Consider the following 221,164-nt stretch of genomic DNA (forward strand, 5'->3'; position numbering starts at 1 on the left):
CGACGGCGCAGATTGTCGGCGATCTCGGGGCGCATCTTCGCCATCGCCGCCGAATCCTCGAACCGCTTGAGCATCGCGGAGCGCCCGCCGTCCTGCGCCCAGCGCGGCATCAGCGCCGCTGACAGCCCGGTGCCCGAGGCGGACCAGGGATATTGATCGGCATGGACGATCTGCCCAGCCCTCTGCGCCGCCTCGATCTGCGCGATGATCGCCTGGGCCTGGCCCTGCACATCGACGCCGAGCGCCTTGATGTGCGCGATATGGACAGGGATGCCCGCCTCGCGCCCGATCTCGATCGCCTCGGCGACCGCGCCCTTCAGGCCGATCGTGTAGGAGGATTCGTCGCGCAGATGGCTGTCATAGATGCCGCCCTTCTCCGCCGCTGCCTTGGCCAGCGCGACCACCTCGTCGCGCTTGGCGAAGCTCTGGGGGGCGTAGAACAGGCCGGTCGAGAGGCCGAGCGCACCCTGGCACATCGCAGTCGAGACCAGGCCCTGCATCTTCGCGAGCTCTTCGGGGGTCGGCGCCCGGTCGTCCGGGCCGATCACCTTCAGCCGGACGGCGCCCAGGCCGACATAGGTCGCGAAGTTGATGCCGTAGTCGCGGCTCGACTGGCCGAGCGCCGCTTCGCCTTCCCCGCCCTTCGCGCCGCTGTCGCGGCCGAAGGTACGCGCGACCTCGGGATCGCCGCCGCCGTCCACGCCGATGAACGCGGTGGTCACACCCTGGGTGAGGAAGGGCAGCACCAGCCGGGCGGCGGGATCGCCCGAGGCCAGTGCACCGTTGACGTGGCTATGCGTGTCGATGAAGCCGGGCGCCACGATCATGCCCGTCGCGTCGATGATCTTCCTGGCAGTGCCCGCTGCCTTGGGGCCGACATAGACGATGCGATCGCCGCGGATCGCGACATCGCCTTTGAAGGGAGCGGCACTGCCCGGATAGACGGTGCCGCCGCGCAGGATCAGGTCGGCCGCGGGTTCCTGGTCGGCACTGCGTGCCAGTGCGACACCCGCTACGGCCACCAGTGCAGCGCCCGCCGCCACGCCGATCTTCCACTTCCGACCCTGAACCATGTCGCGACTCCCTCTTTTGGTTATTACTTTCGGTTATGGCGCTCCCCAGAAGCCCGGCGCCGGCGGCGTCAGCACGCCGCCCACCCCGCGCACGCCGCCCGGCCGGTCTTCCGCCAGCCAGAGCGGGCCATCGAGATCGACGAAGCTCGAGCGCGCGGCGATCACCAGTGCCGGCGCGATCGACAGCGACGTCGAGATCATGCTGCCAGTCATCACCCCCAGCCCCGCCGCAGCCGCAGCATCGGCGAGCGCAAGCGCGCCGGTGAGGCCACCGGTCTTGTCGAGCTTGATGTTGATCACCTGATATTTGCTGGCGAGCGCCGCGACGTCGTCGGCGATGTGCGCGGACTCGTCCGCTGCGATCGGGATCAGCGGCTTGAAGCCTTCGAGTGCCTGGTCCTCGCCGGCAGGAAGCGGCTGTTCGAGCAGGTCGATGCGCAGCTCGGCGAGCATCGGCTGGAGCCGCTCGATCTCGGCGATCGTCCAGCTCTCGTTCGGATCGACGATCACCCGCGGCGCCGGCGCCATCTCGCGCACCCGGCGGATCTGCGCCTCGGGATCGCTGCGATCGACCTTGATCTTGATGAGCGGCACGTCCGCCAGCTTGCCCGCGGCGACGGCCATCGCATCGGGCGTGTCGAGGCTGACGGTCATCGCCGTCGCGGTCGGTCCCAGCGGCGGCAGGCCGAGCATGTCGGTCACGCTGCGGCCGGCGAGCTTCGCCTCCAGGTCCCAGAGCGCGCAATCGACGGCGTTCAGGGCCGCGCCGGCAGGCATCCGCGCGAGCAGTTCCTCGCGGGAAGCGCCGCCCTCGATCGCCGCGCGGGCCGCTTCGATCTCGGCCAGCGCGCCGTCGATCGACTCCCCGTAGCGCGGATAGGGCACGCCTTCGCCCCAACCGGTCACGCCCTCGGCCGAGATCGAGACGGTCACCACTTCGGCGACCGTCTTCACCCCCCGCGAAATGCGGAACGGGGTGCTTAGTTTGAAAGCGTCGCTACGCGCGGCGAGGGTTCGAAGCATTGGTCGATCCTGTCGATGATGGGGTCCACGCCCATGGCGAACGGGTCGGTGCAGGGCAGCCCGAGCGCGTCGGCGGTCTCGGCGCAGAGCCGTTCCGCCTCCGCTCGCGCGAGCTTGGAGGTGTTGAGCGCGATGCCGACTGCCTGCACGTCCGGACTGGTCAGCCGGGCGACGGCCAGGTTGGCCTCCAGCGTCTCCCTGAGGCCCGGCACCGGATAGTGCGGCAGGCCGCGCATATGGGCACGCATCGGATCGTGGCAGAGCACCAGCGCCGCCGGCTGGGCGCCGTGCAGCAGGCCGGTCGATACGCCGGCGAAGCTCGGGTGAAAGAGCGAGCCCTGGCCTTCGATCAGGTCCCAGCCGTCATCGTCGCGCGCCGGCGAGATTTCCTCGATCGCACCCGAGATGAAGTCCGCGATCACCGCGTCGAGCGGCACGCCGCTGCCGGCGATCAGGATGCCGGTCTGGCCGGTCGCGCGGAAATCGGCGGTCATGCCGCGGGCGCGCATGCCCTGCTCGAGGCAGAGCGTGGCGTACATCTTGCCGACCGAGCAATCGGTGCCGACGGTGAGCAGCCGCTTGCCCGCGCGCCGCTTGCCGTTGCCGACCGGAATGCCCGGCTTGGGATCGCGGACGTCGTGGAGCTTGCGGCCGTGTTTCGCCGCCGCCGCGACGATCGACGGCTCGTCGCGCAGCCGGTGGTGCAGGCCCGAGGCGACGTCGAGCCCTGCCTCGATCGCGGCGATCGCATCGGCGACCAGGTCGGCGCCCATCCGGCCGCCGGCATTGGCGATGCCGAGCACCAGCGTCTTCGCGCCGGCGGCAACCGCTTCGGCAAAGCCCAGGCGCGGCAGATTGAGGGTCAGCGGGCAATCGTCGTATCGGAACTCCCCGACGCATTCGTCCGGGCGGAACACCGCGAGCCCGCGCGATGTCTTGATGCCCACCTCGTCGTTCGAATGGCCGAGGTAGAGGAGATAGGGACTGGCAATCATTGCAAACTCCGCCTGCCGGTGAGTCACATGATTGCCAAATATCCCTGTCTTGATAGCATCGAAGGCTGCGCTGCAGCATAGCCAACGGTTATGGACAGGCCGGCAACGGCCGTTCCGCGACCGTCAGAGGCAGCGCGGGTCCCGCACCGGGGCGTCGCCGCCCCGGGTGAGCCAGCGGCCGTCGGGGGCGCGGTACTTCTCGCCCGCCACGGTGCGCGAGATCAGGTTGCACCCGGTGACGAAGGCCATCTGCTCCACGGTGGAGCCCGATGCCGCCTGCTGGGTGTACTGACGCTTCCGCTGGATGTTGATGTTGTTGATGATCGCCTGGAGCTCGGGCGTCGCCGTGCCGACGATGCCGAGATAGCCGTCGGGCTGCTCGCCGACGAGGCCCGCCTGGCGCGCCGCCTGATAGGCGGGATCGCGCTGGGCCGAAGCGGGGACGATCAGGGCGACCGAGAGCAGCGCCGCCAGGCCGGAGGTGGAGAGCAACTTGCGCATCAGAAAATTCCCGGATTTTCCTGGATGAGAGCCTTCGCCTTGTTGTCGAGACGATAGACCACTTCCTGGGTGATCGAAATATTGAGGTTGATGACGATCGGCTTGTCGGGCGCGGTCACGTTGACGCAGCCGCCGGCGAAGGCCAGGGGAACCACCCCCAGGCGCCCGAGCCAGCGCGGCATTGCCTGTGTCATGCTTCCAAGCTGCATAGCGTACCTTTCATGGAACAGGAGCGCTTTCGCGCGGCTGAACGGTCTGTTTCGCTGCTTCCTCTGCACGATTCTGCTCCTCAAGCAATGCAGGCAGGTTGCGCTCGATCAGCCGGCTGGGATCGTACCAGGACTGGGCGGAGTCGAGCAGCTGGCGGAAGGGCGCGCTGATCCGCACGTTGAACACGAAGGGCAGCTTCGCCAACCGGCGGATCAGGAAGTTGGACCGGGTCCCCTTTCCCTGGCTGACGCCCGAGAAGCTGATGTCGGTGATCATCTCGCCCGCCAGCGGCCCGTTCATCCGGACGGCCAGGTTCCTGTAGTCGAGCGACTTCAGCGCCTGGAACGCCATGTTCCCCCAGAAGCCGACATCGTTGCGGGTGACCTCGCCGACATAGGCGATGTGCCCGCCGCTCCGGGCATGCAGCTCGCCACCCTCGATCCGCCCGCCGCTGGCGTCGAAGATCATCGGCAGCGTGCCGTCGAACACGCCGGTGGCATCGAGATTGTCGAACGCCATCTCCTTCAGGAACAGCGCGGCATCGACGCCCTTCACATGAAAGGTCAGCCGGCGCTCGCCCTTCTCGCCAAAGTCGAGGACGGTGGGATCGAGGACCAGCTCGCCGCCGGCAAACGGCCAGCGCCCGGCCTCGACCTGCACCCGGGTGGCATCGAGCAACGCGTAGCGGACCAGGCCGTCGCGGACCGGCACGCCGGGATTGACCACCCGGACGCTCGCCTGCTGGCCGGGCGCGGTGCGCAGGTTGAGCAGGTCGGTGAAGTCGAGCTGCGTCGTCAGCCCCTGCACCGGGCCGAACGCCGCGCCGAGATCGAGATCGGTCGCGGTGAAGCGGCCGGTGCTGGTCACGCCGTCGCTGTTCCAGGCGAAGCGCCCCGAACCGGCGACGAGCCCGTCGACATCGGCGATCACGCCATAGGTGAGCGAGGTGAGCGCATTGGGCTGGAGCCCGTCGGTATGGAAGGCGATGCCGGGCACGTCGAGCAGCGCCTCTCCCGCGCCGCTCGACAGGTCGTGGCTCAGGGTCACGCTGCCCACCGGCACCTGCGGCACGGGCGCGACGAGGCCGGCCCGCGCAGTGATCTTGCCGTCATTCAGCGTCAGGGTGGCGTCGTGGCTGGCCAGCGGCTCGAAGCGCGGCTTCACATTGGCGTCGGCAAGCGCATCGGCGAGCGTGAAGCCGCCCTTCAGCGATAGCGCCCCATCCTGGAACGCCCAGTCGCCCTTGCCCTCGGACAGGAGCAGCGGCACCGCGCCGATCTGCCCGCCAAGGCCCTCGAAATTTCCGGCCAACCCCGAACCGTAGCTGCCGGTCAGCGCACCGATGTCGAGACGCGTCGGCGTCTCGGTGCCCAGGCGCAGCGCGGCATTGGCTATCGCGAAGCTGCTCGATCCGAGATCGAGCTGCGCCGTGTCCGCCGAGAAGCGCAGCGGGCTGTCGCCGATCCGCCCCTCCAATTCGGGCTTCTGCGTGCGGATGCCGCCCGAAACAACCCCGCCCTTCCAGCGCAGCATCGCCGGCCCGACCGGACACAGCGCGAGACGGTCGCCGTTCACCACGAGGCTGGACACGGCCACGCGCGAGAAGCTGACCGGGCTGCAACCGGGATTCACCTCGACCCCGCGCCCATCCCAATGCGCCTGGAGCGGCATCGACAGGCCCTCCACCCGCCCGCCACTGACCGGTCCCGACAGCGTCGCGACGGTCCGGACCGAGCCCGCCATGCCGCGCATGCTGAAATCGAGCCTGGCGAGTTCGAGCCGCGCATCGCCCGCCGCATAGGGCCGGACATAGCCGGTGCCGCGCAACTCCGCGCTGCCCGCGCGGCGCGACAGCCGCACCATCGCATCGGGGAGCCCGCCCCCGCCGAGCGAGAGCTGCCCCTCCAGCGAGACGCCGCCATCCGGGAACCCCAGTGCGACCCCCGCCCCCTGCCCGAAGCGCAGGCGCGCGCCCGAGCGCGCCGCAATATCCACATCGGCCAGATGCAGCCGACCCTCGTCACCCCGGGTGCCGAGGTCCACGCCCGCCGAACCGCCAAAGCCGCGCCCGGCTTCCCGCAGCGCGCGCGCCAGCTGCTGGACCAGCGGCGCGACGGGGGTGCCCCGGCCGTTATTCGCAAAGCCGGCGATGCGTTGAAGCGAAGCCGGGGGAAGCGCCCCGTCCTCCACCGCGACCCTGCCCTGGAATGTCGTCGCGTCCCCCAACGCATATCGACCGGACAGCGTCGCCGCACTGGCCTTGATCTCCTGCGTGGCCAGCTCGCGGGCACGCAACGAAAGGCTTCCCTGCGTGCGCAGGCGATCGCCTGCGAAGTCGATGCTGCCGCCCAGCCCGTCCAGCCGCCCGGCCGGCGCCTCCAGCACGGCCGCGCCCACCCCGGCTCGCCCGTTCCAGCGCGCCAATGCCGGATCCAGCGATGCCTTCAGGTCGATGCGAGGCTGCGCGACATGTACCTCCCCACAGGCGACCTGCGCTGCCTGGGCGGGACCTTCGAGAGCCGGCGCGCCCCTGCGGATCCGCACCCGCATCTGCGACGCGATCCCCTCGACAATGCATCCCGAGGATCGCAGCCGCGCCGATCGCGCACGCAGCATGCCCGCGAACCCGTCGCTCAACATTCCCTTGCCGCTCAGGCCAAGCTCGACCTGGCCCATGTCGCTGTCGAGCCGGAGCTGCGCATCCCGCACATCGACGATCAGACGCGGCAGCGCGAACGGCTTGCCCGACGGCGCCGGCATCAGCTTGTCGATCGCACCCAGCGAAAGCGCGCCGTCGACGATCCGCCCGCGCATCCGGACCGTGCCGGTCCGCACCACCAGCACTTCGGCCCGCCAGGGAGAGAGCGAGGTGCGCAGCTCGATCCAGTCCGCCGTCAGGTCGGGGTTGCGCGGATCGCCGATCGACAAATTGGTCAGCCGCTGCTGCCAAGGCGACAATTGCTCGATCTCGTAACGGGCGGGAACCCCCAGCCGGGCCAGCTCACGATCGACGAAGCTGCGCGCGATCGTCCGCCGCTGGAGCCAGGCCGCCGTCGCGAGCACCGCGACCAGGGCCAGCACCGCAACCGCGGGCCGCCGCCAGCGCCGAAGCCGGCGCGGCACCACTGCCACGTCCTCTCCAGCGCTCCGGTCTTCTTCGCTACGGTTCACACCCGCTCCAACTCACCTGCGCCCATATCGTTGCGGGGCCGCAATCACCCAGAGCCATTTCGCCGTATCAAAGTTCGGGATTGAAGGCGAGCAGCGCGGGGCCGCCCGTGAAACGCAAGCGGCGGAGCGCGCCGGCGATCCCGGTTCTGGCGCAAGAAGCGGAGTTCGCCCTGCCCTGGGCGATCCTACGGATGGCGCCGTTCACATTCACGGAGCCCTTATGCACGATCCCCATGTTACGCCTCATGTCACGATCGAACCCTCGATCCTCTATCTCGGTACGCCGGTGGTCCTCGTCAGCACGCTGAATGCCGATGGCACTGCCAACCTCGCGCCGATGTCGTCGGCCTGGTGGCTCGGATGGCGGTGCATGCTCGGGCTGCAAACCGCATCGCAGACGCCGCAGAACATGATCCGTACGGGACAATGCGTGCTCAACCTGGCGTCACCGAGACAGGCCGATGCGGTGAACCGACTGACCCGCTTGACCGGCACCAAAGCGGTACCCGAGCTGAAACAGCGGCTGGGCTACACGTACGAGCCGCGCAAGTTCGAAGCGGCCGGCCTCACCCCGATCGCCTCGCAGACCGTGGCCGCGCCGCGCGTGCTGGAATGTCCCATCCAGCTGGAAGCCGTCGTCGCGGCACGTCACGACATGATGAGCGACGATCCGCAGGTCGCGGGCCTGATATCGGCCTTCGAGGTGCGCATCACCCGCGTTCACGTCCACCCCGATCTGCTCATGGACGGCCATGAGAACCGGATCGATCCGGCCAAGTGGCAGCCCATGATCATGAACTTCCAGAAGCTCTACGGCGTGTCGGAAGCCGAGATCGTTCCGTCCCGCCTTGCGGAGATCGACGAGCGGATCTACCGCATGCCCGATGTCGACCGCGCGCGCGAGGCGATGCTCGAAGCTGCCGAATGATCGGAAGCGCGCCACCTGATCCCAGGAGGCCGCGCGACGCACGGTGCCCGGTCAGCTGGCGTTGGACCAGGTCGAGAGGATCACCTCCCGCTCGACCTGGTCCGCATTCTGCAGCCTCAGCTTCCAGGCCCCCTTGGCGACCGGGCGATCGACGAGGATCGATCGGAACATCTGGCTCGCCTCGGGCTTGCCGGTCAGGTTGGTCCCCACCACCGCGCCCTTGTCGTCGACCAGCGTCACCGACACGCTGCTCGCAGCGGCAAAGGTCAGGCCGAAATTCCGCCCGTCCTTGACCGGAATGGAAACCTCCACGGCCTTGCCCGGCTCGACCTTCACGATCTTCGAGAAATCCGGCTTCGAGAAATCCGGGCCCGCAGGATCGGTCTGCCCCGCCTTGCCGAGCAGCTCGAGACAGGCAAATGCCAGGTCGAGCGCATATCCGCCACCGCCGGCGCCCTGCATCAGCGCGGAAAGCTTGCCGCGCACGCCGGGCTTGCCGCCGGTCTTCTCGCCAGCCGGTCCGACGCGGAGACGCGGCAGCACGAACGAGGAGAAGACCGGGGTGCTGATCATGTCGGTGTGGAAGACAGGTTGCGTCTCATTGTCCTCGATCGTCCAGATCGCCGAGGCCGGGGCGACGACGCTGTCGTTCATGGTCAGCATGTAGCAGACCGGCGTCATCGGGTTTCCGGCGAGAACGGAGAATTTCACGCCCTTGCGCGCGGTATGGACCGCGTTGAACTTCTCCACCACGCTCGGCCGCAGCTCGCGCAGCGCCTCCATCGATCGCCCGTCGAATTCCAGCGGCGCGCTGAGCAGGTCGGCGCAGCGGCTGCCCATGTTCGGCGTGCCGAGCATCACCAGATGCGCGACCTGCGGCTTGCCGTCCTCGTAGCTCGGCATCGATGCATGGATGTAGCGCCGGCTGATCAGCCCGCCCATCGAATGGGCGACGATGTCGACATGCCAGGCGTTGCGATCCTTCTGGGCATAATTGACATAGTTTTTGAGCTGCTCGGCATTCTGGTCGATCGAATAGGTCGGCCCCAGATTGCCCATTTCCTCACCGGTGTTCATCTTGCCGTGCTGGGGCTGCTCGCCGACCGGAAAGGCCTTCCAGTCATAGGAATGGGAGGTCGTCAGGATGTTCTGCCAGGTCTCCCACGCCTTCCAGTTCGACCACAGGCCATGGACCAGCAGCAGCGGCTTGGGCGCGACCTTCAGGTTGCGCGTCTTCTCGTCGACCTTCTTGCCCTTGTCCTCGATCTCGGCCCGGATCCGCTGGACCAGCCGGGGGCGCCCGTCATCGTACCAGGCATAGCCGGAGCTGTCCCAGGTGAAGGTCACCTCGCGCTCCTCGCCGGCCGGCACCGAGACCGAGCTTTCCTCGATCAGCCCGTCGGGCTTGGCGCCGTCCCATTTGTCGCCCTTGTAGGTTTCCTTGAACTTGACCGTCGCCGCCTTCTCCTCGGGCCCGTCATTGGCGACGGTCGCGGTGACCCGGACAAGGTTGCCGTCGATCGTGCCGACCTGCTCGGTGATCTCTTTCCAGGCGTTCCAGGTGGGGAACTTCATGTCCTCGAACTTGAGGTCGACCAGGCGCAGCGCGCCGCCGCAGCGCCGCAGGTTCCAGCTCAGCGTCTCGGTCGCCCCCAGCAGCGAGACCGAATGGCTGCCGGAGAGCTGGTCGGGTGCCGAAGGTGAAACGCGGTCGGTACCGCTGCTCGAGAAGCGCACGCCGTCGATCGTGGTGGGCGTATCCGGCACGCTGAGGCTCTTGCCCTCACGTGCGGTGCACTGGCCGCTATAGCTGGACGAAGAGGAGCCTGAGCTGATCCCCTGTACCGAAGGCAGCGAGATGCCGACCCGGTAGGTGCCGTCCGAATCCAGGCCGACGCTGACATCGGCCTCCTCGCCATTGCCGCTCGCCCGGACCTGGCTCTGGTCGACGAAGCTGCCCGACATGGCGCGCATCGTCTTCTCGTGCGGGCAGATCCGCCGGTCGTTCGAGCTCTTGGTCTCCTTCGAGACCGAGCTCATGCTGATGTTCGCCCTGGCCAGGCTGATGTCGGGATCGGGCGTCGCACGGACGGAAACCTGTGCCGTGTAGTTCGAGTTCATCGACCAGTTGGACGTCTCCGTCCCGGTGCCGGAAACCCGCTGCACGGTCTTGGAGCTGGAGTTCGCATAGGTCCGCGAATATCGGACCGATCCCGCCCAGCCGCCGGCGCACTTGCCGGCAGCGGCCGCCGGCATTCCGGCCGCGACCGGAAGCGTGGCGCTCGACAGCATCAATCCGATCGCGAGCGTCGGCAGGGTCCGCAAGACGGTCATTCGGGTCCTCGTTGGTTGTGGAGCCAGACGTGCAGGCACCGGCGTTCGGCCTGTCCCTTCCCGCAAACCGCACCGCTTCCGAAGCGAGGCTCTACCAAGCAGGCCCGCCACGCGACGAAGGCGGCTGGCAGAGACGGGCCGCGGATCGACCAAGCCGTCCCTTCCTGCGTCCAAGGTGGACGCCAGGCGCATCGGAACGCAGTATGGAGGGGACATGAACTCGAGACCCGACTTTCGTCAGGCCGCCACGCTGATCGCCGCGACCTGGATCCTGACGTCGATCTTCCTGACGATCCCTTTCCACCTGTTCCGCGGTGGCGTGGGGCTGAACCTCGTCATCTCGCTCCTGCATCTCTGCATTGTCGGCTCGACGCTTTCGCTGGGGGTCTATTTCGCGGTGCGCGCTGCGCGGACGCGCAGCCGGCTGATGCGGTTCCTCGTGGTGGGTGCCGCGGTGGTGGTCGCCGCGGCGCTGCTCTCGATGTCGGAGGCGCTGATCTCGGAGGTGCTCGACGCCTATTTCCCCAAGGCGGCGCGGCCGGCGCCCTTCGCCTATCGCGCGACCAATGCCTTTGCCGCGCTGGTCTGGGAGTTCGCGCTGCTCGGGACGGCCTTCTCGCTACTCGATGCGAACAACCTCGCCCGCGAGCGCGAGCGCGAGCTGGCCCTGGCGCGGGAGAAGGCGACGCAGGCGGAGGCGGCGGCGAGCGCCGCGCGGCTCGCGGCGCTACGCTATCAGTTGAACCCGCACTTCCTGTTCAACACGCTGAATGCGATCTCCTCGCTCATCGTAACACGCGAATATGGCCCGGCTGACGCGATGCTCGGTAAGCTTTCCGAATTCCTCCGAGCCACCCTATCCTCCAACCCCGACGCGCTGATCGCGCTGGAGGACGAGCTTGCGACGCTCCAGCACTATCTGGAGATCGAAAGCGCGCGGTTCGAGGAGCGGCTCGAAGTCGTCTTCGTCTGCCCGCCCGAACTCAACGGCGCGCTCGTGCCGAGCTTCGTGCTGCAGCCGCTGGTAGAGAATGCTATCAAATATGCCGTGGCGCCTTCGGCCGAGCCGGTGGTGGTCAAGGTCGAGGCCGCGAGCCATGGCGGGTCACTTGTGATCTTCGTCGAGGACGACGGCACCGGCGGGGAAACTCCCGCAAAGCCGGGAACGGGCGTGGGCATACCCAATGTGCGGCAGCGACTACAGACGCTCTATGGGAGCGAGGGCACCCTCGAGACCGCTCGGCGCGAACGTGGCTTCGTCTCGATCCTGCGCATGCCCCTCACCCACCGTCCCGCCCAATTGCCGGAGCAAGCCGCATGACCCAGCTGCGCGTACTGCTCGTCGATGACGAGCCGCTGGCGCTCCGCCGGCTCTCGACGCTGTTCGCGGACATCGACGATGTCGATATCGTCGGCACCGCCGCCACCGGCCGCGAAGCCGAGGCACAGATCGCGGCGCTCGGTCCGGACCTGGTGATGCTCGACATTTCGATGCCGCAGAAGAGCGGGCTCCGCGTCGCCGCCGACCTGCCGAGCGAGGACCGGCCGGAAATCGTGTTCGTCACCGCGTTCGAGCAATATGCACCGGATGCATTCGAGGTCGAGGCGGCGGATTATCTGCTCAAGCCGGTGCGCTTCGACCGGCTACGCCAGGCGATTGAACGCGCCCGGCGCCGCAGGACGATGCGCGACGCCGTGGACAGGCTGGCGGCGATGCCGCTGCCCGATGCCCCGGCGCGCGAGGACGCGATCTGGGTACAGGTGTCGAACGGGCGGGTCCGCCTGCCGATCGAGCATATCGAGTGGATCGAGGCGGCGAAGGACTATGTGATGCTGCACACCGCCACGCGCAGCTACATCCACCGCATCTCGATGACCGCGCTCGAGCAGTTGCTCGATCCCGAGGGACTGACACGGGTGCATCGCTCGGCCTTCATCCGGCTCGGGCTGGTGAAGGGGGTGCAGCGGCTCGGCAAGGGACTGATCGCACTCGAGATGCGCGACGGCGCGGTGGTGCAGGTCGGCCCCAGCTATGTAAAGGCAGTGCTCGCACGCCTGGGACTGGCGCGCGAGCCCGCCTGAAACGCTAGCGGCGCCTGAACGTCCAGCGGCTCGGTCCGCTGACGAGGTGGAGCGCCCCACCCTGCACCGTCATCGCATAGCGTTCGCTTGCCGCGGCGATCACGCCGCTCCCCTGCTTCCCACAGGAAGACCGCCAGCTCTCGGTTCCGCCGGCAATGGCGAAGACGAGCGCGCTACCCTCCAGCCGTACCGTCCCACGCTTCTCCTGCGTCGTGGTACGCGTGCAGCCGCCATCTTCGGCATGCCGCCGGGTAATCGTCCAGTCGAAGCGCCCGTCCTGCCCGATCGCCATCGTCATCGAGCGGGTCACGTCCATCGGCACGGGCTCGGTGACGATCGCGGTCCGCGTCATCGATCCATAGCCAGTGGTGCCGCCAAGGCTGGTACCCGCTCCCACCCCGACATTGGGCTGCAGCTTGATGCGGGGGACGAGGACGAGCTCCTTCCCCTGGCTGGACTGGGACCATTGGCCGGCAATATCGGCAAGCCCGGGCGCCGGACGCGGCGCACCGGAGCAGGCAGCCGCGACGGCAAGGGCGAAACCTGCGATTCTCAGCATGGATGCTTCTCCTAGATGACGTGCCTGGCTGGCTCGGGGCCTTGCCACCCGCCACCGGATTTCGCCGAAAGCCGCCCCGGGTTCGTCAGACCGCTCCGCCGCAACCGCGGCGGACTTCATCGCGCGCGCGTCACCCCGTCGCCTTCCGATGCGGATAGGTCGCAATCAACCGGCCAAGGGCGGTCCGGCGGACTAATCCGGCGTCGAACCGAACCACGACCCATCCGAGGAACCGAGCATGCACACCCCGATCCAAGCGGCGAGCCTCGCCGGCGCGCTTCTGCTTTTCGCCCAGCCGGCATCCGGCCAGACCGTCCGCTACACCGACAACCTCCCCAAATCGGCCGAGGCTGAAACGCTGCGGGTCGCCTACAACAAGTTCGGCGAGGCCCACTGCAACGACTGCGAAGGCAGCGTCAGCTTCGATGGCAGCCCGAAGTTCGAATATGACAGCTTCAGCGGCCAGTATGAGGAGCGCGCCCGCCGCGCCGGCACCTGGGCCGTGGGGTACGTCCATCGCTGGAAGGGCAAGGAAGCGACCGGGACGATGACCGTACTGTCCGAGGAGACCATCAGCGGCTTCAGGTGCAAACGGCTCCTGTACAAGCTGGTACGCGGCCAGATGTCCGCCGAACGCCCAAGCCTGATCTGCTTCGGCCTCGCCAACAGCTCTTCCTCCAAGGAGAACTGGCACGAAATCTACTGATGATGGAATTTTGACCGGATCAATCAAAATTTTCTCAGAAATGGCATTTCGTCACATCTCTTCCACATAGCGCCCCTAGCGAGGCCGCGCTTGCCATCGGCAAGTCGCGTGGCGCGTAATGGTGAGTGGGAGCAGGACATGGCGATCGATCGCAGGAGTTTCATCCTGGGAGCCTCCGGCGTCGCCGCAGCGGAACGTGCCGCCGCCACCGGCCTGGGCCGATCCGCCGGGCGCGGATCGATCCAGGACATCGAGCACGTCGTGATCCTGATGCAGGAGAACCGCTCCTTCGACCACTATTTCGGCATGCTGCGCGGCGTCCGCGGGTTCGGCGATCCGCGCCCGGTCACCCTGCCCGGCGGCAAGCCGGTCTGGGCGCAGCGCCGTGCCGACCGCGACGGCGGGCAGATCGCCTGGCCCTTCCGGCTCGACTACAACAGCAGCAACGCGCGCTGCTTCACCGGGCTCGACCATAGCTGGAAGGACAGCCAGGCGCGGTGGCGCAACTGGGACGTATGGGCGGACCAGAAGGGCCCGCTGACCATGGCGCACCTGACCCGCGAGGACATCCCCTATTACTATGCGCTCGCCGACCAGTTCACCATCTGTGACAGCTATCACTGCTCGCTGCAGGGACCGACCGGCCCCAACCGGCTCTACCATTTCACCGGCACCAACGGCCTGAGCGTCGGCCAGGAGGGCGAATATTGCGTCACCAATGGTGGCAGCGACCCCAATCCCGGTGCCGACATGGCCAAGGACGACGACAGCGAAGGCCTGCCCTGGCGCACCTATGCCGGGCGCCTGGAAGAGGCGGGCATATCCTGGAAGGTCTATCAGGAACTCGCCAATTATTCGGACAATCCGCTCGGCTATTTCAAGGAGTTCCGCAAGCTCGACCGGGCCTCGTCGCGGTACAGGCGCGGCCGCGCCTATGTCGACTGGATCGACGGTGTGGCGCCCCAGGATCCCGAGAAGACCCAGGCCAGGCACTTGATCGCCGCCTTCGCCGCGGACGTCGCCGCGGATCGCCTGCCGGCAGTGTCGTGGATCGTCCCCATGATGCAGATGAGCGAGCATCCCGACGCGCCGGTGCCGTTCGGCGAAGTGCTGATCGGCAGCCTGGTCGCCGCGCTCGCCGCCAATCCCAAGGTCTGGGCCAAGACCGCCTTCATCCTCAACTATGACGAGAATGACGGCTTTTTCGACCATGTCCCCGCCCCGATGCCGGCGATCGCGCCGCAATATGGGGCGAGCAATGTCGACGTGCGCAGCGAGACCTATCAGGGCGAGCCGGTCGGCCTTGGCCCGCGCGTGCCGATGATCGTGATCTCGCCCTGGACGCGCGGCGGCTGGGTCAACTCGCAGCTGTTCGACCACACTTCGGTGCTGCGCTTCCTCGAGAAGCGCTTCGGCGTGGCCGAGCCGAACATCTCGCCCTGGCGCCGATCGATATGCGGCGACCTGACGTCGATCTTCGACTTCGACGTGCCGCTCAAGGCCCGGCTCGACACGCGCTGGGCGTCGTCGCTGCCCTCGGTCGCGACCTATGTCGAGGAGACCGAGAAGCTGTGCAGGACGGCTCCGCCGCCGAAGATCGCGACCGGCACGGGCGTACCCGTCCAGGAGCCGGGCACGCGCCCGGCACGCGCCTTGCCCTATCGCCTGAACGTCGAGCCGGCCTGGAGCGACGCCGGCCTGACGCTTCGCTTCGTCAACGACAGTCCGACGGGCGCGGTCTTCGGCGTGCAGGACGAGACCGCCTTTCCCGGCTGGCGCTATTTCACCGTCGCGGCGAACTCGCGGCTGGAGGAGCAATGGTCGCTCCGCCACGACCGGCCGCATGCGCTGGTGGTGCGCGGCCCGAACGGCTTCCAGCGCGAGTTCCGCGGGAACGGAGCCCCGCGGATCGAGGCGGCGATCAGCTGGCAAGGGAATGCCGGCACGCTGCACCTGGTAAACCGTGGCGCCGAGCCGGTGACGCTCTCGACCCATTGCGCGCACAGCGGCACCAACCAGCAGGCAACGGTTGCGGCCGGTGCAGAGACCCAGCTGACGGTCAGCCTGCCCGAGCATCGCTGGTACGACCTGCTGCTCACCGGCCCCGATGGGACCCGTCTGCGGCTAGCCGGCCATGTCGAGACCGATCGACCGAGCATCAGCGAACCGGCTGCGCGGTTTCCGCACCCGGCCTGAGCCGGAACCGCATCCTACACGGAGCACCGGAACGACTCGCCAAAGATCGCCAAGGTTGCACATGCACGTGTTTCGATGGCCCTCGAAAAGTGACACGATCCGCAGGAACGCGCCGCATCGCGCAATATCCTTGCGCGTGCATGATCCTATTTTTCCAACGGGTTGAAAGAGCGGCGGCGCAAGAGCCCGACCGCGCGAGCAAAACAGTCGAAATCCTACATTGCAAGCGCCGCCCGAACACCGGGCCGGCTGTCATAAGCCTGTTGCGAAGCGCGCCTAGGGGCTCCGCTCGACAAGGGCAGGCGTGATGGAATCGGGCGCGGCTACGGACGAAAAGCTTTGGAGCCCGCGCTTCCTCGCCCTGGCGGCGATGGAGTTCTGGGAGCGCTTCGCCATGTCCGGCATGAAGTCGCTCCTCGTGCTGATCCTGGTCGATCATGTGCTGGCCGGAGACCTGTCGCGGGTGCTCGGCGCCACCGCCATCCGGGATGCGAGTACAGCCCTGTTCGGCAAGGTCTCGACCACCGGCCTCGCCTCCCAGCTCTATGGCTATGCCAATGCGCTGATCTATCTCGCGGTCCCGATCGGCGGACTGGTCGGCGATCTGGTCGGCAGCCGGCGACGGATGGTGGGCATCGGCGGCGCGCTGATGCTGATCGGGCTTTCGCTAATGCTACTCGATAGCACATTCCTGATCGGCCTCATCCCCTTCGCGATCGGGACCGGGCTGCTGAAGGGAAATCTCTCTGCCCAGGTCGGCCTGCTGTTCCGCGACGAAGCACAGCGGCGGCGCGGCTATGCGGTGTATCTGGGCTTCCTCAACGCGGGCATCATCTGCGGGCCGCTGACCTGTGGCGCGCTGGCGGTATTCGCTGGCCCAGCCTATGCGATCGGCGCAGCAGCACTCGCGCTGGCGGTCGGCCTGGTCTTCTACGCCCGCAGCGGCATCGAAGTGAACGCAGTGGAGACGGCCGAGGCCAGCACCGTCTCCCGGATCGATCCGCTTGCGGCGACCGCCCTGCTGATCGTCGCGCTGATCGCGGTCTATCTCTGCTATTCGGCCTATGACCAGCTCAGCAACATCTTCCTGGTCTGGGCGCGCGGCCATATCGACCTGCGGCTGGGCGGATGGGCGATGCCGGTAGCCTGGTTCCTCTCGCTCGACGGTGCCTTCACCCTGGGACTGATCGCCTTGTCGCAATGGGGCATGCGGGCGCTCGAGCGGCGCGGCATCGCGATCGACGCGGTGACGCAGATCCTGCTCGGCAGCCTGCTCTGTGCCCTCGGCTATCTAGTCCTGGCGATTGGCGTGGCGACCAGCGGCGGCGCCTCGCTGAGCCTGGCATGGGCACTCGCCTATCTGCTGCTGGTCGATGCGGCGATCGTCCTGGTCTGGCCCTCGGGGCTGAGCCTCATCGCCGGCATCGCCCCGGGCCGGCTGGTCGGTCTGTGGATGGGGCTGTTCTACCTGCACGGCTTCTTCGCCAGCCTGTGGGTAGGGTTCAGCGGAGTCTTCTACGAGCGCATGGCGGCCGGCCAGTTCTGGCTGCTCCACGCTGGCGTGGCAGGGGCCGGCGCGCTGCTGATGCTCGCCGCCGGCCTGCCCCTGCTGCGCGCCGCCCGCACCCGTCAGGCGATCACCACCTCGGCGTGAGCAAAGGCCTTGGCATAGTCGTTGTCGAGCGGCTGGTCGGTCACCAGGATGTCGACATCGGCGAGCGCCGCGGTCTGGACCAGCGCATAGCGCCCGAACTTGGAGGAGTCCGCCGCCAGCAGCACCCGCTTCGACGTGGCATAGGCGATCCGGCTCATCTCCGCCTCGCCCGGATGGAAGTCCATCAGCCCGCGTTCGATGCTGATCCCGCCGACCGACAGGATCGAGAGATGCGGCGAGAAGCCGCGGACATATTCCTGCGCGCTGTGATCGGAAAAGGCACGATAGTCGTAGTCCATCTGCCCGCCGGCGAGGAACAGCCGGTTGTTGTTGATCCCGCCCAGATCGTTCGCGACGCGCAGCGAGTTGGTGATGACGGTCAGCGAGCGCCGCTCGACCAGCTGGCGCGCGATGAAGCAGCTCGTCGTGCCGGAATCGATGAACACGATCCCGCCATCGGGCACGAACTCGGCCGCGGTGGCGGCGATGCGCTGCTTGGCATCGGCATTCTCCTCCATCCGCTGGTGGAGCGGCCCCTCGAGCACCGGCGCGGCGATGCGCGCGCCGCCATGCTCGCGGATGATCACGCCCTGATCCTCGAGCGCACGCAGCTCGCGGCGGATCGTCTCGTCCGACACCGCGAGATCCATTGCCAGCGCAGTAACCGACAATGTGCGCCCGCTGCGCAGCCGCGAGATGATCTCGCGCTGGCGCTGTGACCTCTTCTCTATCGCTCCCTCCATCGCTGTCTCCGCTGGTTGCGCGGAGAGACATGCTGGGCACCAAAGTTTTTGCAAGCAGGAATGCCGGGGCCGGCACGAACCGGCCCCGGTTTGCGCGCCTCAGAAGCCGAGGCGGGCAGTCAGCCGCATCGAGCGCGGCGCCTGGTAGTTGACCGGCGAACGGTAATCGGGGTTGGTCGAGCCATCCCCCTGCTCGCCGAAATTGTTGTACGACGTCACCGACTTGCTGTTCAGCACGTTGAAGATGTCGACACGGATCGAGGCATCCACGCTGTACGGCAGCGGCAGGCGGAGCGACGCGCTGACGTCAATCTGGGTGCGCCAGTCGCCGTTGAACGCCGTGCCGCGCGGGATCAGCTTGCCCTGGCAGTAATAGCCGTAACCGCGATAGGTGTTGGCATAGGCATCGACGCTCAGCGGCACCGCGCCGATGCAGCTGTAATGCTGCGGCGACTGGACCACGGCGTTGGCGCCGACGTCGAGCAGATCGTTCAGGCGATAGCTGCCATAGGCCTTGAAGTTGTGCCGGCGATCGCTGGGCAGATAGCCATAGGCGCCGTTGACGAAGCCCGGCGAGTCGAAGTCCGCGGTGCGGTTGATCGCCAGCTGGCCATTCTCCGAGCGGACGCCGCCCTCGTAATTGCCCTTGTTGAAGGCGAGCGTGTACGAGGCCGAGAGGCTCCACTTCTGGTCGAAGGTGCGATCGAAGGTGAGCGTCACTGCGTCATAGTTGCGGCTCGGTTTGGGATAGCCGAGGTCCGATGCCTTCAGCGTCACCGTCGGGGTCGAGCCGTCGGGCAGCGAAGCGAGCTGCACGGTCACGTCGCGGCCCGGATTGGCGATGACGAACTGGCGGCCGCCCGGGAACGACGCCTGGCACTGCGCCGCCGTGAAGCCCTTGGTCATGCAATAGGCGCGGGCGCCGATATCAACCGAGATGTCCTCGATCACGTCCTTGAGCCGGCGATGCGTGAAATAGGCGCCGATGCGGACATGGTCGGCGAACTGGTGCTCGGCGCCGAAGATGAACTCATTGTCCGACTGCGGCTTGATGTTGCTCGCGATCGCGCCCGAGGGGTTGAACGCCGAACCATCTGCCGAGACTTCGCAATTGTTCACCTTGGTGTCCGGGCAGGCGGAGGTGTTCGCCACCGTCAGGATCGGGGCGCCCGCTACGGGCACGTTGCCTGCGCCGCTCGTGCCGGTGAAGAAGTTGTAGCGGGTATAGGTGATCAGGCTGCCCGCGACGTTCAGGTTGATGTCGCCGGCCATCGGCAGGTAATATTGCGCATAGGATCCGAAGATCTTGGTGCGCCCGTCGCCCAGCGGGTCGAACGAAGCGCCGACGCGCGGTGCCCAGAGATTGCCCGATTCGAAGAACGACTTGCCGTTCACGCCCTGGTTGCTGAAGCGGTCGTTGCGCAGGCCGAGGTCGAGGCGCAGCCGGTTGTCGAACAGCGACCACTGGTCCTGGATGTAGAAGGCCTCGTTGCGGACGTGCGCGGTGCCGTTCTGGGCATAGACGCGCGTCGTGTAATATTGCGTGCCGACCGCCTGGCCGATCCGCGCCGCCGATTCCGGGGTGACGGTGTAGATCTTGAACGCGCCGCCGCCGATCGTCTCGAAGTTCTGGACCTGCGTATCCTTCTCATGGTCGTAGCCGACGCGGACATGGTGGCTGCCCAGCAGGTGGAACTGCAGGTCGACGTCGCCGCGGTAGAATTCGCGCTCATTGTCGGTCTTGCTATAGGCGTCGGTCACCTTGTTGGCGCCGATCTGGATGCCGGCCGGATCGGTCCGGTAATCGGTCACCTGCGGGTTGGTGATGTCGAGCGGGACGTTGCCCGAGCGCAGCTTGTTGACGCCGTACGCGCCCGACACGGTCAGCCAGGGCGTGATAGTGCCGGTGTAGCGGCCGACATAGTTGGCGCCGCCCGAGCGGGCATCGGTGCCGCCGGTCTTGCCGCCCAGCGTGAAATTGGTGCGATTCCAGCTCTGGCTGCGGTTGCGGGTCTCGTTGGTGGTGTCGAAATAGGTGAACTCGAGGTGATGATCGCCGGTGATATAGGCGTCGACCTTGCCGCCCCAGAACGGGCTGGTGTTGACCGAGCTGGTCGCGTTGTTCTGGTTCGCCGACGGCGTCATCGAACGGATGTTGCGGAAATTGTAGAGGCCGTAGACGAACAGGTGATCCTTGATGATCGGGCCGCTCGCCTGGAGGATCAGCTCCTGCCGGCTCGCCGTCGCGTGGCGATAGTCGGTGGTGCGGGTCGAGGGCGAGGTGCTGCGCAGGTCGTTCGGCTCCCACAGGCCGGTGACGCTGGCATGATACTGATTCGAGCCCGACTTGGTGGTGGCGACGACATAGCCGCCGGTCGCGCGACCGAACTCGGCGGGGGCGCCGCCGGTCTTCACTTCGACGGTCTCGTAGAAGTCGAACGGCACTTCGGTCGGCTGGCCGCCCGAGACGAAGTCGGTGACGTTCAGGCCGTTGATGAAGAAGGCGTTCTCGGTGAATGCCGCGCCGGCGACCGAGACCTGGTTGGCGAAGCCGCCGTTCGAGGGCGAGCTGCCCTGCACGGTGCCCGGGGTCAGCAGCATCACGTCGCGCAGCGAGCGGCCGATCGGCACGCGCTGGGTGAGCGAAGCGAGGTTGATCGTCGCGCCGACGGTGGTGTCCTGGAAGTCCGCGGTGCGCTGGCGCGATCCGTTGACGACGATCTCATTGCCTGCCTGCGCGGCAGGAGCGAGGCGGAAGCTGTTGGCGCCGCCGGTCTCGCGGGTCAGCGCGATCGCGTTCTCGGTATAGGTCGCATAGCCTTCCGCGCTGACCGAGAAGTCGTAATTGCCCGGGGTGAGCTGCGGGAAGGTATAGGCGCCCGAGCTGTCGGTCGTCACCGAACGGCTCACGCCCTTGTCCGACGAGGTGATCTTCACCTCGGCGCCGGCGAGCGGCGTGCCGTCCTCGGCCGTCACCCGGCCTGACGCCGCGATGTTGGTATAGTCCTGCGCATGCGCGGACGGGGCGGCAAGGATCACGGCCGGAGCCGTGGTGCTGAGCATCAACAGCGCGCGCAGAGCTGCGCGCGACGAAAGTCGCGTGTGGCGGAGCATTGGAACCCCCAATGGTGATCGAAAACCTGCGGCGCGGTGAAACCGTGCCGCGAGGGCGCCCTATGCGGGGGTCGTGGAGTTTTTGTGACAATCGGGCATAAAATACACAAAATCTCGCAAACGGGCCTGCCCTTGCCTGATCGCAGCCCTGAAGAACGCCCAGCCCCGTCCAGGGATCCGCGTGTCGGCGCCTCGCCCAGTCTGCCGGTGAAGAAAGAATCGCGGCTCAGCCTTGATGAAATTTGATTAGTTAGCTATCTAACATAAATGACTCGGACCAACCTCCGCCGCGACGTGGCGCGCACCATGCCCCAGGTGAGCCGCGGCTGGCGCCAGCTTGCCGATGCCGCGCTCGCCGATTTCCGAATCTCCAATTCGATGGGCTGGTGCCTGATCCATCTCGACCGGCTCGGCCCCGATGCCCGCCAGACCGATCTGGCGCAGGAGATCGGGATCACCCCGCCCTCCACCGTCGCCGTGCTCAACCAGCTCGAACAGGCCGGTCTGGTCGAACGCGTGCCCAATCCCGACGACAAGCGCTCGAACCGGCTGCTGCTCACCGACGCGGGCGCCGCCCTGGTCGACAAGATCGAGGAGCGCTTCGCCGTGCTGCGCCGCGAATTGTTCGATGGCGTGCCGGAGGAAGATATCGCGACGATGCTCCGGCTGCTTGAGCTGCTCAACACCCGCATCGCGGAGCGGCGGGGCTGACCATGGGCCAGAAGTTCGGGCTCCCGACCGCGTTGTTCGCGGTGAAGTGCTATGTCGCGGCGATGCTCGCGCTTTACGTGTCGCTGAGCATCGGGCTCGAGCGGCCCTATTGGGCATTCCTCACTTCGTTCATCGTTGCCCAGCCGCTGGCCGGCGCGGTGATCTCCAAGGCGCTGTTCCGCCTGATCGGCACGTTCGTCGGCGGCGTGGCCGCGATTGCCATGGTGCCGCCGCTCGTCAACGCACCCGAGCTGCTCACCCTGGCGATCGCGAGCTGGCTGGCGATCTGCGTGTTCGTCTCGCTGCTCGACCGCACGCCGCGCGCCTATATGTTCGTCCTCGCCGGCTATAGCGCCTGCATCATCGCGCTGCCGAGCGTCGATGCGCCGGGTGAGATCTTCACCGTCGCGATCCTGCGCGTCCAGGAGATCGGCATCGGCATCCTGTGCAGCAGCCTGGTCCACGGCGTGGTGCTGCCCGGATCGATCAGCCGGCTGCTGCTCTCGCGCGTCGACACCATGCTGGGCGATGCCGAGCGCTGGTCGCGCGACGCGATCTCCCCCCATCCCGGGCCCGAACTGGAGGCCGAGCGCCGCCGCCTCGCGCTCGACGTGACCGAGCTGCACCAGCTCTCGATCCACCTGCCCTTCGACCCCTCGCGCCTCGCCCCGCGCGTGCGCACCGTCCGCGCCCTGCAGGACCAGCTCTCGATGCTGCTCCCGCTCGGCGCCGCGGTGCAGGACCGGCTCGAGACCTTCCAGACCAGCGGCGGCACCGTCTCGCCCGAAGTCGCCGGTTTGATCGAGGACAGCCGCGCCTGGCTCGCCGCGCCGGAAGCCGACCTCGCCGAGCGCACCGCAAGCGCGGAAGCACTGATGGCACGCTGCGCAGCGCTGGAGCCGGAAGCCGGGCCCGAGACCGGATGGACCGAAATGCTCCGCTTGAGCCTGCTCGCCCGGCTGAGCGCACTGATCGCCGTGCACCGCGACTGCCGCGACCTGCGCGACCAGCTGATCACCCATAGCCGCCAACCGGTCACCCCGCGCGTCGCCGAGCTGCTCGGCGGTCGTCGCAACCGCGAGCTGCACCGCGACTATGCCGGCGCCGCGCGCGGCGCGTTTGGCGCCTTCATCACGATCGTGCTCGGCTGCGCGCTGTGGATCGGCAGCGGCTGGAGCGACGGTTCGACCGCAGTGATGCTCGCCGGCGTGTTCCTCGCGCTTTTCTCGGCCTTCGACAATGCGCTGGGGCCGCTCAAGGCGTTCATGATCGGCACGCTGATCGCCACGGTCCTAGGCGCTATCTACGGCTTTGCCGTCTTCCCGCTGCTCGACGGCTTCTGGATGCTCGCCGCCGCGCTGGCACCGGTGCTGCTGATCGGCGGCGCGCTGATGGCCTCGCCACGCTATGGCGGGATCGCCCTGCCGACGATGATGGGCATGGGCAGCCCCGCGCTGATCGCCGCGACCCAGACCAGCGACTTCGCCGCCTATGCCAATGGCTCGATCGCGCAGCTGGTCGGCACCTGGTTCGCGATCGTGATGACCGCGCTGATGCAGGCCGCCGGCGCCCATCACGCGATCCGCCGCACCATCCGCGCCGGCTGGGCCGATATCGCCCAGCGCGCCAACCTGATGCGCGCGCCCGATGTGCGCGGCTGGATCAACCGGATGCTCGACCGGATCGGGCTGCTCGCCCCACGCCTCGCCGCGATCGGCCAGGACGGCGGGCGCCCGCTCTACGATGCCCTGCGCGACCTGCGCACCGGCGTGGCGATCGGCGAGCTGCGCCAGTTGCGACTGGACCTGCCCGCCGATCAGGCGGCGCCGCTGACCGAGGTGCTCGCCGGGGTCGCCGACTACTACCGCCGGCTCGATCCCGATGCACCGCCCCCCGCGGCCCCTGCCCTGCTCGACGGCATCGACCATGCCATCGCCGCCATCGCCGACAACCCCCAGCCGGCGGTTCGCCGCGAAGGCACGCTCGGGCTGGTGAGCCTGCGCCGCAACCTTTTCCCCGAAGCCGATAGTTACCGGAGGGCCGCATGATCGGCGAAGTCTCGCTGGACGGCGTCTACCTGCCGACGCTGTTCGTCCTCGCGCTCGGCGCCCTTGCGCTCAGTTTCGTGCTCACCCGGCTGATCGGTGCCTTCGGGCTCTACCGCTTCGTCGCTTATCGCGCGCTCGTCGATCTCAGCCTGTTCGTGCTGAGCCTCGGGCTGCTCGCCTTTCTCGTCCCGTTCTTTGGATTGCGTCTATGAAACGTTTCGCCCTCCCGCTGGCGCGCAGCGCCGCCACCATCGTCATCGTCCTTGCCGCGATCGCCGTGGCGGTGTGGATGTGGAACCATTATGAACGCAGCCCCTGGACGCGCGACGGACGGGTACGCGCCGACGTGGTGCGGGTGACCCCCGATATCGGCGGGCTGATCACCACGGTCGCGGTGCACGACAACCAGCCGGTCAAGGCGGGCGACCTGCTCTTCGTGATCGACACGCCGCGCTATGCGCTTGCACTCGAACAGGCCAATGCCCGGGTGGCGAGCGCCAGGGCGACGCTGGCCCAGGCCCGGCGGACCTCGCGGCGCGACCTGGCGCTCGGCGACCTGGTCGCGACCGAGGCGCACGAGCAGAATGTCGCCGCGGTCTCCACCGCCGAAGCCGCGCTCGCCCAGGCGATCAGTGCGCGCAACGCCGCCGCGCTCGACTTGCGGCGCACCCAGGTCCATGCCTCGGTCAACGGCGTCGTCACCAATCTCGACCTGCATCCGGGCGACTATGTCTCCGCCGGCAAGCAGGCGATGGCACTGATCGACCGCGACAGCCTGCGGATCGAAGGCTATTTCGAGGAGACGAAGCTGCCGCTCGTCTGCCTGGGCGCCCCGGTGCAGGTGCGACTGATGGGCGAGAGCAGCGATCTGACCGGCCATGTTGACAGCATCGCCTATGGCATCAACGATTCGACCCGCAGCGACAGCGGCAACCTGCTGCCCACCGTCCAGCCGACCTTCTCCTGGGTGCGGCTCGCCCAGCGCATCCCGGTGCGCGTGCGGCTCGACAAGGTGCCGGCGGACATGCGGCTGATCGCGGGCCGGACGGCAACCGTGACCGTCCAGCCGGCCGATCCCAAGGCCAAGCAGCCGGTGGCGTGCCACCATGCGTAAGCCGCTCGCCGCCTCGCTGCTCGCGCTCGCCTTGGCCGCCTGCGCCGCCGCCGGCCCCGACTATCATCCCCCCGAGACCTCGGCAGCAACCGCACCGAGCGCTACCGGCCCGTTCCTCTCGGCGGTCGGTCCCGGCATCGACGGCACAGCGCCGCTGCCCGATCACTGGTGGCGGCTCTATGCCGACCCCCAGCTCGACGGGCTGATCGAGCAGGCGCTGTCGGCCAATACGGATCTGCGCGTCGCCCAGGCCAATCTGGTGCGCGCCGAGGCGGTGCTGCGCGAGGCCGATGCCGGGCGTGACGTGACGACCGGCATCTCGGGAGGCACCACGCTCGCCCGCCCCTCTGGGACCGGCACCGACCTGCCCGGCACTGTCGCCTATAATTTCGGGATCAGCGCCTCCTATCCGATCGACCTCAACGGACGCCTTCGCCGCGCGATCGAGGCCGGACAGGCCGATGTCGACGCAGTGGAAGCCGCGCGCGACTATGTCCGCGTCAGCGTCGCCGCCGCGACCGCCCGCGCCTATGGCCGGGTCTGCGCCGCCAATTACCTGCTCGGGGTCAATCGCAAGGTGGTGGCGCTCCAGCGCGACACGCTGACCGCGACGCAGCGGCTGTTCCGTGGCGGGCGCGGCACCGCGTTCGACGTCAGCCGCGCGCAAGTGGCGGTCCAGACCAGTGAGGCGGCCCTGCCCGCCTTCGAGGGCCAGCGCCAGTCCGCGCTCTATCTGCTCGCGACCCTGCTCGGAAAGCCGCCAGCGGATTATCCGCGCGAAGTCGCCGACTGCGCCGTGCTGCCGAGCCTGCGCAATCCGCTGCCGACCGGCGACGGCGCCGCGCTGATCCGCCGCCGGCCCGACATCCGCCAGGCCGAGCGCAAGATCGCCGGCGACACCGCGCGGCTGGGTGTCGCCACCGCCGCGCTCTATCCGCAGGTGAGCATCGGCGGGTCGCTGGGCCTGTCCGGGCCGCTCAAGGACATTGGCGGAGGCACGTCGTTCGGGTTCAGCCTGGGGCCTCTGCTCAGTTGGTCCTTCCCGAACCGGCCCGTGGTGAAGGCGCGGATCGCCCAGGCCGATGCCCAGGTCCAGGCCGACCTCGCCGGGTTCGACGGCACCGTGCTCGAGGCGCTGCGCCAGACCGAGACCGCGCTCGAGACCTATCGCCGCGATGCCCAGAAAGCCGATGCCCTGGCCAAGGCGAGCGGCAGCGCGGCGCAATCGGCGGCACAGGCGCACAAGCTGTTCCGCTTCGGTCGCGGCGACTTCCTGTCGCTGCTCGACGCGCAGCGCAGCTATGCGAGTGCCGAGGTCACCAGCGCGGCAGCACGGGCGCAGCTGCTCGACGACCAGCTGGCAGTGTTCCTCAGCCTGGGCGGCGGCTGGGAATAAGCGAAGTGCGCGGCGATCGCTCGCCGCGCACTCCAGGGTTCAGGCCGCGTCGACCAGGACGATCTCGGCGTCCTCGAGCGCAGTGACCTTCAGCACCGCGAGGTCGCTGATCGCCGCGCCGTCCCGGGCATTGACCCGGATGCCGTCGATCTCGATCGCGCCGCTGGCAGGGACGAGATAGGCCTTGCGGTCCGCGCCCAGCGCATATTCGGCGGTCTCGCCGGCCTTGAGCGTGGCACCCACCACCCGCGCATCGGTGCGGATCGGCAGCGCGTCATTGTCGTTCTCGTAGCCCGAGGCCAGGGTGACGAAATGGCCCGAGCGATCGCCCTTGGGGAAGGGCTTGGCGCCCCAGCTGGGGGCCTCGCCGTCGCGGGTCGGCACGATCCAGATCTGGAAGATCCGGGTGGTCACGTCCTCGAGGTTGTACTCCGAGTGGCGGATGCCGGTGCCTGCGCTCATCACCTGAACGTCGCCCGCCTCGGTGCGGCCCTTGTTGCCCAGATTGTCCTGGTGGGTGATCGCGCCCTCGCGGACATAGGTGATGATCTCCATGTCGCGGTGCGGGTGCGGCGGGAAGCCGGTCTGCGGTGCGATCGTGTCGTCGTTCCAGACGCGCAGATTGCCCCAGTGCATGCGGGCGGGATCATGATAGCCGGCGAACGAGAAATGGTGCTTGGCATCGAGCCAGCCGTGATTGGCACCGCCGAGGCTGTCGAAAGGGCGAAGTTCGATCATCTTGTGTCTCCGTGAGGGCGGAAGCGACCGCCCTTGTGGGAGTGGATCTAGTGCTTGCGGACTTTCTCGTTCAGAGGGATAAAATCCGCCGAAACGTTCGAGGAAATAGAATAGTGAACAACCCGGGCACGCCGACCTTCGATCAGCTGCGCATCTTCCTGACGATCGTCGACACGGGCAGCTTCGCGGGAGCTGGACGCAAGCTCAACCGGGCGGTTTCGGTGATCAGCTACGGCATCGCCAATCTCGAGGCGCAGCTGGGCGTGATGCTGTTCGACCGCGAGGGCACGCGCAAGCCGCAGCTCACCGTCGCCGGCAGGGCGCTGCTCGCCGAGGCGCGGAACATCTCGGACGGGATGGACGGGCTGCGTGCCAAGGTGAAGGGACTGCTCGACGGGCTCGAGGCGGAAGTGAGCCTGGCGGTGGACGTGATGCTGCCGGCAGAGCGGCTGGGGAAAGTGCTGCGCGCCTTCGCCCGCGAATATCCGACGGTGCAGCTGCGCCTGCATGTCGAGGCGCTGGGGGCGATCACCGCGCTGGTGCTCGACCAGGAGGCGTCGATCGGCATTTCCGGGCCGCTGTCGGCCGGCGTCGAGGGGATCGAGAGCATGATCGCGGGATCGGTGCCGATGGTGCCGGTGGCGGCGCCGGATCATCCGCTCGGCCGAATGGAGATCATCCAGCCGGGTGCCGGGCGCAACTACACCCAGCTGGTGCTGACCGACCGTTCGCGCTTCACCGAGGGGCAGGACTTCTCGGTCACCAGCACCAAGACCTGGCGCCTCGCCGATCTGGGCGCCAAGCACGCGCTGCTTCGCGAGGGGATCGGCTGGGGCAACATGCCGCTGCCGATGATCGAGGCCGACCTGGTCGCGGGCACCCTGGTGCGGTTGGCCATGCCCGATCATGTCGGCGGCACCTATCGCTTCTCGGGCATCTGGCGGCGCGACACTCCGCCGGGGCCGGCAGCGTCCTGGCTGCTCGATCAGTTCGTCACGCTGGGCGCGCATGACGCCGAGCTGGCCGGGATGACCGACGTTTAGGCTCTTCTGCAGAATCGAGGAGCAACCGGCCCAGGGGACCGGCTGCTCCTGCCTTACAAGCGATGGGGCTCAGCCGCCCAGCGGTTCGCGCGCCGTGGGGTGGAGCGCACAGGCGGCAGTGCCGGCCAGGACGAGCGCACCGGCGAGGATCAGCGGCACGGTGAGCCCGTGGCGGTTGACCAGCCAGGCGCCGAGCGCCGCGCCGAGGAAGATCGCCGCCACGCTGGCGATGCGGCGCGGCCAGTTGGGATTGCTGCCGCCGGCGAAGTGCGAGTCCGCGGCCAGGCCGGTGAGCGTGAGCGTGAGCACGGTGGTGGTGAGATCGGGCACCTTGAGCTGGCGGATCGTCGCGTTGCGGAAGCCCATCGCCACGCCGGTAAGGGCGATGATCGCGAACACGCTGGCGCTGGGCGACTGGCTGGGGATGTCGAAGCCGATCGAGACGCCCGCGGCGATCCACAGCAATGCTGCCTCGACCAGAGCCGCGAGGATCAGCCAGCGGCCGAGCGGCAGGCCTGCGTGATGCTTGCCGATCCGCCCGGCGATCAGCGCACCGACCAGGAAGGCGGCGATCGCGGCAAGGAACGGCGCGACGCGGAAGCCCGGCGTGCCCGCGGCCGCAAAGCCGAGGAACACGATGTTGCCGGTCATGTTGGCGGTGAACACCTTGCCCAGCCCGAGCACGCTGATCGCATCGACCAGGCCGGTGGTGACGGAGAGCAGCAGCAGCAGCCAGGGCAGCGGCGAGGAGGATTTGGTGGCGGACATGGAGGGGCTCCCTTTGAATTGCCTGGAAACCCTAGGAAGCAGCGCCATCTCAAGGTATCCGAATTAAATGATCGGGAATGTTCGAGATTGTCGAACGATCGTCAGAAGCGGAAATTGGCCTCCAGCCCGAGCATCGTGATCGTCCTGGCCGGGCCGGTATCGCGGATGAACCGGCCCGGCACGAAGGCGGAGAGCGAGGCGGACAGCTCGAGCTCGGGCGTGGCCTGCCAGGCGATCGTCGCCTCGGCTTCCTTGCCGATGAAGCGGGCGTTGCTGGCGCCGGGCGCGCTGATCAGGTTGCCGGGGATGTCGTACACGCCGTCGCGGCGGCTGTAGCGCCAATAGGCCATGGCGGCGAGGCTGGCCGAGACGGTCTTGCCCAGGCTGGCGCTCACCCGCGGGTTGAGGTTGACGATGTTGGTCGGGCCGACCGGCGAGAGCTCGCCGAAATACTTGCCCTTGGGGAACAGCGCGTTGAACGTGCCCAGTGTCCCGTCTCCAGGCCTGCCGTCGCCGCTGACGATGTTGAAGCGCAAGGTCGCGTCGGGGGCGAAGGGCGCGTCCGGAAAGCTGCGGCCGATTTCGGTACCCAGAGTCCAGGCGCGGATCCGCTGGTCGGCGAAGCGGCCGAGCTGCGCGACGCCCTCGACGTTCCAGTGCCAGTCGTCGCGCATGCCATGCGCCCGCACCCCGAAGCTGTGGCGGGTCTCGCCGCCGGACACGCCTCCGAACCGGGCCAGATCGTTGCGATAGCCGAGATAATAGAGGTCGATCCCCGGCAGCACCGCATAGGCGCCCCAGAGCGATTTGGTATCCGAAGTGCGGTCGTCGAAGCTGTGCGGGCCAGGCTGGACCGGGCGCACCGCGAGCAGGCTGACCTGCGCCTTGCCGAGCGTGACATCGGCGCGGGCACCGTCGAATGCGAGCGGCACATTGGGGCCATAGCGGGTGCCGACCAGCCGCTCGGTGCCGAGCGACAGCATCTGGCGCCCGGCGCGCAAGGTCACCGGGCCGAGATCGACTTCGCCGAAACCCTGCAGCAGGTCGACGCGCGTCTGGTCTACCGGTCCCGCCGCCGGCGCCACGCTCGCCGCATAGGCGACGATCGGCTGGACGAAGGCACGGGCCCGGCCGACATGGAGATCGGCATAGGGCAGCGCGCGCAGCCAGACATAGCCATCGTCGGGCGCATCAGCCCCACCCCAGAGATTGTCGCGGTAGTTCTCGTTCCGCGCGCGCAGCTCGATGCCGGTGGAGAGCCATGCATCGTCGCCGAGCGGGATGTACTTGAACGGGCCGGTCCAGTGATGGGCACGCTTTTCCGCGTCCTGAAGGTCGGACCAGTCCTCGTCATAGCGGGTGATGCTGAGGGTCGGGGCCTGCCAGGGTTCATGGTTCTGGGCGGCGGCAGGGGTGATGGTGAGGAGCAACAGCACAAGAGCGCACCCTATTCCTCCCCCGGAGGGGGAGGGGGACCGCCAGCGAAGCTGGTGGTGGAGGGGTAGCGCGCCACAAGCTTTGCCGCCCGTGGAGATTACCCCTCCACCAGCTTCGCTGGTCCCCCTCCCCCTCCGGGGGAGGATTGTAGCAAGCCTACCCACGCCGCCGCTCCCGCTCGGCGACCAGCGCCACCAGCACGAAGCCGCCGATCAGGCCGAGATGCTCGAAGAACGCGTTGGTCGCACCAAAGCGCTCGGCGCTGCCCGGGGCCATCGTCCAGAAGGCATTGGCCGTGATTGCCGCGAACAGGGTGAACACGCCCAGCATCCCTGCCCCCAGCCAGACCAGCCGGCCGCTCAGGATCAGCGCGGGGCCGGTCAGCTCGACCGCGATGGTCAGCGCTGCCCAGAGCGCCGCCGGCTGCATGCCGAAATGGGCCTGCTCGGCGACGGCGCCGTGCCAGTCGGTCAGCTTGACCACCCCGCCCAGCAGATAGGCGCCGCTTAGCGCGAGCCGGGCGAGGAACCAGGTGGGGTGCCAATCGAGAATGGCGTCGATGAAGCGGGGCGTGCTCATCGCTCAGTTCTTCGCGGCAGCGGCGTGGATCTCGGCGATGTAACCGCCGGGGAAACGGACGATCGCGGCATCGCGGTCGCCTTCGCGGTGCGCCGGCACCAGGGTCTCGACACCAGCCGATTTGGCCTTGTCGAGCGTGACGGTGAGGCTCGACACCTCATAACCGGTCATGTCGCGGCCATAGGGCCAGGGCAGCTGCCCGTCCGACACCATCACCGTCATCTTGCCATAGCCCGAGGTAAGGCGGACGCGGCGATAGGTCTTGCCCGGCTGGCCGATCTCGACGCCCGGCGCGGCCTTGTCGTCCGACACCAGCTTGGCGTGCGCATAGCCGCTCCAGCTCTTGAGGAAAGCGTTCGCCGAGTCCGCGGTCAGGTAGATGCGGTTCTCCGGCACGGTGGCGAGCGGGGCATAATGCGGCTTGGTGGTGTGCCAGTAGAGCTGCATGTTCACGCCGCCCGGCCATTGCACGACCACGTCGCGGCCGATCGGATCCGGGAAGGTGGTGAGCAGCCGGCTGGCGCCATGCTTCACCGCGGAGGTGACCGCGGCGTCGATGTCGTCGACCAGATAGCCGGTGCGCTCGGCGCCGAACGGATAGGGCACCGGGGTGACGAAGCCGAACACCGACAGGATGCCTACGGGCGTGAGGACGAGCTGCGAGTTGGTCTGGCTGGTGGTCGGGGTGACCTGGAACACGCCCTTCGTGGTCGCGGTGCCGCCGAAGGTGGCGGTCACGCTGGTGACGAAGCGGTCGAAATCCTCTGGCGCGACATAGACATGGGTGGAGTCATATTCCGGGCCGATCGCGTGGTCGGCGGTGGCGGCCGCCCTGGGGGCCTGCTGGGCGAAGCCGGTGACGGGGGAGACTGTGACCAGTGAGGTGGCGATCATCAGGGTGAAACGGGTCATGGCGGGTGCTCCGGGTTGGAAGGGGCTGTGTTGCGAACACATGTTTAGGCCGCAGGACTCCCTCCATCGATCCGAATAAGATCGACGATTACGTTCCATATTTTCGAATGATCGCCGGTCCCTCCTCCACGGAAGGACCGGCGCATGGGATCAGACGGCCCAGCAGCCGCAGCCGAGTGCGCCCCAGAAGCTCTGGACGTCGGCGGCAGGGACCTTGGCACCGAGCGCCGCGGCATGGTCATGGCCATGGACGTTGCAGGCTGAGTGACAGGCGCAGGCGGCGGCGAACTTCTTGGCGTGCTCGTCGCGGCGATAATAGCCGCCGAACGTCGCCACCGGCGACCAGTCGGGCATCGCCTTGGGCGCCTTGGGTGCGAGCGGGCCGAAGTCCCCCTCCCCGTACACCACCTTGCCGCCGAGTACGGTGAGCACCGCGCGGAGATGGGCGATCTCGTCCTCGGGCACGGCGAAGTAATCGTCGGAGAGCAGCGCCAGGTCGGCGAGCTGGCCGGCCTTGATCTGACCCTTCTTGCCGATCTCGTTCGAGAACCAGGTGTTCTTCTCGGTCCATAGGCGCAGCGCCGTCTCGCGGTCGAGCCGGTTGCGGACCGGATAGAGCGCCAGCCCGCCGACCGTCTTCGAAGTGACCAGCCAGCTCAGCGACACCCAGGGATTGTAGCTGGCGACGCGGGTGGCATCGGTCCCCGCCCCCACCGGCACGCCGGCATCCATCATCCGCTTGATCGGCGGCGTCGCCTCGGCCGCCTTGGCGCCATAGCGCTCGACGAAATACTCGCCCTGGAAGGCCATGCGGTGCTGCACGGCGATGCCGCCGCCGAGTGCCGCAACCCGGTCGATATTGCGTTCGCTGATCGTCTCGGCATGGTCGAAGAACCAGTTGAGGCCCTTCAACGGGATGTCGCGATTGACCTTCTCGAACACGTCCAGGGCTCGGCTGATCGTCTGGTCATAGGTGGCGTGCATCCGCCACGGCCAGCGGCGCTCGGCGAGCAGGCGGATCACCGGCTCGAGATCGCCCTCCATCTCCGGCGCCATGTCCGGCCGGGGCTGGCGGAAATCCTCGAAGTCGGCGGCCGAGTAGACCAGCATCTCGCCCGCGCCATTGTGGCGATAGGTGTCGTCGCCGTCGCCCGGGCGGATCTGAGTCGACCAGCTGGCGAAGTCCTTCAGCTCTTCCTTCGGCTTCTGGGTGAACAGGTTGTAGGCGATGCGCAGGGTGAGATCGCCGTCCTTGTGGAGCTTCTCGACGATCTCGTAATCGTCGGGGTAGTTCTGCGAGCCGCCGCCCGCGTCGATCACGCTGGTGACGCCAAGCGAGTTGAGTTCGCGCATGAAGTGCTTGGTCGAGTTGAGCTGGTATTCGGGGGGCAGCTTCGGCCCCTTGGCGAGCGTCGCATAGAGGATCGTCGCGTTGGGCTGGGCCAACAGGAGCCCAGTAGGGTTGCCCTGGGCATCGCGCAGGATCTCGCCGCCCGGCGGGTTCGGGGTGTTGCGGTCATAGCCCACCGCCCGCAGCGCCGCGGCGTTGAGCAGCGCGCGATCATAGAGGTGGAGGATGAAGACGGGGGTGTCGGGCGCGGCGGCGTTGATCTCGTCGAGCGTGGGCAGGCGCTTCTCGGCGAACTGGTGCTCGGTGAAGCCGCCGACCACGCGCACCCATTGCGGCGGCGGGGTGTTCTCGGCCTGCTTCTTCAACATCGCCATGGCGTCGGCCAGCGTCGGCACGCCCTCCCAGCGCAGCTCCATATTGTAGTTCAGCCCGCCGCGGATCACGTGGATGTGGCTGTCGATCAGGCCTGGGATCAGGCGGCGCCCCTTGGCGTCGATCACCTTCGCGTTCGGCGCGGCGGCGGCGCGGACCTCGCCCTCGGTGCCGACCGCGAGGAACTTGCCGTCGCGGATCGCCACGGCGTCGGCGACCGGGTTCTCGCGATCGAGCGTGGTCACCTTGGCGTTGACGAGGATCAGGTCTTGGGCGGCGGTCATGGCGAAACTCTCAGGCATGGTGAACAGGGCGGTGGAAGCGGCGGCGCCGGCGAGCGCCTGGCGGCGGGAGATCGGGCTCATGGCCGGATTTCCGTGCGGAGGACAGCGGCCATCGCCGTGATTTTCTTGGCGAGCGGGACGACCTGCTCGCCGGCGAGGATCCCCGCCAGCCCGATCAGGGCAATCACCGGCGGGGCGGGAGAACGAACCCCGAGCAGGCTGTACACGATGCCGACCAGCAGACCGGCACCCAGCGAGAGAAGATAGGCTTTCATGGGGTTCGTCCTCCGTCTTGCGTCGATCAGGCCTGGATGAAGGCGAGCAGGTCGGCGTTCAGCACGTCCGCGTTGACCGTCAGCATGCCGTGCGAGAAGCCCGGATAGGTCTTCAGCGTCGCGTTCGGCAGGATCTCGGCCTGGAGCACGCCGGCATTCTTGTACGGCACGATCTGGTCGTCCTCACCGTGCAGCACGAGCGTCGGCACGGTGATCGCCTTGAGGTCGTCGGTCTGGTCGGTCTCGGAGAAGGCCTTGATGCCCTGATAATGGGCGAGCGCGCTGCCCATCATGCCCTGGCGCCACCAATTGTCGACCACGCCGTCGATCGTCTCCACGCCGGGGCGGTTGAAGCCGTAGAACGGGCCGGCGGGCAGATCGCGGAAGAACTGGGCGCGGTTCGCCGCCAGCGCGCTGCGCAGGCCGTCGAACACTTCGATCGGCAGGCCGTTCGGATAGGCTTCGGTCTTCAGCATGATCGGCGGGACCGCGCTAACGAGGACTGCCTTGGCGACGCGGCCCTGGGGCTGGCCGTGCCGGGCGACATAGGCCGCGACTTCGCCGCCACCGGTCGAGTGGCCGATATGGATAGCGTTGCGCAGGTCGAGATGCTCGGCGACCGCGGCGGCATCGGCGGCGTAATGGGCCATGTCATGGCCGAAATCGACCTGGGCGGAGCGGCCATGGCCGCGGCGGTCATGCGCGACGACCCGGTAGCCCTTTGACAGGAAGAACAGCATCTGGGCGTCCCAGTCGTCCGACGACAGCGGCCAGCCATGGTGGAACATGATCGGCTGGGCGTCCTTGGGACCCCAATCCTTGAAGAAGATCTCGACGCCGTCCTGGGTGGTGATGGTGCTCATGGGAATTTCCTTGGAATTTCGGGGGATTGGGCAAGGCTGGGGTGCGGCCGGGCCCGGGGGGCGAACCCGGCCGCGCGGGGGATCAGTGGCCGCCTTCGGAGGCGCCGAACATGGTCTTGGCGTAGGTGATGCCGATGCCATAGGCGCCGCCCAGCTTGCGGGCGATGCCGGTGGTCATGTCGTAGGTCTCGGTCCGCGCCCAGTCGCGCTGCAGCTCGAGCAGATACTGGAGCGAGGTGATCGGGCGGGCGCCGGCCTGGATCATGCGGGCGACGGCGCGCTCATGCGCTTCCTCCGAGATGTCGCCGCTCGCGTCGGTGATGACATAGGCCTCGAAGCCCTGGTCGATGGCGGAGAGAACCGGGCCGACGATGCAGACCGAGGTCCAGAGGCCGGCGAACACCAGGCGCTGCTTGCCGATGCGGTTGACCTCGTCGATCACCGCGGCGTCTTCCCAGGTGTTCATCGAGGTGCGGTCGAGCAGCTTCTGGCCCGGGAACGGATCGGTGACTTCGCTGAACATCGGGCCGGAGAAGCTCTTCTCGGCGACCGTGGTGAGGATCGTGGGGACTTCGAAGCCGGCGGCGGCATTGGCGACCAGCGCGGCGTTGTTGCGCAGCAGCTCGGGGGCGATCGACTTGGTGGCGAACGCCATCTGCGACTGGAAGTCGATCAGGACGAGCGCGTGATCGGTCGGGCTGAGCAGGGTCTTGCCGGGGGTCGGGGTGGCGATGGCGGTCATTTCGATTTCCCTCTTTGGTGTTTCGGTCCGGTTCGTTCCGGATGCACATCGGTGTAGGCCGCGCGATAACTTCGACACAGCCGGATAAGATTGTTCGGATTGTTCGAGAAAATCGAAAAGCCGGCACGATTGCTGCGCAATCCCGGCAAATGGGAGCGTCGACGTTCAGCCGCTCAAAAGGGCGCTAGCACTCCGGATCGGTGCAGCGGGTGACTTGCTGGCCGTCGCCCGCCTGGGCGGGGGCGTCCGGAACCAGGACCGTTTTCGCCGGCTCCTTCGCCGGAACCACCGGTGCCGCGGCGAGTGGGACGCGCCGGAGGCCGTCGGGCGTGGCCAAGGTGGCTGCGCCGGAGTCCAATGCGGTCAGCGTCCACCCCTGTTGCAGGGTCTCGTGCAGGCCGATCGTGCGTTCGCTGCCATCGGCCAGGCGGAACCGGCCGGTGGAGCGCGGGCCGTCCAGCACGACCCGGATCAGTTCGGGCGGTGCGAGCATCGGCACCGGCGCTGGCGCGGCCGCTTCAGGTGCGGAGGCAACCACGATCTCGCCACTCGCGGGCGGCGTATCGGCAGTGCAGAGCAGGAAGGCCAGCAGCGCCGCGGCGCCGAGCAGCGGCACGAGCAACAACAGGCTCTTGCGTGTCATGCGCGATCTCCGGAAATCGGGGCGCTCCGGCCGGCTTCGCCCGAGCGCCCCTCCCCATTCAGGGCAAGGTGTTGCCGATGCTCACCACATAGAGCCGTCCGCGATTGGCATCGATCTCGGTCGGCGCCGCGGCGTAGATCACGTCCTCCGTCGTCGACTTGAGGATGCCGGAGATGCGGGTCACGCCGCTCTGCGCGGGGGCGATCTGGCGCACCGCCCAGGTGGGGCTCTCCGCCGCCATCAGGCCGCTGCCCGTGACGGTGAAATAGACCCGCGCGCGGGTTCCGTTGTGCGTGGTCTCCACCGCGGCGGGGACATTGTTGTTCGCGGTGTAGATCTTCACCCGATCGACCCAGGCACCGTTCCAGCGCACCCGGTAGACGTCGAAATTATAGGCGTTGGCGCCGCCGGCGGTGCGATAGCGATAGGCGATGCTCGGCCGGGCATATTGGTCGACCGTAAGCCCCGCTGCCTGGATACCCACACCGTCGTTCGAATTGTTCCACACCTCGCCCGTGCCGAGACCCTGGAACAGCAGGTTCGGCGTCGTTCGCGTCGCCGGCGCGGTGAGCGCGACGCCATTGGCGGTGCGGAACACGCCGGCTGCCACGTCGTACTTCAGATACGAGCCGTAATGGCGCAGCGAGCGCGGGGTGCCATAGGCCCATTCAAAGGCGATATGGACATTGCCGGCATCGTCGATCTTCAGGTCGTCGGGATAGACGTAATTGGTGTTCTCGCGGGCGAAGATGCCGACCTGCGCCCAGCTCTTCGCGGCATTGTTCCAGCGGTAGAGTTCACCCTGCCCCGCATTGCTGTAGTGGTTGCGGATGATCAGGTAGATGTCGCCATTGGGGGCGTGCTCGGCGATCGGATAGGTCGCGCCGACCGTGCCCGGCATGTCGCCGATGCGCCGGAGCATGCCGGTCGGATCATTGGGTGCGTTCGAACGGAAATAGCGCCAGTCGTCGACGTGATGATCGGTCCAGACATGGATATACCCATCGCCATCCACCGCGATCGTCGGCTGGTCATGTCCGACATCGTCCGCGTGGCTCCAGACATTGCCGTTCTCGTCCTTGAGATAGCCGATCGTCCAGGCCCCGGCACCGGTCTTCACGCCGATCTTGATCTTGTGCGTACCGGCGGTATCGCCGGGGGCGTTGAACGCGACATAGGTGGTGTCGCCCTTCACCACCATCGGCCGCCACCAGGCGGCGGCATTGGAGGAATCGGTCTCCGCCGGCACCATCTCCACGGCCACCTGGGCCTGGGCGGTGGCGGACGTAAAAAGGGCAAGCGGGCACAGCAACGCTGTGCTGGCAATCAAGCGCAAGCGCATGGCATTCTCTCCTTTTTTATAGACTTAGTTACTCGGTACGCGTCTCCTCGAGCCGGGTGCTTCGGGCGGATCAGCCGCCCGTCAGGTCAATCGCGAAAAGCCCGCCTGAGGCTGGGAAAGCTTCGAGTTGTGCGGGGGAAAGCCGCATGCGCGAGCTTGTTACGTAGAGTTTGTCGCCGACCAGCGCCGCGCTGCTCAGATTGGGCGCGGGCACGGGGATGGCGCGCAGCAGGGCGCCGTCGGGGGCCAGCTCGGCAACGCAGCCGCCGCCCCACATCGCGACATAGAAGCGGCCGTCGGGCGCGCGGGCCATGCCGTCGGGCTTACCCGGCACGTGCATGAAGTCGCTGACGATCGCCGGCTCGCCGAGCCTGCCTTCGCCGATATCGGCCGGATAGGCGATCAGCGTGCGCGAGAGCGTGTCGATGACGAACAGGGTGCGCCCATCCTCGGAGAAGGCCATGCCGTTGGGCACGCCCAACCCCTCCCCCACGCGGCGGGGTTCGGCCTCGGGACTGGCGGCGTGGAAGATCGCGCCGCGACCCGCGAGGATCGCCTTGTGCATCACCCCGCCCCACAGGCCGCCCTGGGGATCGACGGCCAGGTCGTTGAAACGGCATCCCGGACCGATATCCGCGGCGGGGCCGGTGATGCCGCCGAGAATGCAGAAGGCATTTTCGAGCGTGCCGGCGATGCGCCCATCGGGCAGCGGAGCGAGACCGAAGACCGGCTGGTCCGTCGGTTGCTCGGTCCCCTGCCCCTCGGCGAAACGATAGACCAGACGGCGGACCGGATCGGTCCAGGTGACCGTGCCGCCCTGCACCACCGGGGACTCGCCGATGATCGCGTGCGGATTGGCGAGCAGGCGCACGCGCGGAGCGTGCCGGATTGCGTGGATCAGCGCGTTCGCACGAGCACCGACTTCCTCGGCCGAACGACCGGGCTTGTAGAGGTCAGAGCCAATGCCGAAGCCGGTACAGCCTGCCACGCGCAGCGCAGGGATGTTCGCCGGGCCAACGCCGCCGACCGCCAGCACTGCGACGCTCCCGGGAAGCACCGTGCGGAGCGCGGCGATGTCGCCTTCATGGCCGGCGGCGGGGAAGAATTTGAGGTGCCGGGCGCCCGCAGCAAGTGCAGCGAAGGCCTCGCTCGGGGTGGCGCAGCCCGGCAGCGGGACCATGCCCAGCCGGATCGCCTCGGCGATCACCTGGGCGTCAGTGTTGGGCGATACGCAGAGCGTCGCGCCGCATTCGGCAAGGCGACGGACCTGCTCGACTACGGTGACCGTCCCGGCCCCAACCAGCATCCGATCACCGAACGCCCGGCAGAGCAAGGCGATCGTATCGAACGGATCGGGCGAGTTGAGCGGCACCTCCGCGACGCGGATGCCGGCATCGTAGAGCGCACCGACCACCGGCACCGCCTCCTCGGTGCGCAGCCCGCGCAGGATCGCGACGATCGGCTGTTCGGCCAGGGCGGCATCGAGCCGGGCGGCCGCGCCCTCGCTCATCCGAGGCTCGCCCGGTGGATCGCCCGGAAGCCGAGCAGGCAGGCCCGGCGGGATTCGACCAGCTCGGTCTCGATCCCCACCGAGCCGAGCGCGGCGGCATAGAGGCGCGACAGCGGCCCGTTGCCGATCAGCGGCACCACGGCCTCGCCCATTTCCGGGAAGGCGGCGAGCGCGTCCGCGATCTCCGAGCCGATCAGCAGCCCGCGGATATACGATGCCGCATCGGCGCGGGCGAGCTCGTCGCGGATCACGCGCGCGCGGGCGCCGAACAACAGGCTCGACAAGCCCAGCCCGCCTGCCCTGCCCCGCGCCACGCCTTCGCGGAACGCCGGCCCGTCCGCCGCCTCGCCCTCGACGATCGAGGCGAGCAGCCCCTGGCCGGTCAGCCGGTCGAAGATCTCGCCCGACATGGCGGTGAGGAATTCGCCGATCCGTCCGCCTTCGCGGCGGACCCATTTGGTGTGGGTGCCCGGCAGTGCAGCGACACCATCGCCCGGCGCCAGCTCCATCAGCCCGAGCAACTCGGTCTCCTCGCCGCGCAGGATGTCCGGCGCGTCGTCGAAGCCGCGGCGGCAGGCGATGCCGGGCACGATCCGCACCGGGCTGTCGCCGATCTCCACCGGGATCGCCGCCCGGGCGAGGTCGGCCATGCCGGCAGGCGCGATCGCATAGGGCGCCTCGGCCCAGCCGATGTTCGATCCGATCATGCCCGAGGCGTAGATCGGGCCGTGATCGGGCCAGCGCGCGGCGAGCGCCGCCATCGCCTCGGCCATGGCTTCGCGGCTCAGCCCGGCGACGCCCTTGGCCGCGACGATCTCGTCGAGCGCGCTCCCGTCGCCGGCGATGCGCCAGGCGCGGAAGTTCGAGCTTCCCCAGTTGATGCCGACGATCTCGGCATCAGCGACGTGTGACACTTGCACCCCCGTCAATTGGATGGATGGCCCCGGTGATCCAGCTCGACCGGTCCGAGGCGAGGAACAGCGCCAGCTCGGCGACATCCCCGGGCATGCCGAGGCGTCCGAGCGGATGGCGCAGGACATTGGCGGCACGCGCGGCCGCCGGGTCTTCGGCGCGATCGAAGGAGTCCCGCAGCAGCGGCGTATCCACCGAGGCCGGCGCGATCGCGTTGACGCGGATGCCATCGGCCGCGAACTCCAGCGCGGCGGTGCGCGTCAGGCTCTCGATCGCCGCCTTGGACGCCGCATAGGCGGCAAGCGTCGGCGTCGCGAAACCGGCGTTGATCGAGGAGAGCAGCAGGATCGATCCCCCGCCCCGCTTCCGCATCGCCGGCACCGCATGGCGCATCAGCCGCACCGCGCCGATCACGTTGACGTCATGGATATCGGCCCAGGCGGCGGGATCGGTGTCGATCACCCCGCCATGGACCGAGATGGCGGCGGCGTGGACGAGGATGTCGACTGCGCCCAGCCCCGCCATCGCCTCGGCCACGCCCGCATCCGAGCGGAGATCGGCGACCAGCGCCTCGTCCACATTAGCGGCAGGCCGAAGATCGAGCCCGACGACCCGCGCCCCGGCAGCGCGGAAGCGCCCGGCAATCGCCGCACCGATCCCGCTCGCGGCACCGGTCACCAGTGCCGTGCGTCCGCCCAGCTCCATATCGCTCACGCCCGATCTCCCTCCGGCAGTCCAGCGTCAGAATTTGACGCTGAGGCTGGCCTTGTACATGCGCCCGAAGAACAGGTTCGTCCGGAGCGCCTCAGGGGAGCCGTCATAGGTCCGCTGGTGCTGGTTGAGGAGGTTGTTCGCCTCGAGGTTCAGCGAGAAGTTCTTCGAGATGTCGTACCGGAAGGTGGTCGACAGATCGGTATAGGCATCGTTGTAGATGCCCGTGTTCGCGCCCGACAGGCCGACCAGATAGTCGTCGCGCCAGTTGTACGCGACGCGGAAGGAAATCGGGCCCTTCTCGTAATAGCCGACCAGATTGGCGTTGTTCTTCGACAGGCCCGGGAAGGCGAGCACGCGGCCCACCGCGTCGCGGATCGGCGTGGTGGAGTCGATGTACGAATAGGTCGCGACGATGCCGAACCCGTCCAGCGCGCCGGGCAGGAAATAGAAGGGCAGCTGGAGCAGCGCCTCGATGCCCTTCACCTTGGCGCCGTCGCCATTGATCTTGCGGTTGATCAGATAGTTGACGTTGTTGAACGTCTCGGCGCTCTGCTTGGCGACGATGAAGGTCGAGACGTCCTTGTAGAAAAGCCCGACCGAGAACAGCGCCTGGCGGCCGAAATAATATTCGAGCGAGGCGTCGAACTGGTTCGCCTTGAACGGATTGAGGTTCGGCGCGCCGCCGCTGCCGGTGCCCGGCGTCGTCTGCACCCCGTTCACGAACACCGCGGTGTTGTTGAGCGTGACGCCGTTGTTGAGATCGGCGGTGTTCGGGAAGGCGACGACCTTGGCCGCGCCGAGGCGCAGGATCAGCCCTTCCGCGACGTTCATCTTTACCGTGGCCGAAGGGAGCCACTCGTCGTCGGTGCGCTCGAAGGTGGTCGGCGTGACACCGCCGGTGGCACCGATCAGGTTGCCGATCGAGGTCATGTCGCGGTGCAGGTAGCGCACGCCGATATTGCCAGCGAGATCGAGCGCGCCCTCCACCTTGAAGTCGAGCTTGGCATAGCCCTCGGTGAAATTCTCCTTGATCCGATAGGTGCCGGCGAGCGCGGTGGCCGTCTGGGTCGGGTTGAGGCAGGCCGCCGCCTGCGAGATCGCGGGGACATTGGTCCACACGCCGCAGCCGCCGGCGATGCTGCCGTTCGCTGCCAGGAAGCTGCGCGGCAGGCCGGCGAAATCGCCCTGGGCGAAGTCGGGGTTCGAGTGCAGCGTCAGATATTGCGCGAGCGAAGTCGCGACGATCCCGCCGGTCGGGCGAATATCGGCCAGCGACGGATTGACCCGGGTATCGAGCTTCTGCGCGCGCAGGCCGATGTTGAGCTTGTCGAGGAAGCCCTCGCCCAGCTTCATGCTCCAGTCGGTGCGCGCGGCGGTCGCCTCGGTCTTCGCGCGATAGAGATTGTCGAACAGGATCGTGAAGCGCAGCTGCGACGGATCGCTCAGGTTGATCCCGCTGATCGAATAGGCGCCGAGATCGCCCTTGGAGAAATCGAAGCTGGTGCTGGGCGTGATCGTGGTCAGCGGCTGGAGCCGGAGATAATTCTGGTCGTAGCTCGAGGTGGAGCGGTTGTACGAGAGCTCGGCGCTCGCCTCGATCCGGTCCGACACGTCGAACTTGCCGTTCAGTGCCGAGGACCAGGTATCTGCCTTGGTATAGGCGAACTCGCTGTTGGTGAGCACCGGCGCGGTCGAGGTGCCCGAGATCAGGACGTTGTTCGGCGAATAGGTGGCGTTGGTCAGCCCGGTCTGCGGGTTGAACGAGATCCAGTAGCGCTCGCGGTCCGAGATCAGCTTCGAATAGAAGCTGTCCAGGGTGATCTCGACGCCCGGCGCCGGCTTCCACTGGATCACGCCGTCCAGGCCGAACTTGGTGCGCGTCTCGGTGATTTCCTCGGGCCGCGCGTCCGAATGACCGAAACGCGTGACGCCGCCGGACGTGAACTGGGTGTAGCCCGAGAAGGTGTCCAGGCCCTGCTGCGACAGCTTGCGACGGCCATAGGAGGCCGAGACCAGCACGCCCAGCGTGTCGCCGGCGAACTTCTGCGAGACCAGGCCGAACATCTCGTAGCTCGGCTTCTTGGTCAGGCTGTCATAGCTGGCGCCAGCGCGCGCGGCGATGCTGCTGGGGCCGTCGAGCGGCTTGCGGGTGTTGATGTCGACGATGCCGCCCAGCGCGCCGGCGATGTCGTCGGCACCGGCAAGCTTGGTCACCTCGAGCCGCGAGATCAGCTCCGACGGCACCAGCGACAGGATGCCATAGGTCGAGCTGCCGAGCTGATCGAGGCCGATGCCACCGCGCCCCGTCGCGTCGACGATCTCGCGGCCGTTGAACAGATAGACGTTCTGGCGAAGGCCGCGCACCGAGACGTTGGTGCCCTCGGCAATGCCGCGATCGACCTGGATGCCCGAGACGCGCGAGAGCGATTCGGCGACGTTGCGATCGGGCAGCTTGCCGATGTCGTCCGAGACGATCGCATCGACGAACTGGACGGCGTTGCGCTTGATGTCGCGCGCGGCGCCGAGGCTCTGACGGATGCCGGTGACGATGATGGCGCCGTCGTCCTGCGGTTCCTGCGCGGGATCGGCGGCCTGGGCAGCGGGCGCCGGGTCGGTCTGCGCCGCGGCCGGCGTCGCGCATGCGGCGGCCGACGCCAGGACGGTGGTCACCAGCAGGCGCTGGACGATGCGATTCTTCATATCCTCTCCCCTTATCAACCCGACGGTTGGCGGGCCCGGACTTTATGCCCTTGGCTTCCGCTTGACGTATCTACTAAAGCAACAATAGGGATCGCGCAACACCCTCGTTTCCAGAGGGGTCAGCCGTGACAATGGCACAACACTGCGATTGACAAGGGATGAGAACCGCGCGCATATGACAAATATAGCAACAAAATATTCCGGAGGGGACGTGACCCAGCTGCAAGCCGTGCTGCCGATTCTGCCGACGATCTTCACCGAGTCGGGCGCAGTGGACGAAGCGGGCATGCGCCGCGTGCTCGATTACATCGTCGCCGCTGGCGCGCAGGGCGTGGTCTTCCCCGGCCTCGCCAGCGAATATGACATGCTGAGCGTCGAGGAGCGGCTCCACCTCACCGCGCGGATCGGCGAATGGCTGGACGGCCGCGTGCCCTTCGTGGTCGGCGGCAGCACCGGCGATACCAGGGAAGCCATCGCCTATGCCGAGGCGGGGGCGAAGGCTGGCGCTTCGGCGGCGATGATCCTCACCCCCAAGACCTTTGCCGGCGATCTCGGCGCGATGGCGGATTTCTTCCGCGCCGCGCATGAAGGATCGGGCATCGCGATCATGCTGCAGAACGCGCCTGCCCCGATGGGCATCGGCATGCCGCTCGAGCAGGTCGCCGAACTGGCGCACCAGGTGCCGGGCATCAAATACGTCAAGGAAGAGGCCCCGCCCTCGGGCCAGCGCATCACCCGCCTGACCGAGCTGGCCGGCGATTCGCTCGAAGCCGTGTTCGGCGGCGCCGGCGCGCGCTATGTGATCGACGAGCTGGCCCGCGGCGCACGCGGCACGATGCCGGCGTGCGAGATCACCGAACTGCACGTCCGCATGCTCGCCGACTATGCGGCGGGCGAGGAGGACAAGGCGCGCGACCTGTTCGAACGCACGCTCCCGTTGCTCAACATGCAGGCGATCTTCCGCTGGCGGCTGACCAAGGCAGTGCTCCAGCGCCGCGGGCTGATCGAGAGCATTTATGTGCGGGCGCCGGGGCCGGAGCTCGACCGCTACGACCGCGCGGAGCTGGACGCGCTGCTCGATCGGCTGGCAGACCTGCTGCCGATGGAAGCACCGCAGGGAGCCCTGGCCTGATCATGCGCATCGCCGCGATCGACACGTTCATCGTCACCGTCCCGCGCGACACGCCCTATCTGGGGCCGCTTGCGGAGGGCGAGCATGTCAATGCACGCGGCTATATCGTGCGCAAGGGCAACGGGACCATCTACCCGACGGTCGATCGCTCGATCGTGGTGCGCGTCACCGCTGAGGATGGCTCGGTCGGCTGGGGCGAGACCTATGGGATCTGCGCGCCCAGGGCGACCTGCGAGATCGTCAACGACCTGCTCGCCCCGGTGCTGGTCGGCGCGGAGGTCACCGACATCGGCGCGACCTGGGACCTGCTCTACGGGCTGATGCGGGTGCGCGGCGCCTGGGGCGGCTTCCATGTCGACGCGATCGCGGCGATCGACATCGCCTTGTGGGACCTCAAGGGCAAGGCGGCGGGCAAGCCGGTCCGCGACCTGATCGGCGAGACGGTGCACGCGACGATCCCGAGCTATCTCTCCGGGCTCCCGGCGGCGACGCTGGAGGATCGGGTGGCGCTGGCGAGGGAATGGCAGGGGCGGGGCATCGACGCGTTCAAGTTCGCCGCGGTGGTCAGCCATGAGGGGATCGTCGACGAGATGGCGGCGCTCCGCGAGGCGCTGGGCGATGGCGCCGAGATATTGATCGACCTGCACTGGAAGTTCTCGCCGGCCGAGGCTGCCGAGCTGATCGCCAGGCTCGCGCCGTACCGGCCTGGTTTCGTCGAGGCGCCGGTGAAGCCCGAGGATATTGCCGGGCTCGCGCACCTCGCAGCGACCAGCCCGGTGCCGGTCGCGGCGGGCGAGGAATGGTACACCGAATATGAGGCGACCAACCGCCTCGCCGCCGGGCCGCTCGCTTTTGTCCAGCCCGAGATGGGCCATACCGGCATCACCCAGTTCGTCCGCATCGCCCGCCTCGCCGCTGCCAAGCGCGTCGCGGTGGCGCCGCACGCGACGGTGGGCACCGGCATCTTCCTCGCCGCCAGCCTCCAGGCCTCGGCGACGATCCCCGGGCTGTGGAAGCACGAATGGCAGCATTCGGTGTTCGAGCGGAACCTGGCGCTGCTCGATACCGACATGGGGCATGGCGAGGGCGGCTATGCCCTGCCCTCCGCGCCGGGCCTTGGCGTCGCGCCCAATGCGCGCTTCTGGGATCATGCGGAGCTGGTGGCGTGAGCTATGCGGCGCACGCGCGCGGGTGCATAGGATGCGACCATGCGCGCTAAACCCAATGCCCAGCCGAACCAGAGCCTGATCGACGGCATCGCCACGCTCCAGGCGCTCGCCACCTCGCCCGAGCCGGTCGGCTGCCGCGAGCTGGCCCGGCGGCTCGATGCCGATCCGACCAAGATCAACCGGCTGCTCAAGACGCTCGCCTATCTCGGTATCGCCCGCCAGACCGCCAACCGGAAATACACCGCCGGTGCGGGCATGCACGTGCTCGCCGCGCAGAGCCTGTTCGCATCGGGCCTGATCAATCGCGCGCTGCCGATCCTCGAGGGGTTGCGCCGCTTCGGCCATACCGTGGCACTGGGCGTGCTGTGGGGGGACAGCGTCAGCTACCTGTTCCACGCCCCGCCGGGGATCGAGGCCTCACGGGGGCTCGGCCGTATCGGCCTGCTGCCCGCGACGACCAGCGGCATCGGCATGGTCCTGCTCTCCGAACTCGACGACGATGAAGTGCGCGACATCTACCGCGACAAGGACATCCCGATGTTCCCGGAAGGGATCGAGCAGCTTCTCGCCAAGCTCGCCGAGATCCGGCAACTCGGCTACGCCCGCGTCCATGTCGCCGACGAGCGCGACCATCATGTCGTCGCCGTCTCGACCGGCGATCCTGCCCATGCCGGCATCGCGCTTTCCGGCTGGATTCCCGAAGCCGCAACCGAGCCACTCGTCGCGGCGCTACGCGAAGCTGCACCCGAAATAGGAGGCTGAATGTCCGATCCGGCGGTGCCCATCGGCGAGACCCGATCGCCGAACCCTTTGCGCTGGGCGATCCTCGCGCTGCTCTTCGCCTCGACCGTGCTCAACTATGTCGACCGGCAGACGCTCTCGATCCTCGCGCCGATGGTGCAGCGCGACCTCAAGATGGACGATATCGGCTATGCCCATGTCGTCCAGCTGTTCCTGATCGCCTATACGATCGCCTATCTCGTTGCCGGCTGGCTGACCGACAGGCTCGGCACGCGGACTGCACTCGCGCTGTTCGTCGGCTGGTGGTCGCTCGCCAACATGGCGACGGGCTTCGTGCGCAGCGCCGGGGCATTGGGCGGCGCCCGCGCGATGCTGGGCCTGGGCGAGGCGAGCAACTATACCGCCGGCCCCAAGGCGGTCTCCGAGCATTTCCCGCCGCGCGAACGCGGCTTCGCCTTCGGCACCTATACCGCCGGCGCGATGGTCGGCGCGACGATCGCGCCGCCGCTGATCGGCTGGCTGGCGCTGACCTATGGCTGGCGCGAGGCGTTCGTCGCGACCGGCGCGATGGGCTTTGTCTGGCTGGTCGCCTGGCTCACCATCTATCCGCGCAGCAAGGAGAAGGCAGCGGGTCCGGCCGAGCCGACGCCGTGGCGCGCGATCCTGCGCGAGCGGCCCCTGTGGGGCTTCGCCCTTTCCCGGATGCTCGCGGACCCGGTCTGGTATTTCTACCTGTTCTGGTTCCCCAAATATCTCGCAGACCAGCGCGAGCTGAGCCTGATGACGATCGCGGCGACGGCGTGGATCGTCTATCTCGCCGCCGATATCGGCAGCATCGGCGGGGGCATCTTCTCGGGCCAGCTGATCAAGCGCGGGATGACGCCGCCCAACAGCCGGCTGACCGGCCTGGCGGTGGCGGCGGTGCTGGCACCGGCGGGCATGCTGATCGCGACCAATCCGGGGATCGAAGTGACCTTCGCGCTGGCGGCGCTGGTGGCGTTCGCGCACCTGGTCTTCCAGATCAACATCAGCACCTTGGTGGTGGACCTCTACCCGACCCGTGTGGTCGCCACCGTGTTCGGCATCGTCGCGGCGGGCAGCGGCCTGGGCGGGATCTTCTCGACCCAGCTCGTCGGCCGCCTCGCCCAGTCGGGCGATTACGGCCAGATCTTCCTGCTGATGGGCTGCCTCCACCCGCTGGCGATGCTGATCGCCTTCGTGGCGCTGCGCAGCCACCCAAGGTCGGAGCTGCGGCCGGGTTAAGGTCGCGAGGCCCGAACGCGCCTCCAACCAATTCCGTCATCCCCGCCTTCGCGGGGATGACGACTAAATATAGCTTGGCCTCAGGCCAGCCCGTTCCGCTGCTGCCAGCGCCGAGCGAGGTTCGGCCAGTCGGACATCGGCCAGGCGGGATCGCCGCGCAGGCCCAGGCCGTGCGCGCCGTCCTCGAACAAATGCATGTCGATTGCCCCGCCCGATCCGCGCACCGCGCCGAACAGGGCGAGCGCATGATCGACCGGCACCACCCGGTCGTGCACCGCATGGGCCAGGAAGATCGGCGGGGTGATCCCGGGCAGTCGCTGGTCGAACGACCACGCCGCAGCATCGGCGGCCGCAGCGTCGGGCCCGAGCAGCGCCAGCTTCGAGCCGGTATGCGCCCCTGCCCCCATCGACACGACCGGATAGAGCAGCATCGCGCCGTCGGGTCGGGTGAGCAGCCGGTCGGCGGCGTCGATCGCCGGATAGGTGCGGTCATAGACCTTCACGCACAGGCTCATCGCCAGGTGCCCGCCCGCCGATCCACCCCAGACCGTCACGCGCTTCGGATCGACGCTCCACTTGCCGCCTGCGCGGATCAGCCGCATCGCCCGCTGCGCGTCCTGCAGCGCGACCAGCGCGCCGCCACCCCAGCGGTCCGCCGGCAACCGGTAGCGCAGCACGAACGCCGCGACGCCCTGCGCGTTGAACCAGCGTGCCGCCTCATAGCCTTCGCGGTCGATGCCGACGCGCGAATAGCCGCCGCCGGGCAGGATCAGTACCGAAGCGCCGGTCGGATTGGTCGCCGCGAAATAGGCGAGCGTCGGCCGGGTGACGTGCTCGGCGACGCGGTAGCGCAGGCCGGCATTGTCGGTCTGGTCGTCGATCCGCTCGGTGATGGCCGGAACCGGCCCGCCCGGCATCCTGCCCTCGGGCCAGAGCGGCAGGACGAGATCCGGCTCGCGCGTGTCCTGGGCGAAGGTCAGAAAGCCGCCCCCCGGCGCCGTCTGCGCCCGGGCGGCGATCACGGCCGATCCGGTTGCCAGCGCGGCGCCCTTGAGCATCGCCCGCCGACTAGTGGTATCCCCAATGCGCACCAGGCCTCTCCGGATAGATTGCTTATCCGCAGACCCTATAGAGCGTTGCCACGATAGCAACATATTGGTGCACATTAGCCCTGAAACAGGCGATTATGGCTAGATTCGTTGCTATATTCGTCGCCCCAGCCCCGCCACCTCTACCCTTGCCGACTGGCAAGGGAAAGGCGGCGGGCCCGGTTACTCGTTCCTCAGAAGTTGGCGCTGACGCCGAACTTCGCGGTCCAGCTGTACTTCTCGTACTGGAGCAGACGCTTGGCGCCCTCATAGTTCTGATAGGCGAAGTAAGGCGCGTCGGTGACGTTCACCCAGTCGGCGAACAGGCGGACGCCCTTGGTCATCTTGAACTTGGCCGACAGGTCGAGCTGGAAGTGCTGGTCGACATAGCGGTCCTCGTCCGGCGCCCCGCCCAGCTCGTCCAGATACTTGTCGCGATAGGTGCCCGCGGCGCGGAACGACACGCGGCCCTTCTCGTAGCCCAGCACGACGTTGAACGTGTTCCGGGCCGCCGACGGCAGCGAGATGCGGCGCGGGTCGGTCAGGTTGTCGCCGTCGAACACCGTGCCCTTGGCATCGGTGAAGGTGTAGTTGGCGTTGAGCAGCAGGCCGTCGAACGGCGCCGGCAGGAAGGTGAAGCGCTGGGCGTAGGACAGCTCCACGCCCTTCACCTTGGCCGTCTCGCCGTTCACGAAGGTATCGGCCTGGACATAGGGCACGCCGTAGATCGTGCCGGCATTGTCGTCGCGCACGGTGACGATGAAGTCGTCGATCGACTTCCAGAACACCCCGGCGGTCAGCGCCGAGCCGTTGCCGAAATACCATTCGGCCGAGGCATCGACGTTCCAGGCGCGATAGGGCTTCAGGTTCGGGTTACCGAATTCGGCCTCGTCATCCTCGTTGACCAGCACGCGCGGCGCCAGGTTCGACAGCTTCGGGCGGACCAGGCTCTTGTAGCCGCCCAGGCGCAGCACGATGTTGCGCACCGGCTCGTAGCGGAAGGTCAGGCTCGGCAGCCAGTCGGTATAGTTGCGCTTCACCCGGTTCGGCGTGACGGTCACGTTGGTGCCGTCGGTCGAGGTGACGAAGGCGCCGATGTCGTTATGGGTACGCTCCATGCGCACGCCGCCGATCACGCGCAGGTCCGCCATGTCGAGGCGGCCGAGCAGGTAGCCGGCCATTACGTCCTCGTCGATCGAATAGTCCGACGATGCCGAATTGATCAGCGTGTCGATCCGGTTCACGCGGAAATTGGCACGGTTGGCGTTGAAGAAGTCGGTCGGCGCGGTGTGGCCGAGCTGCGGCGTGATCGCCTGGATGCGATAGGTCGGCAGGCCGAGCACGCTCGAGAGCGGATAGTTGCCGGTATAGCCGTCATAGACGGTGCCGTTGAAGTCGTACGACTTGGTGCGCCAGCGGCCCTTGGCGCCCGCCTGCAGCGTGAAGGTGCCGCGGGCCAGCGCGAACTCGCGGGCCAGGTCGGCACGGCCGGTCCATTCCTTGTCGAGCGAATCCGACAGGTCGGTGCGCTCGAGCTCGTTGAAGCTGTAGCTGTCGGCGCTGTTGAACAGCGCGGTGTTGCCCGACACGCTGAACAGCGGGCGGCGGACATCGGCATAGTCGAACAGCAGGTTGACCGCGTTCGCGCCCGTGCCGCTGAAGCGGCCGCGGAAGCGCGTCGGGTCGATCGAGCCGTTCTCATATTCGCTCGCTTCCGAATAGGCGCCCGAATAGGTGAACTTCCACGGGCCGGCCTCGGTCTCGCCGCCGATCGTCAGCGACTTGATCTTCTGCTCCTCGTAGCGGTCCTTCATGCGGCGGCGCACCTCGATGCGGCCATCGGCGCTGGAGAAATAGGCGCTGTTCGCGCTGCTGTTCGCAGCGCGCGGCGCACCGCTCATGATGAAGATCACGTCGCCGCGATATTCCTGGTCGGCGAAGCTGCTGTAGAGGCCGCGGGCATAGAGCTTGGTGGTGTCGCTCAGGCGCCAGTCGAGGTTCAGCGAGGCGCCGAAACGCTCACGCTCGACATTATAGTCGCGATACTGGAGCTCCTCGGCATAGACGATGCCATTCGCCTTGTTCCAGTCGGCGCCCTCGATGTTGTCCGTCTCGAACTTGCGCTTGTAGTAGCTCACGCCACCGGCGATGCCGAAGGTGTCGCTGAGCTTGGTCGAGAAATCGAGGCTCGCCTTCGGCGTGACGTCTCCGGCATAGTCATTGTAGCTGCCTTCGAGCTTGATCGAGAGCAGATCCTTCTTGCGGTCGAACGCGCTCACCGTGTTGATCTCGATCGAGGCGCCGAGCGTGTCGGCGTCCATGTCCGGGGTCAGCGACTTCTTGACCTCGATCGACTCGATCAGCTCGGAGGGCACCACGTCGAGCGCGACCGAGCGGACGTCCGATTCCGGCGCCGGCAGGCGCGCGCCGTTGATCGAGGCCGAGTTGAGCTCGGGATCGAGGCCGCGTACCGAGACGAAGCGGCCTTCGCCCTGGTCGTTGAGGATGTTCACGCCCGGCAGGCGACGCAGCGATTCGGCGACGTTCTGGTCGGGGAACTGGCCGATCGAGTCGCGGGTCAGCACGCTCTCGACGCCGTCGGCGGCGCGCTGGCGCGACAGGCTGCTCGACAGGCTGGCCGCCTGGCCGACCACGATGATCTGGTTGTTGCCGCCCAGCACCAGGTCGACACGGACATTGCCGCTGTCCGGAACCGTAATCGTGCTGGTGGTCGGCTCGGTGCCGACATAGCGCGCCACCACCGTATAGGTGCCGGCGGGCACGTCACCGAAATGGAAGCTGCCGTCGCGCTCCGCTTCGACCACGCGGCCCAGCTCGACGATGCGCACTTCGGCGCCCTGCAGCGCGCGCGTGCCCGAACCGTCGGTCACGGTGCCGACGACATCGCTGGCCCAGGCGACGGCCGGCGCGAACAACATGGCGGCGCCTGCGAGCAGGCCTGCCTGGAAGCGGCGAGAATTCAGCATTGGCGGGATCCCTTTTCGTCTCTGATGCGCAACCGGCTGGCCGCGCCCATTGGGCGGGGATCTTCTCGGGCAGCCGCCATCGCCCGCTGCCAGCGGTCGAACGACGAACTGTCGATGTCCCCTTTTGGGCGGCGCATTGAACACGCCACCTCGTTGGCCGGGCGGGTGACGGGCCGACATGACGGGCGTGTTACGATTGAGCGTCAAAACAACGTCACATGGATGTCATTTAACTGACATCGATCTAGCGCGTTGATTTAATGAACTAAAATTCACCCACCCAATTGCAGGAAATTATTGCCCGGAGTCTCTGGCGGGAAGGAAGATCGCGCCGCCGGCGCTCAAAGCAGGCAGAGCGGCAGCGCGATCACCGTCATCGGGATCCAGGGCGCCGTGGCCGCCTTGGGCCAGCGCGACAGGATGAGGACGAGGATCACCCCGCTCACCGACAGCAGCGCCAACCATGCCGGCACGGCCAGATAGGGACCGAACCGGTGCAGCGCGGCAAGGAACGAGCCCAGGATCAGGAGCCAGCCGAGTATCCGTGCGCGGGTCCGGTCCGGGCGAGCGGTTCGGGAATGCCGCCCCTTCCCCTGCGCGAGTTTGGCGAAACCGGCATAGCCGAGCAGGGCGACCTCAAGCGACATCGACGACCTCCCGGACTTCGACAACCTCGACCGGCACACGCCGGCGCGGCTGGGCCGCACGGGCCGGCTTAGCGGCCGTCCGCCAGGCAGCGAAGCCCAGCGTCGCCGCCAGCAGGAGCATCGTCGTGTCGAACGCCACGAACAGCCCGTCGGTCGGGAACCCGCCGACCACGGCTAGGTCCGCGATCGGAACCGCCGCGAACAACAGCGCGCTGATCGCCAGCGTCTCGATCCAGGCCCGGCGGACCGGGCGGAGGAGCGACAATGCGGCCAGGCCGAACCAGGTCCAGAACATCGCGGAGACTTCCAGGTCGGCGCGGCCGGCCAGCGTCGGCGGCAGCAACCGGTTGGCGAGCAGGAAGGCCGCCATCCCCGCGGGCAGGCAGGCGACTGCGCCGATGTTGAGCCGCTCGACCAGCGACATGCCGAAGAATGGCTGCGCGCCGGGCCGTTGGCGCTTCACCGTCCACAGCACCAGACCCGTCGCGACCATGGCGCAGCCGGTTAGGCCGAGCAGGAAGCAGACCCAGCGCAGCAGCGGCCCGGCGAACCAGCCGAGGTGCAGGCCGAGCATCACGCCCGCGGTCTCCACCGCCGGCCCGGGCGCGGGCGACGCGGCCAGCCGGGCGCCGGATACGCCGGCATAGGTGATCGATGCGCCGCGCGCGTTCAGCCTGTCCTCGCCCGTGCGGAGCAGCGTGACGGTGGAGGACGCGTCGTCGGGATTGCCCACGATGATGCGCGAGACGCGGGCGCCCTGCCATTCCGCCGAGGCCGCCTCGACGAAGCGGCCCATGTCGGCGAGCCGGCCCGGCTGCCCCGATGCCTTCTGGCCGGCGGTGTCGCCGTACAGGCTCTCGGCAAAGGCCGTGGGCTTCGGATAGTTGGCGAGGATCGGCCAGGGCATGTACATCACGACCAGCGTGATCAGCCCGGTATAGGTGATCATCGCGTGGTAGGGCAGCGCGAGCACCGCCGAGACATTGTGCGCGTCGAGCCAGCTGCGCTGCCCCTTGCTCCAGCGCAGTGTGAAGAAATCGGCGAAGATGCGCTTGTGGGTGATCACGCCCGACAGGATCGCGCCGAGCATGAACATCGCACAGAGCCCGGCGAGCCACCGGCCCCAGGGGTGCGGCAGCTGCAGCTGGAAATGGAAACGGTAGAAGAACTCGCCGCCCCTCGTATCGCGCGCCTCGATCGGAGCGCCGGTGGCGGGATCAAGGCGCACCTCGGGCCGGCGCGGCGCGCGCGGTGCCTTGGGATCGGGGTTGGGCCGCGCGCGCGTGAAGGCCCGGGTCGAGAGCGTGCGATCGGTCGGGAGATAGATGGTCCACTGCTCGTCGTGCGGCGCATTCTTCTGGAGCCAGGCGATAGCGGTACGCGCGGCTTCGGCCTGGGGGACGGCGTGCGGCCGATATTCCGGCTGCATCCACCGCGTGATCTCGGGACGGAAATAGCTCGCGGTGCCGGTCAGGAACATCGCGAAGAGGATCCAGCCGGCAAGCAGCCCCAGCCAGCCATGGATCCACGCCATCGACTGGCGCACGCCATTGCCCTTCACGGGCGGACGCCCAGCAGCAGCGCCGCGCCACCCGCGATCACGGCCGTGCCCCAGATCACGGCGGCGACACGCGTGAGCCGGGGCTCGTGGAACGCCCAGAGCCCGAAGGCGGCATAGAACAGGAAGGAAAGGATCATCCCCCAGGCGGTCGCCTCGACACGTTCGACCGGCAGCAGCCGCGCGAGCAGCGTCGCCAACCCCGCCGCCGCGGCATAGCCGCCGATCAGCGCGGTCAGGCTGCGCCCGGCCATCGACCATCCCTGCCCGCCAAGCTGGGCGCTCGCCATTCCAATCCCCCTTTTCCCGTCTTGCATCTCCTGCCGATCGGCTCTAGCGGCAATTGCAAATCGTTAGCAATAACAAAAAGGGGGTTTTGTGACCGGTAGTTTCCGTCGCTCGCTGCTGCGTGGTTTCCTGATGCATTCGGCCCTGGTGCCGGCGCTGGCGCTCCTGCCGACACCCGCCCATGCCAAGGATGGGCCGGAGGACGACAAGGCACAGGATTCCACGATCCTGGTGACGGGCCTGCGCGAGAAGCAGACCGGCTCCGGCACCAAGACCGACACGCCGCTGATGGAGACGCCGCAGACCATCACGGTGATCGACAATGACGAGCTGGTCCGCCGCAATGCGCTGTCGATCAACCAGGCGCTGGGCTATGTCGCGGGCGTCGCGGCCAACCAGCGCGGCGGCATGGTCACGCGCTACGACCAGCTCATCCTGCGCGGCTTCGCCCCGGGCGTCTATCTCGACGGCATGCGGCTGCTCGCCGGGCCCTATTCGACCCCGCAGATCGACTTCAACCGCATCGACCATATCGATGTCGTCAAGGGCCCGGCATCGGTGCTGTACGGCAATTCGACGCCGGGCGGCCTGGTCAACCTGACCAGCAAGATGCCCGAGCAGGTCGCCTCGGGCCGCTTCGAGCTGCAGCTCGGCAATTACGACACGATCCGCGCGGTCGCCGATGTCAACCAGCCGCTAGATGCCGACGGCAAGTGGCTCGCGCGTATCGTCGGCGGCTGGCAGAAGGGCGACGGGCTGACCCGCGGCACCTTCTCCGAACGCTATCATGTCAGCCCGATGCTGACCTTCGCGCCGGACGATGCGACCAGCCTCACGCTGATCGCCTCCTACCAGCGCTCGCCGAGCGGCGGCGGCTATTCGGGCGTGTCGGCCTATGGCTCGGTACTCGCCAATCCGAACGGGCAGCTGCCGCGCGACATCAACACCGGCGACCCCGGCTATGAGCGCTACGACCACCGCGCCAAGTCGGTCGAGGCGCTGTTCCGCCACGATTTCAACGAGCATCTCTCGTTCCGCTCGAGCGCGCGCTTCCAGAACAACTGGCTGAGCTACCGCCAGCTCTATGTGGCCGGCTTCGCGACGACGGGCACCGGCGCGAACCGCAACACCGATTACTCCACGATCATCCGCGGCGGCGGCGGCGCGGACGAGAATTTCGACACGCTGACGCTCGACAACAGCTTCAACGCCAAGTTCGAGACCGGGCCGCTCAAGCACAATGTGCTGGCGGGCATCGACTATCAGCATATCGCCGGCGAGAATTTCCAGCAGTTCAACACCGGCGTGACGGCCAACCCGCTCACCAGCATTCCCAATCTGAACCTGTTCAAGCCGGTCTATGGCGGCACGCTGCCGAGTTTCGACCTGACCAAGCTGTCGAGCGCCTATACCAACAGCTACAGCAAGCGCGACCAGGTCGGCGTCTATCTGCAGGACCAGATCGCGATCGGCCGGCTCCAGCTGATCGCGAGCGGGCGCTATGACTGGTACGACCAGACGACGCTCAACAAGCGCAACAACGCGATGACGCCGTTCAGCCAGACCGCGTTCACCGGCCGGCTCGGCGCGCTGTACGAGCTGCCCTTCGGCGTCTCGCCCTATGTCAGCTATTCGGAATCCTTCGAGCCGCAGACCGGGGCGACCTGGGACGCGGTGCCGTTCGATCCGGTCACCGGGCGCCAGTACGAGGCAGGCATCAAGTACCAGCCGCGCGGCACCAATGCGCTGTTCACCGTCTCGGCCTATGACCTGCGCCGCCAGAAGGTGCCGGTGGGCGATCCGCGCGCGGGCACGAACGGCATTCCGTCGACCGCGCAGATACAGATCGGCGAGGTGCGCGTGCGCGGCGTGGAGTTCGAGGGTCGCGGCGAAGTGACGCCGGGTTTCGACGTCGTGGTCGCGGCCGCCTATACCGATGCGATCATCACCCAGGGGGCGCCGGCCGTCGCGCCGACCGCGACCAACAGCGGCACGCCGACCACCACGGGGACGCGTCAGCTCGGCACGCCCGAATGGACCGCCTCGACCTTCCTGTCCTATGATTTCGGCAAGAGCGGCCGGGTGGCGGGTCCGCTCGGCGGGCTGAGCGGCGGTGTCGGCGTGCGCTATGTCGCGGGCTCGGACGGCACCACCGCCTACAAGGTGGTCAGCAACGTGACGACCTTCGAACGCTTCACGACCGAGAGCTTCACCCTGGTGGACGCGGTGCTGGGCTATGACCTGGGGCGGGCAACGCCGGCGCTGCAGGGCTTCTCGCTTGCAGTCAACGCGTCGAACCTGTTCGACAAGAGCTACATCTCCGCCTGCCCGTTCAGCAACAGCTGCTATTACGGCGCGGGGCGGACGGTGATCGGTTCGCTGCGCTTCCAGTGGTGAGCGACGCATAGAGGGACAGGGGATCGGAGCCGTGGCGGGACTGCCCCCACGGCTTCGCTTTCTCTCGGGCCGAGATCGCGCGGCACTCCGGTTGCCGTGGCTGCGCTGCAACTATCCCGCTGCGACCGCTTGGCGCGGGATTCGCGTATCAATCGTCAGTGTCGTCGAGCACGACCTGATCGGCATGCCGGGGCGCGAAGCCGCGCGCACGGCGCTCATATTCCTGTGCCATGCCCATATGCGCGCGAAAGCTCGGCATCCCCTTCGCCTTCATCGCCGCAGCCCGGGCCTGGCCTGCGCGACCGGTAAAATAGTGGGTATCGGTCATGGCGGGCTCCCGCGTGGTCGATCTCGTGAATAAACCAACCGCGGCCGGTTTCGAATCTCGTAGAATTCCCTAAGCCCGACCGTGGGGCCCGGCATGACGCAGATGCGCAGATCTCGCAGCCGCCACGTTACCGTCAAATCCATATCGCGCGGGATCGGTCCAGGCCGATACCGCTGCGTTGGCCAACCTGCCGCCCCTGCCTACGCTCAGCAACTGGAGAGCGTAAGTGGCGGAGAGGGTGTCTACCAGACCACGCCTACAACATCATGAGATGCAGGCATTTTTCATCTCTTACTTGATAGGCCTTACATGGGCCCACCAATTTCATTTCGCTGCATCAAGCGAAAAAGCAATTTATTCGCGGTCCAACAGGAGCCACTCGCGGCTAACTCTCACACAGCCGGCACTGCGCGGTTGGCTGACGTCAACTGCGGATGGTCTGTGCCCTTGCCACGCGTCACAGGCGCTGGCGCCGGCATTTCCATGTCACGTCCGTCGGGGCAGCGGCGTCCCTGCCCTTCAGCCGCTCCAGACGCTTGCGCCGCTTCTCGAAGAATAGATCTCGTCGGGCCGCATAGGGATCCTCGCTCGCCTTTACCCGAGCCAGTTCGTCCTCCTGCTCCGCGCGGCGATCGAGCACGCGGTACACATTCGTGCCGATCAGATAGGGCCTGGAGCGGAAGGGGCCTCCCAACGCGAACGGCGAGGCCAACCGGTCCACCACGCCGCCGGCCAGATCGCGCACCGTGGTCGGCCCGATCAGGGGCACGAAGATGAACGGGCCATTCCCCACACAATAAACGCCGAGCGTGTCGGAGAAGCCGTTGGGTCGCCAGGGAAGATTGAACGGGCACCGTTTGGCGACGTCGATCACGCCGCCCAGACCAAGGGTCGAGTTAAGGGCAAAGCGACCTACCGTCTCGACGGCCTTGCCCGGCTTGAGCTGCAGCACATAGTTCACGAACACCACCGGTTCGCGTAAATTGTTCAGGAAGTTCCGGAAGCCGCTGCGGACCGGCTTGGGCACGACATGCTTGTAGGCGCGCGACGCCGGCGCGGTGATCGCGTCGTCGACCTTCTGGGTCAGCGCAAAGGAAATGGCGTTGACCCGTTCGAGCGGATCCCCCTTCGCATGCCGGTAGCTGGAGCTGACAATGATTTCGTTGGTCGCCTCCTCCTGCTGCGGGTCAGCTAGCGGTGACGGCACGTCCTGCGGGGGCTGTGCGGCCTGTCCAAGGCTGCTTCCGGCGAGGGCCAACGCCCCAACCGCGCTCGCGACGCTCATGCCTGCAATTCCCGAACGATCCGCGAAGCTCGCATCGACGTTTCTCCTTTTTTGGCCTTGTCGACAGGACGCCATGGGGAGAAGTTTCCGCAGTTGCGAAGAACCCGCCTCGCCTATTTTCGCAGCAGCGCCGAAAGCCCCGCGGCGCGGTCCGCGAACCAGGCATCGATATATCCGGCGCCGTGGTGCAGCGAGCCTCGGGCGAGTGCCAGTGCGATGCCGGTCCAGAACAGCGCGTGGAGGCCGGCGCCAAGTACCGGAAACTCGGACGCCGCTTCGACCGCCGCAGCGCCTTTCAGGTGCAGGACGATCAGCAGGATACCCAACAGGATGCCGGCGCCGCCCGGCCGCCTCTTCGGCGGCACCGCCAGCGCCACGGCGAAGACCGGTAGCAGCATGCAGAAAAAGGCACTCTCGATCCGCCCGGCCAGCGCCGCGGAAACCGGACGGTCCCTTCCGGTCTCTCCCGCCATGCCCGCGAGCAGCGCCGCTGAACCGAGCCGATCCATACGCTCCACTGCCCCCTTGGGCGGCAGCCCAGCCGTCCCCGGCAAGCGAACATGATAGCGATCGAACATTATCTTCTGCTCACGACCGTCCGGATGGCGGCGAAGCCAGTGGCCGTCGGCCAAGGTGAGCTCGAAATCCCCGTCCGGTGCAATCGATATGGTCGCCCGGGCGGCGGCAAGCACGTCGCTGGCACGCTGGACGAGGACATTCCCGAGTATACCGGGGCCGGCATCCTGCACGCGTTCGGCCACAAGCGTCGTGTCGCCGAGCTGCATGGCCTCGCCGGAGGCCAGATGAAGTCCGTGAAAGCCCCGGACGATCTCGAGCGATACACGATCGAGCGCGCTCTCTCCGGCTGGCTGCAGATCGAGGCGCACCGCGAGCAGGAGCAACGCCGAGAGCAGCGCAAGCAACATCGGCGCCGCCATATAGCGCCATGGGCTCATGCCCAGCGCCTCCAGCATCTGCCATTCGCCTCTCAGGCTCAACGCGCGGATCGCAAAGGCAACCGACAGGAAGGTCGCGACCGGAATGGCGATGCCCAGATATTCAGGAAGCAGCGTCGCCATGAGCTGTGCGAGGAGCAGTCCCGGCGCGTTGGTTCCCCGCACCGCGGTGGCAAGGCGGATCGCATTCTCGAGCGAGAGGATGGCAATGATCGTCAGCAGGACCAGCAGATAGGTGCGGGCGATCTCGCACGCGACATAGCGATCCAGCATCCGCAGCATGACTCAGGCGGCACGGCACGCGGGCGGATGCAGCCCGGCATAGGCCTGGAACAGCTCCTGGAAATGCCGGTCCATGGTCCTGGGGGCTTCGTTCAGTGAACTTGGTGTGGCGGCACCGTGGCCCTCCGCAAAAGCCGATATGGCATCGCGCAGCGCCTGCGCGTCGCCGGCGCGATAGCGTCGACTGGGGGAGCGGTCGGCATGATCGGCGGCCCCGCCACGATCTGGCACAATCACCGGCAGGCCGCTTGCCCTGGCTTCCGCCGCGACCATGCAAAAGGTCTCGGCTTCGCAGCCATGGACCAGCGCGTCCCCACTCGCCATCAGGCGGGCGAGCGCGGCCCGATCGCCGAGTGCCCCCGGTATCCGGATGTGCGGCGACCCGCCGGATCGGGCAATCAGCCGCCTGCGCAATCGTCCCTCCCCGACCAGCACCAGTCCCACCGGGCTCCGGGTCCCGGCGGAAAGCACCGCGTCGATCACCATGCCCCAGCGCTTCTCGGGAGCGTGGCGGCCTATTCCGAGCAACAGCGTGGCCGAAGGATCCAGCCCGCATTCCGCGAGCAGTTCCGCACGATATTCCGTGTCGCGGAGCCCGGGCGAGAAAAGTCCCGGCTCGACGCCCATCGGAATGGTGATCACCCCAGGCATTCCGCCACTGCTCAGGCGCACCGAGAGCTCCCCGCTCGCGCTCACGACCAGGTCATAGGCCTGGCCCAGCCGGCGAAGATGCCGCCAGAAGAAGTCGAAGCCGCGATCGATCGTCTGAATGCTCGCGACCGGCCCGAACCAGCGATAGGGATAGGCCGACAGCGGATCGGAATGCATCACCAGCGCGCGCGGCGCGGCGCCGTCCCAGCGCGCCACCATCGACGCGCTGCTCCAGGGCGAGGATGCCTCCACGAAATCGGGACGCCAGCGATCGAGCGCGCGGTGCAGCGCCTTCTCGTCGTCGAAATAGCGATAGCGCTGGTCGAGCGGAAAGCTGGGGGAGGCCAGCGTCTCGAGTACCGCGCCGCGGCCGCGCTGGACGATCGCATCGGTCTTGCCCGGGGCAAGCACGATGATCTCATGGCCCAGCGCGGCCGCAGCCGCCAGCTTCCGATCGACATAGGCACGCACCCCGCCGCCCCTGGGGGTGTAGAAGGCGCTGACATCGACGATCCTCATCTGGCGTCGATCCCGCCATCGGTGCGACCCGAGGTTGGCTGCCGCAGGACAGGGGTGGAATATGGTCGGTTCTTCATGGCTGCAGCAAGGACGCCGCGCGGGGCCGGCACCGCAGTCCGAAGCACATGAATTTTGTTCGGGCACCCCGCTTGCCCGGCACAAGGACATCGGGCAGACGACAGCCCGGAAGGAGCCGACCCATCCCCTCCCCTGCTTCCGGACTGACCCAACTCTACCAGGAATTGCGCGGCGAATTGCTGCGCTTCCTCGTCGCGCGCACGGGCAATCCGGCCGAGGCTGAGGATCTGCTCCAGGAGCTGTGGCTCCGCATCCGTGACGCCGCGCCCGGCCCGGTCGCCAATGGCCGCGCCTATCTTTATCGCGCAGCGCAGAACCTGATCCTCGACCGCCTTCGCGAGGCGCGCCGCCGCGAGGCACGCGACAAGGACTGGAGCGATACGCAGGCCGAGACGGTCCCCGGCGACCGGGTCGATCCCCAACCCCAGGCGCTCGACGCCTTGATCGGCCGCGAGGATGTCGAGGTATTGCGGGCTGCGATCGCGCAATTGCCGGAAGGCGCCGGCCGCGCCTTTCGTCTGCACAAGCTGGAGGGCCTGCCGCACGCGGAAGTGGCAGCGCGGCTGGGGATCAGCCGCAGCGGCGTGGAGAAACATATCGCAGTCGCGATGGCGCATCTGCGCCGCAGGCTGGAGAACTGAGGTGCTGGCGATGCGGCGGCGTCTCATGCGACAACAGGGATGGCAGCGGCGCACGCCGATGCCGGGAATTGGGCGATGAGCGAGGATATTCACGAGGTCGCGGCGCGCTGGCACACAGCACAGCTGAACGACGACATGGACTGGGACGGCTTCACCGCCTGGCTGGAAGCCGACCCGCGCCACCGGCTCGCCTATGACGAGATCGCCCTGCTCGACGCGCGAATCGACGATGTGCTGCCCGAGCTGGCGCAACCCATCGAAATGCCCTCGACACCCGCCCGCCGGTTGCCGCGCTGGGCGATCGGCTCGGGCATCGCTGCGGCCGCCGCAGTCGCCATTGCAGTCGGAATTGGCTTCCAGACAAGCCGGCCCGAGGCACCTGCGGCTCGGGAGTTCGCAAGCGCGGCGGGATCGACGCGTACGGTACAGGTGGCCGACGGCGTCACCGCGACGCTCGGTGCCGGCTCGCGGCTTAGCGCAGCTGCGACGGGCGCCTCGATGCGACTGCACGGCAGTGCCTTCTTCTCGATTCGCCACGACCCGACGCGCAGCGTCACGGTTGAAGTGGGCGGCTATCGAATCCGCGATGTCGGCACCCGCTTCACCGTCAACGCTGCGGACGGCGTGCTCAGCCTGTCCGTCGAGGAAGGCAAGGTCGCCCTTCAGTTGCCCGGGCAATCAACCGAGACAATCATCTCCGCGGGCCAGGAAGCGCTCGCACGCTCTGGCGCCGTTTCGCTGCGCCCGGTTCGTATCGCCAGCATCGCTTCCTGGCGGCAGGGACGCTTCGTCTATGATCAGGCCCCGCTGTCACTGGTCGCGGCAGACATCGCCCGCTACACGGGCCAGCCGGTCACGATCGCCGGTTCGGCCGCCAGCCGTTCCTTCTCGGGCGTGCTGGCACCGGGCGATCGCGCGGCAATGGTTTCCACCCTTACCCAATTGACGGGGCTGCATGCGGACAGCGATGGTCAGACGGTCCGGCTGGTCGATCGTACTGGCGGCTAGTGCCCTGTTGCCGGCGCCTGCCCAGGCGCGGGACGAACGCTTCGCGATCTCCCTGCCCGCCGGCAATCTAGCCGATACCCTGGAGGCGCTGGCAGCGCAGACGGGCATTTCGCTCGTTTACGAGACGCGCCTGCCTTCGGCCCGCAGCCAGGCGGTAAGAGGCCGGATGTCGGCGCGCGAAGCCCTCGACCGGGTGCTGCAGGGTACGTCAGTGCGGGCCATCCGGATCGGGGACCGGGCGTTCAGGATCGTGGCAAGGCCGCGTTCGGCACCCCATGCCGTATCCCGCCAGCCCGACGCATCGATGCAACCGGGCGAGGCGATCGTCGTCACCGCGCGCAAGCTGCCCGAGGCACTATCTTCCATTGCCGGATCGGTCGCGGTCTATGTTCCGCGAGATCCGGCCCGGCTCGACCGGGCGGTCCGCGCCGGCGATGTCGCGCGCGTGATCGAGGGGCTCAGCGTAGCCAATGGCGGCCCGGGGCGCGAACGGCCTTTCATCCGCGGCGTGGCCGACAGTCCGTTCAACGGCTTCAGCCAGTCCACCGTCAGCGTCCAGATCGATGAAGGCAGGGTCACCTATGACGCAGCCGAACCCGGCCTCTATCTTGCCGATATTGCCCAGATCGAAGTGCTGAAGGGCCCTCAGGGTCCACTCTACGGGACCGGCGCGCTCGGCGGCGTCTACCGGATCGTCACCAACCGGCCGGTGATCGGTTCCTTTTCAGGCAGTCTGGGTATCGGCGGCCAGGCAGTTGGCTCTGGCGGATTTGGCGCCAATGCCGAAGGCGTGCTCAACCTGCCCCTGGTCAGCGACCGCGCGGCGCTGCGGCTGGTCGGCTATGCCCGCAGCGACGCCGGCTGGATCGACGATGCGAACGGCCCCTCGAACGTCAATCGCACCCGTATCGCCGGCGGTCGCGCCGCACTGCGTGTCGCCCCGGCAACGGGATGGACCATCGATCTGATCGGCGCCTATCAATCGAGCCGGACCGCCGACAGCCAATATGTCGATCGCGACTATGAGGATCTGACGCGCGGCCTTACCCAGCGCGAGCCGCGCAGCGGTAGCTTCGGACTCGGCCAGGCAATCCTCGCAGGACCCATCGGCACGCTGCGCTTCACCGCGGTCACCAGCCACGCCTGGCAGCACCAGCGCGACGCCTTTGATGCGAGCGATGCGGCCGCGCAATTGGGTGTCCCCGGCGCGCTGCGCTACCGGGACAGTCGCGCCTATCGCGTCTTCGACCAGGAAGTACGGCTTGCGTCAGCGCCGGGAAGCACCTTCACCTGGACAACCGGGCTTTCCTATATCTCCGCCACCACGCGGGCGAACGGCGCAGTCGATAGCAGCAGCGGTACCGTGCCCGAATATTTCAGCCTGCACCGGCGTGTCACCGAGACCGCCTTCTTCGCCGATGGCGCCTATCCCATAACCCAGCGGCTGAAGCTGGCGATCGGCGCGCGGCTGTTCCGGGCGACGACGGAGGACGAGCGACAGGAAGAACTGGATGCGCAATCCGCCAACCATGCGGTGATCGGCTTCACGCCAAGCGCTTCGCTCTCCTATCATTTCGCGAATGACCGGCTGCTCTATATCCGCCTGGGCACTGCTTTCAGGCCGGGCGGCATCGACCCGGCGAACAACCGGACCGGACGCTATGATGGAGACGCGATGCAAAGCGTCGAGTTGGGCGGCCGGGCGACGCTCGCTAACGGGCGACTCGACCTCACCCTGGCCAGCTTCCAGGCGGACTGGCGCAGCGTCCAGTCCGATCATCTCGAGGACAATGGCCTGATCGCCACCCACAATGCCGGCGACGTGGCAATCCTGGGGCTGGAGGGCACCGCCGTTTGGCGCCCCGGCAGAGGCTGGCGCATACGCGGCGGCTTCACTGTCCAGCGTCCGAGGCTGGTCAATGCAGGCGACGGCTCGGACCTTCCCCAGGATCGTCGCCTACCGGTCGTGCCCGATCTTGCCGGCAATCTGGCGATCGAGCGTCCCATCCGGCTGTTCGGACACGCTTTCGCGCCTTATGCCGACGTCAGCTATGTCGGCCCTTCCCGCCTGAGCTTCGATGACGGGCTGGATCGTCGTATGGGCGGCTATGGACTGGTCAGGATCGGCACCACCACCGCCATCGGACCGTTCACCGTCGCGCTGGACCTGGACAATCTGCTCGACACGCGCGCGGACAGCTTCGCCTATGGCAACCCCTTCTCGATCCGAAGCGAGCGTCAGTACACACCGCTAAGGCCCCGCACGCTGGCGCTGGCGCTCTCGCGAAGTTTCTGAAAGAAATAATCCGGGCGCGGACTGCGGTACCCGCCGGCCGCGGCGTCTTGCCTGGGTGAGCAGATCCCCGACAAAGCCGCCCCGCCGGCTCCTCGCCTCGATCCACGACGTATCGCCACGCCACGAGGCCGCGGTCGACCAGTTGCTGGAGGAATTCGCCAGGGCGGGCGTCACGCGCCTGGCCATGCTCGTCGTGCCCGATTTCTGGCGCGAGGCGGAGATAAGGCGCGGTTCCCCCTACGCCACGCGCCTGCGGAACTGGGCCGAGGGCGGGGTCGAGATCTTCCTGCACGGCTATAGCCACCGCGACGAAACCGAGCACGCCAGCTGGCAGGACCGGGTCAAGGCGCGCCAGATGACGGCGGGCGAAGGCGAGTTCCTGGGGCTCGACGCGGAGGAAGCGGAACGCCGCATCCACGCGGGCCGCACCCTGATCGAGGACATCACCGGCAAGCCGATCGCAGGCTTCATCGCCCCGGCATGGCTCTATGGCGAAGGCACGCACGCGGCGATGAAGAACCTCGGCATTCCGCTTGCCGAGGATCATATGCGCGTCTGGGACCCTGTGGCCGGGCGCGTGCTGGTCAACACACCCGTGATCACCTGGGCGACCCGGACGCGCATGCGCATGCTCTCGTCTCTCGCCGTGGCGAGCGTCGCACGCACCATACCGTTGCCGCGGATCGTGCGCCTGGGCGTGCATCCGGGGGACGTGACCGTGCCGGCGACGCTGTCGAGCGTCCGCCGAACCGTCGCCAAGATCGCGCGGACCCATATGCCGAGCCACTATCGCGACATGGCAGGAGACCTGGCATGCGCGTCCTGACCTTCCTGCACAGTTTCGAGCTGGGGGGCGTAGAGCGGGTCGCACTGCGTCTGGTCCGACACTGGCGCGCGCTGGGCGCGGACGCCCCCCTCTTCCTGGGACGGGAGGACGGACCGCTACGCGAAGAGCTCGCCCAGGGGCTCGAATATGTCGTGCCGCCGCAGCCCGACATCGGCACCGCATGGTGGGAAACCTTCTGGATGATCGCGCGGCTGCCCGCCGAGATTCGCCGAACCCGGCCCGACGTGCTGTTCGTATCCGGCAGCACCTATACGATCGTCGCCGCCGCGATGACGTTGCGCTTCGGGAGGCACTGTCCGGCGATTGTCGTGAAGATCAGCAACGACCTCGCCCGCAACGACCTTCCGCCGCTGGCACGCTTCTTCTGGAAAATCTGGCTCGGCGTGCAGGCTCGCTTTGGCTGGACCTGGGTTATCATGGATGAGGCAATCGCAGAGGATCTCCCCGAGCGGATGAAGCGCACCTTCCGGGTGATCCATGATCCGGCGATAGAGCAGGCGCAGATGCGGACACCGGCGCCGCGGCGTCCGGGCGCGCCGCGCCGTTTCGTCGCGATAGGCCGTCTCACCGCGCAGAAGGATTATCCATTCATGCTGCGCGCCTTCGCGCGCGGTGCCGATGCCGATGAGACCCTGACGATCTATGGCGATGGCCCGGAGCGCGGCGCGCTGGAAGCCCTGGCCGAAACCCTTGGCATCGGAGAGCGGATCACCTTCGCAGGGCATGTGCCTGACGCTGCATCGCGGCTCAACGACTTCGACACGCTGCTGTTGTCGTCACGCTATGAAGGCGTACCGGCGGTGCTGGTGGAAGCCCTGGCCGCCGGGCTATCGATAGTCTCGACCGACAGCGGCTCGGGCGTCCGCAGCCTGCTCGGCCAGGGCCTGCACGGTGTCATCACGCCGCGCGACGAAACGGCACTGGCCGCCGCGATCCGCGACGCTGCGAGCGTACCGACACCACATGCCACCCGCCAGTCCCATGTCTATCGCTTCACCATCGAGCATTCGGGACAGACCTATCTCGATACCTTTGCCGATGCTGCCCGGCACGGAACCCGCGCCGATCCCACGCCCCATACCGAAGGTCTCGCATGGCCAGTTCCCCCAGTCCGATGAGCAGCCTCGCCGTCCAGCCCCCGCCTATTCGCCGCGTCGCTGCACCCACCCGCGAGTGGCTGCTGACCTTTGCCGGCCTGGGCCTTTCGGCAGCCATCCTGCTGGCAGTCCTGGCCCAGCTTGGCGGGATCGACCCGGCCCAATTCAGGGCAGCACCCACCAATATCTGGTTCTGGCTGTGCTTCGCCCTCGTCTACGCAAATGGCCCCCTGGCAGAATGGATCATCCTCCGTCGCCTGTGGGGCCTGCGCGTCGACGCGCTGCCGGCGCTGTTCCGCAAGCAGGTCGCGAACGAGATCGTCTTCGGCTATTCGGGCGAAGCGCAATTCTACCTCTGGGCGCGCCGTCGCCAGCAGCTCAAGGGATCGGTGTTCGGTACCTTGCGCGATGTTGCGGTGCTCTCCGCCCTGGCAGGTAATCTCGCCACGCTGGTGATGATGGCGATCAACGCACCGCTGCTCTACTCCGTCGCCGGCGGCACGCTCCTCAACAGCTTCGCCGCGTCGATCGCGGTCATTATCCTTTCCTCACTGGCAATCCTCTTGCTCCGGCGCACCGCCGCGCTCCTCACACTGTCGCGCCGGGATCTGGCAGTCACCTTCGCCCTCCATTCGCTGAGGATCGTGCTGGGCCTGATCCTGACCGCGCTCCTGTGGAAGCTTCTGCTGCCCGGTCTCTCCTGGACGATGCTGGTCGCCGTGGCGACGTTGCGCATGATGGTCCACCGCCTGCCGCTTGTCCCGGCCCGCGACGCCTTGCTCGCGCCGCTGACGCTGGCGCTGCTTGGCCCGGCGTCAGGCCTCGCAGCCGCCACCATGCTGGTCGCCGCGCTGACCCTCGTGACGCATATCGCAGTGGGGGCGCTGACCTCGATTGCCTCCTTCCTGCCAAGCGGGCGGGCGGCATCGTGAAGGCGCCCTGTCACAGTGCATTGAGTATCGGCACACTGGTTGTCGCGGCCCTCGCGGCAAGCGCGACCGCACAGGATCACGGCTTCGCCCAAGCACGCGCAGCAATGGTCGAGAGTATCCGGGCAGCGGTCCGTGCTGCTGCTCCCAGTGCGGACAATGCCGCCCTCGGCCGTGCCCTTTCCGCCGTCGGCGGCGTGCCGCGCGAAGCCTTTGTCTCGCCCGAACAACAAGCAGACGCCTATCGGGAGACGCCACTTCCCATCGGCTACGACCAGAGCATTTCCGATCCCTACACCGTTGCCGTGATGACCGCCGCCGCCGATCCGCGCCCAGGGGGCCGTGTCCTGGATATCGGTACGGGGTCGGGCTATCAGGCCGCCGTACTCGCCAGACTTTCAGCCCAGGTTTCCTCGATCGAGATAGTGCCCCAGCTCGCCGATCAGGCGCGGGCGCGTCTCGCCGGGCTGGGCTTCGCCAATGTCGAGGTCCGCACTGGCGACGGCTATGCCGGCTGGCCCGAGCGCGCCCCCTTCGATGCCATCATCGTGGCGGCCGGCGCAGCGCGGGTCCCCCAGCCTCTGCTCGACCAGCTCAGGATCGGCGGGCGGCTGGTCATGCCGATTGGCAGGAGTTGGGCAACCGAGCAGATACTCGTCATCACGCGCACGAGCGATACCGATTATCGGCGCTGCTCGCTCGGATGGTCGATGTTCGTGCCGCTAACCGGCCGCGGGGAACGGGCGCCCAATTCGAACGGGCTGTTCGAGAGGCTGCCCCTGTGCTTCGAGGATGAAGTAGCGCATCCCGACTTCGAGCCGGCGCCGCCCCGCTAGCCTGTCAGGGTTCGCGCAGGACGAAGGGGATCTCGACCAGGCCGCGAACCTCGACCGCCACGCCGCCCACCAGCATCGGCGACCAGCGCCATTTCCGGACCGCCGCGAGCGCCGCGTCATCGAGCCGGCGCACGCCACTGCTGTTGCTGACCGATATGGTCTTCACCCGACCGTCGGTGCCCACCAGCAGCGCGAGCACGACGACACCCTGCTCGCGCCTGCGCCGGGAATCGATCGGGTATCGCGGGGGCACTGCCGACAGGACGGTCGCCACCAGATCGCGGGCGACCGGAGCCCGCGGTGCCGGGGCTGGCGGCAGCGCAGATAGCGGACTGGGGCTGGGCGCCGGAAGTTCGGGTTGCGGCGGCGGTGGCACGGGGGTCGCGTCGACCACCGGGTCAGGCGGGTCGGGAAGGATGACCTGAGGGCGCGGGAGCGATATTTGGCGACGCGTCACCGGGCTGGGCGGGATCGGCGCCTGCTTCGGGACCGGCGGCGGTGGCGGTTGCAGATTGACATCGAATACCGCCAGGCGAGGTGCTTTTACCCGTTGGACCAGCATGGGCGCCGCCAGGGCGAAAATGAGCGCAGCAGCACAGCCCAGCGCGGCCACCGCACCCAGGGCGTGCCGGGCTCCGTCCGGCCGATAGCCGCTCATCGCGAATTGCTCCTGGCATCCAGGGCATAGATCCCGCGTCCGATCCTGCGCACGCGGCCAAGCCGCTGGGCACCCCAGACGACCCAGCGCGAGATGCCAAGCTTGTAGAAATGGCTGAGGTGCAGCGGACCATGCATCGCCAGCTCACGCAGGACGATTGCCTGCAGCCGCGATCTTGTTTCGAACGGCGTCGGGATCAACCCGCCCGCCACGGCCGACTGCGGCAAGCCGTGGTCCGACGGCACCCGTACCTCCGCCAGGCGCTGGACGAGTGCAGCCGCCCGCAGCTGGCTCGCCAAGCCCAGACGCAATCCCGCGGGCGCGAGCTGGCTTGCGCAATGAAAGACAGCCCGCTCCAGCCGCGCATCGGCACAGCGCACCGCCTCGGCCTCGATCCGGAGGCGTTGCGCCGTCGATAGCCATCCGATCAACGCCTGCTCGTCCACGCTCACCAGGACAGAACCCGGCAAGAGGATCCGAAATCATGCCGCAAGCGCATGGTCCCGTACCCGCGCAAAGGCGGCTAGAAGCTCAGGCCCGGCAATGGCCAACTCGCCGCCGCGCAGAAGCACGACGGCGAGGCGTTCCGATCGTTTGAGCTTGCCCAATTGGGCAGGCCCGAACTTCATCGCTCAGAACCTGACATTGAGCCCGGCCTTGAACGCACGCGGCGAGCCCGGCGTGAAGTTGGTGTTGCTGTGCGCGAACAGGAAATAGCGCTCGTTGAACAGGTTCTCGAGATTGACCTGCAGATCCACCGCCTCGCTCAGCCGGTAGTAGATCGCGCCATCGACCCGGGTGTAACCGGGCATGGAGACGGTGTTGTCCGTGCCCGAGAAGCGCTTGCCCTGATGGATCACGCCAATTGCAGCGCCCAGCGCCTCGGTCGGATCGAAGCGGGTCCACAGCGATGCTGCGTGCCTGGGCACATTGGCGACGACATTGCCCACCTTCACCGCGCCGGGCAGCGTGTCGCGGAAGGTCGGATCCGAATAGGTATAGGAGGCGACCATGCTGAGCTGATCGGTGATCTCGCCCTGCGCGCTCAGCTCGACCCCGCGATTGCGCTGCCGCCCGATCGGCACCTGCAACGACGAAGGGTCGTTGGGGTTGCTGAGCGCGAGCACGTTGCTGCGATCGAGCTGGAACACCGCCGCCGCCAGGTTGAAGCTGGGCACCACGTCCCATTTCGCACCGATCTCGTAATTGTCGTATTTCTCCGGCCGGAGCGCCGAGTTGGCCAGGCTGAGCCCGGTCAGCTGGTCGCCACCGCGCGGCAGATAGGTGCGCGAATAGCCGGCATAGATCGAGGCGTTCTCGGCGGGCTTGAACACCAGCGCGGCACGCGGCGACCAGAGATCGTTGGTGACATCGAAGGTCCGCGCGGCCCGCAGATCGGTAACCCTGGTGCGGAAATGCTCGAAGCGCACGCCGACGATGACGTCGAGGGCCGAGGACAGCGAGACCTGGTCCTGCACATAACCGGCGACGACTTCGGCGGTGCCCTTGTTCTGCGGGCTGGACGGCCCCTGCGCCCAGCGGATGTCCGGACGCCGGATCGTCGGGTTGGCAAGCGTGGCGTAAATGGTGGTCACGCCGCTGGCGTTGGTCGGCGTCGGGAAGAATCCTTCCTGCCGAAGATTGTCGGTCTTCTGGTGGCCATATTCGAACCCGGCGAGCAGCACATGCTCGATACCGCCGGTGGAAAACTCGGCGTTCAGATCGGTCTGGTTGATGAAGTTCCGGCGATTGGTCAGGTTGTTATAGCCCTGGATCGCAACGATCGTGCCCGCTGCATAGGTGCCAGCCGGCAAGCCCGCCGGATTGGTCATCGCCGCCGTATTGACCGCCGCCGGGAACACATTCTGATAGAATTTGTCGTAATCGGCATAGCGAGTGCGGTTGCGCAGCGTGATCGCGTCGCTGAAGCGATGCTCGATGTAGAGCGTCGCGGCATCGGTGTTGGTCCAGGTCGGGCTCTGCTCGGGATCGCCGAAGAACTGGCCGCGCGGGGTGTTCAGCGGTCTGCCAGCGTAGCTCGACACACCGCGATCGGCGACGCGGCTGTCCTCGAAATGCTCATAGCCGGCGGTGACCGTCGTCGCCTCGCCCAGCTTGAACGAGACCATCGGGTTGAAGCCCCAGCGGTTGTAGTTGACGCCGTCCCGGTAGCTGTCGCTGTCCTGGTAGACGCCCGTCAGCCGCACCGCTACCGCGCCGCTGAGCGGCGTGCCAAGGTCGAACTGGGCGCGCTTGTGCTCGAAGCTGCCGCCCTCAAGACGGAAGGCGCGGTGCGGCGTCCAGTCGGCAACCTTGGTGACACGGTTGATCACGCCACCGATGCCGCCGCGGCCGAAGATCATCGCGTTCGAGCCGCGGAAGACCTGGAGCTGCTCGATATTGTAGAGGTCGCGATAGGTCTGGACGTCGTCGCGCATGCCGTCGACGAAGAAGTCGCCGGTGGTGGTGTTGCCGCGCAGGATCAGCGTCTCGCGATTGCCCTCGCCCTGCGCCGAGAAGACGCCCGGTACATAGCGGATCGCGTCACCGATCGAGTTTGCCGCCTGGTCCTCGATCTGCTTGACCGTCACCACATTCACCGCCTGGGGCACGTCGATCAGCGGCGTATCGGTGCGCGTCGCGAAAGTGGTGCGGGTGACCTTGTAGGACGACTGCGCCTCGCTCTCGTCGATCGCCGTATCGGTGACCGTGACCGAGCCGAGCACCTTGCCGCTGCCCTGCTGGCTATCCTGGGCGTGCGCCGCAGTGGCACCGAGCACCAGGATAGCGGACGTGACGAGAAGGCCCGCGCGGAAGCGCGCAGGCGACATGGCATGCAACATGGGTGTCCCTCTTTTGCGATAGCTAATGCGAATTGATCGCAACAATTTCCGTTTAGCTGTCCGGCCGGGTCTGCCAACCGACAAACCGCAACATTGGGAACTTGTATAAAACTCCCCATCCGGCCCCAATTCAGGCCAACGGAGCAACATGGACGGATTGTATAGTCCGCGGAACCTCCACTCCACGACAGCGCGCTACCCGGACCGGGTCAACAATCCGGGTCTGCCATGCAACGCGCTTCCGTCTTTGGTCTTGCCATCCTCTCCCTCGCCCCCACTGGCTGCGGTGCCGGTTCGCCGAGCGCTCCCGCGTCCAAGGCAGCACATGCCGAACCGGTCGCGCACGAGACCGAACTGCTCAAGCTCACCCTGAGCCGACACGCTGAGGCAAGACTTGGCATCGCCACTGTCCAGATCGGAACCGGCAGCGCACAAGCAATGCGCGAGACGGGCGGCGAGATCGTCGCGCCCGCCTGGAATGGCGGCGTCCCCGCCGGCTCGGCGACCAACCTCGCCCAGCTTGGCACGCAGCAGGTCGCCGCCGACGGCGAAGTCGATCGCACCGTCGCCCAGTCCCGCCTCGCCCGCATCGCGCTGGCCCGCGCCGAGGCGCTGGTGCGCGAGGAAGCCGGCAGCGTGCGCGGCCGCGACGAAGCCGCCGCAGCCCTTGCCACCGCCCATGCCGCGGAGGAGACCGCGCGTCGCCAGCGGGCGATGCTCGGCCCCTCCATCGCCACGCTGGATGCACAGCCGCGCCTCTGGGTGCGCGTGATCGTCCCTGCCGCCGACCTGGCCGGACTGGCCCGGCGCGAAGCGGTGCAGGTCAGTCCGCTGGGCGGCCAGGGCACGGCCCGCACCGCTCTGCCCGTCACCGCGCCGCCCTCGGCCAACGCCCAGAACGCCACGGTCGACATCTACTATGCGCTGGACAATCGCGACCGAGCCTGGCGCGTCGGCCAGCGCGTCTCGGTGTCGCTGCCCATGGGGACGGGACCGCAGCAGGGCCTGACCGTTCCCACCGCTGCGATCGTGCGCGACATCTATGGTGGCGAATGGGTCTATCAGCGCACCGCGCCGGGCACTTATCTCCGCCGCAGGATCGAGATCGCCTCCAGCAGCGGCGGCAACGCGCTGGTCACACGCGGCCTCGCCCGCGGCGACGCGGTGGTGACGGATGGCGCCGCCGAGCTGTTCGGCACCGAATTCGGCGTGGCGCACTGACATGCTGAGCTGGATCGTCCGCACCTCGCTCACCCAGCGCATCTTCGTGCTCGCGCTCGCGGTGCTGCTCGTCCTCCTCGGCCTGCGCGCGTCGAGCGACGTGCCGCTTGACGTGTTCCCCGAATTCGCCCCGCCGATCGTCGAGATCCAGACCGAGGCGCCGGGCCTCTCCACCGAGGAGGTGGAGAGCCTGATTACCGTACCGCTCGAAGTGGGCGTCAACGGCGTGCCGGGGCGCACCACGCTGCGCTCCAAATCGGTGCTCGGCCTGTCCTCGGTGGTCATATTGTTTGCGCCCGGTACCGATGTCATCCGCGCGCGCCAGCTCGTCCAGGAGCGCGTCGCCCAGGTCCAGCCGCGCCTGCCCGCAGCCGCCCGCGCGCCGGTGATGCTGCCGCCGCTCTCCTCTACCAGCCGCGCGATGAAGATCGGGATCAGCTCGAGGACACTCGACCAGATGCAGCTGTCCGAGCTGGTCCGCTGGACGATCCGCCCCCGGCTGATGGCGGTGCCCGGCGTCGCCAATGTCGCTTCCTGGGGTCAGCGCGACCGCCAGTTGCAGATCCTGGTCGATCCCGATCGGCTCCGCACCGCCGGCATCACCCTGGCCGAGCTGCGCGCCGCGGCGGGAGATGCCGTGCCGGTCGGCGGCGGCGGCTTCGTCGATACCCCCACCCAGCGCCTTGCCGTGCAGCAGGTCGGTGCGATCCAGACTGCCGAAGACCTGTCCCGCACCCTGGTCAAGCTCTCGGGCGGCGCCCCGATCCGCATCGGCGATGTCGCGCAAGTGACGGAGAACCATGCCGCGCCGATCGGCAACGCGATCATCAACGATGGCCCCGGCATCATGCTGATCGTCGAGAAGCAGCCGACCGCCAACACGCTCGACCTGACCAAGGGTGTCGAGGCCGCGCTCGCCGAGATCAAGCCGGGCCTGAAGGGCGTCGAAGTCGATACGACGATCTTCCGTCCCGCGACCTTTATCGAGCGCTCGATCGACAACCTCACCCGCGCGCTGGCGATCGGTTGCATCCTCGTCGCCGCGGTGCTGATCCTGTTCACCCGCGACTGGCGCCAGGCGGTGATCAGTCTGGTCGCGATCCCGCTTTCGCTGGTCGGCGCCGGGCTGGTGCTGCTGTGGAGCGGGGTGACGATCAACACCATGGTGATCGCCGGACTGGTGATCGCGCTCGGCGAAGTCGTCGACGATGCGATCATCGATGTCGAGAACATCGCCCGTCGCCTGCGACTCAACCGCGAGGCAGAGAATCCCCGCCCGGCACTGGAAGTGGTGTTCGACGCCTCGATCGAAGTGCGCAGCGCCGTGGTGTTCGCCTCGCTGATCGTGATGCTGGTGTTCCTGCCGATCTTCTTCCTCGGCGGACTGGCCGGCACCTTCTTCCAGCCGCTGGCCATCGCCTATATCCTCGCCATCGCCGCCTCGCTGCTCGTCGCGCTCACCGTCACCCCGGCGCTCAGCCTGATGCTGCTGCCCAATGCACCGGTCAGCGAGCATCGCGACACCCGCTTCGTCCGCCTGCTGAAGCGCGGCTATGCCGGGCTGCTGCCCCGGCTCACCGATCGCCCGCGCTTGGCGATGGGCGTGGTAGCCGCCGGGCTGGCGGTCGCCGCGATCGGCTATACGAGCTTCAAGGACGAGTTCCTGCCGCACTTCCGCGAAACCGATTTCCTGATGCACTGGGTCGAGAAGCCCGGCACCTCGATCGAGGCGATGGACCGGATCACGATCCGCGTCTCGAAGGAGCTGCGCGATATCCCCGGGGTGCGCAATTTCGGCGCGCATATCGGCCGGGCCGAGGCTGCGGACGAAGTGGTCGGCCCGAATTTCACCGAGCTGTGGATCAGCCTCGACGAGAAGGCGGACTATGACGCCAGCGTCGACAGGATCCAGGAAGTGATCGACGGCTATCCCGGCCTGTTCCGCGACGTGCTCACCTATCTGCGCGAGCGGATCAAGGAAGTGCTGACCGGCGCGGGTGCTTCTGTGGTCGTCCGCATCTTCGGCCCCGATCAGGCCGAGCTGCGCGCCGCGGCCGAACGGGTCCGCACCAGCGTCGCCGGGATCAACGGCGTCGCCGATCTCAAGGTGGAGCAGCAGGTGCTGGTTCCCCAGATCCAGATCCGTCCACGTCCCGCCGAAATGGCCCGGCTCGGCCTCACCGCCGGCGAGGTCCGCCGCCAGGCCGCCACGCTGGTCGCGGCCGAGAAGGTCGGCGAGATCTACCGCGATCAAAAGTCCTTCGATGTCGCGCTTTGGGGTGCCCCGGCGATCCGCGGTGACCTTCATGCACTTGCCGGCCTGGCGCTGCAGACGCCCGATGGCAGCCAGGTCCGGCTCGGCGATGTCGCCGATGTCCGCATCGCGCCCGCGCCCAACGAAGTGAAGCGCGAGAATGGCGAGCGCCGGATCGACGTGACGATGAACGTCAAGGGTGCCGATCTCGGCTCGGTCGCCCGCTCGGTCGAGCAGGCGGTGGCGGGCCTGCCCTTCGCCCAAGGCTATCACGCCAAGGTCCTCGGCGAATATGCCGCGCTCAAGGAATCGCGCCAGCGGCTCTGGACGACGGGACTGCTCTGCCTGATCGGCGTGCTGCTGCTGGTGTGGATGGAGTTCCGCTCGCTCAGGATCACTGCGCTCGTTGCGGCCAGCCTGCCTTTCGCGCTGGTCGGGGGCGTGGTCGCGGTGGCGCTTACCGGCGGGACGATGTCGCTCGGCTCGCTGGTCGGCTTCGTCACCGTGCTCGGCATCTCGGCACGCAACGGCATCATGCTGCTCTCGCACTATGACCATCTCCGCCGTGTCGAGGGCGAGGTGTTCGGGCCCGCGCTGATCCGGCGCGGTGCCGAGGAGCGCCTCGTCCCGATCCTGATGACCGCCGCCTGTGCCGGCCTCGCGCTGATCCCGCTGATCGTCGCCGGCAATGCGCCGGGGCACGAGATCGAGCATCCGATGGCGATCGTCATCCTGGGCGGGCTGGTCTCCTCCACTCTGCTCAATCTGTTCCTGATGCCCAGCCTCTATGCCCGTTTCGGTCGGGAGCACGAGGCCGGCCCCTCCCTCCGCCAAGGAGCGCTCGCATGACGCGCCGCCTCTCGCCCCTGCTGGCGCTCGCCGCGGCAGCCTGCGCAACGCCCGGGGCCAGGCCTCCGGCAACCACACCACCGCCGGGCATCGAAGCGGGCTTCGCCCCCCTGCCCTCCGCCTCGATCGCGCCCGTGCCCGATCAATGGTGGCGGCTGTTTGACGATCCCGAGCTCGACCGGCTGGTTGCGGCGAGCCTGGCGGCGAATGCCGATCTCCGCGTCGCCTATGCCAATCTCGATGCCGCGCGCGCCGCGCTCCGTCAGGCCCGGGCCCAGCGGCTGCCCCAGGCGACAATCGAGAGCAGCCTGACGCTCGACGATCCGGCGAACCAGCCCAGCGCCGCCACGGTCTCGTCCTCCGACTATGACATCGCCGCGACCATCAACTGGGATGCCGACCTGTTCGGCCGGCTGCGTGCCGGCGCGCTCGCCGCGCGCGCCGATGCCGCCGCCGCCGAAGCCGCGGCCGACGGTGTCCGGGTCGCTGTCGTGGCCGATACGGTTCTTGCGTATGTCGATCTCTGCGGCGCCCATCGGGCCGAGGCCGTCTCGCGCGAGATCGTTGCCGCCCAGACCCGCTCGGTCGAAATGCTGCGCGACCAGTTGCGCGCCGGCGAGATCTCGCCGCTCGAAGTCTCGCAGGCCGAGAATATGCGCGCGACCGCCGAAGCCTCTGTCCCGGGCTTCACCGCACAGCGAAGCAACGCGCTCTACCGGCTGGCCACCCTCCAAGGCCTCGCCCCCGCCGCAGCACGTGGCTGGAACCTGAGTTGCACCGCCGTGCCCCATCTCTCCGGTACCGCACCGGTAGGCGACGGCACTGCGCTTCTGCTCCGCCGTCCCGATATCCGCGAAGCCGAGCGCAAGCTCGCCGCTGCCGCGGCGCGGGTCGGTGTTGCCCGGGCGGAGCTCTACCCCAAGGTAAATCTCGGTGGCGCGCTTGGGCTGCTGCGCGGCGACTTCTCCGCAGCCCTCTCTCCGCTGGTCAGCTGGGCGCTGCCCAATGTACCCGGCCGCGCCAAACTCGCCCAGGCACGTGCCACCGAAGCAGGCACGCTGGCGAGCTGGGACGTCGCGGTGTTGCGGGCTCTCCGCGAAGTGGAGACTGCGCTTGCAGAAATGGACGGCGAAGTGCGCCGCAACCGCGCCCTTGCCGATGCCGAGCAGGCCGGAGCGCTCTATGCGAAGCGCAGCGCCGCCCGCGTCCGGCTGGGCGATGCCGCGCCGCTGCTGAGGATCGATGCCGAACGCAGCCTCGCGACCGCCAGGCTGGAGCGCGCCCGGTCCGATCTGCTCGTCGCCCGCAACCAGGTCCTGCTGTTCCGTGCCCTTGGCGGCGGCTGGCAGGCCTCCCCCGCGGAGGGCCAGTAATGCGCATCCTGATCATCGAGGACGACCAGGAAACCCGCGACTTCATTGCACGCGGGCTCGGCGAAGCCGGCCATGCCATCGTCACGGCGACCGATGGCCGGGACGGGCTGTTCCAGGCCACCGAAGGCAATTTCGACGTGCTGGTGATCGACCGGATGCTACCGGTGATCGACGGTCTCTCGGTCGTCCGCATGCTGCGCGCCGGCGGCTGTACCATCCCGGTGCTGATCCTCACAGCGATGGGCAGCATCGAGGACAGGGTCGAGGGCCTGGAGAGCGGCGCCGATGATTATCTGGTCAAGCCCTTCGCCTTTTCTGAACTCAGTGCGCGGCTGCAGGCGCTGGGGCGGCGCCTGCCGACTACCCAGGCCGAGCCCAACCGGCTCGTCGTCGGCGACATCGAGCTCGATTTCGAACGCCGCCTCGTTCGCCGGGCCGGTCGACGGGTCGCGCTCCAGCCACGCGAATTCCTGCTGCTCGCCGAGCTGATGCGCAATCCGCACCGCGTGGTCACCCGGACGATGCTGCTCGAGCGGGTCTGGGACTTCGACTTCGAGCCCAAGACCAATATCGTCGAGACGCATCTCAGCCGGCTGCGCGGCAAGCTCAATGCCGGGTTCGACGAGGATGCAATCGAGACGGTGCGCGGTGCGGGCTACCGCATCCGGGGCGAGTGATGCGTCCACTTGGCCATTCCACCTTCGGCCTCGCCATGCTGGTGAGCCTGGCGCTCACCCTGGGCGCGGTCGGTATCGGTGCGGTTTCCTATGAAGTGACGCACGAAGCCCTCGAACAACAGCTGGATCATCGCACTGCGACCGAGACCCGGGCGCTGCTCGCGGAGCCCGGCAGCGAGCGAACCGCTGCAATCGCCAGCGGCATCAGCCGTAGAGAGGCGATCCCGGGCCCCGAGCATCTCGAATATCTACTGGTCGATGCCAAGGGCCACCACCTGGCCGGGCAGCTGGACGCAGTGGCGCCGCAGCAGACGGGACACGCGGAGTTCCTTCACTATCACGATGGCCGGATTGGCCAGTCCCTGACCACCCGCCTGGCCGATGGGGCGACGCTGGTCGTCTCTGCCGACCGCGCGGTGCTCGACCAGACCGATCGTCACCTGCTGCTACTGTTCACCACCGCCTTCGGGACCATGCTGCTGCTCGGACTGGGTGGCGCCTGGACGCTCGGCGCCCTTACCCGCGCGCGGCTTCGCAAGATGGACCGGGCGGCGCTCGCGATCATCGGTGGTGACCTGACCCACCGCATGCCGATCGACGGTTCTGACAGTGAGTTCGACCGGCTTTCCGCGACGCTCAATCGCATGCTCGACCGCATCGCCGCGCTGATGTCCAATCTCCGCCAGGTATCCAGCGACGTCGCGCACGACCTGCGCACCCCGCTTACCCGGCTGCGCAACCGGCTCGACGAGGCCGCAACCGGTACCGGAGAGCAACGCGACGCCGCCATCGAGGCCGCCACCCACCAAGCTGACGAGTTGCTCGAGATCTTTGCCGCTCTGTTGCGCATCTCCGAGGTCGAGGGTCTGGGCGTCCGCAGGCAATTCCGCGAGGTCGCGCTAAGCGAAGCGCTGCTTGAGCTCGCCGACACCTACAAGCCCGACGCCGAGGCTGGCGGCCACAGCATCGAAACCGACATCGCCCCCGAGATCCGCGTGCTCGGCGACCGGCGCCTGCTGATCCAGCTCGCCGCGAACCTGTTCGACAATGCGCTACGCCATACGCCGCCGGGTACCCATATCCATGTAGCTCTTGGCGTGGAGGACGGCATTGTCCGCTTATCCATATGCGACGATGGGCCGGGAGTGCCCGATGCCGCGCGCGGTCGGCTGTTCGAGCGGTTCAGCCGGGCCGAGCAGAGCCGCTCCTCGACCGGTCATGGCCTGGGCCTGGCACTGGTCGCCGCCATCGCTGCCGCGCATCGCGGCGAAGCGACCCTGCTGCCCGGCCCCGGCTTCGGCATCGCCGTGTCGCTGGGGCCGACAGTCGCCTAGGCAGCCACCGGGACTTCGCGATCCGCACGTGGCAGTGTCAGGCGCAGCAGCACCGGCATCGCGATCAGCACCAGTGGATATTGCAGTGCGAGGCCCGCGATGATCGCCACCGCCAGCGGCTGCTGGATGCCCGATCCCTGCCCAATCGCGAGTGCGAGCGGGAGCAGTGTGAGGATCGCCGCCAGCGTCGTCATCGTGATCGGCCGCAGACGGTTACGGCTCGCTTCGCGCACGGCCGCAAGCGGCGGCATCCGGTGGCGCAGTTCCTCGAACTCCGAGACATAGAAGATCGCCATCTCGGTGCCGATGCCGATGATCATCGTCATGCCCATCAGGGCCGTGATGTTGAGATCGAGGCCGGCGAGCCATAGCGCCGTGAACACCGCGGTCGTGGAGAGCAGCGAGCAACCGATGATGATCAGCGGGGTCGCGAAACGTCGATAGAGCACGAGGAGCAGAATGAACTCGGCGATCAGCGCCGCCACGAACACCTTGGTCAGCCCGTCAAAGGCGATCTGCTGTTGCTGGTAGAGCCCCCCCATCTCGTAGCGGACCCCGGGGGCCAGCACGCCGGATTTGTCGATCGCCCTGGTCACGTCGGCGACTGCAGCGCCGATACCGCGCCCGGTAATGCGCGCCGTCACCGCCACCATAGGCTCCAGATTCTCCCGGCTGATCTGCGGCTGGCCGCTGACCGGCGCCAGCGTCGCCACCCGCGAGAGCGGGAAGACATGCCCGTCAGTCGCCCGGATCGGCAGCTGGGCGAGCTGGTCCTGGGTGAGCGTCGTCACGCCGGGCAGGCGCACGCGGACGTCCACTGCCTTGCTCGGCTGCGGGATCGAGGTTGCCACCACGCCGGTCAGCGCATTGTCCAGCGCGGTCTGGACATCGGCCGGCGTGACGCCCTCATAGCCCGCGCGGATCGGATCGATCTTCACGTCGATCGCATCACCGGCCAGCTGAAGCCCGCTCTTCACTTCGACCACGCCGGGAATCTTGCCGATCAGCGCGGCAATCTTCTCGGCCTGGGGCCCGAGCGCCGCCGCGTCGGAGGAATAGAGCTTCACTTCGATCGGCTGGGGCACTGCGGTCAGGTCGCCGATCAGGTCTTCCATCAGCTGTGCAACCTCGACCTCGACGCCGGGAACCTTGCGTCCGATTTCTTCGGCGACCGCGTTCATCTTCTCCTCGGTCGGGATCGAATGGCCCGGTTTCAGGCGCACGAAATAGTCGCCGTGATAGCTTTGCCCCAGATCGCCGCCCAGGCCGGTGCCGAGCCGCCGCGAGAAGGTATCCACGTCCTTGTCATTCCGCAGCAGCGCGTCGACCTGCGCCATGCGCCGGCTGCTCTCATCGAGCGAAGTGCCCGGCGGCGTGAAATAGTCCATCACGAAGCCGCCCTCGTCGACTTTCGGCATGAAACCGGTGGGCACGTTGGAATAGGCGACATAGCCAAGGATCAGCAGCGGCACCGCCGCCATCGCAAGCAGCCAGGGCCGCCGCATCGCGCCGTCGATCGCCTGATCGTGCCGCCGCGCCATCCAGCCTTGATGGCTGCCATGCGCGGGGGCCTTGTCGTCGGTCTTGAGAAGCCGCTGGGCCAGCACAGGCACCACGAGCGCAGTCATCGCCCATGAAATCGCCAGCGCCGCCGCCATGGTGAGCGAAAGCGCCTTGGAGAAGGCCCCGGTCACGCCAGTGAGGAAGGATAGCGGCAGGAACACGATGAGCGTCGCGAGGCTCGATCCGGCCAGCGGTGCCAGGAACTCGCGCGCGGCGGGCAGGATCGCTGCCTTGCCGACAGGGGCGCCGGGCGCAGAGCCATCGCCCTGCACGCGCCGGACGATATGCTCGATCATCACGATGACATCGTCGATCAGCAAGCCCACCGCCGCGGCGATTCCCCCCAACGTCATGATGTTGAAGCTCATGCCGGCAACTGCCAGGACCAGCACGGTCGCCATCAGTGTCGCGGGCACGACGATCAGCGCCACCAGGGTCACGCGCCAGCTGCGCAGGAAGGCGAGCAGCACGATCGCCGCCAGCACCAGCCCGATCAGAACCGCGTCCCGCACGCTGGCAAAGGACTGGCTGACCAGCTCGCTCTGGTCGTACCAGTTGAGCAGCTTGACGCCCGGCGGGAGCTTGAATGCGGCGAGCTTTGCTTGCACTTCCCCTGCGATCTGCACCGAGTTGCCGTCGGGCTGCTCATAGATGTTGAACAGCACGGCGGGCTTGCCGTCCTCGGTCACGCGCAGCCATTGCGGCAGGATGCCGTCCTGCACGGTGGCGACGTCGCGCACGCGGACCACCCCGCCGGCGCTCGACTTGACGACCACATCGCCTATGCGCTCCGGCGACGCGATCGTGTGATCCGCGATCACCAGCGACAGGCGGCCGCGATCCTGCACCTGCCCGACCGCGCTCAGCACATTGCCATTGGCGATCGCCGTCGAGAGGTCGCCCATCGACAGGCCGAAGCTTGCCAGCCGCGCCGGATCGGCGAGCACCTGCACCTCCTGGGTCTCGCCACCCTGCACATCGACACGGGCCAGGCCCGAGATACCCGATAGCAGGGGCGTGATCTGGTAGCGTGCCAGATCCTGGAGCTGGGACGGCGAAAGCTTGTCCGATACCAAGGCGTAGGAGATGATCGGGAAGACCGTCGGGTCCATCCTGCGAACATTGTAGCGCGTGCCTGCGGGCAGCGCCGAGATCGCGCGGGCCATCGCCGCATCGACCTCCAGCGTGCTTGCGACCATGTCGCGGCCCCAGCCGAAATCGATCGAGATCTGCGCGGCGCCGCGCGACGTCTCGGACCGGACATTCTGGACGCCGGGCACCGCACGGAGCGCCTGTTCCACGGGCCGCGTCACGGTCAGCGCCGTCTGGTCGGCCGGACGACTACCGGCGTCGATATCGACGACCACACGCGGAAAGGACACCTGGGGAAACAACCCGATCGGCAGCGACAGGGCCGCCACCAGGCCGGCGAGTGCCAACGCTATCGCAACGACGACAAAGGCCCGCGACTGGCTGGCCAGCAGGTTTGCGAACCTCACTTGGCATCACCCGTGCGCACCCCGTCGCCGTCCGAGAGCTGATACGCCCCGTCGACGACCAGCGGCAACCCCGCCGTCGCCTTTCCGGCGACGACATCACGGTCCGGCGTGGAAACGAGGATCTTCACCGGCACCGCCCGCGCCTTGCCTCCCGCGACCTGGAAGACCATTGCCTGTCCCTGCGCATCGACGGTCACTGCCTTGTGCGGTACCAACCAGCCTTGTGCCTTGCCGGTGACGATCGCCACCCGGACCGCCTCTCCGGTCAGGAAGCTGCCAGCCGGATAGGCAATATCGGCATCGACTTGCCGCGTGGTGGCGTTGAGCATGGAATCGACGCGCACGACATGGCCGGTCACGCTGGCCCCACCCTGGAGCCGCGACAGCTTCACCTCCGCACCGACCCGGACCTGATCGCGCAGCGCCGGATCGACGCCCGTCGTGATCACCAGCGATCCGCTTCGCACCACGCTCAGCAAAGCGGCGCCCGGCTGGGTCCGGTCGCCCTCGGCAACCGGGAGCGTCGCGACCACGCCGTCGAACGGCGCACGGAATGTCATGGTGCCGGAGCCAGCACCCTCGGCCCGCATCGCGGCAAGCTGCGCCCGGGCGTCGGCAAGCGTCTTTTCCGCCTGGGCAAGCTGATCGCGGGTCGCGAGCTGCTGGGACAGCAACTGCGCGGTGGAATCGCGCTGCAACTGCGCCGCTTTCACCGCGTCGGACGCCTGGGTGAATGCGCTGCGCGCAGTCGGGGCAACGGCAAAGGTCAGCAAAGGCTGGCCGGCGCGTACCGCAACGCCCTGCGTCACCAGCAGCTTGAGCACCTGCCCAGGCTGCGGCGTACTGATGGTTTCCTGGCCATTGCCCGAAGGCGCGGCCGACCCATAGGCCTCGATCAAGGTCGGCAGGCTACCCTCGACGGCCTGGGTCACAGTCACCTGCGTGGTCGGGTCCGACTGGTTGTCGGGCTGCGCTGCGCCGCAACCGGCAAGCGCGATGGCGATGCCTAGCGCCGTAGCGATGCGGGGCGCGCTCACTTCGCGGCTCCATCGGCGCCGGGATCGGGGAAACCGAGCGTATCGACCGCGGGCAGTCCGGTGCCGATCAGTGTCTGGATCGCGACCTGTCGGTCGAACAGTGCGAGCTCGAGCGTCATCACTTCCTGTTCCTTGGAGAATCGATTGCTGAGGAGGTCGACGAACGACCGTTCATCGAGCATGCTGGCGGCGAAGGCCTTGGCTGCGCGATCGGCAAAGGCTCTGGAATCGTCGAGATCGTGGCGGGCAGCAGCAAGCTGGAGCGCGATCTGGTCCCGCTCGCTGAGCAGCGCCCCGACCTCGCCGGTCACTGCATCGAGCCGGGCCGCATATTCGCGATTGAGCTGCTGCCGAGTCGCCCGGGCGATCGCGATATTGCCCTGGTTGCGGTCGAACACCGGCAGGCCGAGCTGGACGTTGGGCCCGCCGCTGATCACCTTGCTGTTGTCGCTGGACGCCGAGGCGCCAAGGATCAGGTCGGGGAATTGCGAGAGGATCGCCACGCGGAGCTGTTCATCCTGGGCGGCATAGCCGGCGCGCAACGCGAGCAGATCGGGGCGCCGCTGTGGCAGCGTCGCCAGCATCGACCGGATTTCGCGCGGATCGAACGCCGGCAGATCGATCGCATCCGCGAGCGGTAGCGTAACGTCCGGTGCGATACCGAGAAGTGCGTTGAGCTTGTGCCGGTTGGCCAGCTGCGCCTGGTCCTGCTGAAGCATTGCTGCCCGTGCCGCCTGCAACGCACCGGCACTCGGCGCCAGTGTCGAAAGTGTCGAATTGCCGCTCTCGAGCGCCTTGCGGTTCGCAGTGTAGCGCTTCGCCATCAGCTCATAGGCTTGCTCAAGCATCGGCCGCAGCCGTTCGCCGAGCACGATATCACCCGCGAGCTGGCGTGCCTGTCCCGCCACCTGCCATTCCTGCCAGAGCAGATCGGCATGGACCTGGTTGAGGCTATCCCTGGCCGAGCGCCGCCTCGGCTTGAGCACGATCAACGCCTTGATGTCCTGCGACAGGCCGAGATTCCAGCCGGACACCGATCCGGCGCCGGAAAGCAGGGGCAGGATCGCGCCGCTGAGGCTCGGATTGGGCAATACGCCCGCCTGGACGAGCTGCGCCTCGGCCACACCCGCCTTGGCCCGTACGGCAAGCAGGTCGGGATTGCGCGTCACCGCCAAAGTGGCGACCTCGCTGACCGTCAGCGCGCGCGCGGGCAGGTCCGGGATGGCGGCCAGGCTGGGCGCCAGCGACGCGTCGGTCTGCAGCGGCAGCGACGTATAGTGCTGGCAACCGGCAAGCGACGCGGCGAGCGCGATCAGCAGCGTAGATCGGGTTTTGAGAATTTGGGGCACGAGGTACCTCTAAAAAAGGGACGCAGCCGCCCATGAGGGATAGGCGGCGGCGCCCCGACCGGAAGCAGGGATCGCGCTCCGGTCAGTCCGGGTTCGGGCCTTCGACAATGTTCTCGAGAACCTTGCCCGTCACCGCGTCGACGCCGACCTCATAGCCCTTGCCGCCCGCCTTGATATCGAACGAGTAGCGCAGCCCGCTTCCGCCCTTCTCGGCTTCCAGCTCATGGTCGGTGACTTTCCCCGGCCGTGCCTTGAGAGCGATCGCCTGCGCCCGGGCCAGCGTCAGTTTCGGCTTGGGCGCCTTTTGCGCCGGGCTCGCGACAGCCGTGAAAGGAAGAGTAGCGGCGATGCCTGCCAGAAGTGTGAGACGGCCAATATTGCGCATGATCCTGCTCCAATGCTCCCCCGTCCGGGTCCTTCTGCATGGGTGCGCCTTGGCTGAGCGTGAGGCGAACATTGGGAATCCCCAACTTGCCCGACCGCCGCATCAGGAGTTTAATCGGATGCGCCTCGACCGGGGCTCTTTTGGATTCCGCCCGTGAAACTGCTGTTGCTCGAAGACGATGTGGAGACGCGCACGCACATCGTGCGGCTGCTTCAGGCCGAAGGGCACGTGGTCGATACGGCGGGGACCGGTCCCGATGCGATCTTTCTCGGCACGACCGGCAGTTACTCCGTCCTGATCCTCGATCGGATGGTGCCTGGGGTGGACGGGCTCGGCGTGGTTCGTTCCTTGCGGGCTGCGGGTATCCAGACCCCTGCGCTGTTCCTCACAGCGCTTGGCGAGGTCGATGACCGGGTCGCCGGCCTTCAGGCGGGTGCGGATGACTATCTGGTCAAACCCTTCGCCGCCTCCGAGCTGCTTGCCAGGATCGAAGCCTTGGCACGACGTGCGCCCGTAGCCGACGTGGCAACGGTGCTGCGTGCAGCCGATCTCGAGGTCGATCTGCTCAGACGCCAGGTGACGCGTGCCGGCAAGCGGATCGACCTGCAGCAGCAGGAGTACAAGCTGCTCGAATATCTCCTGCGCCACGAAGGCAAGATCGTCACGCGCAGCATGCTGCTCGAGAATGTCTGGTCGTTTCATTTCGACCCCGGCTCGAACCTGATCGAGAGTCACATGAGCCGGCTGCGTGCCAAGGTGGACAAGGGCTTCGACCGGGAGCTGATCCAAACCATTCGCGGCGCTGGCTATCGGCTCGATGCAGACGCCTAGGCTACTGGTCAGCGGCGCGTTCCGCTTCGCGATCGCCCTTGCCCTGGTCTTCGCGCTTGGCGCCGTTGCCCTGCTCGCCATCGTCGAGCACTCGGTATCCGCCTATGCGGTGGAAGCGGCGGGAGACGGAATCCTTGCCGAGCATGATGTGTTGGTGGGGGAATTCGAAACCAGCGGGCGGGCCGCGCTGATCGCGGCGATAAACCGTCATACGCGCGCCGTGCGGGAGGACCAGTTCCACTATCTCCTGTTCGATGCCGCGGGCGCCCGCCTTGCCGGCGCGCTTCCGGCGGCGGCGGCCCGCACCGGATGGCACGAATTCGAAGTGTTCGATCCCGACCGGGGTGGTTCGGGCAGACCCGTGCCGGTCAGGGCGTTCGGCTCGCGCCTTGCGGATGGCACGCTGCTGGTTGTGGCGAACGATATTTCCGACCTGCAGGACCTGCGCACCGGCCTGAGGACGTCGACCGTCGCCTTCGGGGTGCTGATATCGCTCCTGGCACTGGCGGGCGGACTGGTCGTCGGCACCCTGTTCCTGCGCAGGCTCGATCATGTGAACAACGCGATCGCCCGGATCAATGACGGGCGCCTCAACGAGCGCCTGCCGCGCATCGGAATGGGTCCGGAGTTCGACGAGCTGTCGGTCAATCTCAACCGGATGCTCGACCGGATCGAAGTGCTGATGAACGGTCTGCGCCAAGTCTCGACCGACATCGCCCATGACCTGCGCACCCCCCTGACGCGCCTGCGACAGCGGCTCGAGCGCATGCAGCTCGGCACCGATCCCGCGCCGGTCCCCGAGCAGATCGACGGCGCGATGGCGCAGATCGACGAGATCCTCGGCATCTTCGGCGCCTTGCTCCGGATCGGCGCGATGGAAGCCCGCGGCGCCCAGGCGAGCCTTGGCACGGCCGATCTGAGCGAAATGCTGGGGCGGCTCGGCCAGCTCTATGCTCCCGCGATCGAGGACGCCGAGCACGTCCTCGATGTATCGATCGCGCCGGAAATCACGGTGCGCGGCGATATCGAGCTGCTGACCCAGGCAGTGACCAATCTCATCGAGAATGCGATGAACCACACGCCGGCGGGCAGCCGCATCCAGCTCGAACTGGAGCGGGACGGCGATCAGGTCCGGCTCATGGTTGCCGACAACGGCCCCGGTATCGCGGCCGAGGAGCGGTCGCGCGTGCTCGGGCGCTTCTATCGGATCGACAGCAGCCGCAGCACACCCGGCGCCGGCCTCGGCCTCGCCCTGGTCGATTCGATCGCTCGCCTGCACGGGGCGACGCTCACCCTGGCGGACAACACGCCTGGCCTGCGGGTCGAGCTTCTCTTCCCCCACGCGCCGCGTTGAGGCGCGACCCGTGTCACCGCCAGGTCTTGCGCATGCTGAGCCGAAAGGCCCGGCCGAGCGGATCAAGATAGCCGCGCTGATAGGCGAGCGGCACTACCCCCATCCTGTCCCGTACATCCGGCGCCTGATCGAGCAGATTGTCGATCGCCAGCAGGAAGCGCACGCCCTCGATCCACGGAAGCCTGCGCCGCAGCCCCTCCTGACGGTCCGGGAAGAAGAAGAGTCGCAGGTTGAGCGTGACGGGCTCGCCGAAGCGCAATTGCCCGGGCAGGCCGGGCGCGACGGTCTCCGCGCTCTTCCAGCTGGCAAAGGCACGCAGGCCGAAGCCATGATGTGTCGCGCTGAGCTGGGCATCGACCGAATGCCGCGGCGCGCGCAATCCTTCTCCGAGCAGGTTGTTGCCGAGCAGGTCGATCGGAGCCTGCCCGGCAGCGAGCACGACCCGGTCGGACAGCCGGATCGTGTCGTAGAGCGCGAACTGCAGTGTCGTGCCGCCCGCCCCGAAATAGTGCCCGCCGCCGAAATTGCCGCCGCCCGGCATCTTCGGCCCGCCCGCACTGCCCGGCGCCTGCCAGGAGCGATTGAAGTTGATACCGAAGCGGAGGCTCCGACGTGTCTCGCTGGCGATGTTGAGCGGGCGGGCATCGACGCTGGCGATCGCCCCGGTCGCATCGCGAAGGATCCGCTGCGGAAAGGCCGCCTCCATCTCCGGCGAGATGCCGGGAAAGGCAAGGATCGCATCGCGCGTCGTGACCTGGGTATAGGCGGCGATCAGCGACGCCGTCCTGGCCGGCTTGAAGGTCGCCTCCGCCTTGAACAGCGTTCGCACATCGTGGCGCAGGCCGGGGTCGCCGCCGTCCAGCCGCCCGGCCGTGACGCTTTGCCCGGTGGCATAGTCGTAGAAGCGCACGCCCGGAGTCGCAGTGATGGGATCGCCGAGCTGCCGGACCGTGGCCGGCGCCGATTCCCGGCTTCCCGAGATCAGCAGGCCGAGCCTGGGCCGGGGCGCCCAGCTCAGGGTCCAGCCGCGGTCGAGCGGCACCGAGGTGTCGGAATAGTCATGGGCAGCGGCGTTCACGCCGGCGGTGAGCGCCCCGACAGGACTATCCTTGTCGAGCAGGGGCAGTTCCAGGGAGAGCTGGCCATCGAACATCCGCCGGGTGAGCAGGCGCCCCGCCCCGTTCTCGTCCCGTGCGGAAAGTCGCTCCCCGCTGGCTCCTGCCTGGATGCTCAGCCCGACATCGCCGGCCGGCAAGGCGAAGACCGTGCCATGGGCGACGCCGTCGATCGCGATCGTGTCATCGATCCCGCGGCTGCTGCGCACCGGCCTGGGACCATCCGCGGCCGTATCGATGGTCGTGGCGACATGGTCGAGATTGGAGGTGATCGACCAGTTCCAACCCGCAAGCGCCCCATTGAACACGCTGCCGAGATGCCCGGTATCGGTGGTGGTCGTCCGGGCGAGCGCCTTGCCCGGGTCCGACTGCAACGGCCCCAGCAGGGCACGCGAAGTGAGCCGATCGGCACTCAAATTGCCGGTAAAGCCCAGCCCGTCATTCAGGGCACGGGCAAACACACCATTCGCACTGAACTGCCGGGTGAGCGGTACGAGCGTCCGCAGCGCGGCGTCGCCGGGCGGACGACCGGCGATCCCGCGCCGCGCCTCGCTGACATCGTCGCCAATCTGGTATTGCAGATCGAGCGTAATCCGGTTGTCGCCGGCGATCCGGACGAGGTTCGCCTCGGTGTTGAAGTCGTTGCGCGCCGTCGCCTCGGTCACCCGATCCTCGAGCTCGACCGTTGCCGAGGCGAAGCTCGGCTGCAGCACGACGTTGATGACCTTCTGGTGGGCGGGATAGCCGAAGCGCAGCGCCGCTTCCTCGGGCAGCACGTCCACACGCGACACTGCTTCGGGCGGCAGATTGCGGATTTCGGCCAGGGAGGAAATCCGGCGTCCGTTGAGCAGCACGACCGAGCCTTCCCCTGCCCGCCCCTGCGTGCCGCCGGCCTGGGCCGAAAGTTGGGCGATCACATCGCCGACATTGCTCGCGCCCAGCGCCTGCACCGCGTTCGTGTCGATCGAGGTCTCGGCGGGGATCGCGCCGCCGACTTCGCCCCGCGCGCGATTGGCGGTCACCACGATCTCGCTCGGCTCGCTTGCCGCACCCGGTTGTTCAGCCGATGACGGCTTTGCTTCCTGCGCATGCGCCGCTCCGGCGCCCAGTATCGGCGGCACGATACCCAGGCAAAGAAGGCCGGCGTGCCGAAGCGGCCGCCAGGCACGTGGTGCCGACGTCATGGATTCCCCTCTGGTGCGTTCGGGGCGGCTTATGGTTCGCTCGCCCTCGCCAAAACAGGGGGCTTTTCATTCTAGTTTTGCAATCTTCGGGCGTTTGGTGCCGGCCGATGCCGGTCACTCCCCAATATGTCACAAATGCCCGCCAAGGACGTCGGGTCGAGGAATGAGGCGCCCCCTATGAACATCTTGATCGTCGAGGATGATGCGGGGATCGCGCATTTCCTCCAGAGAGGCCTCAAGCATCACGGGCTGGAATGCGATATCGCGCTTTCGGGGCGCAGCGCCCTGTCGATGCTGTCGACCCGGAACTATGATGCGATGGTGCTCGACCGGATGATGCCGAATTTGGACGGCATGGAAGTCCTGCGCCGAAAGCCCGGCCATGTGCCGGTGCTGATGCTGAGCGCGCTCGGCACACTCGAGGACAGGATCGAGGGCCTGGACGCGGGCGCGGACGACTATCTGGTCAAGCCCTTTGAGGTCGCGGAGGTCATCGCCCGGCTCAACGCGATCGGGCGACGCGCCAAGGGCACCGAGCGCGGCGACATGCTGCGCGCCGGCGACCTCGAGATCGTGCTCACCACCTTCCGGGCATGGCGCCGCGGCAAGCCGCTCCATCTGAACAAGAAGGAGTTCGCGTTGCTCGCCGAATTGATGCGCAATGCCGGCCGGCCGGTCACGCGCATGATGCTGATCGAGGCGGTATGGGGCTATTCGTTCGAGCCTTCGACCAACATCATCGAGAGCAACATGAGCCGGCTGCGTGCCAAGCTCACGGTGCATGGTGATCCCGACCCGATCGAGACCGAACGGGGCTTTGGCTATATCCTGCACGTGGACGATGCTGCCTGACCGGCTGCGACCGCGCTCGGTCACCGGACTTGCCGGCGTATTCGGGATCGTTTGCGCACTCGCATCGGTGGCGATCGGCATAGCGCTCTACGCGCTGGCCAGCATGGCGTTCAATCAGGTCCAGGACGTTCGCCTGGCACGCGAGAAGACTCGTCTGCTAGCGCCTTTCGACGGGCACGCGCCGACTGTGGACGTCGTCGCCGCACGGATTGCCGAGCGGACCCACCAGCGCGCGATCAGCAGCATCGGCCACCGCCTCGTCGATGGGGCGGGGGTTCTGCGTGCCGGTACCGTCGAGTTCCAGCAGCAGCCACGCCAGGATGGAACCGTGTTCTTCCGCCAGCCAGGCGAAGCATGGGAAGCCGCCCGCGCGGTGGAGTTCACCCTGGCCGATGGCGGCCACCTGAGCATCGTCGCCGAAAGCGAGTCGATCGAGGATCTCGGTAAGGTCGTCTGGCCCCTGTTCGGCGCGGCGCTCGCGCTCTCGGCCGTCGCGGGCGCGCTGGCGAGCTGGCTGCTCGGCCGATCGATCTCGAGCCGGCTGTCGGCGATCGGAACCACGGCCAATGCAATCATCGCAGGCGACTATTCCCGACGCGTGCCCGTGGACTCGCTCGGAGGCACCTTTGCCGAGCAGGCGCGGACCTTCAACCGCATGCTCGACCGGATCGAGGCGCTCATGGACAATCTGCGCCAGGTCTCGAGCGACATCGCGCATGATCTGCGCACACCGCTCACCCGTCTGCAGGCGACCTTGCGTGCCGCGGCAGAATCCGACCTGTCCGAGAGCGAGCGCGCCGCGTTCATTGCGGCGGCGGGCCGGGAATGCGACGGTGTCCTCTCGCTGTTCGCCGCGCTCTTGCGGATCGGCGAGGTCCAGGCCGGTCGCCGCCGTCCCCAGGTAGCCAGCATCCAGCTGGATGCCCTCGTCGACGACGTGGTGGAATCCTACGTACCCGTCTTCGCGGACTCGGGGCGTTCCCTGCACCTCGCCGAATGCGATCGGTGCAGCATTCGGGGCGATGCCGATCTGTGCAACCAGCTGCTCGTCAATCTCATCGAGAACGCGCAGCTCCACACGCCGCCGGGCAGTGCCACCCAGGTGTCGCTACGCCGAAACGCCGGCGCGGTGCTTCTCACCGTGCGCGACAATGGGGTCGGCATCCCGGCAGAGGACCGGGAGGATGTGCTGCAGCGCTTCGTCCGCCTCGAACGCAGCCGAAGCACGCCGGGGCACGGCCTGGGACTCGCCCTGGTCGCGGCCATCGCCGGCTTTCATGAGGCGATCATCACGCTCGACGACGCGAAACCGGGCCTGATCGTCCGCATAGAATTTCCCGCCATCGACTGAGGGGCGACATTCTAATTTTGCAATGTAGCGCAGGAAGCACCGTTTCGGACGGGGCTGGTCACAAGACTGTCATTCGGCAAACCTAGCGCCACCCTTGCCCGGCCAGCAGCACTTCGCTGGCCCGCTTTGGGATTGACTGGAACATGACTCAGAAATGGTGTGCTGCGGCGCTTGCCGCGGCAGGAATTCTTGCGCCTATTCACAGCCTCGCACAGTCGTCGGCAAACAGCAGTTATCAAGTCGTCGATCATATTGCCGGCCCGGACGGTGGGTGGGACTTCGCAAGCGTCGATGAAGCCGCTGGACGTCTCTACGTCGCGCGCTCCGACGCGGTCATGACCGTGGACCTGGCGAGCAAGAGCGTGACCCCGGCCCTGGCACCCGCGCACCGCGCGCACGCCGTGCTGCCGTTGCCGGGCTCGAAAGAAATCGTCGAGACCGATGGCGAGAGCGGCCTGACCCGCTTCATCGACAGCGCAACCGGCGCCGTAACCGCCGAGATCGCAACCGGCGCCAAGCCCGACGCAGCCTTTGTCGATCCCGCGACCGGGCTGGTCGTCGTGATGAACGCCGGCGACGGCATGGTCGCGCTCGTCGATCCGGCGACGCACAAGCTCGCCGGCAAGATCGAAGTCGGCGGTGGCCTCGAGTTCGGCGTCGCGGACGGCAAGGGCCTGGGCTACATCAACCTCGAGGAAAATAACGCGATCGCGGTGGTCGACCTCAAGGCGCGCCGCCTGCTCAAGTCGATAGCGCTTCCCGGCTGCGAAGGGCCGACCGGCCTCGCCCTGGTTGCCGGCGGCACCCGCCTGATCAGCGCCTGCGCCAACAAGGTGGCGATGATCGTCGATGTCGCTGCTTCCAAGGTGATGGACAGCTTCGCGATCGGCACCGACCCCGATGCTGTCCTTGCCGACGAAAAGCGTGGCCTTGCCTTCATCCCCTGCGGCGGCACCGGCACGCTCGAAGTCGTCGATATCAAGGATGGCCGGCACATCCGCCAGATCGGAACGATCGAGACCCAGGTCGGCGCCAAGACCGGCGCAATCGATCCGCGTGACGGCCGCATCTATCTGCCGACGGCCACGCTCGCCGCTCCCGAGCCGGGCGCCAAGCGGGGCAAGCCGCTGCCCGGCAGCTTCGTCGTGCTCGTCCTCGCCCCCGTCCGCTCCTGAACCGCCAATCCAGAACCGGAGATTTCCGCATGACCTCGCGCAAGCATTTCGCACTGCTGTTCGCCACTGCCTGCATGGCGGTCCCTCTCGCCGCCCATGCCCAGCAGGCACCGGCCCCCAAGGCCACCAAGACCTTCAAGCTCCTCAAGGCCGAGGATTTCCCGGTCGACGGCATCGTGCCCGCACCGGTGCCGCGCGGCTCGGAGGCCGAGAATCTCGAGCTCGCCTATATGCACGCGCTGATCGCGGGCACCTCGCCTGAACGCCTGGAGCAGGCGCGCCGCGACGATGCGCATGAAGACCCGAGCATCTTCAACGAAGCCATGGGCGTCGATCTGAAGACGCTGCCCGCCACCTGGGAACTACTGAGCCTCGTGCACAACGAAGGCAACATGGCCGCGAACATCGCCAAGGAGCATTTTGCGCGCGTTCGTCCCTGGGGCGTCGATCCGACCATGCCGAACTGCGACGCGGGCAAGGGCAAGCAGCCGACCCGCAGCTATCCGAGCGGCCATTCGACGCTCGGCTATTCGGTCGGCCTGATGCTGGCGACGATCGCACCGAACAAGGCCGGGGCCGTGCTCGCCCGGGCCCGGGACTATGCGCTGAGCCGCGAGATCTGCGGCGTGCATTTCCCGTCGGACACCGAAGCCAGCCATGTGATCGGGACGATCGTGGTCGAGCGCATCCTTGCCGATCCGGCCGCCGCAAAGCGCATCGCCGCCGCTCGCGCCGAGCTCGCCCGCCTCAACCCGTAAGCCTTCGCACCATCGTCGAATGGGGGAAATCAGAATGAAGACATCCATGCGCATCGCGCTGCTGGTCGCCAGCAGCCTTCCGACGCTTGCCGGCGCCACTGCCGCACATGCCCAGAACGTCAACGTGGCGCCGGAGGACGACCAGTCGAAGTCGACCAGCGCCAACGATGCCGGCCAAGCGAATGACAAGCAGTCGCTCACGTCGTCCGACATCATCGTCACCGGTTCGCGCACCGCGGAGAGCGCGCCGCTGACCGCTTCGCTCACCACCACCCAGCCGCAATCGGCGATCAGCCGCGACTATATCGACAACACGACCCCGGCTGCCGACTTCAACGAGCTCATCGCGCTCACCCCGGGCGTCTCGATCACCGGAACCGGCAACGGCTATGGCTTTGGCGAGACCAAGGCCGTCATCCGCGGGTTCCAGGACGGCGAATATAACGTCACCTACGATTCGATCCCGTTCGGCGACACCAACAACCCGACCCATCACTCGACCGCCTTCTTCCCCTCGAACACCATCGAGACGGTCGTGGTCGACCGCGGCCCCGGCAATGCGAGCCAGCTCGGCCAGGCGAGCTATGGCGGCAACATCAACATGTATTCGCGTGGCGTGAAGGACCAGATGGGCGGGCAGGTCGAGGCGAGCGCCGGCCTGTGGAACTCGTTCATCGGCCGCGCCGAGTTCCAGAGCGGCGCGATCAAGAGCCTGGGTGGCACCCGCATCGTCCTGACCGGCCAGATCATGCAGTCGGACGGTGCCCTCACCTACTCGCCGGTCGCCGGCAAGAACCTCTACGGCAAGGCGGTCGTGCCGATCGGCGCATCCAACACGCTCACCATCATGAGCACCTGGAACCGCAACCACTATTACCAGTCGGACGTGACCAAGGGTGCGACCTGCGGCAGCGCCACCAAGGGCATCACCGGCTTCGCCAATGCCGCGGTCGGCGCGGACGGCCAGGCCCTGACCCAGCTGACCGGCGAGAATTGCGCCGCCAGCTCGAATGTCGGCGTCTATGGCAAGGACTATGGCCTGACCAACGATCCCAGGACGATCGATTACTGGCGCTACAACCGCACCGACAAGACCACCGACTTCTCCTATCTGCGCCTGCAGAGCGAGCTCGGTTCGGGCTTCTCGATGGACAATCGCGTCTACATGTACGGCTATACCAACAACACCCTGTCCGGAAACACCGGCACGGTGGTGTCGGGCTTCAGCGGAGCCGGCACCGCTGCCTCGCCCTATGTCGCGGTGACCAAGCCCGGGGACATCCTGGGCTATGACAAGATGAACAAGTACCGGGTGCTCGGCTATATCGGCCAGCTCAACTACGACTTCTCGTTCGGCAAGCTCCGCCTGGGCGGCTGGTACGAGCATGCCGTCACCGATCGCCACCTGGTCGACCTCGACATGACCACCGGCGCGCTGGCCTTCAACGAGAAGTTCAACAACGGCAACGGCACTGCCGCGCAGAACGCCCTGCCTTCGACTTCGCTCGCCGCGATCCAGTATGTCCAGCACTCGGACTGGAGCCAGTACCAGCTGTTCGGTGAAGCGGAGATCCGCCCGATCGAGGGATTGGCGATCACCCCGGGTGTCAAATATGTCCACTTCACCCGCGGCGTGGATGCACTGGTCAACCAGAAGTCGCGCGGCCAGATCAACACCAGCGCGACATGGACCAAGACGCTGCCATTCCTGACCGCCAATTGGGAGGCAATGCCCAACTGGTCCTTCTATGCCCAATATGCCCAGGGCATGTACGTGCCCGACCTGTCGAGCTTCTATTCGACCTCGGGCAAGCTTTCGACCGCACTCGATGCGCTGAAGCCCCAGACCACGACCAATTATCAGGTCGGAACCGTCTGGCACGGCGAGAAGGTCTCGGTCGATGTCGACGGCTATATCATCAACGTCAGCAACAAGATCGGCACCTGCACGACCGTGGGCTGCGACACCACGCTGCTCGTCAATATCGGCCAGGTCCGCTACAAGGGCGTCGAGGGCCAGCTCAGCCTGATGCCGCTCCACGGCCTTACGCTGTTCGGCAACGCCTCGTACAATTATGCGCACAGCGTGACGACCGGGGCGCAGATCGCCAAGGCGCCCTTCGGCACCGCGGCTCTCGGCTTCGTCTATCGCAACCAGGGCTTCCGCCTCTCGTTCGACCAGAAATATACCGGTTCACAATATGCGACCGAGTTCAGCGGCAATCCCAATCTGCGCCTCTATCGCATCAAGCCGTACAGCATCGGCCATTTCGCGATGAGCCAGGATATCGGGGACAATTTCCGCCTGGGCGTGACCGTGCAGAACGTGTTCGACAGCCGCGCGGTGACGGCGATCTCGAGCAGCGCCTCGGGGGCGCCGACCGCAACAGTGAACGGCACAAGCTACCAGAATGGCTATGGTCAGGGCGACCAATTCAACTTCCTGCCGCCCCGCTCCTTCCTGGTGGACGCGCGCGTGAAGTTCTGAACCGGCAGCGGCGGCCGGGATCGTTCCTGGCCGCCGTCTGCCCTCAGGCGTCGGCCCAGCGGCGCAGGAGATTGTGGTAGACGCCGGTCAACTCGATCACCGACTGGTCGTCATTGCCAAGCGTGCCGACCAGCCGCTGCACCGCCTGGTCGGTCTCGAACAGGATGCGCCGCGCGCTGTCGTCGCGGACCATCGACTGAATCCAGAAGAAGCTCGCCACCCGGCGTCCGCGCGTCACCGGCGCCACCCGGTGCAGGCTCGACGAGGGATAGAGGATCGCGTGCCCGGCCGGCAGCTTGACCGACTGCACGCCGAACTGGCCCTCGATCAGCAGCTCGCCGCCGTCATAGGCCGCGGGATCCTCGAGGAAGACCGTCATCGACAGGTCGCTGCGGATGCGGAACTCGGTGCCGCGCTGGATGCGGATCGCATTGTCGACATGGGTGTCGAACTTCTGCCCGCCGCCATAGCGGTTGAACAAAGGCGGGAAGACCTTGAGCGGCAGCGCGGCGGCGAAGAACAAAGGCGACTTGCCGAGCGCGTCGAGCACCATCGCGCCGGCCCGGCGATGCGCATCGCTGCCTTCGGGTAGCTGCTCGTTCTGCTTCGCCAGCGCCGATTGCGCGCCCGAAGTGGCATTACCATCGACCCACTCGGCCCCATCGATGATGCCGCGCAGCTGCACCACCTCTTCGTTCGAGAACAGGTCTGGAATGGCGATCAGCATGCCAGTGCCTCTGCCAGGTCAGGCCAGGGCGAGCCCAGGATCCAGCCCCGCATCTTCGCAGTGAAGGCCGGGGTCGCCGTCTTCCTGGCTTCGGCGATCCATCGCCGCGCCTCGTCCACCTGCCCGGCATCCAGCAGCATCCGGGCGTGATTGAACATGCCCCGGAAGTCGCCACCTCTGGCCGCCTCCGCATAGAAGCCAGCGGCCTTCGCCATGTCGCGTTCCACGACCCAGCCATCCTCGTGGAAGCTGCCGACATAGTTGATCGCCTTGGCGTTGCCCTGCCCCGCCGCCTTCTCGAACCAGGCCAGCGCAGCCGGCTTATCCTCGGCCACACCTTCACCGAGCGTCAGCGCGGTGGCGTAATTGTACATGCCCCAGTCGAGACCGTGCTCGGCGGCGACGCGGAAGCATTCGGCGGCGCGGGCCTTGTCGATGGCCGTGCCCCAGCCCAGGTCGTAGCAGCGCCCGACCATGTTGAGCCCCATTAGGTGGCCCTGTGCGGCGGCCTTGTTGAACCAGGCGAAGCCCTGGCGCGCCTCCCCGGCATCCAGCAGCATCTGCCCCCAGACCGCCTGGGCCTCGGCTACCCCCTGCTCTGCCCCAGCCTGAATCAGCGCCGCCCGCTCTTCCGGCGAACCGGAAAGGCGGGCGGCAACCTCCGCTGGGGAGAGCGATTGCAGATCGTCGCTCAGAACTTGATCCCGAGCGTCGCGAAGGCCGAGCGACCCGGCGCGATCGAAGCGTAGTGCGCCGTATAGGCCTGCGGGAAATAGACCTTGTCGGTCAGGTTCTGCACGTTGACGCTCACATCGAAATGCTCGTTGATCGTGTAGCCGATCCGGGCGTCGAAGCGCCAATATTCGGGGACGGTACGCACCAGCACCTTGGTGGCCGGGGTAAAGGTCGTCACGCCCGCCGCATTCTGGGTGAAGCTGCGATTGTCGCCATAGCCACCGAATACGCGGCTCATGTAGAAGGCGCCGCCACCGATGCTCAGGCCCTTCGTCGGCGTGACGTTCGCCCACAGGGTGAAGCTGTCCTTCGCGGTCTGCGTCGCCTGGCGGCCGGTGTTGACCGAGGGAACCAGCAGCGTCTTGGCCGGCTGGACAGTGACACCGCCCACCACCACGGCCGCCGCGGTCAGCGCGGTGAAGCCGCCATCGACGATCTTCGGATCGAGATGGGTATAGCCGCCGAACACGTTCAGCCACTTGGTGACGTTGCCGTTGAAGCTGAACTCGATGCCGCGGATGCGGCGCTTGCCGATGAACTGCACCGTATTGTCCTCGCCGGTGGCGCGGGCGTTGTCGGTGTCGGTCTGGAATGCGGCAAGCGTCAGCGAGAGCTGGTCGTCGAACAGCCCGGCCTTGGCGCCAATCTCGTAGCTCCTGGTCTTCTCGACCTTGAGACTGTCGAGCAGCGCGAGGTTCGCGTTCGTGTTAGTCGTCGGCAGCGCGTTCGCTTCCTGGCCCTCGCCGAGCAGGCTGTTCGGCGGCGTCGCTGCCGTCGCATAGCTCGCATAGAGGCTGGTATTGCGCGTCGGCTTGAACACCAAGCCGGCCTGCCAGTTGAAGATATTGTCGGTGCGCTCGAGGCTGAAGGCTTGATTGCCGGCCGGGATGGCCGGCGTCAGCTTCGACGTGAAGCGATCGAAGCGCCCGCCCAGATTGAGGATCAGCGACGGGGTCAGCGTGATCGAGTCGAAGGCATAGGCAGAGAGCGTGTGCGCATCGTTCTGGATCTCGGTGGTCGGGCCGCCCTTCACCACCGGTACCACCGTCGTCCCGGTGTCGCTGTTATAGTTGACCCACGGATCGTTCGGGTTCGGGTTGAACAGGCTGGTGCAATAGAAGCGCGCGAGCGCCGCCGGCGTGCAGCGCGGGGTGATGCCCGAGCCGCTGGCGGTGACATAGGTGCCGCGCCGCGCCTTCTCCCAGCTGATCTCGACGCCGGTCGCGAAGCTGTGCTTGATCGAGCCGGTCTCGAAGCTGCCAAACAGATCGGTCTGGTTGGTCAGCGCCTCGGCATAGCCATAGCGGGTATTGTTGCGGCGCCAGACCAGGCCGCCCGAGGTCGCGGTGGCTGCGGCGTTGGTGCCATAGACATTGCCCTGCTGGTCATCGGGCTGGGTGTAGATGTAGTTCTGCTCGTTATAGCTGTAGCGGCTGCTGTTGCGCAGCGTGACGCCGCCAAAGTCATGCTCGACGCGCAGGGTCGCCTGATGGGTATAGGCGTCGCGGAAATCGCGGCTCTTCAGGCCGTAGAAGTTGCTGCGGTCGACATGGCCGGTCACGCCGGCGATCGTCTTGACGTCGCCCATGGCCGGTTCGGAATAGATTTCGCCCGTGCCCGGCGCGTTGCCGACCGTGTAGAGATAGGGAATGCCGCTGTCGGGCAGCTCGTGCGTTTCGAGATAATAATAGGACGCGGTCAGCCGGGTGTCGGTGCCGAGGCCGATCGTCACCGAAGGCGCAACGCCCCAGCGGCGCTGCCAGATCGCGTCGCGACCGGCGAAATCCTGATCATGCCACATCGCCGCAACGCGCACGCCGACGGTGCCGCCCAGATACTGGTTCACATCGAGCGAGGCGTGCTTGTAGTCGGCGGTGCCGACGCTGCCGCTCGCGCGGACGAAGTTGGTCGCCTGCGGCGTCTTGGTGATGATGTTGATCGAGCCGCCCGCGCTGCCACGACCGCCCAGCGTCGAATCCGAGCCGCGTACGACTTGGACCTGCTCGATCGCAAAGGTGTCGCGCGCCTGGGCGGCGGTATCGCGCACGCCGTCGACAAAGGTCGATCCCTGGCTGTCGAAGCCACGAATGAAGGGGCGGTCGCCGACCGGATTGCCGCCTTCGGCAGCGCCAAAGGTGATGCCCGGCACGGTGCGCAGCGCGTCGGCAAGCGTGGTCGAGCCGGTCTGGTCGATCACGTCCTTGGGCAGGACGATCACCGAGCGCGGCGTATTCTGCAGCGTGGCGGTCGCCTTGGGGCCCTGCAGCTCGGTACGGGCGCCGGTGACGACGATCTGCTCGCGGTCCTGCGCGCTGCGGTCCTGGGCGTCCGGGCCGTCATTGCCGGGCGTCGGCTCGTTCTCGGCGGCATAGGCGGTCGCGGAGGAGGCGATGAAACCCACACAGGCAAGCGCGAGGAAGGACGCGCCGGAACGCGTGTTGGAAACGGACATAGGTAAGAAACCCCTTTTTCTCAAAGTCTCGACAGCCGCCTTATGGTCTTGCCGTCACGCATGATTCTAAGTCGCATTAGCGATGCCGGCGCGGGCTCTGCCCCTTGCGATACGGTTCAGGACGTGGCGTGGTCGAAGCGGTGCGCCAGCCGGGACTGGCCGTGTGCGACGCGCTCCAGGATGCCGCGCTGGCGCAACTGACTGGCATATTGCGGCGAGATTCCCGCCGCCCTCAGCTCGGCAGCCGAGACGGTGCCCCGCCCCCGCAGCCGTCGTATGACCTCGCCAGCACATAGGGAAGGCTGCGCCGCTACGATCGAGCCGGTCGAGCCGACAGCATGATCTCGCCCAAAGGCGTGGCCGCGCCTGGCATATGCGATGAGCCCTGTGGCTTGCGACATTGGCGTTCCCTGCGGTAGCTAATGCGAATTGATCGCAACTGAGCGTCGCCTTTACGCCTCGTGCCGCGCCTGCCAATCGGCAAAGCGAAACATTGGGATATTGTATAGAAATGCCAATGTTATCCCAATGTTGTAGCGTCAAAGCGCGCCAGGGCACGGCTGACAAGGCGCCGTACCGTGCCCAATCAAGGGCACAGACTGGCGGCGGATGCCGGTCCGGCGATAGGGTTCAAGCATGCGTATTCTGATCGTCGAGGATGATGCGGAGACCTGCGCCTTCATTGCGCGCGGGCTTACCGAGAACGGCCATGTCGTGGTGACCGCAGGGGACGGCCGTGACGGACTCTTCCACGCCACCGATGGCAGCTTCGACGTCCTCATCATCGATCGCATGGTGCCCGCACTCGACGGGCTTTCTCTGGTGAAGATGCTGCGCACGGGTCAATGCGCCACGCCCGTCCTGATGCTGACGGCGATGGGCGGTATCGACGACCGGGTCGAGGGGCTCGAAGCCGGGGCGGACGATTATCTGGTCAAGCCGTTCGCCTTCTCGGAGCTCGCCGCGCGCGTGCAGGCACTGGCCAGGCGGCCGGTACTTCAGGCCGATCCGGCCCGGATGACGGTGGGTGACATCGAACTCGACTTCGCGCGGCGCACAGTGCGCCGCGGTGGCCGTAAGGTCCTGCTGCAGCCGCGCGAGTTCCTGCTGCTGGCCGAGCTGATGCGCAATCCCGGGCGCATCGTCACCCGCACGATGCTGCTCGAGCGCGTCTGGGACCTGGATTTCGAGCCAAAGACCAACATCGTCGAAACCCATCTCAGCCGGCTGCGCGCCAAGCTCAATGCCGGCTTCGAGGAAGATGCCATCGAGACGGTTCGTGGCGCGGGCTATCGGGTGCGCGGCAACTGATGCGCATCCCGGGCCGCTCCACCTTCGGGCTCGCCGCGCTGATCAGCGTTGTGCTGACGCTGGGGACGCTGGCGATCGGACGCGTTGCCTATCACATCACCCATGAGGCGATCGAACGGCAGCTCGATCATCGCATCGAAGCCGAGACACGTGCACTTCTCATCGAGCCGGGCGCCGATCGCAGCGGGGCGATCGGCGCGGCGATCCAGCGCAGACTCGCCGCCCCAATTGCCCAGGATCTCGACTATCTCCTTGTCGACCGGTCCGGAGGGCGGATCGCGGGCAAACTCGATCCGGCGATGCCGCTCAAACCGGGCTATGAGGAATTCTTCCGCTCGCGGGACGGTCTGGTTGGGCAGGCAATGACGACACGCCTGCCGGACGGCGCGCTGCTGGTCGTCCGGGCCGACCGCGCGGGCCTTCGTCAGATCGACCGGCAACTCCGCGCGCTGTTCGACTGGTCGATCGCCGGTATGCTGCTGCTCGGACTCGGCGGGGCCTGGACGCTGGGAGCGCTGACCCGTGCCCGCCTGCGCCGCATGGACCGCGCCGCGTTGGCGATCATCGAAGGCGATCTCAGCCAGCGCATGCCGGTCAGCGGTTCCGGCAACGAGTTCGATCGTCTCGCCAGGACGCTCAACCAGATGCTCGATCGGATCGCGGCCTTGATGCTGAACCTGCGCCAGGTCTCCAGCGACGTCGCACACGACCTGCGCACTCCGCTCACGCGGCTGCGGCACCGGCTTGAAGAAGCAGTCCAAGGGGAAGACGCCGATCGCGCGGCTTCCGTCGAGGCCGCAATCGCCCAGGCCGACGAGTTGCTCGAGATCTTCGCTGCGCTACTGCGTATCTCCGAAGTCGAGGGGCTGGGCGTGCGCAAGCATTTCCGACCAGTGGACCTGAGCACGACCCTTACCGATTTCGCCGAGACCTTTCGCCCGGACGCGGAGCAGCGCGGCGATCGCTTCGAAGTCGACGTCGAACCCGGCCTGGAAGTTCTGGGCGACCGAAGGCTGCTGATCCAGCTGGCTTCCAACTTGCTGGACAACGCCCTGCACCACACGCCGCCGGGCGCCCATGTCCGGCTTGCCGCCCGCCATGCCAGCGGGAAAATACGCCTGTCCGTCAGCGACGACGGGCCGGGCATTCCACCGGAAGCCCGGGCACGGCTGTTCGAACGATTCAGCCGGGCCGATGCGAGCCGGTCCAGCGGCGGGCACGGGCTGGGTCTGGCGCTGGTCGCGGCGATCACCGCGGCCCATCACGGCACCGTCACACTATCGGACGGCCCAGGCTTCGAGATCGTGGTCAGCCTGCCGGCACGCGAGCCATAAGCATAGTCCGCAAACCAGAGCGAGCTTGGCCAGCGCAACCAGGACTCTAATTTTCCATTTATATCTCTGGTAGTTGTACCAAATTCAACCCGGCCTTTGCCGTGCTAAACTCCACCGCGCGGGATTCTCGCCGCTTCGGAACCCAACGCCTTGGCCGCATCGAGATGCGCTCAAGGGAGCATGTCCTTCGGCAAAGGCAGCCCTAGCGTCCTCGGCGAGTTCCCGAGCCCTCGAGTGAAATGACGCTCGCGGCGCCCAAGGCCACCGCTCGCGACCTAAGTCACTGATTTCCAATGATTCCAAATCAGTTTGGCGGAGAACCATCCCCACACAACCCATTGATTCTATTGGATTTTTTGAAAGTGGCGGAGAGGGTGGGATTCGAACCCACGTTACGGTCACCCGTAAACCGCATTTCGAGTGCGGCGCATTCGACCACTCTGCCACCTCTCCGCGAGGCGATTGTGCGCGGAACAAATCCGCGTCGGTCGCTGTGAGGGGCGGCCCCTAGCGCAGCGTTTCGGATACTGCAAGCGCATCCTTGTACCAAATCTCGGAGATATTAAATTAAGCCCATGACTCAGACGCCCGGCGCCTCTCCCGCTCCCTATGACCCCGGAGCCCCCATGCCCCCGGTCGCCACCGCGCGCTTCGCGATCGGCGAGGTCGTGCGCCACCGCCAGTTCGAATTCCGCGGCGTGATCTTCGACGTCGATCCGGTCTTCGCCAACAGCGAGGAATGGTACGAGGCGATCCCCGAGGACGTGCGCCCCCGCAAGGACCAGCCCTTCTACCATCTGCTCGCCGAGAACGACGAATCGAGCTATGTCGCCTATGTCAGCCAGCAGAATCTGGTGGCCGACGAAAGCGAGGAGCCGGTCGACCATCCGGCGATCAGCGGCCTTTTCGACGGCTACAAGGCGGGACGCTACACGTTGAAGCGCACGCACCGTCACTAAACTGCCCTTTATGGGTAGTTATTGGTTGACTTGAACGACTCTCTCCCTTAGCTGCGCCCTTCCTCCTGCCGGGGTGTAACCTTGGCGGGCACAAGCATTTGAACCAGAGAAGAGATCCGATGTTCGCTATCGTGCGCACGGGCGGCAAGCAGTATCGCGTTGCCGCAGGAGACAAGATCGTTGTCGAGAAGCTCGACGGCGAGGCCGGTTCGACGGTCACGCTCGGCGACGTTCTGCTCGCCGGCGAGGGTGGCGAACTGAAGTCGACCGACGGCCTGACCGTTTCGGCCGAGATCATCGCGCAGGCGAAGGGCGAGAAGGTCATCGTCTTCAAGAAGCGCCGCCGGCACAATTATCGCCGCAAGAACGGCCATCGCCAGAACCACACCATCCTGAAGATCACCGCGATCGGTGCCCAGGAAGCCAAGAAGGCCGCGCCGAAGGCGAAGAAGGCCGCCGCTCCCGCCGAGGCTGAAGCCCCGGCCGCGGAAGCGTAAGCGAAGATACGAGGAGTATAGACCATGGCACATAAGAAGGCAGGCGGTTCTTCGCGTAACGGTCGTGATTCGGCCGGTCGTCGTCTCGGCGTGAAGAAGTTCGGCAGCGAAGCAGTCGTCGCCGGCAACATCATCGTGCGCCAGCGCGGCACCAAGATCTATCCGGGCGTGAACGTGGGCATGGGCAAGGACCATACCCTTTTCGCGCTCGTCGACGGCCGCGTGTCGTTCAAGGAAGGCAAGCTGGGCCGCAAGTTCTGCTCGGTAGACCTTATTGCGGAAGCTGCCGAATAACATCGGGTGACCGACCGGGTTGCCCACCAGGGTGACCCGGGTTCGACGAACGAACCAGCTGAAAAGGGAGACGGGTCGCCCCGGCTCCCTTTTTTATTTCCTCCCTGACACCGCGGCGCAACAAGCTCGTCACACTAGCGTGGCGTGGGGCGTCGCAGGACCAAGGAGACGGTCATGTTCGTGCGAACGCAGAGACTGACATTGCGGCCCGGCTGGCCCGAGGACGCCCCTGCCCTGGCGCAGGCGATCGGCCATGAGAGCGTGGTGCGCAATCTCGCGCGTGCGCCCTGGCCCTATCATACCGAAGCGGCCGAGACCTTCCTCGCCAGTTTCGACGATCCGGTTGACCCCAAGTTCCTGGTGTTCGAGCACCGGGATGGCGCATTGCGCCTGATCGGCGGCACCGGGCTGAGCGTCTGGAAGGAAGAGCCCAACGAGTTCGGCTATTGGTACACCCCCGATGCCTGGGGCCGCGGCTTCGCGACCGAGGCCGGGCGTGCGGTGCTGCAGGCGGCGCGCGCCCGCGGCATCCGCCGGGTGACCGCCGGCCACTTCATCGACAACCCTGCCTCGGGCCGGGTGCTGCGCAAGCTCGGCTTCCGCCCGACCGGCCAGCTGGTGACGATGTACTCGCGCGGCCGCGGCTGCGACGTGACCAGCACCCGCTACGAGATCGACCTTTCGGAGGACGATTGCAGCGGCGGCGGCGATGAAGACCACCGAATGGCGGCATGATGCCAATGGCCCCTTCCCCAGCACCCTGAGGGAGGGGCCATCCAACCGCGGAAATGATTTGGCGCCGCGCGCCGTTGCACCGATAGCTACGCCCTGAACGGGGAGAGCGCATGGCTGCTTGGCAAGAAATCACCGGCTTGATCACGTCAAGCACAGGCAAAAGCGCGCTGCTTTCACTGTTCAGTGCCAGCCTCGGCTGGTTCGGCAATTCATTCGCCGGATGGTGGAAGAGCCGGGATCGGTATCATGCCTATGTCACATGGCAGACAGGCGAGACGATAAATGGCCCCCGGGAACAGCCTGTCATCGTAATACAGAGCGTTCATTCGCTGCCGATCAGCGTCACGCGGCTGAGGATACGGAACGGGTTTCGATGGCATACCCACGCATGGGCCTTCGATAGCGAGGATCCCGACTATCCGGAGCTGCCCCGCGCGATCGAACCGATGAAATCGACCACCTTCTGGTTGAACGGCGATGCCCTGACCGCTGCATCCGAGCAGAGTCGCCTGCTCAACTGGCTTTGGGTTCCCCGCGTGTACGTCAGCGTCGAAACCATGGGGCGCGGCGAACGCTCGTTCGTGGCCGAACGCGGCCTGAGATGGGATGCACGCCGAAAGCGATATCAGCGCTGAGGGGGAGGCATTGCGTAATCTCCCCGCTTTCCCCCTTGGAAATCATGCCCTAAGCCGTGCGTTTACGGGGACGACAAGCACCAGATGACCGCCGCACCACGCAAACGCCTTTCTCCCGAAGAATCCCGCGACGCCGCGCTCGAGGCCGCGCGCGAGCTGCTGCTCGAGGCGGGCCCCGGCGCGGTGACGCTGAAGGCGGTGGCGGCGAAGATCGGGCGGACGCATGCCAATCTGCTCCACCATTTCGGCTCGGCGGCGGGCCTGCAAAAGGCGCTGGCCGCCAGTATCGCCGGCAGCGTGACCGGCAAGATCGGCGCCGCGGTGATGCGCGCCCGCGCCGGCGCGGACCATGACGATCACGAGGTGGTGGACCTCACCTTCGATGCCTTCGACAAGGGCGGTGCCGGCGCCCTGGCGAGCTGGATGATCCTGACCGGCAACCAGGACGCGCTCGATCCGATCCTGGAGGCGATCCACAGGCTGGTGGACGAGCTGGCCGAGGGGCATGACGACAAGACCCATTCGCTCCACGAGGAGACGCTGCAGCTGGTACTGATGGCGGTGGGCGACGCGCTGCTCGGCGCACCGATGGCCCGGGCGCTCGGCCTGCCGCGGAACAAGGCCCGCGAGATCGCCGCGGCGCAGCTGTCGCGCACGATGGGCGAGCATCACGGACACACGCATCCCTGCAAGGAGTGAGTGCAATGATCCTGTTCCCGATCGCGCTGCTGGCGCTGAGCGTGCCGGACAAGACCTGCAACCTCTCCGCGCAATGGGGCGACAAGCTCCCGAAGAAGAGCGCCAGCGCCCATGAGGTGCGCGACCAGGGCGGCCAGGCGCTCTGGGGCATCCTGCCCGCGAGCGACACCTCGCTGGAGGATTTCTCCAGCGGCGCCGGCCGCGAGACGCCGCGCCGGCCGATCATCCTCTACGCCGCCGGCACCGATTGCGCGGTGGTCGAACGCTATGCGGCGATCATCGAGGCCTCGGCCAATTGCGCACCGGACTGGTGCGTGGTGAGCTACAAGCCGGCGCCGCCGCTGGCGGCGAAGCCTTAGGAGCCCCCCCTCCAACCCTCCCCGCGGGAGGGTTGAGCAAGCTACTCCGCCGCTGCCCGACCGGCGCGGCGCGCTTCCAGCGCCATCGCCTCGTCCACTGCAGTGGCGAGGCTCGCAATGGTGAAGGGCTTGCGCAGCACGATGCGGCCGCCGAACATCGCCGCGTCCGCCTCGCCCGCGAAGCCGGTGACGAACAGCACGGCGACGCCGTCGATCCGGTCGCCGAGCGCGGCGATCATCTCCGGTCCGGTCTGGCCGGGCATCAGCACGTCCGAGACGATCAGGTCGAGGCCCGGCACCAGTGCGAGTGCGGAGGGCGCCGCGAGCGGATCGTCGCAGCCCGTGGCACTGTGGCCCAGTTCCTCGAGTGCCCCCAGCGTTGCCGCCAGCACGCGCGGATCGTCCTCGACCACCAGAATCTCCAGCGGCCGGCCGACATGCTCGGCCGGGGCCTCGGCTTCGGTGGCGGCCTGCGCCACTTCGCCCTCGCCGAGATGGCGGGGCATGTAGAGCGTCACGCGGGTGCCCTGGCCCGGCGCGGTGTCGATGCCGATCTCGCCACCCGACTGGCGGACGAAGCCGAAGATCTGGCTGAGCCCCAGCCCGGTGCCCTTGCCGACCGGCTTGGTGGTGAAAAACGGCTCGAACACGCGGCCGAGCACTTCGGGCGTCATGCCCATGCCGGTGTCGCCCACTTCGATCGTGACATAGTCGCCCGCCACGCACTCGCCGACCTGGTTCTCGGCCAGGCTGGTGCCGCCCGTGACGAAGCTGAGGGTCCCCTGCCCCTCCATCGCGTCGCGCGCATTCACCGCAAGATTGAGCAGCGCATTTTCCAGCTGGTGGCGATCGACCCAGATCCGCCAATCCATGCCGGCGTCGGAGGTCGCCACCGCGATGCCGTCGCCCAGAGTGCGGTCGAGCAGGTCGGCCATGCCGTCGATCAGCGCGCCGGCCTCCACCGCCTCGGGAAGCAGCGGCTCGGCGCGGGAAAAGGCGAGCAGGCGGCGGGTGAGCGCTGCGGCTCGGTTGGCCCCCTCCATCGCATTCTCGATATGGCGCTGCGCATCGGGTCCGCCGGTGTGGAGATGGCGCTTAGCGAGCTCCAACCCGCCTAGAACCACCGCCAGCATATTGTTGAAATCATGGGCGATGCCGCCAGTGAGCTGGCCGACCGCCTCCATCTTCTGCGCCTGGCGGAGCTGTTCCTGCGCCGCCTCGCGCTCGGCGGCCTGGGTGCGCAGCTGCGCGGTCGCATCGGCGACGGCGCGCTGCAGCTCGACGGAGCGCTCACGCTCGGTCTCGGCATTGGCATCGGCGACCGCACGCTCGCCCTGCGCCTCGATCGCCAGCCAGCCGAGCAGCACCGCGCCGAGGACGATCAGAACGCCGAAAGCGGTGAGCACCCGCGCTGCCAGGCCCGAATTGGCGAGCAGGTCGGCCGCCGCCTTAGTGCGGTCGTGCAGAATGATCCGCTCGGCATCGACGACTTCGTTGAGCACCTGTTCCAGCTGGGCGCGGGCCGGGCTCATCCGGACCTGGTAGTAGCTGCCCCAGGCGTCGCGGTGACGCTTGTAGGTCGAATAGAGCGCAGTGCCGGAAAGCTCCTTGCCGCGGGCGTCGAAGGCCTGTTTCAGCCGGACCATGCGGGCCTGCTGATCGGGATTGTCGGCGGTGATCTGCTTCAGCCGGGTGAGCTGCTCGCCGGCACGGGCCCATTGGTCGCCATATTGCTGGCCGAGATTCTTGTCGGCACTCACCACATAGCGGCCGAGCGCTGCCTCCGCCCCGGCGATCGCGCCGGAGAGCTGGTTGGCGCGCATGATCACGTCGAACGTGTGCTGCTGGCGCGCGATCGCACGGTCACGCTCGGCGTCGGTACGCTGCTGGAGGAGGGCCACCGCGACGAGCACGGCGATCCCCAGCAGCGCAAGCGCGCCGAGCATCAGGAACCGCCAGTTCGTCGCGCGAACCGCACGCTCCAGAGCGGTGTTACTCTCACTCATTACGGGGTCGTTTTTAGTCGAGCCCGTGCGCACAGAAAAGAGTCCTTAGCCGATAACGCCCACGGCCTGGCCCGCCGCCTTGAACATGCCCAGCACGCGCTGGATCTGCTCGGCGGTGTGCTCGGCGCAGAGGGAGCAGCGCAGCAGGAAGGTACCGGCCGGCGTCGCGGGCGGACGGGCGAGGTTCACATAGAGGCCGCCCTCGAGCAGCGCCTGCCACATCATCGCGCCCTGGACCTGATCCTCGAGGATCACCGCGATGATCGCCGAATCGGGGTTCTCGGTGCCGAGCTTGAAGCCCATTTCCTTAAGGCCGCCGTGCAGCGTGCGGGCATTCTCCCACAGATGCGCGCGCTTGTTGTGGGCATGCATCAGCTTGCGGATCGAAGTCGCCGCGGTCGCCACGACGCTGGGCGGCAGCGAGGCGGTGAAGATGTACGGACGGCAGGCAAGGCGGATCGCCTCGAACTTCGGGTGGTTCGACACGCAGAAGCCACCGACGGTGCCGACCGACTTGGAGAAGGTGCCGACGACGAAATCGACCTGGCCTTCCAGGCCCTGCTCTTCATAGACGCCGCGACCGTTCGGGCCGAAAAAGCCCATCGAGTGCGCCTCGTCCGACAGCACCATCGCGCCGTGCTTCTTGGCGACCTCGACCATTTCCTTCAGCGGGGCGATGTCGCCGAGCATCGAATAGACGCCCTCGAGCACCACCAGCTTGCCGGCTTCCTTGGGCAGGCGGCCGAGGCGCTTGTCGAGATCCTCGACGCTGTTGTGGCGGAACCGGACGATCTCGGCATTGCCCTGCTTGCAGCCGTCATAGATCGAGGCGTGGCTGTCCGCATCGAGGATGACGTATTCGCCCTTCCCCACCAAAGTGGAGATCATGCCGAGATTGGCCATGTAGCCGGTCGAGAACACGATCGCGCCGGTGACGCCGTAGAAGTCGCGCAGCGCCTGCTCGACTTCCATGTGATCGTGGAAGGTGCCGTTGAGCATGCGGCTGCCATTGGTGCCGGAGCCGAACTTCTCCAGCGCGTCCTTGCCGGCCTGGATCACGTCCGGATCGAACGTCATGCCCATGTAGTTGTAGGTGCCGAGCAGGATCGTGTCCTTGCCCTTGATCACCGCCTCGGTGGGCGACTTCACCTGCTCCATCACCACCGCGTAGGGATCGGTGACGCCGCTGGCGAGCAGGCGCTCGCGCTCGTTGATCAGCGCGTCGAACTTCGACATCAGGTCGGTTTCGGGAGCGACTTCGGCCGGGTTGGCGGGGAGCGCGTCGGCGGTGTTCAGGCCATCGGTCACGTCAAATCAGCCCTTGAGCTTCTGTACCGCATCGACCAGCTGGCCGATATTCTCGATCTCGGCCTGCATGTTCATCGTGATGATGATGTCGAACTCGTCCTCGATCGCCGCGACGAAATCCATCACGGTCAGGCTGTCCCACTCCAGGTCCCCGGCGAAGGTGGTGCTGTCGGTCAGCGCGACGCCCTTCTTGTTGAAGGGTTCGATCTGGGTGGTGACGGTCTCGAAGACGGAAGCGCGGTCGGTCATGGGGTCCCTCTAGTGATATCGTTACCCAGTGCCAAGCGATTGCGGCGGAAACGGGCCACCGAGGGGGCAGGTGCGGCGGCAAAGTGCACGGAGTCGAGACAAATCATTTCACTTTGAATCGGGGCGATCGGCCGTGGCGCAAAGGCGCGGTTCCGGCGGCGACAGGGGCTGATCCCGATCATCGGGCGAGGAAACCAGACGAAATCCTACATTGCAAGGACGCAGGCGCACCTCACCCCTCCGTCATCCCCGCGAAGGCGGGGTGGAGATGACGGGTGTGGATTTGAGCGCTGGCCCAATCCCCGCTAGAGGCCCGGAATGCTTCGTCTCTCCGGACTCTATCTGCCGCTCGACCACACGCCCGAGGCCCTGCCCGAGGCGATCGCGAAACGGCTGGGCATCGAACCGGCCGAACTGAAGAGCCATTCGGTCTATCGCCGCGGCAACGATGCCCGCCGGCGCAATGCGATCCAGCTGGTCTATACCGTCGATGTCGAGCTGACCGACGAGGCGGCGGTGCTGGCGCGCCTGCCCGATGACAAGGACCTGCGCCCGACCCCGGACATGACCTACACCTTCCCGGTGATGGCGCCGAGCGGCTGGAGCGGTCTGCGCCCTGTCGTCATCGGCGCGGGGCCGTGCGGGCTGTTCGCAGGCCTCATCCTCGCGCAGATGGGCTTCCGGCCGATCATCCTCGACCGCGGCAAGGTGGTGCGCCAGCGGACCAAGGATACCTGGGGCCTGTGGCGCCAGGGCAAGCTCGACCCGGACTCGAACGTCCAGTTCGGCGAGGGCGGCGCCGGCACCTTCTCGGACGGCAAGCTCTACTGCCGGGTCAAGGATCCGCGCTTCCTGGGCCGCAAGGTGCTGGAGGAGTTCGTCAAGGCCGGCGCGCCCGACGATATCCTGTGGGAAGCACATCCGCATATCGGCACCTTCCGCCTCGTCACCATGGTCGAGAGCATGCGGCGCACGATCGAGGAACTCGGCGGCGAATATCGCTGGGAAACCCGGGTCGACGATGTGGCGCTGGAGCGTACTCCCGACGGCAACCAGCGAATGCGCGGGCTCCATTTGCAGGACGGCAGCTTCCTGGAGGCCGATCATGTCGTGCTGGCCGTGGGCCACAGCGCCCGGCCGACCTTCGAGATGCTCCACCGGCGCGGCGTCCATATGGAGGCCAAGCCCTTCGCGATCGGGGTGCGGATCGAGCATCCGCAGAGCTGGATCGACCGGGCGCGCTTCGGCCAGTGCGCCGGGCATCCGGACCTGGGCGCGGCGGCATACAGCCTGGTCCATCACGCCTCGAACGGGCGCAGCGTCTACAGCTTCTGCATGTGCCCGGGCGGGCGCGTGGTGGCGGCGACCTCCGAGGAGGGGCGCGTGGTCACCAACGGGATGAGCCAATATTCGCGCGCCGAGTTCAACGCGAACTCCGGCCTGGTCGTCGCGATCGATCCGGCGAAGGACTATCCTGGCGGGCCGCTGGCGGGGATCGAGCTGCAGCGGCACTGGGAGGACATGGCCTTCCTCGCCGGCGGCTCCAACTATCATGCGCCGGGGCAGAAGGTGGGCGACCTGCTCGCCGGACGTGCCTCGACCGAGCTCGGCGAAGTCATCCCCTCGTACAAGCCGGGGGTGAAGATGACCGACCTGTCCGAATGCCTGCCCGGCTTCGTGATCGAGGCATTCCGCGAGGCGTTGCCGGTGTTCGGGCGGCAGATCGCCAATTACGACCATCCCGATGCGATCATGACGGGCGTGGAGACGCGGACCTCCTCGCCGGTGCGGATCACGCGGGGGAAGGACCACCAGAGCCTGAACGTGGCGCAGCTGTTCCCCGCGGGCGAAGGCGCGGGCTATGCGGGCGGGATCCTCTCGGCGGCGATCGACGGGATCAAGACGGCCGAGGCCGTGGCGCGGAGTTTGGTGGGGCAGTAACCCAGTCCTCCCCGGAGGGGGAGGGGGACCGCTGGCGCAGCCAGTGGTGGAGGGGTAGCGCGCCTCGGGCGGAATCGCTCGTGGAGATTACCCCTCCACCAGCTTCGCTGGTCCCCCTCCCCCTCCGGGGGAGGATTGAGTGGGCCGCCGATGCGCGGCCACGCAGGTGATCACGCTGGCCACCACCAGCACGAAGGCGAACGCCTCCGCCATGGTCGGCCCGCGATGCTCCCAGGCGAAGGCGTAGAGCAGCGCGAACAGCGTCTCGAAGGTGATCATCTGCCCGGAAAGGGTGAGCGGTAGCAGCCGGCTCATCCGGTTCCACAGCGCATTGCCGACGATCGAGGCGAAGACCGCGACGCCCGCCGAGACCGCGACGAACAGCGCCCAGTCCCCTGCCCCATGGCTGCCCGTGCCGAGCAGCAGGGCGAGTGGGATCAGCGCCAGGCTCTGCGCGCCGGTGGCGATGCCGATCAGCAGGCTCCAGTCGTGCGACGACACTGCCTTCACCCGCGCGAGCATATGGTTGTTGTACACCGCATAGGCGCCCCAGGATGCGAGCGCGCCGATCGCGCAGGCGAGCCCGGCGAACTGGGCGGCGACCGGACGGGCCGAGGGCAGGAACAGCGCCTGCCAGCCGATGCAGAGCGCCCCGGCGGCGCAGAGCAGCAGTGAGGGGGCGAGCCGGGCAAGTGGAACCGCATCCTTTGCGCGGCTGCCGGCGATGGTCACCAGGACGGGCAGGAAGCCGATCACCAGCGCGGTGATAGCGGCACCGCCGAGCTGCACGGCGCTGGCGAGCAAAACGTAGTAGAGCGTGTTGCCGGACAGTGCGAGCCAGCCGAGCGCGCGCCATTCCGCCCCGCCGATGCTGGCCGAGACGGTGCGCCAGCGCGGGGCGAGCAGTGCGGCGGAGAGCAGGCCGTACGCCAGGTAGCGGCCGATGGTCAGCTCGAGCGGGCCGAAGGCGCGGGCCAGCTCCGGCGCGAGGAACACCAGGCCCCAGAGCGCGCCGGCAGCGGCACCGCACAGCACGCCCAATAGCAGTGATCCGCGTTCGCTCGGCATGCTCCATTCCCTTCGAGATGGGGAATATCATCACCCGTGCGGGCTGAGCGCTCTTGATTTGCCCTTCGGATGCAACAAAAACTCGCTGCATGGCTCAGGAACGCGACAAATCCGCACGGGCGCTCGACGGCTTCGATCGGGCGATCCTGCGACTCGTGCAGGCCGACAACAAGATGCCGCAGCGCAGGATCGGCGAGGCGGTGAACCTGTCGGCGGCGGCGGTGCAGCGGCGTATCGCGGCGATGGAGGCCGCGGGCGTGATCGCGCGCAACGTGGCGATCGTCGATCCCGACGCGGTGCCGCTGACCATCACCTCGATCGTCGAGGTGCAGCTGATCAACGAGCATGCGCCGACGGTGGAGCTGGCCCGCCGGATGTTCCTCGACACGCCCGAGGTGCAGCAATGCTACTACGTCACCGGCGGGGTGAGCTTCATGCTGGTGATCGTGACGTCGGACATGCGGGCCTATTCGGCGCTGACCAGGAAGCTGTTCGCCGAGAAGGCATTCATCGCCAGCTATCGATCGCTGATCGCGCTCGACCGGGTGAAGGCCGATACGAGCATCATCATTCCCTGAGAGCTCAGGCCGCCTCGGCCTGCCCTTCCCCACCGCCCAGCGCCACCGCCTCGATCCAGCAATCGACCTGCCCGGCGATCTTCTGGAGCAGCCCGGCATGGAGATGGGTGACGTCGGACATCTCGTCGGGCCCGGCGATGTCGGCCAGGTCGAGCACCCAGACATGCTCCGGATTCTCGCGGGCGGCCTTGCGCCAGACCGCATTGAGGCGCTGGCAGCGCTCGGGGGTGAGGTTGTGCGTGGCGCGGTACTTGTCCTCCGGCGCGTCCTCGGGCGGCAGGACCACCAGCATGCGGCGCTCCTGCTCGATCAGCATGATCAGCGTGCGGACGACGCAGGTCTCGTAGAGCCCGATATCGACCAGCGGCCAGCGATCGCCCCAGCGGCCGCCAAGATAGTCGACGGCGGCGCCGTAGACGAGGAAGGGCGGGAAGTTCTGATCGTGCCAGCTGCCATCGTCCATCATCCGCATCGCGAAGACGCGCGGATGATGGTCGAACTCGATCGCGGGCCGGAAGCGGCTGTAATGGGCGATGCCACCGGACTGGCAATCGAACATGATGCGCACCGCCGGCTCGGCCATCACCTGGGGCGCCTGCTCGGCGAGGATCGCGGTGCGGATCTCGGGATCGTGGAAATCGGCATCGGCGATCCAGTCGGGATCGGTGCGGTCGAAGTCCCAGCTGCCGGTTTCGATGTCCGGCCATTTCTCGCGGACCTTGGACAGGGCATAAGCCTCGACGCCCATGTGCATGATCCGACACGAGAAAGTGAAATGGACGAAAGTCTGTGTCTCGCGGTCGACCATGACGAAGCCGACCAGGCCGTGGCGGCCATAGGCATCCCAGGCGAAGATCGACCAGCTGTCGAAACGGACGACGTCGATGATGTCGGCCTCGAGCTGCGCCTGCTCTACCCGGGAAGCAGTGTAGTTGAGCTGGTTGGAGCGGTTGACCAGGTCGGCGATGCGCGGGGCGAAATCGAGATTGTCCATCAGGTACGGCGCGCTGGCGCGGATGCCGCAGGTTCGCAGGAAAGCGTGGTTGGACAGCGCGGGGACCGCGGCGCGATCGGCCTTGCGACGCTCGAGCATGCGGTAGCGCTCGACCCGGCTCTTGCCCGGGGGTGTGAGCGCGAGCAGGCCGGCGAGATGATCGTCGGCATCGGACAGGGTGATCTCGAGCAGCTGGATGTCGGGAATCGCATGCGCTACTTCGCGCAGGTTCACCGGATTGTCGTCGACGAAGAGCACGTCGGCGGGGCGGAGCTGCATGTCGGCGATGATCGCGCGGATCGCCTCGGGCTTGGGGGTGAAGGCGATGTGGGGGAAGACGAACGCGTCCCACAGGCCCAGCGCGCGGAGCTTCGCCTCGGCGGTGGCGAAATCGTTCTTCGAGCAGATCGAGGAGACGACGCCCCGCGCATTGAAGGCGCGGACCAGCTCGGCGCGGTGGCGATGGAGCTGCACGGCCTCACCATCGGCGAGCGTGCCGGACCAGAGCGTGTCGTCGAGATCCCAGATGATGAGCTTGAGCATCCTTCATTTTAGGATGCTTCGCGGCTCAACGGATCAGAGCAGCCCCTGCTGGCGATACCAGGCGGCGGTGGCGGCGAGGCCGGCTTCGGCTTCGACCTGGGGCTTCCACAGGTTCGAGGGCGGGCGGCGCGTGGAATCGATCACCCAATCCTCGTGGCAGAAATAGGCGACGCGGTCGGGGGTGAGCTTGGCGTTCTTGCCGCGGATCAGCCGGTCCATGTGCGCGCCGGCCATCAGCAACATGCGCGGCAGCGCGAAGCTGGCGACGCGCTTGCCGAGGGCGGTGCCGATCGCCTCGGCGAACTGCTTGTGGCTCCAGCCGCTCTCGGTGCCGTCATCGGCGTCGAGGATCTGGTTGCAGCCATCGGTGGTGGCGAGCGCGAGCAGCAAGCGGCCGAGGTCGCCGACCTCGATCAGCGAGATGCGGCCACCGCGCGGCATCACGGCGAGACCTTTCTTCGCGAGCTTGAACAGCTCGAGCATCTCGAGGTCGCCGGGGCCGTAGATCGCCGGCGGGCGGACGATCGCCCAGTCCAGGCCCGAGGCCATGACCAGCGCGTCGCCTTCGGCCTTGGACCAGCCATAGGCGGAGAGTTCCGGCTCGCGCGCGGCGAGCGAGGAGACGTGGACGAAGCGACTCACACCCTTCGCCTTGGCGGCCTCCAGCATGTTGCGGGTGCCGTCGATATTGCCGGCGGCGAAGCCTGCCTTGTCGGGCGCGTTGACCACGCCGGCGACATGGATGACCGCGTCGGCACCTTCGCAGAGCTGCGCGAGGGCGGCGGTATTGTTCAGGTCGCCCTGCACCCAGGTGATGCCGGTGCGCTCGGCCTGCTGGCGACGCGTGAGGGCGCGGACGTGATGGCCGGCTTCCAATGCGAGGGCGATCAGGCGGGTACCGACGAAGCCGGTGCCGCCGGTAAGGGCGATGGTGCTCACAGCAGCGCCATATGGCTGCGGTGGACCAGTGTCGAGCGCGGGGCGTAGCCGAGCAGCTCGGTCTGTTCCTCGTTGCGGCGGCCGAGGATGCGGGTGGCGTCCTCGCTCGGATATTCGGCGAGGCCACGCGCGAGCGGCCTGCCGTCGGGGCCGGCGATCACGACCAGATCGCCGCGGGCAAAATCGCCCTCGACGCGCGTGGCGCCGGCAGCGAGAAGGCTGCGGCCCTGCCCCAGCGCTCTCGCCGCGCCTTCGTCGACATGGATCGTGCCATGCGCGGTGATCCCGCCGGCCAGCCAGGCCTTGCGGGCGGGTGCGGACTTCTCCGCCACGAACAGCGTGTGCTTCGCCTGGCTCCCCAGCGGATGCTCGATCCGGCCCGAGGCGATGGCGAGATGCGCGCCGGCGGCATTGGCGATGCGCGCGGCGGCGATCTTCGAGACCATGCCGCCCGATCCCATGCCCGAGGCCGAGCCCCTGTCGGCCATGCCCTCGATCCCGCCATCGATCCGTTCGACCCGGGGGATGTGGATCGCGCCCGGCAGCGCGGGGTTGCGGTCGTACAGGCCGTCGACGTCGGAAAGCAGCACCACGCCCCCCGCCCCCGCCGCCTGGGCGACGCGCGCGGCGAGCCGGTCATTGTCGCCGAAGCGGATCTCCTCGGTGGCGACGCTGTCATTCTCGTTGAGCACCGGCACCACGCCGAGACCGAGCAGCCGGTCGAGCGTGGCGGCGGCGTTGAGGTAACGGCGGCGATCCTCGAGGTCACCGAGCGTCACCAGCATCTGCGCGGCGGTGAGGCCATTGGCGCCCAGCACATCGGCCCAGACACGGCTCAGCTCGATCTGGCCGGTGGCGGCGGCGGCCTGCGCATCCTCCAGGCTGGCACGGCCGCCCTTGGCGAGCTTGAGCCGCCGGGCACCCAGCGCGATCGCGCCCGAAGAGACCACCGCGACCTGCTGCCCGTCGCGCACCCGTGCGGCGATGTCGGCGGCGATGCCCTCCAGCCATTCCCGGCGCACGCTGCCGTCCGGATCGACCAGCAGGGCCGAACCGATCTTGACGACGATGCGCGGGCAGGAAGCAGGCGGGAAGAGCGACATGGCCGCCGCTATATGGCCCCCCGCCCCTTCCCGCCAGACAGGAAGGCTTGGGCGAGCCGTGAGAGCGGCTATTCCTCGGTACGGAGGAGGACGGCCTCGCCGATCATCAGGAACAGCAGGAACGGCGCCCAGGCGGCGAGGAACGGCGGATAGGCGCCGAGATTGCCCATCGCGAGGGCGAAATTGTCCGCGACGAAATAGAGGAAACCAAGCGCCATGCCGATCACCGCGCGCACGAACAGCTTGCCCGAACGCGCCAGGCCGAAGCCCGCCACGGCGCCGAGCAGCGGCATCAGGATCGCCGAGAGCGGCCCGGAGAGCTTGTGCCACAGCGCGCCCTCCAGCGCATCGGTCTGGCGGCCGGCGACCTTGAGGTCTCCGATCGCATCGTTGAGCGTGAAGAAGTCCATCGAATCGGCATCGACATGCGCGAGGGTGAACTGGTCGGGGCGAAGGTCATGGCCGATCACCGTAGTGCCGACCTTGGTCTTCTGCCCGGTGGCGACGGTGAAGCGCTCGGCATTGTCGACGCGCCAGCCATTGCCGTCGCGCACGCCGTGCGGCGCGGTGAGGATGCTGACCAGCGAACGATTCCGCCGCTCATAGACGGTGATGCCGAAGAGCTGCGCCGCGTCGCCGCGCCCGCGGACCTGCTGCACCTGGATCAGGTTGTTGTCGCCCTTCACCCACACATTGCTGCGATCGCCGCTGTCGATCGGCAGCGGCGCATAGGACACCTTCTTCCACTGCTCGAGCGTGGAGGTGGCACGCGTGACGATGCGCTCGTTGAAGCCGAAGGACAGGAGCGCGACGATCACGCCAGTGAGCAGCAGCGGCGCCAGCACCTGGTGCGCCGAGAGGCCCGAGGCCTTCATCGCGATCACTTCGCTGTTCTGGTTGAGCTGGCTCAGGGTCAGGATCGATCCGAGCAGCACCGAATAGGGCAGGAAGGTCGAGGCGATCTGCGGCACGCGCAGGCTGACATAGCGCCAGATCTCCGCATCGCCGTTGCCGGCATGGGCCAGGATCGTGCTGCTCTCCGTCAGCAGGTCGAGCGACTGGAGGATGAGCACCAGCGCACCGAGAATGGCGAAGGTGCGCGTCAGGAACATGCGCGCCATGTAGAGCGACATGGTCTTCGACGGGAAGAAACTGCTCATCATGATGCGGCTTCCTCCCGGCGCAGCTTGCGGCGGCGCCCGGGCATGTAGCGCAGGATGAACTTGGTGAGCTTGGAGAAGACCTTTTCGAGCCCGGCGATCGGCTGGCCGCCCGGCACATAGGCGATCTGATAGTACATCCACATCACCAGCGCGGCGAATATCGCGAACGGCCCCCACAGCGCGAGAATCGGATCGACCCCGCCGCTGCTGCCGAACGACTGCCCGAACTCGTTGATCTTGTGATAGGTCACGATCATCACGATCGAAAGGAACACGCCGAGCGCCGACGTGGAGCGCTTGGGCGGCACGCCCAGGGCCACCGCCAGGAAGGGCAGCAGGAACATCGAGGCGACTTCCGCCAGGCGGAAGTGGAAGGCGGCGCGGCTGGTCTCGCGGTCTTCGGGGCTTGAATTCGGATTGCGCCCGATCACCGCCAATTCGGGCAGCGTCCGCTCGATATTCTTGCCGCCGCGGGTGCGGAACTGCTCGTATTTGGGCAGCGGGATCGGCAGGTTGTGCGTGGTGAAGGTGAGTACGCGCGGCACCGGCGAGCTCTTGTCCTGATGGACCAGCGTGCCGTTGCGCAGGCGGAAGATGATCACATCGGGATCGTCCGAGCGCAGGAACTGGCCGCTCTGCGCGGTGACCGCCACCGGCGTGCCGTCCTTGGTCATCATCTGGACGAAGATGCCCGAGAGCTGCCGCCCCTCGTCCTTGCTCTCCTCGATGCGCAGCGTCATCTTCGCACCGAAGCTGGTGAACTCGCCCACCTTGATCGAGGCGCCGAGCGCGCCCGAGCGCAGCTCGAAGCGGAGCTGCTCGTAATTGTAGCGCGACCAGGGCTGGACGAAGCCGACGATCGCCAGGTTCAGCGCCGCCAGCGCCAGCGCGTACATGAAGGGCACCTTGAGCAGGCGGGTATAGCCGATGCCGACCGCGCGCAGCACGTCGAGCTCCGACGACGTGGCCAGGCGGCGAAAGGCGAGCAGGCAGCCCAGCATCAGGCCGATCGGAATGCCGAGGCCGAGATATTCGGGGAGCAGATTGGCGAGCATGCGCCAGACGACGCTGACCGGCCCGCCCTCGGTCGCCACGAACTCGAACAACCGCAGCATGCGGTCGAGCACCAGCAGCATTGCCGAGATCAGCAATGTCGAGATCAGGGGCACCGCGATCAGCCGCGCCATGTACCGATCGATCGAGTTCATCTGCGCGCGACGGTTGCCTTGGTTTCTTCTCGCCGGCGCGGTTCGGCGCCGTCTCAATGAACCGAAAGCCTATACTCCCGGTTCCCGGCAGCGCCAGCAGGAAAGTTGCGCGATGGTTACGGCTGGCAGGATTCCGCGGCGTCATGTGTGGTTTTGGCGCCACTCGCCCTGCCCTTGCCGGGCCGATGACCGGCAGAGCGCGACATGGGGGTGACGAATTTGCCCCATTCGCCTATGGGCCTGCGATGCATTTCCTAGACCAGGCAAAGATCTTCGTCCGCTCCGGCGCGGGCGGCCCGGGGGCCGTGAGCTTCCGGCGCGAGAAGTTCATCGAATATGGCGGCCCCGATGGCGGCAATGGCGGCAAGGGTGGCGACATCGTCTTCGAGGCGGTCGCCGGCCTCAATACGCTGATCGACTTCCGCTACACCCAGCATTTCCGCGCGCCGCGCGGCAGCGGCGGCGCGGGTTCGAACCGCACCGGCGCGGGCGGCGAGGACCTGATCATCAAGGTGCCGATCGGCACCCAGGTGCTGGCCGATGACGAGGAGCGCACGCTGCTGCTCGACATGACCAGGGAAGGCCAGCGCGTCGTCTTCCTGCGCGGCGGCGATGGCGGGCGCGGCAATGCCAGCTACAAGACCTCGACCAACCGCGCACCGCGCCAGCACGGCACCGGCTGGCCGAGCGACGAGGCCAATGTCTGGCTGCGTCTCAAGCTGCTCGCCGATGCGGGCCTGGTCGGCCTGCCGAACGCCGGCAAGTCGACCTTCATCAACCAGGTGACCAACGCCCAGGCCAAGGTAGGCGCCTATGCCTTCACCACCACCCGTCCCCAGCTGGGCGTGGTGCGGCACAAGGACCGCGAGTTCGTCGTCGCCGACATTCCCGGCCTGATCGAAGGCGCGGCGGACGGCGCCGGCATCGGCGACCGCTTCCTGGGCCATATCGAGCGCTGCCGGGTGCTGCTGCACCTGGTCGACGCCAATGATCCCGATGTCGCCGAGAGCTACCGGATCGTGCGCGGCGAGCTGGAGAATTATGGCGCCGGCCTCATCGACAAGCCGGTGGTGGTGGCGCTCAACAAGATCGACATGCTCGACGACGAGCTGATCGCCGCGCTTTCCGCCGAGCTGGAAGAGGCGAGCGGCGGGCCAGTGATCCCGATCTCGGGCGCGAGCGGCGTGGGCGTCGACTGGGCGCTCGACCAGCTGCTCGAGGCGATCGGCACGGATCACGGCAAGGTCGCCGAGGACGACGAGGGCGAGGACGCGATCGAATGGTCGCCGATTTGAGGGGTTAGCGGCATCCAGATCTGATCCTCCCCCGCCAGGGGGAGGATCAGATCGGACAAACAAAAAGGCCGGGCATCGCTGCCCGGCCTTTTCTGTTTCAGCCCGTCCGCTGGTTCAGCGGGCGCCCATGGTGCTGACCGCGAGGCGGTGCATCAGGCCGCGCAGCGTGGGATAGTTGGCCTTGTGATAGGACGAAGCCTCTTCCAGCGCGTCCGACAGGCGGCGATGCGCCTCGTTCAGCGCATGATAGGGCAGGCTCGGCAGCAGATGGTGCAGCGCGTGGTAGCGCAGACCGATCGGCGCCCAGAGATAGGCCATGAAACCCGGAGTCGGCACGTTGACGCTATCGAGATACTGGGCGGTAACGGTGAGCGGCTCTCCGTCATTCTCCCAGAGATGCGCCACCAGCGTGCGGACCTGGTTGATCACCGCCACGCCCGCGATCACCGCGAGATAGATGCCGAAATCGCGCAGCGGCACGATCCCGGTCGCAACCAGCGTGAGCAGTGCGATCGAGAAGATGCTGGCGCCCAGCTCCTGCCAGAACCACTGGCTCTTGAGCTCACCCTCGGGAGGACGGCGCTCGAAGACCGGATTGATCTTCAGACCCGAATATTTGGCGACGACGACGCGGCGCAGGCTGGGAATCACCGCCGAGAGCGGCGCCAGCACGGCGAAGCGGATCAGCATGGCGACCGGCAGCAGCACCGCGGCGAGCAGGAACACCGGCAGCGTCCACGGCTTCATCATCGCGAGCGGCAGATATTCGGGGTCCTCGGCCGTGCCATAGCGGGTGCGGGCATGGTGGAGCGTGTGGACGCCCTCATAGGTGAAGCTCGGCACGAGCAGCGGGATGCCGACCAGCAGGTTCCAGCCGAGCCGGAAATTGGGCAGCAGCGAGTGCTTGAGGTGGGTCAGCTCGTGGATGAACAGGCTGGCGCGATAGAGCGCGAGCACCGCCACCACGCCGGCGACCAGCGCCAGCGGCCAGCTCGGCGCCAGGATCGTCGCCGCGAACGCGCCATAGCCGATGCCGGCCGAGACCAGCATGTCGGTCCAGTAGATGCGCTTGTTCGGGGTGTGCAGGTCGCGTGTCAGTTCGGCGGCGGCGCGCAGCATCGCGCGATCGTCGGGAACACCGGAAAGCTTGATACGGGCCGATGCCGGGGCCGTTACCGGCTCGGCATCGTCAATCTTCAGGGCAAGCGATTTCGTCATGATGTCTGCCATTTGGCGGGAGATAGTGGCTTTATGGTGGCATTCCAGGGGTCAGTGAGAGGCACCCGCGCCCGCCATGATCGCCGCGCTTGACAGTGAACCGCTGGCGAAGGACTGCATTGCGCTGAATCAAACCTCAGGAAGGTTCCCCCCTTGGCCAGCGGCCCGCTCAGCATCCGTCCCGTCTCCTCGAAGCGCGACACCAAGCAGTTCATCGAGATCGCCTATCGCCTGAACAGCGGTGACCCGGCCTGGGTGCCGCCGCTGCGCGCCGAAGTGGCGGCGACGATCAGCCCGAAGAAGAATGGCTGGTTCAGCCATGCCGAGGCACAATATTTCCTCGCCGAGCGCGACGGCCAGACGGTCGGGCGCATCTCGGCGCATATCGACTTCCTCGCGCTCGAGATGCCGCCGGAGCAGGGTTTCGGCCCGGGCACCGGCTTCTGGGGCCTGTTCGAGGCCGAGGACCAGAATGCCGCCAAGGCACTGATCAACGCCGCCGAGGACTGGCTGCGCGGCAAGGGCATGACCAAGGCGCTCGGCCCGGTGAGCCTGTCGATCTGGGAGGAGCCCGGCCTGCTGGTGAAGGGGCACGACCACTCCCCCACCGTGCTGATGGGCCACCATCCGGCAAAATATCAGGCGTGGATCGAGGGTGCGGGCTACAAGGAAGCCAAGAAGCTGCTCACCTATGAGCTCGACGTCACCCAGCAATTCCCGCCGATCGTCCAGCGCATCGTCGCCGCCGGCGAGAAGAACGACCGCATCAAGGTGCGCCAGGTCGACAAGTCGAAATTCGCCGAGGAGGCCGAGATCATCCTCGCCATCCTCAACGATGCCTGGTCGGACAATTGGGGCTATGTGCCACTGACCCAGCCCGAGGTCGACGATGTCGGCAAGAAGCTGAAGCCGCTGGTGTTCAACGACCTGATCATGATCGCCGAATATGACGGCGAGCCGGTGGCGTTCATGGTCACCCTGCCCGACTTCAACGAGCCGCTGAAGCCGCTCAAGGGCTCGCTCTTCCCGTTCGGCTGGGCAAAGCTGCTGCTGTGGCTCCGCAAGCCCAAGGCACGGACCATGCGAGTGCCGCTGATGGGCGTGGTCAAGCGGCTGCAGAGCTCGCGCATGGCGAGCCAGCTGGCCTTCATGATGATCGAATATATCCGCCGCGCGGCAGTGGCCAATTACGGCGGCAGCCGCGGCGAGATCGGCTGGGTGCTCGACGACAACCAGGGGATGAACGCAATCGCCGACGCGATCGATTCGCACGTCAACCGCGAATACGTCATCTACCAGAAGCCGCTCTGAACCAGGAACGGCCCGCTCCCAGGGGTGTGGGAGCGGGCCGGTTCCGGTACGCTAACTCGGATGGCTGCTGCGGCGGCGAACGCTCACAAAACCGCCACGGACACCATCCCGGGGATTACTGCGCCTGGACGGGGTCCTGGCCGGTCTGCTGGATCCACTCGGCGCGGGTCAGACACTTGCGCTTGGCGATGCGCGAGCCGGTGAAGGTGTCCTCCAGGCAATAGCGCTTCTTGTCGGTCTTGGCGGTCGTGCCCTGATCCTGCGACGAAGCTTCCTGCTTCTTGGCGGGATCGTTGGTCGCCGCCGAAGCGGGGGCGACTGCGCCGGCAACCAGGGCAACGCTGGCGAAAAGGGCAGCGGCGGCGGAAAGGGTCTTGCTGTGCATATCCATTACTCCTCGAACTTAGACATGAACAGGCGCTCCATCCCGCCTGTGCCCCATGCTTCGCAATCGCCGTGCCAATTTCTAGATTATCGTAATTTCAATGACTTAGCTTAATATGACAGTGTAGTGACGCACTATAACACCGTAATATACACCAACTATTGGTGCACCTGCGGAACGAGCGTCCGGAAGTGGACACCGCACTGTTCAAAAGCGACCAGCATCTTCCCCGCGTTCCTGCGATAGCAGGACCACATGCCGAGTCCCGCACGGCTCTGGGCTCCTGCTTTCGCAGGAGCACGGCTATCTGGATTTTCGGCTTGGGACCTCGGCCCGCCGCTCCGGTCTAGCGGAGCGAGACCCAGGTCGGGGCGTGGTCGCTGGCCTTTTCGCGGCCGCGATATTCCTTGTCGACGCCAGCGCCGAGATAGCGGTCGGCGGCGATCGGGCTGAGCAGCAGGTGATCGATGCGGAAGCCAGCGTCGCGCTGCCAGGCGCCCGCCTGATAGTCCCAGAAGGTCCAGACGCCGCCGCCGGGAAAGCGGGTGCGCAGCGAATCGGTCCAGCCCTGCGCCAATAGCGTGCGGTAGCGCTCGCGGCTCTCGGGCTGCATCAGCGCATCTGTCGCCATGGCGCGGACCGAGAAGGTGTCGTCGTCATTGGGGATGACATTGTAGTCGCCCGCCAGCACCACCGGACGCTCCTCGGCGAGCAGGGCCTGGGCGCGATCGGCGAGCCGCTCCATCCACTTCAGCTTGTAGTCGAACTTCGGGCCGGGCTGCGGGTTGCCGTTGGGCAGATAGATGGAAGCGACGATCAGGTCGCCGATCTCGGCTTCGAGATAGCGGCTGTGCGCATCCTCGGGATCGCCCGCCAGCCCGCGCTGGCGCTCGACCGGCTGCTGGCCCTTCGCCAGCACCGCGACGCCGTTGAAGCCCTTCTGCCCGTGCCACACCGCACCATAGCCCGCCGCCTCGATGTCCTTGACCGGCAGCGTCTCGTCGGCGCCCTTCAGCTCCTGGAGACAGACCACATCGGGCTGCTGCTCGGCGAGATACTCGAGCAGGCGCTCCATGCGCGCCTTGATGCCGTTGACATTGTAGGTGACGATCTTGGGCAAGGGAGATCCGCTCAGACGGAGAAGCTGGTGCCGCAACCGCAGCCCGAGGCTGCGTTGGGATTGGTCACGGCGAAATGCGCGCCGCCGAGATTGTCGACATAATCGACAGCCGCGCCCCGAACGAGATCGAGGCTGATCGAATCGACCACCAGCCGGACGCCGTCGAGCTCGGCGACAGTATCGTCGCCCTCCACCGCATCGGCGAAGCCGAACTTGTACTGGAAGCCCGAGCAGCCGCCCCCTTCGACCGAGAGGCGAAGGATCGCGGGCTTGCCCTGCTTCGCCGCGATCGCCGCGACGCGCGCGGCGGCGGACGGAGTCAGCGCGATCTCGGGCTGGGTGAGTGTTGCCATGGATTGGAGATAGTGGCGCGGGGCCGGCGAGGCAATGCGTCTAGGCGGCCCAGGCAGCTATGTCGTCCTGCTGGCCGATCAGGGCCAGGCCGTGGGCGATCGAAGTCAGCTCGCCGCCGCTGGCGATGCGCTCGGCACCGAAGCGCTCGGTGAACAGCCGACGGACGCGCGGGGTGAGCGAGGTGCCGCCGGTGAGGAAGACACGGTCGATCGCGGCGGGCTCCACCCCGGCCTGGGTCAGCGCCTGGTCGACTGCCCCTTCGATGCGCACGATGTCGGGCGCGATCCACTCCTCGAAGGCAGCGCGGGTCACGTCGGCCTCGATGCGGAGGTCAGGCCCTTCGAAGTGGAAATGGGCTTCTTCCTGCGCCGAGAGCGCCCGCTTGAGCGCGCCCACCGCGTGATAGAGCTGGTAGCCCATCTCGCCCTCGACGATCGCGATCATCCGTTCGATCGCCTTCGGATCGAGCGCGGCGCGGCGCAGCTTGTCGAGCTCGGCCAGCGTCTTGCGGTTGCGCATCAGCGCGAGGCGCGACCAGTCCGAGAAATCGTTGAACCAGCCACCGGGGATGTCGAGGATCTTGTCGAACGAACGATATTTCCCGCCCTTGCCGAGCATCGGCAGGATCAGGTGGTCGACGATGCGTTGGTCGAACCGGTCGCCGGCGATGCCGACGCCGGCATGGGCGAGCGGGGTGCAGCGGCGCGGTGCGCCGCGCTCGGCGATGCGCACCACCGAGAAGTCGCTGGTGCCGCCGCCGAAATCGGCGACCAGCACGGTGGCGGGCTCGTCGAGGCGGGAGGCGTAGCTGAACGCGGCGCCGAGCGGCTCGTAGACGTAGTGGATCTCGGCGCCGAAGCCTTCGAACATCATGTCGTAGCGGGTGCGGGCGAGCGCCGCATCGGGCCGCGCACCGGCATATTCGACCGGCCGGCCGACGATCACCCGCCCCGCCTGCCCGTCGAGCGCGCCCTTGGCCTTCTCGCGCATCAGGCGGAGGAACAGCCGGCCCATCTCCTCGAACCGGTAGCGGCGTTCGAAGACGATGGCGTGCTCGAAGCTGGCGCTGGCGGCGACCGACTTGAACGACTGGAGGAAGCGGCTGGTCTCGGGCGAATCGAGATATTCGGCGATGGCCCAGGGCCCGGCGGCGACTTCGAGCGCGCCGCGGGCATTGCCCTCTTCCCAGAAGCACAAAGCGGAGCGGAAGACCGCGTCGTCCTGCTCCGGGCCCTGGAGCTGGACGAGGTCGGACACCTCCCCTGTCGCGCGCGCCGCGACCGAATTGGTGGTGCCGAAGTCGAAGCCGAGAGAGGATGCGGAAGTCATGGTCCGGCGCCTCATAGAGAGAGGCGCCGGATTTTCCCACCCGGTGCGTTACAGCACCCAGCCGCCATCGATGGTGATGCTCTCGCCGGTCATGTAGCCGGCTTCCGGGCCGGCGAGATAGGCGATCAGCCCGGCGATCTCGGCGGGGCTGCCGACGCGGCGCATCGGGCTCTTGCCGGCGAGCATCTCGATCGCGCCCGCGTTCATGTCGGTATCGATCGGCCCCGGCTGGACATTGTTCACGGTGATGTCGCGCGCAGCGAGATCGAGCGCGATCCCCTTCACCATCGCCGCGACCGCCGCCTTGGTGAACTGATAGACGCTCGTGCCCGGATGACCGGTGCGGACGGCGGTGTTGCTGCCGATGGTGATGATCCGCCCGCCTTCGGGCAGATGCACCGCCGCGGCCTGGATCGCGAGGAACACGCCGCGCACGTTGATCGCGAGCATCTGGTCGAGTTCCTCGAGGCTGACCGACTCGATCGGGCCCATGCGCAGGATGCCGGCATTGACCACCACCGCGTCCAGCCCGCCGAAATGTGCCACCGCCTGCTCCACCGCCGTGCGGATCGCGGCGGGGTCGGCGCTGTCGGCCTGGATCGCCAGCGCAGTGCCGCCGGCCGCCGTCAGCTTCTCGACCAGCGCCTCGGCCGCATCGGGTCGCGACACATAGGTGAAGGCGACCGCAAAGCCTTCCCGCGCCAGCCGCTCGACCGCGGCGGCGCCGATACCGCGCGATCCGCCGAACACCAGGGCGGTCTTGTTCTTCTCATTCTGCATGTCTTGGTTCCTTTCTTGATCGATTAGTCAATAACTGAGCGAAGAAAAACAGCTCATGGCTGCACGCGACCTTTCAGGCCGAGCGCAGGCGATCGACGGTGAAGCGAGCGAGCGTGGCGAGATCGCCGGCGCCGGCGCCAGCACGTGCAGCGAGCTGGAGGCCGGTCATGGTCATCTGGATGAAGCCGGCGGTCTCCGCGGGATCGAGGCCCGGCTGGATTTCCCCGGCGGCCTGGCCCTCCCGGATCCGCTCGGCGAGACGCTTGCCCAGCAAAGTGGCGGTCCTGGTACGTTGCTCGACCAGCGCCGGATCGCTGACCCCGAACTCACCCACCGAGCCGACGCCCATGCAGCCGAGCGCGCGCTGCGCATCCTCCTCCGCCGTGAGGCCAGTCAGCAGGTCGCTGATACCCTGCAAGGGCGAGGCCGGCGCATTGAGGCGCGTTAGATGCCCGCCGACCGTCCGGCGCTGATAGGCGCCCAGCGCCTCCATATAGAGCTGCTTCTTGTCGCCGAACGCGTTGTAGACGCTCTGTCGGCCGATCCCCATCGCCTGGATGAGATCGTCGGTGGAGGTCGCGGCGAAGCCCTTGACCCAGAAGACCTGCATCGCCTTGTCCAGCGCAGCGTCCCGATCGAATTCCCGTGGTCTTGCCATGACCGCGATCTAGGCATTCTTGATCGATCAGTCAATAAATGGCAGCACACAAAAGAAAGGGGGCCGCCTACACGGGCAGCCCCTCTCCTCTCCTGACTCTGAAAGTCGGTGTTACTTGTTCTTCGCCGGGCCGCCCACGCCGCCCTGGACGCGGTCCTGCACCGAGGCGAGATACTCGCCGGTCTGCAGGAAGGGAATCGGGTTCACGGCCTTGCCGTCGACGCGCACCTCGTAGTGAAGGTGGCTGCCGGTCGAGCGGCCGGTCGAGCCCATCAGGCCGATCAGCTGGCCGCGCTTCACGCGGGCATTGTCGGCGACGATGATCTTCGAAAGGTGGCCATAGCGCGTCTCGATGCCGCGGCCATGGTTGATCTGGACGAGGTTGCCGTAGCCGCCCTGGCGGCCGGCATGGCTGACGACGCCGTCGGCGGTTGCATAGATCGGCGTGCCGAGCGCGCCGGGGATGTCGACGCCGGCGTGCATCGCGGCGGTGCCGCGGAACGGATCCGAGCGGACGCCGAAGTTCGAGGTGAAGGTCAGCTTGTCGACCGGCTGCATCGACGGGACCGAGATCACCGTCTGCTCGAGCATGTCGAGCTTCTTCCAGGTGACGAACAGCGCGCGGAACTGGGCATCGGCGGCTTCGGCCGAGGCATCGCTGCCGTTCGCATTGTCGTTGTCGATCGGCTCGTACGGGCCGCCCATCGCCGGCACCTTCACATAGCGCTCGGGCGAGAGGCCAAGGCGACGGAGCTCGCCGGCGGTCTGGTTGTAGCGGGCCTCGCCGGCGGCGCGAGCCTTGCCGGCCATCGCGACCTGGCGGGCCTCGACCTGCTTGAGCGGGGCGAGGACTTCGCTGGCGACGGCGCTGGTGCGGGCCGAGGTGCTGGGGAGCGGCTGCTCGATCACGGCGCGGTCACCCTTGCCGGTGAGTGTTGCGCTGATCAGCGCCTGGTGCTGCTCGACGCGCGCGGCCTGGAGGCGGGCGGCCTCCTTGGCGGCGGCGACATCGGCCTGCATCTTCTCGACCTGCTGGCGCATCTTGGCGACCTGCGCCTCGGGCGAAGCCGGCGTGCCGGTCACGCCGCTGATCGCGATCGCGCCGACGGCGGCCTGGGCCACGCCATAGGCGGAGAACAGCACGGTGACGGTGCCGACGCCGGCGAGCAGCGCCTGGGTGCGGCCGGCGACGCTGAAACGCTTCAGATCGCGGCCGTCATGAAAAATAAAATCGCGGGTAGTGAAGAAAGCACGGAACCGCTGAGCTGCGGTAGCGGTTTTGGAGTTCGACGCCTTAGCCATGATTCCCCGGCAAGTTTCATGGAAGCAAGCACCGAAACGCGACCCGGTTGCCCTACTTCAATTGTCATTCGTCGCAGTAAGCAGCCCCTCCGCCTTCTGGACGGTGGCTTGTGACCCGGGAAATCAGCGCACGGCAAGAGGTTGGTAATATTCCCGGGACAAACCGGCTGAGTCGCGCGCCGAGTCGTTGAACGGAGGCTTAAGCAGCCCGCGATAATGGCGGGTCACCAGTGCCTGCCAGGTCGTTTCGGGGACGTGCCCCATTTCGCGACAACGTGATTCGAACCAAACCGTTCCGGCGCGAACGTGCCGGACTTCGTCGTTCAGAATGCGCGTGAGAATGCGGGCGGTAACCGCATCATTTGCCAATGAAAACCGCTCGACCATCGCCGGCGTGACATCGAGCCCGCGCGCTTCCAGCACCATCGGCACCACGGCCAGCCGGGCGAGCGAATCATGCGCGGTATCGGCGGCGGCATCCCACAATCCGTCATGCGCAGGCATCGCACCGTAGAAGCTGCCGAGCTTCTTCAGGCGCCGATCGAGCAAGGCGAAGTGCATCGCTTCGTCGGCGCCCACATGCATCCAGTCGTCGGTGAAACCGCGCGGAAACTCGCCACCGAAGCGGCCGACCACGTCGAATGCCAGGTCGATCGCGGAGAATTCGATATGGGTGATCGCATGGATCAGGGCGATCCGGCCATGCTCCGATCCCTTGCCGCGCTTGGGCATGCGGTTGGGCGGCAGCAGCTCGGGCCGGTCGGGGCGCGCCGGGCGATCGGGCATCGCGACGTCGAATTCGAAGGCCAGCCGGCCCAGCCGCCAGTCACGGGCGGCGGCGCGGGCCGCCTTGATCTTGTCGGCCGGCGCCGTCGCGGTCAGCACCGCGCGGCAGGCCTCCGCAACGCTTCTATCAGCCATGAGCGGTCAGCGCGCCTGCATTTCCTTGATCGATTCGAGCACGTCCACCGCATGGCCGGGCACGCGCACGCGACGCCAGGCGCGGAACAGCTTGCCTTCCGCGTCGAACAGGAAGGTCGAGCGGTCGATGCCCATGTAGCGCTTGCCGTAGAGCTGCTTCTCGACCCAGACGCCGAAGGCCTCCATCGCCGCGCCCGAAGTGTCGGTGGCGAGCGGCACGGTGAGATCGTACTTGTTGATGAACTTCTGGTGCTTGATCGGCGGATCCTTCGACACGCCCAGCACTTCGGCGCCGAGCGCGGTGAATTCGGGGATCAGCGCGGAGAAGTCCTGCGCCTCGCGCGTGCAGCCCGAGGTGTCGTCCTTGGGATAGAAATAGAGGACGAAGGGCTTGCCCAGCTTGTCCGCCAGCGCGATCGCCTCACCCTCGGTCCCGTCGAGCGTGACCGCGGGGATCTTGTCGCCTTCCTCGATTACCATTGTCTTCTCCTCAGGCCGGGCCGCGCACCGACGCCCAGCAATCGCGGACCTCCTGCCGGGTCCGGTCGAGCTGCGCAACCACCTCGTCCCAGCTGCCGAGCCGGAGCGCGCGGGCGATCAGCGCCTGGGTCGCCGGACCGGGCTCCTGCGCGTCGGGCGCGACGAGGCGCATGGTGACGAGCAGCCGGGTGAGGAAATCGTGCGCCGGGCGCATCGCGGGCGGCAACAGCCCCTGCCCCGCCAGAGCGTCGATCGCCAGGCCCAGGCGCGGCTCGAAACCGGTGCGGTGGACGAGCTGGACGGTGTGGACCGCGAACTCGAGGTCGACCAGCCCACCGTCGAGCAGCTTGGCGTCGAGGGGGCCCTTGGGCGGCTTGTGCGCGGCCATCTCGGCCCGCATCTTCGCGGCCTCGGCGGGGATGTCGCGGTCCGGGCGGGCGCCCTTGAGCACCGCATCGATGATCCCCTGCACCTTCGCCCGCGCTTGGGGCGAACCGAAGACCGGCCGCGCGCGGGTGAGTGCCATATGCTCCCAGGTCCAGGCATCCGCACGCTGGTATTTCTCGAAGCCTTCCAGGGATACGACCAGCGGCCCCTGCGCGCCCGAGGGACGCAGGCGGGTATCGACCTCGTAGAGCGGCCCCGCCGGGGTAGGCACCGAGAGCGCCGCGGTGACGCGCTGGCCGAGCCGGTTGTAGTACATCACTGCGCCAAGCGGCTTGGCCCCGTCGCTCTCCGCCGCATAGTCACCGGTGAAGAGGTAGACGAGATCGAGGTCGGAAGCGTGGGTGAGCGCCTGCCCGCCCATCCGGCCGAGCGCGAGGATCACCAGCTCGCTTTCCGGCACCACGCCATGGTTGCGCGAGAATTCCTCGACAGTCGCCGTCGCCAATGTCTCGATCGCCGCCTCCGCGACGCGGGCATAGCCGGCCGAGGCTTCGAGCGGATCCCCCGACCCCGCAACGATCTGCGCGCCGAGGGCGAAGCGCTTCTCGTTGACGAAGCGGCGGACGAATTCGAGCTGGTACTGATAGTCCGAACCCGGCTCCCAGTGCCGCATCCCCTCGGCGAGCGCCTCGATATCCGGCACCGGCTCCAGCGCGGTCGCGTCGATCAGCCCGTCGAGCAGCTCCGCGCGGCGGCCCAGCTGCTCGGCGAGCGTCGGCGCCAGCGCGAGGATCTGGCCGAGCAGCTGCGCCAGCCCCGGCTGGGCCTCGAGCAGGCGGAAGAAATTGATCGCACTGGGCAGCCGCGAGAGCATCGCATCGAAGCGCGTGATCGCGTGCACCGTGTCGGGCGCACGGGAAAAGGCGTCGATCAGGCCGGGCAGGACCGATTCCAGTGCCTCCCGGGCAGCGGGCGTGCGGAGCGCCGGATAGGTGCCGCCGCGCCATCCCTGGACGATGCGAGCGGCACCGTCGGGACGCTCGAAGCCGGCCGCGCCGAGCTTCGCCTCCAGCGGCGCGCTCTCGCTGGGCAGGCGCTGCTCCTCCTCCCCGGCCAGGCTGTCATAGATCGCGCCGACCCGGATGACGTGCGGCTGGAGCAGATCGGTGAGCGCAGTGCCGTCGGCCAGGCCATGGAGGCGGGCGACATTGTCGAGCGAGGCGAGGTTCTCGGGCAGCTCGTGCGTCTGGCGATCGTCGACCATCTGCAGCCGGTGCTCGATCGTGCGCAGCGTGACATAGGCATCGGTCAGGTCGCGCGCTTCGTCCGCGCCGATCCGCCCCGCCTCGGCCAGCGCAGCGAGCGCGTCACGCGTCGCGGGGGCACGCAGCGCGGGCTCACGCCCGCCATGGATGAGCTGGTGGATCTGGGCGAAGAATTCGACTTCGCGGATGCCGCCCCTGCCCCGCTTCAGGTCGTAGCCGGGGCCGAAGGCCTGGGCCTGGGAATAATGGTCGCGGATGCGGCGGCTGATGTCGCGGATCTCGCGGATCGTGCCGAAGTCGAGCGCACGCCGCCACACGAAGGGGCGGATCGCGTCGAGGAAATAGCCACCGAGTTCCAGATCACCCGCACAGGCACGGGCACGGATGAAGGCGGCACGCTCCCAGGGCAGGGCCTGGCTCTCATAATAGGTGATCGCCGCCTCGACCGGCAGCACGATCGGGGTGACTTCGGGCGAGGGCCGCAGGCGCAGGTCGACGCGCAGGACATAGCCATTCTCGTCACGCTGCTGGAGCAGCTCCACCATGCGGCGGCCGATCCGCACAGCGGCTTCCTGCACGTCCTCGCGGGGGCGGCAGGGCAAGGTCTCGGGGTCGAAGATCAGGATCGGATCGATGTCCGACGAATAGTTGAGCTCGCGGCTGCCCTGCTTGCCCAGCGCGATCGCGGCGAAACCGCGCGGATCGGCATCGGGCGTACGTTCGAGGATCGCCGCGCGGATCGCACGGTCCAACGCATCATCGGCGAAATCGGTGAGAAGATGGGTGACAGTCGTGAGATCGAACCGGCCCGACAGGTCGCCCAGGGCGACGAGGAGCGCGAGCCGGCGGCGCTCGATGCGCAGCCGTGCTCCCGTGCTCATTTCGCCTGCGAAAGCACGCGCAGCCGCGCGTGGATTCAGCAGGGCATTGTCGAGTCCGGCGACCAGCTCCGCTTCACGCGCGAGCAGGTTTTCGAGAAAGGGCGCATGCGCGCTCGCCCGGACAATGGCGTCGGCGAGATCGGCGGAAGAAGAAGTTTGAGTCACGGAATCGACCACCTGCGAAACGGTGCGTTGCAAAATGTCAAGCAACAAAAAGAGACCTGAATTGTTCTAGCAACATGAACCAGACGACTTCAGCCTCGGCCAGCGACGCCCGCCCGCCCGCATATCGGGTAGAAGCGCCGCGCGCCAGCGATGCAATCGGCCTGGCGTTGCGTGATGCCTATGTTCGCGACACCGGCCTGCCCGATGACATGGCCGCGATGCTGCGCCAGCTCAACCGCACACGCTGAGATCCAGTCCAGGCACATGAAAAGGCCGCGCTCCCCAGGGAACGCGGCCTGATTTTTTGAGCCTCTTAGGGCTTATTTCGCCGACACGTCCCCGCCCCGATCGCGGCTTAGATCCTCGACTTCGCCCATGATCGTATCGAGCGCGGTCTTCCCTTCGGCCGTGCCCGGCTCGATGCGGCGCGAGGGCAGCTGGCCTTCGCTCAGCAGATGCTCGAGCGCGACGCGGCCACGGGCCACGCGGCTCTTGATCGTGCCGACGGCGACCTGGCAGATTTCGGCCGCCTCTTCATAGGCAAAGCCACCGGCGCCGACGAGGATCAGCGCCTCGCGCTGCGGCTGGGGCAGATGGAGCAGCGCGCGCTGCATGTCGGACAGTTCGACATGCCGATCCTGACTGGCCGGCGCGGCGAGCAGCCGGTCTGCGACCAGATCGTCCCACTCGCCCTTGAAGCGGGCGCGGCGCATCTGGCTCAGATAGAGGTTGCGCAGGATGATGAAGGTCCAGGCGCGCATGTTGGTGCCGGCCTGGAAGCGCTTGCGCGCGGCCCAGGCCTTGAGCAGCGTCTCCTGCACCAGATCGTCGGCGAGATCCCGGCTGCCCGATAGCGAGCGGCCAAAGGCACGCAGATGCGGGATGACGAGCGCGAGCTGTTTCTTGAACTCGGGATCGGAGAGCGAGACATGCTCCTGCGGCGCCTCGGTCCCCTTGTCCTCGGGCTGTTCGGAATGACTCATTCGTTCCCGCTTGTTTGCGTTGGCCGCAAAGCGACCGGTTCCAGAGATAGGCTTGGTGTCTGCGATTGCCAGCATATTTCGCGCCGTTCCCGAGATCAGACGAACAAGAAGATCACGGCGAACGCGACGATGACCAGCACCAGGCCGTAGCCCAGCACGTATCGCGTCATATGCGGCGTGGCACCGGCGCGGGCCTGCTCGCTGTCGATATGAATGGCTTCGTCATTCTCAACCATGTCATCTACAACACACGAGAACCGTTTTGGGTCCGTATCTGATGGAACCCGCGCCAGTTTTTTCGCGGATCGTCAGGCGGGAACGGTCGCCTGGTCGAAGAACAGCGCCTGGCTGATCGTCGTCTTGACGGTTTCCCGCTGGAACGGCTTGGTGATCAGGAAGGTCGGCTCCGGACGCTCGCCGGTGAGCAGGCGCTCGGGGAAAGCGGTGATGAAGATCACCGGCACCGAGAATTCGGCGAGGATGTCCTTGACCGCATCGATGCCCGAGCTGTCGTCGGCCAGCTGGATGTCGGCGAGCACCAGGCCCGGACGATCCTCCATCGCCAGCGCAACGGCCTCGTCGCGCGTCACGGCGACCCCGGTCACTTCATGGCCAAGGTCGCGCACGATCTGCTCGAGGTCCATCGCGATCAGCGGCTCGTCCTCGATGATCATCACGCGGGTGCGCGTCTGGCGCTCGATCTCGGCCACGGCCTCTCCAACGAGCTTCTGCACCTGTCCTGCATCCTCTTCGATCAGATAGCCGGCGTCCTCGATGCTGAAGCCCTCCACGGTGGTGAGCAGCAGCGCCTGGCGCGACAGCGGAGTGAGACGGGCGAGCCGCTTGCGGGCGATCGCCTCGTTCTCGTTGCTGGTATCCTCGACGACATCCTCTTCCTCGAGGTGAGTCGACTGCCAGATCGCCTGGAAGGTGCGATACAGGCCGAGCCGCGGATCGACGTCACGCGGGAACTGGTCCGGCGCCGCGACGATTGCCTCCAGTGCAGCGCGCACATAGCGGTCGCCATCGGCCTGGCTGCCAGTGAGCGCGCGCGCATAGCGACGAAGCAGCGGAAGGTGCGGCGCGAGTTGCTGTCCAAGCGACATGGTCGAACTATTCTCCTACGAGTGCGGAACGGTTTGTTTCGGCGCCGTTCCGGGCTATTGCAATCCTCAATTCGTGCAACCCGAAGGAGCCCCTCCCTGGATATTGCATCGGCTGTGGAACAAACGACTAGGGAATTGGTTTCATCGGACATGCTGCGTAGTGTTGCCGCACAGCCCCCGGCCCCATGCGACCGGTGGCTTTCGTTCACTTCCGGAAGTTGCATCCGGAGCAGGTCGCTTTTAGTCCGAGCCACGGCTGACGCCATGGCGCAGGGGGGAATTGGTGCGTTCCGCGGATGATGAAATGAAAAAACCGCCCAAATCCGATGGCGGAAAGGAAACCGGTCGCCCCGATCGCAATGTGGGCGAAGCGCTGCGTCAGGCCTATGACGAGGCCGTGAGCGAAGCCGTGCCCGACGACCTTCTCGACCTGCTGAAAAAGCTCGACTAGTCCGGAGCGGATGGAGATCTCGGAAGAAGAACCGCGCGCCAAGGTCCGTCCGGCGGCGGCGCTGGGGGCTATGCCGACTGGCGCTAAGGTCTTCATCTACCTGATCGTCTGCCTGTTGCCGCTGGCGCTGATCGCGCTGTTCACCACGCTGCAGAGCACCCGCAACGCCGATACCGAGGCGCGTGCACGGCTGCGCGTCGCCGCAAGCGAGAGCAGCGACGTGCTGCGCGACCTGCTGGTCAATCATATCGGCCAGCTCTCCAGCTCGCTGGAGGCGCTGGAAGCCAATCCGCACGACGCGCCCGCCTGCACCCGGCTCGCCGGCACCTTCGCCACCGCCACCGGCGCGCGCTTCGCGATCGCCGATGCCGGCGGACGGGTGATCTGCGGGCAGAATTTCGCGCATGCCGACGAGGATGCGCTCCAGCCACGCCAGGTACGCACCGTGCTCGCCGACGGCGGCATGGCGGTGCGCATCGGCGGCAATCGCGGTGGCACCGCCACCGCCTTCTATCCCGCCGCCTCACTTGCCTCGATCGCGCAGCCGAGCGGCTTCGTCCCCGAATATGGCGCGGCGCTGGTCGGCCATGGCGACCGGCTGGTGCTGCGCAAGCTCCAGGGCGGCGGCCCGCTCGACCGGCGCGAGACCGTGCCCAACGACCTGGGCCTGGATGGCGTCGAGTTCGAAATGTCGATGCTCGGCACGCCGATCACCTCGCCGATGATCATCAATACCGTGGTGCTGGTGCTGATGTGGATCGCGGCGGCCGGCATCAGCTGGCTGGTGGTCGACATCCTGCTGATCCGTCCGCTGCGCCGCCTGCGCGCCAGCGTCGGCGCCTACAAGCCGGGCGAAGTGATCGACATCAAGCGCTTCGGCGAGATGCCCGCCGCGGAGATCCGTGAGCTGGGCGACACGTTCCGCGAGATCAGCCGCACGGTGCAGGCCCACGAGGCGGACCTGGCCGAGGGCCTGGTGCGCCAGACCAAGCTCACCCGCGAGGTCCACCACCGGGTGAAGAACAACCTGCAGGTGATCGCCAGCCTGATCAATTTCCACGCCCGCAGCGCCAAGAGCGAGGAGGCGACCGAGGCCTATGCCTCGATCCAGCGCCGCGTCGATGCGCTCGCGGTGGTGCATCGCCACCATTATGCCGAGCTGGAGGAGAATCGCGGGCTCGACCTGCGCTCGGTGATCGGCGAGCTGGCCGCCAATATCCGCGCCACCGCCCCGGAGCGGGCCCAGGGGCTGGGCGTGACGCTCGACCTCACGCCGGTGCTGGTCAACCAGGACGTGGCGATCGCCATCGCCTTCCTGCTCACCGAGATCGTCGAGCTGGCGATGAGCTGCAATCCGGCCGCGCAGATCCGTATCTCGATCAAGCTGATCGAGGGCGACGACACCCGCGCGCTGCTGCGCATCACCTCCCCTGCCCTGGTCGAGAGCCAGGCGCTCGAGGAGCTGGTCGAGAACCGCTATGGCCGGGTCATCGGCGGCCTGGCCCGGCAGCTGCGCACCAAGCTGCACCACGATCCGCTGACCGGCGCCTATGAGGCGGCGATCGCGATCACCGGCCGGCCCTGAGCAATAAACCCGGATAAAAAGTTCGAAAAAAGTTCGAGGGCCGTGGAACCCCGGACCGCGTGGTCCGTTTTACACTTCGGATAGTGACCTTTTGCCCCCCCGCTCTCGCTATCCAAGACATGGGCCCGGAAGCGTCAACCCTCCCCCCCCCGGTGACGCTTCCGGGCCTAAAACTTTTCGGGGCCTTCCCATATTTCCAGCGAGATCAGGCAGTTGCTGCGCAGACGGAACGTTTGCGCCTGCCCGGGCATTTCTCTTCCGACCCCTATGGTCCAGTATTTTGGAGAGATGTGATGCGTAAGATCATCGCCTGTGTCGCCCTTGCGGGCGCGATGCTGGTTTCGGCCTGCAACACGGTCGAAGGCGTGGGCAAGGATGTTTCCTCGGCGGGCGACACGGTCGCCAAAACCGCCGACGACGCCAAATAAGCCAGCTCTTACAGGCAGGAAAAAGAAAACCCCTCCCGAACCGGGAGGGGTTTTTCGTATTAGGCGGTCTCGGCCGTTTCGCTCTCTGCCTCCGCTTCGGGCACCGGCCGGCGCCGTCGCGTGAACCAGATCCCGACCAGGGAGAGGAAATAGAGCCCGATCAGCGGGAAGGCGAGCAGCAGCTGCGAGCCGACATCCGGCGGCGTCAGCACCGCGGCGATCGCGAAGGCGGCGACTACCGCATAGCGCCAGGCGCTCTTCAGCTGCTCATAGGTGACGATACCCGAGCGCTCGAGCAGCATCAGCAGCACCGGCAGCAGGAAAGTGATGCCGAACGCGAAGAGGAACTGCATCACGAAATCGAGATATTTCTCGGCCTCGGGCAGCGCCTCCTGATGTACGCCCCCGCCGAGATCGCCCTGATAGCCGAGCAGGAAGTGCAAGGCGGTGGGGATCGCGACGAAATATGCGAGCGAGGCGCCGGCAATGAACAGCACCGGCGTCGCCAGCAGGAAGGGCAGCAGCGCCCTCTTCTCCTGCCGGTAGAGGCCAGGTGCCACGAACTGCCAGAGCTGGGTCGCGATCACCGGGAAGGACAGCATCATCGCCGCGAAGAACGCCACCTTCAGCTGGACGAAGAACGCCCCGAAGATCTGGGTGAAGATGATCTTGTTCTGCCCCGCCGCCGCAAGCGGATGGACGAGGAAGCCGTAGATCTCCTTCGAGAAATAGAAGGAGGCGAAGAAGGTCACCAGCAGCGCGGCCACGCAGTAGAGCAGGCGGCGGCGCAACTCGATCAGATGCTCGAGCAGCGGCTGCTGGGTGTCGTCGATGTCCCTCATTCGGCGGCCTCGGCGGGCGGAGCAGCCTTGCGGGCGCGGGGCTTAGATGCGGGCTTGGCCGTTTCCACCGGAGCAGCGGCCGCCTTGCGGGCACGCGGCTTGGGCGCGGGCTTCGCGACCGGCTCGGCCACGGGCTCCACGGCGGCGGCCGGAGCCTTGCGCGCACGCTTGGGCTTGGGCGCAGGCGCCGAAACACCAGGCGTATCGTCATGGATCGCCGGCTGCTCGACCATCACCGGGGCACTATCCTCGGCGACATGATGCACCTCCGCCTCCGCAGCGGGCGCGGGAAGCGCCGCCGGCGGATGCTGGGCCATGATGCGGGCGTTCTCTTCGGCCCATTGTTTCTCGAGCTCGGCAAGCTCCGACTCGCGGATCATGTTGTCGAACCCGGAGCGGAACTGGCGCGCAACGGCGCGCGCCTTGCCGAACCACTTGCCCACAAAGCGCATCGCCTTGGGCAAATCCTTTGGCCCGATCACGAGCAGCGCCACAATGGCGACCACCACGAACTCGGGCGCGTTGAAATCTAGCATCGATCAATCGCCAGAAGCGGCTCCCGGCGCCCTGAGCCGGGAACGGCGCGGAAGTTCAGAGCTTCTCTTCGCGCGCCGGCTCGGCCTCGCGCTGGACGGTCGGCTCAGGAGCCGCCTTGCCCTCGATACGGGTCGCCGGCTTTTCGGCCTCGTCGTCCTCGGACATGCCCTTCTTGAACTGCTTGATGCCCTTGGCGACATCACCCATCATGTTCGAGAAGCGACCACCGCCCAGAAGCAGGATCGCGACCACGCCCAACAGCAGCCAGTGCATCAGGCTGAAACTACCCATCACAAATCTCCTCGATTCCGGCTTTATCTAGGCGTGCCGGGCACCTGCGGCAATGGCCGAGACGCCGGGAGGCCCTATTCGTCGTCTATGACAGTTTCGCTTTCGGGCTCTTCGGCGCCTTCGTTTTCGCCCAGCGCCTCGAAAGCGAGGTCGACCGGATCGAGCAGGCCGGCAGCCTTGAGGTCGTCGATGCCGGGCAGGTCGCGGCGGCTGGACAGGCCGAAATGGGTGAGGAAACCGCCGGTGGTGGCGTACATCAGCGGCCGGCCGGGCACCTCGCGGCGGCCCGCGGGGCGCACCCAGCCCGCCTCCATCAGCACGTCGATCGTGCCCTTCGAAATCTGCACGCCGCGGATCGCCTCGATCTCGGCGCGCGTCACCGGCTCGTGATAGGCGATGATCGCCAGCGTCTCGATGCCGGCGCGGCTGAGCTTGCGGCTCTCCTCGCGATTGCGGCGCAGCAGATGGGCGAGATCGGCGGCGGTCTGGAAGTGCCAGCGGTCGCCGCGGCGGACCAGTTCCACCCCGCGCCCGGCATAGAGCGCCTCGAGTGCCGCGAGCGCGGCGCGCACGTCCATCTCCGAGCCGACATGGGCGCGGATCTCGTCCAGGTTCATCGGGTGCTCGGAGGCGAACAGCACGGCCTCCACCGCGCGAGAGGCTGCGTCTTCGGGCGTCATCCTGCAGCCTTGAGATAGAGCGGCGCGAAGGCCGATTTCTGGCGGAGCTCGACCCTGCCCTGCTTGGCCAGCTCCAGCGCAGCGACGAAGGACGAGGCGAGCGCCGACTTGGCATAGGACCCGCTCGCACCTTCGGGGAGGAAGGACTGGAGCGTGCTCCAGTCGATCCGCGCGCCGATCAGCGAGGAGACGCGCGCGATCGCCGCCTCCAGCGTCATCACGTCGCGCTGCTGGACGACGTGCATCACCGGGCGGGTGCGCGCGCTGATCCGGCCATAGGCGGCGATCAGATCGTAGATCTCGGCCTCGTAGCGGGCCTTGCGCAGCACGCGCAGTCCTTCGGGCGCGCCACGGAAGAAATTGTCCCGGCCGGTGCGGTCACGCGCCATCAGCCGGGCACCGGCGTCGCGCATCGCGTTGAGACGTTCGAGCCGCAGCTGCAGGCGCAGCGCGAGGTCCTCGGGGCTGGGCGTCTCCTCCGGATTGCGCGGGAGCAGCAGCGCGGACTTGAGATAGGCCAGCCAGGCCGCCATCACGAGATAGTCGGCGGCCAGTTCGAGCCGCAGCTCGCGCGCCTCGTTCACATAACCGAGATATTGCTCGACCAGCTGGAGGATCGAGATCTGACGCAGGTCCACCTTCTGCGTGCGCGCGAGCGCCAGCAGCAGATCGAGCGGCCCTTCCCAGCCGTCGATGTCGATCTTGAGGGTTTCGGGTGCTTCCTCGGACATCGCCCAAGCTAAGCAGAGCGCCGGAGGAAAGTCACTTCCCGATGGCCGAAGCCGGATACGCGCCGTTTCGGACCCTGTTCCGATTGACGACCGGCCCCGCGCCAATCAGATTCGCGGCATTCAAGAAAGATAATCGCACAGGGTCGCCCTCGTTGTTCCGGCATGGCGTTCTACGCCTGGTTTGGGGGAAATCTGATGTCGCACGTCCGCTTCTCGCGCGCCGTGAAAGCGCTGTTGTGCCTGTCCGCCGTCGCAATGCCCAGCGCCGCGCTGCGCAGCCAGACGGTCGATCCGATGCCTCTGGTCTATCTCAACCAGGGCACCAGCTGGAATGCCTCCACCCGCGAGGACTTCTACTGGCAGGACCAGGGTTCGCAACTGATCCCCTATAGCTGGCTCCAGGGGCTCACCACGCCGGACGGCAAGCCGTTCCTCACCGACAAGCTGCAGCGCTATGGCTATCTCGCCGATCGCTCCGGCACGCCTGGCGACCTGCCGATCGGCTTCACCCTGACGGGCACCACCGGCAACGAAGTCGTCGGGATGAACTGCGCCGCGTGCCACACGCGCGAGATCGACGTGTCCGGCACCAGCTACCGGGTCGATGGCGGCCCGGCGCTTACCGACTTCCAGGGCCTGCTGACCGACATGATCGACGCCGTCGGCCGCGTGCTGCAGAGCGACGCCAGCTTCGCCCCCTTCGCGGTGAGCGTCCTCGGCCCCAATCCGGATCCGGTCTCGGTCAGCGAGCTCAAGGCGACGGTGCAGCTCTGGTACACCCGCGAGGATGCCCTGCGCGACCGCGCCTATCCCACCGCCAATATCTGGGGCCTGGGCCGGCTGGACGCCGTCAGCATGATCTTCAACCGGCTGACCGGGCTCGATATCGGCAAGCCGCCGACCTATCTGATCCCGAATAACATCCAGCTGGCCGATGCGCCCGTGCGCTATCCCTTCCTGTGGAACGCCGCGAAGCAGGACATGACGCAGTGGCCCGGCTTTGCCGACAATGGCAACGACCTGCTCGGCCTCGCCCGCAATCTGGGTGAGGTCTACGGCGTGTTCGCCACCTTCCACCCGGTGAACAAGGGCAAGGGCCGTGTCGATTTCCTGGCCAACAACTCGGCGAACTTCAGCGGGCTGGGCAAGCTGGAGGGATCGATCAAGCTGATCGGCGCGCCCGCCTGGCCCTGGCCGATCGACCAGAAACTCGCCGCACGCGGGCAGCAGGTCTGGGCGATGTCGACGCCGGACAGCCCGAGCTGCGGCAGCTGCCACGACCAGAAGGCGGGGAAGATCCGCTTCCCCAATTTCAGCACCTGGGCGACGCCGATCCAGAATGTCGGCACCGATACCCGCGAATGGGACATCCTGGCCCGCACCGCCGATTCGGGCTCGCTCGCCGGGGGCAAGCTGTTCCCGCCCTTCGGTACCCCCATCCCGCAGAAGACCACGTCGTTCAGCCTGCTCGGCTTCGCCGTGGTCGGCTCGATCCTGCAGAACGCCGACCCCTTCAAGGCGAGCCTGGCCGAGACCGGCACGCTGAAGAGCAATGCGAAGCTCCCCAAGTCGCTGGAGGAAATCACCGGCGCCTTCGGCGGCAAGTCGACGACGGAAGCGGCATCGGCAGCAGCGGTGGCGCCCGGCTCCTATGAATCGCGCGTGATGTACGGGATCTGGGCCGCGGCGCCCTATCTCCACAACGGATCGGTGCCGACGCTGGCGGATCTGCTGAAGCCCGCGGCCGAGCGGCCGGCGAGCTTCAAGATGGGCCGCGCTTATGACGTGACGCGCGTCGGCATCGCCTCACAGCAGGCGGGCAACCATGTGGTCACCACCACGGGCTGCGACCAGCTCAACTCGGGCAACAGCCGGTGCGGCCATGAATTCGGCACCAAGTTCAGCGCCGAGGACAAGGCGGCACTGCTCGAGTACCTCAAGATGCTCTGAGGCCGGATAGCGCCTTCTTCCGCTCCCCTCCCCGCAAGGGAGGGGGAAATTCTGAATGTCGATGGGCTCAGGCCGGGACGAGCGCCAGCAGCTCGTCCCGCTTGGCGATCAGTTCCGCGAAATCCACCTCGGGTTCGTCGGCACCCGTCGTCGCCATGGCGCGATCGAGGCGCTCGATGCACTCGGGCGTCGCATCGGGCAGCAGCCCGATGATCTCGATCATCTCGTCCATCCGCGCCCAGCAATCGAGCACAACGTCACAGCCGGCGGCCAATGCCTGGGTCGCCTTCTCGCCCGGCGTGCCGGAAAGCGCCTTCATGTCGATGTCGTCGGTCATCAGCAGCCCATCGAAGCCGATACGGCCGCGGATGATCTCCCGGATCACGGTCGGCGAGAGCGTGGCGGGGCGCTCTGCGTCCCAGGCCTCGAACACGACATGGCAGGTCATGCCCATCGGCGCACCCTTGAGCGCATGGAACGGCGCGATGTCCTGCTCCAGCGCCACGGCATCCACCTTGACGCGCGGCAGCTCGAGATGGCTGTCGACCAGCGCCCGGCCATGGCCCGGCATGTGCTTGACCACGCCGACCACCCCGCCCCGGCGCAGGCCCTCGACACAGGCCTGGCCGAGCGCCGCGACGCGCATCGGCTCGCTGCCGAACGCGCGGTCGCCGATCGCCTTGGTCACTTCCGGCGTCACGACGTCGAGCAGCGGCGCGCAATCGACGGTGACGCCGACCTCGGCCAGCATCATCCCGAGCGCATGATAGTTCGCCCGCGCCGCCTCGATCGCCGAGATCGGGGCGACGTCATAGAGCCGGCCGAACACGTCGCCCGCCGGGAAAGCCGGCCATTCTGGCGGGACCATGCGGCTGACACGGCCGCCTTCCTGGTCGATCAGGATCGGCAGGTCGGCGCGGCCGCTGAGTTCGCGCAGCTCCTCGGTGAGCGCGCGCATCTGGTCGCGGCTCTCGCAATTGCGCTTGAAGAAGATGTAGCCGAGCGGATCGGCATCACGGAAGAAATCGCGTTCCTCGGCCGTGAGGGCCAGGCCGGATACGCCGAAGATTACAGGCTTCATGCCGCCGTCTTAGCGAAGCGGCGCGCGCGGGATAAGTCCCTTGCGACGATCGGCCATGCCCGTCCGGCATGGCCGGGCGTCAGTTCGCCACGTAGCAACTCTCGCCGGCCACCTTGAGCTTGCCGCACAGTTCCTTCGCCTGACCGTTCGAGCCGGCGTTCACGCGCAGGCGGAACAGCGCCTTGCCGTCCTTCTCGCCGCGCTCGACCGACTTGCCGAGCGGCGCGAGGTAGGAGAAGCGCCTGGACAGGCGCGCCCAGGCGGTATTGGCCCCGGCTTCGTCCGGGAACGCGCCGAGCTGGATCAGCGCGCCCGAACCGCTCGCCTGCGGGGCGATCACCGGCACGTGCCGGGGCTGGGCGTCCGCCTTGCTGGCGCTCGACGGGATCGCGACCTTGGCGTTCCTCTCTCCGGACAGCGAAGGTGCCTTCTCGGCGACCTTCCTGCCCTCGACCGGGGCCTCGGGCAGCGCGCTGACGTCGATGCTCGAATTGCCGCTATTGCCCTGGCTGGTGGCGAAGACGGTGTCGCCCTCGCCGTCCACCTTCATGCCGCCCGGTTCGTCGGGCTTGACCTTGTAGTCGCCCGCGGGCGCAGCGATCAGCTCACCATTGCCGACCAGGCTCTTCTGCTTCTGGTACCAGAAATAGCCGAATGCCCCCGCGCCGAGCACGGCGAGGAGCAGGAGGACCAGCAACAGGATACGGCTGAGCGACGGACCTTCGCGATAGTCGTCTTCCACCGTCTCGAGCCAGGGAAGGCGGTCATCGTCGCCGAATCCGGCCTCCCCCCCACGCATGCTCATTCCTTACATCTCCTGGACGGCCTCGACGCCCATGATGCGGAGGCCATTACGAACAATCTGCCCGATCGAACGCGCCAGATAAAGCCGCGCGCACGTCAGGCCCGGCTGATCCGGCAGCAGGAAGCGACGGCTGGGATCTTCCTTGCCGAGGTTCCACAGGGAATGGAGTTCCGCCGCCAAGTCATAGAGATAGAAGGCAATTCGGTGCGGCTCACGTGCCGATGCGGCGGCTTCGACGATGCGCGGGAACTGTGCGGCGGCCTTAACCAGCCCGAGCTCCTGTGTATCAAGCAGAGACAGGTCCACATCGGCACAGTCGATCCCGGCCTCCGCCGTGCGACGGCCGAGCGACGCCACGCGGGCATGCGCATACTGCACGTAGAACACCGGATTGTCCTTCGACGCCTCGACCACCTTGGCGAAATCGAAGTCCATCTGGGCATCGGCCTTGCGGGTCAGCATGGTGAAGCGGACCACGTCCTTGCCCACTTCGTTGACCACATCGGCCAGCGTGACGAAGTTGCCGGCGCGCTTCGACATCTTCACCGGCTCACCGTCGCGCAGCAGCCGGACCATCTGGACCAGCTTGACGTCGAACTTGGTCTCGCCGCCGGTCAGCGCCTGCACCGCGGCGACGATGCGCTTGACGGTGCCGGCATGGTCGGCGCCCCAGATGTCGATCAGCGCATCGGCCGACTGCGCCTTCTGGAAGTGATAGGCGAGATCGGCACCGAAATAGGTCCAGGCGCCGTTCGACTTCTTGATCGGGCGATCCTGATCGTCGCCGAACTGCGTCGAGCGGAACAGCGGCAGCTCGACCGGCTCCCAATCCTCGGGCGTCTCGCCCTTGGGGGCTTCCAGCACGCCGTCATAGACAAAGCCGCGCTCACGCAGCCAGGCCTCGGCCTGTTCGGGCTTACCGGCGGCCTGCAGTTCGGCCTCGGACGAGAACAGGTCGTGATGGATGCCGAGCAGCGCCAGGTCGGCGCGGATCATGTCCATCATCGCGGCGACGGCGGTCTTGCGGAACAGGACCAGCCATTCGCTCTCCGGCGCGGAAACGTACTTGTCGCCGAACTCGGCGGCCAGCTTCGCGCCGACCGGTTTCAGATACTCGCCGGGATACAGGCCCTCGGGAATCTCGATCGTCTCGCCCAGCGCCTCACGGTAGCGCAGGTGCGCCGAGCGGGCGAGGACGTCGACCTGGCCGCCCGCGTCGTTGACGTAATATTCGCGGATCACCTTGTGCCCCGCGAACTCGAGCAGGGCGGCGAGCGCATCGCCCACCACCGCGCCGCGGCAATGGCCCATGTGCATCGGGCCGGTCGGATTGGCCGAGACATATTCGACATTCACCGTCGTGCCAGCGCCTACAGTCGAGCGGCCATAATCGTCGCCGGCATCGAGGATCGTCGTCAGCTCGCCGCGCCAGGTGGCGTCGGTCAGCGTCAGATTGATGAAGCCCGGGCCGGCGATCGAGACCGAAGCGACCTCGTCCAGCTTCTCCAGCTCGGCGCCGATCTTCTCGGCGAGCGCGCGCGGATTGGTGCCAGCCGGCTTGGCGAGGACCATCGCGGCGTTGGTAGCAAGGTCGCCATGCGACGTATCCCGCGGCGGCTCCACCGTGATCGCACGTCGCTCCAGCCCCGCAGGCAGATCGCCGGCGAGGACGAGCGCATCCAGGGCAAGGTTGAGATGCGCGGCGAAGCGTACGTAGAGCGTCATTCACGGTTCCAATAGTGACGGAAGCGCGGGCCTTAGCGGATGCGAAGGCGCGACGCCACCGCCGCTACATGGGATGTGGGAAGGAAGTTTGCACGCAGGCATGTTGACGGACCTTCCTCCAGGCCGCCAAATGGATCGAGGCGGCGGCTCCCGTCACCGGAAATGGTTGGAAGAACGTGGCGGCAACAGCCCCGAGCAGGAAGCGGCGGACACAGGCGGAGCGCACTGCGGAAACGCGGGAAGCGCTGCTCGATGCCACGATCCGGCTGCTCTATCGCAACGGCTATAGCGGCACCTCGACCGAAGCGATCGCCGAGGAAGCCGGCGTTAGCCGCGGGGCGCTGCACCATCATTTCGGCACGCGCGCGCAGTTGATGGCCGACGTCATCGGCACGGTCTATGACCGCGAACGGCTCGCCTATGAAGAGATCGCGACGGAGACCGGGCGCGGCACGCATCTTTCCGACTGGCCGGAAATGCTGTGGGAAGTGCTGAGCCGCCCCTCCGGCCTGGCGGTGCTCGAAATCCTCCAGGCATCGCGCAGCGACACCGAGCTGGCTACGCTGGTCACGCCGATGCAGGTCAGGGTCGAGCAGATGTCGCTCGAAGCGATCAAGCAGCAGTTCGGCAGCGGCGACGACGCCGGCCTGCTCGCGGGCATCCGCCTGTTCGTCTGGGCGGCGCGCGGCCTGTCCATCGCGCAGGTGCTGGCACCCGATCCCGAGGAGATGCGCCGCTCGATCGATTTCCTCAAGCTGCTGATCGACGGCGCGATCCGTGCCGGCGCGATCGATTCCCGGGGACGGCCGCCCCTTCCTTCGGGCAACTGATCAGGGGACGGGCTGCCCTTCCCTGCAGACCGCGGCAATGGTGCCGAAATCCGGCGAGCCATCATCGGTCGCGAGCATCTTGAGATGCCCGAGCCAGACGAAGCGCCGGAATACCGGATCGCGAGCGGTCCGCTTCTCGCCGCAGGCGATCTGCGGCGCATCGCGGCGGGTGACGACGTCCCGGAGTTCGGCGCGGGGATCGCCGATCGAGGCGAGGATCGCGGTTTCCACGGCCGAATGCTGCGGCGGTACCGAGGCAGAGGGCTCGGGCACTGGCGCCGGGGCGGACGATGCGGCCGATGCAGCGGGGCGGATGATGACAGTGCCGGCCTCCGGAACCTGGGGCGCACTTCGCGGCCAGACGATCAGCGCCGCAATCGCGGCCGCGGCGACGCCAAACATCAATAGAACTATACGACGTACCGGCATGCCCCTCTCCTGCACCGACCGACCCGAAAAATCGGTCGCGCGCCGCCCGGACAGCGGCGCGCGACCAGTTGCTCACGGGATATTGGAGACCCGGCCCTGCCAGGCGGTCGCGGTGAAAAACTCGCCGGTGCCGTTCTTGAATGCGGCCCCCGCGGTCGCATCGCCCTTGAGCTGCCAGGCCAGCCAGGCAGTCGGAAAGCCCAGATAGCCGTACACGCCGTTGGCGCAGGCCTTGAGGAAACCGAGCAGGCCGCATCCCGGCGTTCCGGTGACGTCGTTGTGATTGGCGCCCTTCAGCAGCCCCTTGGCCTTCAGCATCCCCGCAGGCGTGGCGTTGTAATAGGCAGTCTGCGAATTGAGCTGGGTGCCGCCGCTCTGGGTATCCGGTGCGATCAGGCTGTCCGCGGTGCCGCTGACATAGAAGATCGAGCCGGAACCACCGGTCAGCGTGGGCGTGAGCAGGCAATTGTCCGCCGGGTTGCACCAATTCTGGTTCGGCAGCTCGAACGTCACCGTGGTCTTGATCACGCCGCCCGAATGGAACATCGCATTGGCGGCGCCGGACGCCCCCTGCGAATGCCCCGCCGCGCCGACATGCGCGAAATCGATGCGTTGATAGAAGGGGCTGGCCGGATTGATGTCCTGCGCCTGCATATAGGCAAGCGAATCCAGCGCGGTGTTGCCATAGCCCGTCTGCTGGTCCCGCGTCGCCACGACGACGAAGCCCCAGCTGGCGAGATGCTTGAGCCAGATGGTGTAATTATCCGGCGTGGAGGCGGTGCCGTTCGCCCAGACCACCAGCGGCAGGCGCGTGGTCGAGGAGGCGATGTTGGCCGGATAGAAGACGTCGCACTGATTGCCCTTGGAATCACAGGCGGCAGTGGACCGCGTCGTAGTCGTCGCGAACGGACCATTGGCATAATATTGCGTCTCGACCGGTCCGGTCGGGGCATTGGGAACGGACTGGGCGGCTGCCGGCTGGGCGACGGCCAATGCGGTGGCGGAAACCAGCGTGGTGCATATCGCTCGGGATAGTCTCTTCATCTGCCTCTCCTTGCGCTCTTGTCGTTTTTCTCCCTCGAACCGTGTCGACGACGCTCCATCGGATCGCATGGCGCGGACCGAAGCGGTTCGGCCGGCGGAGTGGCGAAGGGGAAGCCAGGCCTGTCTTGATGCGCGCCGGCCGCACCTGGGCAATCGACGCGTGCACTCCTCCCCCATCCCCGGTCTCCGCCGGTGCCTGCAGCCTATGCCTGCCATAACTTACAATCAAGATTGTATGTAAATAACAGACAAGCCGCCAACCGACCCGGCGAAATGCTATTCCGCCGCGACGGGGCGAGGCTTGGCCGGGTTGATGCCGTTGAGCAGCATCGCCGCGAAAGCGGAGCGCTGGACGAACTCGCGATGCACCAGATAGGACAGCCAGCCCGACAGCCCGACCACCAGCGCATAGGCGAGGTAGGGATCGAGCCGCAGCGGATCGATCATCAGATCGAGCAGCAGGATGATCGGGAAGTGCACCATGTAGATGGTGAAGGAGGCATCGGCGATCCGACGGAACAGCGGCGGCGTCTCGCGCATCGCCAGTGCCGAGCGCAGGATCAGCACGGTCACCGCGGGCGGGCAAAGGCAGGCGGTGACGATGTTGAGGAGGCTCGACGGCCGGTCGTAGAGCCCTGCTCCTCCCCCTGGCAGCAACCGCGACGCCAGGCATATGCCGAAGACGAGCGCCAGTACCGTGAAGGCAGGGCCGGTGCGCTCGATCACGCGATGGAACAGCACCGGCGACCCGGCGAGCAGCACGCCGAACGCATAGAGGGGCGCATAGGCCACCACCTGGTGCGCCGCCCATATCGGTTCGGCGAGCGGTCCCGCCTCCGCGGCTATCTGGCCGAGCAGGAGCACCCCGGCCGTGGCCGTCGCCCCCATGGCGAGGAGGATCAGGGTCACCGAAGGCCGATGCACTTCCATCCATCGATCGATTCCGGCGAAGAGCCCGTGCATCTGGTCCATGCGATAGAGCCAGAAGGTGAGCGGCGCGAAGGCAAGCAGATCGACCAGGAACCAGAAATGCCACCAGCCGAATTCCGGCAGGCCGGGCAGCGCGACGCCCAGTCGGTGCCAGCAGGAAAGCGCGCTCATCAGCGGTGCGAGGACGCACAGGCCGAAGAGCATCGGTACGCCGATCTGGAAGCTGCGCCGGGCCAGCCAGGCCTCCGGCCCGCGCTTGCGCAGCGCCAGCAGGCTGAGCAGGCCAGCCACCGCGAAGAAAGTCCCCATGCGGAAATTGGAGGATGTCTTCTCGATGAGGACGAAGAGCGGCCGATCGACGTTCTGCACCGTGGTGGCGTGCAGGAAGATCCCCGCCAGCATCAGCAGCGCGCGCCAGTTATCCAGCCCAGCTATCCGCTCGCGGTGCAATCCCGTCCCCCACATGACCACTAGTGCAGCCACTGGAGAGGAATTTAGGATATATTACTTAATCGCCCGTTCCTTGTTTGAGCGAAACGAACTCAATTTCAGCGTAACCTTATTTTCCCCGAAGAGGTCAAGTACGGCCCTGCAATGCCTCGGGATGGCAGCGCTGCAGCACGTTCTTCGGCATTTCCTCGTCCAGCGCCTCGTGCACGGCGACTTTCCAGCGACGATAGCCTTCATCGTTCAGATGCAGGCCGTCCTCCGTATAGAAGGGCCCCGGCCGCCCCTGCTCGAGCAGCGACGGCACGATATCGATATAGCTTATGTCGGGACGCTTATCGGCGATCGCCCTGGCGACGGCGTTGTACCGCTCCTGCTGCGCCAGACGATCCCAGCGGGTCGGGCTGGGCTTGAGCGAGATGATGAAGACCGGCGTGTTGCCGAACAACCGCGACTTGATCGCCAGGAACTCGCGCAGGTCGGCAACCGCCTGATCGACCGTATGCCCGAAGGCGATGTCGTTCTCCCCGGCATAATAGACGATCGCCTGGGGCGGTTTCTTGGCCTGGTCATGCGCGATGTGGAGGTTGATCTCCTGCATGGTCGCGCCGCCAATGCCGCGATTCTGGGCGATCCAGGGGCGCAGGTCCGCCTCGAGCGAGGACCAGCGGCTCATCGTCGAGCTGCCGACGAACCAGAGCACGCAGGCGCCCTCCCGCTCCGACGCACCGGGCAGAGGCTGGCGCGCCATGACCCATTGCCAGCCGCCGAAGATCGTCGTGAACACCGTGAGCGCGAGCGCACACTTGCCCAGGGTGGCAAGTGCGATCTTCAGGGCAGTCGGCAATCGTGGAGACGGCGGCACTTTCAGTCCTCAACCCGCGATCCGCGCAGCATAGCGCCCGAAGGTTAAGGGTGGGTTGGCGGGTGCGAGCGGCTCAGGTCCGCACGAGATCCTGGAGCGGCCTGGCCAGCGGCACCTCCGGGAAGAGCTTGCGCGCCGCGGTCTGCGGCATCAGCCCGAAATGCGCCGACAGGGTGGAGCCGATCACCGTATCCAGGCCCAGCGTGGGCTTGAGATCGCGATTCTCGTAGAGCGCGGCATCGGCCAGGCCCGGCCAGTCGGCGAGCACCCTGCCCCCGTTGACCGCGCCCCCCATCAGCATCGCGACCGAGCCGGTGCCGTGATCGGTCCCCTGCGTGCCGTTCACCTTCACGGTGCGGCCGAACTCGGTGGCGACCAGCACCACCGTGTCGTTCCACAGCGGCCCCAGCCCCTTCTGCAGCGCGCCGACCATCTGGTCGAGGCCGTTGAGCTGCCCGGCGAGGCGCCCCTTCTGCCCGGCATGCGTGTCCCAGCCACCGGTCTCGATCATCGCGATGCGCGAGCCATTCTCGGCCGCCAGCATCTTGGCGGCGAGATCGCCGGTGGCAGCGGCATTCCTGCCATTGTCCGAGGCGAGATCGCTGGTGAGCATCCGGGTGGCGGTCGCCTGCTCCCAGATGCCGTGGAGCTGGGTGTCGCCCTGATACATCTGGCTGACGCGCATCATCAGGTCGTCCGAGGCATCGGGCAGCCCCGAAGGCGCATAGCTTGCCACCTCCACCGCCCCGCGCAGCGCCATCGGCACGGTCGCGGCGAGTGCGATCGCCTTGTCGTCGGCGGGCAGCAAGGTGAGCAGCCGGTTCAGCCAGCCATCCTTGAGCTGATAGGCCGAGGTACCCCCCGTCTCGAGCACATTCTGTCCGTCGAAATGCGAGCGGTCGCGATAGGGCGAGGCGACGGCATGGAGGAACAGCGCCTGCTTCGAACCATAGAGGCCGAGGATGTTCTTCATCGCCGGATGCAGCGCGAACATGTCGTTGAGCTTCGGCGCGGCAGCGAAGTCCTCGGCCAATGCCCCGCGCTGGCCGGCATAAGCGGGGTCGCCCACCGGCGCGACGGTGTGCAGGCCGTCGGCCGCGCCGCGCTGGATGATGAAGACGAAGCGGCGGTTGGTCGCGGCCCGGGCAAAGGCCATGCGCGCGCCAAAGCTGGTAGCGAGCATGGCCGAGGCGCCCAGCGCGACGAAATTGCGACGGGAAAGAGCGGTCATCGGGCTTACCTCCGCAGGAATTCAGGCGAGACGAGCATCAGGGCGAGGCCCTGGCCCGGGCTTTCGGCGCGGGCAATCGACTGGGTGGTGCTGGCGCTGAGCGCCTCGGGGAAGAGCTCGGCGGCACGCTGCCGGGCGTCGATCAGGTTCTTCGTGCGCTGCGCCATCCGCTCGGCCGCCTCGACCCGGCGCATCACCGCGTCGGGCCCGGCCCAGGCGCCGGCGACATCGTCCCAGCCCGCCGGCGACCCCGGCTTCCACACCGGCTGGCCGAGCTGGCCCATCAGGCCGTTGACCGCATTCGGCTGCACCTGCTGCGTGCCCAGCGCGCGCATCGCCGAGATCGACCATTCCCAGGGCGACTTGAACTTGGCCGGTTTGGGTGCCCAGCATTCGGGCGAGGCGATCAGCGCGCGATAGACGGTGGGCAGGTCCCCCTTCGACGAGAGAAAGGCCTTTTCCAGCCGCGCGACCAAGGGCGCCGGGGGATCGTCGCTCGCGAAATGGCGGGCGAGCTTGGTGGCGATGTGCTTCGCCGTGGCGGGATGCGTGGCGAGATGGTCGAGCACCGCGGCGGCCTGGGCCTCGCCCTCCCCGCTCCACTGCTTGCCCAGGATGGTGCGCGTGCCCGGTTCGTGCAGGCGATCGGCGAAGACGAAGCTGCCGGGCTCGCCGCCCAGGTCGCCGGACCCGCGCGCACGGCCGATCCCGGCGACGGTGAAACCGGTCATCGCCCGGGCGAATTCGGTGACGTCGGCCTGGGTGTAGACGCTGCGCACGCCGAGCGTGTGGAGCTCCATGATCTCACGCGCGAGATTCTCGTTGAGCCCGCCGCGCTTGCCCCGCTGGCGCTGCGCGGCCGGGCTGTTCGGGCCGATCGACACCGCCTGGTCGAGATAGAGCAGCATCGCCGGATGGCGCTCGACCGCGTTCAGCATGTCGCCGAACTTGCCCATCACATGCGGGCGGATCGCCTCGAACTCCATCGTGCCCGAAAGCCCGACCAGTTCGAGCTTGTCGGCCGAGACGGCGAAATGGTTCGCCCAGAAATGGACGAGCCGCTCGGCAAAGGGCGTGGGCGAGGTGATCGCCGTCAGGGCTCGGGCCGAGACCATGCTGACATAGGCCTGTTGCTGCTGGCGCCGCGCCTCGCGCCGGGCGACCATCGCCGCATCCTCGCCCTGGTAGAGCGGCTTGGCGGCCGGCTGCATGCCGGGGTGCATTGCCGGGGCCGATTGCATCGCCTGCATGTCCTGCATCGCCGCGCCCTCGGCCATGGCCGGCTGCGCGGGGGCGGGCCGGGCCGGCGCCGCGGCGCGCGTCCTGGGCTTGGGATTGTCGAGGCGGAGCAGGCGCTGGCGCTCGTAGAAATCGGCGAGTTCGCTTGCGATCTGGGTACTCGGCACTTGCGCGGCGATCGCCTGGGGCCGCGGCTCGAAAGCCGCGATCTGGCCGGCTAGCCATTTTCGGGGGTCGCTCCCCGCATCCTCACCCGGCCTGGCGCCGAGACCGAAGCGATTGAGCGCGATACTGGCGTCCGACATCCGACTCTCCTGGCCCGTTTGTGACGGAATACGCGCAGAGTGTCGCAGAAGTTTGCCAGGCTGACACATATCCGCTTGCGTTTTCTGCAACCGTTCCGCCCGGCCTTTGCGATTGCCGCTTTTGCTGCGTCGCAACATTATGGGCGCAAGAACAGAACAAATTGGATGCCGATCTGGCTCTTGAACCATCAAGGAGAAAGATCGTGTCGAAGTTTCTTTTCGCGGCTGCCGCCGCTGCGCTGACCGTTGCCGCCCCCGCTTTCGCTGCCGACCGCAGCTTCACGCAGGACGGCGTAACCTATACCTATTCGGCGATCACCAAGGGCGATCAGCAGATCCTCGAAGGCACCGCCGATGACGGCGCCAAGTTCCGTCTCGCCGTGAAGAACGGCTGGGTCGATGGCTATGTGAACAACACTCGCGTGTCGTTCCGTGCGCCCAAGGCGAAGTCGGCCGTGGTGGCCGCGCGCTAAGCCGCACTCCCGCAAGGGTTTCAGGAAGGCCGGGGCCGCATGGCTCCGGCCTTTCTTGCGTTCAGAAGCCCTCGGGCAGCTCGATCGTGCCGACCAGTTCCTTGTAGCGGGCGATGGCGTAGCGATCGGTCATGCCGGCGATGAAGTCGGCGATATGGCGGCTGCGCGCCGGCTCGGCCTCTGGCAGCGCCTCGGTCCATTGCGCAGGCATCAGCGCGGGATCGGCGCGATAGGCGGCGAACAGCCCCGCCACCACCTTGTGCGCCGCATCGGCGGCGGCGAGCTGGCTCGGATGGTGGTAGAGATTGGCGTACATGAAGCGCTTGAGGCCCCGCTCGGCCTCGCGCATCCCGTCCGAGAAATGCGCGAGCACCTGGCCCGCCGCACGAACGTCCGCCACCGTCTCGACACCGCTCTCGGCAATGCGCTTGCCGGTCGCGTCGATCAGGTCGTTGACCATCGCGCCGATCTGGGCGCGGATCAGCTCGCTGATCAGCCGGCGGCGCTCGCAACCGGGGAACTTCGCCTCCACCTGGCGCCAGCCATCGGCGACCATCGGCAGCTCGAACAGCTGGTCGAGCTGGAGCAGCCCGGCGCGCAGGCCGTCGTCGATGTCGTGATTGTCATAGGCGATGTCGTCGGCGATCGCGGCGACCTGCGCCTCGAGCGAGGCCCAGCTCTCCAGCTCCAGCGGGAAGGCAGCATCCGCCTCGGCCAGCGCCCATTCGGGATGGGTGATCGGGCCATTGTGCTTGGCGAGACCTTCGAGCGTATCCCAGGTCAGGTTGAGCCCGTCCCAGGCCGGATAGGGCCGCTCGATCGTGGTGAGGGTACGCAGCGTGTTGCCGTTGTGATCGAACCCACCCTGTCCGGCCAGCGCCTCGCCCAGCGCCTTCTCGCCGGCATGGCCGAAGGGCGGATGGCCGATGTCGTGCGCGAGGCAGAGCGCTTCGGTCAGGTCCTCGTTGAGCCCCAGGGTGCGCGCGATGGCGCGGCCGATCTGGGCGACCTCCAGGCTGTGGGTGAGCCGCACGCGGAAATGGTCGCCATCGGGCGCCATGAACACCTGGGTCTTGTGGCGCAGGCGGCGGAAGCTGATCGAGTGGATGATCCGGTCGCGGTCGCGCTGAAAGGCGTCGCGCGGGCCGCGGGCGGTACCGCCGGGCTCGGGATGGAGACGGCCGCGGCTGGCTTCCGGCGTGGAGGCCCAAGGGGAAATCGCTTTCACCGGGACGCCCTATCGCGGGATGACGGGAATGTCGAAGCCGAACTAATTCCTCCCCCAGCTTGTCTCGGGGAGGGGGACCATTTGCGATAGCAAATGGTGGAGGGGCCGGCGCGGAACGCGGCGGTGAACCCTGGTCGAACGGCGTTCGCGCCTTTGGCGCGCCCCTCCACCACTCGCTACGCGAGCGGTCCCCCTCCCCGAGACAAGCTGGGGGAGGAATTGATCAGGGAGCCAGCTTCGTCACCTTCTGCCCCGCTTCGCTGGTAAAGACGAAGCCGGAGACGCCCGCCTTGCCCAGCGCGTTGACGAAGGCCTGGGCCTCGGCACTGGTCTTGAACGGGCCGGTGAGCACGCGGTTGGTGGCGCGCAGCGGCGTCGTCCAGGCAGCCCTGCCCTTCAGCTGCGCCGATGCCTTGGCGACCACCGCCTTCCACGCCTTGGCGAGCGAATCCTCATTGGCGCCGCCCGCCACCTGAACCCAGATGCGGCTTGGATCGGCCTTGGCCGGATCGGGCTTCTTGGGTTCGGGCTTCTTGGCGCCCTTGGGATCGGGCTTGCCCTTCCTGGCGTCCTCGGCCGTCGGCTTGGCCTTGGGGTCGGGCTTGGCCTTGGGATCAGGCTTCTTCGGATCGACCTTGGCCGCGACCGGCTCGGGCTTGGGCTTGGCGACGACCGGTTCGGGCTTCGGCTTGGGCGGTGCGACCGGCTTGGCCTCGGCGACGCGTACCGGCTCCGGGACCGGCGCAGGTTCAACGACCGGCTCGGTCGGCGTCGCGGTGACGGTGGCGAGTTCCTCGGCGGGAATGGTGATCCCGCCGACGATCGAGGCGAGGACCGAGTCCTCCTGGCCAACCTTGGCCGGTCCGGGCGGCGCCGGCTCGGGGCGCGGCGCCGGGCGCACCGGCTGGACCACCGGCTGCGCGGCGGCAAGGGTGACCGGCGCAGGCGACGGCGCGGTGCGGACGGGCGGCGCCTCGGCGGCGCGCACCGGCGCCGGCGTCGAGGCCGGGCGTACCGGCGCAGGCGTCGGGCGGACAGGCGTGGCGGCCGGGCGCTCGGTAACCTCGCTCGGCTCCTCCTCGCGCTTCGGCGCCGGCAGGGGCTGCACGATCGGCGTGGGCGGGGCCACGAAGCGCGGCGGCGGCGGGAGGTTCTCGTCGGGCGCCGGCTGCGGCGCGGGCGCCACCGGCTGGCGCACGACGGTGACCGCCGCGAGCTTCTGGTCCCGCTCGCGATCCCTGCGGGAACGGCGGTCCCGGTCCTTGGGCTCCGGTGCGGGCGCGGCGACCGGCGGCGCGGCGGCAAGTTCGACCGGGCGCGGAGCCGGCACATAGCGCGGCAGCTGCGGCGCCAGACGCGCATCGGCCAGCCGGGCCTGGGTCGGCGAAAGCTCGCCGAAATGCACCGCGAAGGCACGATCGGCCGGCGCCAGCCCGGCAAGGCGGCGGAAGAAGGGCGAGAGCGACTGGCCCATCGATCCCGGCATCATGCTGGAGGCGATCTTCTCCGCGCCCGCCGTGTCGCCGTTCATCGCCAGGATGAAGGCGCGCGCACGCCAGGCTGCACGATCGCTACGGCGGAGCAGCGGGTCGAGCGCGCGCATCGCCTCCTCCTTGTCGCCGGTGATGCCGAGCGACAGGGCATAGCGACGCTGCGTCTCGGCATCGTCGCGGTCGTTGGAAAGCGCGAGCTTGTAATCGCGCTGGGCAAGCCCAGGCTGGCCGAGCAGATCGTACGCAAAGCCGCGATCGGCAGCATATTCGCGCGGATTGAGCCCGCGCGCCTCGGCGGACTGGAACAGCTGCAGCGCCTCGCCCGGCCGCTCGAGCCGGACCAGCACCATCGCCCGGCCGGCGGCAACCCGCGGGTCGGCCGGCGCGATCACCTCGGCACGCTGGAAGAAAGCCAGAGCGGCGGAGGTATCCCCCAGCCGCGCGCTGGTCATGCCCGCGTCGAGCAGGGTCCGCAGGTCACGCGGATCGCTGGCGAGCATGCGAATGTCGTTGGCCAGCCGGTCCGCGTCGGGATTGGGCTGGGCGACCACCTCGGTCTGGGCGAAGGCAGGCGCCACCTGGGCAGTCGCCAGAGCGAGCACCGCAGCACCGATAAAGCGTATCCGGTTCATGTTCCCACCAGCCTGCGCCTGTTTGCGCTGAACCGCCAATGACTGCGCTGGCCGGGCTCGCCGAAGCGGGCCCGGCCGGCGACGAATGGCTTACTGGTTGTTCTGGCTGCGCAGGAAGCGCGGAATGTCGAGCGGATCCTTGTCCGCATCGTCATCCGACTTGGAAGCGCCGCGCGAGGCCATGGCCATGCGCTCGAACAAGGTGCCGCCGCTCTTCTTGGCCGGCTTCTCGGCCGGGATCGAAGGTGCGGCTTCCTCTTCGTCGCCACCGGTCAGCCAGCGACGGCGCGTGGTCGGCGCGGGCGCCGGCTCGTCGATCGGCGCGACGGGCGCTTCGGGAACCAGGCTGTCGGCACCGAGGACCAGCTCGTCCTCGTCCTTGCCGTCATCGACCCAGTTCGACTGGACCGGCGCGGCGGGCTGCGGCTCGGGCTCATAGGCTTCGGGAACCGGCGGCGAGAGCGGCGCGGGCGCCTCGGCCACGGGCTCATAGGCCTCGGGGACCGGCGGCGTCAGCGGCGCTTCCTCGGCGACCGGAGCGGCTTCCGGCTCCGACGCTGCAACCGGGACCGGATCGGCCGCCGTGGTGCGGCGCGGGGTGGAGAAGGAGAAGACGCGCGGCTGCTCGGCAGCACGCGGCGCGGCGACGGCCTGGGCGTCGGCATCGATGCCGGTCGCGACGACCGAGACGCGGATCTTGCCTTCGAGCTCCGGATTGAAGGCCGAACCCCAGATGATGTTCGCGTCCGGATCGACCAGCTCGCGGATATGGTTGGCGGCCTCGTCGACCTCGAGCAGGCGCATGTCCTCGCCGCCGGTGATCGAGACGATCACGCCCTTGGCGCCGTTCATCGACACACCGTCGAGCAGCGGGTTGGCGATCGCCTTCTGCGCGGCGATGAGCGCGCGGTCGTCGCCCTCGGCCTCGCCGGTGCCCATCATCGCCTTGCCCATCTCCTGCATCACCGAGCGGACGTCGGCGAAGTCGAGGTTGATGAGGCCCGGCATGACCATCAGGTCGGTGATGCCGCGCACGCCCTGCTGCAGCACCTCGTCCGCCATTTCGAACGCTTCCTTGAAGGTCGTGTTCGCGTTGGCGATGAGGAACAGGTTCTGGTTCGGAATGACGATGAGGGTATCGACGTACTTCTGCAGTTCGTTGATGCCCGCCTCGGCCGAAGCCGCACGGCGCTTGCCCTCGAAGGCGAACGGCCGGGTGACCACACCGACCGTAAGGATGCCCATGTCGCGGGCCGTCTTGGCGATGACCGGAGCGGCGCCGGTGCCGGTGCCGCCGCCCATGCCGGCGGCGATGAACACCATGTGGGCGCCCTCGAGCGCCTTCTGGACGCTATCGATCGTCTCTTCGGCGGCAGCGCGGCCGATCTCGGGCCGCGAGCCGGCGCCGAGGCCCTGGGTGATCTTGGCGCCGAGCTGGATCCGATGGCCCGCGCTCGACTGCTTGAGCGCCTGTGCGTCGGTGTTGGCGACGATGAAATCGACACCCTGCACGTCCGCGCGGATCATGTTCGCGATCGCGTTGCCGCCCGCGCCGCCCACACCGACAACGGTGATCTTCGGGGTCAGCTCGTCCACTTCGGGCGGAAGGAAATCGATACTCATCGCCTTGGTCTCCCTGCGTCCATTCAGCTGTCACGGACGCGTAATCTAGCCCCCGTTCTGCACGAACGCAGAGGGCGACTCTAGAGGGAACGCGAAGTTACCAACGCATTTCTTCTAATAATTAGCCCGGAACGCCGCGATTAGGCGCTGGATGAGCGCCCCCGGGCTCGCCCGGGTCACCATCTGGTGCGTCGGCTCCAGCGCGCGCAGGTCGATCGGGTTGGCCGCAGCGAAGCGCGCCAGACCCGCCAGCGTGGCGAAGGCCGGGCCGGCATGGGCTTCCGGAAGCGCCACCAGCCCCTTGGGCCGGCCGACACGCACCGCGCTGCCGAGGAACTGCTGCGCGTAATCCGCCACGCCCTTGAGCTCGGCGCCGCCGCCGGTGAGCACGATCTGGCGGCCTGCAGGGTCCTCGAAGCTAAGCTTCTTCAGCTCCTTCTGAATCTCTCCCATCAGCCGCTCCAGCCGCTTGCGGATGATCGCGTTGAGCTGCGCCTTGGTGATGCGCGGGCCTTCGCTGCCGTCATCGGGGATGGCGGGCACGACGTCGATCATCTCGTGATTGTCGCGCGGGCTCAGGTTGGCCGAGCCGTGGAAGCACTTGGTACGCTCCGCCCAGGCCCGCGCGGTGCCGAAGGACGAGGCGATGTCGTCGGTGATGTCGGCCGAGCCCATCGGGATCGAGGCGAGGCCCGAGAGCACGCCCTGCGAGAAGACCGATACGTTGGTCACGCCCGCGCCGATCTCGACCAGCGCGACGCCGAGCTCGCGCTCTTCGTCGGTGAGGCAGGCGAGGCCCGTCGCCACCGGGGCTGCGATGATCGAGCGGACCTCAAGATGCGCCGAGCGGACGCAGTGATCGAGGTTGCGCACCGGCGCGCCGTCGGTTGCGACGACATGGATGTCGACGCCAAGGCGCTCGGCATGCAGCCCGAGCGGGCGCTTCACCCCCGCGAGGCCGTCGACCGTGTAGCGGGTCGGCTGGGCGTGAAGGACCATCTTGCCCTGCGGATCGATCGCGGCACTGCCGGCACGGAGCAGCTCGTCCACGTCGTTCTGCTCGATGCGGTGGCCGCCGAGATCGGATTCGAGCCGCACTATGTCCGAGATCAGTCCGCCGGCCGAAAAGCTCACCCAGACGTCCTCGATATTCTGTCCGGCGATACGCTCGGCCTGTTCGACCGCTTCGCGGATCGCCAGCTCGGTCGCATGCATGTCGGCGACATAGCCGCGCTTGACGCCGCGGCTCTCGCGCTGGCCGGTGCCGAGCACCACCAGCGTGCCATCGTCGGACCGCTGCGCGATCAGCGCCGAGACCTTGGACGACCCCACGTCCAATGCCGTGATCAGCCCTTCCGGTGCTACCTTCGCCATCTGCCCCTCGTTCGAAAAACGCTTAATACTCAATTCACCATATGAATCAGGATTTTGCCCTGATTACAACTACGGTGTTACTCATAATCCGGTCGCAGCGGGCGCGCCGATCGCGGCGGGCCGGCGGACGACCAGATTGTCGGGGTCGCGCATGTCGAAACCCAGGTTGCCGCGCCCGAGCAGGCGGTAGGCCCCGTCCTTCTCGGCGAAGGTCTTGAGCGCGTCCTTTGCTTCCTTCTCGCCCTCGGGCAACTGGAGCTTCTCGCCGGTGTCGAAGATGATGTCCCAGCGCCGGTTGCCGACCCAGGTGGCGGCACGGACCAGCGGCTTGAGCGCCGGCGCGCTGTCCATCAGGTCGCGGTGCGCCGGCTCCTGCGAATTGGCGCCGTCGCCGATCAGCAGCGGCAGATCCGGCATCGCCTCGCGCGAGACCGGCTCCAGCGGCACGCCGGTCGGGTCGATCAGCATCAGCTGGCCATGGTTCTGCCAGATCGCCGCCGGCTCGCGCTCGACGATGTCGATCAGCAGCTTGTCGGGCAGCCGGCGCGAGACGCGGGCGTCCTTGATCCACGGATAGGCGAGCAGCTTGGCACGCACCTCGCCCAGATCGACCAGCGGCATGGCACGCGAATTCTGGTCGAGCACCTGCTGGTACACGGTCATGCGGTTCATCCGCTTGAGCCCGTTGATCTGGATCGTGTCGACGCGCAGCCCCGCCTCGCCCACTGCCTGGGCGGCGCCGGTGCCGATGATCTGCGGCACGCCGAACCAGGTCGCGACGGTCAGCAGGCCGATCGTGAACACGCCGACAATGCCCCAGGTCGCGATGCGGGTAAGCGTCGCCTGGCTGAACGGCAGCGCGGCGAGCGCCTGGTCCATCAGCCCGGGCTGCTTCTTGCGTACCGTCGGCTTGCGCTTCGGCACCGGCTTCCCCCCGCGTCGGGTCGCCGTCCGACTGGAGGGCGCGCGGCTCATCCCTGGGCGTCCTCGCGCAGCGCTTCGTCGACGATGCGCTGGCAAAGCTCGGGATAGGAGATGCCGAGATGGCGCGCCTGCTCGGGCACCAGGCTGAGCGGCGTCATGCCCGGCTGGGTGTTCACCTCGAGCAGGAACAGCCCTTCCACGCCCAGTTCGTCATCCCAGCGGAAGTCGGAGCGCGAAGTGCCCTTGCAGCCGAGCAGCTTGTGCGATTCCAGCGCGATGCGCTTGCAGGCATCGGCGATCTCGTCGGGGATCTCGGCCGGGCAGACATGCTCGGTCAGGCCGTCGGTATATTTGGCGTCGTAGTCGTAGAAGCCGCTCTTGGGCTTCAGCTCGGTCACGCCCAGCGCTTCCCCCGCCAGTACCGCGGTGGTCAGCTCACGGCCGCGGATGAAGGGTTCGGCGAGCAGCTCGTCGAACTCCTGCCACGGGCCGGTTGACTCGGCCGCGATCGGATTGCCGTAATTGCCTTCCTTGGTGACGATCGCCACGCCGACCGACGAGCCTTCGTTGACGGGCTTCAGCACATAAGGGCGCGGCAGCGGATCGGCCTGGTGCAGCTCCTCGGTCTTCACCATCCGCCCGCCGGGCATCGGGATGCCGTGCGGCACCAGCGCCTGCTTGGTCAGTTGCTTGTCAATCGCGATCACCGAGGTGACCAGCCCGGAGTGCGTGTACTTCACGCCCATCAGGTCGAGCATGCCCTGCACCGTGCCGTCCTCGCCGGGCGTGCCGTGCAGCGCGTTGAACACCACGTCGGGCCTCGCCTCGGCGATCTTCAGGGCGACGTCGCGCCCCATGTCGATGCGCGTCACCCGGTGGCCCAGGCTCTCCAGCGCATCCGCGATACCCGCGCCCGACATCAGCGAGACCTCGCGCTCGGCCGACCATCCACCCATCAGTACGGCAACGTGCAGCGAATTCACTTGTCGACCCCTATCCGCTGGATTTCCCATTCCAGCTCGATCCCAGATTGCGCCTTCACCTTGGCACGGACTTCCTCGCCCAGCGCTTCGATGTCGACCGAGGAAGCATTGCCCAGATTGAGCAGGAAATTGCAGTGTTTTTCGCTGACCTGCGCATCGCCGCGTCGAAGCCCGCGGCAACCGGCATCGTCGACCAGCTTCCAGGCGCTATGGCCTTGCGGGTTCTTGAAGGTCGAGCCGCCGGTGCGCGACCTAAGCGGCTGCGAAGCCTCGCGTTCCGCCGCAATCCGGTCCATCTCGGCACCGATCTCGGCCTTGTCGCCCGGCGTGCCTTCGAACAGCGCCTCGACCACCACGGCGCCTTCGGGCAGCTCGGAATGGCGATAGGTGTAGCCCAGTCTGGCCGCCGGCCAGGTCTCCACCGTCCCGTTTCGAGTCACCAGCGTGATCTCGACCAGGATATTGCTGGTATCGCGGCCATAGGCGCCCGCGTTCATCCGCACCGCGCCGCCGACCGTGCCCGGAATCCCGCGCAGGAACTCGAGGCCGGCGATACCCGCATCGCGCGCGGCGCTCGCCACGGTGATCCCCATCGCAGCGCCACCGGCACGCACGCGGTTACCCGGCTCGATGCTGACCTTGGCCATCGCCTTGGGCAGCCGCACCACCACGCCCGGCACGCCACCGTCGCGCACGATCAGGTTCGAGCCGACGCCGACCGGCAACACCGGCACTTCGGGATCGAGCCCGGCCAGGAATGCCGCGAGGCTCTGCACGTCGTCGGGGCGCACCAGCCATTCGGCCGGGCCGCCGGTGCGGAACCAGATGAAGTCGGCAAGGCTGCCCTGATGCTCGATCGTGCCACGCAGCGGAGGCAGCGCGGTGCAGGGTGCGCTCACTTCCAGCCCCACATGCTCGACCATTGCTTCCAGGCATCGAGGTTCGCCTGGGCCGCCTTCTGCCCGGCCTGCTGGAACTTCATCACGTCGCGCCCGGCATCGAGCAGCTTCTGCGCCGCGTCCATCTGTGCCTGCTGGGCCTTGAGCAGGTCGCGCTGGACCTGCAGGCCGAGCGTGAACCAGTCGCTCATGCCCGGGCCTCCTCGATCGCCCCGGCCAGGTTCGCCGCCCATTTGGTGATGTCGCCCGCGCCCAGGCAGATGACCATGTCCTTGGGCTGGATCACGCCGGCGAGCGTCTTCGCCAGCGCGTCCTCGCTCTCGATCGCAGAGACGGCACGATGCCCGCGCCTCTGGACATTCTCGACCAGCGCCTCCGAGCTCACGCCCTCCAGCGGCAACTCGCCCGCGGCATAGACCGGGGTGACATAGACCATGTCGGCGTCGTTGAAGGCCTGGGCGAACTCGTCCATCAGGTTCTTGAGGCGGGTGAAGCGGTGCGGCTGCACCACGGCGATCACCCTGCCCTCGGCACTCTCGCGCGCCGCCGCCAGCACTGCGCGGATCTCGACCGGATGGTGACCGTAATCGTCGATGATCGTGACGCCACCCACTTCGCCGACCTTGGTGAACCGCCGCTTCACGCCGCCGAACTTGGCAAAGCCCTGCTGGATCGTCGCATCGGGAATGCCCAGCTCGAGCGCCACGCCGATCGCGGCGAGCGCGTTCTGGACATTGTGACGGCCCGGCATCGGCAGCTCGATCCCCTCGATAGAGCGCGTGCTGCCGTCGCGGCTGCGGATGATCGCCTCGAAGCGATTGCCCCCGTGATGCGGCACCACGTTGACGCCGCGCACGTCGGCGCTGGCAGCGAAGCCATAGGTGACGATCCGGCGGTCGCGGACGCGCGGGATGATCGCCTGCACCTCGGGATGGTCGAGGCACAGCAGCGCCGCGCCATAGAAGGGCACATTCTCGACGAACTCGACATAGGCGTCCTTCGCCTTGTCGAACGAGCCATAGTGATCGAGATGCTCGGGATCGATGTTGGTGACGATGGCATAGGTGCCGTCGAGCCGCAGGAAGCTGCCATCGCTCTCATCGGCCTCGACCACCATCCATTCGCTGTCGCCCAGGCGGGCGTTGGAGCCGTACTGGTTGATGATGCCGCCGTTGATCACGGTCGGGTCCACCCCGCCGGCATCGAGCAGCGCCGCGACCATCGAAGTCGTGGTCGTCTTCCCGTGGGTGCCGGCCACCGCGACGGTGGACTTGAGGCGCATCAGCTCGGCGAGCATCTCGGCGCGGCGCACCACGGGGATGCGGCGCTGATAGGCCGCCTCGACCTCGGGATTGGTGCGCACGATCGCGGTGGAGACCACCACCACCGCCGCGTCACCCAGATTCTCGGCATTGTGCCCGATCGTCACCGGGATGCCACGGCTGCGCAGCCCCTGCACGACGTAGCCCTCGGCCACGTCCGATCCCTGCACCGAATAGCCGAGATTGTGCATCACCTCGGCAATGCCCGACATGCCGATGCCGCCGATACCGACGAAATGGATGGTACCGATGTCCTTTGCGACACCCTTCATGCGAACGCTGGCCTTCCCTGCATGGAGATGCGCTGGCCCTTGATCGGGGCCTCGGGCGCATCGATGGATTCGACGAGATCGGCAAGGTCGCGCGTGGCGTTGGGACGGCCCACGCTGCGCGCCCGTGCCGCGGCATTTTCGAGCCCCTGGGTATCGAGCCCGAGCTTCTGGATCTGCTTGGCGAGCTCCGCCGCGGTGAAGCCCTTTTGCTGGATCGTCCGCGCGCCGCCCGCCGTGCTGATCTCGCGGGCATTGGCGGTCTGGTGATCGTCGGTCGAGGTCGGCAGCGGCACCAGGATCGCCGGGCGCCCCGCCGCGGTCAGCTCGGCGATGGTCGAGGCGCCGGCGCGGGCGATCACGATGTGCGACCAGGCCAGCGCGTCCGCCATGTCGGTGATATAGGTCGAGACGTCGGCGGGGATGCCATGCGCCTGATACTTGCCCCGCACCGTCTCGATATCCTCGACGCGGGCCTGGTGTGTCACTTGCAGGCGGCGGCGGAAATGGACGGGGAGCAGCGCGAGCCCATCGGGCACCACTTGGCTCAGCACGGTCGCACCCTGGCTGCCGCCGGTGACGAGCACGCGGAAGATGCCGTCCTCCTCGAGCAGCGGATAGGGCCGGCTGCGCAGCGCCAGCACCGCCTCCCGCACCGGATTGCCGACGAGATGCGTCTTGGCCTGCCAGCCGGGCTTCATCCGGTCGACCTGGTCATAGGAGGTCGCGATCGCATCGACCCGGTTCGCCACGAAGCGATTCACCCGGCCCAGCACGGCGTTCTGCTCATGGATGATGGTCGGCACGCCGGCGCCGAACGCGGCGAGCAGCGCGGGAAGCGCGGGATAGCCACCAAAGCCGATCACCGCCGAGGGCTGGAGTTCCTTGTAGAGCCGCAGCGCCATCGAGCGACCGGCCAGGATCTTGCCCGCCGCACGGATATAGCCGAGCGGCCCGCCGCCAAGGCGGCCCGCGGGCAGGACGTGCGTCTCGACGCCGTCGAACAGGCCCGGGAAGCGCACGCCGCGATCATCGCTGACCAGCGCAACGTGATGGCCCCGCTCGGCCAGCTCCGCGGCCAGTGCGGCAGCGGGCACCATATGCCCACCGGTGCCGCCGGCTGCGAGGACATAGCTACGGGAATTGGTCATGCGTTGCTCCAGCGGCCGGTATAGGGCGAGCGCTTCAGATACGGGTTTCGTCGCGTGAAGGCGAGAAGCAACCCATAGCCGATCGCCAGCGCGATCATCGACGATCCGCCATAGGAAATGAAGGGCAAGGTCATGCCCTTGGACGGGGCGATGCCGGTGTTCACCGCCATGTTGATCAGCGACTGCACGCCGAACTGCGCGGCAAGGCCGGCAGCGGCGAGCAGGCGAAAGGCGTCTTCCTCGTCGAGCAGCTTCATCAGCACGCGGACGACGATGGCAAGATAGAGCAAGGCGATCACCGCGCAGGCGATCAGCCCGAACTCCTCGCCGATCACCGAGAAGATATAGTCGGTATGCCCTTCCGGCAGGCGGAACTTCATCATGCCGTTGCCGGGACCGGTGCCGGTGAGGCCGCCCGCGGTCAGCGTGTCGTGCGCCATCTCAACCTGGTAGCGCTCGGCGAGCGCGGCATCCTTGGTGGGGAAGAGGAAGTTGTCGATGCGGGTGCGCGCGGTGCCGTAGAACAGATAGGCCGCGACCACGCCGGCCACCGCGGTGCCGCCCAGCCCGGCAATCGCCGCGGGGGAAATGCCCGAGATCATCAGCAGGATCAGCCACACGCTGCCGAACACGATCGTCTGGCCGAAGTCCGGCTGGAGCATCAGCAGCACGCCGATCAGCGCGGTGAGCGCGCCGGTGACGAACAGCACCGGCAGCTGCGGATCCTTCGCACGGAAGCTCAGCATCCAGGCGGTGGCGACGATGAAGAGAGGCTTCAGGAACTCGGAGGGTTGGAATTCCGAGATGCCGACGCCGATCCAGCGCTTGGCGCCATTCACCTCGTGCCCGACGATCGGCACCAGCGCGAGGCAGACGAGGAATATCGCCGCTCCGATCAGCGCCAGGCGGCGCGCGACCGTGACGGGCAGCATCGACACGGTGATCATCACCGGCACGCAGATGCAGACCCAGACCAGCTGGCGCCAGAAATAGTACATCGGTGCCATGATGTGGGTGGCGTCGGAATAGCGCCGCGCGGTGGCGGGAGATGCTGCGGCGACCGCAACCAGCCCGATCGCGATCAGCAGCAGCGCGAGCGTGAGCAGCACGCGATCGACTTCCCAGAACCACATGCCGGCGCGGGTCTTGCTCGCACGGCCGAGCTGTTGCTGGACACGACGGCGAACCTCGTTTCCAGCTTCCGGCACTTCCACGGTGTCGTTCATCCCAGCGCCTCCACCGCGTCGCGGAAGGCCTGGCCCCGGGCTTCGTAATCCTTGAACTGGTCGAACGACGCACAGGCCGGCGACAGCAGCACCACCTCGCCCGGCTGGGCATTGGCGGCGGCGGCCTTCACCGCAACGTCGAGCGTGCCCGATCGCTCGACCGGTATCTCGCCTTCGAGCAGCTTGGCGAACATCTCGCCGGCATCGCCGATCGTATAGGCCTTCACCACATGGGGAAAGCCGGGCCGGCAGGCGTCGAGATCGTCGGTCTTGGCCTTGCCGCCGAGGATCCAGTGGATCTTCGGATAGGCCGAGAGCGCCGGTGCGGTGGAGTCCGCGTTGGTCGCCTTGCTGTCGTTGACGAACAGCACGCCGTTCACCGTCTTCACCCGCTCCATGCGGTGCGGCAGGCCGGGGAAGCTGCGCAGCCCCTTGTCGATCGCAGCCTGGTCGATGCCGAGCGCCTGGCAGGAGGCGATCGCGGCGAGCGCGTTCTGGGCGTTGTGCGGCCCCTGCAGCGCCGGCCAGCGCGACTGGTCCATGCAGATGCCGGGCGCGATGCGGGTCAGATCCTCGCTGCGGCCGAAATCGGCGAGCCGGCGCGCGATATTGGCGCAAGTCTCGTCGCCGATGCCGATGATCGCCGCATGCCCCCTGGACTGCATCTCGAACAGCCGCACCTTGGATTCGGCATAAGCGTCGAACCCGGCATAGCGGTCGAGATGATCCGGCGTGATGTTGAGCAGCACCGCGACGTCGCAGTCGAGGCTGTGGGTCAGGTCGATCTGGTAGCTGCTGAGCTCGAGCACATAGACGCCGCCTGCGGGAAGCGGATCCTGCCCCAGGATCGGCAGCCCGATATTGCCGCCCATTCGCGTGGGAATGCCGGCGGTCTCGATGATGTGGTGGATCAGCGCCGTGGTGGTCGACTTGCCGTTGGTCCCGGTGATGCCGACCACGCGGTGCGCGGGCATCTCGGCGCGCGCCTCGGCGAACAGCTCGATGTCACCGATGACGGGCACGCCCGCTTCGGCCGCCTTCGCCGCGATCGGATGCGTGTTCAGCGGCACGCCCGGCGAAACGGCGACGCCCGCGAAACCGGTCAGGTCGATCTCCAGCGGGTCGGCAAGCGTCGCACCCTGCGCCTTGGAACGCGCCGCCTCGTTACTGTCCCATGCGGTAACTTCGGCGCCGCTCGCAACCAGCGCGTCGACCGTCGCCAGCCCCGAGCGCGCCAGCCCGAGCACCGCATAGCGTTTGCCGCGCCAGGTGGTGCCGGTGATCACCGCAGCTTGAGCGTCGCGAGGCCCGCCAGCGCCAGCACGAAGGCGATGATCCAGAAACGGATCACGACCGTGGGCTCCGACCAGCCGAGCTGTTCGAAATGGTGGTGGATCGGCGCCATGCGGAACACGCGCTTGCCGGTGCGCTTGAAGAAGAACACCTGGATGATGACGCTCAGCGCCTCCATCACGAACAGGCCGCCGATGATGCCGAGCACCAGCTCGTGGTGCGTGGTGACCGCGATCGTGCCGAGCGCGCCGCCCAGCGCCAGGCTGCCGGTATCGCCCATGAATACGGCCGCCGGGGGCGCGTTGAACCACAGGAAGGCCAGGCCCGCCCCCACCATCGCGCCGCAGAAGATCGCCAGGTCGCCGGCGCCGGGCACGTGCGGGATGCCGAGATAGACGGCGTAGATCTTGTTGCCGGCCAGGTACGCGATCAGCATGAACGCCATGCTGGCGATCACCACCGGCATCGTCGCCAGGCCGTCGAGCCCGTCGGTCAGGTTCACCGCATTGCCGAACGCGACGATCACGAAGGCGGCGAAGGCGATGTAGAAATAGCTGATGTTCGGGTGGAAATTGCTGAAGAAGGGCACGTAGAGTTCGGTGCCGTTCTGCGAGCAGATGATCGTCGCGGCGATGCCCGCGATGGCGAACTCGCCAATCAGCCGCACCTTGCCCGATACGCCCGCGGTCTTCTGCTTCCGCACCTTGTCGTAATCGTCGAGGAAGCCGATCATGCCGAAGCCGAAGGTGACGAACATGCAGGCCCACACATAGGGGTTGCGCAGGTCCATCCACAGCAGCAGCGAGAGCATGATACTGGTCAGGATCATCAGCCCGCCCATGGTCGGCGTGCCGCGCTTGGCCAGGTGGCTCTGCGGGCCGTCGGCGCGGATCGGCTGCCCCTTGCCCTGGCGGACGCGCAGCCAACCGATGAAGCGGGGCCCGATCAGCAGGCCGAGCAGCAGCGCCGTCGCCACCGCGCCGCCGGTGCGGAACGAGAGATAGCGGAAGAGATTGAAGACGCCGGGAAAGTCCAGCAGGTCCGCGATCCAGTACAACATCAGGCAGGTGCCCTTTCCGCCAACGCCGCGACCACCGACCCAAGCCGCACGCCGTTCGACCCTTTTATGAGAACTGCGTCCCCCGCCTGGAGCATGTCATCGAGCCTGCCCAGCGCGGTCGCCGCGTCGGGCACATGGACGAAATCGACCGCGCCCTCAAGCGCCTCTGCGAGCGGCGCCATCGCTTCACCGACGAGAATGACGGATTCAACGCCCGCGGCCTCGATCGGGCCCGACAATTCGGCGTGGAAGGCGGCCGAATGCTCGCCCAGCTCGCGCATCTCGCCGAGCACCGCCAGCTTGCGGCCCTTCTCCTGCGCCAGCACCGCCAGCGTCGCGCGCATCGAGGCGGGATTGGCGTTGTAGCTCTCGTCGATCACCAGCGCCTCGCCGCCGCGCACCGGCACGGTGAGCCGCGCCCCACGCCCGGCCAGCCCGCCGAGTTCCGCAAGCGCTAGGCCGGCCAGCTCGAGATCGGCGCCAACCGCGTCCACGGCGGCGAGGATCGCCATCGCGTTGGAGACCCAGTGCGCGCCCGGCTGCGACAAAGTGAAGCTCAGCTCGCGCTGGCCGAAGCGCGCCGTGACGAAGGTCCCACCGGTCCGCGTGCGCATCGTCTCGACCGCACGGTAATCGGCACCCTCCTGGAGGCCGAAGGTGACGATCTTCGCCGCATAGGGCTTCGCGGCGGCGATCAGCCGGTCGCGGTGCGGGCTGTCGAAGGGCACGATCGCAGTGCCGCCGGGCTCCAGCCCCTGGAAGATCTCGCCCTTGGCGTCGGCGATCGCCTCTTCATTGGCGAAGAAGCCCATATGCGCCGGCGCGATCGTGGTGACGATGGCGACGTGCGGGCGCACCAGCTTCGTCAACGCCGCCAACTCGCCGGCGTGGTTCATGCCCATCTCGAACACGCCGTAGCGGGTGTTCCGCGGCATGCGGGCGAGGCTGAGCGGCACGCCGGTATGGTTGTTGTAGCTCTTGACCGAGCGATGCGCCTCGCCCGGGGCGTTGCGCTCCAGCGCGGCGAACAGCGCTTCCTTGGTGCCGGTCTTGCCGACCGAACCGGTGACCCCGATCACCTTGCCCTGCATCCGCGCCCGCGCGGCGACGCCCAGCGCATCGAGCGCCGCGGTGGTGTCCGCCACCGTCACATGCGGATAGTCGGTAGCCTGCGAGACGACCGCCCCCGTCGCGCCCTGCGCGAAGGTCTGGTCGAGGAATTTGTGCCCGTCGGTGGTCTCGCCCTTCAGCGCGAGGAACAAGTCCCCTGTCCCCACTTCGCGCGAATCGAACGCGACGCCCGAGACTTCGAAATCGGCCGACGCGGTCCCGCCGGTCGCCTCCGCAATCTCCAAGGAAGTCCACAGCCTCACGCCGCGCTCTCCCGCGCCACGGTGACATCGTCGAAGGGCAGCACCATGTCGCCGACGATCTGGCCCTGCTCATGCCCCTTGCCGGCGATCAGCACGATGTCCTGGCTCTCGGCCATGTCGATCGCCGCCTTGATCGCATCGCGGCGCCCACCGATCTCGATCGCACCCGGCGCACCTTCGAGCACCTGGGCGCGGATCGCCGCCGGGTTCTCGGACCGCGGATTGTCGTCGGTGACGATCACCACGTCCGCGCCCGCCGTCGCCGCCTGCCCCATCGGCGCGCGCTTGCCGGTGTCGCGGTCGCCGCCGGCGCCGAACACGATGATCAGCCGCCCCTGGGTGTGGGGCTTGAGCGCCGCAATCGCCGCCTCGAGCGCATCGGGCGTGTGGGCATAGTCGACATAGACCGGCGCGCCGACCTTGGTGATCACCGCCCGCTCGAGCCGCCCACGCACCGGCTGCAGCCGGCTGAGGTCGCTAAGCGTCTGCGTCACGTCGCCGCCCGTCGCGATCACCAGCCCCGCCGCGACGAGCGCATTGGCGGCCTGGTACGCGCCGATCAGCGGCAAATTGACCTTGTGCGTCTTCCCCTCGGCTTCGATCACCAGCCCCTGGCCGAGCAGGGTCGGCTCGCGATCGATCAGCCGCAGCGTGCTGCCATGCTCGCCGACGGTGACCAGCCTGTTGCCCCGCTGCCGCGCCAGATCCTCGATCCGCAGCGCATTGGGATCGTCGGCCCACACCACCGCGGTGCCGCCGTCCAGGTCGAGCACATCGGCGAACAGGCGCATCTTGGCATGGAAATAGGTTTCCATGTCGCCATGATAGTCGAGGTGGTCGCGGCTGAGGTTGGTGAACGCCGCCGCCTTCACCGGCAGCCCCTCGGTCCGATATTGCGAGAGCCCGTGCGACGACGCCTCGAACGCGACATGGCTCACGCCCTCGCGCGCCAGCCCGGCGACATTGGAGAGGAAAGTGACGATATCGGGCGTGGTCAGCCCGGTGCTCACCGTGTCGTCGGCGGTGGTGACGCCCAAAGTGCCGATCGAGGCGGCATGGAAGCCGCGCATACGCCACAGCTGGCGCGTCATCTCGACGGTGGAGGTCTTGCCGTTGGTGCCCGTCACCGCCACCGCGGTTGCCGGGAACGGCGCGAAGAACTTCGCGGCCAGCCGGGCAAAGGTTTCGCGCGGAGCCTCCGAGGCGATGTGAAGCGCCCCCTCCACCTTCACGCTGGGACGCGCGACGATGGCCACGGCCCCCGCCTTCACTGCATCCGCGATGAAATCCTCGCCGTTGAAACGCGCCCCTTCGAACGCGCCGAAGATGGTGCCGGGTGCGACCTTGCGGTGGTCGATGGCAAATCCGGTGACGACGGCGTCCCCCCCGCCCTCCGTCAGCGCGCCAAGTTTCATTCGGGATCCTTCTTGTCGGCGTCCGGCCCCGCCCAGATCAGCGGAAGCAGTTCACGCTCGTCGATATCGCGGTTCGCATCCGGCACCACCCCGAGCAGCGAGCCGGTACGGCTCACCACCCGCGCCACCACGGGCGCCACCGTCCAGGCGGCGGTCGTGCGATAGACGCCGATCGAGGGGTTGGATTTGGGCGAATCGAGCATTGCGATCATGACATAGCGCGGTGCGTCGATGGGGAAAGCCGCCGCGAAGGTGGAAACGTTGCGACTCTTGTCATAACCACCGCCGGCGGCCGCTTCCGCGGTGCCGGTCTTGCCGCCAATGCGGAAGCCGGGCGCCTCGCCCTTTCGGCCGGTGCCCTTGAGCACGATCAGCCGGAGCAGCTGGCGCATCCGGTCGCTGGTCTCCTGCTTGAGCACGCGCTTGCCCTGGGGAGGATGCGCGGGATCGACCTTGCGCAGCGTCGCTGCATGCAGGATCCCGCCATTCACCATCGCGGCATAGGCGGTAGCGAGATGCAGTGGCGTCACCGCAATGCCGTGGCCGTAAGCGGTCGTCATCACCGTGATCCGGCCCCAGCTCACCGGCCAGAGCGGCTTGGCGCCGCCATCCAGCTCGATCTTCGGGCGCTGGTCGAACTCGAAACGGCGGAAGATCTCCTGCATCTTCTCCGCGCCCAGCTCGTCGGCGATGCGCGCGGTCGCTATGTTCGAGGAATAGATCAGCGTTTCCGGGATGTTGAGCCAGCGGAACTGCTCGTCGCCCGGATCGTCGTGGATCTTGAAGCGGCCCACCTGCAGCGGCACGGTCGCATCGAAGCGGCGCGCCATCGAAGTGATGGTGCCCGTGTCGATCGCCGCGGCCACCGCGATCGGCTTGAAGGTCGAGCCGAGCTCGTAGACGCTCTGCGTCACGTTGTTGCGCGGTGGCGGACCATCGATCGCATTGGGATTGAAGGCCGGCAGCGAAGTCATTGCAATCACTTCGCCGGTCTGCACGTCGAGGATCACGCCCGCGGCGCCGCGCGCCTGCAGCTGGTTCATCGCCGTGCCCAGCTCGTTCTCCAGCGCCGCCTGCACCCGCAGGTCGAGCGACAGCGCCACCGGCTGGCCGCGCTTGGCCGGGTCGCTCAGCTGCGCGTCGAGCACCCGCTCCATGCCGTAGCGGCCATGGCCGGTGCTATCGATATAGCCGAGCACGTGCGCAGCCAGGCTGGACTGCGGATAAAGGCGATCGTTCTCGCGCTGAAACTCGATCGCCGGCTGGCCCAGCGCATTCACCTGGCTGACCAGTTCGGGCATCGCCCGGCGCTTGAGATAGGCGAAGCCACTGCCCGAACGGAGGATCGCGAAATATTTCTCGGCGCTCTGGTCCGGGATCAGCGCGGCGAGCTTCTGCGCCAGCTCGGCCTTGTCGCCGATCACCTGGTTGGGATGGATCGCGATGGTCCAGCTGTCGATCGAGCGCGCCAGCGGGGCGCCGCGGCGATCGGTGATGTCGCCGCGCGGCGGCACCAGGCTGGTCGCGATCTCGCGCGCCGTTGCCGGCTCGGCCCAGACCGCAAGGAACGCCAGCTTTCCGATCACCACCAGCATGCCGAACCCGAACAGGATCGACAGGATCATCAGCCGCACCTGGGCGGTGGCGACAAGCGCCTGCCGGGCATCGCCCGTACGGCCCTTGCGGGCCGGCGGGGCGACGACGACGATCAACGGAGTGCCAGCTTCTCGCGCTGGGCAAGCTTCTTCAGGTCGTCGATAGTCGAGGTGCTGAGCACACCCTTGTCGGCCATCGCCACCCGCTTGTCAGCCTTCTTCATGAGGTCGTGAAGTTCCCGGTCCTGCTGCGCCACGCTCTTGCCCGAAACCGGTTGAACCGGCGCGGGCGCCGCCTGCACCGGTGCCACGGCCGCCGTCGCTACCGCTGCGACAGGCTGAGCCGCAACCGCGCCGGTCGGAACGATCAGCGAAGCGTTCTGGATCTGCGCGGGCTGGTCCAGGCTGGCCAGCGCAGTCTCGTTCGCCAGATACTGCCCCGAAGTCGGCGCCGCAAGCGCCAGCACGTCGCCATTCCAGCGCTCGATCTGGGCCAGGTTGGCGCGGGTCTGGAACTCGGTCTCCAGCCCGCGGATATCCTTCTGCGCCTGGAGGATCGCGCCCTTCATCGCGTTGAGCTTGGCCTGCTCGGCCGCGCCGTGCGAATTGACCATGTAGCATGCCGGCGCCACGACAACGGCGCAGAGGAGCCACCCCAGTCCCTTGAAGCTCTGAATCGCCATCTTACGCTACTCCTTCACTACCCCACGGCGCCGCCGCGGTGCGCAGCGCCACGCGCAGCGTCGCCGAACGGGCACGCGGATTACGGGCAACCTCCTCGTCGCTCGGCTTCACGGCCTTGGCGGGAGGTTCGAAACTGGGTTCGGCACGCGGGCCGACTGCCGGGCGGTGGCGCGAACCGGCGGGCTCGCTGCCGCTGCGCTCGCGCAGGAAGCGCTTCACGAGGCGATCCTCCAGGCTGTGGAAGGTCACCACCGCCAGCCGGCCGCCGGGCTTGAGCACGCGCTCGGCCGCGGCTAGGCCTTCCGCCAACTCGTCGAGCTCGCGGTTGATGAAGATGCGCACCGCCTGGAAGGTCCGGGTCGACGGGTCCTTCTTGTCGTGCGGCTTGTAACCCAGCGCCTTGCGGACGACGTTCGCCAGGTCGGTGGTGGTCACCAGCGGGCGCGCACGCACGATCGCGCTGGCGACGCGGCGCGAGCGCGGTTCCTCGCCATATTGGTAGAGGATGTCGGCGATCTCGCTCTCATCCGCTTCGTTCAGCCACTCGGCCGCGGTCATCCCCTCGCCGGCCATGCGCATGTCGAGCGGCCCTTCCTGCTGGAAGGAGAAGCCGCGCTCGGCCTGGTCGAGCTGCATCGACGACACGCCGATGTCCATGGTCAGGCCGTCGACCGGCACCAGGCCGCGATGCTCGAGCTCCTGCTCCAGCTGGCTGAATGGCGCCTCGATCAGGATCAGGCGGCCGTTCGCCGCGGCAACGAGGGTTTGGCCGCCTTCGATCGCACGGGGGTCGCGATCGAAGGCGGCCACCTCGGCACCCCGCTCGAGGATGGCGCTGGTGTAACCCCCCGCTCCGAAGGTACAGTCGACATGACGCTCGCCGGGCACGGGGGCGAGGCCGTCGACCACTTCGTGGAGCAGGACGGGAATGTGGGGCTCGGTCGGGGAGCTCACAGCGTGACTCCCTTGGCCTGACACAGATATTCGCAGATCTCGCGCAGCGTGGGGTCTGCGTCGGGATCGCCCATCAGGCGCTCGGGCGCCCAGATGTCGAAGGTTTCGCCGCTGCCGTAGAACAGCGCCCATTTCTGGATGCCCGCCTTCATGCGGAAGAAGGGCGGGATCACGAAGCGACCGGAATCGTCGAACGGGGCCTTCTCGACCTGGCCGAAGGCGCGGCGCTTGGCGCGCGGGTCGGCGTCCTCGCCGCGATCGGCTGCCTGCTGCTCCTTGCGGTCGAGGCGCTCATACTTCTCCTTGGACCAGGAGAGGTCGTGCGCCGACAGGCACGGGTCGAAAGGATGCAGGCCAACCACGATCTGGCGGATGTCGGAATTGCGCTCGGCGGCGGCGCGCAGGTCTGCGGGGATGGCGACACGACCCTTCTGGTCGACCGCCTGGAGCGCAAATCCCTCGAAGAGCTCCCTGTCCGCCACGTCACTACCCCAATGGGCACGACTTTCCCGCCTCCGGAATCAACCCCCACGGTCGCTCCGGCGCTTTCGAACTGACGGAAAAAGGGCGTGCCCCCTCTTAAGCATTCTTTTTAGCAGAAATGCTCGGGGATTCAACGGGAGAATTGGGGATAGAGCGGGAATTTGCCCCACCAGACCCCATTTTTGAGCGATGTTTTACTTAGAATCGGCTTTTGTTCTCATCTGTTCTCGCGTTTCGCTCCGTAGAACCCGCAATCGCTACGGGTAATTCCTGAAAGTGGGGCCAAATCCCGCCGGATCCCGGGAAAACCGCCCAAGTGGCGCGGTTTCCCGGTTTTCCCCGCCCAGGGACTCGCGGACTTCCCAGCCGCTCCGCCAGACCAGAGCTTGCAAGGAACTGCAGGAATCCTGCGAGTCGCGGAAAGACCCGCGCCGGTTAACCAAGTTTCGCGATAAACAAGGCGCTTTCCGCCCCGATCGCAATGAAATTGTGGATAAACGCACCGCATCTCCCCATCCAGGCCAAGCGTGCGGCATCGCAGACGCGACAGGGCACGTGACTCCAAGGACGGCCCCCCGGCCTTCACCGGGGAAAAGGATCAGGCTGGAAAGGAGCCGGACGGGACAAAATCCCCGACGCGCGCTACCTCAGCGAACTTCGCCGTTCTGCTGCGCCTCTTGCTGCCGCGCGATCTCGGCGGCGTCGGTCTTCTCGGTGGAGGTCGTGCTGGGCGCGGCGCCGAGCTCGGCGAGGGGCTCTTCCTTGATCTTCTCGCCCAGCGTGTTGCCGATCGCAGTCATGTTGGCGACGACGGCCGAATTGGAGGCACCGATCGCGGAGATCGCCTGCTCGCGGTTGGCGGAAGTGAAGACCGCGCTCGCAAGCACGATCAGCACCGCCACCATGGCGAGCCCCGTCAGACCAACGCGTACGCGCTGCATCGTCTGGGCAGTATCAGGCGAACCCACACTCATATCTGTTGCATAAATGTAACGCCGAACCGACCCATTGCCAAGATGGGTTGTTCACGCAGCGGCGAGCCACTCCGGCACCGGCAGGCCCTTGGCGGTTAGCCATTCGGCGTTGTAGAGCGTTGAAAGATACCGGAAACCCGTGTCGCACAGGATCGTCGCGATCCGCTTGCCCGGGCCGAGCCGCTTCGCCAGCCGCACCGCGCCCGCCACGTTGATGCCCGAGGAGAGGCCCAGGCAGAGCCCCTCTTCCTTGAGCAACCGCTCGACCCATTCCATGCCCTCGGCATCGGAGATGCGGAACTGGGCGTCGATCGGCGCGCCCTCGAGATTGCCGGTGATGCGGCCCTGGCCGATGCCCTCGGCGACCGAGCTGCCCTCGGCCTTGAGCTCGCCACAGGCATAATAGCTGTAAAGCGCAGCACCGTGCGGATCGCTCAGCGCGATGACGACCTTCTCGTCCTTGGCCTTGAGGCCCAGCCCGACGCCGGCGATCGTGCCGCCGGTGCCCGCGGCACAGGTGAAGCCGTCGATCCGGCCGTCCATCTGCGTCCAGATCTCCTCGGCGGTGCCGACGATATGGGCGCGGCGATTGGCGATATTGTCGAACTGGTTGGCCCAGATCGCGTTCGGCGTCTCCTCGGCGATACGGCGCGAGGTGTGGACGAAATGGCCGGGGTTCGAATAGGGCGCCGCCGGCACCAGCACCAGCTCGGCGCCGAGCGCCCGGAGGGTGTCCATCTTCTCGCGGCTCTGCGTCTCGGGCATCACGATGATCGTGCGATAGCCCTTGGCGTTGGCGACCAGCGCCAGGCCGATGCCGGTATTGCCGGCCGTGCCCTCGACGATGCAGCCGCCCGGCTGGATCGCCCCGCGCTCCTCGGCATCCTTGACGATGAACAGCGCGGCGCGGTCCTTCACCGAGGCGCCGGGATTGGCGAACTCGCACTTGCCGTAGATGTCGCAGCCAGTGGCCTCGCTCGGCCCTTTCAGGCGCACCAGCGGCGTGTTGCCGATGAGCGCCAGCGTGTCGGATGTCGCATGCATGGGCGCTAGATGGAGGGGATTGCCGCGCACCGCAAGCAAGTGCTGACAGGGGCGCGAGAAGCACGGCTTTCCGCCTTTACGGAACCCTTATGCCCGGGCCCGAAATTCGTCTCGAAGCTTAACGGCCCCGCCCCCTATCTCGCACTCCGGTTCACAGATGGAGTGCATATGGTTTCGCGTTCCGAACACATCCTGCGCGTCGGCCAGGATACCGAAGGCCATTGGGTGGTGCAGGAGCAGGATGGCATGCTCGAGGGGCTGTTCCGCTCGCGCGATGCGGCGATCCGCTTCGCCCTGTCCGAGTGCCGCGCCTTTCCGGGCTCGCGCATGGTGCTGGCCACCACGCCGCTCCACTCGATCCTGTCGCACTGATGCATGATCGCGCTGCTCGCACTCGCCTGCGCGCTGCTCGTCCGGCTTCCGACGAGCCCTGCGCCCCACCCCACCGCCGGATTCCGGGATCCCTGTCGCTGAGGACCCGCCCGATTTCCCAGGAGAAAGACCAATGACCGCCACCCAATTCTCGCTCGGCGGGCTGCTGCGCCGCGCGGGCCTGTCGACCGAACCCGGAGGATCGCGACACGGTCCTTGCGACGCCCGCATCGCCCGCGCACTCGCCGAATTCCGCAACCATGGCCACCGCTCGGTACGCATGCTCGACCTCGACTGCGCCGATGGCGGTCGCCTCCTCCGCGCTGCGGAAAAGGCCCGCGAGCTGGGCTTCGTCTCCATCGAGGGCCGCGGCGTATCGCTCTGGACCGCCGGTGTCCGCCACGCCCGCTGGCAGGCCGAGCTTGCCGCCCACCCTTCCACCGACCTGCATTTCGAGATCGCCGAGCCGATCGCCGCGCTCGCCTCCGAGCATGACGGCGCCGCCGACCTGATCTTCCTCTCCGAAGCGATGCCCTACCCGTGCAGCCCGCTGGGCGGCGCGCTGGCCCGCCTCGGCGGCAAGGTACTCGCCGAGGGCTAGGCGGGAACGCCCGCCCGGGCGAGATGCGCGTCGAGCCGGCCGCCGAACCACAGGAAGAACATCCGATAGTCCGAGACCAGCGACCAGAGCGGATAGGTGAAGGTCGCCGGCCGGTTCTTCTCGACGCCGAAATGCGCCGCCCAGGCAAAGCCGTATCCTGCCAGCGGAATCGCCAGCCACCACCACCAGCCCGCCCCGCCCAGTGCGAGCAGCAGGAACCACAGGGTCAGGATCGTGCCGACATAGTGCATCCCCCGCGTCCACGGCTTCGCATGCTCGCGCAGGTAGAAGGGCCAGAAGTCGCGATAGCTGCTGATCTTGTCTGCCATGTCGTGAAGCTACACCCGTTTCGTCCCCTTGCAAGCCATGGTAGAAAGGCAGGCACCGGAGGTAGAAAGATGGGCGCGCAGCTCAACATCAAGGACGCGGAGACGATCCGCTTGGCCCGGGAACTGGCCGAGGCGACCGGCCAGCCGATCACCCAGGCGATCCGCGCCGCGCTCGAGCGCGAGCTGCAGCGGCGTGAAGAGGAAATCCAGGAAACGATCCGCCGGGTCAACGAGATCGTCGCCGAGTTCCAGCACGACATGCCTGAGGAATGGCGTGGCAAGACCTCCAGGGAAATCATGGACTCGATCTATGATGAGGACGGTCTGCCAAAATGATTGTCGATACCTCGGCGATCATGGCGATCCTGCTCGACGAACCGGAAAAGCCTGACTTTGTCGAGAAGCTGGCAAGGGCCTTTGCCTGTCAGGTTTCGGCCGGCACCTGGATCGAGCTTTCGGCGGTTCAAGTCCGTGGCAATCGCGATTACCAACGTGCGCTGGCCGGACTGGTGGCCGAGTTCCGTATCGCGATTGCCCCTGTCACTGTCGAGCAGGCGAAGATCGGCCACGCCGCCTATCGGGAATACGGCCAGGGCTCCGGCCACCGAGCCCGCCTCAACTTCGGCGACTGCTTCGCCTATGCCCTGGCCAGGGCGACCGGCGAGCCCCTGCTCTTCAAGGGCGACGATTTCGCGCAGACCGACGTCATCGCCGCGTGACCGACCGCAAGCACAGCTTCCCGCCCGTCGTCGATGCGCGCACCCGTCTGCTCGTCCTCGGCTCGCTCCCCGGCGAACGCTCACTCGCCGAGCAGCGTTATTATGCCCATCCCCAGAACCAGTTCTGGCGACTGATCTCTCCCGCCGCCGGCCGCGACCTCGCCGCGCTCGACTATCCGGACCGCCTCGCCGCGCTGCGAGAAGCGCATATTGGGCTGTGGGACGTGGTCGCCAGCGCCCGGCGCACCGGCAGCACCGACGCTGCGCTTCGCGATGTCGAGGGCCATGATATCGTCGCCCTCGCCGCCACCCTGCCGGATCTGCGCGGCATCGCCTTCAATGGCGGCACGGCCTTCCGCACCGGCTCGAAGCAACTCGGCATGGCAGCGGACCGCTACACGATCCTCGCCCTGCCCTCGTCGAGCCCACTCCACACGATTGGCTTCGAGAAGAAGCTTCCGCACTGGGAGGCGCTGCGCAACCTGCTCGAATGAGCCGGTTCAGCGGGGCGCGATCTAGCGGGCGTTGGCCACCGCATCCGCAGCGTTGTCCGCCGCATTCCCCGGCTCCACCGGCTGCGAGTTCAACCCGTCCGCTGGCCGCTCGCCCGCACAGCCATGGAGCTGGCTGTCGCCGATCCGCACATCGGCGGTCAGCGGCCGCTCGATCGCCGGATCGCCGCTCTCGGTGCAGCGGGCCTTGGTGAAGGTGATCGTCACCGGCGCACCGTCGACATCCTTGGTGTTCCAAACCGCCTTGTCGGCATCGACCTGGGGCGAGACCGGATAGAATTGAACGACGCTGCCCTCGCTCCCGCGCCCGGCGAAGCGGGTGAGCGTGATGGTGCCGGGCGCAACCTCGAGTGACCAGGTCAGCGCATTGTCGGTGGCGCGCAGCGGCTTGTCGAGCGACACTTCGCCCAGATGCGGCCCCCTGGGGCTCGGCTTGGCAACCGGCTCCTCGGCCTTTTCGTTCGATCCGCAGGCCGCGAGCATCAGCACAGCGGCAATGGCAAGTGCGCGCATTGACCATCCCTCCTCCGCGGACCCTGCGCGGTCCCCGCCGCAGCGGTCAAGCGGCGGGGCCAATTCCCGACCCATTACGGCTGTCCTACAGGCAAATGTTCTTGTATTGTTCCGATATGGCCGACCCGATTCCCCTTGCCCCATATCCACCCCATGATTCCGTGGGCGGCGCGCCGTGTCCGGGAACGAGCGCGGATGGTCTCGCGCGTGGATGTCGTGAACTTAGTGAACTTCCAGCCCCGATTCTGGCCTTTCCACCCCGGCCGCTGCGCTGGCTCTATCTCGATCTCAACTCCTATTTCGCCAGCGTCGAGCAGCAGCTGAACCCGGCCCTGCGCGGGCGCCCGGTGATCGTTGCGCCGGTCGACAGCGACACCACCGTTGCCATCGCCGCCTCGGTCCAGGCCAAGAAATACGGCATCTCCACCGGCACCCCGGTCTGGGAAGCAAAGCGCCTGTGCCGCGACCTGCTGATCACCCCCGCCCGGCACGAGAAATATGTCGAGTTCCACGAGGCGATCCTGGCCGAGATCTGGAAGCATGTCCCCGTCACCCATGTCTGCTCGATCGACGAGGTCGCCTGCCGGTTGCTCGACAATGAGAACGGCGCCGAAGCGGCGGTCGCCCTCGCCCACCGGATCAAGGCCAGCATCCGCGCGCAGGTCGGCGAATGCCTGACCAGCTCGGTCGGCATCGCGCCCAACCGCCTGCTCGCCAAGCTCGCCTCGGACATGCAGAAGCCCGACGGGCTGGTGGTGCTCACCGCCGAACGACTGCCCGATTGCCTGTTCGGGCTTCGGCTGCTCGACATCGCCGGCATCGGCGCCAAGATGGAGAAGCGCCTGGCGCAGGACGGCATCCTCGACATCCGCCAATATTGCGCGCGCCGCCCACGCGATGCCGGCAATGCCTGGGGCGGCGTCAATGGCGATCGGCTCTGGTATCTGCTGCACGGCGTCGAGCTGCCCGACAAGCCGACGCAGAGTCGCACGATCGGGCACAGCCATGTCCTGTCGCCCGGCAAGCGCGGATTGGAGCCCACCCGCCTCACTGCGCGCCGCCTCGCGCTTAAGGCGGCCAGCCGGTTGCGCCGCAAGGGCTATCGCGCCTGCCTGCTGGTGCTCCACGGCAAGTTCGAGGACGACAAGTCGAACTGGCGCGCCTCGATCCGGCTGCCGGCGACGCAGGACAGCTTCGTCGTGCTCCATGCGCTCGATCAGCTCTTTCCGCGCCTGGCCGAGGCGGGACGCAACCGCCGGGGCGGATTCCGCCTGCGCATGGTCGGGGTGACCTTGTGCGAGATCGAGGCCGTGGAGGGCGAGCAAGGCTCGCTGTTCGCCGCGCTCGATCCCGACGATCCGCTCGCCCGGGAGACCCGCACGCTCTCGCTCAGCCGCGCGATGGACCGGATTAACCAGAAGTTCGGGCGAAATGCCGTGTCGGTCGGACCGCTGCATGGCGGCAGAATCGACCGAGTAGGCACAAAGATCGCTTTTGGACGTATTCCAGAAATGAGTGAATTCCATGAATGACATCGGTGTCTGTCATCGTATCGCAACATTACGGATGTCATGCTGCAACGCACAATCGTAATGTAACTCTATAACACGAATCGCTTGACGATTCTTTCTTGGTGAACGAAAGCTCCCGCCCGTTATGAAGAAAGCCCCCTTTTTTGCCGCCGCCGCCGTGCTCCTTTCGCTCGCGGCCTGTGAGAACAAGCCTGAGGAAGTGTCTGGCACCGCGCCCGATCCCCAGGCCGAAGCGCTGAAGAACGCTCCCAAGGTGGAGCTGCCGCCGTCGATCGAGACCTCGGTCTCGATGCGCTGCAAGGACAACAGCGTCGTGTTCGCCGATTTCTACAAGGGCGCCAAGCAGGTCCTGATCAAGGAAACCAAGGACGGCCCGGGCACCATGCTCAAGGCGCCGGAAGCTGGCCAGCCCTTCGTCGCCGATGGCGGCTTCAAGGTCACCGGCAACGCCAAGAACGCAACGATCGAAGTTCCGGGCAAGGGCTCGCGCGCCTGCCACGGCTGATCGCAGTACAGAGTATCCAACAAGGGCCGGCGGGCATTCCCGCCGGCCCTTTTTCATGCAAGGCTTGAAGCGGAAGGGAGCGAATCCAGGTGGCAACGGTCGCGATCTACAGCCTCAAGGGCGGCGTCGGTAAGACGACCATGGCGGTCAACCTGGCCTGGGCCTCCGCCACGCTCTCGGCACGCCGCACCCTGCTCTGGGACCTCGATCCCCAGGCCGCCTCCACCTTCCTGCTCGAACCGCATGGCAAGACCCGCGACCAGGCCCAGGCGATCTTCACCAAGGACGTCGCCCCCACCAAGCTGGTCCAGCACACCGGGATCGAGCGGCTCGACCTGATCGGCGCCGACACCTCGCTGCGCGGCCTCGACCTGGTCTTCCACGAGCTCGACAAGAAGAAGCGGCTGGCCAAGCTGCTGGGCGAGCTCGACAAGGCCTATGACCGGATGCTGCTCGATTGCCCGCCGGGCCTCACCGAGACCAGCGAGCAGGTGATGCGCGCCGCCGACCTGATCGTCGTGCCGGTGATCCCCTCCCCGCTCTCCACCCGTGCCTTCGAGGAAGTCTCGGCGCATCTGGGCGGCAAGGTGCCGCTGATGCCGGTGCATGCGATGGTCGATCGCCGGCGGAAACTGCACGCCGAAGCCGTGGCCGCGCACCCCGACTGGCCGGTGATCCCAATGGCCAGCATCGTCGAGTCGATGAGCGTTCGCCGTGCAGCCGTCGGCAGCTTCGCGCCGCGCAGCCCCGGCGCCCAGGCCTTTGCCACGCTGTGGCAGGCGATCGAGCGCCGGCTGGCGGGCAAGAAGCGTTGAGCCGGGCCCAGCCGCCCCAGCAGGAACTCGATCCCGACCTGGTGCTGCGCGCCTATGCCATGGGCGTCTTCCCCATGGCCGACCACCGCACCGCGGCCAGCGTCTATTGGGTCGAGCCCAAGCTGCGCGGCGTCCTGCCACTGGACGGCTTCCACTTCTCCCGCTCGCTCCGCAAGGTCATCCAGTCTGGCCGCTTCCGCCTGACCGTCGATGCCGCGTTCGAACGGATCATCCAGCTCTGCGCCGAAAGCGCCGCCGACCGGCCGGATACCTGGATCAACGGACCGATCGAGCGAGTCTTCCTCGAGCTGCACCGCCGCGGCTTCGCCCATTCGGTCGAGTGCTGGGACGGCGAGACGCTGGCCGGCGGGCTCTACGGCCTGGCGCTCGGCCGCGCGTTCTTCGGCGAATCGATGGTCACCCGCGTGCCCAACGCCTCCAAGGTCGCCTTCGCGCACCTGGTCGCGCGGCTGCAGGCCGGCGGGTTCACGCTATTGGATTGCCAGTTCATCACCGAGCATCTCTCGACTCTCGGCGCGATCGAGATCCCGCGGGACGACTATGTCGCGTTACTGGCCGGTGCGCTGGGCGATTCGGCCGCCGGGCTCTCGGTCGGAGCGCCTTCGGTCGATGGCGACTTCTTCGCGCTGGACGCGTTGCCCGATCCGCTGCCGCCCGCCGCGGGCGCCGGCACGGTGTCCGGTCCACTGTCACGGAAGGTCATCGCGCAGCTCTTGGGCCACACATCGTAGATCGGGTGCTGCACGACGTTGAGCGCCGGCCGCTCGGCGAACAGCCAGCCCGAATGAACGCGGTGCCACTTCTTGTCGACTTCGAGCACATCGACCTGAACAAAGGCGCCGGTCAGCTGGTCCGCTTCCCAGGGCGCGGTCTTGTCGCAGGCCTTGAGGCGGACGATCACATCGCCGATTCGCACGGCCTGGCCCGGCTTCATCTTGAATTCGCGGGCTTCGCCATTGCGCTTGTTCAGGATGCCGAGCACCGCGACACGATCCTTCATCGGCGTCGCCGAGGCATCCTCGATCGCCTTGCCGTCACGATCGACGGTGATCACGTCGGCCGCCCGGCCGCCCGAGTCGCCGGTGGTGACGATCTGATCCGAAGCCGTGTTGTTCGTCGGCCCGCTACCGCCGCCCGAGCATGCACCGAGGGCGAGCAACAACCCCGCCGCGGCAGCTCCGGCGCGGCGCACGGTCATGCGCCGGGGGTCCAGGCCTCATAGTCGCCGGTGGCGCGGGCGCGGTGCCCGCCCTTTTCCAGCGCGCCGCTCGGGCGATAGGCGAGCTGCGAGCCGGTCAGGTTCGGCTCGGCCGGGATTTCCCAGGACTTGGGCGCGGGGAGCGCCTGGTCGGGCGCCGAATCGATCTGGTGGTGCAGCCAGCTGAACCATTCGGGCGGCACGCGGCTCGCATCGTTCGAGCCGCTGTAGATCACCCAGCGGCGTGGAATGCCGTTGGGGTCCTGGCCGCCCTCATAATAGACGTTGCCCAGATTGTCCTCGCCCACACGCGCCTTGCCGCGCAGGCCCATCCAGGTGCCGAAGGTGGCGCCGTTCCACCAGGTGAAGGGATTGAGATTGAGACCCATGGCCGCCGATTAGCGAGGAGCGCGGGGCGAGGCAATGATTACTGCTTCGCCCAGCGATTACTGCTTCGCCCAGCGCACCTTGTCGCCCGCCTTGATGCCGAGCTTCGCCGCGAGACCGGCGTTGATCTCGAGCACCGCCGCCACCGGCTCGCCCGACTTCACATTGTCCTCGGAGAAGGGAGCCGCATTCTCGCCGATACGGGCGATGGTGCCGTCCCCGCGGATGAAGAGGATGTCGAGCGCAGTCGGCGTGTTCTTCATCCAGAAGCTCGCCTCGCGCGGCGCGCCCTCGGCCGGATAGGGCGTGAAGAGCATGCCGCCATCCTGGGGTATGTTGGTACGGAACATCAGCCCCCGCTCCTGCTCCTCGGTGGTGCGGGCCAGCTCGACATGGAAGACGTGCGGGCCACTGGCGCTATCGACCGTGACTTCGGTCTTCTTCGCCACCTGCACCGGCACCGGACCGGATTCCTTGGCGCTCAGCGCCGCGGCCGGGACGAGCAACACCGAAGCGGCGAGTGCCGCTCCCAACCCACGCACGAACTTCATTGTCTCAGCTGGTCCTTTCGACCGCCACCGCGAGCGGTCCTTTTTCGCCATCGACGATGCGCGCGACGAACGGCTGGCCGGGTTCGACCTCCTCGATCTCGGCGCGGCGCAGCGTCTCCATATGGACGAATATATCGGCCGAGTCGGAGTCGCGCACGAGGAATCCATAGCCCTTGAGGCGATTGAACCATTTCACCGTGACCGGCTCGAACGGACCCGCCGAATCGATCATCCGCAGCCGATCGACCCGATCGGCTGGACGCTTCGGCGCCTCGACCGCCTCGCTGAGGTCGATCGAGAGGATCTCCTTCGCCTGCAGGCCCCGCTGGCGCTTGACCGCCGTGCACTCCACCCGAGCCCCCTCGGGCAGCGAGCGCCGGCCATGATCCTGCAACACGGTAAAATGAATCAAGATGTCGCCCACGGCGACGTCGTCAGCCACGAGAAAGCCAAAGCCACGCGTTACATCGAACCACTTCACGACACCGGCAAAGACCTGACCTTCTTCCGTCCGATCCTCGCCAATCCCCCCGTCCAAGTTCGGCGCGTCTGTATAGTCGTTCTGCGCAACCTGTTGGTCAGCACGCATTTTCCTGTTCCCCCGGAGGGTTACCTTAACATAGTATTTTCCATATGGAATTGCCTTTGTGACCGGCTGGTTTCAACTTGGGGCAAGTGTGGCCTCCGGATCATCCCCGGGCGCCATCCGCACGATCGCCCGGGCCAGCGCCGGCGCATGGCCGGCCCGGATCATCGCCGCCATCTGCTTCTCCTGGAGCGGCCGTTCGGCCATTTCGCGCCCGAAGGGACCGATCCGCTTGCGCTTCGCGAAGGCGATCGCGCTCGACACCTCGGCCTCCTCGATCGAGGGGATCAGCGCCGCGGCATCCTCTTCCTCGATACCGGCGAAGCGCAGTGCCTCGCGCACCCGGCGGGCACCCAGCCCCCGCCGCGCCATCGCCCCGGCCTTGGATTCGGCATAGAGCCGATCATTGACATAGCCGAGCCCGGCCATCCGCTCCGCCAAGCCTTCGGGATCGGGCGATTTTTCGCCGTCCCAGCCCCGCTCCCGCAATTTTCGGGACAGATAGGCGGCAAGTTTGGCCCTTGTCGTGGCGTAACGTTCGACATAGCGGAGCGCGAAACGCTCCAGATCGGCGCTATTCAGCGGTGGCAGGGGGCGTCTCGGGTCAGGCATGCGCCATGATTGTGCCACAGTGGCAACCGATTTTGAACGACAGTGCGTAGCAGAGGCTAGCCTCAAAAATTCGTCGTGGGGGCACGACGTTGGCTACCACGCAGGGGCACGGAATAAAGAATGGTATTGGACGTTACGGGATCGCTAGAGGCTGAAAGGGAAGCGGGAACGCTCGCGCCCACGCCTACCGATGACAGCCTGCCGCGTCGCCTTGCGGACTTTGAAACGCTTGGCGAAGCGCTCGACTATGCCGCCCAGGGCATACGCGGGCTCAACTTTCACGACGCGCGCGGCAACCTCGTGCGCCCCTATACCTTCGCGGAGCTGCGTGCCGACGCGCTGAACCAGGCCTATCGCCTGGTCGCCGCCGGCGTGAAGCCCGGCGATCGCATCGCGCTGATCGCGGAGACGGGCACCGAGTTCGCCTCGCTCTTCTTCGGCTGCGTCTATGCCGGCGCCTGGCCGGTGCCGCTGCCGCTGCCGACCAGCTTCGGCGGCGCCCAGTCGTACATCGACCAGCTGACCGTCCAGCTGCAGAGCTGCGACCCGAGCATGCTGTTCTACCCGCCCGAGATCGGCGCGATGTGCGCGGAAGCGGCGCGCGGCCGCAACGTGCCGGGCCTGGACTGGGCCGAATTCGGCCAGCGTGACGCGGCACCGACAACGCTGCCCGAGTCGAAGGGCGAGGACATCGCCTATCTGCAATATTCGAGCGGCTCGACGCGCTTCCCGCACGGCGTGGTGATCACCCATCACGCGCTGCTCAACAACCTGGCCGCGCACAGCCACGGCATGAACGTGACCACGGGCGACCGCTGCGTCTCGTGGCTGCCCTGGTACCATGACATGGGCCTGGTCGGCTGCTTCCTGTCGGTCGTCGCCAACCAGGTCTCGACCGATTATCTGAAGACCGAGGACTTCGCCCGGCGCCCGCTCGCCTGGCTCGACCTCATCAGCCGCAACCAGGGCAGCACGCTCAGCTATTCGCCGACCTTCGGCTACGACATCTGCGCCCGCCGCATGTCGAGCCAGACCAAGGCCAGCGACCGCTTCGACCTGAGCCGCTGGCGCGTCGCCGGCAACGGCGCCGACATGATCCGTCCGGACGTGATGCAGTCGTTCGTCGACGCCTTCGCCGATGCCGGCTTCAAGGCCTCCGCCTTCCTGCCGAGCTATGGCTTGGCCGAGGCGACGCTGGCCGTCTCGATCATGCCGCCGGGCGAAGGCATCGTGGTCGAGCTGGTCGAGGAGACCCAGCTCTCGGGCGGCGACACCGCCCGCGGCGACCGCCCGCAGCGCTTCCGCGCGATCGTCAATTGCGGCGTTCCGGCGCGCGACATGACGATCGAGATCCGCGAGGAGGACGGCACGCCGCTTCCCGAAAAGGCGATCGGCAAGGTCTGGTGCAAGGGCCCGAGCGTGATGGTCGGTTATTTCCGCGACCAGGAATCGACCGACGCCTGCCTGAAGGACGGTTGGCTCGACACCGGCGACATGGGCTACATGAGCGACGGCTACATCTACATCGTCGGCCGCGCCAAGGACATGATCATCATCAACGGCAAGAACCACTGGCCCCAGGATATCGAATGGGCCGTGGAGCAGCTGCCGGCGTTCAAGCAGGGTGACGTTGCCGCCTTTGCGATCACCACCCCGGGCGGCGAAGAGACGCCGGCGGTGCTGGTCCAGTGCCGCACCTCGGACGAGGCCGAGCGCCTGCGCCTGCGCGACGAGATCCGCGAGCGCGTCCGCTCGGTGACCGGCATGAACTGCGTGATCGAGCTGGTGCCGCCGCGCACCCTGCCGCGCACCAGCTCCGGCAAGCTTTCGCGTGCGAAGGCCCGCAACCTCTACCTCAACGGTGAGATCAAGCCCTACGCGCTCGCCGCGTAAGGCGAGGCGATTCCCCTCCCTTCGGGGAGGGGGATCCCTACACAAACGGGCCCCGAGCGCGCGCCCGAAGTTTCCGAAGTTTACACTACGCCGCCCCGGTTCTTCCCCCGCGCGCGTATCGATCGCGCATGCGACAAGGGCGCCACGCAAGAACATTGCGCAGCACGATCCTATTTTTCCAACAGATTCAAGTATCTGACTGAGGTTTCGCATGGCGTTTCGAGCCAAGCAGGCGAAATCCTACATTGCAAGTGACCATCTCCCCTCCCTGCTGGGGAGGGGAACTAGCCAGCCCTCACCACTTCCCCCCGACCACCCGATCGATGATCGCGTCGTCGGCCGGAATCTGCTTGTCGAGCATCAGCATCGCCAGGCCATGGGCACAGGACCAGGCATGGAAGACGATCACCTCGGCGTCGCCGCCATGCTCGGCGGCCGCGGCGCGGGCATTTTCCTTGAGGAACGCCATCGCGCCGTCCTCGTGCGACAGCGCCGAGGAATCCATGTCTGGATTGGCGAAGATCAGCCGGAACAACGCGGGATTGGCGAGCGCGAAGCGGACATAGGCCGCGCCCGTTGCCGCGAAGCCCGCCTTGCCGCCGCCGGCACGCTCGGCCGCTTCGTGCTGCACGTCGGACAGGCGCCGCAGCCCCTCCCCCGCCAGCGCCGTCATCAGCGCCTTCTTGTCCGGGAAGTGCCGGTAGAGCGCCGTCGCGCTGACCCCGACGGTGCGCGCGATCTCGCGCAGGCCAAGGTCGTCGGCGGTGCGCGTCTCGAGCAGCTTGAGCCCGGCCTCGATCGCCGCCGCGCGCAGATCGCCATGATGATAGGCCTTGCCGGCCCCAGATGTTGACACTGTTACCATTGCCCGTTATGTGAACGCTGTAAACATAAGCCAGGAGGCGGCAATGGCAAGCGTGACCGAATTGCTCGACGACACGACCGATCACCCCTTCCTCACCGGCATCCACACGCCGATGCGCGCGGAGCTGACCCTTACCGACCTTCCCGTCACCGGCACCATCCCCCCGGCACTGAACGGGCAGTATATGCGCATCGGCCCCAATCCGGTGAAGCCCGATCCCCAAGGCTATCACTGGTTCATCGGCGACGGCATGGTTCACGGCCTGGCGATCGAAGACGGCAAGGCGCGTTGGTACCGCAACCGCTGGATCCGCTCGACCCCGGCCGCCGCAGCGCTGGGCGAGGCCCCCGCCCCCGGACCGCGCCATGGCCGCTTCGACACGGTGAACACCAATGTGCTGGAGATCGGCGGCGAAATCCTCGCTCTGGTCGAGGCCGGCAGCACGCCGGTGGCGCTGTCGCGCGACATGGAGACCCAGGCCTATTCCGATTTCGGCGGCACGCTGGCCGGCACCTTCACCGCCCATCCCCACCGCGATCCGCTGACCGGCGAGCAGCATGCGATCACCTATGCCGCGATGGTGCCGAACCTGGTGCATCACGTCGTGATCTCGCCCGAGGGCAAGGTGGTGCGCGAGGAGCCGATCACGGTGGAGCATGGCCCGTCGATCCACGACTGCGCCTTCACTGCGCGCTATGCGGTGGTGATGGACCTGCCGGTGACCTTTTCGCTGGCCGAGGCGATGCGGGGCACCCGCTATCCCTATCGCTGGAACCCCGAGCATCGCGCCCGGATCGGCCTACTGACCCGCGACGGACGCGGCGACGATACGATCTGGATCGAGATCGAGCGCTGCTACATCTTCCACACCGCCAACGCATATGACCTGCCCGATGGCCGGGTGGTGCTGGATGCGGTGACCTATGACAGCATGTTCGCCGGCGAGCCGGGCGGGCCAGACCAGAATCCGCGCGGGCTGGAGCGCTTCATCCTCGATCCGGTGGCGCGCACCGCCGAACGGCACATGCTCGACGCGTCTCCCCAGGAATTCCCGCGCCCCGACGAGCGGCTGTTCGGCCAGCCCTATCGTTATGTCTATACAATAGCGCTGGCGGAGGAGCGGTTCGCGATCTCGGGCACGCGGCTCTACAAGCACGACCTCGAGGCGGGCACCCGTCAGGTGCACGAATTCGGCGAGGGCCGGCATCCGGGTGAATTCGTCTTCGTGCCCGCCGCGCCCGATGCCGGCGAGGACGAAGGCTGGCTGATCGGGCTGGTGATCGACCTGCCGCACGAGACGACCGACCTGGTGATCCTCGACGCCCGCGACTTCGAGGGCCCGCCGGTGGCGAGCGTGCGGCTGCCGCACCGCGTGCCGCCTGGGTTCCATGGGAACTGGATCGCGGGGTGAGAGCGAAACCGGTCCCGCGATCACTCAAATGCCAACGAGCTTAACCCTGGGATCCCGGACAGCTTCGCATCGCCTCGAAGAACTTCAGCTCCCGTTGCATGGCCTGAATGCCATTCACACGAGCAAGGGCATTTTCGTATCGCCGAAAATCTTCGCAGAATGTTTTCTTTGCGAGATCGTTCGCACATAGTTTTGTGGTCACGCACCTATCTACAGCCCAAAAGTAACTGGTGAGGGTCTTGGCCTTGCCATTGAATTCCGCTCGAACCGATTCGGATAAATCAGGACCCTCAGCCAATTTCAAAGCTCCAAAGGCCTCGTCGACGGCACCAGGATCATATGAAGTCAGCAATATCTGCGCGATCGCCTGATCACTCTTTTCCTTCTCGCTGAATTCTCTTTGACATTCCTGCAAACCGAAAATGAAGAGGCTTGCTGCTATACCAACGGACTGAGCGATCGTGGCGATCTTGTCCATGCGGCTCTTTCTGGAGCTCTTGCTGGCGGCACAGGTTAATAGAACCAAAGCCAACCCAACAACTATCGCAATCAGCAGCCAAATCATTAGCCCCTCCCCCAGAAATTCGATCCGCTATTCTAGATAAAATTCGGAAAGCGCTAAAGGACTCTAACCACTCGCTAACCAGCGCTGGGCTACACCCTCCGGGTGAACAGCCAGACGACATCCCAATTCGCCCGGCCGCGCATCGATGCGCGTGCGCTTCTGGGCCTGTACGACCCGGCGGACACCACCGACTGGGGGCCGATCCGCGCCGCCCAGCTCCACGCCGGCAGCCAGCTGGCGCTGTTCATGCTCGCCGCCAATGTGATCGGCGCCTCGCTCATCACCATGATCCTCTCGCCGCTGGTGCCGCTGTGGCAGCTGGCCAGCTGGAGCGCGATCGTCGCCGCCTCGGGCGCCGCAGTGGCCTTTCGCCGCCTTGCCAAGCGCCACCGGGAAGCGACCACCGCCACGCTGGGCGATGTGCGCGACACAGTGCTAGACGGCGTCGCGCTGGGCGCGGCCTGGTCGATCGCGCCGCTCGCATTCGGCCATCTGGTCGATGCCGATGCCGCACTCGGCATGTGGATCGTCCTGTCGCTGCTGATGACCGCGGGCGCCGTGGCGATGGCCGCGCTGCCGCTCGCCACCATCACCTTCATCTCGATCGTAGGTGCCGCGCTGGCCGTCACCCTGTCGCTGATCGCTTCGCCGATGCTCGCAGCGGCCTCCACCCTCTTCACCGTGCTGCTCGTCATGGCGACCTTCGCGCGGGGCAAGGCGCTCGTCGTGATCCGCGCCGGCGAGATCGCAATCGCCGAGCGAGACGAGACGCTCAGCCTGCTCCTGCGCGAAGGCGAGCGTAACGGGGAGGCCGACTGGCTGTGGGAAATCGACGCGCAGCGCCGCGTGGCGCGCGCCAATCCGCGCTTCTCCAAGTCGCTGGGCGTCGATCCCAAGGCGATCAACGGCATGCCCTTCCTCCAGGTGCTGGCCGGGCAGACCTGGGAAGACGGCAATTTCGCCGCCGGCCTGCGCGACCTCGCCGAGAGGCTGAAGACGCGCGAGCCGTTCCACGACCTTCTGCTCCCGGTGATCGTCCATGGCGAGGAGCGCTGGTGGGAGATGTCCGCCAGCCCGCGCTATGACGATGCCGGCATGTTCATCGGCTTCCGCGGCGTCGGCTCCGACGTGACCGAGGCGCGCAAGTCCGCCGACCAGATCAGCAAGATGGCGCGCTTCGACACGCTGACCGGCCTGCCCAACCGCCTGCTACTCAACGAGACGCTGGCGCGGGCGATGGGCGAGGCGGAGAAATGGGGCTCGCGCTGCGCCTTCATGATGATCGATCTCGATCGCTTCAAGGCGGTGAACGACACGCTGGGCCACCCGGTGGGCGACCGGCTGCTGATGCGCGTTTCCGAGCGGCTGAAGCAGCTGATGACCGAGAACGAGATGATCGGGCGCCTGGGCGGCGACGAATTCGCCGTGGTGGTGCGCGACGCGACCGACACGGCGGCGCTCGAGCGGCTGGCCCAAGCGATCATCGACACTGTCTCGCGCCCCTATGAGATCGACCAGAACACGCTGTTCATCGGCGCCTCGGTGGGTCTCGCCGTCGGCCCGCGCGACGGCCGCACCGCCGAGATGCTGATCCGTTCGGCCGACCTGGCCCTCTATCGCTCCAAGGATACCGGCGGCGGCGCCTTCCATTGCTATGAGCCGCAGCTCCACATGGCGGCCGAGGAACGCCGCGTGCTCGAGATCGCGCTGCGCAGCGCGGTCGAGAATGGCGAGATGCACCTCAACTACCAGCCGGTGGTGAGCGCCGCGACGGGCGGACTGATGGGCTTCGAGGCGCTGCTGCGCTGGACGCATCCCGAGTTCGGCGTGATCTCCCCCGCCAAGTTCGTGCCGCTGGCCGAGGATGCGCGGCTGATCCCGCAGATCGGAGAATGGGTGCTGCGCACCGCCTGCGCCGAGGCGGCGAAGTGGGACTCGAACGTGCGGGTGGCGGTGAACGTCAGCCCCGAGCAGCTCCACTCCCCGGCCTTCGCCACGATGGTCGCCCAGGCGCTCTCCCAATCGGGCCTGCCGGCCGAGCGGCTCGAGCTGGAAGTGACCGAAAGCGTGTTCATGCGCGAGGGCACCCAGGCGATCCATGTGCTGGAGCGGGTGCTCGAGCTGGGCGTGAAGCTGAGCCTGGACGATTTCGGCACCGGCTATTCCTCGCTCGGCTATCTGGCCCATACCCGGTTCAGCACGATCAAGATCGACCGCAGCTTCGTGCAGGGCGCGTCCAAGGGCACCAAGGAAGCGATCGCGATCATCCGCGCCGTGGTGGCGCTGGCCGACAGCCTGGGCATGGCGACCACGGCCGAGGGCGTCGAGACCGAGGAGGAGCACCTCATGGTCCAGCAGCTCGGCTGCACCAAGGTGCAGGGCTATTATTTCGGCCGCCCGCTGCCCGTGCAGGAAGCGCGCGCGCTGGCCATCCAGCCGCAACAGGGCGCCAGCGCCGCGGCCTGACCCCGCCCCTCCCTGTCCTTTCCGGAGCCCGTCGCGGACCGCCCGCGGCGGGCTTCGTCTTGTCGGCGTCCCCGGGAGGCCAGCCAAAGGTATGGCCAGCTCTTGGTATGATTTTCCGAGGACCGCCGCGCGACCAGATTGCCGCTGTCGCTTCCGCCCGGCCCTGCCCCTGGCCGTTCCGCGGAAGCGACAGCCACGCAATCAGGGAAGCCCGACATGACCTATCGTTCCGGATCTCGCCGTACCGCCGCACTGCTGCTGCTCGCCGGCACCGCCCTCGCCCTCTCCGCCTGCGCCGACACGCTCCGCCCGGCAGCGGACGCGATCCCCGCGGCCGGCGGCGGCGCCACCGCCAGTGCCGCCGACGTCAGCATCGTCACCATGACGCCCGACTTTCCCGGAATCGTCGACATCGAGAGCGCGGTGACGCCGATGAAGGTGCGGATCACCAACAATGGCAGCACCCCGGTGCGTATCCGCTATGCCGACTTCAAGCTCGCCGATCCGAGCGGCGGCACCTATGCCGCACTGCCGCTCTACAAGATCGACAGCACCGTCACGACCAGCCTGCCGCTGTCGGGCTATGCGCCGATCGGCCGCCCGGGCTTCTTCTACAACCGCTTCCGCGTCGCGCCCTATTATGCCGGCCTCTATCCGGGCATGCGCTGGTATCGCGGCGGCTTCGGCTATGCCGGCCCCTATGGCTGGGACTATTATGACCGCGCCTTCGGCCAGGCCGAGGTCCAGCTGCCTACCGATGCGATGCGCAAGAACGTGCTTCCGGAAGGCGTGCTCGATCCGGGCGGTTCGCTCGAGGGCTGGCTCTATTTCCAGCACGTCTCGCCCTCGGTGAAGCATGTCAGCTTCGACGCGACGATCACCTCCGAGCGCGGCGCGGCACTGGGCGACCTCGCCATCCCCTATGACTTCAAGAACTGAGGAGGCGGCGATGACCAGCTTCGAAACGCTGCGCTGGCGCAGCCGGACCTGGGCCTGGCAGGCACTGCTCGGCGCATTGCTGATCACGCTGGGCGTGCTCGCGATATTCTACCCCTTCGCGAGCAGCTTCACCCTGGGCGTGTATCTCGCCTGGGCGCTGATCGCCTCGGGCGTGTTCGGCATCCTGACCGCGCTGCGCACCATGCGGATGCGCGGGCACGGGCTCGATGCGATCCTCGGCGTCCTCTCGGTCGCCGCCGGGTTCGTCGTGCTGGTGCACCCCTTTGCGGGTGCGCTGGCAGCGCTCTGGGCGATCGGCGTCTGGCTGGCGCTGAGTGGTGCGGCGAAGCTGTTCACCGGCCGCCAGGTGCGCCACGAGCGCGCCGCCCTGTTCGCCACCGGCGTGCTCGACCTGCTGCTGGCCATGCTGTTCTTCCTGGGCTTCGCCGCGGGAGACCTGTTCCTGGTGGCGACGCTGGCCGGGGTGAGCCTGATGGTGGGCGGCATCGCCACGATCGCCTTTGCCTGGCGGCTGCGCGACGTCGCCCGGCACCTGGCGCATCGCCCGGTCCATGCCTGAACCGATGGGGGCGCCGGCCGGCCCGGCGCCCTCAATCGGCAAATTTCCGTTCGCAGCACCCTTGCCCAGTCGGATATGCCACGCTAAACGCACCGTCCGCACAGGGGCGTAGCTCAGCTGGTTAGAGCGTCGGTCTCCAAAACCGAAGGCCCTCGGTTCGAATCCGAGCGCCCCTGCCACTTCGCATTTTTGGCTTTTTTGCCGCGTCCGCCCTTTTCGGCGGCGCCTTCGTGCGGTGTATTTTCCACAAGGATATCAAAGGGCTTACGGTACTCCGCCGAAAGCTTTCGATCCCGAAACGAACAGTTCGAAAGTACCACCGAAAGCACGTGTTTTTTGGCCGCTAAATCGGCCTCGAGGAACCGACGCTTCGAATCCTGCGCAACCGACAGCAATGCGATTCCATCGTCGAAGTAGCTCAGATCGGCCTCATGCCGCCGCTCGAGTTCCTTGGCGACCTTGCGCTCCTGATCCCGGAACTGCGCCGTGAGCGCCGCATAAATCTCGTCCTCGATGCGGCCATCGAGATTGTCCATGTAGACCTGCCCGAGACGCTCGCGAAGGCGCTCCCGCTCCCTGGTGAGCCGCGCCACCGCCGTGTCGTGATCGGTACGCACTTCCGTGAAGCTCTCCCGGAGCGCGTTCCGCAACCACTGGAACATCTCCGGCGAAAGCGACACGCGATCGAGCATGTCGCCGATCTGCTCGAGCAATACCTCCTCGCGCACATAGGGCTCCGGGCACTTCCCCTTAGCGTGGCTGCAGCGATAGTAGATGTATTTCTCCTTCTTGATGTCGCCGACCAACGCGCAGCCGCAATGGCCGCAGCTGATCATGCCGGTGAACAGGAAGTCCTTCTCGATGCCCCGAACGCGAGCGGTATGGCGCCCGTCAAGGACGCCTTGGACTCGCTCCCAGGTCTCGATCGACACCAAGGGCTCATGGGAGCCCTGATAACGCTTGCCGATCCACTCGAACTCGCCGGTGTAGATGCGCGAGCGCAGGATCTTATGGACGCTGCTCGTGCTGATCGGCTTGGCGCTGCCCCGGAAAGTCATTCCATCCGCCCGCGCACGGGCAGCGGCTTGTTTCAGCGAATACATCCCGGTCGAGTACCACTCGAAGAGCCGGGTCACGCGCGGGCCCGTGTCGGGCTCGACCTCGATCACCCGCTTGCCGTTCGAGCCGAGGACATTGCGATAGCCCGTTGGCGCTACGGACGGCCAGATCCCCTGCTCCGCCTTCTCCAGCATCCCCTTGCGGACCTCTTCGGAGAGATTGTCGATATAGTTCTTGGCCATCAGCACCTTGATGCCGTGCAGGAACTTCTCCGAGGAGCGCGAGTCGGGCGCGAGAACGATGTTCTCCTTCACGAAATGGATGCTGAGATCGAGATCGTCGATCGTCACCCAGTCGCGAAGGTTGCGGTAAAGGCGGTCGGTCTTCTCGACCAAGACCGTGTCCGTCGCCGGATGGCTCCTGAGATACGCGATCATCTCGCCGAAGTAGGTCCGCCCGCTCGCCTTGGCGGTCTCGATGTCGATATACTCGCGGACGATCCGATAGCCTTGCTCCTCGGCATAGGCTTTGAGGAGCTTGATCTGTGACTCAACCGAGAAGCCTTCGCGCTCCTGCTCCTTCGAGGACACGCGCGCGTAGAGCACGGCGCGCTTGGACTTCTGCACCGGTTGCCGGCGGTTCGATTTCATTCGCTTCATGGACGCATACTCGCTGACATGATCGCCAGCCGCACACGCGTGAGGGCACCGCTGGCCGCCCCCCAGTCTGGCCGCGAAGCCGCAAATGGCAAGAGGTCAAGGGCGAGACTTATCCGGTTTGGAGATGGTTTCGGCGCGGGGACGGACGATCCCGTCAAGGCCCATCAACGCCCCCGCGAAAATGGTCATGTTCTCGATGATCTCATGGGCGTCGAGCTCGCTGAGCGGCTTCGGGTAATAGGGCTGCCATACCTTGATCGTCTGCTCGATGAGCGTCCGCGAATAGCGCCTGCGGACGCCAGGACCGCGCCCACCGGCGGGATTCTCGATCGGGCCGGGATCCGTCCAATGCCGAGGCGTCTCCTTCCTTCGTGCCATGTCAGCTGGCCGTCGCGGGTGCCCGCCTCCGCTTCGCGAACTCCCGATCGCTGTCGAGGAATGCGCTGAGCATCGCCGGCACAAGTTCGGCCACCGGCTCTTCGCGCCCATAGGCCTCGGCATAGAGCGCGGCATATTCGGAGAGAGCCAAGTGCAGATCAGGCGAGATCGAAACCGCCAGCTTGACCGGCGTACGATCAGGCAGCTTGGCGAGGCGCAAGCCGGTCACGGCCTTGTTCCCGTCCAGGCCGGCAGCAGCAGATCCTTGTGCAGGATGACGCGCAGCGGCCAACCCGGCCGCACGCGGATGGTCGGCTGGACGTCGAGCGCGCGCTCCACCAGCCTGTCGCCGGCGCGCGCACCGCCTTGTTGAGCGGACTCGCGGATCGCACGAACCAGATCACTTTCGTCGTTGCCGAGCGAAAGCTGCGTGCCGACCCCAAGAAGCGTCGAGAGGCCGACGCCCTTCAAGAGCTGCCAGCTATGCAGGTCGAGCTTGTCGGCGAGCCCAGCATAGCCCTGCGTGTCGGTCGCGGGCAGATTGTCGACGCTGATCGAACTTCCGTCCGGCATCAGAATCCGCTGCCAGACGACCAGCGCCCGGGTCTGACCAAACGCGACCACGGAGTCGTAGCGGCCGAGAAGTCTCGCGCCCTGCGGGATCAGCAACGTCCTGCCCGTCGGGCTGTCGAAAACGGGCTGGCTCACTTGCGCGATGACGAAACCCGGCAGGTCCGAATTGAGGCCGGTGATGAGGCTGGCTGCGATTACACTGCCCGCGCTCAGCACCGTGGACGCCGCCGCCGGCTGGAGGCGGCCGGGATCGACGACCTCGTCGCCCGCCCTCCGTTCGAGAAAGGCGAGCTTTCCGCCTTGGCCGGCGGGAGCGCTCCCCGGCGACGCAGGTACCGGCGCCGCGGCCGGTGCCATCGGGTCGGGTCCGGCCTGAACATGGTTCGTCGCGACCATCACCCCGGCTTCGCGCGCCGCCTTGCGCTCGGCCGCCACGCGCTGCCGTTCGGCTTCGATGGCCTGCGCCGCCTGCGCGGCGTCCTGATCGATCGGCGCCATAGGCTCGGCGAGGCTGCGCTGATGGTCGAGGATCGGCTTGCCAAGGTCTCCCGGCAGCTGCGGCCCGAGCTTGGGTATATCGCCATAGCCCTTGGGCACCTTGCCGAGCGCGTCTTCCGCGCTTCCCGGCTGCGGGTCCGCGCTGGCCTCGGTCGGAGCGCTGGGAGCAAGATGGATCGGCTTGAGGCCAAGCCAGGCGATGCCGGCGACCGCGGTCGAGCCAAGCAGTGCGGCTCCGACGATCACGCCACGCCGGAACCGCACCACCGGCCGCGGTCGCGCCCGCAGCACCAAAGTCTCAGGATCGGCCTTTGGAGCGGGTGCTGCCACAGCCTCAGCTTCCGGGGCGGCTTCAGTCATGGCGCCCTCCGCGGTGCTTGCGCCCGTCGTCACGCGTGATCCACACCACCTGCTGCTTCTTGCCGCCGAGCCGGAGCTCGGCCGCGGCGAAAAGCCGGTCGACGATGTAGAAGCGCCCGGCGATGCGGTAATTGACGAGTTGGGCCGCGCCGTCCGGACCAATCACGAACAAGGGCGGCGCCTCGTCCTGGGCGATGCCGACGGGGAATTCGACAAAGGTCTGGTGGCCCCGAGATAGCCGGCGGCGGCCGGTTCGCGGGTCGCCGCGCGATTGGCCTCGGCGACACGACCCGCCGCCTTGGGTAGCCGATAGGGCCGCCGTGGCTCGACGGGCAGGGCCGCGGACGGCGGTGCGGCGACCTGGGCGGGCGGCGTGACGCCCGAGGACGGCGCCGATACCGGCGCGGGAGTGGGCGCCGGGACGGTCTGGGCGTGGAGAGTGCCGGCAAGCAGCAGGCCGGGCATGGGCAGAAAATGGCGGATCATTGTACGGACTCCGTCTTGGGTTCGGGGATCGGGGTGGCCACCGGAGCAGGTGCGGTGGGCGCAGGCGGTGCCGGGGCCTCGAACTCGCGGCTCCAGTCGACCGCATCGACATAGAGGCCGAGCGGATTGCGCCGGAGCACGTCAGCACTCTTGGGCGGCCGGAGGCGCACCGTCAGGATCGCGGTCCAGCGCGTCGTGCCCGCGAGATTGCCACGCGCGAATGCGCTCTCCGTCCACTTCAGCTGGAAGGAACTGGGCGAGGCGCGCACGACGCTGGTCACCTGAACCGATACCGACTTGTCGCCGACCTGAGCGAACGGATTGGCCGCGCGGGCATATTCGCTCAGCTGGACGTTGCCCCGCTCGGTCACGAAGTCATAGGCCTGGAGCCAGTTCTGCCGCATCAGCACCGGGTCGAGCGACACCGAGCGCACGTCGAGGATGAACCGGCTGAGGAACCATGCGATTTGGGGATCGGTCGGCGTGTAGGCGGTGTCGGCCGGCGATACCGCCTGGGCCTGACCGAGCTGATCGACCGCGACGACATAGGGTACGACGCGGCTCTGCATCGACTGCCAGATCAGGCCAGCGGACAAGCCGCCGATCACCACCAGCTCGCCAAGCGCCGTCAGCCGCCAGCTATGCGCCTGAACCCGCGCCGAGCCGATCCGCTCGTCCCAAAGCTGTCCCGCGCGCTGATAGCGCGTTTCGGGCTCGGGGGTGGTGCCAAAGCGCTGGATGCTCCTTCGGAACTGCATCATTCGTCCCTTTCCTTGATGTCGGGGGTGGCGGAGGCGCCGCCGCGATCGCCCTCCTTGAGCGTCTGCAGCGCGGCCTGACGGTGATGGCGGGCGGTCTGCTGCGCGCGCAGGTCGCGCGCCCAGCCGGGCATCGCGCCACCCTGCCCGTCGGAAGCCGGCGGCGACCCGCCGCTCCCGCCTCCGGTGTTGCCGGCAGTCCAGGCGGCGTTGCCGCCGCGCTCGGCGGCTCGGCCGAGACCCAGCGCCGCGCCCGCACGCTGGCGCATCGCCCCGGCAGCGGCCGTCACGACCCCCGACATGCCAGCACTCACGGAGCTGGAACCCGAAGTCTCCTGGCCGAGCTTATAGGCGGTCGAGGCAGCGCTCCCCATCGAGGTGCCCGCGCGGATGGCGCCCAGCCCTGCGCCGCCCGCCATCCGGGCGGCACCGGCCACGGCGCCGCCGCCAAGCATCGCGCCGCCGGCCACCGCCGCAGCAGTGCCGATCGCGGCGCCGGCGCCGAGCTGGGGCGCGCCAGCGACCAAGCCGGACGCGACGGACGGTCCGAAGATGCCCAAGCCAAGCAAGGTCATGCTCGCCAACACGAGGCTCATCGCCTGGCCGAGATCGGGCTCGGTACCCTTCACGGCTTCGGCGAACTCGGTGAAGAAGCCCGAGCTGATGCCGATGATGACGGCGAGCACCATGATCTTGATGCCCGAACTGACCACCGATCCAAGCGTGCGCTCGGCGAGGAAGCTGGTGCGATTCCACAATGCGAACGGCACCAGGATGAAGCCTGCGAGCGTGGTCAGCTTGAACTCGAGGATCGTGATGAAGACCTGCACCGCCAGCACGAAGAACGCGATGATCGTGATCGCCCAGGCAATCAGCAGCACCATGATCGTCATGAAGTTGCTGAAGAAGCTTGTGAAGCCGAGCAGGTCCTTGGCCTGGTCAAGCAACGGCCATGCCGCCGCGAAACCGGTACCCGCGAGCCGTCCGGGCTGCAGCAATTGGTCCGCGGTCATCGTTCCCCCGGCGGCGGTCAAGCCGGCTTGAGTGAAGGAGCGAAAGATGATGTCGGCGAGACGCGAGAAATTGTTCAGGATGAAGGCGAAGGCGCCGACATAAAGGATCTTCTTGAGCAGCTTGCCGAGAACGTCGGTCTCGCCGCCCATCGCCCAGAACAGGCCGGCCAGCGTGATATCGATCGCGATCAGCGTACTGGTGAGGAAACCGATGTCGGGACCGAGCAGCCCGAAGCCGTGATCGATATAGCGGATGAAGTCCGCCAGGAACCGGTCGATGACATTAAGGTCGTTCATCGCGTCACATCCTCAAAGGGTGCCGCAGGGCGCTTGCGGGGCGCGCGCATCGCGCCCTGCGGCGCTCGGCGTCGGGGGGGGCACCGTCGCCGAGCAATGCGGTCAGCGCGGCGTGTAGGCCGTGCCCGAGCCGAGGAACTTGGTGGTCGTCGCGTGCGCGTCGAGCTCGGCCTGGGCGCGTCGCGCAGCATCGGTCGCCTCGGCGCGGAACTGGGCCGCGAGCAGCTGCTGGATCTGCAGCTGCTGCTTGGCGGCGAGCGCGAGTAGCTGATTGGTCGCCTGTGCGGCCTGCAGCCCACCGACCGCGTCCTGGCTCCTCTCCGAGATCTTGCCGAGCGTGGCGACGTCGGCCTCGACATTTTCGGCGATGTCGGCCTGGACCTTCATCGTGTGGCGGAAACCCGCCATCGCCGTGTCGAGCCGCGCCTTGGCCTGCGCCGCGATTGCGTTGGCTCCAGCCCGCGCGTCGAAGTCGGGAAAGAGCTTGCCGAACTGCTGGTCGACCTGACCGACCCGAAAGGCGACACCCTGTGCCTGCTGGATCAGCTGGCCGATCTCCTTCATCCGCGCGGTCAGCTCGGCAAGGTCCGGAAAGTCGGTCCGCGCCAGGGCGAGCGCCTGGTTGCGCAGCATCTGCGCCTCGTTCTGGAGCTGCTGGATCTGCTGGTCGATGATCTTCAGCGTGCGCGCCGCATTGGCGAAGGAATCGACATCGACGATCGCGATCTGGGCCTGGGCGGACGCGGGCACGACCATCGCAGCGACGCTGACGGGAAGCGCGGCACGGAGGAGCAAGGCAAAGGCAAAGCGGGACATGATGGTCACTCCTGGGGCAGGATGCTGGCGGTGCCGGCGAGGATCTCGGCTGCCCAATCCAGGCCGGCGGATTGGAGAAAACGGGCAGCGAAGTCTAAGCCGAGACCGGACGCCAACGCGGCATCGATCCGCTTCTGGCTGTCGGGATCGGAGGCGCCGCAGAGCGCCAGGGCGAGCGGCCCGAGGCCAAGCTCGAACAGCCGGTTGCCGCGCGCGGATTGCAGGTAATAGTGCCGCTTGGGCGTGGCGCGGCTGATCAGCTCGATCTGGCGGTCGTTGAGCCCGAAGCGCTGATAGGTCTCGCGCAGCTGCGGTTCGACCGCGCGGTCATTGGCGAGCAGGATCCGCTGTGGGCAGCTCTCGAGCACCGCCGGGGCGATCGACGAGCCGGCGATATCGGCCAGGCTCTGCGTCGCGAAGACCACCGCGACATTCTTCTTGCGCAGAACCTTCAGCCATTCGCGGATACGCGCGGCGAAAAGCGGATGGTCGAGGAAGATCCAGGCCTCGTCGAGCACCAGCAAGGTCGGCCTCCCGGTGAAGCGCGCTTCCAGACGATGGAAGAGATAGTGGAGCACCGGCGCGACCACGCTCGGCTGGCCCATCAGCGCCTCGGTCTCGAAGCATTGCAGATCGGCGAGCGCGAGATCATCCTCGGCGGCATCGAGCAGCCGGCCATAGGGCCCTTCGAGCGTATAGGGCGCGAGCGCCACCCGGAGCGCCGCCGACTGGAGCAGCAGCGTCAGGCCGGTCAGGGTGCGCTGTTCGACCGGCGCGGTGGCGAGGCTTTGCAGCGCGGACCAGATCATGTCCTTGATCTCGGGCGTGGGCGCGACGCCTTCGTGCGCGATCAGCGCGGCGATCCAGTCGCTCGCCCAGACGCGATCGGCGGCGCGATCGATGCGCCGCAGGGGCTGGAAGGCAAGGTTGTCGCCGACACCATCGAGCCCCAGCGCGTGATGGCCGCCGCCACAAGCCAGCACCGCGGCACGCGCCGATAGGCCCTTGTCGAAGATATAGACCTGCGCACCTGGGTAGCGTCGGAACTGCAAGGCGAGCAGCGATAGCAGCACCGACTTGCCAGCCCCCGTCGGCCCCACCACGAGCATATGGCCGACATCGCCGATATGGGTGGATAGCCGGAACGGCGTAGCACCGCTGGTCTCGGCATATAGAAGCGGCGGCCCGTCCAGGTGCGTATTGCGCTCGGGTCCCGCCCAGACGCTCGACAACGGCATCAGATGCGCGAGGTTCAGCGTATGGACCAGTGGCTGGCGGACATTGGCATAGGCATGGCCGGGCAGCGAGGAGAGCCAGGCTTCGACCGCGTTGACGCCTTCGCGACGAATGGTGAAGCCGAGCCCGTTGACGATACGCTCGACCGCGCGAACCTTGGCCTCGACCGCGGCACGATCGCGATCCATCACCGTCAAGGTCGCGGTCAGATAGCCAAAAGCGACATGGTCCTGGCCGAGCGCCTGCAGCGCCGCGTCGCTGTCGGCGGCCTTGTTGTCGGCATCGCTGTCGGTGAGCTGGGCAGGCTGATTATACATCACTTCGCGCAGCATCGCCGTCACCGACTTGCGCTTGTTGAACCATTGCCGACGAATGCGGGTCAGCGCCTTGGTCGCCTCGGTCTTGTCGAGCGCGATGAAGCGCGTGACCCAGCGATAGGCGAAGTCCTGGTGATTGAGCGCGTCGAGCAGCCCCGGGCGGCTGAGGCCGGGAAAGCCGGCTATGGTCAGCGTACGAACATGGCTGCCGCCCAACATCGGCTCGAGCCCGCCGGTAAGCTCAGTATCGACGAGTAGTCCGTCGAGATAGAGCGGGGTTTCGGGCACCGCGACCGGATGGCTCCGCTCGGAGATGGCGCGGTGGAGATAGGTCAACGTCTCGCCGTCCTCCAAAGCGCGCATCTCGGGGAACAGGCCGGACAGGAGATCCTGGATACGATCGGTCTCGCCGACGAACTGTACCAGCGCCTCGTGCCAGTCGCGCCCCTTCCCCTCCCCGCGATCGAGCACCGCCCGGCCTGCCGCGTCGGTGCGATCCGCCTCGGGCAGATATTGGAGGGTCAGATGGTAGCGGCTCTCGAAATGGGCGCGGCCGCCTTCGAAGCCGGCGCGGCGTTCGGCATCGACCAGGGCCGAGACGGGATCGGGAAAGTCGCCCTTGGGATAGCCCAGCGCCTCGCGGCGCTCGGCCTCGACATAGAGCGCCCAGCCCGAGCCCAGGCGGCGCAACACATTGTTGGTCCTGGCGGAGATGCCGATCAGCTCGGCCTCGGTCGCGCTTTCGAGGTCGGGCCCGCGAAAGGCGAAGCTGCGCTGGAAGCTGCCATCCTTGTTGAGGATCACGCCCGGTGCGACCAGCGCTGCCCAGGGCAGATGATCGGCCAACCGGTCGGCATGGCGCCGATATTCGCGCAGATTCAGCATGTGAGGCGTCCCTTCTGGCGCAGGTGCCGGAGCAGGATGGGGAGGAAGTCGGGGTCGCGGCGCGCGGCGAACACAGCGAGGCTATGGCCGAGCAGGAAGAGCGCGACGCCGGCCAGCCATTGCTGGAGCCCGAGGCCTACCGCTGCCGCCAGCGTGCCGTTGATGATCGCCAGGCCGCGCGGCGCGCCGCCCAGCAGGATCGGCTCGGTCAGCGAACGGAAGATCGGGACCTCGAACCCCTCGATAGGCTGGCCGGCGGCGTTCACGACAGCAGGGCCCCGCCGCCGAAGCTGAAGAAGCTGAGGAAGAAGCTCGACGCCGCGAAAGCGATCGACAGGCCGAAGACGATCTGGATGAGGCGGCGGAAGCCGCCCGCCGTCTCACCGAACGCCAGGGTCAGGCCGGTGGTGATGATGATGATCACCGCGACGATCTTGGCGACTGGCCCCTGGACCGATTCGAGCACCTGCTGGAGCGGCTCTTCCCAGGGCATGCCGGCGCCCGACGCCTGCGCGACACCCGCCGCCAGCATCGCCGCCGCGACCATCGCGGCCCCCGGCACGCGCGCAGATTTCATGCTATTGATTTTCATTAGGACACTCCTTCGCTTGGGTGAACGGGGCAAAATCGCGGATCGCGTAGTTGCCTTGCGCGTCGATCCCGGCGAGCGCGGCGATGGTCTCGATGCGGCGCGCGGCACCGCGGCCGGCGATGAACACGACCAGGTCGATCGCCTCGGCGATCAGCCGACGGGGCACGGTGACGACCGCTTCCTGGACGAGCTGCTCGAGCCGGAAGAGCGCAGCCGAAGCGCTATTGGCATGAACGGTGGCAATCCCGCCGGGATGCCCGGTGTTCCAGGCCTTGAGCATGTCGAGCGCCTCGGGTCCGCGCACCTCGCCGACGATTATGCGGTCGGGTCGCAGGCGCAGCGTCGAGCGCACGAGATCGGCCATGGTCACGACGCCCGGCCGAGTGCGCAGCGCCACCATGTCGGGCGCCGGGCATTGCAGCTCACGCGTGTCCTCGATCAGGATGACGCGTTCGTCCAGGCGGGCCATCTCGGCGAGCAGTGCGTTGGCAAGGGTGGTCTTGCCCGAGCTGGTGCCGCCGGCCACCAGGATGTTGCGGCGCTCGCGGACCCCGAGCGCCAGCAACGCTGCGCCCTCGTCCGACAATATGCCGTCACGGACATAGTCGGCGAGCGTGTAGAGCCGGGTCGCAGGCTTGCGGATCGAGAAGCAGGGCCCGAGCGTCACCGGCGGGAGCAGGCCTTCGAAGCGCTCCCCACCCCCGCTCTCATGCGGCGGCAGCTCGGCCGAGACGATCGGCGCATCGTCATGCGCCTCGGTGCGGGCATGGGTCGCGACCAGCCGAATGATCCGCTCGACCTGTTCTGGCTCGACACGAACCTCCGTGTCGACCCGCCCCTCCCCGAGCAGATCGAGTCTGAGCGTCCCGTCGGGATTGACCATGACCTCCAGCACGCGGCTGTCTTCGAGCGCCGCGGCGATCCCCGGCCCCATCGCGGTGTGCAGCATCGCTCGGCGGCGATCGGCGGATTCGGCGCCGATCATGCTCATTGCTCGCCCTCCGGATCGAGCGTGCGCTTGCCCTCGGCGACGAGCCGGCCGACCTGGCCAACAAAGGCGTGGAAGCGGTCGCGGCCCAGGGCGCGGCCCACCTTGTCGTCCTCCCCCAAAGGCGGCGTGACGTTGAGGAAATAGCGCACCAGCAGCGCGAAGGATTCGAGCAGCACCTGTCCATCACGCTCGATCCGCGCGAGCTGGTTGCTGATCCGGTCGAGGCGGACCTTGAGCAGGTCGTCGACCTCGCGGGCGCCCTGGCGCAGGAAATAGGCGCTGAGCGCGGCACTGACGATCGCCGACTTCGATCCGCCCGGCTTCCGCGCGAGCGCCTCGAGCTGCTCGGTGAGCGCCTCGTCGAGATAGAGATGGTGGCGCGGTTTCATCGCCGGTTCAGAAGCTCGGCACGAGGTCGTCATCGCGACCCTGGCCTTCGTTGAGGGCATGCGCCCGGGTGACTGCGTCCAGACCGCGCACGCGATCCATGGCGCGCTGGTCGACAGCGCCGTCTTCCTCTTCCTCGCCCAGCCCGAGCGGGTCGCCGGTACCGGCAGGCTCGCGTGCGACCGGAGCCTCCACGGCAAGGCCGGGATGCCGCTCCTGCTGGACACCGCCTTCGTCCGCGGCGGCGGCAGCTTCGGCTGCGCCCGAATTGTTCGCTTCCGTCGCGCCCTCGGCATCGGCATCGGAATTCCCGGCCTCGGCCGCACCCTGGGCGTCAGCCAGCAAGCGGATGTCGGTCATGCGCGCAACGGTGCCCCAGTCGTCGGGTCGCGGCGCCGGACGGTCGCCGTGGCCGGTGTCGGCAAGCGGGGGCGGCGGGCAGATCCGCGCGCTGAAGGCAGGGTCCTCGAAATAGCGCAGCTTGTTGGCGCGGATCGGGGCGAGCCCCGAGACCAGGACGAGCTCGTCGCCGGCGGGCAGCTGCATCACCTCGCCGGGAGTCAGCAGCGGCCGGGCGGTCTCCTGGCGGCTGACCATGACATGGGCGAGCCAGGGTGCGAGACGGTGCCCGGCATAGTTGCGCATCGCACGCTGCTCGGTCGCGGTGCCGAGCGCGTCGGATATCCGCTTGGCAGTCCGCTCGTCATTGGTCGCGAACGCCACGCGGACATGGCAATTGTCGAGGATGGCGTTGTTCTCGCCATACGCCTTGGAGATCTGGTTGAGCGACTGGGCGATCAGATAGGCGCGGATGCCGTAGCCGGCCATGAAGGCGAGCGCGGTCTCGAAGAAGTCCAATCGGCCCAGCGCCGGAAACTCGTCGAGCATCATCAGGAGCTGGTGCCGGCGGCCGCCGCGATCGGCGTCGAGCCGCTCGGTAAGCCGCCGCCCGATCTGGTTGAGGATGAGACGGACCAGTGGCTTGGTCCGCGAGATGTCGGACGGCGGGATGGCCAGATAGAGCGATACCGGGTGCGCCGCCTCGACCAGGTCGGCGATCCGCCAGTCGCAGGTCGAGGTCGCCAGCGCGACGGTCGGATCGCGGTAGAGCCCCAGGAATGACATGGCGGTGGACAGCACGCCCGAGCGTTCGTTGTCCGATTTGTTGAGCAGTTCACGCGCGGCGGATGCAACCACCGGATGGACGCGCGGCGCATCCGCGGTGCCGAGATGGTTGGTCGCCATCATCCGCTTCAGCGTGTCGACGAAGGAGCGCTGCGGATCTGACAGGAAGGTCGCGACCCGAGCGAGCGTCTTTTCCTCCTCGGCGTAGAGGATATGAAGGATCGCGCCGACCAGCAGCGAATGGCTGGTTTTTTCCCAGTGCGAGCGCCGCTCGAGCGCCCCTTCTGGATCGACCAAAATGTCGGCGATATTCTGAACGTCGCGGACCTCATGGTCACCGCGACGGACCTCGAGCAGCGGATTGTAGCGCGCCGAACGCGCGTCGGTGGGGTTGAACAACAGGCAGTGCGAGAAGCGCGACCGCCAGCCCGCGGTCAGCTGCCAGTTCTCGCCCTTGATGTCGTGGACCACCGTCGAGCCTGTCCAGCTGAGCAGGGTCGGCACGACGAGCCCCACGCCCTTGCCCGAGCGCGTCGGCGCGAACGCCATGACATGCTCCGGACCGTCATGGCGCAGATAGCGCCCGCGCAGCCGCCCGAGGAACACGCCGGCATCGCCGCGCAATCCGGCTGCTTCAACCTCCCGCGGCGTCGCCCAGCGCGCCGAACCATAGGTGGTGACGTTCTTCGCATGCCGCGATCGCCACAGCGATCCCGCGACCGCCGCGGCGCAGCCGAAAAAGCCGCTCGCGCCGGCAAGCATCCCCGCCTTGTCGAAGACATGCGGGGCATAGGCGTCATAGTGAAACCACCAGCCGAACAGCGCCCAAGGCTTGTAGAACCGATAGTCATCGAGGCTGAACCAGGCCGGGCCGAGCTGAGGCTGATAGCCCAGCATCGCCGCGGCCCACTGCGTCGCCGCCCAGACGCCCAGCATCATGATCGCGAACACGATCAGGATCTGGCCGATAAGGAGCTTGGTCGGAGTCATGGAGTCCTCACACGGCGACGCGAAGGCGCGCGGCCGGTGAGCCAACACTGAGCCGGTCGATCAGAATCTCTTACGGCCTTTAGGAGCGCCCTCGCCCGCCCTCGCCCGACGGAGCGATTTATCGACTAGGGGCCGACTGAAATTGGGCCGTTTGCTGCCTGACCGCTCCTGGAAGCCAGTCCGCAATAGCTGCCATTAGGGAGAGGGCCAGCCGAACGACCATTAGCGTCGGACTTCAGAAGCTTCTCACAATCCTTCTCAGATCAGAAAGCTAACACTTGCGGAGACAGAAAGTCATTAGACCCGAACGGCTGAACTATTTGCGATTCCCGCCACCTTCATTTTCCCAATCGTCAAGCGCCTTGCGCAGTTGATCGTCGCGCGTTTCAGGGCGGATCTTGCGCCAGGTTTGCTCCAGCGGAACAACCACCGTGTCCAGCAATCCGCGATAGGCCTTTGCCATACCTTCATGGGCGATCCGGGAAGTGGGCTCTGCCGCAGCTTTAGCTGCCGCCAAAGATTGCTTCAGCCGCCTCGCATAATATTCCATACTCATCGTGCACACTCCCGTGAAACGGAGCACGATGATCTCAAGTCAAGGTTGCCCGGCGAGTCGCCCTTTATGTGCGCAACATATCACAATTATCATACCTAATAATATCAAATGATGCATAGGGCTGGACTAAATGTCTCGGCGCGACGCCCAAGGGGCACGCTTAACCGCCCCGCTGAGGATGCGCGAACCATAGGCTTGCGCCATAGTGGCTGCATCTTTGGCATTCATGAATACGACGTGCGTTCCTCGCGGCAGCAACGGTTCGATCGAACTGATGACGGCGGCATGTTTGGCCGACATCGCCGTTACATCGGCAACGGTGGCGTCAATGTTCAACGCGCGGGACATGGGAGATTCCTTTCAAGCTGCTTGGCTGTATCTGCCTTACCCCACGGCGAAAGCAGAGTTGGTCTCCGGCCCGTGTCGGCCGCGCGAAACAGGAAGCCGCCAGAACGATGAACGGAACCGAGTTGTCTTCATGGTGGCGTGGGAGCGGATGCACAGGTCTGAGATCCCAAGCGCCCCGGCATGGCCGCGTCAAATCAGCGACATCCCAGACTGGCACCTTTTCCGCTCAGGATCGTAGCGGAGCCGGCGCCGGTGCGAAGAGCCACTACGGCGGCGGCGCATTCCTGCTCACTCGTATAGCCGGCACTGGTCGCTAGCAGCGCGCCGGATCCAGAGCGGAATTGCCACCGCCAGTCGCCGCCCGACAACAGGATGGAAGTGAGGCGCACCTCATCGGCACGATAGATTTCGAAATAGCATTGTCCGTCCGCCTCCGGGCGGCCGCTATCGTTTGCGGCGGAGACGCTGAGAAGTGCTTCCGAAACATCTGCAGGCAGGTCAGTGACCGCGGCATGGGGCCGCTTCAGTTCGCAGAATATGGAATTGGTCGACACATGATTTCTCCCGTGGGCAAGCGGGAGCAATTGAATTTCTCTCGGGCGTCGCGCGCTTGCGAAGCGGATGAGTCGACGATCCGCGCTTTGTACATGCATTCGCCTTGCCTGGCCATGATGCGTGCCGGAATACTTGCCGGCAGCATGAGGAGCGGTCGCGGGCTAGGGCTTTTCCGTCAGAATGTTAGCCACAGTATCGGCATCCATTGGTAATCCGGCCGCAGCCCCCATATCAGGATTATCGCGCCACCTGCCACGAGCCCGGCCGCGACCGAGAGATGCTTCGCGCTCCCGCTCAGTGACGGAGACAAACCATGAGCATCTACCCGCCGATTACGGGCGCGAATATGCGAACACCAACGCGTTCGACCGATCCGACGGCCCTCCAGTTGGAAGCCGATGCACTGGAAGCAAGCCTTCGCGACATGTCTGCCTCCTTCTCGCGGGATTATGTCGCCGGGCGGATGGGCGTCCGGCATAACACCTACCAACATCGCGCACGCGTCCTGCGGCAGTTGACGGCGCAACTCGCGGCGATGCGTACCGAAGCTCTATTGTCCGCGTCGTGATCTCGGAGCGCTAATCGACCGCGCGGATCAAGGGTGTGGCTCGCCGCGGTGGCGCCCCGCATGGATCCGTGCTTCTTTCCGCAACCGCCGGTGATAGGAACGGGCACGCCCATGATAGATGCGGTACGCGATGAAACCTGCGACCAGCAGGGTGATGACCAGCATCAGGCTGTAGGCGGCGATCAGTCTGGGTTCCATCATGCACCTCCTGGGTTGCTCACAGTGCTTTGCAGGGGATCGGCGGAAACCATGACCTCCACCGTCATGCCGAGAAAAGCCGCAGCCGGGCCGAGATAATGCCCTTCCACGGGGCGCAGACGGGCGATGTCGCGTCCGACTGCGGTAGGCACTAGATTGGCTTCTCCCATGCGGCCGTTGGTCGGATCGAAGGCGATCCATCCGGCACAGGGGAGATAGACTTCTGCCCAGGCATGGGTTGCGCCGTGCTGGCGCTCCCCTCCGCCGGGGTCATCTGTCAGCGGATCGAAGACATAGCCGGACACTGCGCGGGCGGCGAAGCCCAAGTGCCGCACCGCTTCGATGAACAGCATGGCGATGTCCCGGCAAGAGCCCGATCCCAGATCGAGCGTGGCGCCGGGAAGCTGCGTCCCTTCCGATTCGCGCGCGACATAGGCGACGCCGTTCCGGCTGGCGGCGCTCACATCCTGAAGCAGGGCCAGCGTGTCGGTGTGGTCGGAGCGAACCAATGCGCGGGCCCAGATCGCCAGGCGGCCGCCAGGATCGGGATGGACCGGCGCCAGCAGCCCACCCAAATCGCTTCGTTCCTCTTCGGAATAGCGGAAGGGGTAGCTATGCGCGTGCGGTGCGATATTGAAAATGGGCCAGGCATCGGCGGTCTGCTCGACCACCAGCAGGCTGTGGATTTCGAGCCGGGTGGCCAAGTGCGAGAAGGATGCGGTGGCGATCAAATTGCCGAACACATCCTGTGTCCATGCCAGTTCGGCGGCAGGCGTGCAGCGAAGCTGGGTGACGATCGGGTTGAGGACCGGGGAGGCTCGCGGGCTCAACATCACGCGATGCGGCAGCAGCACGACCGGATCGCGATAGGTGTAGCTTGTGGTGTGGGAGATGTGCAGGCGCATACACGCTTACCCTTGCTGGCTAGCGCGAGCAGTGTGCGGCAGACCGAATTCCGGGCTGCCGCACCGCGGCATCAGGCTTCCTGCAGGTTTACTGCCGAAGTCTTTCCGCGCTGATCCGACTCCACCTCGTACGAAAGGCGCTGGCTCTGCTGGAGCGTCGTCATGCCGGCGCGTTCGACTGCGCTGATGTGCACGAAACTGTCATTTCCACCGTCCTCGGGAGAAATGAAGCCATAGCCCTTGCTGCTATTGAAGAATTTAACGGTACCGATAGGCATGATCTGTTCCTTTCGCAAAATGAAGTGCCGGACCAGAAATGCGATCCGAGCCAGGAAGCGAGAAAAGGAAGATCTGCTCGAAGGCATCAATTTCCGTCGCAGGCGACGATAGCTAGTATGAGATGGGCGGGCTGGCTGGCATTACAATGGCTACACCAGATATATCCCTATGCAAGTTCGCGATTATAGAGCGCACGATCTGGATTTTCGCTCAAGTTGCGATCTTCCATGCAGGCCGGTTCGTCCTTCATTATCCCAGCGCGGGCGATTTCCTGAGCGCGCAGCTTGCGGGCCTCGCGATGTTCGGCGGCAGCGCCTTCCTTTGCCCATGCGGCTGCTGCCACAATCGCAATGCGCTTTACGTTCTCGAGCGTGGCTGTGCCGGCCAGCGCGCGCTGACGCACCTCTTCCGTGCGGCAGAAAATGGCAGTCGGTTGCATGGATTTGGTCTTTCCGCTTGAGGAGGCGACGCTGGCTGGCATCATGATTTCTTGAGAGGCTGCACCAACGGTGTGCCCTTCAAGGCTGCGCTGACCGGCACCAGTTTCGGCGCCGCGACCTTTTTCGGCTTTCGAGCCTCTTTGTTGCTTCGGCGTTGACCCTTGGCCATGCAAAGTTCCTTCCTGGCGGTTTCAGATGCGTGTGAAGCGAATGGACAAGCGAGGCCGCGGACGCATCTGCGTCGGGGTGCCAGGACTTGGGCAAGGAGGCGCGCCGCTTGGTCGCGCGTACTCGGCGCTGGGCGCAACTATCGGGAAAATCTGCATGGAGGTGCTCCAGGTCAGAGCGGGAGCATGAACTCTCAGTCGCACCCAGGCTCATGGCAGGCGGTGCAATACAAACTATGTGGGGTGCCGATGGCGGTTACGCCACCCCGACCCCGATAAATCGCAGTTTCTCAGCCAGCATGGGTTGTGTCCGGCCAAAGTTGGCCCGATATTGTGCGGCGCAGCAATTAGCCTGGCCAGGGACGGTTGCTGCATTGTCAGGGCTTCCGCCGTGGCCAGGAGAAGGCCACATGCGACGCTTGAACGACACGATAAAGCACCTCAATGCATTGCGCGCCGGGCAGAATATCATCCCGACAGGTGCGAGCCGGCTCACGGAGCTGAGCGACTTCGGTTCCAACCCCGGCGCACTGCGAGCCTTTTGCCATGTGCCGGCGAGCCTGAGAGAAAATGCAGCGCTGGTCGTCGTGATGCACGGCTGCACCCAGGATGCCGCCGCATATGATCGCGGCTCGGGCTGGTCCCAACTGGCCAACGAACAGGGTTTTGCGGTTCTCTTCCCTGAACAGCGGCGCGCCAATAACGCGAACCTGTGTTTCAACTGGTTCAATCGAGACGACACGCGACGCGACGCTGGCGAGGCGCTGTCGATCCGCCAGATGGTGGCGGCGATGATCGCGGCATACCGGCTCGATCCGGCTCGCGTCTTCGTGACCGGCCTCTCCGCCGGCGGTGCGATGACCTCGGTAATGCTGGCGACCTATCCGGAGGTCTTCGCCGGAGGCGCCATCATCGCCGGCCTGCCCTACGGCACCGCGGAGTCGATCCCGCAGGCCCTGGACCGCATGCGCGCGCAGGGTGGTCCGAGCGGGGCCGCGTTGGGAGTGCTGGTGACGGCGGCGTCCGCCCATACCGGCCGATGGCCAAGTATTTCGATATGGCACGGCACCAGCGACATGACAGTCAGCCCCGCAAATGCCGCGCTCGTCCTCGAGCAGTGGCGCTGGCTGCACGGCGTTGCAGAGTCTCCCTGCGAAACCGGTGCCGTCGAAGGCCATACCCATCGCCTCTGGCGGGATGCCGCAGGCCGCGAAGTGATCGAGGAATATCGCATTGCCGGGCTCGGGCATGGCACGCCGCTCAGCACCTCGGGCTCCGACGCCTGCGGAGTCCCCGGACCTTATATGCTGGAAGCCGGCATATCCTCGACGCGCCATATCGCGCGCTTCTGGGGGCTGATGGGGGCCGGGGCCGCACGCGTGCCTTCGCTGGCTCGGGAACCCGCCAGGATAGAGGACAGCCAGCCCGATAAGGCAGATACCGGTCCGGGAGTTGGGCGGATAATCGAGGACGCGCTGCGGACAGCCGGGTTGATGCGCTGATCGCGCCGGAAGGAGCTTCCATGCGGCCGCCCCACGACCTCTACATACAGTTGATCGCAGGGGTCGGCGCACTGGTGCTGATGACCGCGTGGCTGCCGATGCTGCTGCGCAAGATGCCGCTGTCGCTGCCCATCCTTTGCGTGGCTGCTGGTGCGGCGCTGTTCGCACTTCCGGCGCTGCGTGCTTTCGCGGTCCATCCGCTTGCTTTTCCGGTTACGGTACAGCGGCTGAGCGAGTTGGTCGTTATCGTTTCGCTGATGGGCGCGGGTCTCAAGATCGACAGGCTGATCGGCCTGCGCCGGTGGGCGCTGACCTGGCGATTGCTGGGCATCGCGATGCCGATCACCATTGTGATCGTTGCCGGTCTCGCCTGGGGAATATTAGGCCTCGGCGTTGCCGCCGCGCTCCTGATCGCCGCGGTGCTGGCGCCCACCGACCCGGTGCTGGCGAGCGACGTCCAGGTGAATGGTCCCGGAGAAGGCGGCGAGGACGAAGCGCGCTTCGCGCTCACGTCGGAAGCCGGCCTCAATGATGGCCTCGCATTTCCGTTCGTCTATCTGGCGATCGCCCTGAGCGCGACAAGCTTCGGCGCGGGAGATGCTCTCGCCTGGTTGGCGCGCGACCTGTTCTGGAAGACCCTGCTCGGCGTGGCCGCCGGTTATGCGATCGGGCGGGGGCTGGGCTATCTTACCTTCCATCTTCCCAACCGCGCCAATATCTCCCGCACGGGCGATGGCTTCGTCGCGCTGGCCGCCACCTTCCTCGCCTATGGCACGGTTGAGATGCTGGGCGGTTATGGCTTCCTGGCGGTCTTCGTCTCGGCGCTTGCCTTGCGCAACGCGAGCCGGGACCATGACTATCAGGAGCGGCTTCACGGGTTCGCCGAAGAGGCTGAGCGGCTGCTGATGATGTCGCTGCTGGTCTTGTTCGGCGGTATCGTGACTTATAGCGGGCTGCTCGCGCCATTCGATTGGGCGATGCTGCTTTTCGTGGCTGGGGTACTTCTGGTCGCGCGGCCGGTGGCGGGCATGATCGGCCTGGCGGGGACGAGATTGCCCTGGCGGGAGAAGCTGGTGATTTCCTTCTTCGGCATCCGCGGCATGGGATCGATCTACTATCTGGCCTTCGCCCTAAACCACGCGAATTTCTCCGATCCGCGCCGCCTTTGGGCGACGGTCGGCGCGGTGGTGCTCGCCTCGATCCTGCTGCACGGGATCACAGTGACCCCGGCGCTCCAGCTGATGGACCGGTGGCAGCGTAGGAAAACTGCTGGTTCAGGTTCGCAATGCGGCTAGTCGACAAGCCTGCAATTAAAAATAATGATCCAGATCAGTCAAATAGATCATTGCGGCCCCTATGGGATGCTAACGACTCGCAACAGGAAATTTCTTGGAACGTATATTCTTTTCATCCTGTTTGATCTTCGTCTCAGGAGAAATAACATGGCTGACACCAAGAAAGATGCAATCGCCCTTCTCAAGGCCGATCACCGTACCGTGGAAGCGTTGTTCGAGCAGTTCGAAGGCGCTTCGGGCGACGGCAAGAAGCAGAAGATCGCGATGCAGATCTGCATGGAGCTGACCGTCCATGCGAAGATCGAGGAGGAAATCTTCTACCCGGCCTGCGAGGGCAATATCGAGGAAGACCTGCTCAAGGAAGCCTATGTCGAGCATGACGGCGCCAAGGTGCTCATTGCCGAGATCGAAGCCGGCGCGCCCAGTGACGATTTCTACGATGCCAAGGTGAAGGTGCTGTCCGAGCAGATCGAGCACCATGTCGGCGAGGAAGAGCAGCGCATGGAGGGCATGTTCGCCCAAGCGCGCAAGGCCGGGCTGGATATGGACGCGCTGGGCGAACAACTGCTCGCCCGCAAGACCGAGTTGCTCGCCACCTATAAGGCGAGTGGGCTGCCGAAGCCGGAGCTTACCACGATGACCGACGTCACGGTCTGATCGCAAACTACAAAGACGCCTCGTGATACGGGCGGGCGAACCCTTTGCCCGCCCGTATCATTTCCACCTGCTTCTATCGCAGCGCCTGCGCTTCGTTATGCCAGCGTTCTGAGACCCGGCTCGCGAGCGTAGAAGCGTTTTGCTGCGGCTGGCACGAACCCGTCATCCAGGCCGGTAACGCCATCGCCGGGCTTGATACCGGCCTTGTCGAGCAGCGGTTTGGCCGCGTCGCTGGCGCCGATCGCCTTCAGGTGACCGAACGCGTTCATCACCCATTCGACTGCTGCGCCTTCGTTCAGCAGCGCTGTGCAGCCTTCTTCCGAAAGCACCACCGCCACCGCGTCGAAGATCTGCGATGGCGTCCCTGCGAGTTGCCCGTCGGCCTTCTGCACTTTGCCGTCGGACAAGGTCGCGCCGCCCACCTTGGGTGCGACGATCACGGCCTTGGCTTTGGCCTTCTCGATCGCGCCGATGAGCGTGCTCAGGTCGGCGGCGTCGGTACCGTCTGCGATCAGCACGCCGATCGCGCGGCCTTCGAGCGTGTCCTTCATGTTCTTTTGGATCGACAGCGCATCGGACGGCGCGATCTCAACCGGTTCGCGCGCGGCCGTGGCCTTTGGCGGCAGCGGGATACCGAGACCGTCAGCCACCCGTTTGGCGAACGCTTCATCGACATTGCGAAGATTGGCGACCATCCGGCCCGGTACCTGGTCGAGCAACCCGACCTTGGAGAGTTCGAACACGAAGGACGAGGCGATATGCGCCTGCTCGCTTTCGGTCTGTGAGGCGAGGAACATCCGTGCCTGGCTGTAATGGTCGGCGAACAATTCGCTCCGTACGCGCAGCTTGTCGCCTGTCTCGTCCCGGCCGGTAGGCGCGGTGCTGGTGGCGAAACCGCTGGCGGGACATTCGCGCGGCCCGCCTTCCTCGCCATGCGCCGCAAGGCTGTTGGGCTCGTAGTTGGCGCGCCCCTTGGGCACCGCCATCTGCATCATGCCATCGCGCTGGAAGTTCGCCATCGGGCACCGGGGCGCATTGACCGGGATCTGGTGGAAATTTGTGGTGCCGAGCCGCGACTTCTGCGTGTCGAGATAGCTGAACAGGCGCCCCTGCAGCAGCGGGTCGTTTGAGAAATCGATGCCGGGCACGATGTTGCCGGGACAGAAAGCGACCTGTTCGGTCTCGGCGAAGAAATTGTCGACGTTCCGATCAAGCACCATTCGCCCGATGATCCGCACGGGAACATCGTCCTCGGGGATCAGCTTGGTGGAGTCCAGTACGTCATAGGGCTGGGCATCGGCGAATGCCTGATCGAACACCTGGATGCCGAGCTCCCATTCGGGGAAATCACCCGTGTCGATCGCTTCGAACAGGTCACGGCGATGATAGTCGTTGTCGGCGGCCTGGAGCTTGAGGGCTTCGTCCCAGATCGTCGACTGGATGCCGAGCTTCGGCTTCCAGTGGAACTTGACGAAACTTGCCTTGCCGGCAGCGTTGACCAGCAGGAAGGTGTGGATGCCGAAGCCCTCCATCATCCGGAGCGAGCGCGGCAAGGTGCGGTCGGACATCGCCCAGAACAGCATGTGCGTCGTCTCGGGCATCAACGACGCGAAATCCCAGAAGGTGTCGTGCGCCGAGCCGGCCTGCGGATAGGCCCGGTCGGCCTCCATCTTCACCGAATGGATGAGGTCGGGAAACTTGATCGCGTCCTGGATGAAGAAGACCGGGATGTTGTTGCCGACCAGGTCCCAATTACCTTCGCGGGTGTAGAATTTGACCGCGAAGCCGCGGACATCGCGGGGCGTATCGACCGATCCCGCGCCACCAGCCACGGTCGAGAAGCGCACAAAGACTTCGGTCTTCTCGCCTTTGGTGAACAGCGCTGCCTTGGACAGGTCCGAGATATCGTCGGTCGCTTCGAAGAAGCCATGCGCACCAGTGCCGCGGGCGTGGACGATGCGCTCGGGAATGCGTTCATGATCGAAGTGGAAGATCTTCTCGCGAAGGATGAAATCCTCCAGCAGCGTCGGGCCGCGCGCCCCCGCCTTCAGGCTGTTCTGGTTGTCGGCGATCGCGATGCCCTGGTTGGTGGTAAGCACCTCCGTCCCTTCACCGGCCTTTTGATGCGTCTCGCCGCCATCGCCGCTTTGCTTGGTCTTCGTCGCCATGTGTCCGCTCCCGATTGTCGGCGGTTCAACCGGCGGTGCCACACCAAGGGTCCGTCGATTTGGCAAACTTGCTGCAAGTTAATGCGATTCCTTTCCTGGAGAGCAGGCTACGGTGCGACGATTCGGGCCGGTATGCAGGAGCGGATGCCGGCTAGGCAGTTGCATGAGATTGCTGGCGTTAGCGCGGCAGCGGGGTGCCGATAGTGGGTGGACCGACCTCTGGCGCCAGCCACCAAAACGGCCTGTACAACCGTCAGCTTGTATGATTCAGCGCTGTGTATGTGGTCCAACAGCGCAACCTGGGAGCGCTGACCCGAAAACCAATCGCAACCCGCAAAAACGGGCCATCTAACAAGTTGAACCATAGTGGGGCTGCGTTGCTTCGATGCATCGCGTGAACAATGGCGGCTTTCTGGTTGGCCGGCTGTAAGCTGGATGGCCGATATTGGGGCGCATAGCCGTCCGGCGTCGGAGCGGCCCATCTTGAGCGCGGATGGACCGCCCAGCCTCAGATTTCCGTTCGTTCAGCAAGTGTCAAAGCAT

208 protein-coding genes, 2 tRNA genes and 2 pseudogenes (1 of these 212 running past the window's edge) are annotated in these 221,164 nt (G+C 67.0%); 75 read left to right on the forward strand and 137 right to left on the reverse strand.

Features of this window, described 5'->3' with window-relative positions; translation table 11 throughout:
- From GGR46_RS23175 to GGR46_RS25885, 6 genes are all read right to left on the reverse strand, one after another.
- On the reverse strand, nucleotides 1-1,073 hold the 5' portion of the coding sequence (locus GGR46_RS23175; protein ID WP_184000460.1) for an N-acyl-D-amino-acid deacylase family protein. It extends 568 nt beyond the left edge of the window; only the first 1,073 of its 1,641 coding nucleotides appear in the window; it begins with the start codon at nucleotides 1,071-1,073; its stop codon lies beyond the left edge, outside the window.
- 33 nt (nucleotides 1,074-1,106) lie between these two features.
- On the reverse strand, nucleotides 1,107-2,096 hold the full coding sequence (gene dgcA, locus GGR46_RS23180; protein WP_184000461.1) for an N-acetyl-D-Glu racemase DgcA: 990 nt from the start codon (nucleotides 2,094-2,096) through the stop codon (nucleotides 1,107-1,109).
- On the reverse strand, nucleotides 2,054-3,091 hold the full coding sequence (dgcN, locus tag GGR46_RS23185) for an N-acetyltransferase DgcN (RefSeq protein WP_184000462.1): 1,038 nt from the start codon (nucleotides 3,089-3,091) through the stop codon (nucleotides 2,054-2,056). Before dgcN ends, dgcA begins: the two co-directional genes overlap by 43 nt.
- 123 nt (nucleotides 3,092-3,214) lie before the next feature.
- Complete coding sequence (locus GGR46_RS23190) at nucleotides 3,215-3,592, reverse strand: YdbL family probable chaperone protein (protein WP_184000463.1); 378 nt, start codon at nucleotides 3,590-3,592, stop codon at nucleotides 3,215-3,217.
- On the reverse strand, nucleotides 3,592-3,774 hold the full coding sequence (locus tag GGR46_RS23195) for a YnbE family lipoprotein (RefSeq protein ID WP_184000464.1): 183 nt from the start codon (nucleotides 3,772-3,774) through the stop codon (nucleotides 3,592-3,594). Before GGR46_RS23195 ends, GGR46_RS23190 begins: the two co-directional genes overlap by 1 nt.
- Before the next feature lie 37 nt (nucleotides 3,775-3,811).
- Entirely contained in the window at nucleotides 3,812-6,973 is a 3,162-nt protein-coding gene (locus GGR46_RS25885) for an intermembrane phospholipid transport protein YdbH family protein (protein ID WP_184000465.1), read from the reverse strand.
- Nucleotides 6,974-7,193: 220 nt separating this feature from the next.
- Here GGR46_RS25885 and GGR46_RS23205 point away from each other — a divergent pair, with 220 nt between their 5' ends.
- The gene (locus GGR46_RS23205) at nucleotides 7,194-7,901 is read left to right on the forward strand and encodes a flavin reductase family protein (protein WP_184000466.1); all 708 of its coding nucleotides are present in this window, start codon (nucleotides 7,194-7,196) and stop codon (nucleotides 7,899-7,901) included.
- Between the two features lie 51 nt (nucleotides 7,902-7,952).
- On the opposite strand, the gene GGR46_RS23210 is transcribed toward GGR46_RS23205, so the two are convergent.
- Nucleotides 7,953-10,235, reverse strand: a complete 2,283-nt coding sequence (locus tag GGR46_RS23210; RefSeq protein ID WP_184000467.1) for an esterase/lipase family protein — start codon at nucleotides 10,233-10,235, stop codon at nucleotides 7,953-7,955.
- Nucleotides 10,236-10,449: 214 nt separating this feature from the next.
- On the opposite strand from GGR46_RS23210, the gene GGR46_RS23215 reads away from it, so the two are divergent.
- Both GGR46_RS23215 and GGR46_RS23220 read left to right on the forward strand, forming a co-directional pair.
- On the forward strand, nucleotides 10,450-11,556 hold the full coding sequence (locus GGR46_RS23215; protein WP_184000468.1) for a sensor histidine kinase: 1,107 nt from the start codon (nucleotides 10,450-10,452) through the stop codon (nucleotides 11,554-11,556).
- Nucleotides 11,553-12,317 carry a LytR/AlgR family response regulator transcription factor gene (locus GGR46_RS23220; protein WP_246426331.1) on the forward strand — a complete coding sequence of 255 codons (765 nt, stop codon included), beginning with the start codon at nucleotides 11,553-11,555 and terminating at the stop codon, nucleotides 12,315-12,317. The genes GGR46_RS23215 and GGR46_RS23220 overlap by 4 nt, the downstream gene beginning before the upstream one ends.
- A 4-nt stretch (nucleotides 12,318-12,321) precedes the next feature.
- On the opposite strand, the gene GGR46_RS23225 is transcribed toward GGR46_RS23220, so the two are convergent.
- Nucleotides 12,322-12,876: a hypothetical protein gene (locus tag GGR46_RS23225; RefSeq protein ID WP_184000469.1), complete on the reverse strand. Its 555-nt coding sequence runs from the start codon at nucleotides 12,874-12,876 to the stop codon at nucleotides 12,322-12,324.
- A gap of 238 nt (nucleotides 12,877-13,114) precedes the next feature.
- On the opposite strand from GGR46_RS23225, the gene GGR46_RS23230 reads away from it, so the two are divergent.
- From GGR46_RS23230 to GGR46_RS23240, 3 genes are all read left to right on the forward strand, one after another.
- Nucleotides 13,115-13,582: a hypothetical protein gene (locus GGR46_RS23230; RefSeq protein WP_184000470.1), complete on the forward strand. Its 468-nt coding sequence runs from the start codon at nucleotides 13,115-13,117 to the stop codon at nucleotides 13,580-13,582.
- A 108-nt stretch (nucleotides 13,583-13,690) separates the two neighbouring features.
- Complete coding sequence (locus GGR46_RS23235; protein ID WP_343058325.1) at nucleotides 13,691-15,778, forward strand: phosphocholine-specific phospholipase C; 2,088 nt, start codon at nucleotides 13,691-13,693, stop codon at nucleotides 15,776-15,778.
- Nucleotides 15,779-16,085: 307 nt separating this feature from the next.
- Nucleotides 16,086-17,432, forward strand: a complete 1,347-nt coding sequence (locus GGR46_RS23240) for a POT-type proton-dependent oligopeptide transporter (RefSeq protein ID WP_184000472.1) — start codon at nucleotides 16,086-16,088, stop codon at nucleotides 17,430-17,432.
- Here the strand turns inward: GGR46_RS23240 and GGR46_RS23245 are convergent.
- Nucleotides 17,408-18,175, reverse strand: a complete 768-nt coding sequence (locus GGR46_RS23245; RefSeq protein WP_184000473.1) for a DeoR/GlpR family DNA-binding transcription regulator — start codon at nucleotides 18,173-18,175, stop codon at nucleotides 17,408-17,410. The two genes, GGR46_RS23240 and GGR46_RS23245, sit on opposite strands and share 25 nt — an antisense overlap.
- 99 nt (nucleotides 18,176-18,274) lie before the next feature.
- The gene (locus GGR46_RS23250; protein WP_184000474.1) at nucleotides 18,275-21,289 is read right to left on the reverse strand and encodes a TonB-dependent receptor; all 3,015 of its coding nucleotides are present in this window, start codon (nucleotides 21,287-21,289) and stop codon (nucleotides 18,275-18,277) included.
- A gap of 267 nt (nucleotides 21,290-21,556) precedes the next feature.
- Here GGR46_RS23250 and GGR46_RS23255 point away from each other — a divergent pair, with 267 nt between their 5' ends.
- From GGR46_RS23255 to GGR46_RS23275, 5 genes are read left to right on the forward strand one after another with little or no spacing between them, the layout of a single operon-like run.
- A complete protein-coding gene (locus tag GGR46_RS23255) occupies nucleotides 21,557-22,000 on the forward strand; it encodes a MarR family winged helix-turn-helix transcriptional regulator (RefSeq protein ID WP_184000475.1) in 444 nt (147 codons plus the stop codon).
- A gap of 2 nt (nucleotides 22,001-22,002) precedes the next feature.
- Nucleotides 22,003-24,048, forward strand: a complete 2,046-nt coding sequence (locus GGR46_RS23260) for an FUSC family protein (protein WP_184000476.1) — start codon at nucleotides 22,003-22,005, stop codon at nucleotides 24,046-24,048.
- Nucleotides 24,045-24,260 (forward strand): DUF1656 domain-containing protein, encoded by a 216-nt coding sequence (locus tag GGR46_RS23265; protein WP_184000477.1) that lies wholly within the window; start codon nucleotides 24,045-24,047, stop codon nucleotides 24,258-24,260. Before GGR46_RS23260 ends, GGR46_RS23265 begins: the two co-directional genes overlap by 4 nt.
- On the forward strand, nucleotides 24,257-25,162 hold the full coding sequence (locus GGR46_RS23270; protein WP_184000478.1) for an efflux RND transporter periplasmic adaptor subunit: 906 nt from the start codon (nucleotides 24,257-24,259) through the stop codon (nucleotides 25,160-25,162). The genes GGR46_RS23265 and GGR46_RS23270 overlap by 4 nt, the downstream gene beginning before the upstream one ends.
- Complete coding sequence (locus tag GGR46_RS23275; RefSeq protein ID WP_184000479.1) at nucleotides 25,155-26,558, forward strand: efflux transporter outer membrane subunit; 1,404 nt, start codon at nucleotides 25,155-25,157, stop codon at nucleotides 26,556-26,558. The genes GGR46_RS23270 and GGR46_RS23275 overlap by 8 nt, the downstream gene beginning before the upstream one ends.
- A 39-nt stretch (nucleotides 26,559-26,597) precedes the next feature.
- Here the strand turns inward: GGR46_RS23275 and GGR46_RS23280 are convergent, their stop codons facing one another.
- Nucleotides 26,598-27,296, reverse strand: a complete 699-nt coding sequence (locus GGR46_RS23280) for a pirin family protein (RefSeq protein ID WP_184000480.1) — start codon at nucleotides 27,294-27,296, stop codon at nucleotides 26,598-26,600.
- A 113-nt stretch (nucleotides 27,297-27,409) separates the two neighbouring features.
- On the opposite strand from GGR46_RS23280, the gene GGR46_RS23285 reads away from it, so the two are divergent.
- Entirely contained in the window at nucleotides 27,410-28,339 is a 930-nt protein-coding gene (locus tag GGR46_RS23285; RefSeq protein WP_184000481.1) for a LysR substrate-binding domain-containing protein, read from the forward strand.
- A gap of 69 nt (nucleotides 28,340-28,408) precedes the next feature.
- Here the strand turns inward: GGR46_RS23285 and GGR46_RS23290 are convergent, their stop codons facing one another.
- The 14 genes from GGR46_RS23290 to GGR46_RS23355 form a co-directional block, all read right to left on the reverse strand.
- Nucleotides 28,409-29,107 (reverse strand): YoaK family protein, encoded by a 699-nt coding sequence (locus GGR46_RS23290; RefSeq protein ID WP_184000482.1) that lies wholly within the window; start codon nucleotides 29,105-29,107, stop codon nucleotides 28,409-28,411.
- Nucleotides 29,108-29,208: 101 nt separating this feature from the next.
- Nucleotides 29,209-30,543, reverse strand: a complete 1,335-nt coding sequence (locus tag GGR46_RS23295) for an alginate export family protein (RefSeq protein WP_343058326.1) — start codon at nucleotides 30,541-30,543, stop codon at nucleotides 29,209-29,211.
- 157 nt (nucleotides 30,544-30,700) lie between these two features.
- Nucleotides 30,701-31,123 (reverse strand): DoxX family protein, encoded by a 423-nt coding sequence (locus GGR46_RS23300; RefSeq protein WP_184000483.1) that lies wholly within the window; start codon nucleotides 31,121-31,123, stop codon nucleotides 30,701-30,703.
- A gap of 3 nt (nucleotides 31,124-31,126) precedes the next feature.
- Entirely contained in the window at nucleotides 31,127-32,035 is a 909-nt protein-coding gene (locus tag GGR46_RS23305) for a glyoxalase (protein ID WP_184000484.1), read from the reverse strand.
- A 150-nt stretch (nucleotides 32,036-32,185) separates the two neighbouring features.
- Nucleotides 32,186-34,060 carry an amidohydrolase gene (locus GGR46_RS23310; protein WP_221262994.1) on the reverse strand — a complete coding sequence of 625 codons (1,875 nt, stop codon included), beginning with the start codon at nucleotides 34,058-34,060 and terminating at the stop codon, nucleotides 32,186-32,188.
- Between the two features lie 59 nt (nucleotides 34,061-34,119).
- The gene (locus tag GGR46_RS23315) at nucleotides 34,120-34,317 is read right to left on the reverse strand and encodes a DUF1427 family protein (RefSeq protein ID WP_184000486.1); all 198 of its coding nucleotides are present in this window, start codon (nucleotides 34,315-34,317) and stop codon (nucleotides 34,120-34,122) included.
- A 26-nt stretch (nucleotides 34,318-34,343) separates the two neighbouring features.
- Complete coding sequence (locus GGR46_RS23320; RefSeq protein WP_184000487.1) at nucleotides 34,344-35,180, reverse strand: alpha/beta fold hydrolase; 837 nt, start codon at nucleotides 35,178-35,180, stop codon at nucleotides 34,344-34,346.
- Between the two features lie 82 nt (nucleotides 35,181-35,262).
- Nucleotides 35,263-35,922 carry a hydrolase gene (locus GGR46_RS23325; protein WP_184000488.1) on the reverse strand — a complete coding sequence of 220 codons (660 nt, stop codon included), beginning with the start codon at nucleotides 35,920-35,922 and terminating at the stop codon, nucleotides 35,263-35,265.
- A 184-nt stretch (nucleotides 35,923-36,106) separates the two neighbouring features.
- Nucleotides 36,107-36,565: a hypothetical protein gene (locus GGR46_RS23330; RefSeq protein ID WP_184000489.1), complete on the reverse strand. Its 459-nt coding sequence runs from the start codon at nucleotides 36,563-36,565 to the stop codon at nucleotides 36,107-36,109.
- A 58-nt stretch (nucleotides 36,566-36,623) separates the two neighbouring features.
- Nucleotides 36,624-37,907, reverse strand: coding sequence for a BNR-4 repeat-containing protein (locus GGR46_RS23335; RefSeq protein ID WP_184000490.1), 1,284 nt, complete (start codon nucleotides 37,905-37,907; stop codon nucleotides 36,624-36,626).
- Between the two features lie 70 nt (nucleotides 37,908-37,977).
- Nucleotides 37,978-39,417 carry a 2-dehydro-3-deoxy-6-phosphogalactonate aldolase gene (locus tag GGR46_RS25890; RefSeq protein ID WP_184000491.1) on the reverse strand — a complete coding sequence of 480 codons (1,440 nt, stop codon included), beginning with the start codon at nucleotides 39,415-39,417 and terminating at the stop codon, nucleotides 37,978-37,980.
- Entirely contained in the window at nucleotides 39,414-40,331 is a 918-nt protein-coding gene (locus tag GGR46_RS23345; protein ID WP_184000492.1) for a 2-dehydro-3-deoxygalactonokinase, read from the reverse strand. Before GGR46_RS23345 ends, GGR46_RS25890 begins: the two co-directional genes overlap by 4 nt.
- Nucleotides 40,315-41,034 carry an SDR family NAD(P)-dependent oxidoreductase gene (locus tag GGR46_RS23350; protein ID WP_184000657.1) on the reverse strand — a complete coding sequence of 240 codons (720 nt, stop codon included), beginning with the start codon at nucleotides 41,032-41,034 and terminating at the stop codon, nucleotides 40,315-40,317. The genes GGR46_RS23345 and GGR46_RS23350 overlap by 17 nt, the downstream gene beginning before the upstream one ends.
- 36 nt (nucleotides 41,035-41,070) lie before the next feature.
- Nucleotides 41,071-43,743 carry a TonB-dependent receptor gene (locus GGR46_RS23355; RefSeq protein WP_184000493.1) on the reverse strand — a complete coding sequence of 891 codons (2,673 nt, stop codon included), beginning with the start codon at nucleotides 43,741-43,743 and terminating at the stop codon, nucleotides 41,071-41,073.
- A gap of 211 nt (nucleotides 43,744-43,954) precedes the next feature.
- On the opposite strand from GGR46_RS23355, the gene GGR46_RS23360 reads away from it, so the two are divergent.
- The 4 genes from GGR46_RS23360 to GGR46_RS23375 are packed head-to-tail and all read left to right on the forward strand — an operon-like array spanning nucleotide 43,955 to nucleotide 48,048.
- Nucleotides 43,955-44,875 (forward strand): dihydrodipicolinate synthase family protein, encoded by a 921-nt coding sequence (locus tag GGR46_RS23360; protein ID WP_343058327.1) that lies wholly within the window; start codon nucleotides 43,955-43,957, stop codon nucleotides 44,873-44,875.
- Between the two features lie 2 nt (nucleotides 44,876-44,877).
- Complete coding sequence (locus tag GGR46_RS23365) at nucleotides 44,878-46,044, forward strand: mandelate racemase/muconate lactonizing enzyme family protein (RefSeq protein WP_221262985.1); 1,167 nt, start codon at nucleotides 44,878-44,880, stop codon at nucleotides 46,042-46,044.
- A gap of 39 nt (nucleotides 46,045-46,083) precedes the next feature.
- Nucleotides 46,084-46,806, forward strand: a complete 723-nt coding sequence (locus GGR46_RS23370) for an IclR family transcriptional regulator (RefSeq protein ID WP_184000495.1) — start codon at nucleotides 46,084-46,086, stop codon at nucleotides 46,804-46,806.
- Nucleotides 46,807-48,048: an MFS transporter gene (locus GGR46_RS23375; protein WP_184000496.1), complete on the forward strand. Its 1,242-nt coding sequence runs from the start codon at nucleotides 46,807-46,809 to the stop codon at nucleotides 48,046-48,048. It begins immediately after the preceding gene.
- A gap of 80 nt (nucleotides 48,049-48,128) precedes the next feature.
- On the opposite strand, the gene GGR46_RS23380 is transcribed toward GGR46_RS23375, so the two are convergent.
- The 5 genes from GGR46_RS23380 to GGR46_RS23400 form a co-directional block, all read right to left on the reverse strand.
- Entirely contained in the window at nucleotides 48,129-49,139 is a 1,011-nt protein-coding gene (locus tag GGR46_RS23380; protein ID WP_343058328.1) for an alpha/beta hydrolase, read from the reverse strand.
- Between the two features lie 191 nt (nucleotides 49,140-49,330).
- Entirely contained in the window at nucleotides 49,331-52,123 is a 2,793-nt protein-coding gene (locus GGR46_RS23385; protein WP_184000497.1) for a TonB-dependent receptor, read from the reverse strand.
- Between the two features lie 341 nt (nucleotides 52,124-52,464).
- Nucleotides 52,465-52,770: a DUF3325 family protein gene (locus GGR46_RS23390; RefSeq protein ID WP_184000498.1), complete on the reverse strand. Its 306-nt coding sequence runs from the start codon at nucleotides 52,768-52,770 to the stop codon at nucleotides 52,465-52,467.
- Complete coding sequence (locus GGR46_RS23395; protein WP_184000499.1) at nucleotides 52,760-54,331, reverse strand: PepSY domain-containing protein; 1,572 nt, start codon at nucleotides 54,329-54,331, stop codon at nucleotides 52,760-52,762. Before GGR46_RS23395 ends, GGR46_RS23390 begins: the two co-directional genes overlap by 11 nt.
- Complete coding sequence (locus GGR46_RS23400) at nucleotides 54,328-54,618, reverse strand: iron transporter (protein ID WP_184000500.1); 291 nt, start codon at nucleotides 54,616-54,618, stop codon at nucleotides 54,328-54,330. Before GGR46_RS23400 ends, GGR46_RS23395 begins: the two co-directional genes overlap by 4 nt.
- 88 nt (nucleotides 54,619-54,706) lie before the next feature.
- Between GGR46_RS23400 and GGR46_RS23405 the strand changes: the two genes are divergently transcribed.
- Nucleotides 54,707-57,013, forward strand: a complete 2,307-nt coding sequence (locus GGR46_RS23405; protein WP_184000501.1) for a TonB-dependent siderophore receptor — start codon at nucleotides 54,707-54,709, stop codon at nucleotides 57,011-57,013.
- A gap of 148 nt (nucleotides 57,014-57,161) precedes the next feature.
- Here the strand turns inward: GGR46_RS23405 and GGR46_RS23410 are convergent, their stop codons facing one another.
- The 4 genes from GGR46_RS23410 to GGR46_RS23425 form a co-directional block, all read right to left on the reverse strand.
- A complete protein-coding gene (locus GGR46_RS23410; RefSeq protein ID WP_184000502.1) occupies nucleotides 57,162-57,341 on the reverse strand; it encodes a hypothetical protein in 180 nt (59 codons plus the stop codon).
- A 457-nt stretch (nucleotides 57,342-57,798) separates the two neighbouring features.
- Nucleotides 57,799-58,626 (reverse strand): MlaA family lipoprotein, encoded by an 828-nt coding sequence (locus GGR46_RS23415; protein ID WP_184000503.1) that lies wholly within the window; start codon nucleotides 58,624-58,626, stop codon nucleotides 57,799-57,801.
- Between the two features lie 113 nt (nucleotides 58,627-58,739).
- Nucleotides 58,740-59,864, reverse strand: coding sequence for an LptF/LptG family permease (locus GGR46_RS23420; RefSeq protein WP_184000504.1), 1,125 nt, complete (start codon nucleotides 59,862-59,864; stop codon nucleotides 58,740-58,742).
- 3 nt (nucleotides 59,865-59,867) lie between these two features.
- Nucleotides 59,868-61,034: a glycosyltransferase gene (locus tag GGR46_RS23425; protein ID WP_184000505.1), complete on the reverse strand. Its 1,167-nt coding sequence runs from the start codon at nucleotides 61,032-61,034 to the stop codon at nucleotides 59,868-59,870.
- A 149-nt stretch (nucleotides 61,035-61,183) separates the two neighbouring features.
- Between GGR46_RS23425 and GGR46_RS23430 the strand changes: the two genes are divergently transcribed.
- From GGR46_RS23430 to GGR46_RS23460, 7 genes are all read left to right on the forward strand, one after another.
- Entirely contained in the window at nucleotides 61,184-61,753 is a 570-nt protein-coding gene (locus GGR46_RS23430) for an RNA polymerase sigma factor (protein WP_281396640.1), read from the forward strand.
- A gap of 75 nt (nucleotides 61,754-61,828) precedes the next feature.
- Nucleotides 61,829-62,761 (forward strand): FecR family protein, encoded by a 933-nt coding sequence (locus GGR46_RS23435; RefSeq protein ID WP_184000507.1) that lies wholly within the window; start codon nucleotides 61,829-61,831, stop codon nucleotides 62,759-62,761.
- Nucleotides 62,721-65,057 carry a TonB-dependent receptor gene (locus GGR46_RS23440; RefSeq protein WP_184000508.1) on the forward strand — a complete coding sequence of 779 codons (2,337 nt, stop codon included), beginning with the start codon at nucleotides 62,721-62,723 and terminating at the stop codon, nucleotides 65,055-65,057. Before GGR46_RS23435 ends, GGR46_RS23440 begins: the two co-directional genes overlap by 41 nt.
- Before the next feature lie 55 nt (nucleotides 65,058-65,112).
- A complete protein-coding gene (locus tag GGR46_RS23445; protein WP_184000509.1) occupies nucleotides 65,113-65,883 on the forward strand; it encodes a DUF2334 domain-containing protein in 771 nt (256 codons plus the stop codon).
- The gene (locus GGR46_RS23450; RefSeq protein ID WP_246426334.1) at nucleotides 65,871-67,022 is read left to right on the forward strand and encodes a glycosyltransferase; all 1,152 of its coding nucleotides are present in this window, start codon (nucleotides 65,871-65,873) and stop codon (nucleotides 67,020-67,022) included. Before GGR46_RS23445 ends, GGR46_RS23450 begins: the two co-directional genes overlap by 13 nt.
- Nucleotides 67,019-67,933: a hypothetical protein gene (locus GGR46_RS23455; protein WP_184000510.1), complete on the forward strand. Its 915-nt coding sequence runs from the start codon at nucleotides 67,019-67,021 to the stop codon at nucleotides 67,931-67,933. Before GGR46_RS23450 ends, GGR46_RS23455 begins: the two co-directional genes overlap by 4 nt.
- A complete protein-coding gene (locus GGR46_RS23460) occupies nucleotides 67,930-68,766 on the forward strand; it encodes a protein-L-isoaspartate(D-aspartate) O-methyltransferase (RefSeq protein ID WP_343058331.1) in 837 nt (278 codons plus the stop codon). Before GGR46_RS23455 ends, GGR46_RS23460 begins: the two co-directional genes overlap by 4 nt.
- A 4-nt stretch (nucleotides 68,767-68,770) precedes the next feature.
- Here GGR46_RS23460 and GGR46_RS23465 read toward each other — a convergent pair whose 3' ends face one another.
- The 3 genes from GGR46_RS23465 to GGR46_RS23475 all read right to left on the reverse strand — a co-directional run bounded on the left by GGR46_RS23465 (nucleotide 68,771) and on the right by GGR46_RS23475 (nucleotide 72,267).
- Nucleotides 68,771-69,424 (reverse strand): energy transducer TonB, encoded by a 654-nt coding sequence (locus tag GGR46_RS23465; RefSeq protein ID WP_184000511.1) that lies wholly within the window; start codon nucleotides 69,422-69,424, stop codon nucleotides 68,771-68,773.
- Nucleotides 69,421-69,870: a hypothetical protein gene (locus tag GGR46_RS23470; protein WP_184000512.1), complete on the reverse strand. Its 450-nt coding sequence runs from the start codon at nucleotides 69,868-69,870 to the stop codon at nucleotides 69,421-69,423. Before GGR46_RS23470 ends, GGR46_RS23465 begins: the two co-directional genes overlap by 4 nt.
- Nucleotides 69,871-70,056: 186 nt before the next feature.
- Nucleotides 70,057-72,267: a TonB-dependent receptor gene (locus GGR46_RS23475; protein WP_184000513.1), complete on the reverse strand. Its 2,211-nt coding sequence runs from the start codon at nucleotides 72,265-72,267 to the stop codon at nucleotides 70,057-70,059.
- 228 nt (nucleotides 72,268-72,495) lie between these two features.
- Between GGR46_RS23475 and GGR46_RS23480 the strand changes: the two genes are divergently transcribed.
- From GGR46_RS23480 to GGR46_RS23500, 5 genes are read left to right on the forward strand one after another with little or no spacing between them, the layout of a single operon-like run.
- On the forward strand, nucleotides 72,496-73,488 hold the full coding sequence (locus GGR46_RS23480) for an efflux RND transporter periplasmic adaptor subunit (RefSeq protein WP_184000514.1): 993 nt from the start codon (nucleotides 72,496-72,498) through the stop codon (nucleotides 73,486-73,488).
- Nucleotide 73,489: 1 nt separating this feature from the next.
- Nucleotides 73,490-76,591 (forward strand): efflux RND transporter permease subunit, encoded by a 3,102-nt coding sequence (locus GGR46_RS23485; protein ID WP_184000515.1) that lies wholly within the window; start codon nucleotides 73,490-73,492, stop codon nucleotides 76,589-76,591.
- Nucleotides 76,588-77,964 carry an efflux transporter outer membrane subunit gene (locus GGR46_RS23490; RefSeq protein ID WP_184000516.1) on the forward strand — a complete coding sequence of 459 codons (1,377 nt, stop codon included), beginning with the start codon at nucleotides 76,588-76,590 and terminating at the stop codon, nucleotides 77,962-77,964. The genes GGR46_RS23485 and GGR46_RS23490 overlap by 4 nt, the downstream gene beginning before the upstream one ends.
- Nucleotides 77,964-78,641 (forward strand): response regulator transcription factor, encoded by a 678-nt coding sequence (locus GGR46_RS23495; protein ID WP_184000517.1) that lies wholly within the window; start codon nucleotides 77,964-77,966, stop codon nucleotides 78,639-78,641. Before GGR46_RS23490 ends, GGR46_RS23495 begins: the two co-directional genes overlap by 1 nt.
- Nucleotides 78,641-79,975, forward strand: coding sequence for a sensor histidine kinase (locus tag GGR46_RS23500; RefSeq protein ID WP_184000518.1), 1,335 nt, complete (start codon nucleotides 78,641-78,643; stop codon nucleotides 79,973-79,975). Before GGR46_RS23495 ends, GGR46_RS23500 begins: the two co-directional genes overlap by 1 nt.
- Here GGR46_RS23500 and GGR46_RS23505 read toward each other — a convergent pair.
- From GGR46_RS23505 to GGR46_RS23520, 4 genes are all read right to left on the reverse strand, one after another.
- Nucleotides 79,972-83,037 carry an efflux RND transporter permease subunit gene (locus GGR46_RS23505; protein ID WP_184000519.1) on the reverse strand — a complete coding sequence of 1,022 codons (3,066 nt, stop codon included), beginning with the start codon at nucleotides 83,035-83,037 and terminating at the stop codon, nucleotides 79,972-79,974. The genes GGR46_RS23500 and GGR46_RS23505 overlap by 4 nt on opposite strands.
- Nucleotides 83,034-84,074 carry an efflux RND transporter periplasmic adaptor subunit gene (locus GGR46_RS23510; RefSeq protein ID WP_343058333.1) on the reverse strand — a complete coding sequence of 347 codons (1,041 nt, stop codon included), beginning with the start codon at nucleotides 84,072-84,074 and terminating at the stop codon, nucleotides 83,034-83,036. The genes GGR46_RS23505 and GGR46_RS23510 overlap by 4 nt, the downstream gene beginning before the upstream one ends.
- Nucleotides 84,071-85,423, reverse strand: a complete 1,353-nt coding sequence (locus GGR46_RS23515) for a TolC family protein (RefSeq protein WP_343058334.1) — start codon at nucleotides 85,421-85,423, stop codon at nucleotides 84,071-84,073. Before GGR46_RS23515 ends, GGR46_RS23510 begins: the two co-directional genes overlap by 4 nt.
- Before the next feature lie 82 nt (nucleotides 85,424-85,505).
- Nucleotides 85,506-85,808, reverse strand: coding sequence for a PepSY domain-containing protein (locus GGR46_RS23520; RefSeq protein ID WP_184000520.1), 303 nt, complete (start codon nucleotides 85,806-85,808; stop codon nucleotides 85,506-85,508).
- A 153-nt stretch (nucleotides 85,809-85,961) separates the two neighbouring features.
- Between GGR46_RS23520 and GGR46_RS23525 the strand changes: the two genes are divergently transcribed.
- Together GGR46_RS23525 and GGR46_RS23530 are read left to right on the forward strand one after the other, a co-directional pair.
- Nucleotides 85,962-86,639, forward strand: coding sequence for a winged helix-turn-helix domain-containing protein (locus tag GGR46_RS23525; protein ID WP_184000521.1), 678 nt, complete (start codon nucleotides 85,962-85,964; stop codon nucleotides 86,637-86,639).
- Entirely contained in the window at nucleotides 86,626-87,993 is a 1,368-nt protein-coding gene (locus GGR46_RS23530; protein ID WP_184000522.1) for a HAMP domain-containing sensor histidine kinase, read from the forward strand. The genes GGR46_RS23525 and GGR46_RS23530 overlap by 14 nt, the downstream gene beginning before the upstream one ends.
- Nucleotides 87,994-88,006: 13 nt before the next feature.
- On the opposite strand, the gene GGR46_RS23535 is transcribed toward GGR46_RS23530, so the two are convergent.
- Entirely contained in the window at nucleotides 88,007-90,292 is a 2,286-nt protein-coding gene (locus tag GGR46_RS23535) for a TonB-dependent receptor (protein ID WP_184000523.1), read from the reverse strand.
- A gap of 177 nt (nucleotides 90,293-90,469) precedes the next feature.
- On the opposite strand from GGR46_RS23535, the gene GGR46_RS23540 reads away from it, so the two are divergent.
- The 5 genes from GGR46_RS23540 to GGR46_RS23560 all read left to right on the forward strand — a co-directional run bounded on the left by GGR46_RS23540 (nucleotide 90,470) and on the right by GGR46_RS23560 (nucleotide 96,916).
- Entirely contained in the window at nucleotides 90,470-91,144 is a 675-nt protein-coding gene (locus GGR46_RS23540) for a response regulator transcription factor (RefSeq protein ID WP_184000524.1), read from the forward strand.
- Nucleotides 91,134-92,495 (forward strand): sensor histidine kinase, encoded by a 1,362-nt coding sequence (locus GGR46_RS23545; protein WP_184000525.1) that lies wholly within the window; start codon nucleotides 91,134-91,136, stop codon nucleotides 92,493-92,495. The genes GGR46_RS23540 and GGR46_RS23545 overlap by 11 nt, the downstream gene beginning before the upstream one ends.
- A 335-nt stretch (nucleotides 92,496-92,830) precedes the next feature.
- Nucleotides 92,831-93,670 (forward strand): YncE family protein, encoded by an 840-nt coding sequence (locus GGR46_RS23550; protein WP_246426335.1) that lies wholly within the window; start codon nucleotides 92,831-92,833, stop codon nucleotides 93,668-93,670.
- A gap of 29 nt (nucleotides 93,671-93,699) precedes the next feature.
- The gene (locus tag GGR46_RS23555; protein ID WP_184000527.1) at nucleotides 93,700-94,428 is read left to right on the forward strand and encodes a phosphatase PAP2 family protein; all 729 of its coding nucleotides are present in this window, start codon (nucleotides 93,700-93,702) and stop codon (nucleotides 94,426-94,428) included.
- 34 nt (nucleotides 94,429-94,462) lie between these two features.
- On the forward strand, nucleotides 94,463-96,916 hold the full coding sequence (locus GGR46_RS23560; RefSeq protein WP_184000528.1) for a TonB-dependent receptor: 2,454 nt from the start codon (nucleotides 94,463-94,465) through the stop codon (nucleotides 96,914-96,916).
- Between the two features lie 43 nt (nucleotides 96,917-96,959).
- Here GGR46_RS23560 and GGR46_RS23565 read toward each other — a convergent pair whose 3' ends face one another.
- The 4 genes from GGR46_RS23565 to GGR46_RS23580 all read right to left on the reverse strand — a co-directional run bounded on the left by GGR46_RS23565 (nucleotide 96,960) and on the right by GGR46_RS23580 (nucleotide 101,231).
- On the reverse strand, nucleotides 96,960-97,643 hold the full coding sequence (locus GGR46_RS23565) for a Fe2+-dependent dioxygenase (protein ID WP_184000529.1): 684 nt from the start codon (nucleotides 97,641-97,643) through the stop codon (nucleotides 96,960-96,962).
- Nucleotides 97,637-98,203: a tetratricopeptide repeat protein gene (locus tag GGR46_RS23570; RefSeq protein ID WP_343058335.1), complete on the reverse strand. Its 567-nt coding sequence runs from the start codon at nucleotides 98,201-98,203 to the stop codon at nucleotides 97,637-97,639. Before GGR46_RS23570 ends, GGR46_RS23565 begins: the two co-directional genes overlap by 7 nt.
- Before the next feature lie 131 nt (nucleotides 98,204-98,334).
- Complete coding sequence (locus GGR46_RS23575) at nucleotides 98,335-100,830, reverse strand: TonB-dependent receptor (RefSeq protein ID WP_184000530.1); 2,496 nt, start codon at nucleotides 100,828-100,830, stop codon at nucleotides 98,335-98,337.
- A gap of 116 nt (nucleotides 100,831-100,946) precedes the next feature.
- A complete protein-coding gene (locus tag GGR46_RS23580) occupies nucleotides 100,947-101,231 on the reverse strand; it encodes a type IV toxin-antitoxin system AbiEi family antitoxin domain-containing protein (RefSeq protein ID WP_184000531.1) in 285 nt (94 codons plus the stop codon).
- A gap of 235 nt (nucleotides 101,232-101,466) precedes the next feature.
- Here GGR46_RS23580 and GGR46_RS23585 point away from each other — a divergent pair, with 235 nt between their 5' ends.
- Nucleotides 101,467-102,141 (forward strand): response regulator transcription factor, encoded by a 675-nt coding sequence (locus GGR46_RS23585; RefSeq protein WP_184000532.1) that lies wholly within the window; start codon nucleotides 101,467-101,469, stop codon nucleotides 102,139-102,141.
- A complete protein-coding gene (locus GGR46_RS23590) occupies nucleotides 102,141-103,475 on the forward strand; it encodes a sensor histidine kinase (RefSeq protein WP_184000533.1) in 1,335 nt (444 codons plus the stop codon). Before GGR46_RS23585 ends, GGR46_RS23590 begins: the two co-directional genes overlap by 1 nt.
- A 363-nt stretch (nucleotides 103,476-103,838) precedes the next feature.
- On the opposite strand, the gene GGR46_RS23595 is transcribed toward GGR46_RS23590, so the two are convergent.
- Nucleotides 103,839-103,928 (reverse strand) — tRNA-Ser (locus GGR46_RS23595).
- Between the two features lie 122 nt (nucleotides 103,929-104,050).
- Between GGR46_RS23595 and hspQ the strand changes: the two genes are divergently transcribed.
- The 7 genes from hspQ to GGR46_RS23630 all read left to right on the forward strand — a co-directional run bounded on the left by hspQ (nucleotide 104,051) and on the right by GGR46_RS23630 (nucleotide 107,653).
- Nucleotides 104,051-104,434 (forward strand): heat shock protein HspQ, encoded by a 384-nt coding sequence (hspQ, locus tag GGR46_RS23600; protein ID WP_425506603.1) that lies wholly within the window; start codon nucleotides 104,051-104,053, stop codon nucleotides 104,432-104,434.
- A 119-nt stretch (nucleotides 104,435-104,553) separates the two neighbouring features.
- A complete protein-coding gene (rplU, locus tag GGR46_RS23605; RefSeq protein WP_184000535.1) occupies nucleotides 104,554-104,931 on the forward strand; it encodes a 50S ribosomal protein L21 in 378 nt (125 codons plus the stop codon).
- Between the two features lie 24 nt (nucleotides 104,932-104,955).
- A complete protein-coding gene (rpmA, locus tag GGR46_RS23610) occupies nucleotides 104,956-105,225 on the forward strand; it encodes a 50S ribosomal protein L27 (protein WP_184000536.1) in 270 nt (89 codons plus the stop codon).
- Nucleotides 105,226-105,399: 174 nt separating this feature from the next.
- Nucleotides 105,400-105,960, forward strand: a complete 561-nt coding sequence (locus GGR46_RS23615) for a GNAT family N-acetyltransferase (RefSeq protein WP_184000537.1) — start codon at nucleotides 105,400-105,402, stop codon at nucleotides 105,958-105,960.
- A gap of 110 nt (nucleotides 105,961-106,070) precedes the next feature.
- The gene (locus GGR46_RS23620) at nucleotides 106,071-106,595 is read left to right on the forward strand and encodes a hypothetical protein (protein WP_184000538.1); all 525 of its coding nucleotides are present in this window, start codon (nucleotides 106,071-106,073) and stop codon (nucleotides 106,593-106,595) included.
- A gap of 84 nt (nucleotides 106,596-106,679) precedes the next feature.
- Complete coding sequence (locus GGR46_RS23625; protein WP_184000539.1) at nucleotides 106,680-107,294, forward strand: TetR/AcrR family transcriptional regulator; 615 nt, start codon at nucleotides 106,680-106,682, stop codon at nucleotides 107,292-107,294.
- Between the two features lie 5 nt (nucleotides 107,295-107,299).
- Nucleotides 107,300-107,653: a hypothetical protein gene (locus tag GGR46_RS23630; protein ID WP_184000540.1), complete on the forward strand. Its 354-nt coding sequence runs from the start codon at nucleotides 107,300-107,302 to the stop codon at nucleotides 107,651-107,653.
- 41 nt (nucleotides 107,654-107,694) lie between these two features.
- On the opposite strand, the gene GGR46_RS23635 is transcribed toward GGR46_RS23630, so the two are convergent.
- From GGR46_RS23635 to GGR46_RS23645, 3 genes are all read right to left on the reverse strand, one after another.
- Nucleotides 107,695-109,659 carry an ATP-binding protein gene (locus GGR46_RS23635; protein WP_184000541.1) on the reverse strand — a complete coding sequence of 655 codons (1,965 nt, stop codon included), beginning with the start codon at nucleotides 109,657-109,659 and terminating at the stop codon, nucleotides 107,695-107,697.
- A gap of 45 nt (nucleotides 109,660-109,704) precedes the next feature.
- Entirely contained in the window at nucleotides 109,705-110,895 is a 1,191-nt protein-coding gene (gene spt, locus GGR46_RS23640) for a serine palmitoyltransferase (protein ID WP_184000665.1), read from the reverse strand.
- A 78-nt stretch (nucleotides 110,896-110,973) separates the two neighbouring features.
- Entirely contained in the window at nucleotides 110,974-111,216 is a 243-nt protein-coding gene (locus GGR46_RS23645; RefSeq protein WP_184000542.1) for an acyl carrier protein, read from the reverse strand.
- Between the two features lie 318 nt (nucleotides 111,217-111,534).
- Between GGR46_RS23645 and GGR46_RS23650 the strand changes: the two genes are divergently transcribed.
- The gene (locus tag GGR46_RS23650) at nucleotides 111,535-113,157 is read left to right on the forward strand and encodes an NAD(P)/FAD-dependent oxidoreductase (RefSeq protein WP_184000543.1); all 1,623 of its coding nucleotides are present in this window, start codon (nucleotides 111,535-111,537) and stop codon (nucleotides 113,155-113,157) included.
- An 87-nt stretch (nucleotides 113,158-113,244) separates the two neighbouring features.
- Here the strand turns inward: GGR46_RS23650 and GGR46_RS23655 are convergent, their stop codons facing one another.
- On the reverse strand, nucleotides 113,245-114,225 hold the full coding sequence (locus GGR46_RS23655) for a DMT family transporter (RefSeq protein WP_184000544.1): 981 nt from the start codon (nucleotides 114,223-114,225) through the stop codon (nucleotides 113,245-113,247).
- Nucleotides 114,226-114,314: 89 nt separating this feature from the next.
- On the opposite strand from GGR46_RS23655, the gene GGR46_RS23660 reads away from it, so the two are divergent.
- Entirely contained in the window at nucleotides 114,315-114,803 is a 489-nt protein-coding gene (locus GGR46_RS23660; RefSeq protein WP_184000545.1) for an Lrp/AsnC family transcriptional regulator, read from the forward strand.
- 4 nt (nucleotides 114,804-114,807) lie between these two features.
- Here the strand turns inward: GGR46_RS23660 and GGR46_RS23665 are convergent, their stop codons facing one another.
- The 5 genes from GGR46_RS23665 to lptF form a co-directional block, all read right to left on the reverse strand.
- Complete coding sequence (locus GGR46_RS23665; protein ID WP_184000546.1) at nucleotides 114,808-116,340, reverse strand: HAD-IIIC family phosphatase; 1,533 nt, start codon at nucleotides 116,338-116,340, stop codon at nucleotides 114,808-114,810.
- 33 nt (nucleotides 116,341-116,373) lie between these two features.
- The gene (locus GGR46_RS23670) at nucleotides 116,374-117,279 is read right to left on the reverse strand and encodes an NAD(P)H-binding protein (RefSeq protein WP_184000547.1); all 906 of its coding nucleotides are present in this window, start codon (nucleotides 117,277-117,279) and stop codon (nucleotides 116,374-116,376) included.
- Nucleotides 117,276-118,382 carry a glutamate 5-kinase gene (gene proB, locus GGR46_RS25625; RefSeq protein WP_184000548.1) on the reverse strand — a complete coding sequence of 369 codons (1,107 nt, stop codon included), beginning with the start codon at nucleotides 118,380-118,382 and terminating at the stop codon, nucleotides 117,276-117,278. The genes GGR46_RS23670 and proB overlap by 4 nt, the downstream gene beginning before the upstream one ends.
- A 68-nt stretch (nucleotides 118,383-118,450) precedes the next feature.
- A complete protein-coding gene (gene lptG / locus GGR46_RS23680; RefSeq protein ID WP_184000666.1) occupies nucleotides 118,451-119,542 on the reverse strand; it encodes an LPS export ABC transporter permease LptG in 1,092 nt (363 codons plus the stop codon).
- Nucleotides 119,542-120,753 (reverse strand): LPS export ABC transporter permease LptF, encoded by a 1,212-nt coding sequence (gene lptF / locus GGR46_RS23685; protein WP_184000549.1) that lies wholly within the window; start codon nucleotides 120,751-120,753, stop codon nucleotides 119,542-119,544. Before lptF ends, lptG begins: the two co-directional genes overlap by 1 nt.
- 245 nt (nucleotides 120,754-120,998) lie before the next feature.
- On the opposite strand from lptF, the gene obgE reads away from it, so the two are divergent.
- The gene (obgE, locus tag GGR46_RS23690) at nucleotides 120,999-122,048 is read left to right on the forward strand and encodes a GTPase ObgE (protein WP_184000550.1); all 1,050 of its coding nucleotides are present in this window, start codon (nucleotides 120,999-121,001) and stop codon (nucleotides 122,046-122,048) included.
- Nucleotides 122,049-122,162: 114 nt separating this feature from the next.
- On the opposite strand, the gene GGR46_RS23695 is transcribed toward obgE, so the two are convergent.
- Nucleotides 122,163-123,266: a fatty acid desaturase family protein gene (locus tag GGR46_RS23695; protein WP_184000551.1), complete on the reverse strand. Its 1,104-nt coding sequence runs from the start codon at nucleotides 123,264-123,266 to the stop codon at nucleotides 122,163-122,165.
- A 153-nt stretch (nucleotides 123,267-123,419) separates the two neighbouring features.
- Between GGR46_RS23695 and GGR46_RS23700 the strand changes: the two genes are divergently transcribed.
- Nucleotides 123,420-124,577, forward strand: a complete 1,158-nt coding sequence (locus tag GGR46_RS23700; protein WP_184000552.1) for a GNAT family N-acetyltransferase — start codon at nucleotides 123,420-123,422, stop codon at nucleotides 124,575-124,577.
- Between the two features lie 115 nt (nucleotides 124,578-124,692).
- Here the strand turns inward: GGR46_RS23700 and GGR46_RS23705 are convergent, their stop codons facing one another.
- From GGR46_RS23705 to GGR46_RS23750, 10 genes are all read right to left on the reverse strand, one after another.
- Nucleotides 124,693-124,962 (reverse strand): hypothetical protein, encoded by a 270-nt coding sequence (locus GGR46_RS23705; protein WP_184000553.1) that lies wholly within the window; start codon nucleotides 124,960-124,962, stop codon nucleotides 124,693-124,695.
- Nucleotides 124,963-125,308: 346 nt separating this feature from the next.
- The gene (gene xth, locus GGR46_RS23710; protein ID WP_281396637.1) at nucleotides 125,309-126,082 is read right to left on the reverse strand and encodes an exodeoxyribonuclease III; all 774 of its coding nucleotides are present in this window, start codon (nucleotides 126,080-126,082) and stop codon (nucleotides 125,309-125,311) included.
- Nucleotides 126,083-126,093: 11 nt separating this feature from the next.
- On the reverse strand, nucleotides 126,094-126,435 hold the full coding sequence (erpA, locus tag GGR46_RS23715) for an iron-sulfur cluster insertion protein ErpA (protein ID WP_184000554.1): 342 nt from the start codon (nucleotides 126,433-126,435) through the stop codon (nucleotides 126,094-126,096).
- Between the two features lie 40 nt (nucleotides 126,436-126,475).
- Nucleotides 126,476-127,765: an Hsp70 family protein gene (locus GGR46_RS23720; protein ID WP_184000555.1), complete on the reverse strand. Its 1,290-nt coding sequence runs from the start codon at nucleotides 127,763-127,765 to the stop codon at nucleotides 126,476-126,478.
- A gap of 48 nt (nucleotides 127,766-127,813) precedes the next feature.
- Nucleotides 127,814-128,545, reverse strand: a complete 732-nt coding sequence (locus GGR46_RS23725; RefSeq protein WP_184000556.1) for an SDR family NAD(P)-dependent oxidoreductase — start codon at nucleotides 128,543-128,545, stop codon at nucleotides 127,814-127,816.
- Between the two features lie 73 nt (nucleotides 128,546-128,618).
- Complete coding sequence (locus GGR46_RS23730; protein ID WP_184000557.1) at nucleotides 128,619-129,203, reverse strand: TetR/AcrR family transcriptional regulator; 585 nt, start codon at nucleotides 129,201-129,203, stop codon at nucleotides 128,619-128,621.
- A 111-nt stretch (nucleotides 129,204-129,314) separates the two neighbouring features.
- Nucleotides 129,315-130,505, reverse strand: coding sequence for a M23 family metallopeptidase (locus tag GGR46_RS23735; RefSeq protein ID WP_184000558.1), 1,191 nt, complete (start codon nucleotides 130,503-130,505; stop codon nucleotides 129,315-129,317).
- A 123-nt stretch (nucleotides 130,506-130,628) separates the two neighbouring features.
- Complete coding sequence (locus GGR46_RS23740; RefSeq protein ID WP_184000559.1) at nucleotides 130,629-131,426, reverse strand: ferritin-like domain-containing protein; 798 nt, start codon at nucleotides 131,424-131,426, stop codon at nucleotides 130,629-130,631.
- Between the two features lie 6 nt (nucleotides 131,427-131,432).
- Nucleotides 131,433-131,906, reverse strand: a complete 474-nt coding sequence (locus GGR46_RS23745) for a peroxiredoxin (RefSeq protein ID WP_184000560.1) — start codon at nucleotides 131,904-131,906, stop codon at nucleotides 131,433-131,435.
- Nucleotides 131,907-131,916: 10 nt separating this feature from the next.
- On the reverse strand, nucleotides 131,917-134,604 hold the full coding sequence (locus tag GGR46_RS23750; RefSeq protein ID WP_425506605.1) for a bifunctional [glutamine synthetase] adenylyltransferase/[glutamine synthetase]-adenylyl-L-tyrosine phosphorylase: 2,688 nt from the start codon (nucleotides 134,602-134,604) through the stop codon (nucleotides 131,917-131,919).
- Nucleotides 134,605-134,678: 74 nt separating this feature from the next.
- Between GGR46_RS23750 and GGR46_RS23755 the strand changes: the two genes are divergently transcribed.
- A complete protein-coding gene (locus GGR46_RS23755; protein WP_184000561.1) occupies nucleotides 134,679-134,852 on the forward strand; it encodes a hypothetical protein in 174 nt (57 codons plus the stop codon).
- 72 nt (nucleotides 134,853-134,924) lie between these two features.
- On the opposite strand, the gene GGR46_RS23760 is transcribed toward GGR46_RS23755, so the two are convergent.
- From GGR46_RS23760 to GGR46_RS23770, 3 genes are all read right to left on the reverse strand, one after another.
- Nucleotides 134,925-135,587 carry a sigma-70 family RNA polymerase sigma factor gene (locus GGR46_RS23760; RefSeq protein ID WP_184000562.1) on the reverse strand — a complete coding sequence of 221 codons (663 nt, stop codon included), beginning with the start codon at nucleotides 135,585-135,587 and terminating at the stop codon, nucleotides 134,925-134,927.
- Nucleotides 135,588-135,682: 95 nt separating this feature from the next.
- Nucleotides 135,683-135,823 (reverse strand): hypothetical protein, encoded by a 141-nt coding sequence (locus tag GGR46_RS23765; protein ID WP_184000563.1) that lies wholly within the window; start codon nucleotides 135,821-135,823, stop codon nucleotides 135,683-135,685.
- A 72-nt stretch (nucleotides 135,824-135,895) separates the two neighbouring features.
- Complete coding sequence (locus GGR46_RS23770) at nucleotides 135,896-136,693, reverse strand: response regulator (protein WP_184000564.1); 798 nt, start codon at nucleotides 136,691-136,693, stop codon at nucleotides 135,896-135,898.
- Between the two features lie 283 nt (nucleotides 136,694-136,976).
- Between GGR46_RS23770 and GGR46_RS23775 the strand changes: the two genes are divergently transcribed.
- From GGR46_RS23775 to GGR46_RS23785, 3 genes are all read left to right on the forward strand, one after another.
- On the forward strand, nucleotides 136,977-137,144 hold the full coding sequence (locus tag GGR46_RS23775) for a NepR family anti-sigma factor (RefSeq protein WP_343058337.1): 168 nt from the start codon (nucleotides 136,977-136,979) through the stop codon (nucleotides 137,142-137,144).
- Nucleotides 137,145-137,154: 10 nt separating this feature from the next.
- The gene (locus tag GGR46_RS23780) at nucleotides 137,155-138,729 is read left to right on the forward strand and encodes a sensor histidine kinase (protein WP_246426336.1); all 1,575 of its coding nucleotides are present in this window, start codon (nucleotides 137,155-137,157) and stop codon (nucleotides 138,727-138,729) included.
- 293 nt (nucleotides 138,730-139,022) lie between these two features.
- Nucleotides 139,023-139,157, forward strand: coding sequence for an entericidin A/B family lipoprotein (locus GGR46_RS23785; protein WP_184000565.1), 135 nt, complete (start codon nucleotides 139,023-139,025; stop codon nucleotides 139,155-139,157).
- Between the two features lie 59 nt (nucleotides 139,158-139,216).
- Here GGR46_RS23785 and tatC read toward each other — a convergent pair whose 3' ends face one another.
- The 5 genes from tatC to GGR46_RS23810 all read right to left on the reverse strand — a co-directional run bounded on the left by tatC (nucleotide 139,217) and on the right by GGR46_RS23810 (nucleotide 142,238).
- Nucleotides 139,217-139,999 carry a twin-arginine translocase subunit TatC gene (gene tatC / locus GGR46_RS23790; RefSeq protein WP_184000566.1) on the reverse strand — a complete coding sequence of 261 codons (783 nt, stop codon included), beginning with the start codon at nucleotides 139,997-139,999 and terminating at the stop codon, nucleotides 139,217-139,219.
- Entirely contained in the window at nucleotides 139,996-140,535 is a 540-nt protein-coding gene (gene tatB / locus GGR46_RS23795; protein WP_184000567.1) for a Sec-independent protein translocase protein TatB, read from the reverse strand. Before tatB ends, tatC begins: the two co-directional genes overlap by 4 nt.
- A 55-nt stretch (nucleotides 140,536-140,590) precedes the next feature.
- Entirely contained in the window at nucleotides 140,591-140,827 is a 237-nt protein-coding gene (locus GGR46_RS23800; RefSeq protein ID WP_184000568.1) for a twin-arginine translocase TatA/TatE family subunit, read from the reverse strand.
- A gap of 74 nt (nucleotides 140,828-140,901) precedes the next feature.
- On the reverse strand, nucleotides 140,902-141,507 hold the full coding sequence (gene scpB / locus GGR46_RS23805) for an SMC-Scp complex subunit ScpB (RefSeq protein WP_184000569.1): 606 nt from the start codon (nucleotides 141,505-141,507) through the stop codon (nucleotides 140,902-140,904).
- Entirely contained in the window at nucleotides 141,504-142,238 is a 735-nt protein-coding gene (locus GGR46_RS23810; RefSeq protein WP_184000570.1) for a segregation and condensation protein A, read from the reverse strand. The genes scpB and GGR46_RS23810 overlap by 4 nt, the downstream gene beginning before the upstream one ends.
- Nucleotides 142,239-142,433: 195 nt before the next feature.
- On the opposite strand from GGR46_RS23810, the gene GGR46_RS23815 reads away from it, so the two are divergent.
- Nucleotides 142,434-144,188 (forward strand): di-heme-cytochrome C peroxidase, encoded by a 1,755-nt coding sequence (locus GGR46_RS23815; RefSeq protein WP_221262987.1) that lies wholly within the window; start codon nucleotides 142,434-142,436, stop codon nucleotides 144,186-144,188.
- 67 nt (nucleotides 144,189-144,255) lie between these two features.
- Here GGR46_RS23815 and nagZ read toward each other — a convergent pair whose 3' ends face one another.
- The 3 genes from nagZ to argS all read right to left on the reverse strand — a co-directional run bounded on the left by nagZ (nucleotide 144,256) and on the right by argS (nucleotide 147,799).
- Nucleotides 144,256-145,269 (reverse strand): beta-N-acetylhexosaminidase, encoded by a 1,014-nt coding sequence (nagZ, locus tag GGR46_RS23820; protein ID WP_184000571.1) that lies wholly within the window; start codon nucleotides 145,267-145,269, stop codon nucleotides 144,256-144,258.
- A gap of 79 nt (nucleotides 145,270-145,348) precedes the next feature.
- Entirely contained in the window at nucleotides 145,349-146,074 is a 726-nt protein-coding gene (locus GGR46_RS23825) for an SPOR domain-containing protein (RefSeq protein ID WP_184000572.1), read from the reverse strand.
- Between the two features lie 3 nt (nucleotides 146,075-146,077).
- Nucleotides 146,078-147,799: an arginine--tRNA ligase gene (gene argS / locus GGR46_RS23830; protein WP_184000573.1), complete on the reverse strand. Its 1,722-nt coding sequence runs from the start codon at nucleotides 147,797-147,799 to the stop codon at nucleotides 146,078-146,080.
- 176 nt (nucleotides 147,800-147,975) lie between these two features.
- Between argS and GGR46_RS23835 the strand changes: the two genes are divergently transcribed.
- The gene (locus GGR46_RS23835; RefSeq protein WP_184000574.1) at nucleotides 147,976-148,629 is read left to right on the forward strand and encodes a TetR family transcriptional regulator; all 654 of its coding nucleotides are present in this window, start codon (nucleotides 147,976-147,978) and stop codon (nucleotides 148,627-148,629) included.
- On the opposite strand, the gene GGR46_RS23840 is transcribed toward GGR46_RS23835, so the two are convergent.
- From GGR46_RS23840 to GGR46_RS23865, 6 genes are all read right to left on the reverse strand, one after another.
- Entirely contained in the window at nucleotides 148,630-149,058 is a 429-nt protein-coding gene (locus tag GGR46_RS23840) for a hypothetical protein (RefSeq protein ID WP_184000575.1), read from the reverse strand.
- A 72-nt stretch (nucleotides 149,059-149,130) separates the two neighbouring features.
- On the reverse strand, nucleotides 149,131-150,102 hold the full coding sequence (locus GGR46_RS23845; protein WP_184000576.1) for a poly(ethylene terephthalate) hydrolase family protein: 972 nt from the start codon (nucleotides 150,100-150,102) through the stop codon (nucleotides 149,131-149,133).
- A gap of 276 nt (nucleotides 150,103-150,378) precedes the next feature.
- Entirely contained in the window at nucleotides 150,379-151,515 is a 1,137-nt protein-coding gene (locus tag GGR46_RS23850; protein WP_184000577.1) for an acyltransferase family protein, read from the reverse strand.
- Between the two features lie 94 nt (nucleotides 151,516-151,609).
- Nucleotides 151,610-152,326: a GDSL-type esterase/lipase family protein gene (locus GGR46_RS23855; RefSeq protein WP_184000578.1), complete on the reverse strand. Its 717-nt coding sequence runs from the start codon at nucleotides 152,324-152,326 to the stop codon at nucleotides 151,610-151,612.
- A 91-nt stretch (nucleotides 152,327-152,417) separates the two neighbouring features.
- Complete coding sequence (locus GGR46_RS23860) at nucleotides 152,418-153,575, reverse strand: DUF1501 domain-containing protein (protein WP_184000579.1); 1,158 nt, start codon at nucleotides 153,573-153,575, stop codon at nucleotides 152,418-152,420.
- 5 nt (nucleotides 153,576-153,580) lie between these two features.
- A complete protein-coding gene (locus GGR46_RS23865) occupies nucleotides 153,581-155,119 on the reverse strand; it encodes a DUF1800 domain-containing protein (RefSeq protein ID WP_184000580.1) in 1,539 nt (512 codons plus the stop codon).
- 203 nt (nucleotides 155,120-155,322) lie between these two features.
- Between GGR46_RS23865 and GGR46_RS23870 the strand changes: the two genes are divergently transcribed.
- Nucleotides 155,323-155,592 carry a hypothetical protein gene (locus tag GGR46_RS23870; RefSeq protein WP_184000581.1) on the forward strand — a complete coding sequence of 90 codons (270 nt, stop codon included), beginning with the start codon at nucleotides 155,323-155,325 and terminating at the stop codon, nucleotides 155,590-155,592.
- 61 nt (nucleotides 155,593-155,653) lie between these two features.
- Here the strand turns inward: GGR46_RS23870 and GGR46_RS23875 are convergent, their stop codons facing one another.
- The 21 genes from GGR46_RS23875 to GGR46_RS23975 form a co-directional block, all read right to left on the reverse strand.
- Nucleotides 155,654-156,820 (reverse strand): deoxyguanosinetriphosphate triphosphohydrolase, encoded by a 1,167-nt coding sequence (locus GGR46_RS23875; RefSeq protein ID WP_184000582.1) that lies wholly within the window; start codon nucleotides 156,818-156,820, stop codon nucleotides 155,654-155,656.
- Between the two features lie 223 nt (nucleotides 156,821-157,043).
- The gene (locus GGR46_RS23880) at nucleotides 157,044-158,945 is read right to left on the reverse strand and encodes an SPOR domain-containing protein (RefSeq protein WP_184000583.1); all 1,902 of its coding nucleotides are present in this window, start codon (nucleotides 158,943-158,945) and stop codon (nucleotides 157,044-157,046) included.
- A gap of 90 nt (nucleotides 158,946-159,035) precedes the next feature.
- Entirely contained in the window at nucleotides 159,036-160,568 is a 1,533-nt protein-coding gene (ftsZ, locus tag GGR46_RS23885) for a cell division protein FtsZ (protein WP_184000584.1), read from the reverse strand.
- A 114-nt stretch (nucleotides 160,569-160,682) separates the two neighbouring features.
- Entirely contained in the window at nucleotides 160,683-161,942 is a 1,260-nt protein-coding gene (gene ftsA, locus GGR46_RS23890; RefSeq protein WP_184000585.1) for a cell division protein FtsA, read from the reverse strand.
- A gap of 81 nt (nucleotides 161,943-162,023) precedes the next feature.
- Entirely contained in the window at nucleotides 162,024-162,866 is an 843-nt protein-coding gene (locus GGR46_RS23895; protein WP_343058341.1) for a cell division protein FtsQ/DivIB, read from the reverse strand.
- Between the two features lie 47 nt (nucleotides 162,867-162,913).
- Nucleotides 162,914-163,879: a D-alanine--D-alanine ligase gene (locus GGR46_RS23900; RefSeq protein ID WP_184000587.1), complete on the reverse strand. Its 966-nt coding sequence runs from the start codon at nucleotides 163,877-163,879 to the stop codon at nucleotides 162,914-162,916.
- Nucleotides 163,846-164,772 carry a UDP-N-acetylmuramate dehydrogenase gene (gene murB, locus GGR46_RS23905; protein ID WP_184000588.1) on the reverse strand — a complete coding sequence of 309 codons (927 nt, stop codon included), beginning with the start codon at nucleotides 164,770-164,772 and terminating at the stop codon, nucleotides 163,846-163,848. Before murB ends, GGR46_RS23900 begins: the two co-directional genes overlap by 34 nt.
- Entirely contained in the window at nucleotides 164,745-164,939 is a 195-nt protein-coding gene (locus GGR46_RS23910; RefSeq protein ID WP_184000589.1) for a hypothetical protein, read from the reverse strand. The genes murB and GGR46_RS23910 overlap by 28 nt, the downstream gene beginning before the upstream one ends.
- On the reverse strand, nucleotides 164,936-166,342 hold the full coding sequence (murC, locus tag GGR46_RS23915; RefSeq protein ID WP_184000590.1) for a UDP-N-acetylmuramate--L-alanine ligase: 1,407 nt from the start codon (nucleotides 166,340-166,342) through the stop codon (nucleotides 164,936-164,938). The genes GGR46_RS23910 and murC overlap by 4 nt, the downstream gene beginning before the upstream one ends.
- Nucleotides 166,339-167,490 (reverse strand): undecaprenyldiphospho-muramoylpentapeptide beta-N-acetylglucosaminyltransferase, encoded by a 1,152-nt coding sequence (murG, locus tag GGR46_RS23920; RefSeq protein WP_184000591.1) that lies wholly within the window; start codon nucleotides 167,488-167,490, stop codon nucleotides 166,339-166,341. Before murG ends, murC begins: the two co-directional genes overlap by 4 nt.
- Nucleotides 167,487-168,716 carry an FtsW/RodA/SpoVE family cell cycle protein gene (locus tag GGR46_RS23925; RefSeq protein ID WP_184000592.1) on the reverse strand — a complete coding sequence of 410 codons (1,230 nt, stop codon included), beginning with the start codon at nucleotides 168,714-168,716 and terminating at the stop codon, nucleotides 167,487-167,489. The genes murG and GGR46_RS23925 overlap by 4 nt, the downstream gene beginning before the upstream one ends.
- A complete protein-coding gene (murD, locus tag GGR46_RS23930) occupies nucleotides 168,713-170,002 on the reverse strand; it encodes a UDP-N-acetylmuramoyl-L-alanine--D-glutamate ligase (protein ID WP_184000593.1) in 1,290 nt (429 codons plus the stop codon). The genes GGR46_RS23925 and murD overlap by 4 nt, the downstream gene beginning before the upstream one ends.
- Nucleotides 169,999-171,069: a phospho-N-acetylmuramoyl-pentapeptide-transferase gene (gene mraY, locus GGR46_RS23935; protein ID WP_184000594.1), complete on the reverse strand. Its 1,071-nt coding sequence runs from the start codon at nucleotides 171,067-171,069 to the stop codon at nucleotides 169,999-170,001. The genes murD and mraY overlap by 4 nt, the downstream gene beginning before the upstream one ends.
- Nucleotides 171,069-172,442: a UDP-N-acetylmuramoyl-tripeptide--D-alanyl-D-alanine ligase gene (locus tag GGR46_RS23940; RefSeq protein ID WP_184000595.1), complete on the reverse strand. Its 1,374-nt coding sequence runs from the start codon at nucleotides 172,440-172,442 to the stop codon at nucleotides 171,069-171,071. Before GGR46_RS23940 ends, mraY begins: the two co-directional genes overlap by 1 nt.
- Nucleotides 172,439-173,857, reverse strand: coding sequence for a UDP-N-acetylmuramoyl-L-alanyl-D-glutamate--2,6-diaminopimelate ligase (locus tag GGR46_RS23945; protein ID WP_184000596.1), 1,419 nt, complete (start codon nucleotides 173,855-173,857; stop codon nucleotides 172,439-172,441). The genes GGR46_RS23940 and GGR46_RS23945 overlap by 4 nt, the downstream gene beginning before the upstream one ends.
- Complete coding sequence (locus tag GGR46_RS23950) at nucleotides 173,854-175,569, reverse strand: peptidoglycan D,D-transpeptidase FtsI family protein (RefSeq protein WP_184000597.1); 1,716 nt, start codon at nucleotides 175,567-175,569, stop codon at nucleotides 173,854-173,856. Before GGR46_RS23950 ends, GGR46_RS23945 begins: the two co-directional genes overlap by 4 nt.
- Entirely contained in the window at nucleotides 175,566-176,135 is a 570-nt protein-coding gene (locus GGR46_RS23955) for a hypothetical protein (protein WP_184000598.1), read from the reverse strand. Before GGR46_RS23955 ends, GGR46_RS23950 begins: the two co-directional genes overlap by 4 nt.
- Nucleotide 176,136: 1 nt before the next feature.
- A complete protein-coding gene (gene rsmH, locus GGR46_RS23960; RefSeq protein ID WP_184000599.1) occupies nucleotides 176,137-177,090 on the reverse strand; it encodes a 16S rRNA (cytosine(1402)-N(4))-methyltransferase RsmH in 954 nt (317 codons plus the stop codon).
- Nucleotides 177,087-177,572 carry a division/cell wall cluster transcriptional repressor MraZ gene (locus GGR46_RS23965; RefSeq protein ID WP_184000600.1) on the reverse strand — a complete coding sequence of 162 codons (486 nt, stop codon included), beginning with the start codon at nucleotides 177,570-177,572 and terminating at the stop codon, nucleotides 177,087-177,089. Before GGR46_RS23965 ends, rsmH begins: the two co-directional genes overlap by 4 nt.
- 648 nt (nucleotides 177,573-178,220) lie before the next feature.
- On the reverse strand, nucleotides 178,221-178,514 hold the full coding sequence (locus GGR46_RS23970; protein WP_184000601.1) for a hypothetical protein: 294 nt from the start codon (nucleotides 178,512-178,514) through the stop codon (nucleotides 178,221-178,223).
- 84 nt (nucleotides 178,515-178,598) lie between these two features.
- A complete protein-coding gene (locus tag GGR46_RS23975; protein ID WP_184000602.1) occupies nucleotides 178,599-179,591 on the reverse strand; it encodes a cysteine synthase A in 993 nt (330 codons plus the stop codon).
- A 168-nt stretch (nucleotides 179,592-179,759) separates the two neighbouring features.
- On the opposite strand from GGR46_RS23975, the gene GGR46_RS23980 reads away from it, so the two are divergent.
- A complete protein-coding gene (locus tag GGR46_RS23980; RefSeq protein WP_184000603.1) occupies nucleotides 179,760-179,963 on the forward strand; it encodes an RAG2 PHD domain containing protein in 204 nt (67 codons plus the stop codon).
- Between the two features lie 133 nt (nucleotides 179,964-180,096).
- Nucleotides 180,097-180,564 carry an SAM-dependent methyltransferase gene (locus GGR46_RS23985; protein WP_184000604.1) on the forward strand — a complete coding sequence of 156 codons (468 nt, stop codon included), beginning with the start codon at nucleotides 180,097-180,099 and terminating at the stop codon, nucleotides 180,562-180,564.
- On the opposite strand, the gene GGR46_RS23990 is transcribed toward GGR46_RS23985, so the two are convergent.
- On the reverse strand, nucleotides 180,561-180,893 hold the full coding sequence (locus GGR46_RS23990) for an Mpo1-like protein (protein WP_184000605.1): 333 nt from the start codon (nucleotides 180,891-180,893) through the stop codon (nucleotides 180,561-180,563). The two genes, GGR46_RS23985 and GGR46_RS23990, sit on opposite strands and share 4 nt — an antisense overlap.
- A 69-nt stretch (nucleotides 180,894-180,962) precedes the next feature.
- Between GGR46_RS23990 and GGR46_RS23995 the strand changes: the two genes are divergently transcribed.
- The 3 genes from GGR46_RS23995 to GGR46_RS24005 are packed head-to-tail and all read left to right on the forward strand — an operon-like array spanning nucleotide 180,963 to nucleotide 182,106.
- Nucleotides 180,963-181,229 carry a type II toxin-antitoxin system VapB family antitoxin gene (locus tag GGR46_RS23995; RefSeq protein WP_184000606.1) on the forward strand — a complete coding sequence of 89 codons (267 nt, stop codon included), beginning with the start codon at nucleotides 180,963-180,965 and terminating at the stop codon, nucleotides 181,227-181,229.
- 20 nt (nucleotides 181,230-181,249) lie between these two features.
- Complete coding sequence (locus GGR46_RS24000) at nucleotides 181,250-181,612, forward strand: type II toxin-antitoxin system VapC family toxin (protein ID WP_246426339.1); 363 nt, start codon at nucleotides 181,250-181,252, stop codon at nucleotides 181,610-181,612.
- On the forward strand, nucleotides 181,609-182,106 hold the full coding sequence (locus GGR46_RS24005) for a DNA-deoxyinosine glycosylase (RefSeq protein ID WP_184000608.1): 498 nt from the start codon (nucleotides 181,609-181,611) through the stop codon (nucleotides 182,104-182,106). The genes GGR46_RS24000 and GGR46_RS24005 overlap by 4 nt, the downstream gene beginning before the upstream one ends.
- Before the next feature lie 21 nt (nucleotides 182,107-182,127).
- Here GGR46_RS24005 and GGR46_RS24010 read toward each other — a convergent pair whose 3' ends face one another.
- The gene (locus GGR46_RS24010) at nucleotides 182,128-182,637 is read right to left on the reverse strand and encodes a hypothetical protein (RefSeq protein ID WP_184000609.1); all 510 of its coding nucleotides are present in this window, start codon (nucleotides 182,635-182,637) and stop codon (nucleotides 182,128-182,130) included.
- Nucleotides 182,638-182,798: 161 nt separating this feature from the next.
- On the opposite strand from GGR46_RS24010, the gene GGR46_RS24015 reads away from it, so the two are divergent.
- From GGR46_RS24015 to aat, 4 genes are all read left to right on the forward strand, one after another.
- Complete coding sequence (locus tag GGR46_RS24015) at nucleotides 182,799-184,169, forward strand: Y-family DNA polymerase (RefSeq protein WP_343058342.1); 1,371 nt, start codon at nucleotides 182,799-182,801, stop codon at nucleotides 184,167-184,169.
- Between the two features lie 157 nt (nucleotides 184,170-184,326).
- Nucleotides 184,327-184,674: a hypothetical protein gene (locus tag GGR46_RS24020; RefSeq protein WP_343058343.1), complete on the forward strand. Its 348-nt coding sequence runs from the start codon at nucleotides 184,327-184,329 to the stop codon at nucleotides 184,672-184,674.
- Nucleotides 184,675-184,763: 89 nt separating this feature from the next.
- On the forward strand, nucleotides 184,764-185,489 hold the full coding sequence (locus GGR46_RS24025; protein ID WP_184000612.1) for an AAA family ATPase: 726 nt from the start codon (nucleotides 184,764-184,766) through the stop codon (nucleotides 185,487-185,489).
- The gene (gene aat / locus GGR46_RS24030; protein ID WP_184000613.1) at nucleotides 185,486-186,241 is read left to right on the forward strand and encodes a leucyl/phenylalanyl-tRNA--protein transferase; all 756 of its coding nucleotides are present in this window, start codon (nucleotides 185,486-185,488) and stop codon (nucleotides 186,239-186,241) included. The genes GGR46_RS24025 and aat overlap by 4 nt, the downstream gene beginning before the upstream one ends.
- A 35-nt stretch (nucleotides 186,242-186,276) precedes the next feature.
- Here the strand turns inward: aat and GGR46_RS25895 are convergent.
- From GGR46_RS25895 to GGR46_RS24055, 5 genes and pseudogenes are all read right to left on the reverse strand, one after another.
- Nucleotides 186,277-186,708: pseudogene (locus tag GGR46_RS25895) on the reverse strand (DUF2155 domain-containing protein); the annotation flags it as partial.
- Nucleotides 186,705-187,097, reverse strand: a complete 393-nt coding sequence (locus GGR46_RS24040) for an NADH:ubiquinone oxidoreductase subunit NDUFA12 (RefSeq protein WP_184000614.1) — start codon at nucleotides 187,095-187,097, stop codon at nucleotides 186,705-186,707. The gene GGR46_RS24040 and the pseudogene GGR46_RS25895, both read right to left, overlap by 4 nt.
- Nucleotides 187,098-187,154: 57 nt before the next feature.
- Nucleotides 187,155-187,646, reverse strand: a complete 492-nt coding sequence (locus GGR46_RS24045; protein ID WP_184000615.1) for a DUF192 domain-containing protein — start codon at nucleotides 187,644-187,646, stop codon at nucleotides 187,155-187,157.
- 4 nt (nucleotides 187,647-187,650) lie between these two features.
- A complete protein-coding gene (locus GGR46_RS24050; protein WP_184000616.1) occupies nucleotides 187,651-188,235 on the reverse strand; it encodes a cold-shock protein in 585 nt (194 codons plus the stop codon).
- A 72-nt stretch (nucleotides 188,236-188,307) separates the two neighbouring features.
- Nucleotides 188,308-188,844, reverse strand: coding sequence for a regulatory protein RecX (locus GGR46_RS24055; protein ID WP_184000617.1), 537 nt, complete (start codon nucleotides 188,842-188,844; stop codon nucleotides 188,308-188,310).
- Between the two features lie 120 nt (nucleotides 188,845-188,964).
- On the opposite strand from GGR46_RS24055, the gene GGR46_RS24060 reads away from it, so the two are divergent.
- Entirely contained in the window at nucleotides 188,965-190,737 is a 1,773-nt protein-coding gene (locus tag GGR46_RS24060; RefSeq protein ID WP_184000618.1) for a fatty acyl-AMP ligase, read from the forward strand.
- Nucleotides 190,738-191,032: 295 nt separating this feature from the next.
- Here GGR46_RS24060 and GGR46_RS24065 read toward each other — a convergent pair whose 3' ends face one another.
- Complete coding sequence (locus GGR46_RS24065) at nucleotides 191,033-191,602, reverse strand: TetR/AcrR family transcriptional regulator (protein ID WP_184000619.1); 570 nt, start codon at nucleotides 191,600-191,602, stop codon at nucleotides 191,033-191,035.
- A 43-nt stretch (nucleotides 191,603-191,645) separates the two neighbouring features.
- Between GGR46_RS24065 and GGR46_RS24070 the strand changes: the two genes are divergently transcribed.
- Entirely contained in the window at nucleotides 191,646-193,013 is a 1,368-nt protein-coding gene (locus GGR46_RS24070) for an 8'-apo-carotenoid 13,14-cleaving dioxygenase (protein WP_184000620.1), read from the forward strand.
- A 40-nt stretch (nucleotides 193,014-193,053) separates the two neighbouring features.
- On the opposite strand, the gene GGR46_RS24075 is transcribed toward GGR46_RS24070, so the two are convergent.
- The gene (locus tag GGR46_RS24075) at nucleotides 193,054-193,578 is read right to left on the reverse strand and encodes a hypothetical protein (protein ID WP_184000621.1); all 525 of its coding nucleotides are present in this window, start codon (nucleotides 193,576-193,578) and stop codon (nucleotides 193,054-193,056) included.
- Nucleotides 193,579-193,680: 102 nt separating this feature from the next.
- Here GGR46_RS24075 and GGR46_RS24080 point away from each other — a divergent pair, with 102 nt between their 5' ends.
- The 4 genes from GGR46_RS24080 to GGR46_RS24095 all read left to right on the forward strand — a co-directional run bounded on the left by GGR46_RS24080 (nucleotide 193,681) and on the right by GGR46_RS24095 (nucleotide 197,742).
- On the forward strand, nucleotides 193,681-196,044 hold the full coding sequence (locus tag GGR46_RS24080; protein WP_184000622.1) for an EAL domain-containing protein: 2,364 nt from the start codon (nucleotides 193,681-193,683) through the stop codon (nucleotides 196,042-196,044).
- Between the two features lie 216 nt (nucleotides 196,045-196,260).
- The gene (locus GGR46_RS24085) at nucleotides 196,261-196,983 is read left to right on the forward strand and encodes a hypothetical protein (RefSeq protein WP_184000623.1); all 723 of its coding nucleotides are present in this window, start codon (nucleotides 196,261-196,263) and stop codon (nucleotides 196,981-196,983) included.
- A 10-nt stretch (nucleotides 196,984-196,993) separates the two neighbouring features.
- The gene (locus GGR46_RS24090) at nucleotides 196,994-197,563 is read left to right on the forward strand and encodes an HdeD family acid-resistance protein (RefSeq protein ID WP_184000624.1); all 570 of its coding nucleotides are present in this window, start codon (nucleotides 196,994-196,996) and stop codon (nucleotides 197,561-197,563) included.
- 102 nt (nucleotides 197,564-197,665) lie between these two features.
- Nucleotides 197,666-197,742: transfer RNA gene (locus tag GGR46_RS24095), tRNA-Trp, on the forward strand.
- A 567-nt stretch (nucleotides 197,743-198,309) separates the two neighbouring features.
- Here the strand turns inward: GGR46_RS24095 and GGR46_RS24100 are convergent.
- The 17 genes and pseudogenes from GGR46_RS24100 to GGR46_RS24180 form a co-directional block, all read right to left on the reverse strand.
- Nucleotides 198,310-199,281: pseudogene (locus tag GGR46_RS24100) on the reverse strand (recombinase family protein); the annotation flags it as partial.
- Between the two features lie 96 nt (nucleotides 199,282-199,377).
- Nucleotides 199,378-199,659: a hypothetical protein gene (locus tag GGR46_RS24105; protein WP_184000625.1), complete on the reverse strand. Its 282-nt coding sequence runs from the start codon at nucleotides 199,657-199,659 to the stop codon at nucleotides 199,378-199,380.
- Nucleotide 199,660: 1 nt separating this feature from the next.
- A complete protein-coding gene (locus GGR46_RS24110) occupies nucleotides 199,661-199,888 on the reverse strand; it encodes a DUF2274 domain-containing protein (RefSeq protein WP_184000626.1) in 228 nt (75 codons plus the stop codon).
- The gene (locus GGR46_RS24115) at nucleotides 199,885-201,090 is read right to left on the reverse strand and encodes a TraB/TrbI/VirB10 family type IV secretion system protein (protein ID WP_184000627.1); all 1,206 of its coding nucleotides are present in this window, start codon (nucleotides 201,088-201,090) and stop codon (nucleotides 199,885-199,887) included. Before GGR46_RS24115 ends, GGR46_RS24110 begins: the two co-directional genes overlap by 4 nt.
- Entirely contained in the window at nucleotides 201,083-201,262 is a 180-nt protein-coding gene (locus GGR46_RS25240) for a TrbG/VirB9 family P-type conjugative transfer protein (protein WP_425506608.1), read from the reverse strand. Before GGR46_RS25240 ends, GGR46_RS24115 begins: the two co-directional genes overlap by 8 nt.
- Nucleotides 201,263-201,572: 310 nt before the next feature.
- A complete protein-coding gene (gene trbF / locus GGR46_RS24125; protein ID WP_184000673.1) occupies nucleotides 201,573-202,334 on the reverse strand; it encodes a conjugal transfer protein TrbF in 762 nt (253 codons plus the stop codon).
- Entirely contained in the window at nucleotides 202,334-203,644 is a 1,311-nt protein-coding gene (gene trbL, locus GGR46_RS24130; RefSeq protein WP_184000628.1) for a P-type conjugative transfer protein TrbL, read from the reverse strand. Before trbL ends, trbF begins: the two co-directional genes overlap by 1 nt.
- A gap of 102 nt (nucleotides 203,645-203,746) precedes the next feature.
- Complete coding sequence (gene trbJ, locus GGR46_RS24135) at nucleotides 203,747-204,460, reverse strand: P-type conjugative transfer protein TrbJ (RefSeq protein ID WP_184000629.1); 714 nt, start codon at nucleotides 204,458-204,460, stop codon at nucleotides 203,747-203,749.
- A 5-nt stretch (nucleotides 204,461-204,465) separates the two neighbouring features.
- A complete protein-coding gene (gene trbE / locus GGR46_RS24140; protein ID WP_184000630.1) occupies nucleotides 204,466-206,898 on the reverse strand; it encodes a conjugal transfer protein TrbE in 2,433 nt (810 codons plus the stop codon).
- Nucleotides 206,892-207,164, reverse strand: coding sequence for a VirB3 family type IV secretion system protein (locus GGR46_RS24145; protein ID WP_184000631.1), 273 nt, complete (start codon nucleotides 207,162-207,164; stop codon nucleotides 206,892-206,894). Before GGR46_RS24145 ends, trbE begins: the two co-directional genes overlap by 7 nt.
- Nucleotides 207,161-207,445 carry a TrbC/VirB2 family type IV secretion system protein gene (locus GGR46_RS24150; RefSeq protein ID WP_425506609.1) on the reverse strand — a complete coding sequence of 95 codons (285 nt, stop codon included), beginning with the start codon at nucleotides 207,443-207,445 and terminating at the stop codon, nucleotides 207,161-207,163. Before GGR46_RS24150 ends, GGR46_RS24145 begins: the two co-directional genes overlap by 4 nt.
- Before the next feature lie 31 nt (nucleotides 207,446-207,476).
- The gene (gene trbB / locus GGR46_RS24155) at nucleotides 207,477-208,475 is read right to left on the reverse strand and encodes a P-type conjugative transfer ATPase TrbB (RefSeq protein ID WP_184000674.1); all 999 of its coding nucleotides are present in this window, start codon (nucleotides 208,473-208,475) and stop codon (nucleotides 207,477-207,479) included.
- Between the two features lie 2 nt (nucleotides 208,476-208,477).
- On the reverse strand, nucleotides 208,478-208,870 hold the full coding sequence (locus GGR46_RS24160; RefSeq protein ID WP_184000633.1) for a ribbon-helix-helix domain-containing protein: 393 nt from the start codon (nucleotides 208,868-208,870) through the stop codon (nucleotides 208,478-208,480).
- Between the two features lie 7 nt (nucleotides 208,871-208,877).
- A complete protein-coding gene (locus GGR46_RS24165) occupies nucleotides 208,878-210,983 on the reverse strand; it encodes a conjugal transfer protein TraG (protein ID WP_184000634.1) in 2,106 nt (701 codons plus the stop codon).
- Nucleotides 210,984-211,299: 316 nt separating this feature from the next.
- Nucleotides 211,300-211,539 carry a hypothetical protein gene (locus tag GGR46_RS24170; RefSeq protein WP_184000635.1) on the reverse strand — a complete coding sequence of 80 codons (240 nt, stop codon included), beginning with the start codon at nucleotides 211,537-211,539 and terminating at the stop codon, nucleotides 211,300-211,302.
- A 126-nt stretch (nucleotides 211,540-211,665) separates the two neighbouring features.
- The gene (locus tag GGR46_RS24175) at nucleotides 211,666-211,887 is read right to left on the reverse strand and encodes a hypothetical protein (protein WP_184000636.1); all 222 of its coding nucleotides are present in this window, start codon (nucleotides 211,885-211,887) and stop codon (nucleotides 211,666-211,668) included.
- A 194-nt stretch (nucleotides 211,888-212,081) separates the two neighbouring features.
- On the reverse strand, nucleotides 212,082-212,441 hold the full coding sequence (locus tag GGR46_RS24180) for a DUF1508 domain-containing protein (protein ID WP_184000637.1): 360 nt from the start codon (nucleotides 212,439-212,441) through the stop codon (nucleotides 212,082-212,084).
- Nucleotides 212,442-212,755: 314 nt separating this feature from the next.
- Between GGR46_RS24180 and GGR46_RS24185 the strand changes: the two genes are divergently transcribed.
- Nucleotides 212,756-213,010, forward strand: a complete 255-nt coding sequence (locus tag GGR46_RS24185) for a hypothetical protein (RefSeq protein WP_184000638.1) — start codon at nucleotides 212,756-212,758, stop codon at nucleotides 213,008-213,010.
- 27 nt (nucleotides 213,011-213,037) lie between these two features.
- Here the strand turns inward: GGR46_RS24185 and GGR46_RS24190 are convergent, their stop codons facing one another.
- The 5 genes from GGR46_RS24190 to GGR46_RS25765 form a co-directional block, all read right to left on the reverse strand.
- Nucleotides 213,038-213,208, reverse strand: coding sequence for a hypothetical protein (locus tag GGR46_RS24190; protein ID WP_184000639.1), 171 nt, complete (start codon nucleotides 213,206-213,208; stop codon nucleotides 213,038-213,040).
- Nucleotides 213,208-214,113 (reverse strand): transglutaminase family protein, encoded by a 906-nt coding sequence (locus tag GGR46_RS24195; RefSeq protein WP_184000640.1) that lies wholly within the window; start codon nucleotides 214,111-214,113, stop codon nucleotides 213,208-213,210. Before GGR46_RS24195 ends, GGR46_RS24190 begins: the two co-directional genes overlap by 1 nt.
- 71 nt (nucleotides 214,114-214,184) lie before the next feature.
- Entirely contained in the window at nucleotides 214,185-214,391 is a 207-nt protein-coding gene (locus tag GGR46_RS24200) for a cold-shock protein (protein ID WP_184000641.1), read from the reverse strand.
- Between the two features lie 167 nt (nucleotides 214,392-214,558).
- Entirely contained in the window at nucleotides 214,559-214,876 is a 318-nt protein-coding gene (locus tag GGR46_RS24205; RefSeq protein ID WP_246426341.1) for a hypothetical protein, read from the reverse strand.
- A complete protein-coding gene (locus GGR46_RS25765; protein ID WP_269574012.1) occupies nucleotides 214,873-215,001 on the reverse strand; it encodes a hypothetical protein in 129 nt (42 codons plus the stop codon). The genes GGR46_RS24205 and GGR46_RS25765 overlap by 4 nt, the downstream gene beginning before the upstream one ends.
- Before the next feature lie 408 nt (nucleotides 215,002-215,409).
- Between GGR46_RS25765 and GGR46_RS24210 the strand changes: the two genes are divergently transcribed.
- The 3 genes from GGR46_RS24210 (at nucleotide 215,410) to GGR46_RS24220 (ending at nucleotide 218,453) form a co-directional block, all read left to right on the forward strand.
- Nucleotides 215,410-216,501 (forward strand): extracellular catalytic domain type 1 short-chain-length polyhydroxyalkanoate depolymerase, encoded by a 1,092-nt coding sequence (locus GGR46_RS24210; RefSeq protein WP_184000642.1) that lies wholly within the window; start codon nucleotides 215,410-215,412, stop codon nucleotides 216,499-216,501.
- Nucleotides 216,502-216,521: 20 nt separating this feature from the next.
- Nucleotides 216,522-217,796 (forward strand): cation:proton antiporter, encoded by a 1,275-nt coding sequence (locus GGR46_RS24215; protein ID WP_184000643.1) that lies wholly within the window; start codon nucleotides 216,522-216,524, stop codon nucleotides 217,794-217,796.
- A 147-nt stretch (nucleotides 217,797-217,943) separates the two neighbouring features.
- Nucleotides 217,944-218,453 (forward strand): hemerythrin domain-containing protein, encoded by a 510-nt coding sequence (locus tag GGR46_RS24220; RefSeq protein ID WP_184000644.1) that lies wholly within the window; start codon nucleotides 217,944-217,946, stop codon nucleotides 218,451-218,453.
- Between the two features lie 95 nt (nucleotides 218,454-218,548).
- Here GGR46_RS24220 and GGR46_RS24225 read toward each other — a convergent pair whose 3' ends face one another.
- Nucleotides 218,549-220,621 carry a catalase gene (locus GGR46_RS24225; protein ID WP_184000645.1) on the reverse strand — a complete coding sequence of 691 codons (2,073 nt, stop codon included), beginning with the start codon at nucleotides 220,619-220,621 and terminating at the stop codon, nucleotides 218,549-218,551.
- Nucleotides 220,622-221,164: the final 543 nt, after the last annotated feature.

Source organism: Sphingomonas kyeonggiensis (assembly GCF_014196745.1).
GTDB lineage: Bacteria > Pseudomonadota > Alphaproteobacteria > Sphingomonadales > Sphingomonadaceae > Sphingomonas > Sphingomonas kyeonggiensis.

Bases quoted from the DNA above. Each gene is read 5' to 3' on its own strand.
- GGR46_RS23440 (WP_184000508.1), top strand. From the start codon at position 62,721: ATGGTCAGACGGTCCGGCTGGTCGATCGTACTGGCGGCTAGTGCCCTG.
- GGR46_RS23945 (WP_184000596.1), bottom strand. From the start codon at position 173,857: ATGAAACTTGGCGCGCTGACGGAGGGCGGGGGGGACGCCGTCGTCACC.
- GGR46_RS23560 (WP_184000528.1), top strand. From the start codon at position 94,463: ATGAAGACATCCATGCGCATCGCGCTGCTGGTCGCCAGCAGCCTTCCG.
- GGR46_RS23530 (WP_184000522.1), top strand. From the start codon at position 86,626: ATGCAGACGCCTAGGCTACTGGTCAGCGGCGCGTTCCGCTTCGCGATC.
- GGR46_RS23255 (WP_184000475.1), top strand. From the start codon at position 21,557: ATGACTCGGACCAACCTCCGCCGCGACGTGGCGCGCACCATGCCCCAG.
- GGR46_RS23305 (WP_184000484.1), bottom strand. From the start codon at position 32,035: ATGACCCGTTTCACCCTGATGATCGCCACCTCACTGGTCACAGTCTCC.
- GGR46_RS23730 (WP_184000557.1), bottom strand. From the start codon at position 129,203: ATGGCAAGACCACGGGAATTCGATCGGGACGCTGCGCTGGACAAGGCG.
- GGR46_RS23190 (WP_184000463.1), bottom strand. From the start codon at position 3,592: ATGCGCAAGTTGCTCTCCACCTCCGGCCTGGCGGCGCTGCTCTCGGTC.
- GGR46_RS23985 (WP_184000604.1), top strand. From the start codon at position 180,097: ATGACCGCCACCCAATTCTCGCTCGGCGGGCTGCTGCGCCGCGCGGGC.
- GGR46_RS23780 (WP_246426336.1), top strand. From the start codon at position 137,155: ATGGAGATCTCGGAAGAAGAACCGCGCGCCAAGGTCCGTCCGGCGGCG.
- GGR46_RS23245 (WP_184000473.1), bottom strand. From the start codon at position 18,175: ATGGAGGGAGCGATAGAGAAGAGGTCACAGCGCCAGCGCGAGATCATC.
- rplU (WP_184000535.1), top strand. From the start codon at position 104,554: ATGTTCGCTATCGTGCGCACGGGCGGCAAGCAGTATCGCGTTGCCGCA.
- GGR46_RS23320 (WP_184000487.1), bottom strand. From the start codon at position 35,180: ATGAGCACCATCACCACCCAGGACGGCGTCGAGATCTTCTTCAAGGAT.
- GGR46_RS23580 (WP_184000531.1), bottom strand. From the start codon at position 101,231: ATGTCGCAAGCCACAGGGCTCATCGCATATGCCAGGCGCGGCCACGCC.
- lptF (WP_184000549.1), bottom strand. From the start codon at position 120,753: ATGAACTCGATCGATCGGTACATGGCGCGGCTGATCGCGGTGCCCCTG.
- GGR46_RS24050 (WP_184000616.1), bottom strand. From the start codon at position 188,235: ATGCGTGCTGACCAACAGGTTGCGCAGAACGACTATACAGACGCGCCG.
- GGR46_RS23540 (WP_184000524.1), top strand. From the start codon at position 90,470: ATGAACATCTTGATCGTCGAGGATGATGCGGGGATCGCGCATTTCCTC.
- GGR46_RS24225 (WP_184000645.1), bottom strand. From the start codon at position 220,621: ATGGCGACGAAGACCAAGCAAAGCGGCGATGGCGGCGAGACGCATCAA.
- GGR46_RS23495 (WP_184000517.1), top strand. From the start codon at position 77,964: ATGCGCATCCTGATCATCGAGGACGACCAGGAAACCCGCGACTTCATT.
- GGR46_RS23230 (WP_184000470.1), top strand. From the start codon at position 13,115: ATGCACACCCCGATCCAAGCGGCGAGCCTCGCCGGCGCGCTTCTGCTT.
- nagZ (WP_184000571.1), bottom strand. From the start codon at position 145,269: ATGAAGCCTGTAATCTTCGGCGTATCCGGCCTGGCCCTCACGGCCGAG.
- GGR46_RS23415 (WP_184000503.1), bottom strand. From the start codon at position 58,626: ATGAGCGTCGCGAGCGCGGTTGGGGCGTTGGCCCTCGCCGGAAGCAGC.
- proB (WP_184000548.1), bottom strand. From the start codon at position 118,382: ATGTCGCTCTTCCCGCCTGCTTCCTGCCCGCGCATCGTCGTCAAGATC.
- GGR46_RS23955 (WP_184000598.1), bottom strand. From the start codon at position 176,135: ATGGCGATTCAGAGCTTCAAGGGACTGGGGTGGCTCCTCTGCGCCGTT.
- GGR46_RS23220 (WP_246426331.1), top strand. From the start codon at position 11,553: ATGACCCAGCTGCGCGTACTGCTCGTCGATGACGAGCCGCTGGCGCTC.
- GGR46_RS23570 (WP_343058335.1), bottom strand. From the start codon at position 98,203: ATGCTGCTGGATGCCGGGGAGGCGCGCCAGGGCTTCGCCTGGTTCAAC.
- GGR46_RS23720 (WP_184000555.1), bottom strand. From the start codon at position 127,765: ATGACTTCCGCATCCTCTCTCGGCTTCGACTTCGGCACCACCAATTCG.
- GGR46_RS23425 (WP_184000505.1), bottom strand. From the start codon at position 61,034: ATGAGGATCGTCGATGTCAGCGCCTTCTACACCCCCAGGGGCGGCGGG.
- GGR46_RS23210 (WP_184000467.1), bottom strand. From the start codon at position 10,235: ATGACCGTCTTGCGGACCCTGCCGACGCTCGCGATCGGATTGATGCTG.
- GGR46_RS23365 (WP_221262985.1), top strand. From the start codon at position 44,878: ATGCGCATCGCCGCGATCGACACGTTCATCGTCACCGTCCCGCGCGAC.
- GGR46_RS24040 (WP_184000614.1), bottom strand. From the start codon at position 187,097: ATGGGTCTCAATCTCAATCCCTTCACCTGGTGGAACGGCGCCACCTTC.
- GGR46_RS24115 (WP_184000627.1), bottom strand. From the start codon at position 201,090: ATGACTGAAGCCGCCCCGGAAGCTGAGGCTGTGGCAGCACCCGCTCCA.
- GGR46_RS23260 (WP_184000476.1), top strand. From the start codon at position 22,003: ATGGGCCAGAAGTTCGGGCTCCCGACCGCGTTGTTCGCGGTGAAGTGC.
- GGR46_RS23535 (WP_184000523.1), bottom strand. From the start codon at position 90,292: ATGACGTCGGCACCACGTGCCTGGCGGCCGCTTCGGCACGCCGGCCTT.
- GGR46_RS23970 (WP_184000601.1), bottom strand. From the start codon at position 178,514: ATGCAGCGCGTACGCGTTGGTCTGACGGGGCTCGCCATGGTGGCGGTG.
- GGR46_RS23545 (WP_184000525.1), top strand. From the start codon at position 91,134: ATGCTGCCTGACCGGCTGCGACCGCGCTCGGTCACCGGACTTGCCGGC.
- GGR46_RS23330 (WP_184000489.1), bottom strand. From the start codon at position 36,565: ATGACACGCAAGAGCCTGTTGTTGCTCGTGCCGCTGCTCGGCGCCGCG.
- GGR46_RS23645 (WP_184000542.1), bottom strand. From the start codon at position 111,216: ATGACCGACCGCGCTTCCGTCTTCGAGACCGTCACCACCCAGATCGAA.
- GGR46_RS23265 (WP_184000477.1), top strand. From the start codon at position 24,045: ATGATCGGCGAAGTCTCGCTGGACGGCGTCTACCTGCCGACGCTGTTC.
- GGR46_RS23725 (WP_184000556.1), bottom strand. From the start codon at position 128,545: ATGCAGAATGAGAAGAACAAGACCGCCCTGGTGTTCGGCGGATCGCGC.
- GGR46_RS23575 (WP_184000530.1), bottom strand. From the start codon at position 100,830: ATGTCCGTTTCCAACACGCGTTCCGGCGCGTCCTTCCTCGCGCTTGCC.
- trbE (WP_184000630.1), bottom strand. From the start codon at position 206,898: ATGCTGAATCTGCGCGAATATCGGCGCCATGCCGACCGGTTGGCCGAT.
- GGR46_RS23655 (WP_184000544.1), bottom strand. From the start codon at position 114,225: ATGCCGAGCGAACGCGGATCACTGCTATTGGGCGTGCTGTGCGGTGCC.
- GGR46_RS23465 (WP_184000511.1), bottom strand. From the start codon at position 69,424: ATGAGCGGCTATCGGCCGGACGGAGCCCGGCACGCCCTGGGTGCGGTG.
- GGR46_RS24210 (WP_184000642.1), top strand. From the start codon at position 215,410: ATGCGACGCTTGAACGACACGATAAAGCACCTCAATGCATTGCGCGCC.
- GGR46_RS23420 (WP_184000504.1), bottom strand. From the start codon at position 59,864: ATGCTGCGGATGCTGGATCGCTATGTCGCGTGCGAGATCGCCCGCACC.
- rpmA (WP_184000536.1), top strand. From the start codon at position 104,956: ATGGCACATAAGAAGGCAGGCGGTTCTTCGCGTAACGGTCGTGATTCG.
- GGR46_RS23475 (WP_184000513.1), bottom strand. From the start codon at position 72,267: ATGTTGCATGCCATGTCGCCTGCGCGCTTCCGCGCGGGCCTTCTCGTC.
- murB (WP_184000588.1), bottom strand. From the start codon at position 164,772: ATGGTCGAGCATGTGGGGCTGGAAGTGAGCGCACCCTGCACCGCGCTG.
- GGR46_RS23770 (WP_184000564.1), bottom strand. From the start codon at position 136,693: ATGTCGCTTGGACAGCAACTCGCGCCGCACCTTCCGCTGCTTCGTCGC.
- GGR46_RS24195 (WP_184000640.1), bottom strand. From the start codon at position 214,113: ATGCGCCTGCACATCTCCCACACCACAAGCTACACCTATCGCGATCCG.
- ftsA (WP_184000585.1), bottom strand. From the start codon at position 161,942: ATGGCGAAGGTAGCACCGGAAGGGCTGATCACGGCATTGGACGTGGGG.
- GGR46_RS23880 (WP_184000583.1), bottom strand. From the start codon at position 158,945: ATGAACCGGATACGCTTTATCGGTGCTGCGGTGCTCGCTCTGGCGACT.
- GGR46_RS24190 (WP_184000639.1), bottom strand. From the start codon at position 213,208: ATGGAACCCAGACTGATCGCCGCCTACAGCCTGATGCTGGTCATCACC.
- GGR46_RS24010 (WP_184000609.1), bottom strand. From the start codon at position 182,637: ATGCGCGCACTTGCCATTGCCGCTGTGCTGATGCTCGCGGCCTGCGGA.
- obgE (WP_184000550.1), top strand. From the start codon at position 120,999: ATGCATTTCCTAGACCAGGCAAAGATCTTCGTCCGCTCCGGCGCGGGC.
- spt (WP_184000665.1), bottom strand. From the start codon at position 110,895: ATGTCGAAGTTCGACGCGCTGATCAACGAGCGCGAGCGCCTGCTCGCC.
- GGR46_RS23485 (WP_184000515.1), top strand. From the start codon at position 73,490: ATGCTGAGCTGGATCGTCCGCACCTCGCTCACCCAGCGCATCTTCGTG.
- GGR46_RS23865 (WP_184000580.1), bottom strand. From the start codon at position 155,119: ATGTCGGACGCCAGTATCGCGCTCAATCGCTTCGGTCTCGGCGCCAGG.
- GGR46_RS23800 (WP_184000568.1), bottom strand. From the start codon at position 140,827: ATGGGTAGTTTCAGCCTGATGCACTGGCTGCTGTTGGGCGTGGTCGCG.
- GGR46_RS23290 (WP_184000482.1), bottom strand. From the start codon at position 29,107: ATGTCCGCCACCAAATCCTCCTCGCCGCTGCCCTGGCTGCTGCTGCTG.
- GGR46_RS24085 (WP_184000623.1), top strand. From the start codon at position 196,261: ATGACCTATCGTTCCGGATCTCGCCGTACCGCCGCACTGCTGCTGCTC.
- GGR46_RS23490 (WP_184000516.1), top strand. From the start codon at position 76,588: ATGACGCGCCGCCTCTCGCCCCTGCTGGCGCTCGCCGCGGCAGCCTGC.
- GGR46_RS23205 (WP_184000466.1), top strand. From the start codon at position 7,194: ATGCACGATCCCCATGTTACGCCTCATGTCACGATCGAACCCTCGATC.
- GGR46_RS23990 (WP_184000605.1), bottom strand. From the start codon at position 180,893: ATGGCAGACAAGATCAGCAGCTATCGCGACTTCTGGCCCTTCTACCTG.
- ftsZ (WP_184000584.1), bottom strand. From the start codon at position 160,568: ATGAGTATCGATTTCCTTCCGCCCGAAGTGGACGAGCTGACCCCGAAG.
- GGR46_RS23350 (WP_184000657.1), bottom strand. From the start codon at position 41,034: ATGGAGCTGGGCGGACGCACGGCACTGGTGACCGGTGCCGCGAGCGGG.
- GGR46_RS23740 (WP_184000559.1), bottom strand. From the start codon at position 131,426: ATGGCTGATAGAAGCGTTGCGGAGGCCTGCCGCGCGGTGCTGACCGCG.
- GGR46_RS23625 (WP_184000539.1), top strand. From the start codon at position 106,680: ATGACCGCCGCACCACGCAAACGCCTTTCTCCCGAAGAATCCCGCGAC.
- GGR46_RS23615 (WP_184000537.1), top strand. From the start codon at position 105,400: ATGTTCGTGCGAACGCAGAGACTGACATTGCGGCCCGGCTGGCCCGAG.
- GGR46_RS24055 (WP_184000617.1), bottom strand. From the start codon at position 188,844: ATGCCTGACCCGAGACGCCCCCTGCCACCGCTGAATAGCGCCGATCTG.
- murG (WP_184000591.1), bottom strand. From the start codon at position 167,490: ATGACCAATTCCCGTAGCTATGTCCTCGCAGCCGGCGGCACCGGTGGG.
- GGR46_RS23585 (WP_184000532.1), top strand. From the start codon at position 101,467: ATGCGTATTCTGATCGTCGAGGATGATGCGGAGACCTGCGCCTTCATT.
- GGR46_RS23520 (WP_184000520.1), bottom strand. From the start codon at position 85,808: ATGCGCAATATTGGCCGTCTCACACTTCTGGCAGGCATCGCCGCTACT.
- GGR46_RS23385 (WP_184000497.1), bottom strand. From the start codon at position 52,123: ATGCTGAATTCTCGCCGCTTCCAGGCAGGCCTGCTCGCAGGCGCCGCC.
- GGR46_RS23760 (WP_184000562.1), bottom strand. From the start codon at position 135,587: ATGAGTCATTCCGAACAGCCCGAGGACAAGGGGACCGAGGCGCCGCAG.
- GGR46_RS24205 (WP_246426341.1), bottom strand. From the start codon at position 214,876: ATGATGCCAGCCAGCGTCGCCTCCTCAAGCGGAAAGACCAAATCCATG.
- GGR46_RS23300 (WP_184000483.1), bottom strand. From the start codon at position 31,123: ATGAGCACGCCCCGCTTCATCGACGCCATTCTCGATTGGCACCCCACC.
- GGR46_RS23995 (WP_184000606.1), top strand. From the start codon at position 180,963: ATGGGCGCGCAGCTCAACATCAAGGACGCGGAGACGATCCGCTTGGCC.
- GGR46_RS23650 (WP_184000543.1), top strand. From the start codon at position 111,535: ATGCTTCGTCTCTCCGGACTCTATCTGCCGCTCGACCACACGCCCGAG.
- GGR46_RS24220 (WP_184000644.1), top strand. From the start codon at position 217,944: ATGGCTGACACCAAGAAAGATGCAATCGCCCTTCTCAAGGCCGATCAC.
- GGR46_RS23275 (WP_184000479.1), top strand. From the start codon at position 25,155: ATGCGTAAGCCGCTCGCCGCCTCGCTGCTCGCGCTCGCCTTGGCCGCC.
- GGR46_RS24160 (WP_184000633.1), bottom strand. From the start codon at position 208,870: ATGAAACCGCGCCACCATCTCTATCTCGACGAGGCGCTCACCGAGCAG.
- GGR46_RS23810 (WP_184000570.1), bottom strand. From the start codon at position 142,238: ATGTCCGAGGAAGCACCCGAAACCCTCAAGATCGACATCGACGGCTGG.
- GGR46_RS23390 (WP_184000498.1), bottom strand. From the start codon at position 52,770: ATGTCGCTTGAGGTCGCCCTGCTCGGCTATGCCGGTTTCGCCAAACTC.
- murC (WP_184000590.1), bottom strand. From the start codon at position 166,342: ATGAAGGGTGTCGCAAAGGACATCGGTACCATCCATTTCGTCGGTATC.
- trbF (WP_184000673.1), bottom strand. From the start codon at position 202,334: ATGCAGTTCCGAAGGAGCATCCAGCGCTTTGGCACCACCCCCGAGCCC.
- GGR46_RS23410 (WP_184000502.1), bottom strand. From the start codon at position 57,341: ATGACCGATACCCACTATTTTACCGGTCGCGCAGGCCAGGCCCGGGCT.
- GGR46_RS24070 (WP_184000620.1), top strand. From the start codon at position 191,646: ATGGCAAGCGTGACCGAATTGCTCGACGACACGACCGATCACCCCTTC.
- GGR46_RS23860 (WP_184000579.1), bottom strand. From the start codon at position 153,575: ATGACCGCTCTTTCCCGTCGCAATTTCGTCGCGCTGGGCGCCTCGGCC.
- GGR46_RS24215 (WP_184000643.1), top strand. From the start codon at position 216,522: ATGCGGCCGCCCCACGACCTCTACATACAGTTGATCGCAGGGGTCGGC.
- tatB (WP_184000567.1), bottom strand. From the start codon at position 140,535: ATGCTAGATTTCAACGCGCCCGAGTTCGTGGTGGTCGCCATTGTGGCG.
- GGR46_RS23215 (WP_184000468.1), top strand. From the start codon at position 10,450: ATGAACTCGAGACCCGACTTTCGTCAGGCCGCCACGCTGATCGCCGCG.
- GGR46_RS23840 (WP_184000575.1), bottom strand. From the start codon at position 149,058: ATGCCGGTACGTCGTATAGTTCTATTGATGTTTGGCGTCGCCGCGGCC.
- GGR46_RS23565 (WP_184000529.1), bottom strand. From the start codon at position 97,643: ATGCTGATCGCCATTCCAGACCTGTTCTCGAACGAAGAGGTGGTGCAG.
- GGR46_RS23550 (WP_246426335.1), top strand. From the start codon at position 92,831: ATGACCGTGGACCTGGCGAGCAAGAGCGTGACCCCGGCCCTGGCACCC.
- mraY (WP_184000594.1), bottom strand. From the start codon at position 171,069: ATGTTGTACTGGATCGCGGACCTGCTGGACTTTCCCGGCGTCTTCAAT.
- GGR46_RS24185 (WP_184000638.1), top strand. From the start codon at position 212,756: ATGAGCATCTACCCGCCGATTACGGGCGCGAATATGCGAACACCAACG.
- GGR46_RS23660 (WP_184000545.1), top strand. From the start codon at position 114,315: ATGGCTCAGGAACGCGACAAATCCGCACGGGCGCTCGACGGCTTCGAT.
- GGR46_RS23900 (WP_184000587.1), bottom strand. From the start codon at position 163,879: ATGGGAAATCCAGCGGATAGGGGTCGACAAGTGAATTCGCTGCACGTT.
- GGR46_RS23705 (WP_184000553.1), bottom strand. From the start codon at position 124,962: ATGCACAGCAAGACCCTTTCCGCCGCCGCTGCCCTTTTCGCCAGCGTT.
- tatC (WP_184000566.1), bottom strand. From the start codon at position 139,999: ATGAGGGACATCGACGACACCCAGCAGCCGCTGCTCGAGCATCTGATC.
- GGR46_RS23250 (WP_184000474.1), bottom strand. From the start codon at position 21,289: ATGCTCCGCCACACGCGACTTTCGTCGCGCGCAGCTCTGCGCGCGCTG.
- trbB (WP_184000674.1), bottom strand. From the start codon at position 208,475: ATGATCGGCGCCGAATCCGCCGATCGCCGCCGAGCGATGCTGCACACC.
- erpA (WP_184000554.1), bottom strand. From the start codon at position 126,435: ATGGCAACACTCACCCAGCCCGAGATCGCGCTGACTCCGTCCGCCGCC.
- GGR46_RS23620 (WP_184000538.1), top strand. From the start codon at position 106,071: ATGGCTGCTTGGCAAGAAATCACCGGCTTGATCACGTCAAGCACAGGC.
- GGR46_RS23590 (WP_184000533.1), top strand. From the start codon at position 102,141: ATGCGCATCCCGGGCCGCTCCACCTTCGGGCTCGCCGCGCTGATCAGC.
- GGR46_RS24150 (WP_425506609.1), bottom strand. From the start codon at position 207,445: ATGGTCGCGGCGGCGATGCTGGCGGCGGGTGTCGCGCAGGCGTCGGGC.
- GGR46_RS24175 (WP_184000636.1), bottom strand. From the start codon at position 211,887: ATGTCCCGCGCGTTGAACATTGACGCCACCGTTGCCGATGTAACGGCG.
- GGR46_RS23635 (WP_184000541.1), bottom strand. From the start codon at position 109,659: ATGAGTGAGAGTAACACCGCTCTGGAGCGTGCGGTTCGCGCGACGAAC.
- dgcA (WP_184000461.1), bottom strand. From the start codon at position 2,096: ATGCTTCGAACCCTCGCCGCGCGTAGCGACGCTTTCAAACTAAGCACC.
- trbJ (WP_184000629.1), bottom strand. From the start codon at position 204,460: ATGTCCCGCTTTGCCTTTGCCTTGCTCCTCCGTGCCGCGCTTCCCGTC.
- GGR46_RS23665 (WP_184000546.1), bottom strand. From the start codon at position 116,340: ATGCTCAAGCTCATCATCTGGGATCTCGACGACACGCTCTGGTCCGGC.
- GGR46_RS23975 (WP_184000602.1), bottom strand. From the start codon at position 179,591: ATGCATGCGACATCCGACACGCTGGCGCTCATCGGCAACACGCCGCTG.
- GGR46_RS23355 (WP_184000493.1), bottom strand. From the start codon at position 43,743: ATGAAGAATCGCATCGTCCAGCGCCTGCTGGTGACCACCGTCCTGGCG.
- GGR46_RS23435 (WP_184000507.1), top strand. From the start codon at position 61,829: ATGAGCGAGGATATTCACGAGGTCGCGGCGCGCTGGCACACAGCACAG.
- GGR46_RS25765 (WP_269574012.1), bottom strand. From the start codon at position 215,001: ATGGCCAAGGGTCAACGCCGAAGCAACAAAGAGGCTCGAAAGCCGAAA.
- GGR46_RS23745 (WP_184000560.1), bottom strand. From the start codon at position 131,906: ATGGTAATCGAGGAAGGCGACAAGATCCCCGCGGTCACGCTCGACGGG.
- trbL (WP_184000628.1), bottom strand. From the start codon at position 203,644: ATGAACGACCTTAATGTCATCGACCGGTTCCTGGCGGACTTCATCCGC.
- GGR46_RS23400 (WP_184000500.1), bottom strand. From the start codon at position 54,618: ATGGCGAGCGCCCAGCTTGGCGGGCAGGGATGGTCGATGGCCGGGCGC.
- GGR46_RS23480 (WP_184000514.1), top strand. From the start codon at position 72,496: ATGCAACGCGCTTCCGTCTTTGGTCTTGCCATCCTCTCCCTCGCCCCC.
- GGR46_RS23335 (WP_184000490.1), bottom strand. From the start codon at position 37,907: ATGCGCTTGCGCTTGATTGCCAGCACAGCGTTGCTGTGCCCGCTTGCC.
- dgcN (WP_184000462.1), bottom strand. From the start codon at position 3,091: ATGATTGCCAGTCCCTATCTCCTCTACCTCGGCCATTCGAACGACGAG.
- argS (WP_184000573.1), bottom strand. From the start codon at position 147,799: ATGACGCTCTACGTACGCTTCGCCGCGCATCTCAACCTTGCCCTGGAT.
- GGR46_RS23785 (WP_184000565.1), top strand. From the start codon at position 139,023: ATGCGTAAGATCATCGCCTGTGTCGCCCTTGCGGGCGCGATGCTGGTT.
- GGR46_RS23450 (WP_246426334.1), top strand. From the start codon at position 65,871: ATGCGCGTCCTGACCTTCCTGCACAGTTTCGAGCTGGGGGGCGTAGAG.
- GGR46_RS24200 (WP_184000641.1), bottom strand. From the start codon at position 214,391: ATGCCTATCGGTACCGTTAAATTCTTCAATAGCAGCAAGGGCTATGGC.
- hspQ (WP_425506603.1), top strand. From the start codon at position 104,051: ATGACTCAGACGCCCGGCGCCTCTCCCGCTCCCTATGACCCCGGAGCC.
- GGR46_RS24065 (WP_184000619.1), bottom strand. From the start codon at position 191,602: ATGGTAACAGTGTCAACATCTGGGGCCGGCAAGGCCTATCATCATGGC.
- GGR46_RS24045 (WP_184000615.1), bottom strand. From the start codon at position 187,646: ATGAAGTTCGTGCGTGGGTTGGGAGCGGCACTCGCCGCTTCGGTGTTG.
- GGR46_RS23825 (WP_184000572.1), bottom strand. From the start codon at position 146,074: ATGAGCATGCGTGGGGGGGAGGCCGGATTCGGCGACGATGACCGCCTT.
- GGR46_RS23375 (WP_184000496.1), top strand. From the start codon at position 46,807: ATGTCCGATCCGGCGGTGCCCATCGGCGAGACCCGATCGCCGAACCCT.
- GGR46_RS23980 (WP_184000603.1), top strand. From the start codon at position 179,760: ATGGTTTCGCGTTCCGAACACATCCTGCGCGTCGGCCAGGATACCGAA.
- GGR46_RS23735 (WP_184000558.1), bottom strand. From the start codon at position 130,505: ATGGCTAAGGCGTCGAACTCCAAAACCGCTACCGCAGCTCAGCGGTTC.
- GGR46_RS23225 (WP_184000469.1), bottom strand. From the start codon at position 12,876: ATGCTGAGAATCGCAGGTTTCGCCCTTGCCGTCGCGGCTGCCTGCTCC.
- GGR46_RS24170 (WP_184000635.1), bottom strand. From the start codon at position 211,539: ATGAGTATGGAATATTATGCGAGGCGGCTGAAGCAATCTTTGGCGGCA.
- GGR46_RS23765 (WP_184000563.1), bottom strand. From the start codon at position 135,823: ATGGTTGAGAATGACGAAGCCATTCATATCGACAGCGAGCAGGCCCGC.
- scpB (WP_184000569.1), bottom strand. From the start codon at position 141,507: ATGACGCCCGAAGACGCAGCCTCTCGCGCGGTGGAGGCCGTGCTGTTC.
- GGR46_RS23695 (WP_184000551.1), bottom strand. From the start codon at position 123,266: ATGACGAAATCGCTTGCCCTGAAGATTGACGATGCCGAGCCGGTAACG.
- GGR46_RS23315 (WP_184000486.1), bottom strand. From the start codon at position 34,317: ATGAAAGCCTATCTTCTCTCGCTGGGTGCCGGTCTGCTGGTCGGCATC.
- GGR46_RS23310 (WP_221262994.1), bottom strand. From the start codon at position 34,060: ATGCCTGAGAGTTTCGCCATGACCGCCGCCCAAGACCTGATCCTCGTC.
- GGR46_RS24090 (WP_184000624.1), top strand. From the start codon at position 196,994: ATGACCAGCTTCGAAACGCTGCGCTGGCGCAGCCGGACCTGGGCCTGG.
- GGR46_RS23925 (WP_184000592.1), bottom strand. From the start codon at position 168,716: ATGAACGACACCGTGGAAGTGCCGGAAGCTGGAAACGAGGTTCGCCGT.
- GGR46_RS23815 (WP_221262987.1), top strand. From the start codon at position 142,434: ATGTCGCACGTCCGCTTCTCGCGCGCCGTGAAAGCGCTGTTGTGCCTG.
- GGR46_RS24060 (WP_184000618.1), top strand. From the start codon at position 188,965: ATGGTATTGGACGTTACGGGATCGCTAGAGGCTGAAAGGGAAGCGGGA.
- GGR46_RS24075 (WP_184000621.1), bottom strand. From the start codon at position 193,578: ATGATTTGGCTGCTGATTGCGATAGTTGTTGGGTTGGCTTTGGTTCTA.
- GGR46_RS23500 (WP_184000518.1), top strand. From the start codon at position 78,641: ATGCGTCCACTTGGCCATTCCACCTTCGGCCTCGCCATGCTGGTGAGC.
- GGR46_RS24165 (WP_184000634.1), bottom strand. From the start codon at position 210,983: ATGACTCCGACCAAGCTCCTTATCGGCCAGATCCTGATCGTGTTCGCG.
- GGR46_RS23755 (WP_184000561.1), top strand. From the start codon at position 134,679: ATGAACCAGACGACTTCAGCCTCGGCCAGCGACGCCCGCCCGCCCGCA.
- GGR46_RS23325 (WP_184000488.1), bottom strand. From the start codon at position 35,922: ATGACCGCCATCGCCACCCCGACCCCCGGCAAGACCCTGCTCAGCCCG.
- GGR46_RS23270 (WP_184000478.1), top strand. From the start codon at position 24,257: ATGAAACGTTTCGCCCTCCCGCTGGCGCGCAGCGCCGCCACCATCGTC.
- GGR46_RS23630 (WP_184000540.1), top strand. From the start codon at position 107,300: ATGATCCTGTTCCCGATCGCGCTGCTGGCGCTGAGCGTGCCGGACAAG.
- GGR46_RS23370 (WP_184000495.1), top strand. From the start codon at position 46,084: ATGCGCGCTAAACCCAATGCCCAGCCGAACCAGAGCCTGATCGACGGC.
- GGR46_RS24105 (WP_184000625.1), bottom strand. From the start codon at position 199,659: ATGGCACGAAGGAAGGAGACGCCTCGGCATTGGACGGATCCCGGCCCG.
- GGR46_RS23455 (WP_184000510.1), top strand. From the start codon at position 67,019: ATGAGCAGCCTCGCCGTCCAGCCCCCGCCTATTCGCCGCGTCGCTGCA.
- GGR46_RS23240 (WP_184000472.1), top strand. From the start codon at position 16,086: ATGGAATCGGGCGCGGCTACGGACGAAAAGCTTTGGAGCCCGCGCTTC.
- GGR46_RS24000 (WP_246426339.1), top strand. From the start codon at position 181,250: ATGGCGATCCTGCTCGACGAACCGGAAAAGCCTGACTTTGTCGAGAAG.
- lptG (WP_184000666.1), bottom strand. From the start codon at position 119,542: ATGAGCAGTTTCTTCCCGTCGAAGACCATGTCGCTCTACATGGCGCGC.
- GGR46_RS23195 (WP_184000464.1), bottom strand. From the start codon at position 3,774: ATGCCGCGCTGGCTCGGGCGCCTGGGGGTGGTTCCCCTGGCCTTCGCC.
- GGR46_RS23845 (WP_184000576.1), bottom strand. From the start codon at position 150,102: ATGAAGAGACTATCCCGAGCGATATGCACCACGCTGGTTTCCGCCACC.
- GGR46_RS23280 (WP_184000480.1), bottom strand. From the start codon at position 27,296: ATGATCGAACTTCGCCCTTTCGACAGCCTCGGCGGTGCCAATCACGGC.
- GGR46_RS23555 (WP_184000527.1), top strand. From the start codon at position 93,700: ATGACCTCGCGCAAGCATTTCGCACTGCTGTTCGCCACTGCCTGCATG.
- GGR46_RS23910 (WP_184000589.1), bottom strand. From the start codon at position 164,939: ATGAGCGACTGGTTCACGCTCGGCCTGCAGGTCCAGCGCGACCTGCTC.
- GGR46_RS25890 (WP_184000491.1), bottom strand. From the start codon at position 39,417: ATGAGCGAGGGCGCGGCCGCCCGGCTCGATGCCGCCCTGGCCGAACAG.